At 72.0% G+C, this 226,801-nt stretch carries 215 protein-coding genes, 2 tRNA genes and 1 riboswitch (2 of these 218 cut by a window edge); of the genes, 82 read left to right on the top strand and 135 right to left on the bottom strand.

Features of this window, described 5'->3' with window-relative positions:
* The 8 genes from ABEB17_RS11565 to ABEB17_RS11600 form a co-directional block, all read right to left on the bottom strand.
* Positions 1–510 carry the 5' end (the start) of a DEAD/DEAH box helicase gene (locus ABEB17_RS11565; RefSeq protein ID WP_345716846.1) on the bottom strand. 2,241 nt of this gene lie to the left of the window's left edge, so the window shows 510 of its 2,751 coding nt (coding positions 1–510); the start codon lies at positions 508–510; its stop codon lies beyond the left edge, outside the window.
* Between the two features lie 4 nt (positions 511–514).
* The gene (locus ABEB17_RS11570) at positions 515–1,456 is read right to left on the bottom strand and encodes a diacylglycerol/lipid kinase family protein (protein WP_345716847.1); all 942 of its coding nucleotides are present in this window, start codon (positions 1,454–1,456) and stop codon (positions 515–517) included.
* Positions 1,453–2,226: a twin-arginine translocase subunit TatC gene (gene tatC / locus ABEB17_RS11575; RefSeq protein WP_345716848.1), complete on the bottom strand. Its 774-nt coding sequence runs from the start codon at positions 2,224–2,226 to the stop codon at positions 1,453–1,455. Before tatC ends, ABEB17_RS11570 begins: the two co-directional genes overlap by 4 nt.
* 63 nt (positions 2,227–2,289) lie before the next feature.
* Positions 2,290–2,556, bottom strand: coding sequence for a Sec-independent protein translocase subunit TatA (gene tatA / locus ABEB17_RS11580; protein WP_345716849.1), 267 nt, complete (start codon positions 2,554–2,556; stop codon positions 2,290–2,292).
* A 41-nt stretch (positions 2,557–2,597) separates the two neighbouring features.
* On the bottom strand, positions 2,598–2,855 hold the full coding sequence (locus ABEB17_RS11585) for a hypothetical protein (protein WP_345716850.1): 258 nt from the start codon (positions 2,853–2,855) through the stop codon (positions 2,598–2,600).
* A gap of 56 nt (positions 2,856–2,911) precedes the next feature.
* Positions 2,912–3,280 (bottom strand): hypothetical protein, encoded by a 369-nt coding sequence (locus ABEB17_RS11590; RefSeq protein WP_345716851.1) that lies wholly within the window; start codon positions 3,278–3,280, stop codon positions 2,912–2,914.
* Positions 3,281–3,386: 106 nt separating this feature from the next.
* A complete protein-coding gene (locus tag ABEB17_RS11595; RefSeq protein WP_345716852.1) occupies positions 3,387–4,355 on the bottom strand; it encodes a helix-turn-helix transcriptional regulator in 969 nt (322 codons plus the stop codon).
* Positions 4,352–5,317: a helix-turn-helix transcriptional regulator gene (locus ABEB17_RS11600; protein WP_345716853.1), complete on the bottom strand. Its 966-nt coding sequence runs from the start codon at positions 5,315–5,317 to the stop codon at positions 4,352–4,354. The genes ABEB17_RS11595 and ABEB17_RS11600 overlap by 4 nt, the downstream gene beginning before the upstream one ends.
* A gap of 63 nt (positions 5,318–5,380) precedes the next feature.
* On the opposite strand from ABEB17_RS11600, the gene ABEB17_RS11605 reads away from it, so the two are divergent.
* Positions 5,381–6,478, top strand: coding sequence for a DUF3866 family protein (locus tag ABEB17_RS11605; protein ID WP_345717336.1), 1,098 nt, complete (start codon positions 5,381–5,383; stop codon positions 6,476–6,478).
* Between the two features lie 3 nt (positions 6,479–6,481).
* Here the strand turns inward: ABEB17_RS11605 and ABEB17_RS11610 are convergent, their stop codons facing one another.
* The 4 genes from ABEB17_RS11610 to ABEB17_RS11625 form a co-directional block, all read right to left on the bottom strand.
* A complete protein-coding gene (locus ABEB17_RS11610) occupies positions 6,482–6,862 on the bottom strand; it encodes an FKBP-type peptidyl-prolyl cis-trans isomerase (RefSeq protein ID WP_345716854.1) in 381 nt (126 codons plus the stop codon).
* 50 nt (positions 6,863–6,912) lie between these two features.
* Entirely contained in the window at positions 6,913–7,890 is a 978-nt protein-coding gene (locus ABEB17_RS11615; protein WP_345716855.1) for an FKBP-type peptidyl-prolyl cis-trans isomerase, read from the bottom strand.
* Between the two features lie 99 nt (positions 7,891–7,989).
* Positions 7,990–9,351, bottom strand: coding sequence for a Pup--protein ligase (pafA, locus tag ABEB17_RS11620; protein WP_345716856.1), 1,362 nt, complete (start codon positions 9,349–9,351; stop codon positions 7,990–7,992).
* A 34-nt stretch (positions 9,352–9,385) separates the two neighbouring features.
* The gene (locus ABEB17_RS11625; protein WP_345716857.1) at positions 9,386–9,916 is read right to left on the bottom strand and encodes a GNAT family N-acetyltransferase; all 531 of its coding nucleotides are present in this window, start codon (positions 9,914–9,916) and stop codon (positions 9,386–9,388) included.
* Between the two features lie 123 nt (positions 9,917–10,039).
* Here ABEB17_RS11625 and ABEB17_RS11630 point away from each other — a divergent pair, with 123 nt between their 5' ends.
* Complete coding sequence (locus ABEB17_RS11630) at positions 10,040–11,047, top strand: NAD-dependent epimerase/dehydratase family protein (RefSeq protein WP_345716858.1); 1,008 nt, start codon at positions 10,040–10,042, stop codon at positions 11,045–11,047.
* A 13-nt stretch (positions 11,048–11,060) separates the two neighbouring features.
* On the opposite strand, the gene prcA is transcribed toward ABEB17_RS11630, so the two are convergent.
* Genes prcA through ABEB17_RS11650 form a run of 4 tightly spaced genes read right to left on the bottom strand, consistent with a single transcriptional unit; the run spans position 11,061 to position 13,604 of the window.
* A complete protein-coding gene (gene prcA / locus ABEB17_RS11635; RefSeq protein WP_345716859.1) occupies positions 11,061–11,816 on the bottom strand; it encodes a proteasome subunit alpha in 756 nt (251 codons plus the stop codon).
* Entirely contained in the window at positions 11,813–12,670 is an 858-nt protein-coding gene (prcB, locus tag ABEB17_RS11640) for a proteasome subunit beta (RefSeq protein ID WP_345716860.1), read from the bottom strand. Before prcB ends, prcA begins: the two co-directional genes overlap by 4 nt.
* On the bottom strand, positions 12,667–13,410 hold the full coding sequence (locus tag ABEB17_RS11645; RefSeq protein ID WP_345716861.1) for an endonuclease VII domain-containing protein: 744 nt from the start codon (positions 13,408–13,410) through the stop codon (positions 12,667–12,669). Before ABEB17_RS11645 ends, prcB begins: the two co-directional genes overlap by 4 nt.
* On the bottom strand, positions 13,407–13,604 hold the full coding sequence (locus ABEB17_RS11650; RefSeq protein WP_345716862.1) for a ubiquitin-like protein Pup: 198 nt from the start codon (positions 13,602–13,604) through the stop codon (positions 13,407–13,409). Before ABEB17_RS11650 ends, ABEB17_RS11645 begins: the two co-directional genes overlap by 4 nt.
* A 162-nt stretch (positions 13,605–13,766) precedes the next feature.
* Here ABEB17_RS11650 and ABEB17_RS11655 point away from each other — a divergent pair, with 162 nt between their 5' ends.
* A complete protein-coding gene (locus ABEB17_RS11655) occupies positions 13,767–14,990 on the top strand; it encodes an MFS transporter (RefSeq protein ID WP_345716863.1) in 1,224 nt (407 codons plus the stop codon).
* Here ABEB17_RS11655 and dop read toward each other — a convergent pair.
* On the bottom strand, positions 14,965–16,482 hold the full coding sequence (gene dop, locus ABEB17_RS11660; protein WP_345716864.1) for a depupylase/deamidase Dop: 1,518 nt from the start codon (positions 16,480–16,482) through the stop codon (positions 14,965–14,967). The two genes, ABEB17_RS11655 and dop, sit on opposite strands and share 26 nt — an antisense overlap.
* Positions 16,483–16,541: 59 nt before the next feature.
* Here dop and ABEB17_RS11665 point away from each other — a divergent pair, with 59 nt between their 5' ends.
* Genes ABEB17_RS11665 through ABEB17_RS11680 form a run of 4 tightly spaced genes read left to right on the top strand, consistent with a single transcriptional unit; the run spans position 16,542 to position 19,418 of the window.
* A complete protein-coding gene (locus tag ABEB17_RS11665; protein ID WP_345716865.1) occupies positions 16,542–17,087 on the top strand; it encodes an NUDIX hydrolase in 546 nt (181 codons plus the stop codon).
* On the top strand, positions 17,084–18,064 hold the full coding sequence (locus ABEB17_RS11670) for an alpha/beta hydrolase (protein ID WP_345716866.1): 981 nt from the start codon (positions 17,084–17,086) through the stop codon (positions 18,062–18,064). The genes ABEB17_RS11665 and ABEB17_RS11670 overlap by 4 nt, the downstream gene beginning before the upstream one ends.
* Entirely contained in the window at positions 18,061–18,444 is a 384-nt protein-coding gene (locus tag ABEB17_RS11675) for a DUF3054 domain-containing protein (RefSeq protein WP_345716867.1), read from the top strand. The genes ABEB17_RS11670 and ABEB17_RS11675 overlap by 4 nt, the downstream gene beginning before the upstream one ends.
* On the top strand, positions 18,441–19,418 hold the full coding sequence (locus ABEB17_RS11680) for a GNAT family N-acetyltransferase (RefSeq protein WP_345716868.1): 978 nt from the start codon (positions 18,441–18,443) through the stop codon (positions 19,416–19,418). The genes ABEB17_RS11675 and ABEB17_RS11680 overlap by 4 nt, the downstream gene beginning before the upstream one ends.
* Here ABEB17_RS11680 and ABEB17_RS11685 read toward each other — a convergent pair.
* The gene (locus ABEB17_RS11685; protein ID WP_345716869.1) at positions 19,415–21,787 is read right to left on the bottom strand and encodes a bifunctional salicylyl-CoA 5-hydroxylase/oxidoreductase; all 2,373 of its coding nucleotides are present in this window, start codon (positions 21,785–21,787) and stop codon (positions 19,415–19,417) included. The genes ABEB17_RS11680 and ABEB17_RS11685 overlap by 4 nt on opposite strands.
* A 96-nt stretch (positions 21,788–21,883) precedes the next feature.
* Between ABEB17_RS11685 and ABEB17_RS11690 the strand changes: the two genes are divergently transcribed.
* On the top strand, positions 21,884–22,711 hold the full coding sequence (locus ABEB17_RS11690) for an enoyl-CoA hydratase family protein (protein ID WP_345716870.1): 828 nt from the start codon (positions 21,884–21,886) through the stop codon (positions 22,709–22,711).
* 4 nt (positions 22,712–22,715) lie between these two features.
* Positions 22,716–23,897 (top strand): acyl-CoA dehydrogenase family protein, encoded by a 1,182-nt coding sequence (locus tag ABEB17_RS11695; protein ID WP_345716871.1) that lies wholly within the window; start codon positions 22,716–22,718, stop codon positions 23,895–23,897.
* Between the two features lie 18 nt (positions 23,898–23,915).
* Here the strand turns inward: ABEB17_RS11695 and ABEB17_RS11700 are convergent, their stop codons facing one another.
* From ABEB17_RS11700 to ABEB17_RS11720, 5 genes are all read right to left on the bottom strand, one after another.
* Positions 23,916–24,383: a hypothetical protein gene (locus ABEB17_RS11700; protein WP_345716872.1), complete on the bottom strand. Its 468-nt coding sequence runs from the start codon at positions 24,381–24,383 to the stop codon at positions 23,916–23,918.
* Between the two features lie 119 nt (positions 24,384–24,502).
* Positions 24,503–25,801, bottom strand: coding sequence for a hypothetical protein (locus ABEB17_RS11705; protein ID WP_345716873.1), 1,299 nt, complete (start codon positions 25,799–25,801; stop codon positions 24,503–24,505).
* Positions 25,798–26,559 (bottom strand): ABC transporter ATP-binding protein, encoded by a 762-nt coding sequence (locus ABEB17_RS11710; protein WP_345716874.1) that lies wholly within the window; start codon positions 26,557–26,559, stop codon positions 25,798–25,800. The genes ABEB17_RS11705 and ABEB17_RS11710 overlap by 4 nt, the downstream gene beginning before the upstream one ends.
* Positions 26,560–27,015, bottom strand: a complete 456-nt coding sequence (locus tag ABEB17_RS11715; protein WP_345716875.1) for a hypothetical protein — start codon at positions 27,013–27,015, stop codon at positions 26,560–26,562. It lies immediately after the preceding gene.
* Positions 27,016–27,122: 107 nt separating this feature from the next.
* Positions 27,123–28,760 carry an AMP-binding protein gene (locus tag ABEB17_RS11720; RefSeq protein ID WP_345716876.1) on the bottom strand — a complete coding sequence of 546 codons (1,638 nt, stop codon included), beginning with the start codon at positions 28,758–28,760 and terminating at the stop codon, positions 27,123–27,125.
* An 84-nt stretch (positions 28,761–28,844) separates the two neighbouring features.
* Between ABEB17_RS11720 and ABEB17_RS11725 the strand changes: the two genes are divergently transcribed.
* Entirely contained in the window at positions 28,845–29,699 is an 855-nt protein-coding gene (locus tag ABEB17_RS11725; protein WP_345716877.1) for a PaaX family transcriptional regulator, read from the top strand.
* A 3-nt stretch (positions 29,700–29,702) separates the two neighbouring features.
* Here the strand turns inward: ABEB17_RS11725 and ABEB17_RS11730 are convergent, their stop codons facing one another.
* Both ABEB17_RS11730 and ABEB17_RS11735 read right to left on the bottom strand, forming a co-directional pair.
* Positions 29,703–30,095, bottom strand: coding sequence for a RidA family protein (locus tag ABEB17_RS11730; protein ID WP_345716878.1), 393 nt, complete (start codon positions 30,093–30,095; stop codon positions 29,703–29,705).
* Positions 30,092–30,862: an SDR family NAD(P)-dependent oxidoreductase gene (locus tag ABEB17_RS11735; protein ID WP_345716879.1), complete on the bottom strand. Its 771-nt coding sequence runs from the start codon at positions 30,860–30,862 to the stop codon at positions 30,092–30,094. The genes ABEB17_RS11730 and ABEB17_RS11735 overlap by 4 nt, the downstream gene beginning before the upstream one ends.
* Before the next feature lie 204 nt (positions 30,863–31,066).
* Between ABEB17_RS11735 and ABEB17_RS11740 the strand changes: the two genes are divergently transcribed.
* A complete protein-coding gene (locus tag ABEB17_RS11740; protein ID WP_345716880.1) occupies positions 31,067–31,756 on the top strand; it encodes a hypothetical protein in 690 nt (229 codons plus the stop codon).
* A 64-nt stretch (positions 31,757–31,820) separates the two neighbouring features.
* Here the strand turns inward: ABEB17_RS11740 and arc are convergent, their stop codons facing one another.
* Genes arc through ABEB17_RS11755 form a run of 3 tightly spaced genes read right to left on the bottom strand, consistent with a single transcriptional unit; the run spans position 31,821 to position 35,694 of the window.
* The gene (arc, locus tag ABEB17_RS11745) at positions 31,821–33,563 is read right to left on the bottom strand and encodes a proteasome ATPase (RefSeq protein ID WP_345716881.1); all 1,743 of its coding nucleotides are present in this window, start codon (positions 33,561–33,563) and stop codon (positions 31,821–31,823) included.
* A 35-nt stretch (positions 33,564–33,598) separates the two neighbouring features.
* Positions 33,599–34,582 carry a tRNA (adenine-N1)-methyltransferase gene (locus ABEB17_RS11750; protein WP_345716882.1) on the bottom strand — a complete coding sequence of 328 codons (984 nt, stop codon included), beginning with the start codon at positions 34,580–34,582 and terminating at the stop codon, positions 33,599–33,601.
* 11 nt (positions 34,583–34,593) lie between these two features.
* The gene (locus ABEB17_RS11755; RefSeq protein WP_345716883.1) at positions 34,594–35,694 is read right to left on the bottom strand and encodes a site-2 protease family protein; all 1,101 of its coding nucleotides are present in this window, start codon (positions 35,692–35,694) and stop codon (positions 34,594–34,596) included.
* 86 nt (positions 35,695–35,780) lie between these two features.
* Between ABEB17_RS11755 and ABEB17_RS11760 the strand changes: the two genes are divergently transcribed.
* From ABEB17_RS11760 to ABEB17_RS11770, 3 genes are all read left to right on the top strand, one after another.
* The gene (locus ABEB17_RS11760; protein ID WP_345716884.1) at positions 35,781–36,674 is read left to right on the top strand and encodes a RecB family exonuclease; all 894 of its coding nucleotides are present in this window, start codon (positions 35,781–35,783) and stop codon (positions 36,672–36,674) included.
* A 144-nt stretch (positions 36,675–36,818) separates the two neighbouring features.
* Complete coding sequence (locus ABEB17_RS11765) at positions 36,819–37,586, top strand: ABC transporter ATP-binding protein (RefSeq protein ID WP_345716885.1); 768 nt, start codon at positions 36,819–36,821, stop codon at positions 37,584–37,586.
* 23 nt (positions 37,587–37,609) lie between these two features.
* A complete protein-coding gene (locus ABEB17_RS11770; protein ID WP_345716886.1) occupies positions 37,610–40,117 on the top strand; it encodes an ABC transporter permease in 2,508 nt (835 codons plus the stop codon).
* Between the two features lie 69 nt (positions 40,118–40,186).
* Here the strand turns inward: ABEB17_RS11770 and ABEB17_RS11775 are convergent, their stop codons facing one another.
* A complete protein-coding gene (locus ABEB17_RS11775; protein WP_345716887.1) occupies positions 40,187–40,873 on the bottom strand; it encodes an HAD family hydrolase in 687 nt (228 codons plus the stop codon).
* Positions 40,863–44,402: a methionine synthase gene (metH, locus tag ABEB17_RS11780; RefSeq protein WP_345716888.1), complete on the bottom strand. Its 3,540-nt coding sequence runs from the start codon at positions 44,400–44,402 to the stop codon at positions 40,863–40,865. Before metH ends, ABEB17_RS11775 begins: the two co-directional genes overlap by 11 nt.
* Positions 44,403–44,577: 175 nt before the next feature.
* Between metH and ABEB17_RS11785 the strand changes: the two genes are divergently transcribed.
* Complete coding sequence (locus ABEB17_RS11785) at positions 44,578–45,435, top strand: PAC2 family protein (RefSeq protein ID WP_345716889.1); 858 nt, start codon at positions 44,578–44,580, stop codon at positions 45,433–45,435.
* A gap of 28 nt (positions 45,436–45,463) precedes the next feature.
* On the opposite strand, the gene mshC is transcribed toward ABEB17_RS11785, so the two are convergent.
* The 4 genes from mshC to ABEB17_RS11805 are packed head-to-tail and all read right to left on the bottom strand — an operon-like array spanning position 45,464 to position 48,875.
* Complete coding sequence (gene mshC, locus ABEB17_RS11790; RefSeq protein WP_345716890.1) at positions 45,464–46,726, bottom strand: cysteine--1-D-myo-inosityl 2-amino-2-deoxy-alpha-D-glucopyranoside ligase; 1,263 nt, start codon at positions 46,724–46,726, stop codon at positions 45,464–45,466.
* 29 nt (positions 46,727–46,755) lie between these two features.
* Positions 46,756–47,562 carry an SCO1664 family protein gene (locus ABEB17_RS11795; RefSeq protein ID WP_345716891.1) on the bottom strand — a complete coding sequence of 269 codons (807 nt, stop codon included), beginning with the start codon at positions 47,560–47,562 and terminating at the stop codon, positions 46,756–46,758.
* Entirely contained in the window at positions 47,559–48,107 is a 549-nt protein-coding gene (locus tag ABEB17_RS11800; RefSeq protein WP_345716892.1) for a DUF3090 domain-containing protein, read from the bottom strand. Before ABEB17_RS11800 ends, ABEB17_RS11795 begins: the two co-directional genes overlap by 4 nt.
* A 27-nt stretch (positions 48,108–48,134) precedes the next feature.
* Entirely contained in the window at positions 48,135–48,875 is a 741-nt protein-coding gene (locus ABEB17_RS11805; protein ID WP_345716893.1) for an MSMEG_4193 family putative phosphomutase, read from the bottom strand.
* Positions 48,876–48,904: 29 nt separating this feature from the next.
* Between ABEB17_RS11805 and ABEB17_RS11810 the strand changes: the two genes are divergently transcribed.
* Positions 48,905–49,939, top strand: a complete 1,035-nt coding sequence (locus tag ABEB17_RS11810; protein WP_345716894.1) for a magnesium and cobalt transport protein CorA — start codon at positions 48,905–48,907, stop codon at positions 49,937–49,939.
* Positions 49,940–49,959: 20 nt separating this feature from the next.
* On the opposite strand, the gene ABEB17_RS11815 is transcribed toward ABEB17_RS11810, so the two are convergent.
* Genes ABEB17_RS11815 through ABEB17_RS11825 form a run of 3 tightly spaced genes read right to left on the bottom strand, consistent with a single transcriptional unit; the run spans position 49,960 to position 52,289 of the window.
* Positions 49,960–50,373 (bottom strand): GNAT family N-acetyltransferase, encoded by a 414-nt coding sequence (locus ABEB17_RS11815; protein ID WP_345716895.1) that lies wholly within the window; start codon positions 50,371–50,373, stop codon positions 49,960–49,962.
* A 9-nt stretch (positions 50,374–50,382) separates the two neighbouring features.
* Positions 50,383–51,219, bottom strand: a complete 837-nt coding sequence (locus ABEB17_RS11820; protein WP_378226945.1) for an undecaprenyl-diphosphate phosphatase — start codon at positions 51,217–51,219, stop codon at positions 50,383–50,385.
* A 5-nt stretch (positions 51,220–51,224) separates the two neighbouring features.
* Positions 51,225–52,289: an LLM class F420-dependent oxidoreductase gene (locus ABEB17_RS11825; RefSeq protein WP_345717338.1), complete on the bottom strand. Its 1,065-nt coding sequence runs from the start codon at positions 52,287–52,289 to the stop codon at positions 51,225–51,227.
* A gap of 143 nt (positions 52,290–52,432) precedes the next feature.
* Between ABEB17_RS11825 and ABEB17_RS11830 the strand changes: the two genes are divergently transcribed.
* A complete protein-coding gene (locus tag ABEB17_RS11830) occupies positions 52,433–53,374 on the top strand; it encodes an aldo/keto reductase (RefSeq protein WP_345716896.1) in 942 nt (313 codons plus the stop codon).
* A 35-nt stretch (positions 53,375–53,409) separates the two neighbouring features.
* Here ABEB17_RS11830 and ABEB17_RS11835 read toward each other — a convergent pair whose 3' ends face one another.
* Positions 53,410–53,733: a hypothetical protein gene (locus tag ABEB17_RS11835; RefSeq protein WP_345716897.1), complete on the bottom strand. Its 324-nt coding sequence runs from the start codon at positions 53,731–53,733 to the stop codon at positions 53,410–53,412.
* Positions 53,734–53,824: 91 nt separating this feature from the next.
* On the opposite strand from ABEB17_RS11835, the gene ABEB17_RS11840 reads away from it, so the two are divergent.
* Both ABEB17_RS11840 and ABEB17_RS11845 read left to right on the top strand, forming a co-directional pair.
* Positions 53,825–54,010 (top strand): DUF5703 family protein, encoded by a 186-nt coding sequence (locus ABEB17_RS11840; RefSeq protein WP_345716898.1) that lies wholly within the window; start codon positions 53,825–53,827, stop codon positions 54,008–54,010.
* A gap of 115 nt (positions 54,011–54,125) precedes the next feature.
* Complete coding sequence (locus ABEB17_RS11845; protein ID WP_345716899.1) at positions 54,126–55,643, top strand: amino acid permease; 1,518 nt, start codon at positions 54,126–54,128, stop codon at positions 55,641–55,643.
* Between the two features lie 19 nt (positions 55,644–55,662).
* On the opposite strand, the gene ABEB17_RS11850 is transcribed toward ABEB17_RS11845, so the two are convergent.
* Positions 55,663–57,024 carry a M20/M25/M40 family metallo-hydrolase gene (locus ABEB17_RS11850; protein WP_345716900.1) on the bottom strand — a complete coding sequence of 454 codons (1,362 nt, stop codon included), beginning with the start codon at positions 57,022–57,024 and terminating at the stop codon, positions 55,663–55,665.
* 108 nt (positions 57,025–57,132) lie between these two features.
* On the opposite strand from ABEB17_RS11850, the gene ABEB17_RS11855 reads away from it, so the two are divergent.
* Both ABEB17_RS11855 and ABEB17_RS11860 read left to right on the top strand, forming a co-directional pair.
* Positions 57,133–57,215: transfer RNA gene (locus ABEB17_RS11855), tRNA-Leu, on the top strand.
* A gap of 28 nt (positions 57,216–57,243) precedes the next feature.
* Positions 57,244–57,933, top strand: a complete 690-nt coding sequence (locus ABEB17_RS11860) for a DUF5995 family protein (protein ID WP_345716901.1) — start codon at positions 57,244–57,246, stop codon at positions 57,931–57,933.
* Positions 57,934–57,938: 5 nt separating this feature from the next.
* On the opposite strand, the gene ABEB17_RS11865 is transcribed toward ABEB17_RS11860, so the two are convergent.
* Entirely contained in the window at positions 57,939–59,144 is a 1,206-nt protein-coding gene (locus ABEB17_RS11865) for an acyl-CoA dehydrogenase family protein (protein ID WP_345716902.1), read from the bottom strand.
* A 121-nt stretch (positions 59,145–59,265) separates the two neighbouring features.
* Between ABEB17_RS11865 and ABEB17_RS11870 the strand changes: the two genes are divergently transcribed.
* Genes ABEB17_RS11870 through ABEB17_RS11880 form a run of 3 tightly spaced genes read left to right on the top strand, consistent with a single transcriptional unit; the run spans position 59,266 to position 62,280 of the window.
* Entirely contained in the window at positions 59,266–59,679 is a 414-nt protein-coding gene (locus ABEB17_RS11870; protein ID WP_345716903.1) for an SHOCT domain-containing protein, read from the top strand.
* 49 nt (positions 59,680–59,728) lie between these two features.
* A complete protein-coding gene (locus ABEB17_RS11875) occupies positions 59,729–60,664 on the top strand; it encodes an ABC transporter ATP-binding protein (RefSeq protein ID WP_345716904.1) in 936 nt (311 codons plus the stop codon).
* Entirely contained in the window at positions 60,661–62,280 is a 1,620-nt protein-coding gene (locus ABEB17_RS11880; RefSeq protein WP_345716905.1) for an ABC transporter permease, read from the top strand. Before ABEB17_RS11875 ends, ABEB17_RS11880 begins: the two co-directional genes overlap by 4 nt.
* Before the next feature lie 10 nt (positions 62,281–62,290).
* Here the strand turns inward: ABEB17_RS11880 and ABEB17_RS11885 are convergent, their stop codons facing one another.
* The 4 genes from ABEB17_RS11885 to ABEB17_RS11900 are packed head-to-tail and all read right to left on the bottom strand — an operon-like array spanning position 62,291 to position 66,663.
* The gene (locus tag ABEB17_RS11885; RefSeq protein ID WP_345716906.1) at positions 62,291–63,484 is read right to left on the bottom strand and encodes a catalase family protein; all 1,194 of its coding nucleotides are present in this window, start codon (positions 63,482–63,484) and stop codon (positions 62,291–62,293) included.
* Positions 63,481–64,902, bottom strand: coding sequence for a Dyp-type peroxidase (locus ABEB17_RS11890; RefSeq protein WP_345716907.1), 1,422 nt, complete (start codon positions 64,900–64,902; stop codon positions 63,481–63,483). Before ABEB17_RS11890 ends, ABEB17_RS11885 begins: the two co-directional genes overlap by 4 nt.
* A complete protein-coding gene (locus ABEB17_RS11895; RefSeq protein WP_345716908.1) occupies positions 64,899–66,173 on the bottom strand; it encodes a hypothetical protein in 1,275 nt (424 codons plus the stop codon). The genes ABEB17_RS11890 and ABEB17_RS11895 overlap by 4 nt, the downstream gene beginning before the upstream one ends.
* 4 nt (positions 66,174–66,177) lie before the next feature.
* Positions 66,178–66,663, bottom strand: coding sequence for a hypothetical protein (locus ABEB17_RS11900; protein WP_345716909.1), 486 nt, complete (start codon positions 66,661–66,663; stop codon positions 66,178–66,180).
* 161 nt (positions 66,664–66,824) lie between these two features.
* On the opposite strand from ABEB17_RS11900, the gene ABEB17_RS11905 reads away from it, so the two are divergent.
* Together ABEB17_RS11905 and ABEB17_RS11910 are read left to right on the top strand one after the other, a co-directional pair.
* Positions 66,825–67,187, top strand: coding sequence for a hypothetical protein (locus tag ABEB17_RS11905; protein WP_345716910.1), 363 nt, complete (start codon positions 66,825–66,827; stop codon positions 67,185–67,187).
* A 4-nt stretch (positions 67,188–67,191) separates the two neighbouring features.
* Positions 67,192–69,015 (top strand): peroxidase family protein, encoded by a 1,824-nt coding sequence (locus ABEB17_RS11910; protein ID WP_345716911.1) that lies wholly within the window; start codon positions 67,192–67,194, stop codon positions 69,013–69,015.
* Between the two features lie 9 nt (positions 69,016–69,024).
* Here ABEB17_RS11910 and ABEB17_RS11915 read toward each other — a convergent pair whose 3' ends face one another.
* A complete protein-coding gene (locus tag ABEB17_RS11915; protein ID WP_345716912.1) occupies positions 69,025–69,264 on the bottom strand; it encodes a three-helix bundle dimerization domain-containing protein in 240 nt (79 codons plus the stop codon).
* A 122-nt stretch (positions 69,265–69,386) separates the two neighbouring features.
* Between ABEB17_RS11915 and ABEB17_RS11920 the strand changes: the two genes are divergently transcribed.
* Entirely contained in the window at positions 69,387–70,904 is a 1,518-nt protein-coding gene (locus ABEB17_RS11920) for an MFS transporter (protein ID WP_345716913.1), read from the top strand.
* Here the strand turns inward: ABEB17_RS11920 and ABEB17_RS11925 are convergent.
* The gene (locus tag ABEB17_RS11925) at positions 70,882–71,424 is read right to left on the bottom strand and encodes a nucleoside/nucleotide kinase family protein (RefSeq protein ID WP_345716914.1); all 543 of its coding nucleotides are present in this window, start codon (positions 71,422–71,424) and stop codon (positions 70,882–70,884) included. The genes ABEB17_RS11920 and ABEB17_RS11925 overlap by 23 nt on opposite strands.
* A 26-nt stretch (positions 71,425–71,450) precedes the next feature.
* On the opposite strand from ABEB17_RS11925, the gene ABEB17_RS11930 reads away from it, so the two are divergent.
* Both ABEB17_RS11930 and ABEB17_RS11935 read left to right on the top strand, forming a co-directional pair.
* Positions 71,451–71,843 carry a VOC family protein gene (locus tag ABEB17_RS11930; protein WP_345716915.1) on the top strand — a complete coding sequence of 131 codons (393 nt, stop codon included), beginning with the start codon at positions 71,451–71,453 and terminating at the stop codon, positions 71,841–71,843.
* A 9-nt stretch (positions 71,844–71,852) separates the two neighbouring features.
* Positions 71,853–72,716, top strand: coding sequence for an NAD-dependent protein deacetylase (locus ABEB17_RS11935; protein ID WP_345716916.1), 864 nt, complete (start codon positions 71,853–71,855; stop codon positions 72,714–72,716).
* Here ABEB17_RS11935 and ABEB17_RS11940 read toward each other — a convergent pair.
* The 3 genes from ABEB17_RS11940 to ABEB17_RS11950 are packed head-to-tail and all read right to left on the bottom strand — an operon-like array spanning position 72,634 to position 78,344.
* Entirely contained in the window at positions 72,634–74,625 is a 1,992-nt protein-coding gene (locus ABEB17_RS11940) for a vWA domain-containing protein (protein WP_345716917.1), read from the bottom strand. The genes ABEB17_RS11935 and ABEB17_RS11940 overlap by 83 nt on opposite strands.
* Positions 74,626–74,631: 6 nt before the next feature.
* Positions 74,632–76,041, bottom strand: coding sequence for a sigma 54-interacting transcriptional regulator (locus ABEB17_RS11945; RefSeq protein WP_345716918.1), 1,410 nt, complete (start codon positions 76,039–76,041; stop codon positions 74,632–74,634).
* 53 nt (positions 76,042–76,094) lie between these two features.
* Positions 76,095–78,344 carry a HelD family protein gene (locus tag ABEB17_RS11950; RefSeq protein WP_345716919.1) on the bottom strand — a complete coding sequence of 750 codons (2,250 nt, stop codon included), beginning with the start codon at positions 78,342–78,344 and terminating at the stop codon, positions 76,095–76,097.
* A gap of 94 nt (positions 78,345–78,438) precedes the next feature.
* Here ABEB17_RS11950 and ABEB17_RS11955 point away from each other — a divergent pair, with 94 nt between their 5' ends.
* Positions 78,439–78,981 carry a YbaK/EbsC family protein gene (locus ABEB17_RS11955; RefSeq protein ID WP_345716920.1) on the top strand — a complete coding sequence of 181 codons (543 nt, stop codon included), beginning with the start codon at positions 78,439–78,441 and terminating at the stop codon, positions 78,979–78,981.
* A 12-nt stretch (positions 78,982–78,993) separates the two neighbouring features.
* Here ABEB17_RS11955 and ABEB17_RS11960 read toward each other — a convergent pair whose 3' ends face one another.
* The 4 genes from ABEB17_RS11960 to ABEB17_RS11975 are packed head-to-tail and all read right to left on the bottom strand — an operon-like array spanning position 78,994 to position 82,300.
* Complete coding sequence (locus ABEB17_RS11960) at positions 78,994–79,797, bottom strand: TrmH family RNA methyltransferase (protein ID WP_345717339.1); 804 nt, start codon at positions 79,795–79,797, stop codon at positions 78,994–78,996.
* 2 nt (positions 79,798–79,799) lie between these two features.
* Positions 79,800–80,576 carry a sulfite exporter TauE/SafE family protein gene (locus ABEB17_RS11965; protein ID WP_345716921.1) on the bottom strand — a complete coding sequence of 259 codons (777 nt, stop codon included), beginning with the start codon at positions 80,574–80,576 and terminating at the stop codon, positions 79,800–79,802.
* 27 nt (positions 80,577–80,603) lie between these two features.
* Complete coding sequence (locus tag ABEB17_RS11970) at positions 80,604–81,818, bottom strand: SPFH domain-containing protein (protein ID WP_345716922.1); 1,215 nt, start codon at positions 81,816–81,818, stop codon at positions 80,604–80,606.
* Positions 81,815–82,300: an NfeD family protein gene (locus ABEB17_RS11975; RefSeq protein WP_345716923.1), complete on the bottom strand. Its 486-nt coding sequence runs from the start codon at positions 82,298–82,300 to the stop codon at positions 81,815–81,817. Before ABEB17_RS11975 ends, ABEB17_RS11970 begins: the two co-directional genes overlap by 4 nt.
* Before the next feature lie 134 nt (positions 82,301–82,434).
* Here ABEB17_RS11975 and ABEB17_RS11980 point away from each other — a divergent pair, with 134 nt between their 5' ends.
* On the top strand, positions 82,435–83,532 hold the full coding sequence (locus ABEB17_RS11980) for a lytic transglycosylase domain-containing protein (RefSeq protein ID WP_345716924.1): 1,098 nt from the start codon (positions 82,435–82,437) through the stop codon (positions 83,530–83,532).
* Between the two features lie 7 nt (positions 83,533–83,539).
* On the opposite strand, the gene ABEB17_RS11985 is transcribed toward ABEB17_RS11980, so the two are convergent.
* Positions 83,540–84,322, bottom strand: coding sequence for an ABC transporter ATP-binding protein (locus ABEB17_RS11985; RefSeq protein ID WP_345716925.1), 783 nt, complete (start codon positions 84,320–84,322; stop codon positions 83,540–83,542).
* 68 nt (positions 84,323–84,390) lie between these two features.
* Between ABEB17_RS11985 and ABEB17_RS11990 the strand changes: the two genes are divergently transcribed.
* Positions 84,391–85,173 (top strand): hypothetical protein, encoded by a 783-nt coding sequence (locus ABEB17_RS11990; protein WP_345716926.1) that lies wholly within the window; start codon positions 84,391–84,393, stop codon positions 85,171–85,173.
* On the opposite strand, the gene glgA is transcribed toward ABEB17_RS11990, so the two are convergent.
* On the bottom strand, positions 85,170–86,357 hold the full coding sequence (glgA, locus tag ABEB17_RS11995) for a glycogen synthase (RefSeq protein WP_345716927.1): 1,188 nt from the start codon (positions 86,355–86,357) through the stop codon (positions 85,170–85,172). The genes ABEB17_RS11990 and glgA overlap by 4 nt on opposite strands.
* 75 nt (positions 86,358–86,432) lie before the next feature.
* On the opposite strand from glgA, the gene glgC reads away from it, so the two are divergent.
* From glgC to serB, 3 genes are all read left to right on the top strand, one after another.
* Complete coding sequence (glgC, locus tag ABEB17_RS12000) at positions 86,433–87,686, top strand: glucose-1-phosphate adenylyltransferase (protein ID WP_345716928.1); 1,254 nt, start codon at positions 86,433–86,435, stop codon at positions 87,684–87,686.
* Positions 87,683–88,474, top strand: a complete 792-nt coding sequence (locus ABEB17_RS12005; RefSeq protein ID WP_345716929.1) for an LLM class F420-dependent oxidoreductase — start codon at positions 87,683–87,685, stop codon at positions 88,472–88,474. Before glgC ends, ABEB17_RS12005 begins: the two co-directional genes overlap by 4 nt.
* A 61-nt stretch (positions 88,475–88,535) precedes the next feature.
* Positions 88,536–89,762 carry a phosphoserine phosphatase SerB gene (serB, locus tag ABEB17_RS12010; protein WP_345716930.1) on the top strand — a complete coding sequence of 409 codons (1,227 nt, stop codon included), beginning with the start codon at positions 88,536–88,538 and terminating at the stop codon, positions 89,760–89,762.
* A 112-nt stretch (positions 89,763–89,874) separates the two neighbouring features.
* On the opposite strand, the gene ABEB17_RS12015 is transcribed toward serB, so the two are convergent.
* Positions 89,875–90,387, bottom strand: a complete 513-nt coding sequence (locus tag ABEB17_RS12015; protein ID WP_345716931.1) for a SixA phosphatase family protein — start codon at positions 90,385–90,387, stop codon at positions 89,875–89,877.
* 123 nt (positions 90,388–90,510) lie between these two features.
* Between ABEB17_RS12015 and ABEB17_RS12020 the strand changes: the two genes are divergently transcribed.
* The gene (locus tag ABEB17_RS12020) at positions 90,511–91,371 is read left to right on the top strand and encodes a cyanophycinase (RefSeq protein WP_345716932.1); all 861 of its coding nucleotides are present in this window, start codon (positions 90,511–90,513) and stop codon (positions 91,369–91,371) included.
* A gap of 51 nt (positions 91,372–91,422) precedes the next feature.
* Positions 91,423–94,194 (top strand): cyanophycin synthetase, encoded by a 2,772-nt coding sequence (gene cphA, locus ABEB17_RS12025; protein WP_345716933.1) that lies wholly within the window; start codon positions 91,423–91,425, stop codon positions 94,192–94,194.
* On the opposite strand, the gene ABEB17_RS12030 is transcribed toward cphA, so the two are convergent.
* The gene (locus tag ABEB17_RS12030; RefSeq protein ID WP_345716934.1) at positions 94,191–96,404 is read right to left on the bottom strand and encodes a tetratricopeptide repeat protein; all 2,214 of its coding nucleotides are present in this window, start codon (positions 96,402–96,404) and stop codon (positions 94,191–94,193) included. The two genes, cphA and ABEB17_RS12030, sit on opposite strands and share 4 nt — an antisense overlap.
* Positions 96,405–96,414: 10 nt before the next feature.
* Positions 96,415–97,167, bottom strand: coding sequence for a 3-oxoacyl-[acyl-carrier-protein] reductase (gene fabG, locus ABEB17_RS12035; RefSeq protein ID WP_345716935.1), 753 nt, complete (start codon positions 97,165–97,167; stop codon positions 96,415–96,417).
* 87 nt (positions 97,168–97,254) lie between these two features.
* Between fabG and ABEB17_RS12040 the strand changes: the two genes are divergently transcribed.
* From ABEB17_RS12040 to ABEB17_RS12055, 4 genes are all read left to right on the top strand, one after another.
* Complete coding sequence (locus ABEB17_RS12040) at positions 97,255–98,766, top strand: TldD/PmbA family protein (RefSeq protein ID WP_345716936.1); 1,512 nt, start codon at positions 97,255–97,257, stop codon at positions 98,764–98,766.
* A complete protein-coding gene (locus tag ABEB17_RS12045) occupies positions 98,763–100,136 on the top strand; it encodes a metallopeptidase TldD-related protein (RefSeq protein WP_345716937.1) in 1,374 nt (457 codons plus the stop codon). The genes ABEB17_RS12040 and ABEB17_RS12045 overlap by 4 nt, the downstream gene beginning before the upstream one ends.
* 70 nt (positions 100,137–100,206) lie before the next feature.
* Positions 100,207–100,512: a DUF3099 domain-containing protein gene (locus ABEB17_RS12050; RefSeq protein ID WP_345716938.1), complete on the top strand. Its 306-nt coding sequence runs from the start codon at positions 100,207–100,209 to the stop codon at positions 100,510–100,512.
* Positions 100,509–100,757 carry a hypothetical protein gene (locus ABEB17_RS12055; RefSeq protein ID WP_345716939.1) on the top strand — a complete coding sequence of 83 codons (249 nt, stop codon included), beginning with the start codon at positions 100,509–100,511 and terminating at the stop codon, positions 100,755–100,757. Before ABEB17_RS12050 ends, ABEB17_RS12055 begins: the two co-directional genes overlap by 4 nt.
* Before the next feature lie 93 nt (positions 100,758–100,850).
* Here the strand turns inward: ABEB17_RS12055 and moaA are convergent, their stop codons facing one another.
* Positions 100,851–101,870: a GTP 3',8-cyclase MoaA gene (gene moaA, locus ABEB17_RS12060; protein ID WP_345716940.1), complete on the bottom strand. Its 1,020-nt coding sequence runs from the start codon at positions 101,868–101,870 to the stop codon at positions 100,851–100,853.
* Between the two features lie 58 nt (positions 101,871–101,928).
* Here moaA and ABEB17_RS12065 point away from each other — a divergent pair, with 58 nt between their 5' ends.
* Positions 101,929–102,780, top strand: a complete 852-nt coding sequence (locus tag ABEB17_RS12065) for an SURF1 family cytochrome oxidase biogenesis protein (RefSeq protein WP_345716941.1) — start codon at positions 101,929–101,931, stop codon at positions 102,778–102,780.
* A 57-nt stretch (positions 102,781–102,837) separates the two neighbouring features.
* The gene (locus ABEB17_RS12070) at positions 102,838–103,599 is read left to right on the top strand and encodes an SDR family oxidoreductase (protein WP_345716942.1); all 762 of its coding nucleotides are present in this window, start codon (positions 102,838–102,840) and stop codon (positions 103,597–103,599) included.
* 22 nt (positions 103,600–103,621) lie between these two features.
* Here the strand turns inward: ABEB17_RS12070 and ABEB17_RS12075 are convergent, their stop codons facing one another.
* The 4 genes from ABEB17_RS12075 to ABEB17_RS12090 form a co-directional block, all read right to left on the bottom strand.
* Positions 103,622–105,544, bottom strand: coding sequence for an ABC transporter ATP-binding protein (locus ABEB17_RS12075; RefSeq protein ID WP_345717340.1), 1,923 nt, complete (start codon positions 105,542–105,544; stop codon positions 103,622–103,624).
* A gap of 32 nt (positions 105,545–105,576) precedes the next feature.
* On the bottom strand, positions 105,577–106,389 hold the full coding sequence (locus tag ABEB17_RS12080; protein WP_345716943.1) for an enoyl-CoA hydratase/isomerase family protein: 813 nt from the start codon (positions 106,387–106,389) through the stop codon (positions 105,577–105,579).
* A gap of 69 nt (positions 106,390–106,458) precedes the next feature.
* Positions 106,459–106,671, bottom strand: a complete 213-nt coding sequence (locus ABEB17_RS12085; RefSeq protein ID WP_345716944.1) for a helix-turn-helix domain-containing protein — start codon at positions 106,669–106,671, stop codon at positions 106,459–106,461.
* A 65-nt stretch (positions 106,672–106,736) separates the two neighbouring features.
* A complete protein-coding gene (locus tag ABEB17_RS12090; protein WP_345716945.1) occupies positions 106,737–108,335 on the bottom strand; it encodes an ABC-F family ATP-binding cassette domain-containing protein in 1,599 nt (532 codons plus the stop codon).
* A 115-nt stretch (positions 108,336–108,450) separates the two neighbouring features.
* Between ABEB17_RS12090 and ypfJ the strand changes: the two genes are divergently transcribed.
* Positions 108,451–109,323 (top strand): KPN_02809 family neutral zinc metallopeptidase, encoded by an 873-nt coding sequence (gene ypfJ / locus ABEB17_RS12095; protein WP_345716946.1) that lies wholly within the window; start codon positions 108,451–108,453, stop codon positions 109,321–109,323.
* Positions 109,324–109,723: 400 nt separating this feature from the next.
* Positions 109,724–110,959: a S8 family serine peptidase gene (locus ABEB17_RS12100; protein WP_345716947.1), complete on the top strand. Its 1,236-nt coding sequence runs from the start codon at positions 109,724–109,726 to the stop codon at positions 110,957–110,959.
* 1 nt (position 110,960) lies between these two features.
* Here the strand turns inward: ABEB17_RS12100 and ABEB17_RS12105 are convergent, their stop codons facing one another.
* From ABEB17_RS12105 to ABEB17_RS12115, 3 genes are read right to left on the bottom strand one after another with little or no spacing between them, the layout of a single operon-like run.
* The gene (locus ABEB17_RS12105) at positions 110,961–113,708 is read right to left on the bottom strand and encodes a CHAT domain-containing protein (RefSeq protein WP_345716948.1); all 2,748 of its coding nucleotides are present in this window, start codon (positions 113,706–113,708) and stop codon (positions 110,961–110,963) included.
* 27 nt (positions 113,709–113,735) lie between these two features.
* Complete coding sequence (locus ABEB17_RS12110) at positions 113,736–114,185, bottom strand: hypothetical protein (RefSeq protein WP_345716949.1); 450 nt, start codon at positions 114,183–114,185, stop codon at positions 113,736–113,738.
* The gene (locus ABEB17_RS12115) at positions 114,182–114,844 is read right to left on the bottom strand and encodes an RNA polymerase sigma factor (RefSeq protein ID WP_345716950.1); all 663 of its coding nucleotides are present in this window, start codon (positions 114,842–114,844) and stop codon (positions 114,182–114,184) included. The genes ABEB17_RS12110 and ABEB17_RS12115 overlap by 4 nt, the downstream gene beginning before the upstream one ends.
* A gap of 256 nt (positions 114,845–115,100) precedes the next feature.
* Between ABEB17_RS12115 and ABEB17_RS12120 the strand changes: the two genes are divergently transcribed.
* The 5 genes from ABEB17_RS12120 to ABEB17_RS12140 are packed head-to-tail and all read left to right on the top strand — an operon-like array spanning position 115,101 to position 119,311.
* Positions 115,101–115,700 (top strand): biotin transporter BioY, encoded by a 600-nt coding sequence (locus tag ABEB17_RS12120; RefSeq protein WP_345716951.1) that lies wholly within the window; start codon positions 115,101–115,103, stop codon positions 115,698–115,700.
* 20 nt (positions 115,701–115,720) lie between these two features.
* Positions 115,721–116,839 (top strand): AMP-binding protein, encoded by a 1,119-nt coding sequence (locus tag ABEB17_RS12125; RefSeq protein ID WP_345716952.1) that lies wholly within the window; start codon positions 115,721–115,723, stop codon positions 116,837–116,839.
* Between the two features lie 5 nt (positions 116,840–116,844).
* Positions 116,845–118,041, top strand: coding sequence for a thiolase family protein (locus ABEB17_RS12130; RefSeq protein ID WP_345716953.1), 1,197 nt, complete (start codon positions 116,845–116,847; stop codon positions 118,039–118,041).
* The gene (locus ABEB17_RS12135; RefSeq protein WP_345716954.1) at positions 118,038–118,718 is read left to right on the top strand and encodes an energy-coupling factor ABC transporter ATP-binding protein; all 681 of its coding nucleotides are present in this window, start codon (positions 118,038–118,040) and stop codon (positions 118,716–118,718) included. The genes ABEB17_RS12130 and ABEB17_RS12135 overlap by 4 nt, the downstream gene beginning before the upstream one ends.
* A complete protein-coding gene (locus ABEB17_RS12140) occupies positions 118,715–119,311 on the top strand; it encodes an energy-coupling factor transporter transmembrane component T family protein (protein WP_345716955.1) in 597 nt (198 codons plus the stop codon). Before ABEB17_RS12135 ends, ABEB17_RS12140 begins: the two co-directional genes overlap by 4 nt.
* Before the next feature lie 31 nt (positions 119,312–119,342).
* Here ABEB17_RS12140 and ABEB17_RS12145 read toward each other — a convergent pair whose 3' ends face one another.
* The 15 genes from ABEB17_RS12145 to ABEB17_RS12215 form a co-directional block, all read right to left on the bottom strand.
* Positions 119,343–120,203: an ABC transporter permease gene (locus tag ABEB17_RS12145; RefSeq protein WP_345716956.1), complete on the bottom strand. Its 861-nt coding sequence runs from the start codon at positions 120,201–120,203 to the stop codon at positions 119,343–119,345.
* Positions 120,190–121,119: an ABC transporter ATP-binding protein gene (locus ABEB17_RS12150; protein WP_345716957.1), complete on the bottom strand. Its 930-nt coding sequence runs from the start codon at positions 121,117–121,119 to the stop codon at positions 120,190–120,192. Before ABEB17_RS12150 ends, ABEB17_RS12145 begins: the two co-directional genes overlap by 14 nt.
* Positions 121,116–122,243 carry a LolA family protein gene (locus ABEB17_RS12155; protein WP_345716958.1) on the bottom strand — a complete coding sequence of 376 codons (1,128 nt, stop codon included), beginning with the start codon at positions 122,241–122,243 and terminating at the stop codon, positions 121,116–121,118. Before ABEB17_RS12155 ends, ABEB17_RS12150 begins: the two co-directional genes overlap by 4 nt.
* A 64-nt stretch (positions 122,244–122,307) precedes the next feature.
* Positions 122,308–122,658, bottom strand: a complete 351-nt coding sequence (locus tag ABEB17_RS12160; protein ID WP_345716959.1) for an SHOCT domain-containing protein — start codon at positions 122,656–122,658, stop codon at positions 122,308–122,310.
* Between the two features lie 2 nt (positions 122,659–122,660).
* Positions 122,661–123,110, bottom strand: a complete 450-nt coding sequence (locus ABEB17_RS12165; protein WP_345716960.1) for a DUF6325 family protein — start codon at positions 123,108–123,110, stop codon at positions 122,661–122,663.
* Between the two features lie 95 nt (positions 123,111–123,205).
* Complete coding sequence (locus ABEB17_RS12170; RefSeq protein WP_345716961.1) at positions 123,206–123,703, bottom strand: nitroreductase family deazaflavin-dependent oxidoreductase; 498 nt, start codon at positions 123,701–123,703, stop codon at positions 123,206–123,208.
* A gap of 25 nt (positions 123,704–123,728) precedes the next feature.
* A complete protein-coding gene (locus ABEB17_RS12175; RefSeq protein ID WP_345717341.1) occupies positions 123,729–124,388 on the bottom strand; it encodes an acVLRF1 family peptidyl-tRNA hydrolase in 660 nt (219 codons plus the stop codon).
* A complete protein-coding gene (locus tag ABEB17_RS12180) occupies positions 124,385–124,732 on the bottom strand; it encodes a metal-sulfur cluster assembly factor (RefSeq protein WP_345716962.1) in 348 nt (115 codons plus the stop codon). The genes ABEB17_RS12175 and ABEB17_RS12180 overlap by 4 nt, the downstream gene beginning before the upstream one ends.
* Entirely contained in the window at positions 124,729–125,223 is a 495-nt protein-coding gene (gene sufU, locus ABEB17_RS12185) for a Fe-S cluster assembly sulfur transfer protein SufU (protein WP_345716963.1), read from the bottom strand. Before sufU ends, ABEB17_RS12180 begins: the two co-directional genes overlap by 4 nt.
* A gap of 5 nt (positions 125,224–125,228) precedes the next feature.
* Positions 125,229–126,563: a SufS family cysteine desulfurase gene (locus ABEB17_RS12190; RefSeq protein ID WP_345716964.1), complete on the bottom strand. Its 1,335-nt coding sequence runs from the start codon at positions 126,561–126,563 to the stop codon at positions 125,229–125,231.
* A 13-nt stretch (positions 126,564–126,576) separates the two neighbouring features.
* Positions 126,577–127,335, bottom strand: a complete 759-nt coding sequence (gene sufC, locus ABEB17_RS12195) for a Fe-S cluster assembly ATPase SufC (protein WP_345716965.1) — start codon at positions 127,333–127,335, stop codon at positions 126,577–126,579.
* 3 nt (positions 127,336–127,338) lie between these two features.
* The gene (locus tag ABEB17_RS12200) at positions 127,339–127,707 is read right to left on the bottom strand and encodes a non-heme iron oxygenase ferredoxin subunit (RefSeq protein ID WP_345716966.1); all 369 of its coding nucleotides are present in this window, start codon (positions 127,705–127,707) and stop codon (positions 127,339–127,341) included.
* Positions 127,704–128,951, bottom strand: a complete 1,248-nt coding sequence (gene sufD / locus ABEB17_RS12205) for a Fe-S cluster assembly protein SufD (protein ID WP_345716967.1) — start codon at positions 128,949–128,951, stop codon at positions 127,704–127,706. Before sufD ends, ABEB17_RS12200 begins: the two co-directional genes overlap by 4 nt.
* Positions 128,952–129,022: 71 nt before the next feature.
* A complete protein-coding gene (sufB, locus tag ABEB17_RS12210) occupies positions 129,023–130,477 on the bottom strand; it encodes a Fe-S cluster assembly protein SufB (RefSeq protein ID WP_345716968.1) in 1,455 nt (484 codons plus the stop codon).
* Positions 130,474–131,262 (bottom strand): helix-turn-helix transcriptional regulator, encoded by a 789-nt coding sequence (locus tag ABEB17_RS12215; RefSeq protein WP_345716969.1) that lies wholly within the window; start codon positions 131,260–131,262, stop codon positions 130,474–130,476. Before ABEB17_RS12215 ends, sufB begins: the two co-directional genes overlap by 4 nt.
* A gap of 88 nt (positions 131,263–131,350) precedes the next feature.
* Here ABEB17_RS12215 and ABEB17_RS12220 point away from each other — a divergent pair, with 88 nt between their 5' ends.
* From ABEB17_RS12220 to ABEB17_RS12235, 4 genes are read left to right on the top strand one after another with little or no spacing between them, the layout of a single operon-like run.
* Positions 131,351–132,280: an ABC transporter ATP-binding protein gene (locus ABEB17_RS12220; protein WP_345716970.1), complete on the top strand. Its 930-nt coding sequence runs from the start codon at positions 131,351–131,353 to the stop codon at positions 132,278–132,280.
* The gene (locus ABEB17_RS12225) at positions 132,277–133,071 is read left to right on the top strand and encodes an ABC transporter permease (RefSeq protein ID WP_345716971.1); all 795 of its coding nucleotides are present in this window, start codon (positions 132,277–132,279) and stop codon (positions 133,069–133,071) included. The genes ABEB17_RS12220 and ABEB17_RS12225 overlap by 4 nt, the downstream gene beginning before the upstream one ends.
* Positions 133,062–133,484: a hypothetical protein gene (locus tag ABEB17_RS12230; protein WP_345716972.1), complete on the top strand. Its 423-nt coding sequence runs from the start codon at positions 133,062–133,064 to the stop codon at positions 133,482–133,484. The genes ABEB17_RS12225 and ABEB17_RS12230 overlap by 10 nt, the downstream gene beginning before the upstream one ends.
* A complete protein-coding gene (locus ABEB17_RS12235) occupies positions 133,481–134,434 on the top strand; it encodes a COX15/CtaA family protein (protein ID WP_345716973.1) in 954 nt (317 codons plus the stop codon). Before ABEB17_RS12230 ends, ABEB17_RS12235 begins: the two co-directional genes overlap by 4 nt.
* Positions 134,435–134,671: 237 nt before the next feature.
* Here the strand turns inward: ABEB17_RS12235 and ABEB17_RS12240 are convergent, their stop codons facing one another.
* Positions 134,672–135,577, bottom strand: coding sequence for a heme o synthase (locus ABEB17_RS12240; RefSeq protein ID WP_345716974.1), 906 nt, complete (start codon positions 135,575–135,577; stop codon positions 134,672–134,674).
* A gap of 238 nt (positions 135,578–135,815) precedes the next feature.
* Here ABEB17_RS12240 and tkt point away from each other — a divergent pair, with 238 nt between their 5' ends.
* The 6 genes from tkt (at position 135,816) to pgl (ending at position 144,363) form a co-directional block, all read left to right on the top strand.
* Entirely contained in the window at positions 135,816–138,029 is a 2,214-nt protein-coding gene (gene tkt, locus ABEB17_RS12245) for a transketolase (RefSeq protein ID WP_345716975.1), read from the top strand.
* Between the two features lie 47 nt (positions 138,030–138,076).
* Positions 138,077–139,189: a transaldolase gene (gene tal, locus ABEB17_RS12250; RefSeq protein ID WP_345716976.1), complete on the top strand. Its 1,113-nt coding sequence runs from the start codon at positions 138,077–138,079 to the stop codon at positions 139,187–139,189.
* A gap of 68 nt (positions 139,190–139,257) precedes the next feature.
* Positions 139,258–140,898 carry a glucose-6-phosphate isomerase gene (locus ABEB17_RS12255; protein WP_345717342.1) on the top strand — a complete coding sequence of 547 codons (1,641 nt, stop codon included), beginning with the start codon at positions 139,258–139,260 and terminating at the stop codon, positions 140,896–140,898.
* Entirely contained in the window at positions 140,895–142,436 is a 1,542-nt protein-coding gene (zwf, locus tag ABEB17_RS12260) for a glucose-6-phosphate dehydrogenase (RefSeq protein WP_345716977.1), read from the top strand. The genes ABEB17_RS12255 and zwf overlap by 4 nt, the downstream gene beginning before the upstream one ends.
* Entirely contained in the window at positions 142,433–143,575 is a 1,143-nt protein-coding gene (gene opcA, locus ABEB17_RS12265) for a glucose-6-phosphate dehydrogenase assembly protein OpcA (RefSeq protein WP_345716978.1), read from the top strand. The genes zwf and opcA overlap by 4 nt, the downstream gene beginning before the upstream one ends.
* Positions 143,572–144,363, top strand: a complete 792-nt coding sequence (gene pgl / locus ABEB17_RS12270; protein ID WP_345716979.1) for a 6-phosphogluconolactonase — start codon at positions 143,572–143,574, stop codon at positions 144,361–144,363. The genes opcA and pgl overlap by 4 nt, the downstream gene beginning before the upstream one ends.
* A 13-nt stretch (positions 144,364–144,376) precedes the next feature.
* On the opposite strand, the gene ABEB17_RS12275 is transcribed toward pgl, so the two are convergent.
* The 11 genes from ABEB17_RS12275 to uvrA form a co-directional block, all read right to left on the bottom strand.
* Complete coding sequence (locus ABEB17_RS12275; RefSeq protein ID WP_345716980.1) at positions 144,377–144,727, bottom strand: RNA polymerase-binding protein RbpA; 351 nt, start codon at positions 144,725–144,727, stop codon at positions 144,377–144,379.
* Between the two features lie 66 nt (positions 144,728–144,793).
* The gene (secG, locus tag ABEB17_RS12280; RefSeq protein WP_345716981.1) at positions 144,794–145,042 is read right to left on the bottom strand and encodes a preprotein translocase subunit SecG; all 249 of its coding nucleotides are present in this window, start codon (positions 145,040–145,042) and stop codon (positions 144,794–144,796) included.
* 95 nt (positions 145,043–145,137) lie between these two features.
* Positions 145,138–145,944 (bottom strand): triose-phosphate isomerase, encoded by an 807-nt coding sequence (tpiA, locus tag ABEB17_RS12285; RefSeq protein WP_345716982.1) that lies wholly within the window; start codon positions 145,942–145,944, stop codon positions 145,138–145,140.
* Positions 145,945–145,960: 16 nt separating this feature from the next.
* Positions 145,961–147,151, bottom strand: a complete 1,191-nt coding sequence (locus tag ABEB17_RS12290) for a phosphoglycerate kinase (protein WP_345716983.1) — start codon at positions 147,149–147,151, stop codon at positions 145,961–145,963.
* Between the two features lie 14 nt (positions 147,152–147,165).
* The gene (gene gap, locus ABEB17_RS12295; protein ID WP_345716984.1) at positions 147,166–148,170 is read right to left on the bottom strand and encodes a type I glyceraldehyde-3-phosphate dehydrogenase; all 1,005 of its coding nucleotides are present in this window, start codon (positions 148,168–148,170) and stop codon (positions 147,166–147,168) included.
* Between the two features lie 115 nt (positions 148,171–148,285).
* On the bottom strand, positions 148,286–149,266 hold the full coding sequence (gene whiA, locus ABEB17_RS12300; RefSeq protein WP_345717343.1) for a DNA-binding protein WhiA: 981 nt from the start codon (positions 149,264–149,266) through the stop codon (positions 148,286–148,288).
* Between the two features lie 89 nt (positions 149,267–149,355).
* Positions 149,356–150,291 carry a gluconeogenesis factor YvcK family protein gene (locus tag ABEB17_RS12305; protein ID WP_345716985.1) on the bottom strand — a complete coding sequence of 312 codons (936 nt, stop codon included), beginning with the start codon at positions 150,289–150,291 and terminating at the stop codon, positions 149,356–149,358.
* Positions 150,288–151,181 (bottom strand): RNase adapter RapZ, encoded by an 894-nt coding sequence (gene rapZ / locus ABEB17_RS12310; protein ID WP_345716986.1) that lies wholly within the window; start codon positions 151,179–151,181, stop codon positions 150,288–150,290. The genes ABEB17_RS12305 and rapZ overlap by 4 nt, the downstream gene beginning before the upstream one ends.
* A 46-nt stretch (positions 151,182–151,227) precedes the next feature.
* A complete protein-coding gene (gene uvrC, locus ABEB17_RS12315) occupies positions 151,228–153,177 on the bottom strand; it encodes an excinuclease ABC subunit UvrC (protein WP_345716987.1) in 1,950 nt (649 codons plus the stop codon).
* A gap of 33 nt (positions 153,178–153,210) precedes the next feature.
* On the bottom strand, positions 153,211–153,636 hold the full coding sequence (locus tag ABEB17_RS12320; protein WP_345716988.1) for a Rieske (2Fe-2S) protein: 426 nt from the start codon (positions 153,634–153,636) through the stop codon (positions 153,211–153,213).
* 103 nt (positions 153,637–153,739) lie between these two features.
* A complete protein-coding gene (gene uvrA / locus ABEB17_RS12325) occupies positions 153,740–156,814 on the bottom strand; it encodes an excinuclease ABC subunit UvrA (RefSeq protein ID WP_345716989.1) in 3,075 nt (1,024 codons plus the stop codon).
* A 132-nt stretch (positions 156,815–156,946) separates the two neighbouring features.
* Here uvrA and ABEB17_RS12330 point away from each other — a divergent pair, with 132 nt between their 5' ends.
* Both ABEB17_RS12330 and ABEB17_RS12335 read left to right on the top strand, forming a co-directional pair.
* A complete protein-coding gene (locus ABEB17_RS12330; RefSeq protein WP_345716990.1) occupies positions 156,947–157,663 on the top strand; it encodes a maleylpyruvate isomerase family mycothiol-dependent enzyme in 717 nt (238 codons plus the stop codon).
* Positions 157,664–157,700: 37 nt separating this feature from the next.
* Entirely contained in the window at positions 157,701–158,366 is a 666-nt protein-coding gene (locus ABEB17_RS12335; protein WP_345716991.1) for an MBL fold metallo-hydrolase, read from the top strand.
* A gap of 1 nt (position 158,367) precedes the next feature.
* On the opposite strand, the gene ABEB17_RS12340 is transcribed toward ABEB17_RS12335, so the two are convergent.
* The 7 genes from ABEB17_RS12340 to ABEB17_RS12370 all read right to left on the bottom strand — a co-directional run bounded on the left by ABEB17_RS12340 (position 158,368) and on the right by ABEB17_RS12370 (position 168,302).
* Positions 158,368–159,360, bottom strand: a complete 993-nt coding sequence (locus tag ABEB17_RS12340; protein WP_345716992.1) for a TerC family protein — start codon at positions 159,358–159,360, stop codon at positions 158,368–158,370.
* 174 nt (positions 159,361–159,534) lie between these two features.
* Complete coding sequence (locus ABEB17_RS12345) at positions 159,535–160,371, bottom strand: DUF72 domain-containing protein (protein WP_345716993.1); 837 nt, start codon at positions 160,369–160,371, stop codon at positions 159,535–159,537.
* 4 nt (positions 160,372–160,375) lie between these two features.
* The gene (gene uvrB / locus ABEB17_RS12350; RefSeq protein WP_345716994.1) at positions 160,376–162,478 is read right to left on the bottom strand and encodes an excinuclease ABC subunit UvrB; all 2,103 of its coding nucleotides are present in this window, start codon (positions 162,476–162,478) and stop codon (positions 160,376–160,378) included.
* Between the two features lie 44 nt (positions 162,479–162,522).
* The gene (coaE, locus tag ABEB17_RS12355; RefSeq protein ID WP_345716995.1) at positions 162,523–163,725 is read right to left on the bottom strand and encodes a dephospho-CoA kinase; all 1,203 of its coding nucleotides are present in this window, start codon (positions 163,723–163,725) and stop codon (positions 162,523–162,525) included.
* A gap of 89 nt (positions 163,726–163,814) precedes the next feature.
* The gene (gene rpsA / locus ABEB17_RS12360; RefSeq protein WP_345716996.1) at positions 163,815–165,311 is read right to left on the bottom strand and encodes a 30S ribosomal protein S1; all 1,497 of its coding nucleotides are present in this window, start codon (positions 165,309–165,311) and stop codon (positions 163,815–163,817) included.
* A gap of 130 nt (positions 165,312–165,441) precedes the next feature.
* Entirely contained in the window at positions 165,442–166,437 is a 996-nt protein-coding gene (locus tag ABEB17_RS12365; RefSeq protein ID WP_345716997.1) for a phosphotransferase family protein, read from the bottom strand.
* Between the two features lie 56 nt (positions 166,438–166,493).
* Positions 166,494–168,302, bottom strand: coding sequence for a substrate-binding domain-containing protein (locus ABEB17_RS12370; RefSeq protein WP_345716998.1), 1,809 nt, complete (start codon positions 168,300–168,302; stop codon positions 166,494–166,496).
* 195 nt (positions 168,303–168,497) lie between these two features.
* On the opposite strand from ABEB17_RS12370, the gene ABEB17_RS12375 reads away from it, so the two are divergent.
* Positions 168,498–169,304, top strand: a complete 807-nt coding sequence (locus tag ABEB17_RS12375; RefSeq protein ID WP_345716999.1) for a class I SAM-dependent methyltransferase — start codon at positions 168,498–168,500, stop codon at positions 169,302–169,304.
* Positions 169,305–169,364: 60 nt separating this feature from the next.
* Here the strand turns inward: ABEB17_RS12375 and ABEB17_RS12380 are convergent, their stop codons facing one another.
* The 10 genes from ABEB17_RS12380 to ABEB17_RS12425 form a co-directional block, all read right to left on the bottom strand.
* The gene (locus tag ABEB17_RS12380; protein ID WP_345717000.1) at positions 169,365–171,878 is read right to left on the bottom strand and encodes a hypothetical protein; all 2,514 of its coding nucleotides are present in this window, start codon (positions 171,876–171,878) and stop codon (positions 169,365–169,367) included.
* The gene (locus tag ABEB17_RS12385; RefSeq protein WP_345717001.1) at positions 171,875–172,450 is read right to left on the bottom strand and encodes a hypothetical protein; all 576 of its coding nucleotides are present in this window, start codon (positions 172,448–172,450) and stop codon (positions 171,875–171,877) included. The genes ABEB17_RS12380 and ABEB17_RS12385 overlap by 4 nt, the downstream gene beginning before the upstream one ends.
* A gap of 160 nt (positions 172,451–172,610) precedes the next feature.
* A complete protein-coding gene (gene polA / locus ABEB17_RS12390; protein ID WP_345717344.1) occupies positions 172,611–175,289 on the bottom strand; it encodes a DNA polymerase I in 2,679 nt (892 codons plus the stop codon).
* 81 nt (positions 175,290–175,370) lie between these two features.
* Positions 175,371–176,003 carry a GNAT family N-acetyltransferase gene (locus ABEB17_RS12395; RefSeq protein WP_345717002.1) on the bottom strand — a complete coding sequence of 211 codons (633 nt, stop codon included), beginning with the start codon at positions 176,001–176,003 and terminating at the stop codon, positions 175,371–175,373.
* Positions 176,004–176,110: 107 nt separating this feature from the next.
* The gene (locus ABEB17_RS12400) at positions 176,111–176,827 is read right to left on the bottom strand and encodes an ABC transporter ATP-binding protein (protein WP_345717003.1); all 717 of its coding nucleotides are present in this window, start codon (positions 176,825–176,827) and stop codon (positions 176,111–176,113) included.
* Positions 176,817–177,644: an ABC transporter ATP-binding protein gene (locus ABEB17_RS12405; protein ID WP_345717004.1), complete on the bottom strand. Its 828-nt coding sequence runs from the start codon at positions 177,642–177,644 to the stop codon at positions 176,817–176,819. Before ABEB17_RS12405 ends, ABEB17_RS12400 begins: the two co-directional genes overlap by 11 nt.
* Complete coding sequence (locus tag ABEB17_RS12410) at positions 177,637–178,791, bottom strand: branched-chain amino acid ABC transporter permease (RefSeq protein ID WP_345717005.1); 1,155 nt, start codon at positions 178,789–178,791, stop codon at positions 177,637–177,639. Before ABEB17_RS12410 ends, ABEB17_RS12405 begins: the two co-directional genes overlap by 8 nt.
* A complete protein-coding gene (locus ABEB17_RS12415) occupies positions 178,788–179,777 on the bottom strand; it encodes a branched-chain amino acid ABC transporter permease (protein WP_345717006.1) in 990 nt (329 codons plus the stop codon). Before ABEB17_RS12415 ends, ABEB17_RS12410 begins: the two co-directional genes overlap by 4 nt.
* A gap of 89 nt (positions 179,778–179,866) precedes the next feature.
* Complete coding sequence (locus ABEB17_RS12420; RefSeq protein ID WP_345717007.1) at positions 179,867–181,000, bottom strand: branched-chain amino acid ABC transporter substrate-binding protein; 1,134 nt, start codon at positions 180,998–181,000, stop codon at positions 179,867–179,869.
* Positions 181,001–181,182: 182 nt separating this feature from the next.
* Positions 181,183–181,785, bottom strand: coding sequence for an ANTAR domain-containing response regulator (locus tag ABEB17_RS12425; RefSeq protein WP_345717008.1), 603 nt, complete (start codon positions 181,783–181,785; stop codon positions 181,183–181,185).
* 60 nt (positions 181,786–181,845) lie between these two features.
* On the opposite strand from ABEB17_RS12425, the gene ABEB17_RS12430 reads away from it, so the two are divergent.
* Positions 181,846–181,928: transfer RNA gene (locus ABEB17_RS12430), tRNA-Leu, on the top strand.
* Between the two features lie 35 nt (positions 181,929–181,963).
* Here ABEB17_RS12430 and der read toward each other — a convergent pair.
* The 13 genes from der to ABEB17_RS12495 all read right to left on the bottom strand — a co-directional run bounded on the left by der (position 181,964) and on the right by ABEB17_RS12495 (position 194,006).
* Entirely contained in the window at positions 181,964–183,430 is a 1,467-nt protein-coding gene (gene der / locus ABEB17_RS12435; protein ID WP_345717009.1) for a ribosome biogenesis GTPase Der, read from the bottom strand.
* On the bottom strand, positions 183,427–184,128 hold the full coding sequence (locus ABEB17_RS12440; RefSeq protein WP_345717010.1) for a lysophospholipid acyltransferase family protein: 702 nt from the start codon (positions 184,126–184,128) through the stop codon (positions 183,427–183,429). The genes der and ABEB17_RS12440 overlap by 4 nt, the downstream gene beginning before the upstream one ends.
* Positions 184,125–184,853 carry a (d)CMP kinase gene (gene cmk / locus ABEB17_RS12445; protein ID WP_378226948.1) on the bottom strand — a complete coding sequence of 243 codons (729 nt, stop codon included), beginning with the start codon at positions 184,851–184,853 and terminating at the stop codon, positions 184,125–184,127. The genes ABEB17_RS12440 and cmk overlap by 4 nt, the downstream gene beginning before the upstream one ends.
* 31 nt (positions 184,854–184,884) lie before the next feature.
* A complete protein-coding gene (locus ABEB17_RS12450; RefSeq protein ID WP_345717012.1) occupies positions 184,885–185,979 on the bottom strand; it encodes a prephenate dehydrogenase in 1,095 nt (364 codons plus the stop codon).
* Positions 185,976–186,338 (bottom strand): chorismate mutase, encoded by a 363-nt coding sequence (gene aroH / locus ABEB17_RS12455; RefSeq protein ID WP_345717013.1) that lies wholly within the window; start codon positions 186,336–186,338, stop codon positions 185,976–185,978. Before aroH ends, ABEB17_RS12450 begins: the two co-directional genes overlap by 4 nt.
* Before the next feature lie 2 nt (positions 186,339–186,340).
* Complete coding sequence (locus ABEB17_RS12460) at positions 186,341–187,297, bottom strand: pseudouridine synthase (RefSeq protein ID WP_345717014.1); 957 nt, start codon at positions 187,295–187,297, stop codon at positions 186,341–186,343.
* Complete coding sequence (gene scpB / locus ABEB17_RS12465; protein WP_345717015.1) at positions 187,294–187,938, bottom strand: SMC-Scp complex subunit ScpB; 645 nt, start codon at positions 187,936–187,938, stop codon at positions 187,294–187,296. The genes ABEB17_RS12460 and scpB overlap by 4 nt, the downstream gene beginning before the upstream one ends.
* Positions 187,939–187,974: 36 nt before the next feature.
* Positions 187,975–189,357 (bottom strand): glycoside hydrolase family 25 protein, encoded by a 1,383-nt coding sequence (locus tag ABEB17_RS12470; protein WP_345717016.1) that lies wholly within the window; start codon positions 189,355–189,357, stop codon positions 187,975–187,977.
* 37 nt (positions 189,358–189,394) lie between these two features.
* Positions 189,395–190,336 carry a segregation and condensation protein A gene (locus tag ABEB17_RS12475; RefSeq protein WP_345717017.1) on the bottom strand — a complete coding sequence of 314 codons (942 nt, stop codon included), beginning with the start codon at positions 190,334–190,336 and terminating at the stop codon, positions 189,395–189,397.
* 14 nt (positions 190,337–190,350) lie between these two features.
* Entirely contained in the window at positions 190,351–191,208 is an 858-nt protein-coding gene (locus ABEB17_RS12480) for a ParA family protein (RefSeq protein ID WP_345717345.1), read from the bottom strand.
* Positions 191,209–191,351: 143 nt separating this feature from the next.
* Entirely contained in the window at positions 191,352–192,314 is a 963-nt protein-coding gene (gene xerD / locus ABEB17_RS12485; protein WP_345717346.1) for a site-specific tyrosine recombinase XerD, read from the bottom strand.
* The gene (ald, locus tag ABEB17_RS12490; protein ID WP_345717018.1) at positions 192,311–193,426 is read right to left on the bottom strand and encodes an alanine dehydrogenase; all 1,116 of its coding nucleotides are present in this window, start codon (positions 193,424–193,426) and stop codon (positions 192,311–192,313) included. Before ald ends, xerD begins: the two co-directional genes overlap by 4 nt.
* A gap of 166 nt (positions 193,427–193,592) precedes the next feature.
* The gene (locus ABEB17_RS12495; RefSeq protein WP_345717019.1) at positions 193,593–194,006 is read right to left on the bottom strand and encodes a pyridoxamine 5'-phosphate oxidase family protein; all 414 of its coding nucleotides are present in this window, start codon (positions 194,004–194,006) and stop codon (positions 193,593–193,595) included.
* A gap of 40 nt (positions 194,007–194,046) precedes the next feature.
* On the opposite strand from ABEB17_RS12495, the gene ABEB17_RS12500 reads away from it, so the two are divergent.
* Together ABEB17_RS12500 and ABEB17_RS12505 are read left to right on the top strand one after the other, a co-directional pair.
* Positions 194,047–194,733, top strand: a complete 687-nt coding sequence (locus tag ABEB17_RS12500) for a nitroreductase family protein (protein ID WP_345717020.1) — start codon at positions 194,047–194,049, stop codon at positions 194,731–194,733.
* 16 nt (positions 194,734–194,749) lie between these two features.
* Entirely contained in the window at positions 194,750–197,215 is a 2,466-nt protein-coding gene (locus ABEB17_RS12505) for a DNA gyrase/topoisomerase IV subunit A (protein WP_345717021.1), read from the top strand.
* A gap of 54 nt (positions 197,216–197,269) precedes the next feature.
* Here ABEB17_RS12505 and ABEB17_RS12510 read toward each other — a convergent pair whose 3' ends face one another.
* Positions 197,270–199,405 carry a DNA gyrase/topoisomerase IV subunit B gene (locus tag ABEB17_RS12510; protein ID WP_345717022.1) on the bottom strand — a complete coding sequence of 712 codons (2,136 nt, stop codon included), beginning with the start codon at positions 199,403–199,405 and terminating at the stop codon, positions 197,270–197,272.
* A 245-nt stretch (positions 199,406–199,650) separates the two neighbouring features.
* Between ABEB17_RS12510 and ABEB17_RS12515 the strand changes: the two genes are divergently transcribed.
* The 7 genes from ABEB17_RS12515 to ABEB17_RS12545 all read left to right on the top strand — a co-directional run bounded on the left by ABEB17_RS12515 (position 199,651) and on the right by ABEB17_RS12545 (position 205,195).
* On the top strand, positions 199,651–199,878 hold the full coding sequence (locus ABEB17_RS12515) for a DUF7455 domain-containing protein (protein ID WP_345717023.1): 228 nt from the start codon (positions 199,651–199,653) through the stop codon (positions 199,876–199,878).
* A gap of 97 nt (positions 199,879–199,975) precedes the next feature.
* Positions 199,976–200,455 carry a DUF456 domain-containing protein gene (locus ABEB17_RS12520; protein ID WP_345717024.1) on the top strand — a complete coding sequence of 160 codons (480 nt, stop codon included), beginning with the start codon at positions 199,976–199,978 and terminating at the stop codon, positions 200,453–200,455.
* Between the two features lie 137 nt (positions 200,456–200,592).
* A complete protein-coding gene (locus ABEB17_RS12525) occupies positions 200,593–201,780 on the top strand; it encodes an FAD-dependent oxidoreductase (protein ID WP_345717347.1) in 1,188 nt (395 codons plus the stop codon).
* A complete protein-coding gene (locus ABEB17_RS12530) occupies positions 201,773–202,759 on the top strand; it encodes a glycosyltransferase (RefSeq protein ID WP_345717025.1) in 987 nt (328 codons plus the stop codon). Before ABEB17_RS12525 ends, ABEB17_RS12530 begins: the two co-directional genes overlap by 8 nt.
* Positions 202,760–202,770: 11 nt before the next feature.
* Positions 202,771–203,598, top strand: a complete 828-nt coding sequence (locus ABEB17_RS12535; protein ID WP_345717026.1) for a glycosyltransferase family 2 protein — start codon at positions 202,771–202,773, stop codon at positions 203,596–203,598.
* Entirely contained in the window at positions 203,595–204,374 is a 780-nt protein-coding gene (locus ABEB17_RS12540) for an NAD-dependent epimerase/dehydratase family protein (protein ID WP_345717027.1), read from the top strand. Before ABEB17_RS12535 ends, ABEB17_RS12540 begins: the two co-directional genes overlap by 4 nt.
* The gene (locus ABEB17_RS12545; RefSeq protein WP_345717028.1) at positions 204,374–205,195 is read left to right on the top strand and encodes a sugar phosphate isomerase/epimerase family protein; all 822 of its coding nucleotides are present in this window, start codon (positions 204,374–204,376) and stop codon (positions 205,193–205,195) included. Before ABEB17_RS12540 ends, ABEB17_RS12545 begins: the two co-directional genes overlap by 1 nt.
* Here ABEB17_RS12545 and ABEB17_RS12550 read toward each other — a convergent pair.
* The 4 genes from ABEB17_RS12550 to ABEB17_RS12565 form a co-directional block, all read right to left on the bottom strand.
* Positions 205,177–205,605: a GtrA family protein gene (locus ABEB17_RS12550; RefSeq protein WP_345717029.1), complete on the bottom strand. Its 429-nt coding sequence runs from the start codon at positions 205,603–205,605 to the stop codon at positions 205,177–205,179. The genes ABEB17_RS12545 and ABEB17_RS12550 overlap by 19 nt on opposite strands.
* Complete coding sequence (locus ABEB17_RS12555) at positions 205,602–207,137, bottom strand: hypothetical protein (RefSeq protein ID WP_345717030.1); 1,536 nt, start codon at positions 207,135–207,137, stop codon at positions 205,602–205,604. Before ABEB17_RS12555 ends, ABEB17_RS12550 begins: the two co-directional genes overlap by 4 nt.
* Positions 207,138–207,235: 98 nt before the next feature.
* Complete coding sequence (locus ABEB17_RS12560; RefSeq protein WP_345717031.1) at positions 207,236–208,807, bottom strand: RNA polymerase sigma factor; 1,572 nt, start codon at positions 208,805–208,807, stop codon at positions 207,236–207,238.
* Positions 208,808–209,039: 232 nt separating this feature from the next.
* Entirely contained in the window at positions 209,040–209,441 is a 402-nt protein-coding gene (locus ABEB17_RS12565; RefSeq protein WP_345717032.1) for a universal stress protein, read from the bottom strand.
* A 133-nt stretch (positions 209,442–209,574) separates the two neighbouring features.
* On the opposite strand from ABEB17_RS12565, the gene ABEB17_RS12570 reads away from it, so the two are divergent.
* A complete protein-coding gene (locus ABEB17_RS12570) occupies positions 209,575–211,218 on the top strand; it encodes a glutamate--cysteine ligase (RefSeq protein WP_345717033.1) in 1,644 nt (547 codons plus the stop codon).
* Here the strand turns inward: ABEB17_RS12570 and metX are convergent.
* From metX to ABEB17_RS12595, 5 genes are all read right to left on the bottom strand, one after another.
* Positions 211,205–212,338, bottom strand: coding sequence for a homoserine O-acetyltransferase MetX (gene metX / locus ABEB17_RS12575; protein ID WP_345717034.1), 1,134 nt, complete (start codon positions 212,336–212,338; stop codon positions 211,205–211,207). The two genes, ABEB17_RS12570 and metX, sit on opposite strands and share 14 nt — an antisense overlap.
* A complete protein-coding gene (locus tag ABEB17_RS12580; protein ID WP_345717035.1) occupies positions 212,338–213,654 on the bottom strand; it encodes a bifunctional o-acetylhomoserine/o-acetylserine sulfhydrylase in 1,317 nt (438 codons plus the stop codon). Before ABEB17_RS12580 ends, metX begins: the two co-directional genes overlap by 1 nt.
* A gap of 158 nt (positions 213,655–213,812) precedes the next feature.
* Positions 213,813–213,927: riboswitch (SAM riboswitch) on the bottom strand.
* Positions 213,928–213,980: 53 nt separating this feature from the next.
* Positions 213,981–215,045: a DUF4192 domain-containing protein gene (locus ABEB17_RS12585; RefSeq protein WP_345717036.1), complete on the bottom strand. Its 1,065-nt coding sequence runs from the start codon at positions 215,043–215,045 to the stop codon at positions 213,981–213,983.
* Between the two features lie 124 nt (positions 215,046–215,169).
* Positions 215,170–215,544 (bottom strand): YkvA family protein, encoded by a 375-nt coding sequence (locus ABEB17_RS12590; RefSeq protein ID WP_345717037.1) that lies wholly within the window; start codon positions 215,542–215,544, stop codon positions 215,170–215,172.
* A 93-nt stretch (positions 215,545–215,637) separates the two neighbouring features.
* On the bottom strand, positions 215,638–216,306 hold the full coding sequence (locus tag ABEB17_RS12595) for an EcsC family protein (protein WP_345717038.1): 669 nt from the start codon (positions 216,304–216,306) through the stop codon (positions 215,638–215,640).
* A gap of 216 nt (positions 216,307–216,522) precedes the next feature.
* Here ABEB17_RS12595 and ABEB17_RS12600 point away from each other — a divergent pair, with 216 nt between their 5' ends.
* The 3 genes from ABEB17_RS12600 to ABEB17_RS12610 all read left to right on the top strand — a co-directional run bounded on the left by ABEB17_RS12600 (position 216,523) and on the right by ABEB17_RS12610 (position 219,576).
* The gene (locus ABEB17_RS12600; protein ID WP_345717039.1) at positions 216,523–218,127 is read left to right on the top strand and encodes an ATP-dependent DNA ligase; all 1,605 of its coding nucleotides are present in this window, start codon (positions 216,523–216,525) and stop codon (positions 218,125–218,127) included.
* Positions 218,128–218,239: 112 nt separating this feature from the next.
* Positions 218,240–219,133, top strand: a complete 894-nt coding sequence (locus ABEB17_RS12605; RefSeq protein ID WP_345717040.1) for a sulfurtransferase — start codon at positions 218,240–218,242, stop codon at positions 219,131–219,133.
* Entirely contained in the window at positions 219,133–219,576 is a 444-nt protein-coding gene (locus tag ABEB17_RS12610) for a SufE family protein (protein ID WP_345717041.1), read from the top strand. Before ABEB17_RS12605 ends, ABEB17_RS12610 begins: the two co-directional genes overlap by 1 nt.
* 22 nt (positions 219,577–219,598) lie before the next feature.
* On the opposite strand, the gene ABEB17_RS12615 is transcribed toward ABEB17_RS12610, so the two are convergent.
* Together ABEB17_RS12615 and ABEB17_RS12620 are read right to left on the bottom strand one after the other, a co-directional pair.
* Positions 219,599–220,096 carry a hypothetical protein gene (locus tag ABEB17_RS12615; protein WP_345717042.1) on the bottom strand — a complete coding sequence of 166 codons (498 nt, stop codon included), beginning with the start codon at positions 220,094–220,096 and terminating at the stop codon, positions 219,599–219,601.
* A gap of 20 nt (positions 220,097–220,116) precedes the next feature.
* Complete coding sequence (locus tag ABEB17_RS12620) at positions 220,117–221,340, bottom strand: SGNH/GDSL hydrolase family protein (RefSeq protein ID WP_345717043.1); 1,224 nt, start codon at positions 221,338–221,340, stop codon at positions 220,117–220,119.
* A gap of 160 nt (positions 221,341–221,500) precedes the next feature.
* Between ABEB17_RS12620 and ABEB17_RS12625 the strand changes: the two genes are divergently transcribed.
* From ABEB17_RS12625 to ABEB17_RS12645, 5 genes are all read left to right on the top strand, one after another.
* Positions 221,501–223,294, top strand: coding sequence for a DNA polymerase (locus ABEB17_RS12625; protein ID WP_345717044.1), 1,794 nt, complete (start codon positions 221,501–221,503; stop codon positions 223,292–223,294).
* Between the two features lie 13 nt (positions 223,295–223,307).
* Entirely contained in the window at positions 223,308–224,144 is an 837-nt protein-coding gene (locus tag ABEB17_RS12630; RefSeq protein ID WP_345717045.1) for a patatin-like phospholipase family protein, read from the top strand.
* A gap of 46 nt (positions 224,145–224,190) precedes the next feature.
* Positions 224,191–225,168: a 1-acyl-sn-glycerol-3-phosphate acyltransferase gene (locus ABEB17_RS12635; RefSeq protein ID WP_345717348.1), complete on the top strand. Its 978-nt coding sequence runs from the start codon at positions 224,191–224,193 to the stop codon at positions 225,166–225,168.
* A gap of 106 nt (positions 225,169–225,274) precedes the next feature.
* Complete coding sequence (locus ABEB17_RS12640) at positions 225,275–226,090, top strand: DUF1206 domain-containing protein (RefSeq protein WP_345717046.1); 816 nt, start codon at positions 225,275–225,277, stop codon at positions 226,088–226,090.
* A 48-nt stretch (positions 226,091–226,138) separates the two neighbouring features.
* Positions 226,139–226,801, top strand: partial view of a RecQ family ATP-dependent DNA helicase gene (locus tag ABEB17_RS12645; protein ID WP_378226969.1) — the 5' portion only. The gene runs 1,497 nt beyond the window's last position; only the first 663 of its 2,160 coding nucleotides appear in the window; its start codon is at positions 226,139–226,141; its stop codon lies beyond the right edge, outside the window.

Genomic DNA, 226,801 nt, shown 5'->3' on the forward strand with positions numbered 1-226,801 from the left:
GTCCGGCAGGTGGATGATCACCTCCTCCCAGACCGCGCCACGGAACCGGTCGGCGAGGTAGTGCACCTCGTCCATCACCACGAAACCCAGCCCGGCCAGCGTCGGGGAGCCCGCGTAGAGCATGTTGCGCAGCACCTCGGTCGTCATCACGACGACGTCCGCCTCGCCGTTGACGGTCGTGTCGCCGGTCAGCAGGCCGACCCGGTCACTACCGTGCACCGCCACCAGCTCGGCGTACTTCTGGTTCGAGAGCGCCTTGATGGGCGTGGTGTAGAACGCCTTGCGACCGGCGGCCAGGGCCAGGTGGACGGCGAACTCACCGACGATGGTCTTGCCCGCGCCGGTCGGGGCGGCGACCAGCACCCCACGGCCGGCCTCCAGCGCGCGGCAGGAGCGGAGCTGGAAGTCGTCCAGCTCGAAGCCGACGCGTTCGCGGAACCGGCCGAGCTCGCTGCGGTCGTCGGCCTGGCGCAGCCGGGCAGCCGCGTACTGCTCCGCGGGGGTGGGCACGCGATCAGGCTACGACCGACGGGACCAGCACGCCCAGGCTGCGGGGCACGACCTCGAGCTCCATGGGCAGCGGGCCGAAGCGCTCGCCGTCCGCGTAGGCGACGATCCCGTCGGTGTTGAGGCGCACCCGCCGGGCCCGCTTGATGGTCACCGCCGGGTGCGAGGTGTGCGTCCCCTTGAACACCTTCGGGAAGACCTTCAGCAGCTCCAGCACCGAGATCGGTCCGACGACGAGCACGTCGAGCAGCCCGTCGTCGTAGTCGGCGTCCGGGGTGATGTGCATGCCGCCCCCGTAGCTGGGGCCGTTGCCGAGCGCGACCAGCATCGCCTCGGTGTTCCACAGCTCGCCGTCCAGCTCGATCTCGTACTTCAGTGGCTTGAACAGCGGCAGCTCGCGGGCGATGGCCAGGTTGTAGCGCATCTTGCCCCGCGGCCAGGCCCAGCCGTTCGCGCGCTCGTTGACGACGGCGTCGAACCCACCGCAGAGCACCCCGGCGAACCACTGCGGGCCGTCCCCCGGGCCGAGCTGGCCCGCGGCGTCCACCCGGCGGGCCGCGTCGATGCGACGCACGTGGGCGCCCGTGATCGTCTGCACCGCGGCGGGGATGTCGTGCACCGGCAGCCCCAGCGAGCCGGCGATGTCGTTCCCGGTGCCGGCAGCGACGATGCCGAGCGGGGTGTCGGTGCCCGCACAGGCGTTGACGCCGAGGTTCACCATGCCGTCACCGCCGACGACGACGAGGGCGTCGATACCCGAGGCGACCGCGCTGGCGGCCCGGTCGGCAGCCTCGGCGGCCGACTCGCTCGTCACGTCCAAGACCTCGATGCCGGCTGCCAGGAGCAGCTCACCGGTGCGCACGCCGAGGGCGCGAGCACGGCCCTTGCCGGCCGTCGGGTTGACGGCGATCGCAACCCGCCGCTGGCCGACGGGAGTCGGCGCGGTCACAGGCTGCTGGCCTCGTCGTCGGGGATGGACTCGTAGTCGGGCTCGTCCTGGTTGCGGGCGCGGCGACGGTCCAGGAGCAGGCAGATGGCGATGGCGATGCCGAACAGCAGGCACATGGAGCCGGCCAGGATGCACATCGAGGTCGCTTCGGGGGTGGGCGTCGCGATGGCCGCGAACAGGAAGCAGGTGAACACGGTGATCCGCCAGTGCCGGAGCAGGGTGCGGCCCTTGAGCAGACCCACCATGTTGAGGGCGACCAGCACCACCGGGACGACGAACGCGATGCCGAAGGCGAGCACGATGCGGATGACGAACGCGAAGTACACGTTGGCCGTGATGAAGTTCGACCCGCCCTCCGGGACGAACGAGTTCAGGAACTCCATGGCCTTGGGCAGCACCCACCAGGCCAGCGTGCCGCCCGCCAGGAACAACGGCAGCGCGGCCGCGACGAACCCGATCGAGTACCGCCGCTCCTTGCGGGTCAGGCCCGGGGTGATGAACGCCCACAGCTGGTAGAGCCAGACCGGGGAGGCCAGGATGAGCCCGATGATGATGCTGATCTGCACGCGCTGGTTGAAGGCCGACAGCGGGTCGGCGAAGTTGATCGTCGTCGGGACGCCGTTGGCCTCCTGGCTGGCGACGATGGGGCGCAGCAGCGCCTCGTAGAACCAGTCGGACAGGAACCAGCCCGCGATGCCGCAGACCACCACCGCGATCGCGCACTTGAAGAGCCGGGAACGCAGTTCGCGCAGGTGCTCGCGAAGCGCCATCCGGCCTTCGGGATCACGGCCGCGGCGGTTCACCGGACTCTCGGTCGTAGTCAGCGGTGGTGCCTAGGCGCTGGAGTCGCGCTGCTCACCCGTGCGGACGTCCGCGGGCGGGGTCGCACGGGGAGGGGCAGGCGGCTCGACGATGCGCCCCTCGACGGGCGAGGTGGGCTTGGCCGGGGTGTCGTCGTCGTGCATCTGCTTGACCTCGGACTTGAAGATCCGCATGGACCGACCGAGCCCACGCGCCGCGTCCGGGAGGCGCTTGCCACCGAACAGGATGAGGACGACGACCAGCAGCACGATGAGGTGCCACGGCTCGAGAGCGCGCATGGGTATCCCTTCAGAGAACTCAGTGGGTCCACTCTACGTCTTCAACGGCGAACGCGACCCTGACTGCCCGATCCGTTACGTGGCGCGTCGGGCGTGGCGTTCGGATCGACCAGGACAGACGGGTCGGGACGGTACGGCTCGGACACCGGCTCCAGCGCCCGGCTGACCAGGTCGCTGCTCTCGCCCAGCTGGCGCCCGAGGGCGATGCCGCGCTTGATCACGGACTTCCAGACGAGCAGGCCGAGCACTGCGGCGGCTCCGAGGAGCAGCAACGCCCAGATCAGGATCCACCACCACACGCCGTCACCCTAAGGGGTCACGAGTGGGCGGTCCGCGATCGGGTTCCGGTCCGGAGTCAGCGACGCGCGACGCGGGGGCCCGGACGCAGCGCGGTCAGCGCCGCCACCGGGTCGTTGGCCCGCTCGAGCCACAGCGCGAAGTCCAGGACGTCGTCGTACCCGATCGGAGCACCTTCGTGCTCCTCCATGGCCTCGGCCGGGACGGTCCAGCGCTCCACCTTGACGCCGCCGGTGCGCAGCAGGCTGACGACCTCGCTGCCGGCCGGCTTGCGGACCTCGTCGCTGCACTGGTCGCAGGTGAAGGAGTAGTACGACCAGTCGGCGACGGTGCACACCACGAGTCGGACCTGGGCGGCCGTGAGCTCCACGTCGCCACAGCTGGGGCAGGACGCCTTGATCGTCGCCATCTCGTCCGCCTCCTTCACAGGGAGAGCGGGATGCCCAGCATCCCGACCGGTGGTGTCGCTCAGGAGCCCCCGTTGGGGCCCCGTCGCGCCTACAACCACTGGATCGGCACCGTGCTGGCCGAACTTAACTGTCGCGTTCGCCGTAGCCCTCGAGTGCGGCGGCCGCGACGCGGCGGACGTCGTCCGCCAGCTCGGGTGGGTCGACGATCCGTCCGCTGCCGCCGAGCCGCAGCGCGAGCTGGCGTAGCCACGCCAGGTCGCCGGTGCGCAGCGTGACCACCAGGTCGCCGTCGCTCGTCTCGGTCACCCGGTCCACCGGGTAGTAGTCGACGACCCAGCGGGCGGACGGGCGCAGCGCGAGGGTGACCACGTGGTCGTCCGGGCCGGGGGCGAACAGGTCCCCGTCCAGGTCGCGGCCCTGCGCCTCGGCGGGCGGGGTGCCGTCGACGTCCAGGATCCGCGCGCTGACGACCCGGTCCAGCCGGAACAGCCGCACCCCCTCGGCGCGGTGGCACCAGCCCTCCAGGTACCAGCGGCCGTCGACGTGCAGCACCCGCATCGGGTCCACGTCGCGCTCGGTGGTCTCGTCCCGGTGCGGCACCAGGTAGCCGAGGTGCAGCCGGCGGCGCAGCCGCAGGGCGTCCTCGGCGGTGGTCAGCACGTCGGCGTCCGCGACCTGGCCCAGGTCGACCCGGACCGATCCGGCGGGCTGGCCGGCCGCGCCGGCCGCGGCCTCCAGCTTGACCAGGGCGCGCCGCACCGCGTCGCGGTCGCCGACGCCGGGCACGTCCATCAGGGTGCGCAGGCCGACGATGAGGGCCAGCGCCTCGTCCACGCCGAGCCGCAGCGGTCGCGAGATCGCGTCGGCGTTGCCGAGGTAGACGAAGCCCTCCTCCCAGTCGGCCTCGATGAGGTCGTCGGGCAGGTGACCGGGCAGGCCGCACACGAAGAGCAGCTCGAGGTCCTTCACCAGCTGGCGCTCGTCGACGCCGAACTCGGCGGCGGCGTCGGCCAGCGGTACCCCCTGGTGCGCGAGCAGCCACGGCACCATCGCGAGCAGCCGGGACAGCCGCTCGGTCGCGGACTCGCTCACCCGGACACCTCCGCCACCGCTCGCAACCGGCGCACCACCGACGCGCGCAGCTCGTCCGGTTCGATGGCCAGCACCCCGGCGCCCAGGCCGACGAGCTCCTCGGCCAGCGACTCGACGTCCCCGAACTCGACCTCCACGACGTCCCAGCCGTCGTTCCCAGGCGCGATGGACTTCGCGCGGCGGCGCAGCGACTGCGCGGCCGTCGACCGGGCCCGCACCTGAGCGAGCTCCAGCGGGCGGTCCTGCACGCTCTCGCCGACCATGACGCGCGGCACGTGGTCGGCCGGTACCTCGTACTCCCCCGGCTCGCCGATCCGGACGACGTCGCCCTCGACGCGCGACAGCCGGTAGACGCGTGCTGCGCCTCGGGAGCGGTCGTGACCGGTCAGGTACCAGCGGCCGTTGCGGCTCGTGACTCCCCACGGCTCCACCTGGCGCTCGGCGACCTCGCCGGTCCGGGCGGTCCGGTACGTGAACCGGACCGGGACGCGGTCGCGGACGGCGCCCCACAGCGCGTCGAACGCAGGCTCGGCGGTGCGGATGCGCGGCTCCAGGCCGATCAGCGAGCCGTCGTCCTGCGGCGCACCGAGGGCGGTGAGCTTGGTCAGGGCGCGGGTCGCGGGTGCGGCCAGGCTGGCCTGCTGCCAGACGCGCGAGGCCAGGCCGAGGACGGCGAGCTCGTCCGGTTCGAAGACGACCTGCGGCAGCGCGTACGCCTCGCGGTCCACCCGGTAGCCGATCTCGTCCTCGAAGAGCGCGTCGTCGCTGCTGGTGACCAGCGGGATGCCCAGCTCGCGCAGCTCGTCCTTGTCGCGCTCGAACATGCGCTCGAACGCCTCGGTCGAGGTGTTACCGGCGTACTGGGGCACGGCCTGGCGGATCTGCGCCTTGGTGAGCGGGCGTGCGGTGCTCAGCAGGCAGATGACGAGGTTGAGCAACCGCTCGGTCTTGATGCTGGACATGGTCTCCTTCCCGGTGCGGACGGTACCGGACGACGGGGGTCTGGCTACCCTCGGCACGTGACGATGGTGCGGTGGCGGCGCGGGACGGTCGTCGAGGTGGTTCGGCGGTGGACCGGGACGGTCGAGCTGGTGGTCGCGGTGGACGACGCGGCAACGTCGGTGCGGGCGCTGGCCTTCCCCGAGCTGGTCGGCGAGCCGGAGGTCGGCGACGAGGTGCTGCTGACCACGTCGGCCCTCGAGCGCGGGCTCGGCACCGGCGGCTTCGCGATGGTCGCCGCCGTGCCCGGTCGCCTGCCGGTCACGGCGGAGGACGCCGATGAGGCGGAGCCGGGGCACCTGGTGAAGGCGCGGTACACGCCCCTGCAGGCGATGGTCCTGGGCGTGGACGAGCAGGAGTCCCCGCACCACGAGGTGCTCCGCGACGCGGACGACCTCGCCGGGATGCCCGTGGTCGTGGCCGACCTGCACTCCGCCCTGCCGGCAGTCGTCGCCGGGCTGCGCACGGTCGCGCCCCACGCCCGGGTGGCCTACGTGATGACCGACGGTGGCGCGCTCCCCGCGTGGTTCTCCCGCACGGTGGACGAGCTGCGCGCCGCGGGTTGGATCGACGGGTGCGTGTCCGTCGGGCAGGCCTTCGGCGGGGACGTCGAGGCCGTGACGGTGCACACCGGGCTGCTGGCCGCGCGGCTGGTGATGGGTGCTGATGTGGCCGTGGTCGCCCAGGGGCCTGGCAACCTCGGCACCGGGACGCGCTGGGGCTTCTCCGGGGTCGCCGCCGGCGAGGCCGTCAACGCGGCCGCAGTCCTCAACGGGCGACCGGTGGCGAGCCTGCGGGTGTCCCAGGCGGACGCGCGGGAGCGGCACCTCGGGGTGTCGCACCACAGCCTCACCGCCTACGGGCGGGTGGCGCTCGCGCCGTCCGACGTCGTCGTCCCCCTGCTCGGCGGCGAGCTCGGTGAGCGCGTCCGGCGGCAGGCCGCGGTGCTGGGCGCCCCGACGGGGCGGCACCGGCTCGTCGAGGTCGACTGCGACGGGCTGCTCGCGGCGTTGCGCGCGGCGCCCGTCCGGTTGTCCACGATGGGGCGCGGACTGGACGAGGACGCCGCCGCGTTCGTCGCGGCGGCGTCCTCCGGCGTGCACGCGGCACGCCTCATCTCGTGATCGTCAGCTGACGTCGACCAGGTCGACGACGAAGATCAGCGTCTCGCCGCCCTTGATCGCGCCGCCCGCGCCACGGTCGCCGTAGCCCAGGTGCGGCGGGATCGTGATGGTCCGGCGTCCGCCGACCCGCATCCCCTGCAGCCCCTGGTCCCAGCCCTGGATGACCTGGCCGACGCCGAGTTGGAAGCGCAGTGGTTCCCCGCGGTTCCACGAGGCGTCGAACTCCTCGCCGGTGGAGTGCGCGACCCCGACGTAGTGCGCCAGCACCGTGCTGCCGGCCACCGCCTCGGTGCCCTCGCCGACGATCTGGTCCTCGAGGACGAGCTCCGTCGGCGGCTCGTCACCGGGGAACTCGATCTCGGGCTTGGTGCGGTCGAACGCCATGGCGGGTCCTCTCGTTGAGCGAGTCGGAGTGGGTCGTGCGGGTGGTTGCGTCAGTGCGCGTCGAGGATGTCGACGACGAACACGAGGCTGTCGGTGCCCTTGATCCCGGCGTTGGCGTTGCCGGCCTTGCCGTAGCCGTCGGCCGGCGGGATGACCAGGAGGACGCGGCTGCCGATGGTCTGGCCCGTGAGGCCCTTGTCGAAGCCGGGGATGGTGCCGCCGGTGCCGACGGGGAAGTCTGCGGTGGTGCCGCGGGAGAACGAGGAGTCGAAGACCTTGGTGGAGCCGAAGATCTGCCCGACGTAGTTGACGGTGACGGTCTGCCCGGCCTTGACCGCGGCGCCCTTGCCCTTGATGAGCGGCTGAGCGATGGTCTTGGTCGGGGCCTTCGCGCCGGCGACCATCGTGATGGTCGGGGCCTTGCCGTCGCCGTTGTCCTTCACGGTGGGCAGGCCGGCCGGCGGGGTGACGGCGTCACCGGTCGGCTTGGTCAGCGGGGTGCTCGCGGACTTCACGTCGAGGACGAAGATCAGGCCGTCCTCCTTGGCGAAGCCGAGCTCGGCGTTGGTCTGGTCGGCGAAGCCGTCCTGCGGCGCGATACCGGCCAGGACGCGCGAGCCGACCTTCTGCCCGATCAGGCTGACGGCCAGGCCCGGCATCAGCTGCTGCGGGTCCGCCACGAAGGTGGCTGGGGTCTTGCCGAACGAGGTGTCGGCCTCCTTGCCGTCCTTCGCGTTCAGCAGGACGTAGTCGACGGTGACCCGCTGCCCGGAGGTGACCTTGGCGCCGGTGCCCTCGGAGATGACCTTGGTGCCGGTGCGGGTGAGCACCGTCGGGGTCGAGGCCAGCTTGACGGTCGGCTTCTCGCCGAACTTGCCGGTGACCGTCACGTCCTTCAGTGCGGCCGGCGTGCCCTGGGCAGCCGTGGAGGACGACGAAGCGGCCGGCTTGTCAGCACTGGCGCAGCCCGCGAGGAGCAGGGCGGGGACGGCCAGGGCAGCGGCGAGTCGGGGCAGGGCAGGGCGCACGAGGATGAACCTTTGGTCGGGGGATGTCGAGACAGCCTAACCCGCCTCCCTGGGAGTTCCCTTGGAGCGGTGTGTCCGAAACGTGGAGAACCCGCGGGCTCACATGCTCGCGATGAGCCGGTCCACCCGCTCGTCCGTGCTGGCGAACGGGTCCTTGCAGAGCACCGTGCGCTGCGCCTGGTCGTTCAGCTTCAGGTGCACCCAGTCGACCGTGAAGTCACGGCGCTGCTCCTGCGCCCGGCGGACGAAGTCGCCGCGCAGCTTCGCCCGGGTGGTCTGCGGCGGCACCGACTTGGCCTCGAAGATCTCGATGTCGCTGGCGACCCGCTCCACCCGGCCCGCGCGCTCCAGCAGGTAGTAGAGGCCCCGACGGCGGTGGATGTCGTGGTAGGCGAGGTCCAGCTGCGCGATCCGGGGGTGGGACAGGTCCATCCCGTGCTTCGCCTGGTACCGCTCGATCAGGCGCAGCTTGATGGCCCAGTCGATCTCGCGATCGATCAGCGACAGGTCGGCCGTGTCGACGGCGGTCAGCGTCCGCCGCCACAGCTCGAGCACCGCCTTGTGCGACGGGCTGGTGGGGCCGCGGCGGTCGACGAAGTCCTGCGCCCGGTCCAGGTACTCGGTCTGGATCTCCAGCGCGGAGAGCTCTCGGCCGTTGGCCAGCCGGACCTTCTTGCGTCCGGTGACGTCGTGGCTGATCTCGCGGATCGCCCGGATCGGGTTCTCCAGCGTGAGGTCCCGCATGACGACGCCGGCCTCGATCATCTGCAGCACGATGTCGGCGGAGCCGAGCTTGAGCAGTGTCGTGCTCTCGCTCATGTTGGAGTCGCCGACGATGACGTGCAGGCGACGGTGGTGCTCGGCGTCCGCGTGCGGCTCGTCCCGGGTGTTGATGATCGGACGCGAGCGGGTGGTGGCGCTCGACACGCCCTCCCAGATGTGGTCCGCGCGCTGGCTGACGCAGTAGATCGCGCCACGAGGGGTCTGCAGCACCTTGCCCGCTCCGCAGATGATCTGCCGGCTGACCAGGAACGGGATCAGCACGTCCGACAGGCGCTGGAAGTCGCCGTGCCGGGAGACGAGGTAGTTCTCGTGGCAGCCGTAGCTGTTGCCGGCCGAGTCCGTGTTGTTCTTGAACAGGTAGACCTCGCCGGCGATGCCCTCGTCCTTCAGGCGCTGCTGCGCGTCGGCGACCAGGCCCTCGAGGATCCGCTCCCCCGCCTTGTCGTGCACCACGGCCTGGCGCAGGTCGTCGCACTCCGGTGTCGCGTACTCGGGGTGCGAGCCGACGTCCAGGTACAGCCGCGCGCCGTTGCGCAGGAAGACGTTGCTGGACCGGCCCCAGGACACCACGCGGCGGAACAGGTAACGGGCCACCTCGTCGGGGCTCAGGCGGCGCTGACCTTCGAACGAGCACGTCACCCCGTACTCGTTCTCGATCCCGAAGATACGTCGGTCCACGGGGCTCCCTCCTGCGCTCGGGCCTTCACCCACCCTACGTCGGCTCGGTCGAACCCGCCGGGACCTCGCGCCGCATCACCTGCAGCGTGATGCCGCGGTCGTCCTGCCGGGTCTCCTGGTCCACGTAGCCGTGCCGGCGGTAGAACGCCAGGTTGGACTGCGAGCTGCCGCCGGTCCACAGCTCGAAGCGGCGCACTCCGAGGCCTGCGGCGAGGTCGTGCAGCGCCTGAACCAGCAGGCTGCCCAGGCCGCGACCCTGCACGTCCGGCGCCACCACGATGCGCCCGACGACGGCGGCCAGGCCCTCGGGGTCGACCACGAGCCGCGCCGAGCCGAGCAGCCGGCCGGGCCGGCCCTCGGTCTCGTCGACGGCGACGGCGACCACGACGTGCGTGCGTGGGTCCCCGATCGCCCGCCGGACGTCGTCCGGGGTGTCCCGCAGGGGTTGGATGTCGGGCTCGCCGTACAGCTGCGCCTCGGCGACGAAGGCCGCGCGTTGCAGTGTCAGCACCTCGCCGGTGTCGGACGAGGTGGCCGGACGGAGCTGGACCGCAGGCGTCGCCATGGAGCCGACGGTAGCGGCCACCGCTCACGGGCGACGCTGCGGCGGGTTCGCCGACGGCGCAACCGTTGCGCTGCGGGCGAACCGGGCGTGACAGCCGCCGGCGGACCCTGGTCTGCTGACCGCATGACGAAGCTGCTGGTGCTCGGTGGGACGGCGTGGCTCGGTCGGGAGGTGGCCCGGGCGGCGGTCTCCCGTGGTGACGAGGTGACGTGCCTGGCGCGCGGGGAGTCGGGACAACCCGCCGACGGTGTCGCCTGGGTCGCCGCGGACCGGACCCGCGCCGACGCCTACGACGCGGTGCGCACGAGTGACTGGGACGCCGTGGTCGACGTGTCGTGGCAGCCGGGGATGGTGCGCTCGGCGCTCGCCGCGCTCGGTGACCACGCCGGCCACTGGGCGTACGTGTCGTCCTGCTCCGTGTACGCCAGTCACGGCCAGGTGGACGCCGGCGAGAGCGCCGAGCTGCTGCGCGCGCTGGAGGGCGACACCGCGACCCGGGAGGAGTACGGCGAGGCCAAGGTGGCCTGCGAGATCGCCTGCCGGGACTCCGTCGGCGGCCGCCTGCTGGTGGCCCGGTCCGGGTTGATCGGTGGCTACGGCGACCCGAGCGACCGGTTCGGCTACTGGCCGGGGCGTTTCGCGCGGGCCGCGGCCGGGGCGGTCCCAGTTCTCGTGCCCGACGTGCTCGAGGCGCGGACCCAGACCTGCGACGTCCGCGACCTCGCGGAGTGGCTGGTGCGCGCGGGTTCGGCGGGAACCACCGGGACGTTCAACGCGCCTGGGGCGCGGCACTCGTTCGGCGAGGTGCTCGATGCCTGCCGCGTCGCGACCGGGTACGACGGGGCGGTTGAGCTCGTGCCGCCGGCCTGGCTGCGGGAGCAGGAGGTCGGGGAGTACATGGGGCCGCGGTCGGTCCCGCTGTGGATCGGCGACCCGGACTGGCAGGGCTTCAGCGCGCGGGACGGCTCGGCCGCAGTGGCGGCGGGGCTGACTCACCGCCCGCTGCTGGACCTCGTCGAGCAGTCGTTGCGCTGGGAGCGCGAGCTCGGTCTCACCCGTGAGCAGCGCAAGGCCGGGCTGTCGGCCGACGAGGAAGACGAGCTGCTGCAGCGCTGGGGTGCTGTCGCCTAGCCGGTCTGGGGGTTCAGCTGTCGTCCGGCTGACCCGGCCGCTCGTCGACGTGCGGGACGTCGCTCGTCGGGTCGCTCGGGCTCAGCAGCCGCTCCAGCAGGTCACCGGTGATCCGGCGGAACAGGCGGCGGTCGCGCTGCCGGTCCAGCACCGCGGCCTCGATGACCTCGGGGCCGAGGACGCGCGGCTCGCCGCCGGCCGGGTCGACCCCCAGCAGCTCGACCGCCAGCGACAGCGCCTCACCCAGGGTCAGGTCCGGGCGCCAGCGCTCCTCGAGCCCGGTGATGATCGCCTCAGGCTGACCGCCCATGGCGACGAAGCCCTGCTCGTCCGCGACGGAGCCGTCGTAGGTGATCCGGTAGATCTGGTCGCCCTCGGGCCGCTGGGCGACCTCGGCGACGACGATCTCGACCTCGTACGGCTTGGACTCCTGGGTGAACACGGTCCCGAGGGTCTGCGCGTAGGCGTTGGCCAGGCCGCGGGCCGTCACGTCGCTGCGGTCGTAGGAGTAGCCGCGCAGGTCGGCGTACCGGACTCCGGCCACCCGCAGGTTCTCGAACTCGTTGTACTTGCCGACAGCGGCGAAGGCGACGCGGTCGTAGATCTCGCTGACCTTGTGCAACGCCCGCGAGGTGTTCTCGGCGACGAAGGCGATCCCGCCGTCGTACCCCAGGACGACGGCCGACCGGCCGCGCGCGATCCCCTTGCGCGCGTAGTCGGCCCGGTCCTTCATGAGCTGCTCGGGCGAGACGTAGAACGGCATGCTCATCGGTCGCTCCCCTCCCCGCGCTGGAGTGCGCCGCCGGGATCGCCTCGGCGCCCGGCGACCACCTGCTGGACGACCGCACCGAGGGTGTCGTCGTCCACCCGCCGGTAGCCCTCGACGTCCACGACGCCGACGACGGGCCAGATCTGCCGGTTGAGGTCCGGGCCACCGGTGGCCGAGTCGTCGTCCGCGGCGTCGTAGAGCGCCTCCACAGCGAACCGCACCGCCTGCTCGGACGTCAGGCCGGGGCGCCACATCTTCTTCAGGGCGCCGCGGGCGAACAGCGAGCCCGAGCCCACCGAGTGGTGGTGGTGCTCGCGGTAGCAGCCGCCGGTGACGTCGTAGCTGTAGATGCGACCCTGCCGGACGTCGACGTCGTAGCCGGCGAACAGCGGGACCACGGCGAGTCCCTGCATGGCGAGCCCGAGGTTGTTGCGGAGCATGGTCGCGAGCCGGTTGGCCTTGCCCTCCAGGGAGAGCAGCGTGCCCTCGATCTTCTCGTAGTGCTCGAGCTCGACCTGGAAGAGCTTGACCAGCTCGATGGCGAGGCCTGCGCTGCCGGCGATGCCGACGCAGGAGTACTCGTCGGTGCCGAACACCTTCTCGATCTCGCGGTTGGCGATCATGCTGCCCATCGTCGCCCGGCGATCGCCGCCCATCACGACGCCGCCGTCGAACTCGACGGCCACGATCGTGGTGCCGTGCGGGATGTCTGGCACGGTGCCCGGGGGCAGCGCGCGGCCCGCCGGGAGCATCGTCGGGGCGTGCGCGGACAGGAAGTCGGTGAAGGACGACGACCCCGGCGAGGTGAACGCGCGTGGGAGTCGGCCGGCCGGATCGCGCTGGTCTGGGCTCACCTGGGCGACCCTACCCGGCGGTGGATCACCCGCTCGATCATCGACTCCACAACGGAGTCCGGACGCCGCCAGGACCGCGATTGCCAGTCGACGTAACCAGGTAGCACTACCGACGGAGCCGTCAGCGTGCCGTTGAGGTACTCGGCGGCGCGATCGAGGCGCGTCACCTCGTCGGAGAAGTTGCCCAGACCAGCGTTGCAGGTGAAGCACAGCAGAGCACGCACTCTGCCGGTGGCATGGTCGTGATCGACGTGGGCGTTCTCTCCCAAGGGCCGGAGGCAGATCGGGCAGAGACCAGCCTGGCGCGTGTGCATGAGATCGGCATCCTCAGCCGTGATGCCGTACCGCCGGATCAGGTGGTACGAACGAGATCCGCCGTGGAGTCGTTCCTTGGACGCCCTACCGCGTTGGTTGTGATGAAGCTTGCAGTACACGCCGAAGCCGGACACCGTTCCTCGATGTCTGGGAAACGCGTCCTCGCTTCTGAACTCTTCACAGTCCGGACACCATCGCTGGCCATCGGGGGCGTCGCGCGCCTCGCGCACCTTCTTACCCGCAGCGGCACGGCGCCTTCGATAGCTCGCCTTGTTGATGGCTTGAAAGCAATCTCGGCAGTACTCAGCCAAACCGTCGCCACGAGACGCATTGTTACCGAAGCTGGCGATGGGCTTCTCCTGGGTACAACGGCGGCACAACTTCGAGAGAACCACCGGCCTCCGTTCGTCCGAGGCCTCGTTCATTGGCCGCCCTTTTGCACGAAGCTGCGCACAAAATCTTCGGCATTGGCTTCCAAAACTTCGTCGATCTCGTCCAGGACGGAGTCGATGTCGTCGTCCAGCCCCTCCTTGGTCGCCGCACCGGCCGGGATGGGCGCCGGGGCCTCGTCGGGCTCGTCGTCGCGACGCTGCGGGCGCTGCTGCTCCTGACCGGGCATGACGTCCTCCTGGGGGTGAGTGCTCCGAGTTCCACCCTAGTCGCGGGTGCTGACACCCGTGTGGTTCAACGCGGGATCTCGCCTGGCGAGCCACCCGCGCGCGCGATCCAACACAGGCGTATCGTCCCGCATGGCAAGACCACCATCCCGAGGAGTGAGATCGTGCACGCGTCGCGCCAGCGCTGGCTGGTCCTCGCCGTCGGGCTGTTCGCCCAGACGTCGGCGTCCAGCCTGGTCTACGGCGTGCCGTTCCTCGTCCCGGCGCTCCGCGACCAGGACGGGCTCACGCTCGCCCAGGCCGGCGCCCTCGTCTCGGCCCCCGTCACCGGACTGCTCGTCGCCCTCATCGCCTGGGGCGCCCTTGCCGACCGGTACGGCGAGCGCGTCGTGATGGCCAGCGGCCTCGCCATCACCACCGTGGCCACCGCCGTGGTGGGGGTGAGCGAGCCGACGCTGCGGACCGCGGCCGCCTGGCTCTTCGTCGCGGGCATCGGCGGCGCCAGCGTCAATGCGGCCAGTGGTCGCCTCGTCATGGGCTGGTTCGCCCGCGACCAGCGCGGCCTGGCCATGGGGATCCGGCAGACCGCCCAACCGCTCGGCGTCGCGGTCGCTGCCGCCACGCTGCCCAGCCTCGCCGCCGACGTCGGTGTCACCCGTGCGCTCCTGCTGCCTGCGACCCTCTGCGGGCTGGCCGCGCTGCTGGTCACCGCCCTCGCCGTGGACCCTCCCCGACCGCCGCTCGACGCCGACGCACCGAAGCCCGCGTCCCCCTATCGCGAGCCCGTGCTCTGGCGGCTGCACACCGCCAGCGCGCTGCTGGTGCTCCCCCAGTTCGCGATCGCCGCCTTCTCCGTCGAGTACCTCGTCCGCGAGCAGCACTGGCACGCGGCCAGCGCCGGGGCGTTCGTCGCCGCGCTGCAGGTCTGCGGGGCGGTCGGACGCATCGGCACGGGGATCTGGTCCGACGCCGTCGGCAGCCGGCTGCGGCCGATGCGCCAGCTCGCCCTCGCCAGCGCGACCGTGATGCTGGTTCTGGCCGCCGGCGACGCCTGGGCGGGGTGGCTGGCGGTCGCCGCCATCGCCATCGGGTCGATGGTGACCGTCGCGGACAACGGCCTCGCGTTCACCGCCACCGCGGAGATCGCTGGCCAGCGCTGGGCCGGCCGCGCGCTGGGCATCCAGAACACCGGGCAGAACGTCGTCGCCTCCGCCGCTCCCCCGCTGCTGGGTGCCCTGGTCGGCGCCCGCGGCTACGCCGTCGGCTTCGCGGTCGTCGCGCTGTTCCCGCTGGTCTCGTACGTCGTGACTCCGGTGGCCGCCGAGGACCGGCGCCGGGCGCGGGCCGAGCGACGCGAACCGGTCAGCGGGCCGCCAGCGCGGCCATGAGCTCCTCCGCGGTGTCGCTGGCGTCGATCAGCGCACCGACGACGTCCCGGCCGCCACGAGCCGGCTCGAGCATCGGCACGCGTTGCAGGGAGTCGCGCCCGGGGATGTCGAAGATGACCGAGTCCCACGAGGCCGCGGCGACGTCCTTGCCGTACTTGGCCAGGCAGCGGCCGCGGAAGTACGCCCGGGTGTCCTCCGGCGGCTCCTCGACGGCCAGGGCCACCGCGTCGTCCGGCACCAGCTGCTCCATGCGTCCGCGCGCCACCAGGCGCTGGTAGAGCCCCTTCTCCGGCCGGACGTCGGTGTACTGGACGTCGATCAGCCCGAGCCTCGGGTGGTCCCACTCCAGGCCCTCGCGCTCGCGGAACCCTTCCAGGAGAGCCAGCTTCGCCACCCAGTCGAGCTCGCGCGAGCACTCCATCGGGTCCCGCTCGAGTCGGGTCAGCACCGACTCCCAGCGCTCCAGCACCTCGACGGTGTCGGCGTCGACGTCCGACCCCATCCGCTCGTCGACGTACGCCCGGGCCTGCTCCAGGTAGGCCCACTGCAGCTGGACGGCGGTCAGCTTGGTCCCGTCCCGCAGCGTGAGCATGGTCTTGAGCGTCGGGTCGTGCGAGACCGCGCGCAACGCGGCGACCGGCCGGTCCACGGTGAGGTCCCGCTTCAGCGCCCGGTCCTCGACCATCGCCAGCACCAGGGACGTCGTCCCGAGCTTGAGCAGGGTCGCGACCTCGGCCAGGTTCGCGTCGCCGATGATCACGTGCAGCCGCCGGTACTTGTCTGCACTCGCGTGCGGCTCGTCCCGGGTGTTCACGATCGGCCGCTTCAGCGTGGTCTCCAGCCCGACCTCCACCTCGAAGAAGTCGGCGCGCTGGGTGAGCTGGTAGCCGGCCTCCTCGCTCTGCGCGCCCAGGCCGACCCGCCCGGCGCCGCAGAACACCTGCCGCGAGACGAAGAACGGCACGAGGTGCCGGACGATGTCCGCGAACGGGGTGGCCCGGCTCATCAGGTAGTTCTCGTGGGTCCCGTACGACGAGCCCTTGCCGTCGGTGTTGTTCTTGTAGAGGTTGACCGGGCTCAGCCCCGGGGTGCTCGCGATGGTCCGCACCGCCGACTGCATGATCCGCTCCCCCGCCTTGTCCCAGCGGACGGCGTCCCGCGGGCTCATCACCTCCGGCGAGCTGTACTCCGGGTGCGCGTGGTCGACGTACAGCCTTGCGCCGTTGGTCAGGATCACGTTGGCGAGGGTCGGGTCCTCCTCGTCGGTGAGCTGCGAGGCGTCGGCCAGGGCCCGGCTCATCTCGAAGCCGCGGGCGTCGCGCAACGGCGCCTCGTCCTCGTAGTCCCAGCGGGCGCGGCCGGCGCGGTTGCCGAGCGGCTGCGCGTACGCGTTCACCACGAGCCCCGACATGATCATCGGGTTCGCCTCCGGCGCCCCGGGCTCGGAGATGCCGTACTCGGTCTCGATCCCCATCACCCGTCGCACGCTCACCCCGCGAGCCTACGGTCCGTCGGCGGCGGTCCGCCCGGCGGCTCGCATAGGGTCGCTGCGTGAGCGTGGAGGAGCTGGTCGCGATCTACGACCCTGACGACGAGCGCGGACGGGTCGTGGGCTCGGCGCCCCGCTCGCAGGTCCGGGCGCAGAATCTGCCGCACGCCGCGACGGCCGTGCTGCTCACCGATGACGCCGGGCGCGTCTACGTGCACCGGCGCACGGACACCAAGGACGTCTACCCCGGCACCTGGGACGCGTGGGCCGGTGGCGTCGTCCGGGCCGGTGAGGACCCGACCGAGGCGGCATCCCGCGAGCTGACCGAAGAGCTCGGCGTGCACGGGCTGACCCTCGAACCGCTCTTCACCGCCTGGTACCGCGACGATCGGATCCACGAGCTGGCCGTGGCCTTCCTGGCCCGGTGGCGGGGCGCCCAGGTCCACGGCGAGATCGTGCACCAGCCCGAGGAGGTGGCCGAGGGTGCCTGGCTCGACCTGGACGAGGTCCGCGCACTGATGGTCGACCCCGCCAGGCCGATGATCCCGGACGGCCGTGCCGCCCTGCAGCGCTACCTCGACGAGCTCGACGTGAGAGGCGCCTCGTGAGCCTGCCCCGCCGCACGCTCGCCTTCTGCGCGGCGATCGACCGGCTGTCCGGCCCGCCGCTGTCGCAGAAGTCGCTGGCCCAGATCCGGCGCACGAGGCGGCTGCAGCCGCCGCACACCTTCCCGTTCAGCCTGCTCTTCGGGGCCGTCCCCCGCGACGTGCGCTGGCACGACGAGCAGGCCCTCACCCGGTCCGGTTCCATCCGGGTGCGGCGCTACCTGCCGACCACGCCGTACCCGCCGGGCCCCTGGGGCGGCTCGAGCCGCGCGCAACGCCCGCTGGTGCTGTACTTCCACGGCGGCGGCTGGGTGCAGGGCGGGGTGTCGGGCTTCGACTCGGTGTGCGCGCAGGTGGCCTCCGGGGTCGGCGCGGTGGTGGTGTCGGTGGACTACCGCCTGGCGCCTGAGCACCCGTTCCCGGCAGCGGTCGAGGACGCCTTCGACGCCACCAGCTGGGCGGTCGCGCGGGCGGAGTCCTGGCAGGTCGACCCCGCGCGCGTCGCGGTCATGGGTGACAGTGCCGGCGCGAACCTCGCCGCGGTGGTCAGCCAGCTCGCCCGGGACGCCGGCGGCCCGCCCATCGCCGCCCAGGTGCTCGCCTACCCAGGGCTCGACGGGACCTTGTCGTCGCCCTCGGTCGTCGCCCTCGCCGATGCCCCGATCCTCACCAGGCGCGCCATCGACGACTTCGTCGACCGCTACTACCCGACCGGCGACCGCCGCGACCCCCGCTTCTCGCCGCTGCACGCTCCCGACCTGTCGCGGCTGCCGCGCACGCTCGTCCAGACCGCGGAGTACGACCCGTTGCGGGACGACGGTCTGCGGTACGCCCGCGCGCTCAGCGAGGCCGGGGTCGCCGTCCGGTACACCGAGTACCGCGACGTCCCGCACGGCTTCCTGTCCTTCCCCGGCGCGGCCGCCTGCGGCGACGCGCCGCTGCGCGAGATCGTCCGCGAGCTCCGGGACGCGCTGCGGTGACGCGCGATCCCCAGACGGCCGCGGGACCTCCGCCCGCGTTCCTGCTGCTGGACGTGCTCGCGGTGCTGGTGTTCGCCACCATCGGCCGGATCAGCCACGACGAGGGGGCCGGTCCGGTCGACGTCCTCGGCACCGCCTGGCCGTTCCTGGTCGGGTGCGCGGTCGGCTGGGCGCTCAGCCGCGCCTGGCGGCGGCCGACCGCGCTTCGCCCGGTCGGCGTGCCGGTGTGGCTAGCCACCGTCGCGATCGGGATGGCGCTGCGGGCGCTGGCGGACGCCGGCACCGAGCTCTCGTTCGTCGTCGTCACGACGTTGTTCCTCGGCCTCTTCATGCTGGGCTGGCGGCTCGTCGCGGGCCGGTTCGCCAGGGGCGCGCGGTGAGCGCGGACGACCTGGGCGCCCTCGGCACCACCGAGGTCCAGGACGCGGTCGCTGCGCTGCTGGGGACGGCGGTGGGCGAGGGCGCCGCGCTCGGCTGGGTCGAGCCACCGGAGGCGGACGACGTCCGCACGCTGCTCACCGAGCTCGGCGCGGCCGGCCGCCGTGGCGACGCCGACGTCGTCCTGGCGTGGGACGGTGGCACCCTCGTCGGGTTCGGCTACTGGCGCCGGTACGCGCGGCCGACGCACCGACCGCAGGCCGACCTCGAACGGGTCGTGGTCGTCGCGAGCCACCGCGGCCGGGGCCTCGGCCGCGAGCTGGTGGACCGGTTGGTGTCCTCGGCCACGGACGCCGGGATCGAGACCCTGACGTTGGACGTCCGCGGGGACAACGCGAGCGCCATCGCCCTGTACGAGCGGGCCGGCTTCCGCCGGTACGGCGTGCTGCCCGACTTCGTCGCGTTCGGCGACCGGCGGTGGGACAAGGTGCTCATGATGCGCCGTCTGCAGGACGGACCCGAGGCCGAGCCCACCTCGCAGCCGCGCAGCCAGTCGGCGCGCACGGATCATCTGGTGGCCTGGGCGGTGCTGCAACGCGCCGATGGGTGGGTGCTCCTCGGACGCCGCGCCGGCGTCACGTACGGCAACGGCTTGTGGGGGCTGCCGGGTGGGCACGTCGAGGACCACGAGTCCATGGCCGAGGCGGCCGCTCGCGAGGTCGCCGAGGAGGTCGGGCTGGTCGTCGCGCCGTCCGACCTGACGCCGATCGGGGTGACGAGGTACGTGGACGGCGCCATGCGCGGGACCAGCTTCTTCTTCCGGGCGCGGCGCTGGCAGGGCGATCCCGCTGCCGTGAGCGAGTGCTCCGCCGTCGACTGGTTCGACCCGGAGCGACTGCCGGACGACGCCCTGCCCTGGCTGGCCGCGACCCTGGGTCGTCACCTGTCGGGCGACTGGTTGGACGACCAGCCCTAACCTCGTTGCGCTCCCGGCCGCCAACGTTCGTGCCGGGTGCCGCGCGGACCCTCGCGGACCAGGTCGAGTCGGGGCGGCGGCCCGTCGCTGCGACCGGTCTGCGGCGGGCGGCTCCCAGCCTGCCAGGGCAGCGGCCAGCTGGCGCCGCTGCCGGCGTACCCCTGCGCCGCCGCGGCGTGCAGGGTCCAGCTGGGGTCGTACAGGTGCGCTCGACCCAGCGCGCACAGGTCGGCCCGCCCGGCCAGCAGGATCGAGTTCACGTCGTCGTAGGACGAGATGGCGCCCACCGCGATGGTCGCGACCTTCGAGCGGTGCCGCACGGCGTCCGCGTACGGGGTCTGGTACGAGCGGCCGAATGCCGGTCGCTCGTCCGGGCTGACCTGGCCGGTGGACACGTCCACGGCATCGGCTCCGGCATCGGCGAACGCCCGGGCCACCAGGACGGCGTCGTCCACCTCGACGCCGCCGTCCACCCAGTCGGTGGCCGAGATCCGCACGGTCATCGGTCGCCCGGCCGGCCACACCTCGCGGACCGCTGCGAACACCTCGAGCGGGAAGCGCAGCCGTCCGGCCAGGTCCCCGCCGTAGCCGTCGGTGCGGTGGTTGGTCAGCGGTGAGATGAAGCTGGACAGCAGGTAGCCGTGCGCGCAGTGCAGCTCGAGCAGGTCGAAGCCCGCCTCGACGCCGCGCCCGGCCGCGGCCACGAACTGGGCCGTGATCTCGGTCAGGTCGTCTGCGGTCAGCTCGACCGGGACCTGGTTGACGCCCGCCCGGTACGGCAGCGGGGACGGCGCCACGACCGGCCAGTTCCCGTCGGGCAGCGGCTGGTCGATGCCCTCCCACATCAGCCGGGTCGAGCCCTTGCGGCCGGAGTGGCCGAGCTGCAGCCCGACCTTGGCGTCGCTGTGGGTGTGCACGAAGTCGGTAATGCGGGTGAACGCCTGGGTCTGCTCGTCGTTCCACAGCCCGCAGCAGCCGGGCGAGATGCGTGCCTCGGGGGACACGCAGACCATCTCGGTCATCACCAGGCCGGCGCCGCCGAGCGCCTTGCCGCCGAGATGGGCGAGGTGGAAGTCGCCCGGTACGCCGTCCTGCGCGACGTACATGTCCATCGGGGACACCACGATGCGGTTCGAGAGCTCCAGGTCGCGCAGCCGCAGGGGCTGGAACATCGGCGGTCGCAGCTCACCGTCGCCGTGGCCGCCCTCCTTGGTGTGCCGGGCGAACCACTCATCGGCCGCGGCCACGAACTCGGGGTCACGCAGTCGCAGCTCGTCGTAGGTGACCCGGCGGCTGCGGGTCATGATGTTGAACGCGAGCTGCATCGGGTCCTGGTCGAGGTACTGCCCGAGGTTCTCGAACCACTCCAGGCTGGCCTGAGCCGCCCGTTGGGTGGACAGCACCACCGGCCGGCGCTCGACCTCGTACGCGGCCAGCGCAGTGTCGACGTCCGGTTGCTCGTGCAGGCAGGCGGCGAGGGCGAGCGCGTCCTCCATCGCCAGCTTGGTACCGGAGCCGATCGAGAAGTGCGCGGTGTGCGCCGCGTCCCCGAGCAGGACGACGTTGCCGCGCCGCCAGGTGCTGGTGCGGACCGTGCCGAAGCTGATCCAGCGCGAGTTGTTGCCCACCACCCGGTGGCCGTCCAGCAGGTCGGCGAACAGCTCACGCACCTGGGCGATGGCGGCCTCGTCGGACTCCCCCGGTGCCAGCCCGCTCACGTCCCGGTCGAAACCAGCGGCGCGCCAGACGTCGTCGTGCATCTCGACGATGAACGTGCTGCCGGTCGCGTCGTAGGGGTACGCGTGCACCTGCATGACGCCGTAGGGCGTCTCGCGCACCACGAACGTGAAGGCGTCCAGCACCCGGTCGGTGCCGAGCCACATGTACCGGCAGCGGCGGGTCTCGGTGCTCGCGCCGAAGTCCTGCGCCCAGCGCGCGCGGGTCGCCGAGTTCACGCCGTCCGCGGCGACGACGAGGTCGTGCGTGCGGGAGAGCTCCTCGACGTCCGGCGCCACGGTGCTGGTGAGCAGCCGCACGTCGAGGTCGCGGCAGCGCTGCTGCAGGATCTGCAGCAGCCGCAGCCGGCTCATCGCGGCGAAGCCGTGGCCGCCGCTGGTGATGACCTCGTCCTTGACGTGGATGTCGATGTCGTCCCAGCGAGCGAACTCGCGCTCCATCGCCGCGTGCACCACCGGGTCGGCCTGCTCGATGCCGCCGAGGGTCTGGTCGGAGAAGACCACGCCGAACCCGAAGGTGTCGTCCGGTGCGTTGCGCTCCCAGACCGTGACGTCGTGCGCCGGCTGCAGCGCCTTGACCAGAGCGGCCAGGTACAGGCCGCCGGGTCCACCACCGACGACCGCGATGCGCATCCTCGCCTCACCTGCCTCACCGGTCACCCTATGGCGTCCTGCTGACGTTGGTCACCGATACGCTATCCCCTGACGTCGCGACGAGGAGGCCCGCCCGTGGGTGCGTTTCGTGGATCGGCTCCGCTCACCTCGGACTGGAAGCACTTCCGGACCAGCTGGGACGGCGGGGTGTGCACGGTCACGTTCGACCGGCCGGAGAAGCTGAACGCGTTGACCTTCGAGGTCTACGCGGACCTGCGGGACCTGCTGGCCGAGCTGCCGCACCGGGGTGACACCCGGGTGCTCGTGCTGCGCGGCGAGGGGCGTGCCTTCTGCTCCGGCGGCGACGTGCACGAGATCATCGGACGCACCCTGGAGATGGACCACGCCGACCTGCTGACCTTCACCCGGATGACCGGCGAGGTCGTGCGGCTGCTCCGGGAGTGCCCGGTACCGGTGATCGCCGCGGTGCACGGGGTGGCCGCGGGGGCGGGGTCGGTGCTCGCACTGGCCAGTGACCTGCGCGTCGTCGAGCGATCGGCCCGGTTCGCGTTCCTGTTCACCAAGGTCGGCCTCGCCGGCGCGGACATGGGGGCGGCGTACCTGCTCCCCCGGCTGGTCGGCCTCGGCCGGGCCAGCGAGCTGCTGCTGCTCGGCGACACGCTGCCGGCGGAGCAGGCGGAGCGCTGGGGCCTGGTGACCCGCCTGGTGGACGACGGCACCGCGAGCGAGGTGGCCGGGCAGCTCGCGCGCCGGCTGGCCGACGGTCCGGTGCACGCCTACGCGCAGACCAAGGCCCTGCTGTCCCGCGAGCTGGACATGAGCCTGTCCGCAGCGGTCGAGCTCGAGGCCGTGACCCAGGCGCTGCTGATGACCAGCGCCGACTACCGCGAGTTCTACGAGGCGTTCAGCGAGGGCCGGGACCCGCAGTGGAAGGGTCGTTGAGCGGATGAGCTGGGACCTCGAACCTCAGCAGCGCGAGCTGGTCACCTGGGCTCGCGCTCGCGCGGTGCAGGATCTGCGCCCGCTCGCCGAGGCCGGGACGCCGGGCGAGGTGAACCGGCCGCTGCTCCGGGCGATGGGCGAGCTCGGTCTGCTCGGTCGGCTGTTCCCCGGCTACGGCCCCGGCGAGGCGGCTGGTGCCGCCGGGCCGGGCGCCCACGCGGAGCTGAGCCGGGAGGCCGCGGCGTTCGACCTGTGCCTGCTGCGCGAGGCGCTGGCCCGCGAGTGCACCGAGGCCGAGACGGCGCTGGCCCTGCAGGGGCTCGGCGCCTACCCGATCCTGCAGAGCGGGACCGACACCCAGGTGCGGCGCTGGCTGCCGGCGGTGGCGTCCGGCGACGCCGTGGCGGCCTTCGCGCTGACCGAGCCGGAGGCCGGCTCCGATGCGGCCGCGCTCGCCCTCGCTGCGGAGCGCGACGGTGACGGCTGGCGGCTGACCGGCACCAAGGTATGGATCTCGAACGCGCCTCAGGCGGACGTGTACACGGTGTTCGCCCGGACGACGCCGGGTGCCGGCTCCCGTGGGGTCAGTGCGTTCGTGGTGCCGGCGGACCGCGCCGGCCTGGGCGGGCAGTCGCTCGACCTGCTGTCACCGCACCCGATCGGTCGGCTCGACTTCGACGGGGTCCGCGTCGGGCCCGACGAGCTGCTCGGCGAGGTCGACCGTGGCTTCGCCGTCGCGATGCGCACGCTGGACCTGTTCCGGCCCAGCGTGGGCGCCTTCGCCGTGGGGATGGCCGCGGCGGCGCTGGACGCCAGCGTGGCGCACGTGCGTCGTCGGGTGGCCTTCGGTGGTCCGCTGGCCGACCAGCAGTCCGTGGCGCACCGGCTCGCTGAGATGGCGACGCGCACCCAGGCGGCCCGGCTGCTGGTGTACCAGGCGGCGTCGGCCTACGACGCCGGACTGCCAGGGGTGACCTCTCGGGCGGCGATGGCCAAGCTCACGGCCACGGAGACCGCGCAGTACGTCGTCGACTCCGCCGTGCAACTGCACGGTGCGCGGGCGTTGCAGCGCGGGCACCTTCTCGAGCACCTGTACCGCGAGGTCCGGGCGCCGCGGATCTACGAAGGTGCCTCCGAGGTCCAGCTCGGCATCATCGCGCGGGAGCTGTTGCGCGACACCGACTGATCAGGGTGGGACCGACGATCACGTGGGCTGCTGCGTGACCAACGAGAGCAGGCCGAGCAGGCAACAGCCCGCCGCGACGAGAAGCTGCGTCGAGTCGGTTCCGCTCTGCACCAGCCAGTTCCAGGCCTGCGGTGTGCGCAGCGGCTGGGCACTCAGCAGCACCAGGGACGTGAAGGCCGTGACCGCGCACGGGATGGCAGTCGCCCCAGGCGCCAGGAACCGCAGCGACACCAGGGCCACGGCGGCGAACAGCAGGTAGTTGCGCTCCCCGGCGGCCAGGCTGATCTGACCCGAGTACGCCGCACCGGCGGCCGCCAGTGCCGCGCCCGGAAGGAGCACCAGCAGCCCCCAGGTGAGCTGGATCGGCCAGGTGCGTCGGCTGCGCTGCCGCAGCAGGTCTGGCGCCTCATGATGGACCGCGAAGGTCACGGCCGTGGCCGCCACGACGGGCAGCACCAGCGCCGTCGGCGTGCCGATGCTCTGCACGGGTTGTCCGATGACTGGCAGGGTGGACCGTCCGCACGTCACTGCGAAGACGACCGTCACGCACCAGCAGTAGGCAGCCTCGCGGACCAGGTGCATGGCCGTCCACGAACGCCAGACCATCACGCCGCACCGACAGCCAGGTCGAGGTTGCACGACACGCTGCCCCGCACGAACACCTGGAACTGCCGTGGACTCATCGCCCACTGGTTCGGCGGTCGTCCGTCGAGCATGTCCGACACGGTCTGCTCAGCCTGGACACCCAGCGCGAGGTACCGCTCGAACGTCGGTGTCGAGTCGGGGCTGGGGTCGGTGACCTCGGGGCAGTCCCTCCCGCCCATGAGCGCCTGCGCCAGCGTCGGGATGCTGATGTGCCGGGCGTCGTCGTCGGGGCCGAGCACCAGCAGCCCGTAGCGATCGACGGCACCCGACGGCGCCTCATCCAAGCGAGCCGGGACGACGTCGGCGATGTCGGCGGCTCGAGCCGCCTGGGCGAACGTGGTCACCCGCCGCGCCAGCTGGGGCAGGGCTGGATCGTGACCGACCATCAGGCAGATCGGTACCGCCCGGTCGTCGGACCCTTCGGCCGAGACGCAGCGCACACGCGTTTCCGCCGTGGTTTCGACCGGCTGGCCTTGCACGAGCGGAGCCACGGCGTACGTCAGCAGGATCGCGGCCGTGGCCACGGCCAGCGGGGCGCGGGACACCCGGCGCGCCCCGTTGCCTGACGCGCGGGTCGTCGCCGCCAGCGAGAGCAGGGCGAGGATCCACGCGCCGGCCACGACGCACTGGGCGGCGACCCGCACCGGGTTGAGCTCCAGCCCCAGCATGTGGTGGGAGGCGATGTCCAGATGAGCCGGTGGCACCACCCGGTCCCCCACGTACCCGAGACCGTAGGTGAGGTACGAGGCGGCGACCAGTGCGGTGAACGACCCGGTCCGTGCGCCCAGCAGCGCGCCGCAGAGGCAGCCGAGCGCGGCTGACACGCCGAGGACGGCACCTTGCTGCGCCGGTGACGCCCACGAGCCGACGCTGACGCCGCCGGTGCCGGCCAGCACACCGATGACGGTGGCGACCGTGAGTGCCTGGGCCACGATGAACGGCAGCAGGGAACCCCACCAGAGTCGGAGGACGTCGCACCCCGGCCTCGGCTGCGTGTTCCAGGCCGCAGCGCGGTCGCCGGTCAGGGCAGAGCCGGTGTCGTAGGCCGCAACCGCCGCCAGGACGATGCTGGTGAACAGCACCGCGAGGGACGACCAACCCAGCCCGAACGCCCAGTCCCCGGCCCAGGGCCGGGAGCGGAGGCCGACGGTGAGCAGCACCGAGCTCGTCAGCACGACCGGGAAGGCGTACCACGAGATCGAGCTGTGCACGGTGTACCGAAACAGCGTCGACCGGCTGCTCTCTCGACGCTGCGTCACTGCCCGGACACCCCGGGCTGCAGGAGGGTCTCGAGGGCGGCGTCGATCCGACTGCGCCCGGCCCGCACGTGCGGCTCGACGGCGATCAACGCCTCGACCGACCCCTCGAAGACGGGGCGGCCGTCCCCCAGGACGACGACGTGGTCGGCGAGCACCTGCACGTCCTCAGCCAGGTGGGTGGCCAGGATGATCGTCCGGTCGCCGGCGATCTCGCTCAAGTGGTCGCGCATGGCCGTGCGCTGGCCCGGGTCCAGCCCCGTCGTCGGTTCGTCGAGGAACAGCATCGGTGGCGAGTGCACGAGCGCCTGGGCCACGGCGAGCCGGCGCAGCATGCCGCCGGACAGGCTCCGGCATCGCGCGCCCGCCCTGTCCTGCAGGCCGACGGCGGCCAGGGCTGCCTCGACCGCCGCTGGGCGGGCCGAGGCCGGCACCTCCCGCAGCCAAGCAGCGTGGTGCAGCACCTCGACCAACCGCGCCCGCGGCGGGAAGGCAAGGTGCTGCGGGACGTAGCCCACGAGGCGCTTGGTGTGACGACCACGACGACCGGGCTCCACCGCGACACCGCCGATGGTGATGGTGCCCGCGTCGGGTCTCCGCTCACCGCACACCAGGCGCGAGAGGGTGGTCTTGCCGGCTCCGTTTGGGCCCATCAGCCCGGTGATCCCGCGGCCCGCGGTGAAGCTCAGCGGCCCCAGCGAGAACCCCCGTCGGTAGGTGAAGGTCACGTCCTCGACCCGCACGGAGCCGGCCGTCGACACTCAGTACCTCTGCGCGGGGATCGCGACGGTGTGCATGGGGTCCGCTGCCAGAGGCCGGTCGAGCGCGACGCTCACCAACGTCTTGACGTAGCTGCTCGTCCCCGGGAGCGTGCCGGCCTTCGGGAGTTCGTGCCAGCTGCGGTGGTTCCACTTCGGCGTCTTCAGCTGCGGACCTGCCCGCCACGAGTGACCATCGGCACTGACGCTCATCGACGCCTGGGCGTAAGCCCCGCCATAGCCGGTCTGCGCCGCGTAGACGTTCGGGTAGAAGGTGACGCGGTTCGTGGACGTGTTCACGTACCAGGTGCCGTAGGCGCCGGCCGCGTTCTTCCCCTGGTACGAGGCCCACATGGCCTTGGCCGGACTGGCGCGCCAGGTGTAGGCGTGCGCCGGTGCGGCCGTGACCAGTCCGAGCGCGACCGCGAGACCTGCGGCACGCAGGAGGTTTCGAAGCATGACTGCCCCTTGAGTTTGGGTGACTACTGACACGGATGACGCTAGTCAGGCGTGTCTCCCAGGAGCAAGACCCGCGCCATGCGAGGTCTGCATCCCCCGGCGGACCGCTACTGCCGCAGGCGGAAACGCTGCAGCTTGCCGGTGCTGGTGCGCGGCAGCTCGGCGACGAACTCGATGCGTCGCGGGTACTTGTACGGCGCGATGACCGCCTTCACGTGGTCCTGCAGCGCGCGCACCAGGGCGGGGTCGGCGACGACGTCGTCGCCCAGCACGACGAAGGCCGTGACGAGCTGACCGCGGTCGGTGTCCGGCGTCCCGATGACCGCGACCTCGGTGACGTCCGGGTGGCTGAGCAGCGCTTCCTCGACCTCGGGCGCGGCGATGTTGTAGCCGGCCGAGATGATCATGTCGTCGCTGCGGGCCTGGTACCAGAGGTACCCGTCCTCGTCCTGGACGTAGGTGTCGCCGGTGACGTTCCAGCCGTCCTGCACGTACACGGACTGACGGTCGTCGGCCAGGTACCGGCATCCGGTCGGTCCGCGCACGGCCAACCGACCCACCTGCCCCGCGGGAAGCGGCGACCCGTCGTCACCCAGGACGACGGCGCGGTACCCGGGGACGGCGCGACCGGTGGAACCCGGCCGGATGTCGTCGTCCGCGGCCGAGACGAAGATGTGCAGCATCTCGGTCGACCCGAGGCCGTCGATGATCGCGATGCCGGTGGCGTCGCGAAAGGCCTCCCACGTGGCCGCGGGCAGGTGCTCGCCGGCAGAGACGCAGCGGCGCAACGAGGTCAGCCGCTCCGCGCGCCCGGCCGCCAGCATCGCGCGGTAGGCCGTCGGCGCCGTGAAGCAGATGGTGACACCGTGCTCGGCGACCAGGTCCGCGAGCTGGTCCGGGGAGGCCTTCTCGATCAGCAGGGTGCTAGCGCCGACGCGCAGCGGAAAGACCACGAGACCGCCCAGCCCGAACGTGAAGGCGAGCGGCGGCGTGCCGGTGAAGACGTCGTCCGGCGTGGGCTTGAGCACGTGCCGGGAGAACGTGTCGGCGTTCGCCAGGACGTCCCGGTGGAAGTGCATCGTGGCCTTGGGTCGTCCGGTGGTGCCCGAGGTGAACGCGAGCAGGGCGACGTCGTCCGCAGACGTCGCGACCGCCTCGTGCTGGCTCTCGGCCCGCTCCGCCCGGTGCACCAGGTCGTCCGCGTCGTCCGGGTCGGTCGATCCGTAGGCCACCACCGGCACGCCGAGGTCGGCGGCCCGCAGGTCGTCCAGGAACCGGTGGTCGCACAGCGCCAGGTCGAGCCGGGCGATCTCGTGGATCGTGGCCAGCTCGCCGGGTCGCAGCAGCGGCATCGTCGTCACCGCGACCGCGCCGACCCGCAGCACCGCGAACCAGCACGCGACGATCCAGGGGTTGTTCGGCCCGCGGAGCAGGACTCGTTGGCCAGGACGAATCCCGAGGTCGTCGACGAGCACGCGCGCGGTGCGCCGGACGCGGTCGGCGAGGCCGTCGTAGGTCCAGCGCGTCCCGTCCGGCGCGAGCAGGCACTCGCGGTCGCCACCGGTCGCCTCGATGGTCGCGTCGAGCAGCTCGACGGAGCAGTTGAGCTGACTCGGGTACTGCAGCTCGGGGAGGTCGAAGGTCAGCTCGGGCCACTGCTCGCGCGGCGGGAGGTGGTCCCGGCAGAAGGTGTCGACGTGGGCCGAAGGCCCCAGCGCCGCCGTCCTCGAACCCTGTGCCGTCACCCCGCCAGTATGACCGTCTCGTGACGACAATCAAGAGACCGCGACACGAGCGCGTCGTCCCAGGCGGCCCGGTATCGTGCACGCGTGACGACCGACAGGGCCACGCCAGCGACCCGCCTGCCCTCGCAGCAACCACGCGCCCTCATCGTCACCGTGTACGGGCTGTACGCCCGCGAGACGGCCGGCTGGCTCGCGGTCGCGACGCTGGTGCGGCTGCTGGACGGGGTCGGAGTCGAGGAGCCCGCCGTCCGCTCGGCGATCTCGCGGCTCAAGCGCCGTGGCGTGCTCGCCGCCCGGACCCGCGCCGGGGTCGCAGGCTACGAGCTCTCCCCCGCCGGCCGGGCGATCCTCGCCGAAGGCGACCAGCGGATCTTCCAACGCGTCAGGGCGACTGTCGGCGAGGGGTGGCTGCTGGCGGTGTTCAGCGTGCCGGAGTCGGAACGGCGACGTCGCCACCAGCTGCGCGCGCGGTTGACCTGGTTGGGCTTCGGGACCGTCTCGGCCGGGGTCTGGGTGGCCCCGGCGCACCTGAGCGCGGAGACCACCGAGGTGCTCGAACGACACGAGCTCACCGAGTACGTCGACCTGTTCCGCGCCGACCACCTCGCGTTCGGTGACCTGCGGGCCGAGGTGTCGCAGTGGTGGCAGCTCGACGGTCTCGCGGCGATGTACGAGGACTTCACCGCCGCCTTCGCGCCCGTCCTGCGCCGGTGGCAGCGGCGACGGACGACGGACGACGGGGCCGCCTTCGCCGACTACGTGACTGCCCTGACCGCGTGGCGCCGGCTGCCCTTCCTCGATCCCGGACTCCCCTTGGACGTATTGCCCAGCAAGTGGCCCGGGGCTCGTGCTGGGCACCTCTTCGAGGGGCTGACGGCGGCCCTGGCGCCAGCGGCCCATCGGCACCTCGCCGCGGTCTCCTCGGGAGACGTGCCGTGACCGCTACAGGATCGCGAGGCCCTGCAGCTCGACCAGTGCCGCGTCGTCCCAGAGTCGGCTGATCCCGATGCCCGCGCTGGCTGGGTAGTCCGAGCCGACCAGCCGCCGCCAGACCTGACCGATCTCGCGCGCGTGGGCCCGGTAGTCGGCGAGGTCGACGCTGTAGATCGTCAGTCCGGCCAGGTGCTCCGGGCCTCCTCCGGCGCCGCGCAGTGCCGTGAGCAGGTTCGTCAACGCCTGCTCGAACTGCTCGACGACGCCGGCTCCGACGATTCGGCCGTCGCCGTCGAGCGCGGTCTGGCCGGCCAGCACGACGACCCGGCCCTCACCCACCACGGCGTGCGCGAAGCCGCTCGGGCGGGCCAGCTCGGGCGGGTTGACTCGTTGCAGGCTCATGACTGGACCGCTCCTCCGTCGACGTTGATCGCCTGCCCGGTGATCGAGGGGTTGGCCAGGCACAGCAGGACGACGTCCGCGACCTCGTCGGGGGTGACGAGCCGACCCGTCGGCTGCTTGCGGGCGAGCGCGTCCCGGGCCTGCTCCGGCGTCCGGCCCGTGGCGGCCGCGATCGCGCGCACCGTGGCGTCGGTCATCGGGGTGTCGACGTAGCCTGGGCAGACCGCGTTCACGGTCACGCCGTCCCCCGCCAGCTCGGCGGCCGCGGAGCGGACCAGCCCCAGCAGTCCGTGCTTGCTGGCGGTGTAGGCGGCGATGTAGGGCTCCCCCACCTTGCCTGCCACCGACGCGATGGCGACGATCCGACCGTTGCCGCTCGCCCGCATCGCGGGGACCGCCCGCCGCACGCAGCGGAACGGAGCCGTCAGGTTGAGGTCGAGGGTGTGCTGCCAGTCCTCGTCGCTCGTGCGCTCGATCCGGGCCGAGCCCGACGTCCCGGCGTTGAGCACCAGGTCGGTCACCGGACCCCAGGCGTCCTCGACCTGGTCGAACACCTGGTCCACCCCGCTCAGGTCGAGCAGGTCCGCGGGCACCACGAGCGTGTCGGCGGGGCAGGCCTGCGCGGTCTCGGCCAGCTCTGCCGCGCTGCGGGCGGTGAGGGCGACTCGCAGACCCTGGCGGCTCAGTGCGATGGCCACCGCACGTCCGATCCCCCGGCCCGCACCGGTGACCAGGGCGACGCGGTCCGACGACTCAGGCACAGGCACCGGGTCACCGTGGCATGTGCGCGCGGTCGCGGCAAGCAGTCGCCTCGTCGTGTCGCGGTCCGACAGGTGAGACAGCCGGACCCGAGTCCCAGCACGAATCGCGGCCCGACAGGCCCGGAGGGGTTGGCGAGGTGGACAGTTCGCCCTGTTTCGTTACGGTCGATGACGTTCGGAGGACACCCCAGATGCAAGGAGCTGAACCTCGTGAACCGCACGATCATCCGCAATGCCGTCGCCGGCACCACTCTGGTGGCCAGCGCTGCGCTCGCCGCACCCGCCTTCGCCTGCCTGCCGTCCGACACCGGTAGCACCACGGCGTCGCCGAGCAGCGCCTCGGCGGCCTGGGCAGCCAGCGACGCGAAGTCCGGCGCGAAGGATCCGAAGACCAAGGCCCCGACGGCCAAGGACCCGAAGGCCAGCACGCTGACGTTCGCCGAGAAGCGGGCCAAGGTGCTCGACCGCATCGATGCCAGGCTCGCCGGGCTGAAGGCGCTCCGGGCGAAGGTGGTCGGCTCCGACCGGCTGACGTCCGAGCAGCAGAGCGCCTGGTTGGCCAAGATCGACGCGGCCACCGCAGCCCTGAGCGGCCTGCGCAGCGATGTCGCCGCCGACACCACGACGGCGCAGCTCAAGGACGACCTGAAGGCGTTCGCGACCGCGCACCAGGGTGACCTGCGCCAGCTCGGCGCCGGGCACCACCGCTGGGGAAAGCACCACGAGCGGAAGGCCGTTGACCCCGGTCGGGACGCCAAGCAGGCCGGCTCGCACGTCGCCCGCCACCGCGGCGACAACCGTCGGGACGGCAGCCATGAGAGCCGTCAGGACGGGCAGAGCGGTGCGGCCCGCACGGTGTCGTACCGGCAGCACGCCGGTGCCGGGTCTCGTCATGGCTGACCGCACCTGACGCCGAACGACGACGAGGGCCCCACCACCAGGTGGGGCCCTCGTCACGTCACGATCAGAGGTACTGGCCCGTGTTGGCGACGGTGTCGATGGCCCGTCCGGGCTCGGTGCCCTGCTTGCCGGTGATCAGGGTACGGATGTACACGATCCGCTCGCCCTTCTTGCCGGAGATGCGAGCCCAGTCATCCGGGTTCGTCGTGTTGGGCAGGTCCTCGTTCTCCTTGAACTCGTCCACGCACGCATCCAGCAGGTGCTCCACCCGGATGCCACGCTGCTGCGTGGTGAGGAAGTCCTTGATCGCAGACTTCTTGGCCCGGTCCACGATGTTCTGCACCATGGCTCCGGAGTTGAAGTCCTTGAAGTAGAGGATCTCCTTGTCGCCGTTGGCGTACGTGACCTCGAGGAAGCGGTTCTCGTCGATCTCGGAGTACATCCGCTCGACCGTCCGCTGGATCATCGCCTCGACCGTGGCCTGACGAGACCCACCGTTCTCCGCGACGTCCTGCTCGTGCAGCGGCAGGTCCGACGTCAGGTACTTGGTGAAGATGTCGCGCGAGGCCTCGGCGTCCGGACGTTCGATCTTGATCTTCACGTCCAGGCGTCCCGGGCGCAGGATCGCCGGGTCGATCATGTCCTCGCGGTTGGACGCGCCGATGACGATCACGTTCTCGAGCCGCTCCACGCCGTCGATCTCCGACAGCAGCTGCGGGACGATGGTGGTCTCGACGTCCGAGCTGACGCCCGAACCGCGGGTGCGGAACAGCGAGTCCATCTCGTCGAAGAACACCACCACGGGCGTCCCGTCCGAGGCCTTCTCGCGAGCCCGCTGGAAGATCAGCCGGATGTGCCGCTCCGTCTCGCCGACGTACTTGTTCAGCAGCTCGGGGCCCTTGATGTTCAGGAAGTAGGACTTCCCGAGCGGCTGGCCACTCAGCTCGGCCACCTTGCGCGCCAGGGAGGACGCGACGGCCTTGGCGATCAGCGTCTTGCCGCAGCCGGGCGGACCGTAGAGCAGAACGCCCTTCGGCGGCCGCAGGTGGTGCTCACGGAACAGCTCGGGGTGCAGGTACGGCAGCTCGACGGCGTCCCGGATCTGGTCGATCTGGTTGCCCAGCCCACCGATGTCCTCGTACGCGATGTCGGGGACCTCTTCGAGGATGAGCTCCTCGACCTCAGCCTTGGGGATCCGCTCGTAGACGAAGCCGGCCCGCGAGTCGATCAGCAGCCCGTCACCGATCCGCATCTTGTGCTCGCGCAGCGCGTCCGCGACCCGGGCGACCCGCTCCTCGTCGGCATGGCCGACGACGAGCACGCGGTCCTCGCCGAGGATCTCCTTCAGCTGCACGACCTCGCCGACCCGCTCGAAGCCCCGGGCCTGGACGACGTTCAACGCCTCGTTCAGCAGCACCTCGCGGCCGGGGACGAGGTCCTCCTCCTGCACGGTCGGGCTCACGGCCACGCGCATCTTGCGCCCCCCGGTGAGGACGTCGACCGTGCCCTCCGGGCCGACCTCGACGATCGTGCCGAAACCGGACGGCGGTTGGGCCAGCCGGTCGACCTCGGCCTTGAGCGTGACGATCTGGTCGCGCGCCTCCTTCAACGTGCGGACCAGCCGCTCGTTCTGCGCCGACGTGTTCTCCAGGCTCGACTGCAGCTGCGAGAGCCGCGCCTCGAGCGCGTGCACCCGGTCCGGTGACGTGGCCACCCGTCGGCGCAGGACGGCGATCTCGTCCTCGAGCGCGCGAACCTGCCGCTGCAGGTCTGCCGGCGAGCGTCCGCCGGAGTCGTGTTCCGTCATGTCGCACCTCCCCCATAGGGACCCACGACTCGACCCTAACCCGAGGTTGACTCCTCGACCGTCCCTGAAACGCCGATGTCACGTCGCACGCGACGAACCTTCTTGTCGGAGATCGGTCGCTCGCCCAGGTCCTCGGCCGTCCACTCGTCGTCCGAGGTGCCCTTCGCGGGACGCCGGCGCCGCTCGGGCGGCGTCACGCCGTCGGCCAGGCGGCGGGTCGTCACGAGGAAGCCGGTGTGACCCACCATCCGGTGCTGGGGCCGGACCGCGAGCCCCTCGAGGTGCCAACCCCGCACCAGCGACTCCCACGCCGCCGGCTCGGTGAAGCACCCGTGGTCCCGGGCCGTCTCGGTCACGCGGGACAACTGCGTCACGGTGGCGACGTAGGCGACCAGGACGCCACCGGGGGCGAGCGCCTCGGCCGCAGCGTCCAGGCACTCCCACGGGGCGAGCATGTCGAGCACGATGCGGTCGACGCTGCCGGGCTCGACGAGCCGTGGCAGGTCGTCCTGGAAGTTGCCGACCTCGAGCCGCCAGGCCGGGTGCGGGGCGCCGAAGAACTCCTCGACGTTGCCCCGGGCGATGTCCGCGAAGTCCGGGCGCCGCTCGATGCTGAGCAGGTGGCCGGTGTCACCGACCGCGCGCAGCAGCGACATGGTCAGCGCCCCGGAGCCGACGCCCGCCTCGACCACGGTCGCGCCGGGGAAGATGTCGGCCATGGCCACGACCTGCCCGGCGTCCTTGGGATAGACCACCGCCGCCCCGCGGGGCATGGACAGCACGTAGTCCGAGAGCAGCGGCCGCAGGGCGAGGTACTGGACACCGGAGGTGTTGGTCACGACGCTGCCCTCGGGCTCACCGATCAGGGCCTCGTGGGCGAACCAGCCGGCGTGCGTGTGGAACTGGCGCCCAGGCAGCAGGGTGATGGTGTGCAGGCGACCCTTGGGGTCGGTGAGCTGCACCCGGTCGCCGACGGCGAACGGACCTCGGCGTCGGCTGGCGCCGGTGGCGGTGGTCATGGCGGGCGAGTCTACGGGCGTCCGGTCAGGGCCTGCGCCAGCTGGCGCGAGTCGGCGATGCCGACGACCCGACCGGTCTCGTCGACAGCGATGAACAGGTGCGCTCCTTGTGTGCTCAGCGCCTGCACGACGCCGTCGCCGTCGAGGTCGGCCGGGACGACGACCGCCGAGGGGAGCACGGTCATCACCGCGGACAGCGGGGTGTTCGGGCCCGGCGGCTGCGGTGCCGCGGCGAGCTGGCGGGCGTCCTGCGCGCGCAGCAGGCCCACCGGGTGACCCAGCTCGTCCACCGCGACGGTGTGACCGGTCTGGCTGGGCCAGGCCGTCGTCGACTGGGGCAGCGCCGCGGCGGGCTCGAGGTAGTGGCCGAGGTCGAGCCGGTCGGCTGCCCGGAACACCCGGCCGGCCGCCACCGCGCCCGAGGCGCCGCGCCACAGCAGCACCGCGACCATGACCGACCAGACCAGGCCGAACGTCGTCGGCCGACCGCCCTGCACCAGGGGTCGGACGACGAACCACACGACCACGAGGACGGCGACGACCCGGCCGCACCAGCCGGCGACCAGGACGCCGGCCCAGCGCTTGCCGGTCGCCCCCCAGACCGCCGACTCGACCAACCGGCCGCCGTCCAACGGCAGTCCGGGCAGCAGGTTGAAGACGGCCACGAAGGCGTTCGCGTAGATCCCGGCGACCAGCAGCAGTCGGACGACGTCGCCGTCGGCCGCGGGCAGCGCCAGCCAGCCGAGGGCCGCCAGGACAGCGTTGCTGACGGGGCCCACGACCGCGACGAGCGCCCCGCGGCCGGGGTCGGGCGCCTGCTCGGTGAAGGCGGTGTGCCCGCCCCACAGGTCGGCGACGATCTCCTGCACCGGGAGCCCGACGGCACGGGCGGTCAGGGCGTGCGCGAACTCGTGCACGAGCACGGAGACCAGCAGGATCACGGAGTAGGCGGCGGCCACCAGGTAGGTCTGCGGCGGCAGCAGGTTCGCCGACACCTCGACCTGGGGGGCGAACACGACGACGACCAGCAGCGCGATGACGAACCAGGACGGCGCCAGGTACACCGGGATGCCGGCGACCTTGGCGATCGGTATCCCGGGGCGCTGGTTCACGTGCTGATGGTAGGTGCGGCGGCTGGCAGGTCGCGCACGCCCGCCGCAAGCGCCCGCTGTCAGTGGCTCGTCCTACAGTTCCTGCCATGGGTGACGTCGCTGGTCCGATCGCCGTCGAGGCGCCGCGCGTGCTGCGGGCCGCGCTGTCGCCCAGTCGTGCCGCGGACTTCATGCACTGCCCGCTGCGCTACCGGTTCCGGGTGGTCGACCGGCTCGCGGAGGCGCCGTCGCCGGCCGCCGTCCGCGGCACCGTCGTGCACTCCGTGCTCGAGCGGCTGTTCGACCTGCCCGCGGTGGAGCGGACCCTCGAGTCGGCGCGCGCGCTGCTCCAGCCGCAGTGGCAGTCGCTGCTCGAGGCCACTCCCGAGCTCGGCACGATGTTCCCCGACGACGAGGGCGAGGCGCTGGCGGAGTGGCTCCGCTCGGCCGACGAGCTCGTGGAGCGCTGGTTCGCGCTGGAGGACCCCACCCGGCTGGAGCCGGCCGAGCGCGAGCTGTACGTCGAGACCACGCTGGACGACGGCTTGGTGCTGCGCGGGTACGTGGACCGGCTCGATGTCGCCGGGGACGGTGCGATGCGGGTGGTCGACTACAAGACCGGGCGGTCACCGTCCGAGCTGTTCGAGGCCAAGGCCCTGTTCCAGATGCGCTTCTACGCCCTGGTGCTGTGGCGCACGCGTGGCGTGGTCCCTCGCTTGCTGCAGCTGGTCTACCTCGGGGACAGCCAGATCCTGCGGTACGAGCCCGACGAATCGGACCTACTGGCCACCGAGCGTAAGGTGCGGGCGCTGTGGGCAGCGATCGAGCGGGCGGCGGCCGCGGGTGACTGGCGCCCGAACAGGGGCCGGTTGTGCGAGTGGTGCGACCACCAGGCGATCTGCCCCGCGTGGGGCGGGACGCCGCCGCCGCTGCCTGACCACGCGTTCGAGCGGGCGCTGGATCCCGCGTACACGGGTCAGGACGCCGCAGAGGCGGAGTAGTCCGGTGCCCCTCCGCGCGGACGCTCAGGGTTCCCCCCAGGGTCGAGCCAGGGTGATACCCCCTCGCCTGCAGGGGGGGTGGTGCCGGAGGATGGGTGCCCTGCCCGGCGACCGACTGGGTAGTGACGACTAGGGGTGAAGAGCGTGAGTTCGGTAGAGGGAAGCACGACCACGGACGCGGTGGCCAGTGCCCGCGGGCTGAAGAAGATCTACGGGCGGGGGGAGGCGGAGGTGCACGCCTTGGACGGGGTGGACGTCGACTTCGGGCGGGAGCGGTTCACCGCCATCCTCGGGCCCTCGGGGTCCGGCAAGTCGACGCTCATGCACTGCATGGCGGCGCTGGACACCCCGACGGAGGGCAGCGTCGTCATCGACGGCGTCGAGGTGGCCGGCCTGAAGGACAAGGCGCTGACGAAGCTGCGCCGGGACCGGATCGGCTTCGTCTTCCAGTCCTTCAACCTGGTGCCGACGCTGAGCGCGCGGGAGAACATCACGCTCCCCATGGACATCGCGGGCACGAAGGTCGACCAGGAGTGGTTCGACACCGTGATCGACACCGTGGGACTGCGCGATCGCCTGCACCACAAGCCGAACGAGCTGTCCGGCGGTCAGCAGCAGCGGGTGGCCTGTGCGCGGGCGCTGGCCTCGAAGCCGGCCATCATCTTCGCCGACGAGCCGACCGGGAACCTCGACTCGCGGGCCAGCGCCGAGATCCTCGGCTTCCTGCGCCGCTCGGTCGACGACTTCGGTCAGTCGATCGTGATCGTCACGCACGACCCGGTGTCCGCTGGCTACGCCGACCGGGCCCTGTTCCTGGCGGACGGCACGATCGTCGACGAGATGCACGAGCCGACCGCCGACGCGGTCCTGGACCGGATGAAGGGCTTCGACGCCGTGGGGCGGCGGTCCTGATGCTGCGAGTCACCCTCCAGGGGGTGCGGGGGCACCTCCTGCGCTTCCTCCTGACCACGCTGTCGGTGATGCTCGGCGTCGCCTTCGTGGCCGGGACGTTCGTGCTCAGCGACAGCCTGAAGGCGACGTTCGACAGCATCTCGGAGGGCTCCACGCTGGGCACCGACGTGCTGGTCCGGGGCGTCGAGGTGAACCAGGGCGTCGCCGACCAGGAGGACCTGCGCCAGCCCGTCCCGCTCACCGAGGCGGACCAGATCGCCAAGGTCGACGGCGTGGCCTCGGCCCACCCCGACCTGGCGGGAACGGCCGTGCTGGTCGGCAAGGACGGCACGGCGGTCCGCAACGGTGGCGCGCCGAGCTTTGGCTTTGCCTACCACGAGGACGGGGTCGCCCTGAAGCTGGTCAAGGGCCGCGCACCGGAGAACAAGAACGAGATCGTGGTGGAGTCGAAGACCCTGGAGAAGTCCGGGTTGGGCGTCGGGAGCCAGACCAAGCTGGTCGTGGCCGGCTCGGCGCTGCCGGTGACCATCGTCGGGGAGCAGCAGTTCGCCGGCGGTCAGGCAGGGCAGACCATCGTGACCGTCTACGAGCCGGCCGCGCGTGAGTGGTTCGCCCCGGACGGCATGGTGCAGTCGATCAGCGTGCGGGCGGACGACGGCGTCACCCAGCAGGAGCTGCGCGACCGGATCGCCGCCACCCTGCCGTCGGGCCAGCAGGCCATCACGGGTGCCGCCTACACCGAGGAGACCAAGACGTCGTTCGCCCAGGGCCTCGGCTTCCTGACCACGTTCCTCACGGTGTTCGCGGGTATCAGCCTGCTGGTCGGGCTCTTCATCATCTTCAACACGTTCTCGATGCTGGTCGCGCAGCGGACCCGTGAGCTCGCCCTGCTGCGGGCTGTCGGCGCCGCTCGCGGCCAGGTCATCCGGGTGGTGCTCGGCGAGGCCGTGGTCATCGGTCTCGTCGGGGGCGCGCTCGGCCTGCTGGCCGGCATCGGGCTCGCGAAGGGGCTGCAGCTGCTCGTCGGCTCGTTCGGGCTCAAGATCGACAGCGGCCTGCCGGTGCAGACCAGCACGGTCGTGTGGAGCCTGGCCATCGGTGTCGGCGTCACCTTGGTGAGCGCGATCCTACCCGCCCTACGCGCGGGCCGCATCGCACCGGTCGCCGCGATGCGCGACGACGTGGCCCTGCCGGAGAAGAGCCTGCGCCGTCGCGGCCTCCTGGGCGGCGTCGGCCTGGTGATCGGCGTGGCCGTGATGGTCTACGGCGTCACGGCCCTCGAGGGCGGCGATGCCGCGAAGGTCCTCGGCATCGGTGCGTTCCTGACGTTCATCGGGATGGTCGTGGCGGCCCCGCTGCTCTCCCGGCCGGTCCTCACCGTGCTCGGCGCACCCGGGGCGAAGCTCTCTCGCACGGTCGGCAAGATCGCGCTCGACAACACCCTGCGCAACCCGCGCCGCACCGCCACGACGGCGATCTCGCTGATGATCGGGCTGGCGCTGGTCTCGGCGTTCGCCGTGATCGCCGCGACCACCAACGCGTCGATCGACAAGCTGGTCGACGACCAGGTGAAGGCGGACTTCGTGCTGAGCGGCGGGAACTCGCCGTTCCCGAACTCGGTCGCCGACCAGGCCAGCCAGCTGGACGGCGTCGAGGCGGTCGTCGACCAGGGCCTGGTGCCGGTCAAGGTCGGCGACGCGACGGTCACCGGAGCGGGCGTGTCCGGCGCGGGCCTCGCGGCCACCGTCGACCTGGCGATCGAGTCGGGGGACATCACCTCGCTGGACCAGGGGAAGATGGCGATCTCGCACTCGTTCGCCACCGACCACGACCTCCAGGTCGGCGACCAGGTCAAGGCGACCGTCGGGGTGAGCACCGACCAGGACCTGACCGTCGGGGCGATCTACACCGACTCGCAGGCGATCGGCACGCCGGTGCTCGTCCCGCGCGAGCTGTACGAGAAGTCGGTGCCCGCGGCGCAGCAGGTGTCCTTCGCGGCGTTCGTGAAGACGGCACCGGGAGCGGACCTGGAGCAGGTGCGCAGTGAGCTGACCGCGCTCGTCAAGCCACAGCTGGTGATCTCCGTGCAGGACCGCGACGAGTTCAAGGCGGCCAGCCGTTCCCAGGTCAACCAGCTGCTCGGCCTGCTGTACGGGCTGCTCGGGCTGTCCGTGATCATCGCGGCGCTGGGCATCATCAACACCCTCGCGCTGTCCGTCTTCGAGCGGACGCGCGAGATCGGCCTCCTGCGGGCGGTCGGGATGACCCGACGGCAGCTGCGCCGGACGATCGGCAACGAAGCGGTGCTGACCGCCCTGTTCGGAGCGGTCCTGGGGACGGCGCTCGGGCTGACCCTCGGCATCCTGCTCCAGCGGGTGCTCGCCGACCAGGGCCTCGACGTGCTCGCCGTGCCCTACGTCCAGGTGCTGCTGACCTTCGTGCTGGCCGGGCTCGTCGGTCTGGTCGCCGCGCTGTGGCCGGCGTGGCGGGCGTCCAAGCTGGACGTCATCCGCGCCGTCACGGCGGAGTAGCGGTCCGCGCCGCGCGGTCCGCGTGATCCGGGCTGCGCGACTGCCCGACCTGCTGTCCTGGCCCTCGGGTCAGGGCAGCAGGTCGATCGTCTCCCCCGCCGCGATCCGACCGAGGTCGGCCACGGTGATCTCGGCGAGCGAGTGCGCCCGGGATCGCCCCGGGGCCGCCGGCACGGGCACGACGTGCGGGACCGCCAGGGTCGGGACCCCGGCCGCCTCCGCGGACGTCACGCCGGTCACGGAGTCCTCGATCGCGACGCACCGGCCGGCGGGCACCCCGAGCAGCTCGGCTGCGCGCAGGTAGGGGTCGGGGTGCGGCTTGCCGCGCTCGACCCGGTCACCCGTCACGACGACGGCGAACGTGTCCGCCGGCGCCGAGGCCAGGAAGGTGTCGGCCAGGGCCGTCCAGGACATCGTCACGAGGGCGCACGGGATGCCGCGGTCCGCCAGGGCCGCCAGCAGGTCGAGCGCGCCCGGCCGCCACGGCACGTGGGCGCCCAGCCGACGCACCACGCCACCGAGCAGCACGTCGACGATCTCGTCCTCGCCCAGCGGGACGTCTCCGTGCTCCTGGATGTAGCGCGCCGACACCCGCAGGTCGTTCCCGACCAACGCCTTGGCGTGCTCGGCCGTCCAGGTGCCACCGTGCTGCTCGACGAGGTCGTGCTCCTCCGCGATCCAGTACGGCTCGGTGTCGACCAGCGTGCCGTCCATGTCCCACAGCACCGCCGCGGGGAGCGCGGACTCAGGTGGCATTGAAGTACTTCGCCTCCGGGTGGTGCACGACGATGGCGTCGGTGGACTGCTCCGGGTGCAGCTGCAGCTCCTCCGACAGCTCCACGCCGATGCGGGACGGGTCGAGCAGCTCGACCAGCGAGCGACGGTCCTCCAGCTCGGGGCAGGCCGGGTAGCCGAAGGAGTAGCGCGACCCGCGGTAGCCCTGTCGCAGGATCTCGTCCAGGTCGCCGCTGTCCTGCTGGGCCAGGCCGAGGTCCTCACGGATCCGGGCGTGCCACATCTCCGCCAGCGCCTCGGTCAGCTGGACGGACAGCCCGTGCAGCTCGAGGTAGTCCCGGTAGGCGTTCGCGGCGTACAGGTCGTTGGCCCGGGCGGACACGGTGCTGCCCATCGTCACCAGCTGCAGGGCGATCACGTCGGTGTCGCCCGACTCGCGCGGCCGGAAGAAGTCGGCCAGGCACAGCCGCCGGTCCCGGCGCTGGCGCGGGAAGGTCCAGCGGACCCGCTCCTCCCCCGCCTGCGGCCCCTCGTGGTGCAGGATCACCAGGTCGTTGCCCTCGCTGACGCAGGGGAAGTAGCCGTAGACGACGGCGGCCTCCATCAGACCCTCGGTGTGGATCCGGTCCATCCACAGGCGCAGCCTCGGCCGGCCCTCGGACTCGACCAGCTCGTCGTAGGACGGGCCGTCCCCGCGGGCGCTCTTGAGTCCCCACTGCCCGAGGAACGTCGCCCGCTCGTCCAGGTACGACGCGTAGTCGGCCAGGGCGATGCCCTTGACCACCCGAGTCCCCCAGAACGGCGGCTTGGGCACCTCGACGTCCAGCGCGACGTCCGAGCGCCGGGTGTCCGGACCGGCGTCGGGGTCCTCGACCTGGGCGACCTGCCGCACCCGGCGCTTGCGCAGCGCCGGCAGCGTCTCGGCCACCGACGTGTTCGGGTCGGCCTTCGCCCTGGCGATGGCGTCCATCAGGCGCAGCCCCTCGAAGGCGTCCCGCGCGTAGCGGACCTGACCCTCGTAGACCTCGGCGAGGTCGTCCTCGACGTACGCCCGGGTCAGTGCCGCGCCACCGAGCAGAACCGGCATGTTCGCCGCGATGCCGCGGGAGTTGATCTCCTGGAGGTTCTCCTTCATCACCACGGTGGACTTGACCAGCAGGCCGCTCATGCCGATAGCGTCCGCGCGGTGCTCCTCGGCGGCGCGCAGGATCTCGCCGACCGGCTGCTTGATGCCGATGTTGACGACGTCGTACCCGTTGTTGGACAGGATGATGTCCACGAGGTTCTTGCCGATGTCGTGGACGTCGCCCTTGACGGTGGCGAGCACGATGGTGGCCTTGCTCTCGCGCGCCGACCCGTCCTCGTTGCCCTCGATGTACGGCTCCAGGTACGCCACCGCGGTCTTCATCACCTCGGCGGACTGCAGCACGAAGGGCAGCTGCATCTCACCGCGGCCGAAGAGCTCGCCGACGACGCGCATGCCGTCCAGCAGGTTCTCGTTGATGATGTCCAGCGCCGACTGCCCGGAGTCGAGGGCCGCGGCGAGGTCGTCCTCGAGGCCCTTGCGCTCGCCGTCCACGATCCGGCGTGCCAGCCGCTCCGCGAGCGGCAGGGCGGCGAGCTCCTCGGCGCGACCGGCCTTGACCGAGGCCGCGTCGACGCCCTCGAAGAGCTCGAGGTAGCGCTGCAGCGGGTCGTACTCGAGCTCGCCGCTGGTCGGGTCGTCGTTCACCCACTTGCGCCGGTCATAGACCATGTCGAGTGCGACCCGGCGCTGCTCGTCCTCGATCTTGGTCATCGGCAGGATCTTCGCCGCGTGCACGATGGCCGAGTCCAGGCCGGCCTTGAGGCACTCGTGCAGGAACACGGAGTTCAGCACGACGCGGGCGGCCGGGTTGAGCCCGAACGAGATGTTCGACAGGCCGAGGGTGGTCTGCACGTCCGGGTAGCGGCGCTTGATCTCCGCGATCGCGGTGATGGTCTCGACGCCGTCCCGGCGGGTCTCCTCCTGGCCGGTGGCGATGGGGAAGGTCAGCGCGTCGACCATGATGTCGCTGACCTGCATGCCCCACTCGGCCACCAGGGCGTCGATCGTGCGGGCGGCGATCGCCACCTTGCGCTCGGCGGTCCGGGCCTGGCCCTCCTCGTCGATGCACATCACCACCACGGCGGCGCCGTGCTCGCGGATGACCGGCATGACCCGGGCGAAGCGGCTCTCGGGCCCGTCGCCGTCCTCGTAGTTGACGGAGTTGACCACGGCGCGGCCGCCGAGAAGCTCGAGCCCCGCCTCGATGACGGCGGGCTCGGTCGAGTCCAGCATGATCGGCAGGGTCGAGCTGGTCGCGAGCCGGCTCAGCAGCGCCTTCATGTCCTGCGCGCCATCACGACCGACGTAGTCGACGCAGACGTCCAGCAGGTGGGCGCCGTCCCGCGTCTGCGCGCGCGCGATCTCCAGGCACTCGTCCCACTTCTGCTCCAGCATGGCCTCGCGGAACGCCTTCGAGCCGTTCGCGTTCGTCCGCTCGCCGATCGACAGGTACGCCGTGTCCTGCCGGAACGACACCGGCGCGTAGAGGCTGGCGACGCCGGGCTCGGGTCGTGGGCGGCGCGCCACAACGGCTCGGCCACGCACGGCCTCGACCACGAGCCGCAGGTGCTCGGGGGTCGTCCCGCAGCAGCCGCCGACGAGGGACAGGCCGAACTCCTCGACGAACTGCGCGTGCGCAGCAGCGAGCTGGTCCGGCGTGAGCGGGTAGTACGCACCGTCCCGGGACAGCTGGGGCAGGCCGGCGTTCGGCATCGCGGTGACCGCGACGCGAGCGTGCTTGGACAGGTGCCGAAGGTGCTCGCTCATCTCGGCGGGGCCGGTGGCGCAGTTGAGTCCGATGGAGTCGACACCCAGCGCCTCGAGCGCGGTGAGCGCGGCACCGATCTCGCTGCCGAGCAGCATCGTGCCAGTCGTCTCGACGGTGACCTGGACGAGCACCGGCAGGTCCTCGCCGGCGTCCCGGAGCGCGCGCTTGAGACCGACCACTGCGGCCTTGGCCTGCAGCAGGTCCTGGGCGGTCTCGACCAGCAGCGCGTCGGCGCCGCCCTCGATCATCCCGGCCCCCTGCAGCTGGTAGCCGTCGCGCAGCACCGCGTAGGGGGCGTGCCCGAGCGAGGGCAGCTTGGTGCCCGGCCCGACCGAGCCGATCACGAAGCGCTGCTGGTCCGGCGTCGTCCACGCGTCGGCCGCCGCCCGGGCGATCTGCGTGCCGGACAGTGCGAGCTCGACGATCCGGTCGCTGATGTCGTACTCGCCCAGGGCGGCGTAGTTCGCCCCGAACGTGTTCGTCTCGACCGCGTCGACACCGACCCCGAAGTAGGCGTCGTGCACCGAGCGGACGACGTCCTGGCGCGTGACGTTGAGGACCTCGTTGCAGCCCTCGTGACCCTGGAAGTCCTCCATGGTCGGGTCCGCGGCCTGCAGCATGGTGCCCATGGCACCGTCTGCCACGAGAACGCGTTCGTGCAGCAGGGAGCGGAACAGGTCGGAGCGGCTGCTCATGAGGGACCTTCGTGCCGGGGGCGTGCGGGCGGGTGGAGCAGCAGAAGTCTAGGCCGAGCGGCGGACACCGCCGACGGCTGCCCGCATGGTGACCGTTCCGGCGGGTCGCAGGAACTAGGCTGAAGGGACTGGTGCGCAGGGTGCCGGCACGTGTCGACGTCGTGGGGAGGCCTGGGTGATCGAGCTCGCGGACTGGCCCGAGCTGACCGACCCGGTGATGATCGCCGCCTTCGAGGGGTGGAACGACGCCGGCGAGGCCGCCACCTCTGCCCTGGAGCACCTGTCGCGGATCTGGGGGGCCGTGCCGTTCGCCGCGCTGGACCCGGAGGAGTACTACGACTTCCAGGTGAACCGCCCGAGCGTCTCGCGCGAACCCGACGGGCAGCGCCGGATCACCTGGCCCACCACGCGGCTGCTCGCGGCCCACGTCCCGGCCCTGGGCCGGGACGTCGTCCTGGTCGACGGCATCGAGCCGTCGATGCGCTGGCGCTCCTACGTGGTCGAGCTGCTCGAGGCGGCCGACCGGCTCGGTGTGCAGGCGCTGGTCACCGTGGGGGCGCTGCTGGCGGACGTCCCGCACACCCGGCCGATCCCGATCACCGGGACCAGCGACCACGACCTGATGCTGCACCGGGACGGCGTGGAGCGCTCCCAGTACGAGGGACCGACGGGAATCGTGGGAGTGCTCAGCGACGCCGCGGCACAGGCCGAGGTGCCGGCGCTGTCCCTGTGGGCCGCCGTGCCGCACTACGCCGGTGCCGGGCCCTCGCCCAAGGCGACGCTCGCGCTGCTGCGCCGGATCGAGGAGCTGCTGGACGTCACGATCGACCTCGACGACCTGCCCGACCAGGCCTATGCGTGGGAGCACGGGGTGGACGAGCTCGCCGAGGGCGACAGCGAGGTCGGCGAGTACGTGCGGGCGCTGGAGGAGGCCAAGGACACCTCCGAGCTGCCCGAGGCGTCGGGCGAGGCGATCGCGCTGGAGTTCGAGCGCTACCTGCGACGCCGGGACGACGACCCGCCCAAGCGCTGACCTGGGCCTGACCCGCCTTGCTGAAACGTCAGAGGCGGACGCCCAGCACGGCGTCCAGCGCGCGCGCCAGGACGCCGGGGGCGCCGATCTCGTCACCACCGCGGTTGAGCTGCTGGTCGGCCCAGCGGTCGACGGCGGCCAGGGCGTCCGGGGTGCGCAGATCGTCGCTGAGGCACTCCCGCACGTGCTGCAGGGTCTGGCTCGCGTCCGGTCCACCGTCGCGTGACAGGGCCGCCCGCCACCGGTCCAGCCGCTGCTGCGCGTTCGCCAGCACCGCGTCGGTGTAGAACCAGTCCGTGCGGTAGTGGTGGTCCAGCAGGGCCAGCCGGATCGCCATCGGGTCCACCCCGGCCCGCCGCAGCGCCGACACCAGGACGAGGTTGCCCCGGGACTTGCTCATCTTGTGCCCGTCCAGGCCGACCATCGCCTGGTGCACGTAGCTGCGCGCGAACGGCCATTCACCGGTCAGCGACGCGGCGTGCGCGGCACTCATCTCGTGGTGCGGGAAGACCAGGTCGGTACCGCCGCCCTGCAGGTCGAAGGACATGCCGAGGCGACGCACCGCGATCGTCGAGCACTCGACGTGCCAGCCCGGTCGACCTGGGCCCAGGCTGCCGCCGTCCCAGGAGGGCTCGCCCGGGCGGGCGGCCCGCCACAGCAGGGCGTCGAGGGCGTCCTTCTTGCCGGGCCGGTCCGGGTCCCCGCCGCGCTCGGCGTACACCTCGAGCATCTGCTCGCGCGTCCAGCTCGACACCGCGCCGAAGCGCGGCTGGCTGGCGACGTCGTAGTACACGTCCTGCAGCGCGCCCTCGGCGGCCTCGCCGTCCGGGACGTCGACGCCGTACGCTGCGCCCGCGGCGACCAGCGCGCGCACGTCGGTGGCGATCTCGCCCACCGAGTCGACCACGCTGACGTAGTCGTCCGGCGGTAGCACGGCCAGCGCCGTCATGTCCTCGTGGAAGAGCGCGATCTCCTGCCGGGCCAGGTCGCGCCAGTCCACGCCGTCCCGCTCGGCGCGCTCGAGAAGCGGGTCGTCGACGTCGGTGACGTTCTGCACGTAGTGCACGGCGTGACCGTTGTCCCGCCAGACCCGCTGGACCACGTCGAACGTCACGTAGGTCGCGGCGTGCCCCAGGTGCGTCGCGTCGTACGGCGTTATGCCGCACACGTAGAGGGTCGCGGTCGGCCCGGGGCTGGTCGGGCGCAGCTCACCGGACGAGGTGTCGTGGATGCGCAGCGGGACCGGTGGCCCGGGAACGGCGGGAACCGAGGGGGCGGGCCAGGACGTCACGCGCGAAGCCTAACCAGCAGGGACGACGGTCAGAACGGCGGCCACGGGATGACCGGTCCGTACGCGTCAGGTCGTGGGAACCGGCCGGACCGGACCAGTGCCGCCGCCCGCGACCGGGTGCGGGCGACCTCCCGCGGGGTCAGCAGCTCCTGCAGGGCCGTCGCCAGTGGACCGTCGACGCCCAGCTGGTCGGCCACCCGGGCCACGACGTCCACGCAGTCCGCCGGCAGCGCTGCACCCTGCCACCCCCACAGCACGCTGCGCAGCTTGTCGTCGACGTTGAAGCTGAGCCCGTGGTCGCACCCCCACAGGTGGCGGTCCTCGGCGACCAGCACGTGGCCGCCCTTGCGGTCCGCGTTGTCGATGACAGCGTCGAACACGGCCATCCGGGCCAGGGCGGGGTCGTCGCGGTGCACGAGGACGACGTCGCTGCCCTCACCGTCCTGGGCGTTGAGCACCGGCAGCCAGCCGTCCGGCACCCCACCGAGCGGGACGACGTCCACCATCTCGGTCTCCTCGTCCGTGTCGATCCAGAGCTGCACGCTGCCCGGGCCGAACGGTCCGTCCCGCCACACCGTGGGCGGTACCACCTCCCAGCCGGTCGCCTCCGAGACCAGGTAGGCGGCCACCTCCCGCCGCCCCAGCGTGTCGCGGGGGAAGTCACGCAGCGGCCGCTCCCCCGCGACCGGCTTGTAGATGCAGTGCGCGGCGACCCCGTCCAGCTCGATCGCCGCGTAGAGCGTGGCGTTGGAGGCGGCGGTCATCCGGCCCTCGACCGTGATCTCGCCGGACTGGAGCAGGGTCAACGCGTCCTGACGGCCCCCCGTCGAGCTCACCGTCGGTGGCCGTTGGCCCGCGGGCAGATGTGACCTTCGGGGTCCAACGGGTTGCCGCAGAACGGGCAGGGCGGGCGACCGGCCTCAACGACCGCGACGGCCCGCTTGGCGAAGGCACGGGCGGCCGCTCCCGTCAGGCTGACCCGCATGACCATCGCCTCGGGTGACGGCTCGAGCTCACCGTCCTCACCGACGTCCTCGCCCACCTCGAGGCACTCGATCACGACCCGCTCGGCGTCTGCGTCCCAGGTCAGGCTCATGGTGCCGACCCGGAAGTCCTCCTCGACGGGGGTGCTCAGCGGGGCGCTGTCGGCCAGGCCGACGGGGGTCATCGCGGGCACCGGGGCCTGCCCGCCGGTCCGGCGCACGACCTCGTCCAGCAGCTCGTCGACCCGCTCGGCGAGCACCGCGACCTGCTGCTTCTCCAACGAGACGCTGGTGACGCGGTGGCCGGACGTGGCCTGCAGGAAGAACGTGCGCTGACCGGGTTCGCCGACCGTGCCGGCGACGAAGCGCTCGGGGTCGTCGTAGTCGATGACGGGCATGGGGACGACCCTACGACGCGGCCGCGCTCACGCGCCGCCGCCCACCGCGGCGTCGCTGCTGGACGCCGTCGCGGCCTTCCTCGTGCCGGACCGCGAACGCCGCTTGGGCGGTGGCGGGACCAGGCCCGACAGGTCACCCCCGACGTCGTTCGTGCTGGTCACGAAGGGGCGGGTCGGCGTGTAGTGCACGACCGAGACCGAGCAGGGCGAGACCACGATGCGCTGGAACTCGTCCAGGTGCGCCCCCAGCGCGTCGTTCAGCACGGCCTTGATCACGTCGCCGTGCGAGACGGCCACCCACACCGCGTCGTCGCCGTGCTCCGCGGCGATCCGGGCGTCCCACTCCCGCACGGCTTCGAGCGCGCGCGCCTGCATGGCCCGCATGGACTCCCCCTCCGGTCCGGGGAAGACCGCGGCGCTCGGGTGCTGCTGCACGACCTTCCACAGCGGCTCCTTGACCAGCGCCTTGAGCTCGCGGCCGGTCCAGTCGCCGTACCGGCACTCGCCGATGCGGGCATCCGTGACCACCTCCGGCCGGGCGGCGCCCTGCGGCCCCGCGACGGCGGTGATGGCAGCCGCGGTCTGCTGGCACCGATCCAGGGGGCTGGCGACGACCGCCGCGATCGGCACCACCGCCAGTCGCTGCGCGAGGGTCGCGGCCTGCTCGCGACCACGGTCGTCCAGGTCGACCCCGGGGGTCCAACCGGCCAGGACGCCGGAAGCGTTGGCGGCCGTCCGGCCGTGTCGGATCAGCAGGACCGTGGGCACGCGCTCACTGTACGGGGCAGGATGACGGCGTGATCGTGGACCAGGCCGTCTACCGCGACGGCAAGCGTCAGCCGTGCGCGGACCTCTCCGACGAGCTGAGCCGGCTCGCCGACGTCCCCGACGGGTTCCTCTGGATCGGGCTGAAGGACCCCACGGACGACGAGTTCGACCTCGTCAAGGACGAGCTCGGACTGCACCCGCTGGCCGTCGAGGACGCGGTGAAGGGCAACCAGCGGACCAAGATGGAGGTCTACGACGGCTCGCTCTTCGTGGTGCTCAAGCCGTTGCGGTACTTCGAGGAGACCTCCCAGGTCGAGACCGGCGAGGTGATGCTCTTCGTCGGCAAGCACTTCGTCGTGACCGTCCGGCGCGGCGAGGCCAGCCCGCTCAGCGAGGTGCGCCGCCGGCTGGAAGCGAACTCGGAGCACCTGACCTACGGTCCGGCTGCCGTGCTGCACGCCGTGATGGACGACGTCGTCGACCAGTACGGCGCCATCGACCAGGAGATCGCCAAGGACCTGGAGCAGATGGAGGAGAGCGTCTTCGCCGGCAACGTGGAGGTCGAGGAGGCGGCGCTCGGGGAGGGCAAGCCGCAGGGCGTGCCCGCTCGCCGTCGCGGCGGGGAGGACGCCCGGCGCATCTACCTGCTCAAGCGCGAGGTGCTCGAGGTGCGGCGGGCGGTGGTCCCGCTGAAGGACGCCATGCTCCGGCTGCACGCGCAGGAGACACCGAACGTCCCCGAGGAGGCGCGCCCCTTCTTCCGGGACGTCGCCGACCACCTGCTGCGGGTCAGCGACCACATCGAGTCCTACGACCGGTTGCTGTCGGACATCCTGTCCGCGCACCTGACCCGGGTCTCGGTGCAGCAGAACGACGACATGCGACGGATCTCGGCCTGGGCGGCCATCGGCGTCGCCGCGACGCTCATCGCCGGGATCTACGGCATGAACTTCCGGCACATGCCCGAGCTGCACTGGACGCTCGGCTACCCGATGGCGCTGGGGCTGATGGTGCTCGTGTCCGCCGTGCTCTACCGGCAGTTCAAGAAGTCCGGCTGGCTCTAGGCCCGCCGGTCCCGCCGGGCTCAGAACCGGCGGGCCATGGCCACCGACACCGGCGCCGTCTCGACGAAGCCGAACTGCGCGTACAGGTGCCGCGCGTCACCGTCCGCGACGAGCGAGACGTACGCGGTCGCCGGAGCTCGTCGCGTCAGCTCGTCCGTGAGCTCGCGCATGATGCGCTTGCCGAGGCCGCGTCCCTGGTGCTCGGGCAGCACGCAGATGTCGACGACCTGGAAGTGGCAGCCGCCGTCGCCGATGACCCGGCCCATGCCCACCGTCAGCCCGTCGCGCTCGACGACGACCCCGTGCCAGGTGTTCGGCAGCCCGAGCGCCGCCGCCTCGGCTGACTTGGGGCTGAGGCCGCACGCCACCCGCAGGTCGCGGAACGTCTCGGACGACGGGACGCCGGCGCGGACGTCGTAGCCGGGGTCGCTCACGCGCCCACCCTAGGTCGCGGTCAGGACGCCGGTCACGAGCAGGACGGCTGTCGCGAGGGCCAGGGCCACGCGGTACCAGATGAAGACCGTGATCGGGTGCTTGGCGACGAACCGCAGCAGCCAGGCGATCGACGCGAGGGCGACCACGAACGCGGTCACCGTGCCCACCAGGATCTGACCCCACCCGACCACCGCGGTGTCGACGTCCTTCAGCTCGAACAGGCCCGCTGCGGTCAGGGCCGGGATAGCCAGGAAGAACGAGAGCCGGGTGGCGGTCACCCGGTCCAGGCCGCGGAACAGGCCGGCCGAGATGGTGGCGCCGGACCGGGACACGCCAGGGATCAGGGCCACGCACTGCATGAGCCCGATGAAGAGCGCATCGCGCATCCGCAGGTCCTGCTCGCCGCGGCTCTGGGTGGCCTTGGCCTCCGCCCACCACATGACGACGCTCCACCCGATCAGGGCGGCCACCACGACCCACAGGTTGCGCAGCGGGCCGGTGATGAGGTCGCGCGCGGCGAGGCCGACGACCGCGATCGGCAGCGAGCCGGCGATCACGTACCAGGCGAGCTTGTAGTCCGGGTCCTCGCGACGCGCCTGGTCCCGCAGCCCACGGGCCCAGGCGAGGACCAGACGGATGATGTCGCGGGCGAAGTAGAGCAGCGTGGCCGCGATGGCACCGAGCTGGATCACCGCCGTGAACGACGTGATCGCCGTCGAGTCGACGTCCAGTCCGAGCAGCCCCTCCGTGATCGTCAGGTGGCCGGTGCTGGAGATCGGCAGGAACTCGCTGAGCCCCTCGACGACTCCGAGCAGCACCGACTGGGCGTAGGTCAGGTCACTCACGGACGTCAGGCTCCCAGACCGGAGGCGTCCAGGACCTCCGCCATCGTGCGGATCGTGTGCAGACGCTGGTCGAGGGTCGCGTCGAAGGCCGACACGGTCAGCGTGGTGACGCCCGCCTCCGCGTACGCGGCGAGCCGGTCGCGCACCCGCTCCGGCGGGCCGATGAGTGCGGTGCTGTCGATCAGCTCGTGCGGCACGGCCTCCGCAGCCTCCCGGTGCTTGCGTTCCAAAAAGAGGTCCTGCACCGTCGCGGCCGCCTCCTCGTAGCCCATCCGCACGGCGAGCTGGTTGTAGAAGTTCTTGTCCCGGCTGCCCATCCCGCCCAGGTACAGGGCCGTGTAGCCACGAACGGGTGCCGCGCAGGCCGCCACGTCGTCGCCGAAGACCACGGGGACCGTCGGCACCACGTCGAAGCCGGTCATGACGTCCTCGCCCGTCGCCCGGCCGCCGCGCTCGCGACCGGCGCGCAGGGGCCCCATCGAGACCTCGGCCTGCTCGGGGCTGAAGAAGATGCCCAGCCAGCCGTCCGCGATCTCACCGGTCAGCTCGAGGTTCTTCGGGCCGACCGCCGCCAGGTAGAGCGGGATCTGCGCCCGCACCGGGTGCACCGTCAGCTTGATGGCCTTGCCCGGGCCGTCCGGCAGCGGGAGCGTGAAGTGCTCCCCGTCGTAGCGCAGCGTCTCGCGTCGCAGGGCCTGGCGGACGATCTCGGCGTACTCGCGGGTCCGGCCGAGCGGTTTGTCGAAGCGGACGCCGTGCCAGCCCTCGGAGACCTGCGGGCCGGAGACGCCGAGCCCCAGCCGGAACCGCCCGCCGCTCAGCGTGTCCAGCGTCGCGGCGGTCATCGCGGTCATCGCCGGGGTGCGGGCGGGGATCTGGAACACCGCGCTGCCGACGTCGATCCGCTCGGTCTGGGCGGCGACCCAGGTCAGGACGGTGGCGGCGTCCGAACCGTACGCCTCGGCGACCCAGGCCACGTCGTAGCCGAGCGCATCGGCTTCGCGGGCCAGCGCGAGGTTGTCGGCGTCGTTGCCCAGCCCCCAGTAGCCGAGGTTGAGCCCGAGGCGCATCCGGCCGGGGGTGGGCGGGGTCGACGTCCGGGGACGGGGTTCGGTTGCGGGCTCAGCCATGCCGGAGACGATAACGGGACGACTCGCTGATCCGGCGAGCGCCGCACGTGGCCTGGCCCACACCGCCGGTAGCGTGTGCGCCCATGGAGCAGCGGTACGTCGGGACGTCGGGGCTGAAGGTCTCCCGGCTGGCCCTCGGCACGATGACCTGGGGTCGGGACACCGACGAGCACGAGTCGCGGGACCAGCTGGCGGCTTTCCTGGAGGCCGGCGGGACCTTCGTGGACACCGCCGCCGGGTACGGCGACGGGGCCGCCGAGGAGGTGCTGGGCGCACTGCTGCCGGACCTCGCCGCGCGCGAGGACGTCGTGATCTGCACGAAGGCGGGCATCTCTCGTCGCTCGGGTGAGCGGGTCGTGGATACCTCGCGCCGGGCCATGCTGTCCGCGCTGGACGGCTCGTTGACCCGGCTCGGCACCGACCACGTCGACCTGTGGCTGGCGCACACGTGGAGCGACGAGGTGCCGCTCGAGGAGACGTTGTCCGCTCTGGAGCTCGCGGTGTCCAGCGGTCGGGCCCGCTACGTCGGGGTGTCCAACTACGCCGGCTGGCAGGGCGCCCGCGCCGCCACCCTGGCCCAGCTGCGCGGCGCGGGGGCCCTGGTGACCAACCAGGTCGAGTACTCGCTGCTGGCCCGCGCCGTCGAGGACGAGGTCGTGCCCTCGGCCGCCGCCCTGGGTTTGGGCCTGATGGCCTGGTCCCCGCTGGGCCGGGGCGTGCTGACCGGCAAGTACCGCACGGGCACGCCGGCGGACTCGCGCGCCGCCTCACCGCACTTCGCCTCGTTCGTCGAGCGCTACCTGGACGACCGGGCCCGGCGCATCGTCGACGCCGTCGTCACGGCGGCCGACGGGCTCGGCTGCTCCCCCGCGGAGATCGCGCTCGCCTGGGTCCGGGATCAGCCGGGGGTCGTCGCACCGGTGGTCGGCGCCCGGACGGCGGCGCAGCTGCGCGGGACCCTGACGAGCGAGGACGTCGTCCTACCCCGGCAGATCCGGGACGCGCTGGACGAGGTCTCGGCCTAGGGCGATCAGGCCCAGCGCGATCAGGCCCAGCGCGATCAGGTGGAGCGCGCGGGCTCCGTGTCGTCGAGGTCGTCGTAGTCCTCGTCGTCCATCCCGGTGTAGCTGCCGCCGCCCTCGACGTCGTCCGGCTCGTCGAACTCGTCGTCGTCGTCCTCGTCCCCGCGGTACACCTCGAGCGGGGTCACCTCGTCGAACGCGTCGAGCAGGGCGTCGTCGTACTCCTCGAAGGCCTCCGCGACCGCGCGGTAGGCGCCGACGACGACCGGGTCGTTCTCGCCCCGTCGTCCCGCGGCGGCCTCGAGGTGGCGCTCCAGGGCAGCCACCAGTGCATTCAGGGCCGCGCGCGGGTCAGTGGTCATGGAACGACCGTAGTCCCCCGACGGCGTCCAGGGACACCAACTATGCGTGCCGTTCTGGCGTCAGGGCCACTCGCGTGCAGAATGGTCAACGATGATCGAGTACGAGTACCGGGTGATCCGCGTGCCGGCCCGCGTCACCCGCGCCGAGGCGAAGGCCCTGCTGGTGGAGCACGCCGAGTACGGGCGGTGGGAGCTTGCGCGGGTGCGCCTGCTCCAGGGCGGCGCGCGCACGGTCTGGCTGCGCCGCCGCATCATCCGGGTCCGGCGGACGGCCTAGCCAGCCGCGGCCAGACGCCGCCGCGCTGATCACGGGGTGCGCGCCCGCTATGTCGGGTCTACGTTCTCAGGCGGGCGTCAGGACGGCGCCGCGCTCGCGCCGATCAGGAGGCGACATGAAGCTGACGCGCACCAAGTCCGTCGAGCAGTCGATCAAGGAGACGGACGAGCCGGAGCACAAGCTCAAGAAGAGCCTGTCCGCCTGGGACCTGACGGTCTTCGGCGTCGGCGTGATCATCGGCACGGGCATCTTCGTGCTGACCGGCAAGCAGGCCGCGTTGAACGCCGGCCCGGCCGTGGTCATCTCGTTCATCCTCGCCGCGATCGCCTGTGGCCTCGCGGCCATGTGCTACGCCGAGTTCGCGTCGACGGTCCCGGTAGCCGGAAGCGCCTACACGTTCTCCTACGCGACGCTCGGTGAGCTGGTCGCCTGGATCATCGGCTGGGACCTGGTGCTGGAGCTCGGTCTGGGCGCGGCCGTGGTGGCCCGTGGTTGGTCCGCGTACCTGCAGAACCTGTTCGACCTGCCGACCTGGCTGGCCGGCGACGACGCCATCCCCGACTTCGGCGCGATCTTCATCGTCGCCGTGCTGGCGGTCGTGGCGGTCGTCGGGACCAAGCTGTCCGGGCGGGTCACCGGCGTGCTGGTGGTCATCAAGATCGCGGTGGTGCTGCTGGTCATCGTGGTCGGCGCCTTCTACATCAAGACCGCGAACTACCACCCGTTCATCCCCCCGTCGAAGCCGAAGTCCGAGGAGGTCAGCGGGCTCACCCAGCCGTTGATCCAGGCGCTGTTCGGGCTGGAGCCGACGTCCTTCGGCATCTTCGGTGTGGTCGCGGCGGCGTCCGTGGTCTTCTTCGCGTACATCGGCTTCGACATCGTCGCGACGGCTGCCGAGGAGACGCGGAACCCCAAGCGCGACATGCCGCGCGGCATCATCGGCTCGCTGGTCATCTGCACCGTGCTGTACGTGCTCGTCAGCCTGGTGATCACCGGCATGGTCAAGTACGACCAGCTGGACTCGGCGGCACCACTCGCCGAGGCGTTCAAGCTCAACGGCGTCACGTGGGCCTCCAAGCTCATCTCGCTGGGGGCGGTCTGCGGCATCACCACCGTGATCCTGGTCCTGATGCTCGGCCAGAGCCGCGTGCTGTTCGCGATGTCCCGCGACGGGCTGCTGCCGCGCAAGCTGGCCAAGGTGCACCCGACGTTCGGCACGCCGTACGTGATCACGATCATCACGGCCGCGTGCATCGCCGCCCTGGCCGCCTTCGTGGACCTGGAGAAGCTGTCCGAGATGGTCAGCATCGGGACGCTGTTCGCGTTCGTGGTGGTCTCGGCCGGCGTGATCATCCTGCGCCGCACCAGGCCCGACCTCGAGCGGTCGTTCAAGACGCCGGGCGTGCCGTGGCTGCCGGTCCTGGCGATCCTGGCCTGCGTGTGGCTGATGCTCAACCTGCCGGTCGAGACGTGGCTGCGGTTCATCGTCTGGATGGTCATCGGCTTCGTCATCTACTTCGTCTACGGCGCCTCGCACAGCCGGGTGGGCATGCGTGCGGCGAGCGGCGAGGGTGAGGCGACGGCCGAGAGCGCCGCGGCCGACCGACGGAAGTCCGTGGGAGACAACGACTGACGAGCGCCTCGACCGGCTGTCAGCAGGTGCGCAGCAGCCGGTCGAGGACGCGGGTGCCGAAGGTCAGGGCTTGGAGCGGTACCCGCTCGTCGACCCCGTGGAACATGGCGGGGAAGTCCAGGTCAGCGGGCAGCTGCAGCGGCGCGAAGCCGAAGCCCCGGATGCCGATGGTGCCCAGTGCCTTGTTGTCCGTACCGCCGGACAGGCAGTAGGGCAGCACCGGCGCGCCGGGATCCTCGGCCTGCAGCGCGGCGACCATGCGGTCCACCAGGCGCCCGTCGAACGTGGTGTCCAAGGCATTGTCGCGGTGGTGGACGTGGACGTCGACGTGCTCCCCCGCCAGCTCGCGGACCGTGGCCAGCAGGGACTCCTCGTGCCCGGGCAGGAACCGGCAGTCCACGAAGGCCTCGGCGGTCTGCGGGATCACGTTGTGCTTGTAGCCGGCCTTGAGCATCGTCGGGTTCGCGGTGTCCTGGAAGGTGGCGCCCACGAACCGGGCCACCGTGCCGAGGCTGGCCAGCAGCTCCGACGGGTCGTTGGGGTCGAGCTCGACTCCGGTGATCTCGGTCACGCCGTCCAGGAACTCGCGCACCGTCGGGGTGATCTCGATCGGCCAGTCGTGCGCGCCGATCCGGGCGACGGCCGCGCCCAACCGGGTCACCGCGTTGTCGGTGGCGATCTGCGAGCCGTGCCCGGCCCGACCCTGCGCCACCAGCCGCAGCCAGGTGATGCCCTTCTCCGCCGTCTGCAGCAGGTAGAGCCGCACCGGGTCGCCGTTCCTGCCGTCGACCGTCACCGAGTAGCCCCCGACCTCGCTGATCGCCTCGGTGACGCCCTCCAGCAGGTCGCGACGGTGCTCGACCAGCCAGTGGCTGCCGAGGACGCCACCCGCCTCCTCGTCGGCGAAGAAGGCGAACACCAGGTCGCGTGGGGGCTTGCGGCCGGTCCGGGCCAGGTCCCGCAGGACCGCGAGCATCATCGCGTCCATGTCCTTCATGTCCACCGCGCCACGGCCCCACAGGCAGCCGCCCTGCTCCTCCCCGGCGAACGGGTCGACCTGCCAGTCGTCCGCGTCGGCGGGGACGACGTCCAGGTGGCCGTGGACCATCAGCGCGCCACGGTCCCGGGTGCCCGCTGCCTCGCCCTCGACCCGGACGACGACCGTGGAGCGGCCGGGCTCGCTCTCGACCAGCTCCGGGTCGAGTCCGACGTCGGTCAGCAGGCCCATCACGTGCTCGGCCGCGGCCCGCTCCCCCGGCCCCGACCCGTCTCCGTAGTTGCTGGTGTCGATGCGCAGCAGGTCGCGGCACAGGTCCGCGACCTCGGCGACGGCCTGGTCGCTGGGGTCCTGCGCGGCGGGGGTCTGCGAGGTCTCGGTCACGCCGCCACCGTAGTCCGGACGGGGTGGCTGGTGGTCGGGCGAGGGGTCGCTGCGTGTTAGTCTCTACGTCGCATCGCTGGGCCCCGACGGGGCCCGGTGATCCACCTCGTCCGGGTGGCGGAATGGCAGACGCGCTAGCTTGAGGTGCTAGTGCCCTTAGGGGCGTGGGGGTTCAAGTCCCCCTCCGGACACCCATCGAACGGCAGTACGATCCGGCGCATGAGCGCACCTGTGGCGACCGTCCAGGATGTGATCGTGCGACTCCAGGGCATCGACCACGACCTGCCTGCCCGGGACGGCGCGGCGGTGTTCAACCACATGTACCTGACGGTGACCGAGCAGGTGGCCGAGGGCCTCGCCGGCGCGCCGGTCTTTCGGGACCCGGCGTTCATGGCCCAGCTCGACGTCACGTTCGCGTCCCTGTGGCTCGCGGCGTACGACGCGCCCGCGGACGCCGTGCCGAAGGCGTGGGCGCCGCTGTTCGAGCGGCGACACGACGACGCGGTGCTGGCCATCCAGTTCGCCCTCGCCGGGATGAACGCGCACATCGCCCACGACCTGCCCGTCGCCCTCGTCGCCACCTGCCGCCGGCTGGACAGGTCGCCGGACGACGCCGACGTGCACGCGGACTACGAGAAGGTCAACGAGCTGCTCGCCGCCTGCGAGTCCGAGATCCGCCGGTCCTTCCTCACCGAGGTCGGGCAGGCGCTGGACCACCGCCTCGGCCCCGTCGTGCACCTCATCGACTCGTGGAACATCGACAAGGCCCGTGACGTGGCCTGGGTCAACGCCCTCGCCATGTGGGAGATGCGTCGAGTGGGGTCGCTGGCCCGGCGCTACGTCGCGGCGCTGGCTGGCACCGTGGGCATGGCGTCACGGTGCCTGCTGACGCCGGTCGACCGGATCTGAACGGCCTACGTGAAGGCGGACAGTCCCGTCGCCTCGCGCCCCAGGATCAGCGCCTGCATCGAGTCGGTCCCTTCGTAGGTGTAGACGACCTCCATGTCCGTCATGTGCCGGGCGACGTGGTAGTCGAGCAGCACTCCGTTGCCGCCCAGCACGTCCCGGGCGTCGAAGGTCACCTGCCGGGCCATCCGGGCCGACGTGAGCTTCGCCATCGACGCCATCGCAGCGGTCAGCCGGTCCCGGTCCTGCAGCTCGGCCATCCGGAAGCACAGCAGCTGCAGGTGCGTCACCGCGGTGAGCATCTCGGCCAGCTTCATCTGGACGAGCTGGAAGCTGCCGATCGGCTGGCCGAACTGCTCCCGCTCCTGCGCGTACGTCAGGGCGATCTCGTAGCAGGCGATGGCGTGGCCGAGGCACTCCCAGGCCACTCCCCCGCGCGTCGCCGTCAGGACGCGGTTGACGTCGTCGAACGAGCTGGCCCCGGCCAGCCGGTTCTCATCCGGTACCCGCACGCCGTCCAGCCGGACGTCGGGCTGCCAGACCGCACGTTTGCCGATCTTGCCGGTGATGAGCTCCGTCGAGTAGCCCGGCGGGTCCTCGCCGTCCGTCCGCTCGACGACGAAGCCCTTGACCTCGCCGTCGGCCTCGTCCCTCGCCCATACGATCACCAGGTCTGCGAACGAGGCGTTCCCGATCCATCGCTTGCGTCCGTCGATGACCCAGTAGTCGCCCTCCCGCCGGGCGGTGGTGCCCAAGGCCACTGAATCCGATCCGTGGTCCGGCTCGGTCAGGCCGAACGCGCCGACGAGCTCGAGCCGGGCCATGTCGGGTAGCCACCGTTGCCGCTGCTCCTCACTGCCCAGCAGGTGGATCGACCCCATCGCGAGCCCGGAGTGCACCCCGGCGAACGTGTTCAGGCTCCCGTCACCGCGGGACAGCTCGAGACTGACCAGGCCCGCGGCGAGCCGGCTGAGCCCCGGGCAGCCGTAGCCCTCGATGGACAGCCCCGACACGTTGAGCGCCGCCAGCCCCTGGACCAGCTCGAAGGGGAACTCCGCCCGCTCCCAGTAGCCGTTGATGACCGGCAGCACCGCGTCGTCGACGTACGCCCGGACGCGGTCGCGCACCGCGCGGTCGTCGGCGGTCAGCCGCTCGTCCAGCAGGTAGAGGTCGGTGTCCAGGGCGGTCGTCAGGCCGGGCGTCAGGTCGCTCACCCGGCGATTGTCGTCCGCAGCGAGTGAACCCGCACTCTCACCCGCTGCGGGTGAGTCGTCCGCTGATCTTGCGGGACTAGCGTTCGGCGCAGGACGACCGACGACAGAGGAGCGGATTCAGATGCCGGCATCCACCATGAACGCGAGCTTCGGCGACGGGAGCGTCCTTCTCTGGATGCTCGAGTTCTTCCTCTTCATCATCTGGTTCTGGCTGCTCATCACGATCTTCTCGGACCTGTTCCGGGACCACGAGACGTCGGGTGCGGCCAAGGCGTTCTGGGTGATCTTCGTCGTGATCCTGCCCTACCTCGGTGCCCTGATCTACCTGATCGCCCGCGGTGGCGGGATGGCTGAGCGCAACGCCAAGCAGGCGGCCGCCATGCAGGCCCAGGTTGATGCGAGGATCCGAGCGGCGGCCGGTTCGGGGTCGGGCGCGAGCTCGGCGGAACAGATCGCGCAGGCGAAGTCGCTGCTGGACAGCGGCGCCATCTCCCAGGCCGAGTTCGACGCGCTGAAGGCCAAGGCACTGGCCTGACCCACGTCATCCCGCCGTCGCGGCGTCGAGAGGCGTAGCGTCGCGACTCATGGACGACGTCGTCGAGACACGGGGTCTGCAGAAGCGTTTCGGGAGCGTGCGCGCACTCGACGGGCTCGACCTGTCCGTGGCGCGCGGTGAGATCCACGGCTTTCTCGGGCCCAACGGGGCCGGCAAGTCCACGACGATCCGGGTCCTGCTCGGACTGGCCCGCGCGGACGGCGGCACCGCGCGGGTGTTCGGCCAGGACCCCTGGGCGGACGCCGTGGAGCTGCACCGGCGGATCGCCTACGTCCCCGGGGACGTCAGCCTGTGGCCGAACCTGTCCGGCGGGGAGATCGTCGACCTGATCAGCCGTCTGCGCGGCGGCACGTCGGACGCGGCCGGGTACGCGGCGCGCCGCCGCAGACTGCTCGAGGTGTTCGAGCTGGACCCGAGCAAGCGGGGTCGGGCCTACTCCAAGGGCAACCGGCAGAAGGTGGCCCTGGTCGCCGCGTTCGCCACCGAGGCCGAGCTGTACGTCCTGGACGAGCCGACCAGCGGCCTGGACCCGATCATGGAGACCGTCTTCAACGCCGAGGTGGAGCGCCTGGCAGCAGCGGGCTCCACGGTCCTGCTGTCCAGCCACATCCTGTCCGAGGTCGAGCGGCTCTGCCATCGGGTGACCATCGTGCGCGCGGGCCGGACCGCCGAGTCGGGCACGCTGGAGTCGTTGCGCCACCTGACTCGCACCGAGATCTCGTTCGCGGCGAACGGGATCGACCCGGAGTCCCTGGCGGCGATCGACGGCGTCCAGGACGTGACCGCCCTGGGCGGCCGGATCGCCCTGACGGTGGACAGCGACACGCTCACCACCGTCCTCCCGTCGATCACGGGGCTGGATGTGCGCGGGCTGACGGTCAACCCGCCATCGCTGGAGGAGCTCTTCCTGCGGCACTACGGCGAGGAGCTCGCCGCCACCGAGCACGCCGAGGGCGACCGTTGACCACGTTCGGTCCTCTGCTGCGGCAACGGGTGCGCCGGGACCGCTGGCAGCTGGCGCTGTGGGTCGCAGGGACCGGCATCATGGCGGCCTTCTCGACCTCCGCGATCGCCCAGAGCTACGGGGACGACAGGTCTCGGCGGGCGATCATGCTGCTGGCGACGGAGAACCCGTCGATCCTGATGCTGCGCGGCCTGCCGGCCGGCTACGGCTTCGGCGCCTTCACGTTCTTCGAGATCTACGCCTTCCTCGCGCTGCTGGCGGGCCTGATGAGCACCTTCCTCGCCGTGCGGCACACCCGGGCGGAGGAGGAGAGCGGTCGGGCGGACCTGGTGACGGCCACGCCCGCGGGGCGGACCGTGCCCTTGGTGGCGACCCTGGCTCATGGACTGCTGGCGAACGTCGTGCTCGGGCTCGTCGTCGCACTGGGATTCCTCAGCGCTGGCCTGCCGGTCACGGGCTCCTTCGTGGCCGGTGCGGCCGTGGCAGCAGCGGGGCTGGCGTTCCTCGGCCTGGGACTCGTGTGCGCCCAGTTCCTGCGCACGTCGCGCGGCGCCAACGGCGCGGCGGCCGCGCTCGTCGTCCTCGCGTACCTCCTGCGCGGCCTGGGTGACTCGCTGTCTCGGCCGGGCGCCGACGAGCTGCACCGCGTGGCCGCGTGGCCGAGCTGGCTGTCGCCCATCGGGTGGGGACAGCAGACCGGCGCCTGGACCGGGAACGCGCTGTGGCCGCTGCTGCTCAGCCTGTGCTTCACCGGTGCCTGCGGCGCCGGGGTCCTGGTCCTGCAGGAGCGTCGGGACACGGGCGCGAGCCTGCTGCCGTCCCGCCGCGGCCGGGACCGCGCCCGCCCGGCACTTGGCAGTCCGTCCGCCCTGGCCTGGCGCCTGCAGTGGCCGACCATCCTCGGCTGGTGCGTCGGCGGCGCGGCCACGGGGCTCCTGGCGGGATCGTTGACCCACCTGGTGGACCAGGTCTCGGATGCGGACGAGAACGTCGTCGACACCTTGCGCTCGATGGTTCCCGGGACGACGCAGACGCTCACCCAGCTCCTCATCGCGGCCATGTTCGGCGTGGCTGGGGTACTCGCCGCCGCGTGCGCCGTCCAGGTGGTGCTCCGACTGCGCCAGGAGGAGAGCGCCGGCACCGCAGAGGTGCTGCTGGCCACGCCCGTGGACCGGACGCGCTGGCTGCTCGACTACGTCGTGCTGGGCGTCGTCGCGGTCGTCCTCGTGATGGCCGCCACGGCGGTCGCCGCCGCGCTCGCGCTGCTCGGGTCGGGTGAGGACGTGGCCCGCGTGGGCGACGCCTTCGTCGCCGGCCTGGCCCAGCTGCCCGCCGCCCTGCTGTACCTCGGCGTCCTGGCGCTGGGGTTCGTGTTCCTGCCCGGCGTGGTGATCGGGCTGGGCTGGGGACTGCTGGCCCTGGGGGTCGCGCTGGGCACCTTCGGCGGCATGGTCGGTGCCCCGCAGTGGTTGCGCGACCTGTCCCCCTTCACCCACACGCCGGTCCCCGGGGCGGGGGTGGCCAGCTGGACCGGCGGGCTGTGGATGCTCGCTCTGGCCGTCGCGGCGACGGCTTTGGCCGCATCCGGCATGCGTCGGCGCCAGCTCCGCCCGTGATCGCGCGTCGCTAGTCCTCGAAGGTCTCGGACCCGGTCGGCTCGACGTGCTGGGTGTCGTTCATCCGCTGGCGCAGCTTGGCCAGCTCGTAGTACATCGTGCGCCGGGCGCGGTTGGAGTTCCCGAGCGGCTGGTGCTCGGTCAGGCTGTGCCACGGGTTGTACCGCAGCGCGTCCGCGAACCGCAGCTGCGCGTCGGAGTCGAAGCGCTGCCGCACCAGCCGCAGCTCGGCGACCGGAACATACGGGGACAGCCGCTCGGGCCAGTGCACGCAGGCGTTCTCGATCGGCATGCGGTGGGGATCGGTCTGCACCTGCACCATGAAGTCCATCAGCCAGTCGCCGTCGGCCAGGGTGGAGGAGATCGCGTCCCGCAGGTAGTTCTCCTTCGCGTGCACCGGGATCCGCGACCGGCCCTGCTGTCGCGGCCTCAGCGAGTACTGCACGGCCTGGCCGGGCCCCAGCAGGAAGGGCACGTTGCTGTAGTAGCGATCCTCGACCGGGTTGGCGTGCATGGGCGAGTAGAGCAGCTGCATCGCCAGGTGAATCCAGTGCTTGGGGTTGAACGCGTAGCCCAGGGGCGCCTTCGCGCGCACCCAGCGCTGCATCTTCGCGTTCTCCTTGATGTCCGGGGTCACGAAGGCCGCGGGCGTCACCAGGATGAGGTCCTGGGTGCCCTGCTCGTCCTCCATCAGCTTCGGGCCAGGGACGCCCATCACCTTGATCCCCACGGAGCACTGCCCGAAGTCCTCCAGGTCCGGCGGGGCGAAGGGTCCGGGCCCGGAGAACCGCACCCACGCCGGGTACACCCCGGGAGTCGCGAACAGCCCGTGCCGCAGGGGCTCAGGGACGTCGTCGCGCACCGTGAACTCGGCCCGGAGCACGCCGTAGGTCTTGGTGTTGCCGAAGCGCTGGACCGCGCCGGGAAGCCAGTTCTCCCGCATGAACAGGGCGATCTCGTCGATGATCTGCTGGACCAGACGGTCCTCGTCGGGTAGGAGCCGCTCCTGGGCCAGCTCAAGGTGCTCGTCGCGCCGGAAGAGGTTCTGCAGCCACTGCGCGGACGCGAAGAGCGGCGGTCGCAGCCACCGGTCGAACCAGCGCCGGTACAGGAACTCGAAACGGCGTTCCACCCTCCAGATCCAGAGCACCAGGTCGCTGAGCGGTCGCAGGACGTAGAACGTGAAGGCCCCCTGCGGGTTCACGTCGCCGCTCCTGGGCCCGCAGCCGCACGGGTCGCCAACCAGCGCAGGGCGCTGATACCGGGGAGGAAGAAGTAGCCGCCGCCGCGGACCCGCACGAACTGTGGCAGGTCCCGGTAGCGCCGGCGCACCGGTGTCGCCGGAGCCGAGAACGTCGCCCCGGCTCCCCGGCCGGTGCCGACCCGGACGCCGACCAGCGGGTCGGACGCGTCGTCCAGCAGGTTGAAGCCCGGGTCGTTCAGCCAGCTGTGCTGGATGAACTCGAACTGGCGGGCGAGGTTCGCGTTGAGGCAGAGGAAGTACAGCCCCTGCTCGACCGTGCCGTCCTCGCGCTGCGTCCGGTAGGCGCGGCCGCGGCGCAGGATCCGGTGCCGGCGATTGACGTCCAGCGAGGACGCCGTCCCGGGCTTCGGCGCCAGGGCGTCGCGGGGGTTGGCGCGTCGTACGTGCGCGCCGATCGGGCACCCCAGCCCATCCGCGTCGTTGGCGTGGTAGCCGAACTCGTTCGCCTCCGCGTGAGTGGGGTTGTCCTGCTGCGGGTCCAGCGTCAGCGGCGCACCGCTGGGCCAGCGGCCGACGAGCTGCGCACCGAGCAGTGCGGCGGCTGCCGGGTCGGCGCTGCCGTCGCTGCGCCGGGTGGCGTCGGCCAGGTACTCGTGGAAGGCGTCGACGTGCTGCTCCAGCTGGCGGAGCACGAGGTAGGAACCGTTGCGCCCGAGGTCGGCGGCGCCGTCCGCCCGGGGCAGCAGGCGTTCGGGGTCGGCCGAGTCGGCGAGCAGTGGCCGCTCCGTCAGCTGCCCGTACTCGTTGGGGTACCCGAGGACGAACTCCCCGGACCGGACGGCGCCGGGCGGGTCACTCGCCCCCGGCAGGCCGGTCAGCAGCGGCTGGGAGATGCCGTCGTGGAAGCCGAACGGCTCGTTCGGACCCAGCGTGTCCGTCGCGAGCTCGCCGGCCAGGGCGAGGCCGCTGCCCTCGGCCTGCGCGACCAGCTCTGTCTGCAGCTGGGTCAGTGCGGCGGCGCTGGCCGCGTAGACCAGCACCAGCACGTGCACCGTCGGCGTGGTCGGGCCACCCCAGTCCCAGGTGGCCGGACCGTCGTCCCCCTGGTCGCCCAGCAGCCGGCTCCGGTACGCCGTCGCCATGCCGGTGGTGAACTGCTGCGAGAAGCCGGCGGTCACCCCGTCGCCGGCGAGCGCGCGCACGCCCTCGGCGGTCAACGCCACCTGGATCGCGCTGTCCTGCACCCGTTCCAGCGCCGAGGTGACCCGGCCCGCCCAGTCAGCCAGGACGGTCCCGGCGGCGGCGGACTCACGCACCTCCAGCAGGAGGAACGTGGCCTCGGGCAACGCCCCGTGTCCACGCAGGACCAGGCCCTGGATGTCCGCGAGGTCGAGGTCGCGGGTGGCTGTCGCGGTCACAGCAGGGCCAGCCACTCGGCGGCCTGCGGCTGGTCCGGATGGCCCGCGAGGCCCCGGCGCAGGGCGGCGTTGCGGTCGATCCGGGGTGCGTGCAGCTCGGGGTAGGCGGAGTACCAGACCACCGTGGGCACCTGGTGACGGCGCAGGTAGCGCTTGAAGGCTGTCTCGTCGCGGGCGCCGCCGAACAGCAGCCAGCGGGTGGACGGGTAGCCGACACCGTTGCTGAACACCAGGTTCAACCCCCACGCCAGGCGGTCGATGAAGTCGTTCATGTAGCTCTCCTGGCTGCCGTCATAGCTGCTGGCGAAGACCAGCCGGCGCCCGCCGTCCAACGGCACCCACCGGGCGAAGTGCAACGACGTCACCCCGGCCAGCGTGTGGCTGTTGAACACCAGCCGGTTTCCCAGGTCGAGGCCGAGGAGAGCGACCCGCATCGTCGTGGCCCGGACGAATCCCGGTTTGACGAAACCCACTGCGGTGAACGGGTTCTGGGTGGCCCAGTCCTCGTACTGCTCCACGTCGTGGACGTGGTCGAGGTCCACCGGTCCGGTCTCCGGAACGTCCCGCAGCTCGTGCACCCGGAGCAGGAGCAGGAAGACCACCAGCACCACGACGAGCAACGGCAGCAGGACGAGGGCGACGAGTCCCAGGGCCACGAGCACGACGAGCGAACGCAGCTTGGAGGGCGAACCCGCCCGCGAGGCGGGGTGGCGCGCCCACCCGAGGTCGGCCCGGTCCGTGACGGCGTCGCGCAGCCGGGCGTGCAGGGAACGGGCGTCAGCACCAGCACGGACGTTCGCCGGCAACCCGTCCACCTCGTCGGCCAGGGCCGCGCTCAGCGCCGCCTCGTCGAGGACCTGTCGCAGGGTCCGCCCGATCGTGTGCACGTACACGGCGGCCGGGCGCAGGCTGTGCTCGGTCAGCCAGGCCACGCGTCCCTGCACCGAGGGGTGGGCCGGGTATCCGAGGCACCGCCCGAACAGCGCGTCCAGGCCCGGTCCGGCCACGGTCGCCAGCTCCAGCAGGTGGGCGGGCTCGTCGGTGTCGACGTCGCACATGTAGACCAGCGACGGCGCGATGGTGCGACCCTCCAGGTCCTCGACCTCCTCCAGCACGAAGACCCGGGCGAAGTGCACGCCGTACAGGGACCCGAAGGGCAGCATCGAGTCGCCGCCACCGGCGGCGCGGATCTCGCGCAGCAGCGCGATCGTGTCCCCGACGGCGCCGTCGGCGAGGGTCGCCCGCACCGTGACGGCCGTCTGCCTCGTCACGCGGTCAGCTCTCGCCGACCGGACTGCGCAACGTGAACCAGCCGACCCGCTTGCGCCACATCCACACCACGCCGAGATAGAGGCCCGGTGCGACCAGCCGGATCTCGTCGCGCACCATCCGGGCCACCTCGGACGTTCGCGAGTAGTCCAGGACCACGCAGTCGCGGTCGTCGACCCAGCTCGGGACGACGTCCAGCTGGGCCGGGATCAGCCGCAGCCGCAGGGGGCTGACCTTGTTCTTGAGCAGGCGGTGCTCGTGGCTGACGACCTTGCCCTGCCAGGCGACCACGTAGATGGCGGCGGCGAGCGGTTTGGCGACCGCAGTGCCCGGGAACATCAGCACGGTGCCGCGCATGTTGCCGCTCGGGACGTCGCCGGAGGGGCTGACCCGGAACAGCGCGTCGAGCTCGCGGTTGGTCATGGCGAGCAGCCGGGGCTCGTCGACCAGCAGACCGACGGGCGCAGGCTCTCCGGAGGGTTCAGCGGTCATCGACGCGCTCCTCTCGTCGACCGACCGGACGACGTCCGGCCGGACGATTCCACGATCCTCTGCCCTTGATCGTCTTGTAAAGGAGATGCCCGTTGACACTGCTGGCCGCGCGCTGCGACTGTGGCCATGCCGTCAGGCCGCCTGCGAAAGGGGCGCAGCCCATGGATCCGAGCCTGGCCCGGAAGCTGCTCGCGGCCGTGCGCCTGGTCAACGGGGTGCTCGGCCTGCTGGCCCCGTCTTTCCTGCTGCGCCGTCTGGGGACGGACCCGGCGGTCGACCGCTCCGGCTACTACCCGTTCCGGATGTTCGGCGTCCGCACCATCGTGATCGGGGCCGACCTCCTGCTGCTGCAGGGTGAGCAGCGCCGGCGCGCCGTCCGCCTCGCCGTCCTGATCCACGCGTCGGACACGGTGTCCGCCGCCACGGCCGGGCTGCGCGGCGACCTCCCCCGCAAGCCCGCCGTCATCACCACGGCGATCTCCGCCACCAACACCGCGCTCGCGATCATCGCCACCCGGGAGTAGCGCCATGGCACGAACGTCTCCGTACCGCTCCGGCCTGGTCTGGACGGTGTACGACCGGATCTGCGAACGGATCGACCGCCGGGTCGGCTGGGACAAGCTCCCCCGCCCGCTGGCGCTGCTGCTCCTCATCGGCATCCGCAACAACCTGCGCCGCGAGAACCTCTTCGACACGAACGTCGCGCCCGCCACGAACCTGCCGCCGCTCTCGGAGCCGTCCGCGCAGACCCGGTCCCAGCGCACGCCCGATGGCACCTACAACGACCTCGAGACCCCACGCATGGGCATGGCGGGAGCCCGGTTCGGCCGCAACGTCCCGCTCGCCGCAGGGGCAGCCGAGACCGGCGACCGGCTGATGACCCCCAACCCGCGGGTGGTCAGCCGCCGGCTGATGACCCGGACGACCTTCCAGCCGGCGACGACCGTGAACGTCCTGGCGGCCACCTGGATCCAGTTCATGGTCAAGGACTGGTTCTCGCACGGCGCCGGCGACGCGACCCGGCCGTTCGACGTGCCGTTGCCCGACGGCGATCCCTGGCCGACTCCGCCCATGCTGGTCCCGCGGACGCTGGCGGACCCCACCCGCAGCGGTCAGGAGGACGGGTACCCGCCCACCTTCACGAACATCAACACGGCCTGGTGGGACGGCTCCTCCATCTACGGGAGCAGCACCGACCAGCAGCGGGTCATCCGCTCCGGCGTCGACGGCAAGCTGAACGTGTCCGCCGACGGCATGCTGATCCTGCCCGACGACCCGAGCCTGAACCCCACGCTGGTCCCCGGGTTCTGGACCGGACTGGCGATGATGGGCGGCCTGTTCACGCTGGAGCACAACGCGGTCTGCGACCACCTGAAGGCGGCCAACCCGACCTGGTCGGACGAGGAGCTCTTCCAGCGCGCCCGCCTGGTGGTCTGCGCGCTCATCGCCAAGATCCACACGGTCGAGTGGACACCCGCCATCATCAGCCACCCGACCACGGTGACCGCCCTGCGCGCGAACTGGTTCGGGCTGGTCGGCGAGCGCTTCACCCGAACCTTCGGCCGCATCAGCGGCAGCGAGATCCTCAGCGGGATCCCGGGCTCGGAGACCGACCACTACGGCGTGCCCTACTCCCTCACCGAGGAGTTCTCGATCGTCTACCGGATGCACCCGCTGATCCCGGACGACTACGCGGTGCGGTCCGCGGTCGACGACGCGCACATCGCCGACTACACGTTCCGGGACCTGGCCGGGCCGGCCGGCGGTCAGGTCCTGCAGGACGTCGCCATGGCCGACCTGCTGTACAGCTTCGGTACGGCCAACCCCGGCGCCATCGTGCTGAACAACTTCCCCCGCTTCCTCCAGGAGTTCGAGCGCCCGGACGGCAAGCTGGCCGACCTGGCGGCCACCGACATCCTGCGCACCCGCGAGCTGGGCGTCCCGCGCTACAACGAGTTCCGGCGGCTGCTGCACCTCGACCCGGCGACCAGCTTCGCCGACCTCACCGGCGGGGACCACGGGCTGGCCGCCACGCTGGACGACGTCTACGGCGGCGACCTCGAGGCCGTGGACACGATCGTCGGCATGTTCGCCGAGCAGCGCCCGACCGGCTTCGCGTTCAGCGACACGGCGTTCCGGATCTTCATCCTGATGGCGTCGCGGCGGCTGAACAGCGACCGGTTCCTCAGCTCCGACTTCACTCCCGAGGTCTACAGCCCGGCCGGGTTCGCCTGGGTGCGGGACAACGGGTTCACGTCCGTCCTGCTGCGCCACTACCCCCAGCTGCGGCCGTGCCTGCACGGCGTCAAGAACCCGTTCGCCCCCTGGGTGAGCAGTAGCGGGCCGGCCTGACCCTCGCGGTCAGGCAGCGCCGACCAGCGCGGCGAGCTCCTCGCGGGCGTAGCGCCGGACCAGCAGTGGCACGAACGCCTGCACCTTGGCGTCGGCGAACCGGCTGGCCACCTGGTCCAGGCACTCGTCGACCTGGTGCGGGTCGACGCGCGCGTCGAACTCCTCGTGCAGCATCCGGCTGATCCCGACGAGCTCGTCGCGCGGGGTCTCGACGACGAGCGGGGCGCTGGCAACCGTGGCGATGCTCATGAGCAGAGCGTGGGGCGCGAAGGTGAACGGCAGGTGAACACGACACGACTTCCGGGCGCTGATCCTGAGCCCGCGACGGGCGGGTGCCGGCGGCAGACGGCAGAATCGCCCCGGGAGGTCACGTGGACCAGTCGGTAGGACTCCGCACCGGGACGGCCCGTGGTCGGTGGGTCCTGCTGGCCACGGTCCTGGGCAGCGGGATCGCGTCCCTGGATGCGACGGTGGTGAACATCGCGCTCCCCACCATCGGGCGCGACCTCGGCGCGACCCTGGCCGGCCTGCAGTGGACGCTGAACGGCTACACGCTGACGCTGGCCGCGTTCATCCTGCTCGGCGGCTCGCTCGGCGACGTCTGGGGTCGTCGGCGGATCTTCCAGATCGGCACCCTGGCCTTCGCCGCCACGTCGCTGCTGTGCGCGCTGGCCCCGACGATCGAGGTGCTGGTCGGCGCCCGGATCCTGCAGGGCGTCGCCGGCGCGCTGCTCACTCCGGGGTCGCTCGCCATCATCGCCGCGTCCTTCTGCGCGCGGGACCGGGCCGCCGCGATCGGCGCCTGGTCGGGCTTCAGCGGAGTGACGGCCGCGGCCGGGCCGTTCGTCGGCGGCTACCTGATCCAGCACCTGTCCTGGCGCTGGATCTTCCTGATCAACCTGCCGCTCGCGCTCCTGGTGGTGGTGATCGCCCAGCGGCACGTACCGGAGAGCCGGGATGTCGATGCACCGCGCCGCACGGACGTCGCCGGGGCACTGACCTGCGTGCTGACCCTCGCCCTGCTCACGTTCGGACTGATCCGCTGGGGCGCGGACGGGATGAGCCCGCTGGTGGCGTCGTCCCTGGTGACTGCGGTGGCCGCCGGCATCGGCTTCGTCGTCGTCGAGCGCCGCAGCTCGCACCCGATGATCCCGCTCGACATCTTCCGGTCCACCCGGTTCACCGCCGCGAACCTGGTCACGTTCCTGATGTACGCCGCCCTCGCCGGGGTCTTCTTCCTCCTGTCCCTGCAGCTGCAGATCGTCTCCGGCTTCTCTCCCATCGCCGCCGGGGCAGCTCTCCTGCCCGTGACGGCACTCATGCTGCTCGGGTCTGCCCGGGTGGGACGGCTGGCCCAGCGTTTCGGGCCGCGACCGTTCATGACGGTCGGCCCACTGGTCTGCGCCGTCGCCATGCTGCTGCTGCGCCAGGTCGGTGTCGGGGCGAGCTACTGGTTCGACGTGCTGCCGGCCATCGCCGTCTTCGGGGTGGGGCTGACGCTCACGGTGTCCCCGCTGACCACGGCGGTCCTCACCTCCGCCCCACAGCGGCACTCGGGTGTCGCCTCCGGGGTCAACAACGCGGTCGCCCGCACTGCCGGCCTGCTCGCCGTGGCGGTGCTGCCGCTGGCCGCCGGGATCGGCGAGAGCAGCTACCTGGTGCCCGCGCAGTTCGACGCCGGCTACCAGCGAGCGCTGATCGGGTGCGCGGTCCTGCTCGCCACCGCAGGGGTGCTGTCGGCGCTGCTCATCGGCAGCCGGGGACTGACCCCGGAGCACGAGCCGACGGCCAGCGAGCCGCCGGACCGACCGGCCGAGCGCTACCACTGCGGGGTGGACGCTCCCGCGCTGGGACGACCGGCATCCCTCACCGACCCTGCAGCTCACTGAGCGTCAGGACGACGTCCGCCTGCGACCGGGGGTCGCACGCCGCGAGGTAGAGCCGCTGGCCGCCCACGTAGCGTGCGTTGGCCGGGTGCTCCGGGTCCGGGTCGCACCCGTCCCGGACCGCCATCCGGCGGAAGGTCTCAGCGAACGGGACGTCCAGGAACACCGACAGGTGCCACAGGTCAGCGAGCTCGGCGCGGTGCAGGAACAGGCCGTCCAGCACCAGGGCCCCGCGCGTCGGCTCGAGCGCCGTGCGGCGCAGGGAGTCCAGGTCGTAGGAGTCGCGGAAGAAGCCCTGGGGCGAGTGCCGGCCCAGGCGATAGCGGACCTCGGGCGGGTTGAGGAAGTTGTCGGCGCGGACCCGTGTGACGTCGTGCCCGCGCCGGGCCAGCTCGACCTCGAGCGCGTCCCCGAGCGTGGTCTTGCCGGACCCGTCCACCCCGTCGATGCCGACCCGCACGCCATCGGGCCGACCCTGCGCAACGAGGTCGGCGACCCGTCGGACAACTCGCTGGAGACCCACCGGCACAGCCTGCCACGATGGGCGCCATGACCGTTCACGTGCACAGCATCACGTTCGACTGCCACCGCTGGGAGCCCCTGGTCGAGTTCTGGGCCGCGGTCTCGGACTTCGCCGAGGACCCGCAGAACCCGAACAACGACGGTGACCCGATGGGGGCCCTGCGGTCGCCGTCCGGGCTGCAGCTGCTCTTCATCCCGGTCCCGGAGGGCAAGCAGGTGAAGAACCGGGTGCACCTCGATGTGGTCCCGGTCGACCAGACCCGCGACGAGCAGGTAGCGGCCGTCCTCGAGCTGGGAGCGACGCAGGTCGCGGACCACCGCCGCCCGGACGGATCGGGTTGGGTCGTCCTGGCCGACCCCGAGGGCAACGAGTTCTGCATCGAGCGCAGCCAGGCCGAGCGGGACGCCGCTGCGACGTAGGCTGGTCGGGTGGACCAGCTGGCAGCGGCACTCGACGTCCTGGACGGGCGCCGGGTCGTCGCGCTCACGGGGGCCGGGCTCTCGACCGACTCCGGCATCCCTGACTACCGGGGGCCGACAGCGGTCCCGCGGCAGCCGATGACCCACCAGGAGTTCGTGTCCGGGCCGGCGGCCCAGCGGCGGTACTGGGCCCGCAGCCACGTCGGCTGGGGTCGGATGCGGCGGGCGGAGCCGAACCCGGGCCACCTCGCGCTGGCCCGGCTCGAGCACGCGGGTGCCGTGTCGGCGTTGATCACGCAGAACGTGGACGGGCTGCACGGCGTCGCGGGCAGCCGGGACGTCGTGGACCTGCACGGCCGGATCGACGAGGTGGTGTGCCTGCGCTGCGACGAGATCACCTCGCGCGCCGCGCTGCACGAGCGGCTGACCGAGCTCAACCCGGACTTCGGGGACGGCGCGTACGCTCGCACGGCACCGGACGGCGACGCCGAGGTGCAGGACGTCGAGCACTTCCGGCTCGCCCCCTGCCTGGTCTGTCGCGGGGCGCTGATGCCGCACGTGGTGTTCTTCGGAGCCAACGTGCCCAAACCGCGGGTGGAGCGCTGCTACGCGCTGGTCGAGTCCGCGCAGGCGCTCCTGGTCGCGGGGACGTCGCTGGCCGTGCAGTCCGGGCTGCGGTTCGTCCGGCGTGCCGCCCGGGACGGGGTTCCCGTCGTCCTGGTCAACCAGGGACCGACCCGCGGTGACGACCTCGTGACGGTGAAGGTGGAGGCCGGGTGCTCCCCCACGCTCAGCGCCCTGGCCGACGTCCTCGCCGGGCGCGCAGGTAGTCCTGCACCACGTACTGACCCAGGTCGTGCGCTGACGGTGTGAACACCCGCCCGCCGCTGCGGCGGGCCATCGCGTCGACGAACCGGCGCAGGCTGGGGTCCTCGCCGAGCATGAAGACGTTCAGCACCGCGCCGTAGCGGGTGAGCTGGTCGATCTCGTCGACGGTGGCCCGCAGGGTCTCGGCCCGAGGGGGCCAGGCGAACGCCGCCTCGCCGTCGGGCAGCAGGTGCGCGGTCGGCTCGCCGTCGGTGACCACCAGCACCACGGGGTCGCCGTCGCTGTGCTTGCGCAGGTGCCGGCGGGCCAATTGCAGCGCGTGCTGGAGGTTGGTGCCCTGCACGAAGTCCGGCTCGGCTGCCGCCAGCTCGCCGGCGGACAGCGTCAGGGCGTACCGGCCGAACCCGATGATCTGCAACGCGTCCTGCGGGAACTGGGTGGCGACGAGGTGGGAGAGCGCCAGCGCGGTCTGCTTCATCGGTCCCCAGCGGCCCTCGGAGACCATCGAGAACGACATGTCCACGCACAGCGCCACGGCGGCGCCGGCCCGGCGCTCGGTCTCCACCACCTCGAAGTCCTCCACCGCGAGCGCGACCGCACCACCGGCAGCAGAGGCGTTGCGCCGCACCGCGTTCGAGACGGTGCGGACGACGTCGAGCGGCTGCTCGTCGCCGAACTCCCAGGCGCGGGAGGCGCCGGTCGCCTCCCCGGCCGCTCCCGCGGACTGGACGTCGTGCGTGCCGCGGGACGCCGACTCGATGCGGGCGAACACCCGCTGCAGCGCGGTGGATCCCAAGCGTCGCAGCGCCTTTGGGCTCAGCACGGTGTCCGCGGCGCTGCCGGACAGCCACCCCTGCCGGCGCAGCTCGCGCTCCAGCTCGCGCAGCCGGCGGACGTCGTCGGCCGCACCGCGCCCGAGCTGGCGTTCCACGGCCTCGACGTCGACGTCGTCCAGGGTGGCGCCGGCGTGCTCCTGGCCCAGCTGGTCCAGCAGGTCGTCCAGCTCGGCCACCTCGGCCAACGCGCCGGTCGCCTCGCCGTAGCCGAGTGGCTCCTCCCCGCGGCCCTGCTCGCCGCGGCCCCAGGACAGGTCGGGCCGCAGCGCACGCAGGTTCTCCGACAGCGCGGCCATCTGCTCGGCGACCCCGGCCTGACCGAGCGCCTGCTCCATCAGCCCGGCCAGCTCGGCGCGCTGGGACGGCGTGAGCGAGCGCATCAGCCGCTCGCCGGCGGCGGCCCGGCGGGCCAGCAGGTCGACCAGCTCGTCGACGTCCTGCGGCTGCTCGGGGAAGAACTCGCCGTGCTCGCGCATGAACTCGGCGAAGGAGTCCGTCGTGTCCTCGCCGCGGGCGTGCTGGCCGAGCAGCTCGTTGAGGTCGGCGAGCATGGACTGCAGCGCCGCGGCGGCCTGCGGGTCGCGCGCCGGGTCGGCGCCCTGGAGCGCGTCACGCATGCCCTCGAACCGCTGACCGAGGACGTCGTCCCGCAGCTCGTCCAGGATCCGCTGGTAGTCCGCCCGGGCCTCGTCGCTGGTCCAGTCGTACTCGGACAGCTCCTGCACGGCCCGGGACGTGGAGCGCGGCAGCGCGTCCAGCTGCGCCTCGGCGAACCGCGCGTCGTCGTCCGCGCGCTGGGCGAGGGCCTCCCGCTCGGCGGCCAGCGCCTGGTCCAGCAGGGCCTGGGCCCGGGTGATGGTGCCGTCCAACCGGCCGCGGCGCAGCGCCTCGCGGCGCATCCGGCGGGCCCGCTCGTGCAGGTCGTCCAGCCCGTGTCCGCGCTCCCCGTCGGGCCCGCGGTGCAGCAGGTCGCGCAACGCGTCGCGCAGGCTCGAGCCGGCCAGCACCTCCTCGCCGAGCTGGTCCACCGCGGACCGGACGTCGTACGGCGGTGCCAGCGGATCCGGACCGCCCTGCCAGGCGCCGTACCGGCTGCGCCGGCCGGGGTGACGCGCCACGGCTGCTCAGCCCCCGTAGACCGTGCGGCCGTCGTCCGTCGTGGTCTTGGCGAGCCGTCGGGTCAGGTGCAGGCCCTCGAGCACCAGCTCGACGCCGGACGCCGCCTGGCCGGGGCTGGGTGCCTCCCCCAGCCCGAGCCGGTCCAGCACCTTCGCCAGCCCGGCGACCGTCCCGACCTGCTGGAGCACCTCGGCCGACGTCACGAGCTCGCCGGTCTCCACGCTCTCGCCGTCCTCCACGAGGGTGACGAACGAGCCCAGGTCCAGACCCGCCGTCCGGGACCGGAAGGTCTCGGCCACCGCGATCCGCAGCAGGTGCGCGAGCACCTCGGTCTCGCGTCCCTCCTCGCCGCTCTCGAACTCGACCTTGCCGCGCAGCGTCCCGACGATGGACTCGGTGTCCCCGACCCGGGCGACCGGCTCGTCCTCGCCGCGCAGCGCACCCCGGCGCAGCGCCGCGGCGGCCACCGTCTCGGCCCCGGCGACCGCGAACCGCGCCGAGACCCCGGACCGGGCGTCCACGGACGGCGACTCGCGGACGTCGCGGGTGAACCGGGCGACGACCTCGAGCACGTGCTCGGGCACCTCGGCCACCAGCTCGGCCTCCTGGCGCACGAGGGTGATCTCGTCGTCCAGGTCCAGCGGGTAGTGGGTCCGGATCTCGGCGCCGAAGCGGTCCTTCAGCGGGGTGATGATGCGCCCGCGGTTGGTGTAGTCCTCCGGGTTCGCGCTGGCCACCAGCAGCAGGTCCAGCGGCAGCCGCAGCTGGTAGCCGCGCACCTGGACATCGCGCTCCTCCAGCACGTTCAGCAGCGAGACCTGGATCCGCTCGGCCAGGTCCGGCAGCTCGTTGATCGCGAAGATGCCGCGGTGCGTGCGCGGGACCAGCCCGTAGTGGATGGTCTCCGGGTCGCCCAGGGTGCGGCCCTGCGCCACCCGAATCGGGTCGACGTCCCCGATCAGGTCGCCGACGCTGGTGTCCGGCGTGGCGAGCTTCTCGCTGTAGCGCAGCGAGCGGTGCCGCCACGCGACCGGCAGCTCGTCGCCCAGCTCGGCGGCGCGGCGGCGCGAGGCCGGGGTGATCGGGTCGTACGGGTGCTCGGCGAGCTCGGCGCCGTCGATGACCGGCGTCCACTCGTCGAGCAGCGCGACCAGGGATCGGATGAGCCGGGTCTTGCCCTGGCCCCGCTCGCCGAGCAGCACCAGGTCGTGCCCCGCGAGCAGGGCGCGCTCCAGCTCGGGCAGCACGGTGAGGTCGAAGCCGACGATGCCCTCGAAGCGGGGCTCGTCGTCGCGCATCAGGGCCAGCAGGTTGTGCCGGATCTCGGCCTTCACGCTGCGCAGCTGGTGCCCGCTGGCGCGCAGCTCGCCGAGGGTGGTGGGACGGTCCGGTGTGGTGTGCGAGGGGGCTGTCACCCACTCACGCTACGTCGCGCCCGCCCCGGGCGCACAGGGGGTTTCCAGCGGCGTTACCAACGGACGAGATCGTCCATGCCCGCCGGGAGCGGTTCGCTGTGCAGGACGACGAGCCGCCGGGTCGGTCGCGACAACGCGACGTACAGGTCACTGAGGCCTCGTCGGGACGCCGAGACGACGGCCGCCGGCTCCACCACGACCACGTCGTCGAACTCCAGCCCCTTGACCTGCTCGGGCGCCAGCACGCTCACCCGGACCGTCAGGGCCGTCCGCTTCGCGTCACCGACCTGACCGGGCCACTGGTCCTCCAGGACCCGGGCCAGCTCGGGCACCTCCGCCAGCGGCGCCACCACCGCGATGGTGCCCTCCTCCGAGGCGGTCAGCAGCGAGGCCACCACCTCGACCACGGCTTGGCCGTCGCCAGGGGCGCGCTCACGCACGGCGGGATCCACCTCGCCCTCGCGGACGGACTCGACCGCCGTCACCGGCAGCCCGTTGGCTCGCGCCATGGCGTCGGCGACCCGCAGCACGCGGCCCGGCGTGCGGTAGCTGACGCTCAGCTCGCGCTCGCGCCAGCGCCCGGCGGCCACCGGCTGCAGGGCCTCCGCCCACGAGGAGGCGCCGCCGACCGTGCCGCGCTGGGCGAGGTCACCCACGACGGTCCAGGACCGTGCGGGGCAGCGGCGAGAAAGCAGGCGCCACATCATCGGGGTCAGCTCCTGCGCCTCGTCGACCACGAGGTGCCCGAACGCCCAGGAGCGGTCGGCCTCCGCGCGCTCGGCCACGCTCAGCGCCGGCCCCATCTCCGCGAACTGGTTCGCGAGCATCTCGGCACCGATCCCGGGGGCCTGCGGGTCCACCAGACCGGTCATGCCCAGCACGTCCTTGGCGTACTCGAGCTCCGCCGCCCGCTCCTGCGCACGCTGGCGACCCTCGACCCGCCCGGCCTCGCCGTCGTCACCGACCAGCTCGGCGACCTCGTCCAGCAGCGGGACGTCGGACAGCGTGAACGGCTGGTCGCGGTCGCGCTCGAGCCGGGCGCGCTCGGCTGCACTCAGCGCGTCACCGGCCGACGCGATCCGCACGGGCGTGGCGAACAGGTCCTGCAGGAAGCGCTGCGGGGTGAGGGGCATCCACAGCAGGTTCAGGTTGACCCGCACGTCGCGACTGTCCCGCAGGTCCGCGTCGAGCTCCTGCCGCAGCTCGTCCGACAGGGTCTGGCCCATCTGCTGGGCGAGCTGGCCGGCGAGGTGGCGCAGCATGTCCTTGACGAACGTCACCCGTGCGGCGTTGTGCGCGGCCCCGGTCGACCGGGCCCGGGCCCTGGCCGCGGCGACGGCCGAGCGGGTCAGGGTCAACCGGTGCGACCCGACGCGCAGCTCGAGGTCCTCGTCCGGCAGCCGCTGACGGTCCCGCACGGCGTTGGCGAGCACCTCCACCATGCGCAGGTCGCCCTTGACCTGGGCGACGTCGTCGCCGTCGTCCGTGCTGGCCTCGACGCCGGGGAACAGCGAACCAGGGGTGGCCATCACGACGCCGGACTCGCCGAGCGAGGGCAGCACCTGCTCGATGTACCGCAGGAACAGCGGCCCGGGGCCGACGACCAGGACGCCCGAGCGCTCGAGCCGCTGGCGGTAGGTGAACAGCAGGTAGGCAGCGCGGTGCAGCGCGACGGCCGTCTTGCCCGTGCCCGGGCCGCCCTGGACCACCAGCACGCCGGCGAGCTCGTCCCGCACGATGCGGTCCTGCTCGGCCTGGATCGTCGCCACGATGTCGCCCATGCGACCGGTGCGCGGCGCCCGCACGGCCGCCATCAGTGCGCCCTCGCCCTGCAGGGTGGCCCGTTCGTCGTCGTCGATCGCCTCGAGGTCGAGCACCTCGTCATCCAGGTGCACGACCTCGCGGCCGGACGTCGTCAGGTGCCGGCGCCTGATCACCTCGCCCGGGGCGGCCGGTGTGGCCTGGTAGAACGGCGCGGCGACCGGCGCGCGCCAGTCGACCAGCAGCTTGTCCTGGTGGTCGTCGCTGAGCCCGATGCGGCCGATGTGGTGCCGTTCGCCGCCGCGCAGGTCGAGGCGGCCGAAGCAGAGCCGGTCCTGGACGTTGCGCAGCTGGGCGAGGCGGAACTCCAGCGTCGTGGACATCGCGTCGCGCTCGGAACGCGCCTGCGGCGTGCCCACCGACCCCGTGCGCCGGATCGCCGTCAGCTGCCGCTCCGCGGCCGCGACGATGGCGTCCAGCCGTCCGTACACCACATCGAGGTGCGCCTGCTCGGCAGCGCGGTCCCCGCTCAGGTCGCTCACAGGCTGGGCCTCCCGGTCGCGCGCCAGCGGTGGCTGGCGCGGGCATCAATCCTATGCCACGCCGCCGACGTCCACCTGCAGATACCGTTCGTCCGTGAGTCCAGCCCTCGACGTCCGGCGCCCCGCGCTCGCCCACGCCCCGCTCCTCGCCGACCCGGTCGCCGCCGCGCTGCAGGCCTGGGTGCACGCGGACGGCGTCGGCGTCGCCGCGATCGACCCCGACCTGGCGGACACCGCCGCCTTCGTCGAGGCGTACGGCGTGGCCTCGGACGCGTCGGCGAACTGCGTCGTCGTCGGCGGGCGGCGCGACGGCGTCGAGCGGATTGCGGCGTGTGTCGTGCTGGCCACCACCCGGGCCGACGTCAACGGGATCGTGCGCCGCGCCCTGGACGTCCGCAAGGCGTCGTTCCTGCCGATGGACCGGGCCGTCGAGCTGACGGGCATGGAGTACGGCGGGATCACCCCGATCGGGCTGCCCGCCGACTGGCTGCTCCTGGTGGACGAGGCCGTGACGCTGGCCGGGCGGGTCATCGTGGGCTCGGGGCTGCGGCGCAGCAAGATCGAGGTCCCCGGAGCGGACCTCGCCCGGCTCCCCCGGGCCACCGTGGTGCCGGGCCTCGGCCGCCCAGTGGGCTGAGCCGATCCGACGTCAGGGGCGCAGCGCCCAGAAGGCGACGGCGCTGGCCGCCGCCACGTTGAGCGAGTCGACGCCACCAACCATGGGGATCCGCACCACCAGGTCGGACGCCGCCACCGTCGACTCCGCGAGCCCGTGGCCTTCCGTGCCGAGCACCAGGGCCAGCCGGTCCGGTGGCGCTGCGGCCAGCTCGTCCAGCGGCACCGCGGACGCGGACAGGGCGAAGGACGCCACCGTGAAGCCGTCGTCCCGCAACGTCTGCATCCCCTCCGGCCACGGGTCGATGCGGGTCCACGGCACCTGGAAGACCGTCCCCATCGAGACCCGGACGCTGCGTCGGTAGAGCGGGTCCGCGCACTGCGGGGTCACCAGCACGGCGTCCACGCCGAGCGCCGCCGCCGACCGGAACATCGCGCCCACGTTCGTGTGGTCCACGACGTCCTCCAGCACGGCGACCCGGCGCGCCCCGCGGACGACGTCCTGCACCGTGGGCAGGTCGGGCCGGTGCATCGCGGCGATCGCGCCGCGGTGCAGGTGGAAGCCGGTCAGCGCCTGCAGCACCGACGGCTCGCCGACGAACACGGGGACGCCGTCCCGCTCGGCATCCGCGACCACGTCCGCGAGGTCGTCCAACCACCGCGGCGCCATCAGGAACGAGCGCGGTCGGTGTCCCGCGGCCAGCGCGCGACGGATCACCTTCTCGCTCTCCGCCAGGTACAGGCCCTGCTCGGGCTCGCGCAGCCGGCGCAGCGCGACGTCCGTGAGGCTCGTGTAGTCGGCCACCCGCGGGTCGGCCGGGTCCTCGATCCGCTGCACGCTCACCCGGTCGTCACCACCTTCACGATGGCCACCAGGCCGACCACCACGATGAACACGCGCAGCGCGCCGGGCGGCAGCCGCCGTCCGTAGCGCGAACCGAGCACACCGCCCAGGAGCGAACCGGCGGCGATCAGCGCCACCACCCGCCAGTCGATGTGGTCGCGGGCGACGACCAGGAACGTGAGCGCCGCGACGCTGTTCACGACCAGGGCCAGCACGTTCTTGACGCCGTTGAGGCGCTGCATGGACTCGGGCACCAGGGAGCCGAGCAGCCCCATCAGCAGCACGCCCTGGGCAGCGCCGAAGTACCCGCCGTAGGCGCCGGCGCCGAGGGTGCCGGCCATCAGCAGCGCCCGGTGCCACCGGCTCTCGTCCTGGTCGGGATCCGCGTGCCGGGCCGCGACCCGGGCCTGCAGGCGAGGCTGCAGCACCACCAGCACCAGCGAGATCGCCAGCAGCACCGGGACGATCGCCTCGAAGGCCGACGCGGGCAGGCGCAGCAGGAGCAGCGCCCCGACCATCGCACCGACGAACGACATCGGCGCCAGCAGCCGGAGCAGCCGCCCCTGCCCGGCCAGCTCGCATCGGTAGCCCCAGGTGCCCGAGACGCCGCCGGGCACCAGCCCGATGTTGTTGGACACGTTGGCGGTCACCGGCGGGAAGCCGAACGCCAGCAGGGTCGGGAAGGTGATCAGGCTGCCCGAGCCGACGATCGTGTTGATGGTGCCGGCGGCGACGCCCGCAGCGAAGATCGCGAGCACCTCGAACCAGGACACCCCGCGACCCTAGGCGAGGCCGGCCCGTCAGGCCCGGGGAGGGTCCTGCCCGTCGTCCTGCCCGTCGTCCTGCCCGGCGTCCGGGCCGGGGGCGGGCGGCGCGGGCGGCACCACCGGCGGTGGGACGTCCTCGACGTCGCCCAGCAGCCCGGGCTGGGACGCCGACCGGCTGGGCATCGGTCCCGGGTGGATGCCCGCACTGGCCGCACCCTCGGCCTCGGCGCTGGCGCCGGCCGCCTCACGTCGGGCCTGGGCCAGCGCCTCGTTCGGGTCCTGCAGCACGGGAGCCTCGAACGGCAGGTCGTCGGGTGGGGGCGGCGCGGCCGACCCACCCGCCGGTGCGGGGCCGTCGGGCTCGGGCTGCAGCCGGCCGAGTACGCCGCCGATGCCCTTGAGCGCCTCGCCGAGCTCACTCGGCACGATCCACAGCTTGTTGCTGTCACCGCGGGCGATCTGCGGCAGCATCTGCAGGTACTGGTACGCCAGCAGCTTCTGGTCAGGGTTGCCGCGGTGGATCGCGTCGAACACCTGCTGGATGGCGCGGGCCTCGCCGGTCGCGTTGAGGATCGCGGCCTGGGCGGTGCCCTCGGCGCGCAGGATGTTGGACTGCTTCTCGCCCTCGGCGGTGAGGATCTGGGCCTGCTTGACACCCTCGGCGGTGAGGATCGTGGCGCGGCGGTCCCGCTCGGCCCGCATCTGCTTCTCCATCGAGTCCTGCACCGAGGCCGGCGGGTCGATGGCCTTGAGCTCCACCCGGTTCACCCGGATCCCCCACTTGCCGGTGGCCTCGTCCAGGACGCCGCGCAGCTGCCCGTTGATCTGGTCGCGGCTGGTCAGCGTCTGCTCCAGGTCGAGCGAGCCGATGACGTTGCGCAGCGTGGTGACGGTCAGCTGCTCGATGCCCTGGATGTAGTTGGCGATCTCGTAGACCGCCGACTTCGGGTCGGTCACCTGGAAGTAGATGACCGTGTCGATGCTCACCACCAGGTTGTCCGAGGTGATCACGGGCTGCGGCGGGAAGGAGACGACCTGCTCGCGCAGGTCGACGTTGGCACGAGGCTTGTCGATGAAGGGGATCAGCAGGTGCAGCCCCGCCTCCAGCGTGCGCGAGTACCGGCCCAGCCGTTCGATGATGATCGCCGTCGCCTGGGACACCACCCGGATCGTGCGGGCGATGACGATGACGACGAACAGCAGCAGCAGCCCCAGGACTACCAGGACGACGATCTGGCCGGTACTCACGTAGTGCCCTCCGATTCCGGTTGGGTGACCGGGGCCTCGGCCGCGACGATCGCGGTGGCCCCGTCGATAGCGATGACGGTGACGTCCGCACCGGGCAGCAGCGCCTCAGGCGGACCGGTACGACGGGTGCGGGCGGACCAGATCTCGCCGTGCAGCTTGACCCGGCCACCGGTCTCGGTCACGGTCTCGACCACGAGCGCGTGCCGGCCCACCAGGGCCGCGGAGCCGGTGAGGATCGCGTCGCCCATCCGCATCCGGCGGATGACCACCGGCCGCAGGAATCCCAGCAGCACCATGGCCACGACCACGAAGACCACGACCTGGACGATCACGTTGGCCCCGAACGCTGCGGCGACCGCGGCACCCAGCGCCCCGACCGCCAGCATGATGAAGACGAGGTCGAGCGTGGCCACCTCGATGGCACCGAGCAGCAGGGCAAGACCCAGCCAGGTCAGCGCCGGGTACTCCGTCAGCCAGTCCATGCGCCACCTTCTCGTGCGACGTCGGAACGCCGTCCCCACCGTTCAGACGCCTGGTCGGCCGCGGACGTTCCCCCGAGCGGCTCACCTTCCCACGCAGCGATCAAGTCGGCCACCGTCTCATCCGATAGTGCGCCGTGACCCCTGGTGAACGCACCCCCAGCCGGGCGCGGTGGGCCTGGCGGGCGATCGCGTCGCTCGCCTGCGTGTCCCTCACCTGGGTGGTCTCCGCACCGGCCCAGGCCGAGGACGCCGCCACCGCACGACGGCACGCCCAGGAGGCCGCAGCACAGGTGCAGCAGATCCAGGAACGACTCGCGACCGCCGAGGCCGGGTACGAGGCCGCGCTCAGCGGTGTGGGCGACCGGGTCAGCGACTACCTGCAGGCCGACGCGCAGAGCGCGGACGCGCAGCACAGCGCCGATGCGGCGGCGGACCAGGCCGCTGCCTCCGTGCGCGCGCTCTACCTGAGCGGTGGCCAGGCCGGGCTGCTCAACACGGTGCTGACCTCGAGCAGCCTCGAGGACCTGGCCTCACGCATGATCGGGGTCGACCGGGTGCTGTCGACCACCAGCGCGAGCGCGGACGACGCGCAGCAGCAGGCGGACCGGCTCGTCGACGTGGCGGCGGAGAAGGAACGGCACGCGGACGCCGCTGTCGTCACTGCCGCCCAGCTCACCCGGCAGGCCGACCAGGTCGCGGCCCTGCTGGCCGCGGCGCAGCACTCGCTCGACTCGCTGTCGGCGACGGCGCGGCAGCTGACGGAGGCCGAGGACGCGGCGAGGGCGCTCGCCGCCGCCCGCCGGGCCGCCGAGGCCGGCCAGGACGACGCCATCGGCGCGGCCCGCGCCCAGCTGCCCACCGCCGAGTACTTCCGGCTCTACCAGGCGGCCGCCCGGACCTGCTCGGGGATGGACTGGACCCTGCTGGCCGCGGTCGGCCAGGTGGAGAGCGGGCACGGCCGCAACGCGGGCACCAGCTCGGCGGGGGCGCAGGGGCCGATGCAGTTCATGCCCGGCACGTTCGCCTCCTACGCCGTGGACGGCAACCACGACGGGAAGCTGGACGTCTACTCCCCGGCCGACGCGATCTACACCGCGGCCCGGTACCTGTGCAGCGGCGGGGCGGGGTCGCCGGCCGGGGTGAGCGCGGCGCTGTTCCGCTACAACCGGGCGCAGTGGTACGTCGACCTGGTGCTCTCGGTGCAGGCGCAGCTCCAGGCAACCCTGGGCTGACCGGTCGTCAGCGGGCGCGCGCCGTCCACCGGTCGCCGTGCCGCTCCAGCAGCAGGGGCAGGCCGAACGTGGCCTCGAGGTTCTCCTGGGTCAGCGTGATCTCCAACGGACCGGCGGCGACGACCCGGCCACCGCGGAGCAGCAGGACGTCCGTGAAGTGCGGCGGGATCTCCTCGACGTGGTGGGTGACCAGGACGAGCGCCGGCGCGTAGATGTCCTCCGCGATCGCGCCGAGCCGCTTGACGAGGTCCTCGCGCCCTCCCAGGTCCAGGCCCGCGGCCGGCTCGTCCAGCAGCATCAGCTCGGGGTCCGTCATCAGGGCCCGGGCGATCTGCACCCGCTTGCGCTCCCCCTCGCTCAGCGTGCCGAACGTGCGGTCCACGAGGTGTCCCACACCCAAGGTCTCGAGCAGCTGCGCGGCGCGGCCGTGGTCGAGGGCGTCGTACTGCTCGATCCACCGCCCGGTGACACCGTAGGACGCGGTGACCACGACGTCGCCGACCCGCTCGCCGCCCGGGATCCGTTCCGACAGTGCGGCGCTGGCCAGCCCGACCCGCGGCCGCAGCTCGAAGACGTCCACCGCGCCCAGGACCTCACCGAGGACGCCGGCGACCCCGCGGGTCGGGTGCATCCGCGCGGACGCGATCTGCAGCAGCGTCGTCTTGCCGGCACCGTTGGGGCCGAGCACGACCCACCGCTCGCCCTCGCTGACCTCCCAGGTCACGTCGTCCAGGAGCGTGGTCGAACCACGCACGACGGTGACCCCGGCCATCGCCAGGACGTCGCTCATGCGCCACGTCCTCGTAGCGTCGCCGAAACCATGAGGGCGAGACTATGGCACCGACGTAGCCTCATCCCATGACCCCGTTGCCGCGCGCCGCCGTGCTCGGCCTGTGGGCCACCCCGGTGCTGGCCGGGCGGGTCAACGCCGGTGCGCTGCTGCGGGCCGTGCAGGGGGACGACGAGCCGCACGAGGTGGCTACCGCGGACGCCGCCGCGCTGGGCCCGCTGGCCGCGCCGGGCCGGTTGCCGGAGCTGCTGGGCACGCTTCGCGAGCAGCGGGTGCGCGCACTGCGCCTGGTGCTGCCGGTGCCCGGCGACCCGTCCGCGTTGCCCGGCCCGCCGAAGGTCAACGAGGCCGCGATCGAGGCCGGTGAGTGCCTGGTGACCGTCGGCGGCCCGCCCCTGGTGCTGATCCCCGAGGTCTACGAGTTCGGTTCGGTCTACGAGATCGGGCACCAGGTGCTCTGGCAGGTGCAGGACTGCTCGCCGCCGGTCGCCCCGCTCAGCACCACGGTCGGCGAGGCCGAGCGCGAGCTGCGCGAGGCCCTGCTGCGCGCCACCGACACCCTGCACGAGCTGGACCTGGCCCGGTGGCGGCCCGATGCCGCCGAACGGATCCAGGGGCTGCGCCAGGGGACGGACCAGGCGTGGCCGCCCGGCACGCCGCCGCGAGCAGCCCGGGTGCTCGACCTGGCCTGGCGGGTGCGGTCCATCGTCGAGCTCGCGCGTGAGGACGACGGCGCCGCGGTGAACGGGTGGGAGGCGACCCGCCGCGACGAGGAGCTGCGCCAGCTCGAGACCGTCTGCCGCCGGGCGCTGGTCGCCGCGGTGAACGCGCCGATCCACCCGCCGGACTAGCGCAGGGACCGGTACACCTCCAGCGTGCGGGCGGCCACGGTGGCCCAGCCGAACTCCTGCTCGGCGCGGACGCGCCCCGCGACGCCGCGGACCCGGGCCCGGGCCGGGTCGGACACGGCGTCCACCAGGGCCGCCGCCAGGTCCGCCACGAAGCCCTCGGGGTCCACCGGAGTGCCCGAGCCGTCGTCCACCTGCTCGATCGGCACGAGCCAACCGGTCTCGCCGTCCTGCACGACCTCCGGGATGCCGCCGGTCGCGGTGGCCACGACGGGCAGCTCGCAGGCCATGGCCTCGAGGTTCACGATGCCCAGCGGCTCGTACACCGACGGGCAGGCGAAGACCGTGCCGCTGGACAGCAGCGCGACGACGTCCTCGCGGTCCAGCATGCGGTCGATCCAGACGACGCCCTGGCGGGTCGTGCGCAGCCCGTCCACCAGGGCTTCGACCTCCGCCATGATCTCGGCGGTGTCCGGGGCGCCGGCGCACAGCACGAGCTGGACGTCGGGCGGTAGCTGGGCCGCGGCCCGCAGGAAGTACGGCAGGCCCTTCTGCCGGGTGATCCGGCCGACGAAGACCACGCTGGGCTGGTCCGGGTCGACGCCCAGCGCGCGGACAGCGTCCGGCCGGGGTCGCCGGGACCAGTCGACCGTGTCGATGCCGTTGTGCACCACGTGCACGCGGGCCGGGTCGACGTCCGGGTAGCTGCGCAGCACGTCCCGGCGCATCCCGGCGCTGACGGCGATGACGGCGGCCGCCGCCTCGTAGGCCGTCTTCTCGACCCAGGACGACAGGGCGTAGCCGCCGCCCAGCTGCTCGGCCTTCCACGGCCGCAACGGTTCCAGGCTGTGCGCGGTGACCACGTGCGGGGCGCCGTGCAGCAGGGAGGCGAGGTGCCCACCGAAGTTGGCGTACCAGGTGTGCGAGTGGACGACGTCCGCGCCGTCGCAGTCCTGCGCCATCGGCAGGTCGACCCCCATGCTGCGCAGCGCGGCGTTCGCGCCCGCCAGCTCGACCGGGTCCGGGTAGCCGGTCGTGCCCACCTCGGCGCGCTCGGGGCCGAAGCAACGGACCCGGACGTCGAGGCCGGGGTCGGAGCGCAACGCGCGGACGAGCTCGGCGACGTGCACTCCCGCCCCGCCGTAGACGTCGGGTGGGTACTCGCGAGACAGCACGTCGATGCGCACGGCCTCACCGTAGTGGCGGGGTTCGTCCCCGCGCACCCCTCGCGTGGCCCCGGCTCGAAGACTAGGTTCCTGAGCATGCCGACTCGTGCGCGCAACCCGAAGATCCTGGCGATCGTCCTGGCGGGCGGCGAGGGCAAGCGCCTGATGCCCCTGACCGCCGACCGGGCCAAGCCCGCCGTGCCCTACGGCGGCATCTACCGGCTCATCGACTTCGCGCTGTCCAACGTCGTGAACTCCGGGTACCTCAAGGTCGTCGTCCTGACCCAGTACAAGTCGCACAGCCTGGACCGGCACATCGCCAAGACGTGGCGCATGTCGAACATGCTCGGCAACTACGTCGCCCCGGTGCCCGCGCAGCAGCGCGTCGGCAAACGCTGGTACCTCGGCAGCGCCGACGCCATCTTCCAGAGCCTCAACCTCGTGCACGACGAGAAGCCGGACATCGTCGTCGTGGTCGGCGCCGACCACGTCTACCGGATGGACTTCCGGCAGATGGTCGCGCAGCACATCGAGACCGGCGCCGCCGCGACGGTCGCGGCCATCCGCCAGCCGATCGAGCTCGCCGACCAGTTCGGCGTGATCGACGTGAAGCCCGAGGACCCCCGCCAGATCCGCGAGTTCCTGGAGAAGCCGACGGACCCCGAGGGCCTGCCGGACTCCCCCGGTGAGGTGCTGGCCTCGATGGGCAACTACGTGTTCAACACCGACGCCCTGATCGACGCGGTCACCCGCGACGCCGCGAGCGAGGACACCAAGCACGACATGGGCGGCGACATCATCCCGGACTTCGTGTCCCGCGGTGAGGCCGGCGTGTACGACTTCAAGAACAACGACGTGCCCGGATCGACGGAGCGCGACCGCGACTACTGGCGTGACGTCGGCACGATGGACGCGTACTACGACGCGCACATGGACCTGATCTCGGTCTTCCCGGTCTTCAACCTCTACAACTACGACTGGCCGATCTTCACCGACTACGGCTCGTTGCCGCCGGCCAAGTTCGTGCACGGCTGGCACGGCCGCATCGGGCACGCGGTGAACTCCTCGGTGTCCCCCGGCACCGTGGTGTCGGGAGCGACGATCGAGAACTCGGTGCTGTCGCCGAACTGCTACATCCACTCGTGGTCCAGCGTGAGCGACAGCGTGCTGCTGGACAACGTCGAGATCGGCAGGCACGCGGTCGTGCGTCGGGCGATCGTCGACAAGAACGTGGTGATCCCCGAGGGCGCGCGGATCGGGATGGACCCCGAGGAGGACCGCGCCCGGGGGCTGACCGTCACCGAGTCCGGGTTGGTCGTCATCGGCAAGGGCCAGAAGGTGACCGTGTGAGCGAGCACCAGAACCACCGCAAGGTCCGGATCGGCGTCCAGCTGCAGCCGCAGCACGCCGAGTGGTCCGACCTGCGCCGCGCGGTGGTCGCGGCCGAGGAGGCCGGAGTCGACGTGGCCTTCAACTGGGACCACTTCTACCCGTTGTACGGCGAGCCGGAGGGCAAGCACCTCGAGTGCTGGACGGTGCTGGCGGCCTGGGCCGAGATCACCTCGCGGGTCGAGATCGGCGCGCTGGTGACCTGCAACTCCTACCGCAACCCCGAGCTGCTGGCCGACATGTCCCGCACCGTCGACCAGATCAGCGACGGCCGGCTGATCCTCGGCATCGGGGCCGGCTGGTTCGAGAAGGACTACGACGAGTACGGGTACGAGTTCGGCACCGCGGGCTCGCGCCTCGCCGACCTGGCACAGGCGCTGCCGCGGATCGAGAAGCGGCTGGGCCGGCTCTACCCGGCGCCCACCCGCAAGATCCCGGTGCTCATCGGCGGCGGCGGCGAGAAGAAGACGCTGCGCATGGTGGCCAAGCACGCCGACATCTGGCACAGCTTCGGCGACGCCGACGTGGTCGAGCGCAAGGTCGCCATCCTCGACGAGTGGTGCGCGACCGAGGGCCGCGACCCCGCGCAGATCGAGCGGTCCGTCGGGGTCTCGGGCGATCCGGCCGCGACGGGGCCGCGGTTGCACGAGCTCGGCGTCCGGCTGTTCACCGTCGGGCTCGGCGGGCCCGACTACGACCTGGGCCAGCTGCGGGACTGGGTGGCCTGGCGGGACGAGGTCAACGCCTGACCCGCGTCTCGGCAGGCGAGTCGGCCAGGTCCGCGTCCCGGGCAGTGGGTAGCCTCGGCCCGTGATCGAGGTCCCGCCGCGCAGCACGGACGAACCGACCCTGCTCGTGACCCTGACCGGCGACGACCGGCCGGGTGTCACCTCGGCGCTCTTCTCCGCCCTGGCCGCGACCCCGGCGACGGTGCTGGACGTAGAGCAGGTCGTGGTCCGCGGGCAGCTGACCCTCGCCGTCCTGCTCACGACCGGCGGTAGTGAGAGCGTGCGCGCGGCGGCGCTGGACGTCGCGGACGAGCTGGACATGAAGGTGCGGTGCAAGCGCGGCACCGGCGACACCGCCCACCGCCGCGAGGGCCGCCTGCACGTCACGCTGCTGGCCGCCCCGCTCCTGCCCGCCGCGGTCGCGGCCGTCGCCGAGAAGCTGGCCGAGCAGGACGCCAACATCGACCGCATCCGGCGCATCTCCCGCTGGCCGGTGACCACCGTCGAGATCGACGTGTCGGGCGGGGACGTGCGCTCGCTGCGGCGCGAGGTGTCGGTCACGGCTGCGGCGCACGGGATCGACGTCGCGGTCTCCCCCGCCGGCCTGGCCCGGCGCGGCCGCCGGCTGGTCGTGATGGACGTCGACTCCACCCTCATCCAGGGTGAGGTCATCGAGATGCTCGCCGAGCGCAGCGGCCGGGTCGACGAGGTCGCGGCCATCACCGAGCGGGCCATGCGCGGCGAGCTCGACTTCGCAGCCAGCCTGCACCAGCGGGTGGCGGCGTTGGCCGGCCTCCCGTCGTCCGTGCTCGACGACGTCCGCCGGGCCGTCGAGCTCACCCCGGGGGCCCGTACCTGCGTACGCACGTTGCAGCGTCTCGGCTTCACCGTGGCGCTGGTGTCCGGCGGCTTCCTCGAGGTGGTCGAACCGCTGGCCGCCTCGCTCGGCATCACCCACGTCGAGGCCAACCGGCTGGAGGTCGTCGACGGTCGGCTCACCGGGCGGGTGCTCGGCGACGTGGTGGACCGTGCGGGAAAGGCTGCGGCGCTGCGGCGCTTCGCCGCGGCCGAGGGCCTGTCGTTGTCCCGCACCGTCGCGATCGGGGACGGCGCCAACGACCTCGACATGCTGGACACGGCGGGGCTGGGCATCGCCTTCAACGCCAAGCCCGTCGTGCGTCAGCAGGCGGACGCCACCGTCAACGTCCCCTTCCTGGACGCCGTCCTGTACTTGCTGGGCATCCCCCGCGAGGAGGTCGAGGAGGCCGACGCGGCCGACGGCTTCGAGGTGGACGCCCTCCCCGACTAGCCGCCCCCTCCCCGTGATCATGCACGTTCGCCCCCCTCCGCGGTGATCATGCACGTTCGCCCCTGGTCTGCCGGGGCGAACGTGCATGATCACGGGATTGGGGGCAGTGCGGCTAGCCGCGGGGGGCCGCGAACGCGGTCAGCCGGCAGCTGCCCGGCGCCAGCTCGCGCCAGGGTCCGGCGAGCTCCAGGACCGCCACCCCGCTGGTCGTGAACCCTTCGCGCAGCGCCTGCTCCGCCCGCGGGTCCGCCGAACCGGCCAGCGCCGACGCCACGGCCGACTGGGTCGGCTCGTGGCCCACCACGGCGACGACGCGGACGTGGTCGTCCACCTCACGCAGCTGGGTCAGCACGCCGGACGCCGACGTCTCGTAGAGCGCGTCCCGGACGTCGACCGGCGGCGCGTCGTCCAGCTCGGCAGCGGCCAGCTCCCAGGTCTGCCGGGCGCGCTCCGCACTCGAGCAGAGGACGAGGTCCGGGCGCAGTCCGTGCTCGGTGAGCCAGCGGCCGAGCGCGGGTGCGTCCCGTCGTCCGCGATCGTTCAGCGGGCGCTCGTGGTCGGCCACCCCGGCGTTCTGGTCGGACTTGGCGTGCCGGACGACGAGCAGCTGGCGTTCCGCGGTCATGCCGCCATTCTGGCCCACCCTTGCTCAGCCAGAGCCGCGCGAAGCTGCTCGGCCAGCGGTCTGGGGCGAGCAAAGCAGCGCGGCGTGAGCAACCGGGGAGGGCGGGCCGCCTAGGGTGGACAGATGCAAGGGCCTCCCCGCACGCGGCTCCTGGTCATCGGCGGCGCCGAGGACAAGGTGGGCACCGCCCGTGTCCTGCGCCGCTTCGTCCGGCTCGCCGGTGGCGCCCAGGCCCGCCTCCTGGTGCTGCCGACCGCCTCGATGGTCGAGGACGAGATGGTCGAGACCTACCGGACGGCGTTCGGGCGGATCGGCGTCGACCAGGTCAGCGCGGTGCAGCCCACCTCACGGGCCGAGGCCGACGACCCGGGGCTCGCGGCCCAGGTCGACGCGGCGACCGGCATCTTCATGACGGGCGGCAACCAGCTCAAGCTGGCCCAGCTCGTCGTGGGCACCGCGCTCGGCAACGCCATCGTGGACGCCTACCGACGCGGCGTGGTGGTGGCCGGCACGTCGGCCGGCGCCAGCATCATGAGCGCGCACATGATCGCCCTCGGCGAGGAGGGCATCACCCCCCGCCAGCGCGCCAGCCAGCTCTCCGCCGGGCTGGGCCTGCTGCCGGGCGTGATCGTGGACCAGCACTTCGACCAGCGCGCCCGGTACGGCCGGCTGCTGTCGATGGTGGCCCTGTCACCGCACCTGATCGGCATGGGCGTCGACGAGGACACGGCCGCGCTCGTCACCGACGGCCGACGCGTCGAGGTGGTCGGCACCGGTGCCGTCTTCGTGGTCGACGCGGCGCGCGCAGTCACCAACGCCGCCGAGGCCCCCGAGGGCGCTCCCGTGCTCGTCTCGGGTGCCACCGTGCACACCCTGCCGACCGGCGCGCGGTTCGACCTGGAGGCTCGCGCGCTCGAGAAGTTCGCCCCCCGGCGGGTCGATCCGGCAGTTGCCGCCCTCGCGAGTGGCGCACGACGGCGCTGATCAGGGCATGATCGGCACGTCCGTCCCTGACCGCAGCCGACTGGAGCGCCGATGAGCGACGAGCAGCCGTCCCCGGACCTGACGATCGTCCAGGTCCGCGTCTACCGCGGTCCCAACGTCTGGTCCTACGACAAGGCCCTGCACGTGGTCGTCGACCTGGGCGTCCTCGAGCAGTTCCCGACGAACACCCTGCCGGGCTTCACGGACCAGCTCCTCGAGCTGCTCCCGGGCCTGGAGGCGCACACCTGCTCGCGCGGGCACCGCGGCGGCTTCATCGAGCGGCTGCGCGAAGGCACCTGGCTCGGGCACGTCGCCGAGCACGTGGCCCTGCAGCTCCAGCAGGAGGCCGGCCACGACATCCGCCGCGGCAAGACCCGGCAGGTCAAGGGCGTGCCGGGCCGGTACAACATCGTCTTCTCGTACGTCGACGAGCGGGTCGCGCAGGCCGCCATCGCGCTGGCCGTCCGGCTGGTGAACCACCTCGTGCAGCCCGAGCCCGAGTTCGACTTCGCGGACCTGCTGGACACGTTCCTGCGGCAGGCCGAGCGGACCGCCTTCGGGCCGAGCACGGCAGCCATCCTGGAGGAGGCGGTGAGCCGCGACATCCCGTGGATCCGGCTCAACGAGCACTCCCTGGTGCAGCTCGGCCAGGGCGTCCACCAGCAGCGCATCCGGGCCACCATGACGTCGCAGACGAGCGCGCTCGCCGTGGACATCGCCGGCGACAAGGAGCTCACCGGCAAGCTGCTGGCGTCGGCCGGCCTGCCCACCCCCGGCACGGAGAGCGTGCGCAGCGCCGGGGCCGCGGTGACCATCGCGGACCGGATCGGCTACCCGGTCGTGATCAAGCCGCTGGACGGCAACCACGGGCGCGGGGTCTGCCTGGACCTCAAGGACGGGGACGCCGTCCGCGCCGCCTTCCCGACCGCCCAGGACCAGTCCCGGCGGGGCTGGGTCGTGGTCGAGTCGATGGTGACCGGCAAGGACTACCGCTGCCTCATCGTCGGCGGGCGCATGCAGGCCATCGCCGAGCGCGTCCCGGCCCACGTGGTCGGGGACGGCATGAGCACGGTGCAGGAGCTGGTGACCGAGACCAACGCGGACCCGCGCCGCGGGGTCGGGCACGAGAAGGTCCTCACCCGGATCAGCGTGGACGACGCCGCGGTGGAGCTGGTCCGCCAGCAGGGCTTCGGCATGGACGACGTCCCCCCGGCCGGCGAGATGGTCAAGCTGGCGCTGACCGGGAACATGTCGACCGGTGGCATCTCGGTCGACCGCACCTTCGAGGCGCACCCGGACAACGTGGAGATCGCCGAGGAGGCGGCCCGGGTGATCGGGTTGGACGTCGCGGGCATCGACTTCATCTGCCCGGACATCGCCCTGCCCGTGCGCGAGACCGGCGGCGCCATCTGCGAGGTCAACGCGGCGCCCGGCTTCCGGATGCACACCCACCCCACCGTCGGGGAGCCCCAGTTCATCGCCAAGCCGGTCGTCGACCTGCTCTTCCCGCCGGGCGCGCCGAGCCGGGTGCCGATCATCGCCGTCACCGGCACCAACGGGAAGACCACGACGTCGCGGATGATCGCGCACGTCTTCAAGGGTCTGGGCCGCAAGGTCGGCATGACCTCCACCGACGGTGTCGTCATCGACGAGCGCCTGGTGATCCGGGCCGACGCGTCCGGGCCGAAGTCCGCCCGGATGGTGCTGCAGAACCCGCGGGTCGACCTGGCCGTGTTCGAGGTGGCCCGCGGGGGGATCCTGCGCGAGGGCCTGGGCTACGACCGGAACGACGTCGCCGTCGTGACCAACGTCGCCCCGGACCACCTGGGCATGCGTGGCGTCGACACCCTCGAGCAGCTGGCCGAGGTCAAGGCCGTGGTCGTCGAGGCCGTCCCGCGGGACGGCGCCGCCGTGCTCAACGCCGACGACGCCCTGGTGCGCGGGATGCGCCGGCGCTGCTCGGGCGAGGTGGTCTGGTTCTCGCTGCAGGCCCCGGGCTCCGACGTCCGGGACATGATCGACGAGCACTGCCGCCGCGGCGGCAAGGCGCTGGTGCTGGACACCTCCGACAAGGGCGACATGATCGTCATCCGACACGGCCGCCGCACGATGCAGCTGGCCTGGACGCACCTGCTGCCGGCGACGTTCGGCGGCACCGCCCTGATGAACGTCGCGAACGCGATGGCCGCCGCGGGGGCCGCGTTCGCCGCGGGCGCTCCCCTGCACGACATCCGCCAGGGTCTGCGCACGTTCAGCACGTCGTACTACCTGTCGCCGGGCCGGATGAACATGATCGACGTGCAGGGCACGGACGTCGTGGTCGACTACTGCCACAACCCGGCGGGCATGCGGGCGCTGGGCGACTTCGTGGAGCGCTTCGCGAACCGCCGTGACGCCAAAGCCGACCTCGGCAAGCCGTCGCGCATCGCGATGATCGGTGCCGCCGGGGACCGGCGCGACGAGGACGTGCGCGAGCTGGGCGAGGTAGCCGCCGACTTCTTCGACGTCGTCGTCGTGCGCGAGGACGCGAACCTGCGCCGCCGGGCGCCCGGCGAGGCGGCCGAGATGGTCGCCGACGGGGTGCGGGCCCGGATGGCCCAGGGTGCCCGGTGCAAGCAGGTCACGGTCGTCCCGGACGAGCTGGCGGCGGTCCGGCACTGCATGGCGCTGGCGAACCGCGGTGACCTGGTCGTGCTGTGCGCGGACAAGCACGCCGGGGTCCTCGCCGAGCTGGAGGGGCTGGCGCACCAGGCCCAGGCGGGGGCGCACCCGCAGGGGCTGGTCGGCGACCCGGACCTCGACCCGGCCGAGCTCAGGCCCTAGCCGCCTCCGCCGACGTAGCGCAGCAGCACCGCCCGGTAGTCCTGGTCGTCAGGGTCGGCGGCGTGGGTGAGCAACGCCTCCATCAGGACGGCGAGCGCGCGGTCGCTGCGGGAGCCGGCCCGCAGCGCGAGGGCGTAGAACCCTTGGGCCGCAGCGCTCGAGGGGCGCTGCTCGCGCACCTGGGACAGGATGTCGAGCGCCTCCTCGACCCGGCCGAGGACGGTCAGCGACGAGCCGAGCTGCAGCATGGCCCGGTGCCGGTGCGGTTCGCGCAGGCCGTCGCGCAGCGCTGCGCGGTACGCCGGAACGGCCTCGGCCTCGTGACCCGCCGCGTCCAGCGCGCTCGCCCACTCGAACATGAGCCGCGGGTCGTCGGGGTCGGCGTCCAGCATCGCCAGCAGCAGGCGCTGCCGGTCGGTCGCGTCGGCGTGCGCCCACAGGGCGGCGATCTGCTCCTCCTGCGGGTGCTCGCCGCGAGCGGCGACCACCTTGGCGCGGACGTCGTCGGCGCCGTCCGGGGTGGCTCCCTCGGCGAGCAGCCACTCGTCCAGCAGGGGACGGTCGGCGTGGCACATGACCGCCACGACGTCGCCGTCGACCGCGCGGGCGAGCAGTCCCTGCAGGCCGCTCAGCTCGTCCGGGAACGACGGCACGCCGGCCTTGCCCACCGCAGCGAGCCCGGCCCGCAGCGAGGTCTCGAGGTCCTCGCGAGTGCGGCCGCGGAGGTACCGCTCCTTGTGCACGATCGCGACGTCGTCCGCGCGGCGGCCGGCGATCTCGCCGAGCCCGACCAGGATCTCCTCCGTGCGGTCCCCCGCCGTGCCCAGCCCGAGGTGCAGCTGGGCACCGGGCATGCGCAGCCCCTCGCAGACGTCGAGCAGCGCCTCCAGCCCGGCCTCGTTGTGCGCCAGGTCGATCACCACGGTCACGGTGCCGCCGGCGACCGGGATGGTCCACACGTTCATCCGCCCGGGGTTGAGCCGGACGTCGGGCTGGAACGTGCGCAGCCCCTCGACGACCGCGTCCCGCTCCAACCCCAGACCGAGCCCGGCGGCGGCCGCGGCCAGCGCGTTGGCGACGTTGTGCCGCGACAGCCCGGCGAGCGTCACCGGCACGTCCAGGACCGCGATCAGTGGGTCGGGGTCGGCGTCCGAGCGCAGCACGGTGATCGAGCCGTCCAGGACGGTGATCCCTCGGCCGCCGCCGTCCAGCGCGGTCCGCAGGGCCGGAGCGTCCGGGTCCAGGGCGAAGACCCAGGGCCGGCCGGTCGCGCGGCGCATCATGGCCAGCACCCGCGGGTCCTCGCCGTTGAGCACGCACCAGCCGGTGCGGGACGTGACCCGGGTGACCACGGCCTTGACCTCGGCCAGCTGGTCGACCGTGTCGATCCCCTGCAGCCCGAGGTGGTCGGCGCTGACGTTGGTCACCACCGAGACGTCGTTGCGGGTCACCCCCATGCCGCGCAGCAGCAGTCCCCCGCGCGCGGTCTCCAGGACGCCGAGCTGGACGCCGTCGCTGGTCAGCACCGCTCGGGCGCCGGCCGGGCCGGAGTAGTCACCGGGCTCGACGACCTCGCCCTGCACGACCACGCCGTCCGTGCTGGACCAGGCGGTCCGCCGCCCCGCTGTCATGGACAGGTGCGCCAGCAGGCGGGTCGTCGTGGTCTTGCCGTTGGTCCCGGTCACCGACGCCACCGGGACGCTCGGCGAGATCGCGCTCGGACGACGTCCGCTGGCCGTGGCCCGCACGGCCGCCCCAGCCGCGGACACCAGCTCGACGACGTCCGCCTCGCCCCAGCGGGCCAGGCAGGTCTCCAGCTGGTGACCCAGCTCGACGGCGCGGTCGTGGTGCAGCCAGGGGTAGGCGACGACGACCTCGTGCGGGTCGTTGCTCGGACGCACCCGCAGGCCCAGGCGCGACGTGCCCGAGGCAGCGGCGATGAGCCGGACGACGCGGGCCAGCACCCGCACCGCGAGGCGCTGTCGCTGCGCGCTGCCGGGCTGGCCGGCGCGGGTGCGGGACAGGCCGAGGTCGGTGGCCCAGGCCATGGCCTGCTCGCTCGAGGCCTGGCTGAGCCCGGTGATGTCCAGTGTGAGCTTGATCGCCGCCCGCGGGAAGTACAGGTTCGGGCCGTCCAGCACCCGCAGCTCGGTCAACGCGGCCATCGGACGTGCTGCGCCCGCGTCGGCGCCGACGTCCGGATCGCTCATGATCGCGACTCTAGTGGCCCATCCCCAGGCCGCCATCCACGGGAACAACCGCCCCGCTGATGTACCCCGCGCCGTCGCCGGCCAGGAAGCGGACGACGTCCGCGATCTCGTCCGCCGCGCCGAAGCGCCCGGCCGGGATGGCGGCCAGGTAGGCCTGCTGCTGGGCCTCCGGCAGCGCCGCGGTCATGTCGGTCTGCACGAAGCCGGGTGCGACCACGTTGGCGGTGATCCCCCGGCCGCCGAGCTCGCGGGTGATCGAGCGGGCGAGGCCGACCAGGCCCGCCTTGCTCGCGGCGTAGTTTGCCTGGCCGGGCGAGCCGTAGAGGCCGACCACGCTCGAGATCAGCACGATCCGCCCGCGGCGGAGCCGGATCATGCCCTTGCTGGCCCGCCGGGCGCAGCGGAACGCGCCGGTGAGGTTGGTGTCCAGCACGGCCGTGAACTCGTCGTCGGTCATCCGCATCAACAGGGTGTCCTTGGTGATGCCCGCGTTGGCGACCAGGACCTCGACCGGGCCGTGCGCAGCCTCCACCTCGCTGAAGGCGGCATCCACCGCGGCGGTGTCGGTGATGTCGCACTGCACCGCCAGGACGCCCAGCTCGGCGAGCTCGGGCGGCAGCTCGCCGGAGCGGTTCGTGATCGCGACCCGGTCGCCGTCGGCTGCCAGGGCCCGGGCGATGGCTCGTCCGATGCCGCGGTTTCCGCCCGTCACCAGCACGCTGCGGCCGGTCGGCGCCTGCGGGTCCGTCGTCTGCTCACTCATGGTCCGCGACGGTATCGCCTCAGCCTGCTAGCTCGACACCGGCGATATCTGGTCGGTTCCGTCAGTGGGTCTGGGTAGGGTCGCCTGGTGACCCGGGACCGAGTGGACGACGACTTCCGAGACCTGCCGCTGACCCGCCTGGCTGACGCCGCGCTGCAGCGAGCCCGCGAGCTGGGCGCCGAGCACGCCGACCTGCGGGTCGAGCGCGTGCGCAGCGCGAGCCTGCGACTGAGCGACGCCCGGGTGGCCGGCGGCGGTGACTCCACCGACAGCGGCCTGGCCGTGCGCGTGGTCGTGGACGGCGCCTGGGGCTTCTCGGCGAGTGCCGACCTGACGACCGAGGCGGCCCAGGCCGCGGCCTCGCGGGCGGTCGAGATGGCCCGGGTGTCCCGACCGCTGTCCACCGAGCGGGTCGAGCTGGCGCCCGAGCCGGTGCACACCGGTGAGTGGGTGTCCTCCTACGCGCTGGACCCGTTCGACGTCCCGGACGCCGACAAGGCGGAGGTCTTCACCACCTGGTCCCGCCAGCTGCTCGACGCGGGCCTGAACCACGTGGACGCCTCGTTCGACTGGGTCAAGGAGCAGAAGTTCTACGCGGACCTCGCCGGCACGGCGACCACCCAGCAGCGGGTCCGCGTACAGCCCGTGCTGACCGGTGTGGTGGTCACCGGCGACGGGATGGAGACGATGCGCACGCTCGCCCCGCCCGTGGGCCGCGGCTGGGAGTACGTGGTCGGCACGTCCGCGGACGGCGCGTGGGGGTGGGCGGAGGAGCTGGAGGCGCTGCCCGGGCTGGCCGTCGAGAAGCTCAAGGCGCCGTCGGTCGAGGCGGGCCGCTACGACCTGGTGATCGACCCCAGCAACCTGTTCCTGACCATCCACGAGTCCATCGGGCACGCCACCGAGCTGGACCGCGCCCTGGGTTACGAGGCGGCCTACGCCGGGATGTCCTTCGCCACCCCGGACAAGCTGAACACCCTGAAGTACGGCACCCCGTTGATGCACGTCACCGGTGACCGGGACATCGAGCACGGCCTGGCCAGCATCGGCTGGGACGACGAGGGCGTCGCCACCGGCTCGTGGGACATCGTGCGCGACGGCACCCTGGTCGGCTACCAGCTGGACCGGCGGATCGCCCAGCTGACCGGCGCCGAGCGCTCGAACGGCTGCGCGTTCGCCGACTCCTCCTCGCACGTGCCGATCCAGCGGATGGCCAACGTCAGCCTGCAGCCGGCAGCGAACGGTCCCTCGACGGAGGAGATCATCGCCGGGGTCGAGCGCGGCATCTACGTCATCGGCGACAAGTCCTGGTCGATCGACATGCAGCGCTACAACTTCCAGTTCACCGGGCAGCGGTTCTACAAGATCGAGAACGGCCGGCTGGCGGGCATGGTCAAGGACCTCGCCTACCAGGCGACGACCACGGACTTCTGGGGCTCGATGGCCGTCGTCGGCGGCCCGCAGACCTGGGTGCTGGGTGGGGCGTTCAACTGCGGCAAGGGCCAGCCCGGCCAGGTCGCCGCGGTCAGCCACGGGTGCCCGAGCGCGCTGTTCACCGACGTCCGAGTGCTCAACACCAACGAGGAGGGGGCAGCATGAGCGCGCACCCGCACGAGCTCGCCGAGCGGGCGCTGGCGGCGGCGACGGGGCCGTGCGTGGCCCTGGTCAGCAACCGCAGCGAGGCGAACCTGCGCTGGGCCGCGAACACGCTGACCACCAACGGGCTGACCAGCAGCCAGGACGTCACGGTCATCGCCGTGCACGGCGGCGACCAGGTGGGGGTCGTGAGCCGCAGCGGCGTGGACGTCGACTCGATCGCCGCCCTGGTCGCGGACGCCGAGGCCGCCGCCCGGGCGTCCGCGCCCGCCGAGGACGCCGCCGAGCTCGTGCCGGGCCCGGCCGACGACGCGTTCGGCGAGGCTCCGGGCGAGGTCACCGCCGGCGACCTGGCCGCGCTCGCGCAGAGCCTGGGCAGCGCCCTCGAGGACGCCCGCTCCGGCGACCGCGAGCTGTTCGGGTACGCGGAGCAGACGCTGCACACGACGTACCTCGCTTCGAGCACCGGACTGCGCGCGCGGTACGCGCTGCCCGCGGCGACCGTCCAGCTCAACGGCAAGTCGCACCAGCGCAGCCGCTCGGCGTGGGCCGGAGCGGCGGCGCAGGCCCTGGACGCCGTGGACGTCGCCGCACTGGCCGCCGAGGTCACCGACCGACTGGGTTGGCAGGCCCGGCGACTGGACGCCGAGGCCGGCCGTTACGAGACGATCCTGCCGCCGTCCGCGGTCGCCGACCTGATGGCGTACACGCTGTGGTCCTCGGACGCGCGCTCCGCGCACGAGGGACGCTCCGTGTTCGGCCGCAAGGGCGGAGGCACCCGGGTCGGCGACCAGCTGTCCGGCCAGCACCTGCGGTTGTTCAGCGATCCGACCGCTGCCGGGATGCAGACCGCCCCGGTGGTCATGGTGGGCGGCAGCTCGCCGTTCGGCTCGGTGTTCGACAACGGCCTGCCGGTCACCCGGCAGTCCTGGATCGAGGACGGCGTGCTGCGCGCGCTGCCGACGACCCGGCACTCGGCCGGGTTGGCGGGGATCGCCGACACCCAGGCCGCCGACAACCTCGTGATGGAGGTCGACGGTGGCCGCGGCTCCGCGATGGACCTGGTCGCCGACCTGGACGACGGCCTGCTGCTGACCTGCCTCTGGTACATCCGCGAGGTCGACCCGCAGACGCTCCTGCTCACCGGCCTGACCCGCGACGGCGTCTACAAGGTCGAGGGCGGCGAGGTCATCGGGGCGGTCACGAACTTCCGGTTCAACGAGTCCCCGGTGGACCTGCTGGACCGCATCGTGGCGGCCGGCACGACCGTGCCGACCCTGGGCCGCGAGTTCGGCGACTACCTGCCGCGGACGGCGATGCCGGCGCTGCGGGTGCGCGGCTTCAACTGCTCCAGCGTCAGCCAGGCCTCCTGATCGCGCCAGCGCACGTGGCCGGGGCGGGCCCGGCATGGCGGTGGCTGGATCGCGCGCGTACCGTCATGACGTGACACGGCACCAGCGTCCGACCGAGGTGCACACGATCACGTCCGCCCCCGCGTCATTGGACGACGACCTCGGGCTGCGGATGCGCAAGTACCTGATCTCGATGTCGATCCGCACGGTGTGCTTCGTGCTGGCCGTGGTGTTCTCCGGCCCGCTGCGCTGGGTGTTCCTGTCCGGCGCGATCCTGTTGCCCTACTTCGCGGTCGTGGTGGCCAACTCCGGGCCGAAGCGGTTGTCCCGCCATGCAGGATTCGAACCCGAACGGGGTGCCATCGACGACGGCAACCGTGACAGGCTGGGCCCATGATCGGGGCGACGGGCGATGGCACGGGGGACGTGCACGCCGGCGAGGTCGTGCCCGACCTGATGTGCAGCGCCAAGGGGTGCGGCGCGCACGCCACGTGGGTGCTGCGGTGGAACAACCCCAAGCTGCACCAGCCCGAGCGGCGCAAGACCTGGCTGGCCTGCGACGACCACCGTGACTCGCTCGGCGAGTTCCTCAGCCTGCGCGGGTTCCTGCGCGAGACCGAGCCGGCCAGCGCACTCGGATGACGCATACCCCGAATGTCGGCCTATCCGGGCCTATCGGCGCCCGATGACGCCGGATAGCTCGATCTTCGGGGTCATGCGAGATCGGTAGCTGGGTCAGCCGCCGATGGCGGACATCGGACGGCTCGGCTGCAGGAACGTCGGGTCATCGATCCCGTGACCGGCCTTCTTGCCGGCCACCAGCGTCATCATGAGCCGCGCCAGTTCGTCGTCGCTCGCGCCGGCCCGCAGCGGCGTGCGCAGGTCGTCCTCGGTGCGAGCGAACAGGCACGAGCGCAGCTGTCCGTCGGCGGTGAGCCGCAGCCGGTCGCAGGCACCGCAGAACGGCTGGCTCACGCTGGCGATGACGCCCACGATGGCCGGTCCGCCGTCCACCAGCCAGGTCTGGGCGGGTGCGCTGCCGCGCTCCTGGGGCGTCGGGGTGAGGGTGAACCGCTCCCCCAGCCGCTCCAGCACCTCGGCCTGGGTGACCATCGAGGACCGCTGCCAGGCGTGCTGCGCGTCCAGCGGCATCTGCTCGATGAAGCGCAGCTCGTAGCCGCGGTCCAGGCACCACTGCAGCAGGTCGGCGACACCCTCGTCGTTCACCCCGCGCATCGCCACGGCGTTCACCTTCACCGGCGAGAGCCCGGCGGCGGCTGCCGCCGCGAGGCCAGCGACCACGTCGGCCAGCCGGTCCCGTCGGGTGAGGTCGGCGAAGGCGGCCCGGTCCACGGTGTCCAGGGACACGTTCACCCGGTCCAGGCCGGCGTCGCGCAGCGGGGCGGCCAGCCGGTCCAGCCCGAGCCCGTTGGTCGTCATGGCGATCGACGGCCGGGGTTCGAGCGCGGCGATCTGGCGGACCAGCTCGGGCAGGCCCCGACGCAGCAGGGGCTCGCCGCCGGTCAGCCGCACCGACGTCACGCCGAGCTCCACAGCCACCCCGATGACCCGGGTGAGCTCCTCGAAGGTCAGCAGCTCGGGCTTGGGCAGCCAGTCCAGCCCCTCGGCCGGCATGCAGTAGGTGCACCGCAGGTTGCACCGGTCGGTGACGGAGACCCGCAGGTCGCTCGCCACCCGCCCGAAGCCGTCGACAAGTCGGCGGCCGGCGCTCTCGTCGTGCACGTGGGTTGACACGGGCTCAGCGTACGTCCCCGCCGCCCAGGGCGCGCCCTGCTCCGGTTACCGTCGTGCCGTGCCCGGCCTGGACCTCTGGCGGCGCCATCGACAGACCGTGGGTCTGGCCCTGATGGCGCTGGTCGTCGCGCTCGGCTGCGTGGGCCTCAGCCGATGGCAGTACCACCGGTTCGAGCACAAGCACGACGCGAAGCAGCTGGTTCAGCGCAACTACGGCGCCCGCGCCGTCCCGCTGGCGGACCTGATGGCGGATCCGGACCAGCCCTTCGACCCGGCCGACCAGTGGCGGCGGGTGCAGGTCACCGGGCAGTACGACACCGCGGCCACCACGCTCGTGCGCAACCGGCCGCACGACGACGGCGACAGCAACCCGACGTACGGCTACGAGGTGCTGGTGCCGCTCGTCCTGTCCGATGGCAGCGCGCTGCTGGTCGACCGCGGCTGGGTGCCCAACGGCACCGAGGGGACCAACCCCGGTCAGGAGCCGGACGTCGTCCCCGCCCCGCCATCCGGCACCGTGCAGGTCGTGGCCCGGCTGCGGCCCAGCGAACCCCACCGCGGCCAGCGGGTGCCCGAGGGGCAGGTGGCCAGCATCGACGTCCCGCAGATCGCCCGGTCCACCGGTCTGGACCTCTACCCGGCGTACGGCGCGCTGGTCAGCGAGGTGCCGCCGGCCACGCCGGCGCCGGTCCTGCTGGGCAAGCCCGAGCTGGACGGCGGCGAGGGCATCAACGCCTCGTACGCCGTTCAGTGGCTGCTGTTCGCCGCGTTGGCCCTGGGCTTCCCGTGGTGGTTCGTGCGTCGCAACCGGCGGGCCGCCGAGCTCGAGGAACGGGCCGCCGACGGGACCACGGCCGCTCCGGTCCCGGTGCCGCGCCGTCGCCGGATCTGGGACGACGAGGACGAGTAGCGCCACCCGGTCGGGCGCCCTGCATGACGGACCGCAGCGAATGCCACACTGTCCGTCATGGATCTCGGACTGACCGACCGCGCGTACATCGTCACCGGCGCCTCGAGCGGCCTCGGCCGGGCCACCGCTGAGCAGCTGCTCGCCGAAGGGGCTCGGTTGCTGGTCTGCAGCCGGGACGTCACGCACCTCGAGGAGCTCGCCGCCATGGCGGACCCGGGCAGCATCATGGTGCTGCCGGGCGACCTCGCGGACCCCGAGCTCCCGGAGCGGCTGGTGGCCGCGGCGATGGCCCGCTTCGGCCGGCTGGACGGCGCGCTGATCAGCGTGGGCGGACCGCCCGCGGGGACGTCAGACGAGATCACCGACGAGCAGTGGCGCGCAGCCTTCGAGACGGTGTTCCTGGGCCCGGTGCGGCTGGCCAGGGCGGTGTCCGACGCGGCGTCCGTCGAGGGCTGCTCCATCGCGTTCGTGCTGTCGACGTCGGTGCGCTCCCCCATCCCCGGTCTGGCGACGTCCAACGGGCTGCGCCCCGGTCTGGCCATGCTCGCCAAGACCATGGCCGACGAGGGTGGGCCGCGCGCCATCCGGGTCAACGCCTTGCTGCCAGGCCGGATCGACACCGAGCGGGTGCGCCACCTGGATGAGCTGGGTGGCGACCCCGAGGCCGCTCGCCGCGATGCCGAGGCCGCGATCCCGCTGCGCCGGTACGGCCGTCCGGACGAGTTCGGCCGGGTCGCCACCTTCGTTCTCTCCCCCGCCGGCTCCTACATCACCGGCACGGTCATCCCCGTGGACGGCGGAGTCACCCGCTCCCTCTGAGCGCTTGCTCTCCCCGTGCCGCCTATCGCGGCTCGGGGAGCGGCTCGGGGTGAGCAACCAACACGGGCTCCGGCGAGTCCTGCTGGGCGAACTGCGTGCGGTACAGGTCGGCGTACAGGCCGCCGGCCGCCAGCAGGCTCACGTGCGTGCCGCGCTCGACGATCGCGCCGTCGTCCACGACGAGGATCTGGTCGGCGTCCCGGATGGTCGAGAGCCGGTGCGCGATGACGATGGCCGTCCGACCCTCCAGCGCCGTCGCCAGGGCGCGCTGCACGGCCACCTCGCTCTCGGAGTCCAGGTGCGCGGTGGCCTCGTCCAGCACCACGATGGACGGCGCCTTCAGCAGCAGGCGAGCCAGCGCCAGCCGCTGCTTCTCGCCACCGGACAGCCGGTAGCCCCGGTCGCCCACCACGGTGTCCAAGCCTTCGGGCAGCGACGCCACCAGCGGCCAGATCTGCGCGTCCCGGCAGGCGGCCACCAGGTCGGAGTCGCTCGCGTCGGGCCGGGCCAGCAGCAGGTTGCCGCGGATCGTGTCGTGGAACATGTGCGCGTCCTGGCTGACCACGCCCACGGTGCGGTGCAACGACTCGAGCGTCACGTCCCGGACGTCGAGCCCACCGATCCGCACGGCCCCACCGCCGACGTCGTAGAGCCGGGACGCCAGGTGGGTGATCGTCGACTTGCCGGCGCCGGACGGCCCGACGAGCGCGACGACCTGGCCGGGCTCGACGGCGAAGCTGACGTCCCGCAGCACCGGCTGCGGTTCGCTCTGGTCAAGCACCGCGACGGACTCCAGCGAGGCCAGCGACACCTCGGACGCCCGCGGGTAGCGGAACGCGACGTGGTCGAACTGCACGGACGACGCCCCCGCGGGCAGCTCGACCGCGTCGTCGCGGTCGCGGACCAGCGGCTCCAGGTCGAGCACCTCGAACACCCGGTCGAAGCTGACCAGCGCCGTCATCACGTCGACCTGCACGTTGGACAGCGCGGTCAGCGGCCCGTAGAGGCGCCCGAGCAGCGCGGCCATCGCGACCAGCGCGCCGACCTCCATCGTGCCGTCGATCACCAAGATGCCGCCGGCGCCGTAGACGAGCGCGGTGGCCAGGGCGGCGACCAGCACCAGCGCGGTGAACAGCAGCCGCCCGTACATGGCCGACCGGATGCCGATGTCGCGCACCCGGGACGCCTTCTCCGCGAACACCTGCTCCTCGCGGGGGAGCTGCCCGAAGATCTTGACCAGCAGGGCGCCGGCCACGTTGAACCGCTCGGTCATGGTCTGACCCATGTCGGCGTTCAGGGTCATCGCCTCGCGCGAGATCTTGGCCAGCCGGCGCCCCAGCAGCTGAGCTGGCACCACGAACAGGGGCAGCATGATCAGCGCGACGAGCGTGATCTGCCACGACAGCGTCAGCATGGCGATGAGCACCACGACCAGCGTCACGACGTTGGACACGATCGACGACAACGTCGAGGTGAACGCCTGCTGCGCGCCGATCACGTCGCTGTTCAGCCGGGTGACGAGCGAGCCGGTCTGGGTCCGGGTGAAGAACGCGATCGGCATCTGCTGCACGTGCCCGAAGACCTTGACCCGCAGCACGTAGATGAGCCCCTCGCCGATGCTCGACGACAGGAAGCGCTCGGCCAGGCCGAGGGCCGCGTCGAAGACGGCGATCAACGCCACGAGCAGCGCGGACGTGACGACGACCCGCTTGTCCCCCGGGATCACCCCGTCGTCGATGATGCGCTTGAGCAGCAGTGGCGTCGCCACCACGAGCACCGCGTCGATGACGACGAGCACGAGGAACGCGATGATGCGGCCGCGGAAGGGTGCGGCGAAGCTGACGATGCGGCGGGCCACCCCCGGCGTCAGGGCAGCCTGCTTCACCGACGGATCGCGTCGGACCGAGTTCATGAAGGACCCGCTCGCGCGACCCATACCGCCCATAGACATGCCCGTGCAACACCCCGCCGGAGCGGCTACTTCCCCGCGTTCGCCACCAGCGCAGCCAGGGCGGCGAGCCGGCGGCCCTGCGCGGCCCGTTCGGCCGCGTGCTGCTCCGCGTCGCTGCGCCCGGTCGCACCAGCCAGCAGCGCCTTCGTCTCGCGGACGGCGCCGGCGTCCGGTGCGGTCAGGGCGGCCACCAGGTCGTCCACGGCCTGAGCGAGGTCCGCCCGCTCGACCCGCAGCGACGCCAGCCCGATCCGGGACGCCTCCTCGGCGCCGATCCACCGGCCGGTGACGCAGACCTCGAGCGCCCGGCTGTAGCCGATGGCGCGGACCAGCGGGGCCGTGCCGGTCAGGTCCGGCACCAGCCCGAGGCTGGTCTCGCGCATCGCGAACTTCGCGTCGTCGGCCACGATCCGCAGGTCACAGGCCAGGGCCAGCTGGAACCCGGCGCCGACCGCGTGGCCCTGCACCGCCGCGATGCTGATGACCCGCTCGTCGGCCAGCCAGGTGAAGCCGCGCTGGAAGGCGGCGATCGTCTCGTCGAGCTGGTCCCCAGCCATCCGGGCGAGCTCGAGCAGGCCCGGCTCCCCCGGCAGACCCTCGCCGAACATGGCGCGGTCGAGCCCGGCGCTGAAGGACTCGCCCTCGGCCCGCAGGACGACGACCCGGACGTCGTCGTCGAGCGACTCGCCGATGGCGGCCAGAGCGCGCCAGGTCGTGGGGGTCTGGGCGTTGCGAGCCTGCGGGCGGTCCAGGGTGACGGTGAGGACTGCCCCGCTGCGCTCGGCGCGGACGTGACCGCTCGCGAGAAGGTCGGGGTCGACGTCCGGGATCTCGGGCATGCGCCCGAGCCTAGCCAGCGGCCTGCGTCCGTCCCCCGGGCAGGCCGCTGGTCGTGCAGGAACGCTCGGTCAAGCCGTCCGTCGCCGGGTCGCGCCGCCGCGTCCGCGGAGCACGAGATCGCTCTCAGACAGCACCCGGTGGACGAAGCCGTAGGAACGACCTGTCGCCGCGGAGATGTCGCGGATGCTCTTTCCCTCGCGGTACAGGCTGGTGACCGTCTTGGTCATCCGGGTCCGATCGTCCCCAGTCAGCCGCGCGCCCTTCTTGACGGTGGTGGTCATGGGCCCTCCTCTGCTCTCGGGCTTTCATCGTCCGAGATGTCGGGCTAGTCCGCCACTTGAGATCGTCAGGCGAGGGCCACCAGGTCGGCGTACTCGGGGCTCCACAGGTCCTCGTCGCCGTCCGGCAGCAGCAGCACGCGCTCCGGTTCGAGGGCGTGCACGGCGCCCTCGTCGTGGGTCACCAGCACGACGGCGCCCTTGTAGCTGCGCAGTGCGCCGAGCACCTCGTCGCGGCTGGCCGGGTCGAGGTTGTTCGTCGGCTCGTCGAGCAGCAGCACGTTCGCGCTGGACACGACGAGCGTCGCCAGCGCGAGCCGCGTCTTCTCGCCACCGGACAGCACCCGCACCGGCTTCTCGGCGTCGTCCCCGCTGAACAGGAACGAGCCGAGCACCTTGCGGACGTCGGTGTCGCCGAGCTCGGGCGCCGCGGTGCGCATGTTCTCCAGCACCGTGCGGTCGGTGTCCAGGGTCTCGTGCTCCTGGGCGTAGTAGCCCAGGCGCAGCCCGTGGCCCGGGTGCACCTCGCCCGTGTCCGGCGGGTCGATGCCGGCCAGCATCCGCAGCAGCGTGGTCTTGCCTGCGCCGTTGAGTCCGAGGACGACGACCTTGCTGCCGCGGTCGACAGCGAGATCGACGTCGGTGAACACCTCGAGGGAGCCGTACGACCGCGACAGCCCGCTCGCCGTGAGTGGGGTGCGCCCGCAGGCGGCCGGCTCGGGGAAGCGCAGCTTGGCGACCTTGTCGCTGACCCGCTGGTCCTCGAGACCGGCGAGCAGGCGTTCGGCCCGACGGGCCATGTTCTGTGCCGCAACGGCTTTGCTCGCCTTGGCCCGCATCTTGTCGGCCTGCGACATCAGCGTCGCCGCCTTCTTCTCGGCGTTGGCACGCTCGCGCTTGCGGCGCCGCTCGTCCGTCTCGCGCTGGTTCAGGTAGAGCTTCCACCCGACGTTGTAGAGGTCCAGCTCGGCGCGGTTGGCATCCAGGTGGAAGACCCGGTTGACCACGACGTCGAGCAGCGACACGTCGTGGCTGATGATGACCAGCCCGCCGCGGAACGCCTTGAGGTAGTCGCGCAGCCAGGTGATCGAGTCGGCGTCCAGGTGGTTCGTCGGCTCGTCGAGCAGCAGGGTCTGCGAGCCGCTGAACAGGATGCGGGCGAGCTCGACGCGACGGCGCTGACCACCGGACAGCGTGTGCAGCGGCTGACCCAGCACCCGCTCGGGCAGGGCCAGGCTGCTGGCGATGCTCGCCGCCTCGCTCTCGGCCGCGTAGCCGCCTCGGGACTGGAACTCGGCCTCGAGCCGGCTGTACCGCGCCATCGCCTTGTCGCGGGTGTCGTCGTCCGCGCTGGCCATCCGGCCCTCGGTCTCGCGCAGGTCGCGGATGACGACGTCCATCCCGCGGGCGGACAGGATCCGGTCACGGGCCAGCACGTCGAGGTCGCCGGTGCGCGGGTCCTGCGGCAGGTACCCGACGTCACCGGAGCTGGTGACCGTGCCGGCGGCAGGCTGACCCTCACCGGCCAGGATCTTCGTCAGCGTGGTCTTGCCGGCACCGTTGCGGCCGACCAGGCCGACCCGGTCGCCGTCCGCGACCCGGAACGTGGCTGACTCGAGCAGCACGCGGGCGCCGGCGCGCACCTCGAGTGCGGTGGCGGTGATCACGTTGGGGCCTCTCACGCAGGGGGTCGGGTCGGACGGCAGCCTTCGTCGTCGCCCAGGGCGTGCGGCCGAACTCGCGGTCAGTCTACGCGAGCGTCAGGATGCACCCGGAGGTCACATGAGTTTCAACGAGAACGCAGGGCTGGACACCAGCCAGGTCAGCTCCGGTGGTGGTCGCGGCAAGATGGTCATCGGCGGCGGGGCGGGTCTGGTGATCCTCGTGCTGGGGTTGGTCTTCGGGGTCGACACCAGCGGCCTGCTCGGGTCGTCCGACCCGTCGGAGCCGTCGGGCGCCAGCACGATCGGGGCCAGGTGCCGCACCGGCGCGGACGCCAACCGCGACGTCGAGTGCCGGGTGGTCGGGACCGTGAACAGCGTGCAGGCCTTCTGGGCACAGGCGCTGCCGACGTACGGCACGGAGTACTCCCCCGCCCAGACCGTGCTGTACTCCGGCCAGACCGCCTCGGCCTGCGGCACGGCGTCAAACGCCGTCGGGCCGTTCTACTGCCCGACCGACAAGCAGGTGTACATCGACGCGAGCTTCTTCGACGAGCTGACGAGCCGCTACGGCGCGGACGACGGGGCGCTGGCCCAGGAGTACGTGGTCGCGCACGAGTACGGCCACCACATCCAGGACGAGCTCGGCCTCCTCGGCGCTGCGCAGAACGACCGGCAGGGCGCTGACTCGGGCTCCGTCCGGGTCGAGCTGATGGCGGACTGCCTGGCCGGGGTGTGGGCGCACGGCGCAAGCACGACGACGGACCGTGCGGGCCGCACCCTGCTCAAGCCGCTCACCGCGCAGGACATCGACTCCGCGCTCTCCGCCGCCGCGGCCGTCGGGGACGACCGGATCCAGCAGAAGGCGCAGGGCCGGGTGGACCCGGAGTCGTGGACCCACGGGTCCGCGGCGCAGCGTCAGACGTGGTTCACCACGGGCTACCGGACGGGGAACCTCAAGGCCTGCAACACGCTGGACGCCGCCACCCTCTGACCCGTTCGAAATACCTCCCGCGCGGATGTATCACCGGGGTCCGCGCCCGCTCTGTCTGGTCGTGACGGCAGGACGCCGTCGCGTACGTCTCCGACGGAGGGGAGCGATCGATGGTGCAGAGCGAGCGCGTGGCGCGAGCCCGCAGGGCCAACGTGGCACGAGCCCGAGCGCGCATCATCATCGCCAGGCGACGTGCGCGGGCCGAGGGGGCGGGGTACCAACCGCCACCCGGTGGACCGAGGTGGTCCTGGGATCCGGAGCCGTCGCAGTCCGGAAACACTGGCTGAGACGTGGGGGTCGGGAGCAGACTGCTCCCGACCCCCACGACGCATGTCCTGAGGTGGTCAAGCCCGCCCACCGCAGGTGAGCAGACCCGAGACGACGTCGACGAAGGACGGTCATGAACGAGTCCGAGTACTGGAAGAACCGGCGCAAGCAGGCACTGGCCAGGGCGCTCGCGCGCGGTCCCGAAGGGGGCGGTGTGTCGCAGGTCGACGCCGACGAGGGCTACCTCTACCGACCCGGTCAGCTGCTGTTGGGTCGTGGCGCGGTCGACGAGCTCCGGAGCGAGACGCAGTCCTCGCGCGTGCGCCCCGTCGAGTCCCTGAACGCTCGCTTCGAGGACCGCGGCGTCGACCTGCAGGCCTGGTCCATCCCGAGCGATGTACGGCTCACCGCACTGCAACGCACGCTCGCACCTCGAGCAGAGGCGGTCGGCTCGCACGTCGCCCTGAACCACGTGTTCGCCGGCGAGTGGGTCTACCAGGGCGGTCCGGCCACCGAACCGCACCTGGCGCCGGAGCTGCCGGCGCCCGGTCGGATCGACCTGACGTCATCCGAGCCGGTTCTCGCCGTGCTCGACACCGGCGTCACCGATCCGGCGCACCCCTACTTCGCCGACGCGCTGCTGGACGAGATGGCGGACGACGTGGACGTCCTGGACGAGGACCACAACCGGTACCTGGACACCGAGGCCGGTCACGGGACATTCATCTGCGGCTTGGCCCAGCGCGTCGCTCCTGGGCTGGCGCTCGAGCAGCGCAAGGTGCTGACTCCCAACGGGTTCGGCGACGACCTGAGCGTCGCCCTCGGTGTCGCCGAGACGACCGCGCCGGTCATCAACCTGTCGCTGGGCGGGTACACCCGGGACAACCGACGTCCGCGGGCGCTCCGCGCGGCACTGGCGGCACTTGACCCCTCGCGGGTCGTCGTTGCCGCAGCCGGCAACAACGGCCACAGCCGGCGGTTCTGGCCGGCGGCCTTCCACGAGGTCATCGCCGTGGCCGCCTACGACAGTGCGAACGGCCGAACTGCCGACTTCAGCAACTACGGCCCGTGGGTCGATGTCTGCGCGCCCGGCGTGTCCCTGCACAGCTCCTTCGTTGACGGGCGCCGTGGCGACGCCAGCGACGATCCGACGTTCTCCGGCTGGGCCGCGTGGAGCGGGACGTCGTTCGCCGCACCCCTGGTGGCCGCAGAGATCGCTCGTCGGGTGGCGGCGGCGTCGGGCAGGAGCGCCCAGGAGGTCGCCGACGAGTTCCTCGGCGAGCTCGGGGACCTGCCGGACGACGGCTACGGGCGGCGGTACGAGCCCGAGACGAACGTGCGCTTGGCTGACGTGTCGTCTGGGGTCTAGCTCAGCAGCCGTAGAGGTCGAACCCGGCCGTGGTGGCGTATCCGGCCGGGGAATCGAGGTCGAGGGTGCGGCGCGCCGCGAGGAGCGCCGCACCCGCGTCGAGTCCTGCCGCGAGGTTGCGGTGCAAGGCGTCCATCAGCACCGCCGTCTCCTGGTCAGGTGTCGGCAGCGTCGTCGCGATCACCCCGGCAGACCCCATGGTCAGCAGCGCGTGCGCGACCCCGAGCAGCTGGTTCCCGGGCAGCACCGCGGCTGCGGCCGAGTGGCAGGCGGCCAGGACGACGAGCTCCGGCGGCCGCGCCAGGCCCTCGAGGTCGTAGACGGTGAGGTCGCCGTCGGCCAGCCGCAGGGAGGAGAGCAGCGGGTTGTCGGAGCGGAAGGTGCCGTGGGCGGCGATGTGCGCCACCGAGGCGCCGTCCAACAGCTCGAGCGTGCGGGCGACCGTCGCTGCGTCGCCGAACTCGACGGTCGCGTAGCGCGCCCGGTGCTCCGGCAGGGTTGGCGCCAGCGTGACACCGGGACCGGTCACGAACACCTCGGGTCGGTCGACGCTCTTCGGCGCTCGCATCGACCTGTTGGCCCGCGCTGCGAGCCACGCCGTCCCAGAGCGGACCAGGTGCACCGGGATATCGGTCAGGCTCGGCAGCAGCCCCCAGGGAACCGCGTGCAGCGCCTCGGTAGGTGCGATCACCAGCCCGGGCACGTCCTGCGGCGACCCCAGCTGAAGCGCAGCGCGAACGGGCTCGACCAGCACATCGTCGAGGTGGGACGCCGCAGCCTTGGCTCCGGCCAGCGCAGCCGCAAGGGAGGCCTGGCTGCCGCGTCCGGTGGCGAGCCTGGCCAGCGCGAACTGCAGGTGCTCCAGTCCGTCCTCCACGTCGCTGACCAGACCCAGGTCGAAGACACGAACCCGCGCTGCTCCGGAGCCGGCGACCGTCAGGGCGTGCAGTCCGCCGTCCGAGACCACGTACTCCACGAAGCCCCGCCCGGCCAGGCCGGCGGCCAGCTCCACGGCCGCCGCCGGCGGCAGCGGCGGGCTCCACGCGCCAGGCTCGGTGCGCCGGCTCAGCCGCACGACGTCGCGCTCCCGGGCCGCGAGGGTGGCAGCAGCGGCACGGTCACCGGACGCGCCCACTGCTGCCTCCTGCGCCTCGGTCGAGGCCCGACGCAGTCGCTCGATCGCCAGCGACAGCTCGGGATCACGCGGGGGCCGGACCGGTCGGGACCGCAGGTCCTGCCCACGCCAGCGCTCGACCTCACGGAGCAACCGGTCGGCCGAGCCGCTCTCCAGTGCGACCCTGATGCCCACCCGCGCGAGGTCCTGCGCGATCGCGGGCACGTGCGCTTGGAGGTCACTGGCGCCCAACCCTGCTCGGTGGCGGGACAGCACCGTCATGCCGGCCCGGACCGCGCTGGCGGCGCCCTGGACGTCACCACGGCGCTGGCGCAGCAGTGCCGCCGCGTGCCAGTAGCGGATACGCGTCACGGACGACGCGCCTCCCGAGGCGGCGGACGCTTCGGCCAGCAGGTCACCCGCCACGTCGTGCCGTCCCGCGGCCGAGGCCATGCGCGCGGCGGCCAGTCGGGCCTCGATGGCGGCGTCCGCCCAGCGGGCGTCGTCCAGCGCGGTGACCAGGCCACGGGCACGTCGGACCAGCCCGGTGTCACCACCGTCGTCCTCCAGCGCCAGCAGCTCGAGCAGTCGGGCCTGGAGCACCCAGCCCGCTCGCCGCTGCTTCCCGGCGAGCTCGCGCGCCGACCGGGCGTAGTCGGCGGAGCTGGCGGCGTCGTGGTCCAACAAGGTGATCCGCGCCAGGAGCGCTTCGCACTCCATCAGGTCCGCGCCCAGCTGCGCCTGCGCCAGCGCTACGTGGGCTCTCTCGGCCAGCTCACGGGCTTCGCCGACCACCCCGCAGGAGAGCATCAACGACGCCCGGTCAAGCAGGCGCAGCCCGACGATGTACCCGTGCCGATCGCAGATGGGATCGGCCTCGTCGAAGCGCTCGAGCGCGAGCACGACGTCACCACGCTCTCGGGCCAGACAGCCCAGGTTCCAGGTGATCGCTGCCGCGTCCATCTCGCGTCCGCCGGCCAGGTGCAGGTCGCGGGCCCGAACCAGATCGACCTCGGCCGCGGACAGCTCCCCCTGGAAGGCGTGCAGGATGCCCCGGTTGCACCGCGCCCTGGACTCCCAGACGTCGTCCCGCGCCTTCTGCAGCACCGGAACGGCGTCGTCGTAGATGTCCAACGCGTCCCCGAAGCGCCCGCAACGCTGCAAGATCAAGGCTCGCTGTGCCTGCAGTCGTGCCTGCGCCACTCCCTGCAGCACGTCAGCCGCCGTCGCGGACTGGCGCAGCGCCTGTGAGGTCTTGCCCAGGTCCAGCAGCACGAACGACCGGGTCATCCGGGCCTCGGCGGCGCTCTGCAGGTCGCCGGCCTGGGTGGCCGAGCGGACCGCGCGCAGCAACGCGTCCTCCGCGGTGGCGAGGTCGCCCTTGGCCCGGGCGCCCAGCCCGAGCGCCCGCCAGGCCAGCGTCCGCGCGGCGGCGTCCGGACGGCCCCGGGCCACCGCCAGCGCCCGCTCGGCCCGCGCGATCGCCGCGGAAGGATCGGTGCCGACGAGCTCCATGGCCTCGGCCGCGAGCCGAGCAGCGTCCGAGACCACGACCGGGAGGTCGGTGCCCGGGCGCGACGGCGCGACCGCCTGCTTCGGGACGGTCATCGTGGGCGCTGGCTCAGTCTGGGTCACCACGAGCAGTCTCCTACACGGAGAAGCTCACAAGGAAACCCATTCGGTACGAAGTCGGCGGCCGTCGGCGGTCGTGAGCCGCAGGCTGAGCGTCCGCGCGCTCACCTCGGCCCGGAACCGACCCATCGAGTCGACGGCGATGGGCTCGACGCCGGCCAGGGTGTGCACGAACATCTCGCGGACCGCGCCGGTGACCTGCCCGACGAGTGCCCAGCCGTGCCGCTCGCGCCGGGAGCCGAGGTCGATCTCCAGCCCCTCCAGGGCGAAGGACAGCCAGTTGTCGGAGTCGCCGCGCACCAGCGTGGTGGCCATGGACTCCACGAGCGGGATCAGCTCGGCGTCCAGGTCGCGCAGGATGAACGCCGCGCGGGCCGCCTCGCTGACCACCTCGGGCACGGGGTCGAGCTGGTCGTACATCGCAGCCAGCTCGGTGAGCAGCCGCTCGTCCGGGTCCGGGGGCGTGATGATGGGCATCATCTGTCCCCTCCCTTCGTGTCGTCGTCGCCGTCGTTGGGGTTGAACCCCATGTCCAGCAACACGTCCTTGAGTCGTTGCAGGCAGCGCCCCCGGGTGGGGCCGATACTGCCGATGGGCATGCCGAACGCCTCGGACACCGCTTCGTACCGCGGTGGCGGCGAGGCCGACAGCACCCGGAGCAGGCGCTGGCAGCGGTCGTCCAGCTCTCGCACGGCGCGCAACAGGGTGGCGTCCCGCTCGCTGCTGAGCAGGGACTCCTCCACGCCGATGCCGTCGTCCGGCATGGTCTCGAGCATGTCGTCGGCCCCGTCGCGCCGTTCGCGCTGGCGCCGGGTGACGATGCGCAGGGACTCACGCCTGGAGGTCGTGGCGAGCCAGGCGCCGAGGCGCTCGGGCTCCTGGATGGCACCGAGGTGCTCGACGAGGCGCAACCAGGTGGTCTGCACCGCGTCGCCGCAGTCGGCCGTGTTGAGCCGGTGCGAGCGAGCCACCGACCAGACCAACCGCTCGTAGCGCCGGACGATCTCGTCCCACGCCGACTGGGCGCCGTTCGCGGCGCGCGCGAGCAGGTCCGCGACGCTGGCGTCGCCGACCGGAACGTTCGTCGCGGCCGACGGCTGCGACGTCGCGTTACCACCCGACGCGATACCGGCGCTCACGGAACTCTCCCCAGGACGGCGGACTGCCCATTCTGGTCGCCCAGCGACCAGCGCGACAAGCCCGCCGTCCCCACACGCGAAATGCGCCCTCATGTCCAGACAGAGCAGAACGGGGGCATCCTGATACGTGATGGTGAAACTTCTTCCCGGCTGCTCACCAGCTGGACCGCCGCGAACGGGCGTAATCATCAAGCGCTAGCCTCCCCCTGCCGGGGGCGGCCGACGACGTCCGTCCCGCGTCCGACGAGAGGCTGACATGTCCGCACCCCGCTCATCCGCCCGCGATCTCGCCCTCATCGCCTCGTTCGCCGCCCTCATCGCGGTGCTCGGGCTGCCCGGGTCGATCAGCCTGTTCGGCAACGCCGTGCCGATCACGCTGCAGACGCTGGGCGTGATGCTGGCGGGCTCGATCCTCGGGTGGCGGCGCGGGTTCCTCGCGGTCCTGGTCTTCCTCGTGCTGGTCGCCGCCGGCCTGCCCCTGCTGGCCGGCGGGCGGGGTGGCCTCGCGGTGTTCACCGGCCCTAGCGCCGGCTACCTGATCGGCTGGCCGATCGGCGCCGCCGTGATCGGCTGGCTGGTCGAGCGCAAGCTGCCCGCCTACCCCGTCTGGTGGGGGTTCACCGCCAACATCATCGGCGGCATCGGCGTGATCTACCTGATCGGCATCCCCGTGCAGGCCGAGGTGCTGGGCACCAAGACGGTCGTGGCGACCGCGATCAGCGCGCTCGTCTACCTCCCGGGCGACCTCGCGAAGGCGGTCATCGCCACCTTCGTCGCGGCTGGCGTCCACCGCGGCTACCCGAACGTGCTGCCCGCACCCCACCGCGAGCGTGAGGTCGCCGAGTCGGCGCACTGACGCGCTGGGACGGCGAAGCCGTGGACGTCGAGACGCCGGCCCCGGAGGACCTGCTGGCTCGGCTGTCCACCCGCCTGGACGACGGCACCGCTGGCCCGCTGGCGGTCCTGGACCCGCGGTGGCCCGAGCCGCTGCGCCGGTCGGCCCGCGACCAGCTCGCCGCGGCGCGCGCGGCGGGGCGGCTGCACGAGGGCGACCTGGTCCTGTTCACCTCCGGCGCCACGGGCCGAGCGCGCGGTGTGGTGCGGACCGTCGAGTCGTGGCGGGCGAGCCTGGCCCCGCTGACGGACCTCACCGGCATCAGCGCGACGGACGACGTCTGGCTGCCACTCCCACTCTCGTCGTCGCTGTCGCTTTACGGCGGCCTGCACGCGGTCAGCGTGGGAGCAGCGGTCACCCGGACCAGGACGCTGCCGCCCGCCGCCACAGCCGCCCACCTGGTCCCGACCCTGCTCGACGAGTCCTGCGCCCGGGCCGAGACCGGGACGCCGACCCGGCTGCGCACCGTGGTGGTCGCCGGTGCTGTCCTGTCCCCCGGTCTGCGGGCGCGGGCCGAGCGGCTGGGCTGGGACGTCGTGGAGTACTACGGCGCCGCGGAGCTCTCCTTCGTCGGCTGGCGCCGTGGCGGTGGACCGATGCACGACTTCCCCGGCGCCCGAACCCGGCTGGACGACGACGACCGACTCTGGGCCAGCTCGCCCTACCTGGCTCGCGGCTACCTGGACGCCGATCCCGGCGGTGCCCTCCAGCGGGACGGCGAGTGGGCCACCGTGGGCGACCTGGCCCGGCTCGACAGGGACGGCTGGCGCGTGCTGGGCCGCGGATCGGCTGCCGTCACCACCGGCGGGCACACCGTGCTGGTCGAGGACGTCGAAGCCGCCCTCGCCGCGCTGCCGGGGGTGCTCGACGTCGCGGTGACCGGGCAGCCGCACCCGCGGTTCGGGCAGGTCGTCACGGCCGTGCTGGTCGTCGAGGACGGCGTCCGCCGACGCGACCTGGCCGGGCGGCTCGGCGCGCTGCCCGCACCCGCCCGCCCGCGCCGGTGGCTGCGCGCGACCACCATCGCGCGCACCGACACCGGCAAGATCCGGCGAGAAGAGATCGCCCGCTCGGCGGACGACCTGCCCCCTCTACCCTGAGCCCGATGCCTGCCACCGCTCGACTGCTCACCCCGGACCCGACAGATCCACGGACTCCCGTGGTCGTCGCGGCCCGGCGTACGCCGGTGGGCACGGCCGGGCGCTCCCTCGCCGCCGTGGACGTCGTCGGGCTGACGGCCCCGGTGCTGCGGGCACTCGCGGGCGACCTGGGCGACCTGGCCGGCCACCCGGACGTCGTGGACGAGGTCGTGCTGGGCAACTGCATGGGGCCGGGGGGCGACCCCGCGCGAGTCGCTGCACTGGCGGCCGGCCTCGGGCTCGCCGTCCCCGGGCTGACCGTGGACCGGCAGTGCGGCAGCGGCTTGGAGGCAATCAGCCTGGCGGCCCTGCACGTCGCCGCCGGCGACCGGCTGGTCCTGGCCGGAGGGGTGGAGAGCGCCAGCACCGCGCCGACCCGCCTGGCCCTGCAGCCGGACGGCAGCCGGGTCCCCTACGACCGGGCGCGGTTCTCGCCGGACGACATCGGTGACCCGGGCATGGGCGAGGCGGCCGACGCCCTGGCTCTGGCGCGCGGGGTCAGCCGGGAGCGGCAGGACGCGTACGCCGTCCGCTCGCACAGGCGGGCCCTTGGCGCGTCGGCTGCGGGCTGGTTCGACGCCGAGCTGGTGCCGATCGGCGCGGTCGAGCGGGACGAGCGGCCCCGGGCCGGTCTCGACCCGACCCGGCTCGCCCGGTTCCGTCCCGCGTTCGGCCCCGACGGCACCGCGACCGCCGGCAACTCCTGCGGGATCAGCGACGGCGCCGCGGCCGTCGCCGTGGTCGACGAGTCCACCCGGCGCGCCCTCGACCTGCCGGGGCTGGCGATCCGCGCGACCGCCTCGACCGGCGTCCACCCGGCGCTGCCCGGGCTCGGGCCGGTGCCCGCGGTCGAGGCCGTGCTCAAGGCGACGGGCCTCGACTGGGACGACATCGGCGCGCTCGAGGTCACCGAGGCCTTCGCCGCCCAGCTGCTGGCGTGCACCGACGAGTGGGGGCTGGACCCCCTGGGGGCGGACGCCGAGCGGGTCTGCCCCGAGGGCGGCGCGATCGCGCTCGGGCATCCCTGGGGAGCCAGCGGCGCCCTGCTCGTGGTGCGGTTGTTCAGCCAGCTGGTCCGCCGCGGCGGCCCGCGGTTCGGGCTGGCCGCCTGCGCGGTGGGTGGCGGCCAGGGCGTGGCGATGCTCGTGGAGCGGGTCGGATGATCCGGCTGGACGCGGTCAGCCACCGCTACGGCGACCACCCGGTGCTCGCCGACATCGACCTCGAGCTCGGTGAGCGGCGGATCGCGGTGATCGGGGCCAACGGGTCGGGCAAGTCCACCCTGGCCCGGCTGCTCAACGGGCTGGTCGTGCCGACGTCCGGGCGGGTCAGCGTGGACGGGCTGGACACCCGCCGCGACGGCGCCGCCGTCCGCCGCCGGGTCGGCTTCGTCTTCACCGACCCGGACGCCCAGATCGTGATGCCCACCGTCGGCGAGGACGTCGAGTTCTCGCTGCGTCGGCAGGGTCTGGACGCCGGACAGCGGGCCGAGCGGGTCGCCGACGTCCTGGCGCGGTTCGGCCTGGCCGGTCTGGCGGACCGTCCGGCGCACCTGCTGTCCGGCGGGCAGAAGCAGCTGCTGGCGCTGGCGGCCGTCCTGGTCACCGAGCCCGACGTGCTGGTCTGCGACGAGCCGACCACCCTGCTGGACCTGCGCAACGCGGCCCGGATCGCCGCGATGCTCGCCGCACTCCCCCAGCAGGTCGTGCTGGTGACCCACCAGCTCGACCTGGTCCTGGACTACGAGCGGGTGCTCGTGGTGGACGAGGGACGGATCGCCTACGACGGTGCCGGGAGCGAGGCCGTCGAGCGGTACCGGGCGCTGGTCGGCGCGTCGTGATCGGGCTCTACCGTCCCGGCACGTCGCTGCTGCACCGCTGCCCGCCGGGCCTGAAGCTGCTCATGCTGCTGGTCGGGACGACGGCCCTGGTGGCCGTCCGCTCGGTCACCGCGGTCCTGGTGGGGGCGGTGGTGGTGCTGGTCGGCTACGCCGTCGCCGGCTGGGGGCCGCGCGTCGTCGCGGCGCAGGCCTGGCCGCTGCGCTGGTTCGTCGTCTTCCTGGTGCCGTTCCAGTGGTGGTCCGGCGGCTGGCCGGCCGTCGTGGTCGTCGTGGGCACCCTGCTGGTCACCGTCGCGGGCGCCGCCCTGGTGACCCTCTCGACGCGGGTGACCCAGATGCTCGACGTCGTGGTGACGCTGCTGGGGCCGCTGCGCCGCTTCGGGGTCGACCCGGACCGCGTCGGCCTCGTCTTCGCGCTGACCGTCCGGGCGGTCCCGGTGCTGGCCGGGACGTACGCCCAGTCCCGCGACGCCCGGCGGGCCCGCGGCCTGGAACGCAGCCCGCGTGCCTTGCTGGTGCCGCTGGTGCTGCGCACCCTGCGGCACGCCGACCAGCTCGGCGAGGCCCTGGCCGCCCGCGGCGTGGACGACTGACGCCCCGCCGGACCAGGACCGCCGGGTCAGCTCAGGAGAGCACGTCCCGGGTTGTGAACCGCGCCCAGGCCGCGGCACCGAAGACGACGACGTAGGCGAGCTGCAGGGCCAGACCTCGGCCCATCACGCTCAGGTCGACGGGTTCGCGCAGCAGGTCACCGAACGCCAGCCAGTAGTGCGTGGGCAACCACGGGTGGATGGCGGACACCTGTGGGATGGCGTCCAGGATCTGGCTGGTGATGGCCAGTCCGACCGTGCTGGCCATGGCCGCGATCGGCACGTCCGTCATGGTCGACACGAACACGCCGATCGCGCTGAGACCGGCCAGCGAGAGCCCCACGTAGACGGCCACGCCGACACCACGCCAGAGCGCCTCCCCAGCGCTGATCGTGCCGCCGGACAGCAGCGGCACGTCGTGCAGCGGGAACAGCGCCGCGCCGACCACCCACGCCGTCACCGCCACCGTGAACGCGGCGACCAGGCAGAAGATCAGCACCGACACCAGCTTGACCAGGGTGAGCCGGGTGCGCCCGGCGGGGGCGACGAGCAGGTAGCGCAGGGTGCCCTGCTGCGCCTCGCCGGCGATGCTGTCGCCCGCGACCACCCCGATCGCCAGCGGCAGGAACAGCGGCAGCTCCACGGTCAGCGCGGTGAACGCGATGAACAGCCCGTTCTGGGTGACGTCGGACAGGAACGGCGGGCCCTCGCCCGGGTTGTCGGGACCACCGAAGGTCCGCACGACGACGGCGATCAGCACGGGCACGGCGGCGAGCACCACCAGTCCGGCCCGGATCCGCAGGCGCCCCAGCAGCAGCCCGAGCTCGCTGCCGAGCAGCCTCAGGGCGGGTGCGCCGGCCGACCCCGGCCGGGACGGTGCCTCACTCCGCGACATCGAAGCCCTCACCGGTCAGCGCCACGAACGCCTCCTCCAGGGACGGCCGCTCGACGGCCAGACCCCGCACCCGGACCCCGTCGCGGACCAGGGCGGCGCACGCCACGTCCGGCTCGACGTCGCCGACGGCCGCACTGACCGTGCCGTCCTGGGCGAGGACGTCCGTGAACCCCAGACCGCTGAGCGTGGTCGCGGCCAACGGGCCGTCGGGCGTGCTGACCACCAGGCGGCTGCTCAGTGACCCACGCAGCGCCGACACCTCGCCGTCCGCGACGAGTCGGCCGCGGGACAGCACGGCGGCGTGGGTGCAGATCTGCTCCACCTCGGCGAGGAGGTGACTGGACACGAAGACGGTGGTGCCCTCGTCGGCCAGCTCGCGGATCAGGTGGCGCACCTCGCGGGTGCCCTGCGGGTCCAGGCCGTTGGTCGGCTCGTCGAGGACGAGCAGGTCACGCGGTCGCAGCAGGGCCGCCGCGATGCCGAGGCGCTGCCGCATCCCCAGCGAGTAGGCGCGGTAGCGCTTGCCGGACGCCGCGGCGAGCCCCACCCGGTCCAGCGCGTGGTCGATCCGGGCGGACCTGGTGCGCCGCACCGACGTCGGGTCCGCGGCGTCCAGGCGGGCGAGGTTCTCCTGCCCGGTCAGGAACGGGTAGCAGGCCGGTCCCTCGATCAGCGCGCCCACGCGCGGCAGCGCCGATGCCGAGGCCGCCGGCATGGCGTCGCCGAACAGCTCAACCGCCCCGGACGTCGGGGACGCCAGCCCCAGCACCATCCGGATCGTCGTGGTCTTGCCGGAGCCGTTCGGGCCGAGGAACCCGTAGACCGAGCCCTCGGGCACGTCGAGGTCGAGGTGGTCGACCGCAACCTGCCCGCCCCGGAAGCGCTTGGTCAACGCCCGGGTGCGGATTGTGCTCAACGCACCGGCGTCGCGCTGGTGGGGGTCGCACCGGCCACCCGGATCAGCTCGGCGGGGGTGACGGCGCCGACGAAGACCCGACCGTCCTCGGTCTGCAGGACGCTGACCAGACGGGTGCTGAGCAGCTTGCCGGTGCCGAAGTCGCCGTGCACGGTGCGGGCTGCTGCGAGCAGTGCCCGGCTGAGCCCGGTGGCGTCGCCTGACGCCGAGTCCTGGACGGCGCTCGCGGCGGGCAGCGCCGAGGTCACCAGGACCGTCGTCCAGCCCTGGCCGACGGTGGTCCCCGTCGGAGCGTCTGTCGGACGCACCTGCTGCTGCCGGTCAGCCGACCGCTGGGGCACCGTCACCGTCCGGACCGTCGAGCCCGGGGGCGGGGTGAACCGGAACGTGGACGCGGCCGGGGCGTGCAGGCTGAGCGAGGTGAATCCGATGTCCACGGCCGGTTCGGTGCTGCCCCGCGGGGTGACCACCGTGCGCAGCGCGAGCCCGGTCGCGGCGTCCACGTAGAGGTCGACGGACCCGACCAGCGAGGCGCTCTCGCGTGGCACGAGTCGCAGGTCGTACGCCGGTCGGCCGGCGACCTTCGCGGACCGCCCGACGGAGACGTCGGTGGTCGGGGTGATCGCCTGGAGCGCCTGGTCGGCTGCCTCCTGCGGGGTCAACGGGGTCGAGGACGCCGCCGACCCTGAGGACTTCTGGGCGGCGCCGGCCGTCGTTGGCAGGGTGGCCTTGGTGACCTCCCGGGTCTGGCTCGCCCAGGTCCAGACGGTGCGCTCGTCGTGCACGATGCTGGCCTGGGTCAGCGACCCGAGCAGGTCCACCCGCTGGCGCTCCGGACCGTCCGCGAAGACCCGCAGCGTCTGGGTGCCCGCGACCAGCGACGACCAGTCGGCGCCCCCCTGGCCCGGGAGCGCAGGCAGCCCCAGCTTGGCCGTCGAGCGCACGGTGCCGGACAACGCGTCGACCTTCGCCTGCTGCGCCTTCACCAACAGCTCGCTGGCGGTGAGGGTGGGCAGGCCGGACGACGTCGAGGACGCCCAGGCCGACAGCTGGACGCCGCCGACGACGACTCCGGCCGCGACGACCGGTACGGCCCAGCGGGCATGACGCGAAAGGGGTCTCACCCCTCCACTGTCAGCCAGCCCGGCCCGGATCACAACCCGTGCGGTCGTGAAGGTCCTGCAAGCATCAGATGCCGAGCAGCTTGGCCTTGGCCGCCGAGAACTCCTCGTCGGTCAGCAGGCCCTGGGCGTGCAGCTCACCCAGCTGCTTCAGCTTGGCCATCGGGTCCTCGGCCGGCGGAGCCGCGGCTGGCGGCGGCGCGTACTGCTGCTGGGCCTGCATCTGCGCGGCCGCCTGGGCCGCGGCCTGGTCGACCAGCTCCTGCTGCTGCTCGGCAGCGGCCATCTGCTGGTCCTGGGCCTTGCCGGCCTGCCGTCGCTGCACGCTGCCCGAGACCGCGGTGGCCGTTCCGGCCACGACCGCGGTCCGGGCCGCCATGCCCAGCAGGCCCGGTCGTCCCACTCGTCGTCGCATCATGTCTAGGCCTCTGCTTCTTCCAGGGCTGCGATCGCTCGCAGCACGTCGACGAGGGGTACCCGCTCCAGCGCGACGACGACCCCACCGGAGTCGCGGATCGCGGTGGCCAGCTTGGCGGCCCACGAGTTCTCCCACACGATGACCAGAGCACCCTGGCCCGGCTCCAGGGCGCCGGCGATCTCCAGGATCTCCTCGTCGTTGAGCAGGTCGAAGTGCTCGTCCTGGGCGATCTCGCCGAACGCGTCGTACACGTCCGAGTCCTCGATCTCGATGATCGCGGTGCTGCCGTCGTCGGCCCGCACCACGAAGGCGAGGTCGATGATGCGCACCGTGCCGCTTCGCTGCAGCTCGGCGAGGGCTGGGGCGACCTGACCGTTCAGGCCGTCGGTCTCGAAGGCGATGACCGCCACGTCGACCGGGCCGATCGACGTCACATCCAAGGTGCTGGGCATTGCTGGACCTCCATCGGTCAGGCGTTGCCCTGACTCTGCTTCTCCGGTGGCCGGTCCGGCATCACCCGCCACGGGTGATGCCGCACGGCGACGTCTCAGACCCCCTCGGACAGCACGAAGACGCCGATCTCGCGGTGCGCCGCGCGCTGCTGGTACTGCGTCCAACCGGGGTAGATCGACACGGCCTCGTCCCACAGCCGCGCCCGCTCGTCCCCCGAGGTCAGCCGGGCGGTCACGGCGCGCGTCTGGCCGCGGATCTCCAGCTCGGCCTGCGGGTGGGCGAGCAGGTTGTAGTACCAGGCTGGGTGCGCGTGCTGGGCGAAGTTCGAGGCGACGACGACGAATCCCGACGGGGTGGGGAAGCCGCACAACGGCACCTGCCGGGGCAGGCCGCTGCGGGCGCCGCGAGTGGTCAGCTCGGCGACGTCCATGCCGGTCACCAGGCTGGTGAGGGTGGCCCGCCCCTTGGTGAGCCGCCCCACGTGCGGGTCGACGTGGTGCACCGTCCGGGCGAGCAGCCAGCTGACTGGCGCGAGCGCGACGAGGCGTCGGGTGACCCGGTAGAAGGCGTTGGTGTGGCGGTAGTCCTGCACGCGGTCGAGTGTGGCAGCCCAGCGCTCAGGCGTTGTGCACCTGGATCTGCACGGCAACCGCGCGTTGCGCGGACTGGCGCAGGACGTCGTCGCGCGGGTCGGGGACGTCGAGGTGCCGCAGCCGCGGCAGGGCCGCGAGCTTGGCCAGGCGCCGGTCCTCGAGCAGCCGGTCCACCATGGTGCGGTCCCCGCCCGTCACCACGACGGCGCCGGACGGCGGTTCCCGGCCGTCCTCGCCGAGCACCACCCGCACCGCGGTCGCGGCCGCGGTGTCGACCAGCCCCGCTGCCTGGTTGTCCCGGCGGCGGGCGAAGCGGTGCTGGGACCAGCCACCGGCGGCCGTGCGCGACTGCACGTAACGGGTGCCGACCTTGGACGCCGCCAGCGCGCCGCCCTGGAGCACACCGACCCCGTAGCCGCCGCGACGCAGCAGCAGGAGCACGACCGTGTGGTCCTGCTCGATGTGCGCCAGGAAGTCGTCCGGCAACGCGTCGGCCGAGCCGGAGAACGGCACCAGCGACGCACACCGCGCGGTCGAGCCGTCCATGCCCAAGAGGTCGAGCGCGCCGTCCGTGACGGTGAACGTCGACCGGCCGTGACTCTCCTCGAAGCCGGTGATCCACCGGCGCAAGCGCGCCGGCGAGACCTCGACGAGGCGCTCACCGGGCGGCAGGCTCTGGTTCAGAGGTTGAAGCCCAGCGCGCGGAGCTGCTCCCGGCCGTCGTCCGTGATCTTGTCCGGGCCCCACGGCGGCATCCAGACCCAGTTGATCCGGTAACCGCTGGTCAGGCCCTCGAGCGCCTGGGCGGTCTGGTCCTCGATGACGTCGGTCAGCGGGCAGGCCGCGCTGGTCAGGGTCATGTCGATGACGGTGTGGGCGTGCTGGTCGACGGTGACCCCGTAGACGAGGCCGAGGTCGACCACGTTGATGCCGAGCTCGGGGTCGACGACGTCGTGCAGGGCCTCCTCGACGTCCGCCACCGTGGGCGGCAGGGCGCCGGCCGGGCTGTCGGTCGTGGTGTCGGTCATCGGGAGATCTCCTCGGTGTGGTCCTGGTGCTTGTCGTCGTCGATCTTGTCGGGGGCGCCGACCGCCTGGGTCAACGCGTCCTGCAGAGCCATCCATCCCAGCAGCGCGCACTTGACGCGGGCCGGGTACTTCGCGACCCCGCTGAGCGCCACGCCGTCCCCGACGACGTCCTCGTCCCCGTGGTCGTCGCCGCGGCTGGTCAGCATGGCGCGCATCGCCTCGAACGCCCGCTGCGCCTGGTCCAGCGGCTGACCGCTGACCAGGTCGTGCAGCATCGACGTGGACGCCGTGCTGATCGCGCAGCCCACCGCGTCGTAGGAGACGTCGTCGACCACCGGCGCTCCGGCGTCGCCGCCGAGCCGGACGCGCAGGGTCACCTCGTCGCCACAGGTGGTGTTGACGTGGTGCACCTCGACCCCGAAGGGAGCGCGCAGGCCAGCGCCGTGCGGGGCCTTGGAGTGCTCGAGGATGAGCTCCTTGTATAGATCCATGCCGGTCAGCTCCCCGCGCCGAACACGTCGCGGACCTGGTCCAGGCCGACGAGTAGCGACCGCACGTCGTCGAGCCCGTTGTACGGGCCGAACGACGCTCGGGTGGTCGAGGTGATGCCGAAGCGGCGGTGCAGGGGCCAGGCGCAGTGGTGCCCGACCCGGACGGCGATCCCCGCGTCGTCCAGGACCTGGCCGACGTCGTGGGAGTGCACGCCGTCCACGACGAACGAGACGGCTCCGCCGCGCTGGTCCGTGGTGGTGGGCCCGATGACCCGGATCCACGGTCGCTCGGCGAGGCCGGCCAGCAGGGACTCGGTGAGCGCGTGCTCGTGGGCGGCGACCCGGGCCATCCCGGTCGCGTCCGGTCCGAGTGCGCGAAGGTAGTCGACGGCGGCGTGCAGACCGACGGCCTGGGCGGCCATCGGGACGCCGGCCTCGAACCGCTGCGGTGGCGCCGCGTACGTGGAGCCCTCCATCCGGACGACCTCGATCATCGAGCCGCCGGTCAGGAAGGGCGGCATCGCGGCCAGCAGGTCGCGGCGCCCCCACAGCACGCCGACCCCCGACGGTCCGAGCATCTTGTGCCCGGAGAAGACGGCGAAGTCGACGCCCAGTGCGGGCAGGTCGACCGGCCCGTGCGGCACGGACTGGCAGGCGTCCAGGAGCACGAGGGCACCGACCTCGCGCGCCCGGGCCACGATCGGCGCCACGGGCGGCATCGTGCCGAGCACGTTGGACGCGTGGGTGAAGGCGACGAGCTTCGTGCGCTCGCCGACGACGGTGTCCAGACCCTCGAGGTCGAGCCGGCCCTCGTCGTCCACCGAGAGCCAGCGCAGGGTCGCGCCGGTCCGCTTGCACAGCTCCTGCCAGGGCACGAGGTTCGCGTGGTGCTCGATCTCGGTGACCACGACCTCGTCGCCCGGGCCGAGCACGAAGCGCGCCGACTCCGGCCCGGCAGTCGCTGCGTTGCTCATCGCGTAGGCCACCAGGTTGATGCCCTCGGTGGCGTTCTTGGTGAACACGACCTCGTCGGCGTCCACCCCGACGAAGCCGGCCACGGCGGCCCGAGCGGCCTCGAAGGCGTCCGTCGCCTCCTCCGCCAGCTGGTGGGCGCCCCGGTGCACGGCGGCGTTGTGCCGCTCGTAGAAGTCGCGCTCGGCGTCCAGGACCTGGCGCGGCTTCTGGGACGTCGCACCCGAGTCCAGGTAGACCAGCGGCCGGCCGTCGCGCACCGTTCGCCCCAGGATCGGGAAGTCCGCGCGCAGCGCGGCGAGCTCGGCGTCGCTGAACCCGCCCGTCGCCGAGACGGCGAGGGTACTGGCGGGGGCGACGGTGCTCATGACCTGGCCCTGCTCAGGCCTTGGCCGGCAGGAAGCGGTCGTAGCCCTCGTTCTCGAGACGGTCCGCGAGCTCGGAGCCGCCCTCCTCGGCGATCCGGCCGTCGACGAACACGTGCACGAAGTCGGGCTTGATGTAACGCAGGATCCGCGTGTAGTGCGTGATCAGCAGGACACCGACGTCGCCGCCCTCGCGCACCCGGTTGACGCCCTCGCTGACGACCTTGAGCGCGTCGACGTCCAGGCCGGAGTCGGTCTCGTCCAGGACGGCGATCTTCGGGTTGAGCAGCTCCATCTGGAGGATCTCGTGGCGCTTCTTCTCGCCGCCGGAGAAGCCCTCGTTGACGTTGCGCTCGGCGAAGGTCGGGTCCATCCGCAGGTCGGCCATGGCGGCCTTGACGTCCTTGGTCCAGGTGCGCAGCGGCGGCGCCTGGCCGTCGATCGCGGTCTTGGCGGTCCGCAGGAAGTTCGACACCGTGACGCCGGGCACCTCAACGGGGTACTGCATGGCCAGGAAGAGGCCGGCCCGGGCACGCTCGTCCACGCTCATCGCGAGGACGTCCTCGCCGTCCAGGGTCACCGTGCCGCTGGTGACCTTGTACTTCGGGTGACCGGCGATCGAGTAGGCCAGGGTCGACTTGCCCGAGCCGTTCGGGCCCATGATCGCGTGGGTCTCGCCGGACCGGACGGTCAGGTCGACCCCGCGCAGGATCTCCTTGGTGCCCTGCTCGGTGTCGACGCTCACGTGCAGGTCGCGGATCTCGAGGGTGGCCATGCGTCAGTGCTCCTTGCTGCTGGTGAAGGTGTCGGAGGTCCCGGCACCGGAGGTGTTGGGGGCGGTCACGTCGACGAGGACGACGTCGTCCTGGATCGTGACCGGGTAGACGTCGATCGGTTGCGTGGCGGGCAGTCCGGTGGGGGCGCCGGTCCGCAGGTCGAACCGCGACCCGTGCAGCCAGCACTCGATCGTGCAGTCCTCGACCTCGCCCTCGGACAGCGAAACCTCGGCGTGCGAGCAGGTGTCGTCGATGGCGTGCAGGCTGCCGTCCTCGGCGCGGACGACGGCCACGCGCTGGCCGTCGAGCAGTACCTGGACCGCCCCGACGTCGGGCAGGTCGTCCAGGTGGACCGCGGGCACGAACGTCATGCGTCCACCCGCACCGGAGCCTGACCCATGGCGCCCTCGAGCTCGTCCTCGATCGCGTCCTTGAGCAGCTGCTGGACGTCCGGCACGCCGATCTGGGCCAGGATGTCGGCGAAGAAGCCGCGCACCACCAGGCGACGGGCCTCGGCCTCGGTGATGCCGCGGGCCTGCAGGTAGAACAGCTGCTCGTCGTCGAACCGGCCGGTGGCGCTCGCGTGCCCGGCGCCGGCGATCTCGCCGGTCTCGATCTCGAGGTTCGGCACCGAGTCGGCGCGGGCGCCGTCGGTCAGCACCAGGTTGCGGTTGAGCTCGTAGGTCTCCGTGCCCTCGGCGCTCGCCCGGATCAGCACGTCGCCGACCCAGACGGTGTGCGCGCCCTCGCCCTGCAGCGCGCCCTTGTAGGTCACGTGGCTCGCGCAGTGCGGTGCGCTGTGGTCGACGAAGGACCGGTGCTCGAGGTGCTGGCCGGCGTCCGCGAAGTAGATCCCGAACATCTTGGCGTCACCGCCGGGTCCGGCGAACTCGACGTTCGCGTTGATCCGCACGACCTTGCCGCCCAGGGAGACCGCGACGTGCTTGAAGCGGGCGTCCCGGCCGACCTTGGCGTCGTGCTGGCCGAGGTGGATGGCGTCGTCCTCCCAGCGCTGCAGGCTGACCACGGTCAGGTCCGCCCCGTCCCCGACGACGATCTCGAGGTTGCCGGTGTGCTGGCCCGATCCGACGTGGTCGACCACCACGGTGGCCTTGCTGTGCCGGCCGGCCTCGATGACGGTGTGCGCGTTGCTGCGCAGGTCGGCCGCGCCGGTCAGCGAAACGCGCACGGGCTCCGTGAGCTCGACCTCGTTCGCGACCTTGACGTGCAGGGCCTCGGGCGTGCCGGACGACGCGATGACAGCGGCGCGGTCGGCGGGCGTGAGGGCGTTGCCGCGCGGGCTCTGCCCGGGCTCGAGGCTCGCGACGGTGACCCCGTCCGGTGCCTGCACGGCCCACGTGGCGGCACCCTCGTCGCTGGTGCGCTCCTCGAGGATCCCGCGCAGCAGGTCCATCGGCGTGAACCGCCACTCCTCCTCGCGCCCGGTGGGCAGCGGGAAGTCGGCCACGTCGAACGAGCGGGTGCGCTCGGCGCGTGACTTGTCCGGCACGGTGCCACCGCCGTGCGAGTGCGGCTTCAGGCCGTGCTGGGCGACGGCGGACGGGTCGAGCAGCACCGGCGCCGGGGCGCCGCTCTGCTGGGTGGTGTCGGTCATGCGAGTGCTCGTGCTCCGCTTCTTCGGTTCCGGGGGTGGTGCGGGCTGGCGTGCAGCGGGGGTGGCCGGCGTCAGCCGACCGCACCCTCCATCTGCAGCTCGATCAGCCGGTTGAGCTCCAGCGCGTACTCCATGGGCAGCTCACGGGCGATCGGCTCGACGAAGCCGCGGACGATCATCGCCATCGCCTCGTCCTCGGCCATGCCGCGCGACATGAGGTAGAAGAGCTGGTCCTCGCTGACCTTGGAGACCGTGGCCTCGTGACCCATGGACACGTCGTCCTCGCGGACGTCGACGTACGGGTAGGTGTCGGACCGGCTGATCGTGTCGACCAGCAGCGCGTCGCAGCGGACGGTGGACGCGCTGTGGTGCGCGCCCTCCAGCACCTGGACGAGGCCGCGGTACGAGGTGCGGCCGCCACCGCGGGCGACGGACTTGCTGATGATCGAGGACGACGTGTGCGGGGCGGCGTGCACCATCTTGGCGCCCGCGTCCTGGTGCTGACCCTCGCCGGAGAAGGCGATGGACAGGGTCTCGCCCTTCGCGTGCTCGCCCATCAGGTAGATCGCCGGGTACTTCATGGTCACCTTCGAGCCGATGTTGCCGTCGACCCACTCCATGGTGGCGCCCTCGGCCGCGGTGGCCCGCTTGGTGACCAGGTTGTACACGTTGTTCGACCAGTTCTGGATCGTCGTGTACCGCACCCGGGCGTTCTTCTTCACGATGATCTCGACGACCGCGCTGTGCAGCGAGTCGCTGGAGTAGATCGGTGCGGTGCAGCCCTCGACGTAGTGCACGTACGAGCCCTCGTCGGCGATGATCAGCGTCCGCTCGAACTGGCCCATGTTCTCGGTGTTGATCCGGAAGTAGGCCTGCAGCGGGATGTCCACCTGGACGCCCGGCGGGACGTAGATGAACGAGCCACCCGACCACACCGAGGTGTTCAGCGAGGCGAACTTGTTGTCGCCCACCGGGATCACGGAACCGAAGTACTCACGGAACAGGTCCTCGTGCTCGCGCAGGCCGGTGTCGGTGTCGACGAAGATGACGCCCTTCTCCTCCAGGTCCTCGCGGATCTGGTGGTAGACGACCTCCGACTCGTACTGCGCCGCGACGCCGGCGACCAGGCGCTGCTTCTCCGCCTCCGGGATGCCGAGCTTGTCGTAGGTGTTCTTGATGTCCTCGGGCAGCTCTTCCCAGCTGGTGGCCTGCTTCTCCGTCGACTTCACGAAGTACTTGATGTTGTCGAAGTCGATGCCCGACAGGTCGCTGCCCCAGTTCGGCATGGGCTTCTTGTCGAACAGGCGCAGACCCTTGAGGCGCAGCTTGAGCATCCACTCGGGCTCGTTCTTGCGGCCGGAGATGTCGCGGACGACCTCCTCGGACAGGCCGCGCTTGGCCGTCGCGCCGGCGGAGTCGGAGTCCGCCCAGCCGAACGCGTACCGACCGAGACCCTCGATCTCGCGCTGGGTCGCTTCCGGAACCGACGAGCTGGTCGACGGGCCTGTGGTCGGGGTGGTGGTCATCGAGTGGTCCTTCCCTCGGCAGATGCAGGGGTCTGGGTCAGGTCGAGCGTGGTCTTGGTGCTGGTGGTCGTGCTGATGGTGCTCGTGCCCGTCGCCGGGACGTGCGTGGTGCAGACGTGCGCGCCGCCGGCCAGGGTCGCCAGGCGTTGCACGTGCACTCCGAGCAGGCGGGAGAACACCTCGGTCTCCGCCTCGCAGAGCTGCGGGTACCGCTCGGCGACGTGCTGCACCGGGCAGTGACCCTGGCACAGCTGGACGCCGACGTCCCCGGCGGGGGTGGACACCGGACGGGTCGAGGCGGCGTACCCGTCCTGGGCCAGCGCAGCGGCCAGCGCCTGGGTGCGACCGGTCACGTCGTCCCCGGCCGCCTCGACCACCGGCGCGTACCGGCGCTCCAGGTCGGCCACCCGACGGGCGGCGAACCCCTCGATCGCGCCCGGGCCGAGCTGCTCGGCCAGGTAGGCCATCGCGGACGCGGCCAGGTCGTCGTACGCCGTGGTCATCGACGCGTGCCCCGCGTCGCTCAGCACGTACGCCCTGGCCGGACGGCCACGGCCGCGGCTCGCGGTGCGCAGCGGCTCGCGGGTGCGCACCAGACCGGCGTCCTCGAGCGCGTCCAGGTGGCGCCGCACCGCGGCGGGGGTGAGTCCCAGCGTGCAGGCGATCTCGGCGGCCGTGACCGGCCCGTGCTCGAGCACCGATCGCGCCACCCGGTCCCGGGTGTGCTCGGCTGAGCCGCTCTCGGTGACCCGAGACGGCGACGAGCCGTGCTGCGCGAATTGCACAAGCCCATTGTGACCTAATTACGCCGAGGCATCAAACCCAGCAGGGTGTGCGCCGCGCCACACCGGGCCGCGACCTAGACTCCGCAGCATGCCCGGACCTGAGGACGACGCCGTCGTCGTGCGCGGGTTGGTCCGCAGCTACGGGCCCCTCCGCGCCGTGGACGGGCTCGACCTGGTCGCCCGCCGGGGCGAGATCACCGCGGTGCTCGGCCCCAACGGAGCCGGTAAGACGACCACCGTCGAGTGCTGCGAGGGACTGCGTCGACCCGATGCCGGCACGGTGCGCGTGCTCGGCGAGGACCCGCACCTCGCCAGCCCGGCGCACCGCGCGCGGGTCGGCGTGATGCTGCAGGACGGCGGCCTGCCCACCGGGGCGCGTGCTGCCGGGCTCGTGCAGCACGTGGCGCGGATGCACGCCACTCCCGTGCCACCGGCCCAGCTGTGCGCCGACCTCGGGATCGACGGCTTCGCCCGGACGACGGTGCGCCGGCTCTCCGGCGGACAGCGCCAGCGGGTGGCCCTGGCCTGCGCGCTCGTCGGACGCCCCGACGTGCTGTTCCTGGACGAGCCGAGCGCCGGCCTGGACCCGCAGGCCCGCCAGGCCGTGTGGTCGGTCCTGGCCGACGTCCGCGCTCGCGGCGCCGCGGTCGTCCTGACCACGCACTACATGGAGGAGGCCGAGCGGCTCGCGGACGTCGTCGTGGTGGTCGATCGTGGTCGTGTGGTCGGTCACGGGTCCCCGGCCGAGCTCACCGCAGGGACGTCGGCCGAGCAGGCCCGCTTCACCGCTCGCCCCGCGCTCGACCTGGCCACGCTGCGCCGAGCCCTGGACCCCTCGGTCGTGGTGCTCGAGCCGCACCCGGGGCAGTACGTGCTGCAGGGTCCGATCGGGCCGCAGGTGCTGGCCACGCTGACGTCGTGGTGCGTCGCGCAGGGCGTCATGCCCGACGGGCTGACGGTCGGGCGGCGGTCCCTCGAGGACGTGTTCCTGGAGCTGACCGGTCGGGAGCTGCGATGAGCGCCGACGCCGGGTTCGCCCGTCCAGGTCCGTCCGCGCCCGGCCCCGTCGCCGCGCCAGCGCCCGTCGTCCGACGGGTGCTCGCCCAGGCCCGGTTCGAGTCGGCCATCCTGCTGCGCAACGGCGAGCAGCTCCTCGTCTCGCTCGTGCTCCCCGCCTTGGCCATGATCGGGCTCACGAAGGCGTCGGTGCCCGACCTCGGGCCCGGCCCGCGGATCGACATCGTCGTCCCCGGGGTGCTGGCGCTGGCGGTGATCTCCTCCGCCTTCACCGGGCAGGCGATCCAGACCGGCTTCGACCGCCGCTACGGTGTGCTGCGGATGCTCGGCACGACTCCCCTGGGCCGCGGCGGGCTGCTGGCCGGCAAGGCCGTCGGGGTGCTCGCGGTGCTGGGCGTCCAGGTGGTCGTGCTGTCCGGGCTGGGGCTGCTGCTGGGCTGGGCGCCGCAGTGGTCGGGCGTTCCCGCGGCCGTGCTGGTGGGACTCGTCGGCACGGCGGCCTTCGTGTCCTTGGCTCTGCTCGTCGCCGGAACCTTGCGCGCCGAGGCCGTGCTGGCCGTCGCCAACCTGGTCTGGCTGCTGCTCGTCGCCGGGGGTGCCGTGCTGGTGCCGGCATCGACCTTGCCAGCCGGCGTCGAGCACCTCGCCCGCTGGCTGCCGTCCGGCGCGCTCGGCGAGGGGCTCCGGGCTGCCCTGCTGGACGGCGACCTGGACGTGCGCGCCCTGCTGGTGCTCGGCGGATGGGCCCTGGTCGGGGGGACCGCGGCGCGCAGGCTGTTCCGATGGAGCTGACCCCGGCCCTCGTCGTCGCGGCCGCGGTCACGGTGACGGGGGTGCTCGTCCTGCTGGGCACCGACCGCCGTCGGACCGGGCGCTGGAGCCTGCCGGTGGTGTGGACGGCCGGGCTCGCCGTGGTCACCGCCGCCGCGTTCTGCTGGATCGGCGGCGGCCTGGCCTGGGGGGTCGCCGCACCCGGCCTCGTCATCTGGTGCGCCACCATCGCCACCGGTGGGCGGCCCGGGGTGCTCGTCGACCCACCACCCGCCGGTTCGTCCGGTGACGGCACGACCCGGCAGCAGAACCGGGCCCGTCGACAGCACTCCCGAAGCACCTGGCGCTACGTCCTGCTGGTCCTCGTGGTGGCCGCGGTGCTCGGCGCCCTGGCGGTCGCGGCCGCCACCGGGGACCTACCCTGGACGTCGTGAGCGCCGCCACCACTCCCACGCCTGCCGCGACGCGACCCGGAGTCCCCGCCCCTGCCCGTCGCTGGGTGCAGCCGGTGCTGGTCGCCAACCTCGTCGTCCAGATCGGCATCGTCGTCACCGGCGGGCTGGTCCGCCTGACCGGCTCGGGCCTGGGCTGCCCGACCTGGCCGGAGTGTGTGCCCGGCTCGTACACACCGGTCGTGCACCAGCCGCAGGGCGTGCACAAGTACATCGAGTTCGGGAACCGCACGCTGACGTCCGTGGTGGGGATCGTCGCCCTGGCCGCGCTCGTCGTGGTGCTGCTCGAGGTCCGGCGGCTGCACCGGCCGCGACGGCTGGTCGCGGTGGCCGCGCTGCCCCTGGTCGGGGTCGTCGTCCAGGCCGTGCTCGGCGGCATCACCGTGCTCACCCACCTGAACCCCGCCACCGTGGCCGCGCACTTCCTGGTCTCGATGGGCCTCGTCTGCGCATCGACGTACCTGGTGTGGCGCGTCGGCGAGCCGGATGGGCCGACCAGGCCGGTCGTGCGGTCCGAGCTGGTCTGGACCTCCCGGGTGCTCGCGCTGCTGACGGGCGCCGTGCTGCTGCTCGGCACCCTCGTCACCGGGTCGGGCCCGCACTCCGGGGACGCCGACGCGCCCGCCCGGTTCGGCCTGGACCCGCGCAGCATGAGCTGGCTGCACTCGGACGCCGTGCTGCTCTGGTTCGGCGTGGTCGCGGTGCTGATCGTGGGACTGCGGCTCACGTCGTCCGGTGCCGTGCCTCGGCGCGAAGCCTGGATCACCCTCGCCGTGGGCCTCGCCCAGGGAGTCATCGGTTACGTCCAGTACCTCACCGGACTGCCCGTCGTCGCCGTGGCGCTGCACATGCTGGGCGCGAGCCTGCTGGTCGTCGCGGTCACGAGGCTGTTGCTCAGCCTCCGCGTGCGGGCCTCGCTCTCGTCGTCCTAGCCGTTCCCGCCGCGCCACCCTCACACGCGCCATCCTCACACCGCGCCAGCCGCCGCCCGCCGCAGTCGTCACGGCGTGCCGTTACTCCACTAGGTGCGTAGCTGCGTTGCGCCGCGACACCGACGGGTCGCCGGCCGCACGGCGGTGGGGAGGATTGCTCCATCCCCCGGGTGTCGCTGGGGACCCCCACTGCACTAGGTGCGTAACAGGGTGCCCCCGCGCCAAAATGGGCGGCGGTCAGAAGCGCAGGAACGGGTCGATCGCCACGGACACGAAGAGCAGCGTCACGTACGTGATCGAGTAGTGGAACAGGCGCATCGGCTTCAGCGCCGCCCCCGACACTCCGCGCTTCGCCCGGCCGAGCAAGCGGTGCGCCTCGGTCAGGAACACGGCACCGAGCACCACGGCCGCGACCGCGTAGAACCAGCCGGTGGGCGCGACGGGCACCAGCAGCAGGGAGCAGAGCACCATCGCCCACGAGTAGGCGACGACCTGACGAGCCACTGCCAGGTCGGAGGCCACCACCGGCAGCATCGGGACGCCGGCACTCGCGTAGTCGTCCTCGAACCGCATCGACAGCGGCCAGTAGTGCGGCGGCGTCCACAGGAAGATGACCCCGAACAGCACGAACGGCGCCCAGTCCAGGGAGCTGGTCACCGCGGCCCACCCGATCAGCACCTGCATGCAGCCGGCGGCACCGCCCCACACGATGTTCTGCGGCGTCCGACGCTTGAGCAGCATCGTGTAGACGAAGACGTAGAACAGGTTCGCGGCCAGGGCCAAGCCGGCGGACAGCCAGTTGACCAGCAGTCCCAGCCACAGCACCGACACGATGCCGAGCACGACGCCGAACACCAGCGCCTCGCGCGGCGAGACCTCACCGGTGGCGAGCGGCCGCTGGCGGGTGCGGTGCATGACCTGGTCGATGTCGCGGTCCAGGTAGCAGTTCAGGGTGTTGGCACTCCCCGCCGCCAGCGTGCCGCCCACGAGCGTCGCCAACACCAGCCACGCCGGGGGCAGCCCTTCGGCGGCCAGGAACATCGTCGGCACCGTCGTCACCAGCAGCGTCTCGATGATCCGCGGCTTGGTGAGGGCGACGTACGCCCGGATGGTCCGCGAGACCGAGCGACGGCCCGCAGGCACCGTTGGCGCGGTTCCCGGCGGCGCAGGCCGCAGCGGGGAACGGGGGTCGGTCGCGGTCACGGGTCCTCTGGTGCGCTGGACGGCAAGGCTTCGGCGACGCCGGACGGCGCGCTCGACGTCCCTCATGCTACCGCCGCCGCATCGGGCCCAGGGCCGGGGATGCGGGTGTCGGGCGCAGGTCTAGGCTCGAAGCGAGCGCCCGACGGCGCCTCACCCCGTGCCAGGAGAGGAACCTCACGTGAGCGAGCTGACCACACCAGGCCGATCGAGCGAGCTCGCTCCCCCGACCGCCTCGAGCGCCGGGTGGACCGAGACCGACGTCCGCGCCGTGGACACCGTCCGGGTGCTGGCCGCGGACGCCGTGCAGAAGGTCGGTAACGGCCACCCGGGGACGGCGATGAGCCTGGCCCCCGTCGCCTACCTGCTGTTCCAGAACGTGATGCGGCACGACCCGGCCGACGACCAGTGGCTCGGCCGGGACCGCTTCGTCCTGTCCTGCGGGCACTCCAGCCTGACGCTCTACATCCAGCTCTACCTGTCCGGCTACGGCCTGCAGCTCTCCGACCTCGAGTCGCTGCGCACGTGGGGCTCCCAGACCCCCGGGCACCCCGAGCACCGGCACACCCGCGGCGTGGAGATCACGACCGGCCCGCTCGGCCAGGGCCTGGCCAGCGCGGTCGGCATGGCGATGGCGGCCCGGCGCGAGCGCGGGCTGCTCGACCCGGACGCCGCCCCCGGCGAGAGCCCGTTCGACCACCACGTCTACGTGCTCTGCTCGGACGGCGACATCATGGAGGGCGTCACCGCCGAGGCGAGCTCGCTGGCCGGCCACCAGGAGCTCGGCAACCTCGTGGTGATCTACGACAAGAACCACATCTCCATCGAGGACGACACGGACGTGTCGTTCAGCGAGGACGTCGCGGCCCGGTACGAGGCGTACGGCTGGCACGTGCAGTCCGTCGACTGGACGACGTCCGGCTCCTACGTGGAGGACGTCGACGCGCTGCTGGCCGCGATCGAGGCCGCGAAGGCGGAGACGTCGCGCCCCTCGTTCATCTCGCTGCGCACCATCATCGGCTGGCCGGCCCCGACGAAGCAGAACACCGGGAAGGCGCACGGCTCCGCGCTCGGTGACGCCGAGGTCGCGGCCACCAAGGAGTTGCTGGGCTTCGACCCGGCGCGCTCGTTCCAGGTGGACGACGACGTGCTGGCCCGGGCCCGGGAGGTCGGCGACCGCGGGCGCGCGGCCCACGAGGAGTGGGAGGGCTCGTACGAGGCCTGGCGCGCCGCCAACGCGGACGCCGCGACCCTGCTCGACCGGCTGAGCGCCCAGCGGCTGCCGGACGGCTGGACCGACAGCATCCCCGAGTTCGACCCGGACCCCAAGGGCCTGGCCACCCGCGCGGCGTCCGGCAAGGTGCTCGGCGCGCTGGCCGACGTCCTGCCCGAGCTCTGGGGCGGCTCGGCCGACCTGGCCGAGAGCAACAACACGACGATGGAGGGCCAGCCGTCCTTCATCCCGGCGAACCGGCAGACCAAGGACTGGCAGGGCGGCCCCTTCGGGCGCACGATGCACTTCGGCATCCGCGAGCACGCGATGGGCTCGATCCTGAACGGCATCGCGCTGCAGAGCCTGACCCGGCCCTACGGGGGCACCTTCCTGGTCTTCAGCGACTACATGCGCCCGGCCGTACGCCTCGCCGCACTGATGAAGCTGCCCGTCACCTACGTCTGGACGCACGACTCCATCGGGCTCGGTGAGGACGGGCCGACCCACCAGCCCGTCGAGCACCTCGCGGCGCTGCGTGCCATCCCGGGCCTGGACGTCGTCCGGCCCGCCGACGCGAACGAGACGGCCTGGGCGTGGCGCACCATCCTGGAGCACACGGACCGACCGGCCGGGCTGATCCTCAGCCGGCAGAACCTCCCGATCGTCGACCGCGGCGAGGGCGGCTTCGGGTCCGCGGAGGGTGTGGCGCGCGGCGGCTACGTGCTGGCGGAGGCGGACGGTGACGCCCCCGGCGTGATCCTCGTGGCCACCGGCTCGGAGGTCCAGCTCGCCGTCGCTGCCCGCGACGTGCTCCAGGCCGAGGGGACGCCCACCCGGGTGGTCTCGATGCCGTGCCGCGAGTGGTTCGCCGAGCAGCCGCAGTCCTACCGGGACGAGGTGCTCCCTCCGACGGTGCGCGCCCGGGTCAGCGTGGAGGCCGCCGTCGGCCAGGGCTGGCGGGACGTCGTCGGCGACGCCGGGCGGATCGTCTCGCTCGAGCACTTCGGCGCCTCTGCCGACTACCAGACCATCTTCCGCGAGTTCGGCTTCACCGCCGAGCACGTGGCCGCGGCCGCGCGTGAGAGCTACACCGAAGCAACCGGTGGGCTCGGCGCCGTGCGACCGGGCGGGTCCCCGTCGGCGTCCGCGCCGACGTCCGGGGGCACCGCCGACCGACCCTGAGCGTCGATCCCCTTTCGCCCCGACCCACCCCTTCCGGGAGGAACCCCATGACCGACGCACTCGCCCAGCTGTCCGAGGCCGGCGTATCCGTCTGGCTCGACGACCTGTCCCGTGAGCTGCTGAACGACGGCAGCCTGCAGCGGCTCATCGACGAGAAGCACGTCGTCGGCGTGACGACGAACCCGACGATCTTCGCCTCGGCGCTGTCCAAGGGCGACGCCTACGACGAGCAGGTGCGCGCCCTCGCTGCCGACGGCCAGGACGTCGCCGCCGCCATCTACGCCATCACCACGGACGACGTCCGCAACGCGTGCGACGTGCTGCGTCCCGTCTACGACCGGACGAACGGCCAGGACGGCCGGGTGTCGATCGAGGTCGACCCGGGCCTGGCGCACGACACCGGCGCGACCGTCGAGATGGCCAAGCGGCTGTGGGCCACCGTCGACCGGCCGAACGTGATGATCAAGATCCCCGCCACCGTCGAGGGACTGCCCGCCATCTCGCAGGCCATTGCGGCCGGGATCAGCGTCAACGTCACGCTGATCTTCGCGCTCGACCGCTACCGCGGGGTCATGCAGGCCTTCCTGACCGGCCTGGAGCAGGCCCGTGAGGCCGACATCGACCTGTCGACGATCCGCTCCGTCGCGTCGTTCTTCGTGTCCCGGGTCGACACCGAGATCGACCCGCGGTTGGACGAGATCGGTTCTGACGAGGCGAAGGCACTGCGCGGCAAGGCGGCTGTGGCCAACGCCCGGCTCGCCTTCCAGGCGTTCGAGGAGGTCTTCGGCACCCCGCGCTGGCAGGTGCTGGCCGAGGACGGCGCCCACCCGCAGCGCCCGCTCTGGGCCTCGACCGGGGTCAAGAACCAGGCCTACTCGGACACGCTGTACGTCACCGAGCTCGTCACGGACGGCACCGTCAACACCATGCCCAGCTCGACCATGGACGCCGTGTTCGACCACGGCCAGATCCACGGCGACACGGTGCGCGGCGAGTACGACGACGCCCGCAAAGTGCTGGACGCGCTGGAGCGGCTCGGCATCTCCTACGGCGACGTGACCGCCGTCCTGGAGCGCGAGGGCGTCGAGAAGTTCGTGAAGAGCTGGGACGAGCTGACCCGGACGGTCGAGGACGAGCTCACCCAGAAGGCCGGCCAGTGAGCCCTGCGGACGGTTCCGCGGGGGCCGTCCTGGCCTGGGCCAAGGGCGGCGGCGGTGCCACCACCGAGGTGACCGCCACCGGCGAGGCGGCGGACGCGGTGCGTGCGCACGTGCCTGCGCTGGTGGACGAACGTTTCGCCTCCCGGCTGTTCGCGCAGGACGCGACGCTCTGGGGGCCCGAAGCCGAGTCCGAGTCCGCGATCCGGCTGTCCTGGGTGGGCCTGGGCCAGTCCTCGCGACCGTTGGTGGACGAGGTCGCAGCGATCCGGGCCGACCTCGGACCGGACGTCGACCACGTGGTCCTCGCGGGCATGGGCGGCTCGTCGCTCGCACCGGAGGTCATCTGCGCCACGGCCGGCGTCCCGCTGACCGTCCTGGACTCCAGCGACCCGGACTACGTCCGCGCCGCCCTCGGGGACCGGTTGGAGCGCACCGTGCTGGTCGCCTCCAGCAAGTCCGGCGGCACCGTCGAGACGGACAGCCAGCGCCGCGCCTACGAAGGTGCCTTCCGGGACGCCGGGATCGACCCGACCGAGCGGATCGTCGTCGTCACCGACCCCGGCTCCCCGCTCGAGGCCTCGGCCCGGGCCGCCGGCTACCGCGTCGTCCTCGCCGACCCGAACGTCGGCGGACGCTACTCGGCGTTGACCGCGTTCGGCCTGGTGCCGAGCGGGCTGGCCGGGGTCGACATCGGCGCGCTGCTCGACGAGGCCGACTCCGTGGCCGGCCTGCTGGCCGAGGACGCCGAGGGAAACCCGGCCCTGGTGCTCGGCGCCGCCCTGTCCGGGGTGGACCCGAAGGGCTCGACCGGGCGCCGGGACAAGCTGGCCCTGGCCGCCGACGGCACCTCCGTCGTGGGATTCGGCGACTGGGCCGAGCAGCTCGTCGCCGAGAGCACGGGCAAGCAGGGCACCGGACTGCTCCCGGTCGTCGTCGAGGGTCCGCAGGCACCGGAGGTGCGGTGGCCGGCGTCCGACGTCCTGCCCGTGCTGCTCGTCGCCGCTGACGGGGACCCGGCGTCCGAGCCTGGCGAAGGCGACGGCACCGATGGCGCCGCGCAGAACGCCACGACGATCAGCGTGGGGGGTTCGCTCGGTGCGCTGATGCTGCTCTGGGAGGCGGCTACCGCCGTGGCCGGCCGGCTGCTGGGCATCAACCCGTTCGACCAGCCGGACGTCGAGAGCGCCAAGAAGGCCGCCCGCGGCATGCTCGAGGGCACGCCCGAGACCGGCGAGCCGGACCTGGTGGACGACGGCATCGAGCTGCGCGGGACGCCCGGCCTCCTCGACGGGGTCAGTGACCTGCCCGGTGCGGTCGCCGCACTGCTCGACCGGCTGGAGCCCGGCCGCGGGTACCTCGCGGTGATGGCCTACCTCGACCGGGCCGAGCAGGCCGAGCTCGCGGACGTGCGCGCCCCGCTGGCGTTGCGCACCGAGCGGCCGACGACCTTCGGCTGGGGCCCGCGGTTCCTGCACTCCACCGGTCAGTACCACAAGGGTGGTCCGGCGATCGGCGTGTACCTGCAGGTCACGGGCGACCCGGCAGAGGACCTCGACGTCCCCGGCCAGCCGTTCAGCTTCGGCCACCTCATCGCCGCCCAGGCGGCCGGCGACGCGCAGGTGCTCGCCGACCACGACCGGCCGGTGCTGCGGGTCCACCTCACCGACCGGGCCGCCGGGGTCGCTCGTCTCCGGGAGGTTCTCAAGTGAGCCCTGCCCGGGTGGGGGCCGGTCAGAACCCGCTGCGCGACCCGCGCGACAAGCGGCTGCAGAAGATCGCCGGCCCGTGCAGCCTGGTCATCTTCGGCGTCACCGGTGACCTGGCGCGCAAGAAGCTGATGCCCGCCGTGTACGACCTGGCGAACCGCGGCCTGCTGCCGCCCGGCTTCTCGCTCGTCGGCTTCGCCCGGCGCGACTGGGCCGACCAGGACTTCGGGCAGATCGTCTACGACGCGGTCAAGCAGCACGCGCGCACGCCGTTCCGGGAGAACGTCTGGAAGCACCTCGCCGAGGGCTTCCGGTTCGTGCCCGGCGACTTCGACGACGACGCCGCGTTCGACCACCTCGCCGAGGTCGTGCGAGGCCTGGACACCGAACGGGGCACCGGCGGGAACCACGCCTTCTACCTGTCGATCCCGCCCAAGTTCTTCTCCCAGGTCTGCGAGCAGCTGGCCCGATCCGGCCTGGCCTCCCCCGAGCGCGAGACCTGGCGACGAGTGGTCATCGAGAAGCCCTTCGGGCACGACCTGAAGTCGGCCCGTGAGCTGAACGACGTGGTGTCCCAGGTCTTCCCGCCCGAGGCGGTCTTCCGGATCGACCACTACCTCGGCAAGGAGACCGTGCAGAACATCCTGGCGTTGCGCTTCGCGAACCAGCTGTTCGAGCCGATCTGGAACGCGCACTACGTCGACCACGTGCAGATCACGATGGCCGAGGACATCGGCATCGGCGGCCGGGCCGGCTACTACGACGGCATCGGGGCCGCCCGCGACGTCATCCAGAACCACCTGCTTCAGCTCCTGGCGTTGACCGCCATGGAGGAGCCCGTCTCGTTCGACGCCCAGGACCTGCGCGCCGAGAAGGAGAAGGTGCTGTCCGCCGTCCGGCTGCCGAAGGACCTCGGGTCGTCCACGGCGCGCGGTCAGTACGCGGCCGGCTGGCAGGGCGGTCAGAAGGTGATCGGCTACCTCGACGAGGACGGCATCAGCCGCAGCTCCGCCACCGAGACGTACGCCGCGATCAAGCTCGAGATCGACACCCGTCGCTGGGCCGGGGTGCCGTTCTACCTGCGCACCGGCAAGCGACTCGGCCGCCGGGTCAGCGAGATCGCGGTGGTCTTCAAGCAGGCGCCGCACCTGCCGTTCGAGACCACGGCGACCGAGGAGCTCGGGCACAACGCCCTGGTGGTGCGGGTGCAGCCGGACGAGGGCGTGACCCTGCGCTTCGGCTCGAAGGTGCCCGGGACGGCGATGGAGGTCCGCGACGTCACGATGGACTTCGGCTACGGGCACGCCTTCACCGAGTCCTCCCCCGAGGCCTACGAGCGGCTGATCCTGGACGTCCTGCTCGGTGAGCCGCCGCTGTTCCCACGGCACGAGGAGGTCGAGCTGTCCTGGCAGATCCTCGACCCGATCGAGAAGCACTGGAGCAAGTCCGGGCGACCGGACCCCTACCCCGCCGGGACGTGGGGGCCGCCCACCGCCGACGCGATGATGGCCCGCGACGGCCGGGTCTGGAGGCTGCCGTGATCATCGACCTGCCGAGCACCACCACGGCGGCGGTCAACCGCAAGCTGGTGGACCTGCGTGACTCCGGCGGGGCCATCGCCCTGGGCCGGGTGCTCACCCTGGTCATCGTCACCGACGAGGGCGAGTTCGAGGAGAGCATCGCGGCGGCGAACGACGCGAGCCGCGAGCACCCTTGCCGGGTCATCGTCATCGTCGAGGGCAACCGCCGCGGCGCCGAGCGGATGGATGCCCAGGTTCGCGTCGGCGGGGACGCCGGCGCCAGCGAGGTCATCGTGCTGCGCCTGTACGGCCAGCTGGCAGCGCACGCCGACAGCGTGGTGACGCCCCTGCTGCTGCCGGACTCCCCGCTGGTGGTCTGGTGGCCCGGCCAGGCCCCGAAGGAGCCGTCGAAGGACCCCGTCGGCCGGATGGCCCAGCGCCGGATCACCGACGCCGCCGCATCCGCCAACCCGCGCAAGGAGCTCAGCCGGCGACGCGACACCTACGCGGTCGGCGACACCGACCTGGCGTGGACGCGGGTCACCAAGTGGCGTGGCCTGCTCGCCGCGGCGCTCGACCAGCCGCCGTACAACCCGATCGAGCACATCACGGTCACCGGAGCCTCGGACAGCCCCAGCACCGACCTCTTGGCCGCCTGGCTGGCCGAGACGCTGCGCTGCACCGTGACCCGGGCTCGGACCAAGGCGGGCACCGGGATGGCCAGCGTGCGGCTCGCGCGGCGCAGCGGGCCCGTCGACCTCGTCCGGGCGGACGGCGCGATCGCCACCCTGACCCAGCCGGGCCAGCCCGACCGCCGGATCGCCCTCCCCCGCCGCGACCTCGCGGAGTGCCTGGCCGAGGAGCTCCGCCGGCTGGACCAGGACGAGATCTACATGGAGACGCTGCAGCGCGGCCTGGGGCGGCTCGACGCCGGCCGCTCCGTGACCGCCTCGCAGGCTGCCGCCGCCGGCGAGGCCAAGCCGCTGGCCGAGGCCAAGCAGGACGCACGGCGGGCCGGTCGCCGGGAGGCCGCGACGGCCCGGGCCATCCGGGAGGCATCGCCGGAGAAGGCAGCGACCAAGAAGGCAGCGACCAAGAAGCCCGCAACCAAGAAGACCGCAACCAAGAAGGCCACCCCCAGGAAGCCGAGCGCGAGGTGAGCGCCTCACCGCTGGTCGTGGTGCACCGGGACGCCGCCCTGCTGGCCGCTTCGGTGGCGGCGCGGCTGGTCACCCGGCTGGTGGACGCGCAGGCCGCGCGCGGCACCGCTCACGTGGTGCTGACGGGAGGGTCGGTCGGGACGGCTGTCCTGGCTTCCCTCGCCGAGAGCCCGGCCCGCGACGCGGTGTCCTGGCCCGACGTGCACGTCTGGTGGGGGGACGAGCGCTTCCTGCCGGCCGGACACCCCGACCGCAACGAGACGCAGGCCCGCGAAGCACTGTTGGACGGGCTGCGGCTGGACCCAGCGCACGTGCACCCCATGGGCGCCAGCGACCAGGCTCCGCACGTGGACGTCGACGCCGCAGCCGAGCGCTACGCGGAGGAGCTGGCCCGGGTCGCGCGGGCCGAGGGGACGAGCCGGGACGACGTCCCGGCCTTCGACGTCCTGCTGCTCGGGGTGGGTCCGGACGCGCACATCGCGTCGCTGTTCCCCGAGATGGCCGGGATCCACGAGGCGGATCGGACGGTCGTCGGGGTGCACGGCTCGCCGAAACCACCGCCGCTACGGGTCTCCCTGACCCTGCCCGCGATCAACCGGGCCGAGGAGGTCTGGCTGGTCGCCGCCGGAGCGGAGAAGGCCGATGCGATCGGCCTGGCCCTCAGCGGCGCCGGGCCGGTGCAGGCCCCGGCCGGGGCTGCTGGCGGACGACGCGCGACGGTCTGGCTGCTGGACCGGGCGGCGGCACAGCGCGTGCCACCAGCCTTGATCCGGCTGTCCAGCCCCTGAGCGGGGCGAACCGTCAGCGGATGAGGCCGCGGTCCCGCAGCTGCTGCAGCGCCTCGTCGAGGATCGCCTGACCGTCGGTGTCGCTGCGACGCTCCTTCACGTAGGCGAGGTGCGTCTTGTACGGCTCCACCTTGGGTGGGGCCGGCGGGTTCGCCTGGTCCTGCCCGGCCGGGAAGCCGCAGCGCGGGCAGTCCCAGGTCTCGGGGGCGGCCACGCCCTGCTCGTCCGCGAAGCTCGGTCGCGTCTCGTGCCCGTTGGCGCACCAGTAGGACTGGACGATCCGGGGAGCGGCATCGCCGCGCTCCGCCTCGCCCATCGGACCTGCACCTACCCGGCTACCCCGGATCGCGTTCCCGCCTGCCATGCACGTTCTCCCGTGTCTCGTGTGCGCTGGTGGTCACACCGACGCTGCGCGTCGGCGACCCCGTACTCAGGTGGCGGTGAACCGCTCGATCAACCCGATGCCGACGATGCACGCCGACCAGACCAGGGCGATGGCGATCGTGAAGCGATCAAGGTTCTTCTCGGCGATCGAGGAACCGCCGAGACTCGAGGTGACTCCGCCACCGAACATGTCGGACAGACCGCCACCCTTGCCCTTGTGGAGCAGGATGAGGAGGGTCTGGAACAGGCTGGTGATGACCAGCAGAACCTCAAGGCTGATGCGTACTGCGCTCACGAAAAGATCCGTCCGTCATCTGGGTCAGGGCCAAGGGCCGCGTCGTACCGTCACAGAGTACGCGGTGACGGCGCCAATCAGGACCTCGGGCGGTCTCAGCCGGTCCGGTGGTCACGGTAGCGGCAGATGCTCGCGAACTCGTCCGCCTTCAGGCTCGCGCCACCCACCAGGGCGCCGTCCACGTCCGGCTGCGCCATGATCGAGGCGACATTGGTGGACTTGACCGATCCGCCGTACAGCACCCGGACCGCGTCCGCGACGTCCCCGGACCAGATCTCCGCCAGGCGGGTGCGGATCGCACCGCACACCTCCTGCGCGTCCTCCGGGGTCGCCACCTCACCGGTGCCGATGGCCCAGACGGGCTCGTACGCGACGACCAGGCTCTTGCCCTGGGCCGCGGTGAGGCCGTCCACCGCCGCGTCGAGCTGAGCCAGGGTGTGCGCGCAGTGCTCGCCCGCCTGGCGAACCTCCAGCCCCTCACCGACGCACAGGATGGGCGTCAGGCCGTGCTGGTAGGCCGCCTTGACCTTCGCGTTGACCAGGGCGTCGTCCTCGCGGTGGATCTCGCGGCGCTCGCTGTGCCCGACGACCACGTACGTGCAGCCGAGCTTGGCGAGCATCGCGCCCGACACGTCGCCGGTGTACGCGCCCTCCGTGTGCGGGGAGAGGTCCTGGGCGCCGTACCTGATGTCCAGCTTGTCGCCGTCCACCAGGGTCTGGACGGTCCGCAGGTCGGTGAACGGCGGCAGCACCGTCACCTCGACGGCGGCGAAGTCGTGCTTGCCGTCCTTGAGCGTCCAGTCCAGCTTCTGGACGAGGTGCGCTCCCGCCAGGTGGTCCAGGTTCATCTTCCAGTTGCCCGCCATCAGCGGGACACGACCGGTCACGGTGCCGCGAGCCATCAGGTGGAACCTTTCGTCAGCTGTCGAGCACGGTCAGGCCGGGGAGCGTCTTGCCCTCGAGGTACTCCAGGCTGGCTCCCCCGCCGGTGGAGATGTGGCCGAAGGCCCCTTCGTCGAAGCCCAGGGTGCGCACGGCGGCAGCGGAGTCACCACCGCCGACGACGCTGAACGCGTCGGAGTCCACCAGCGCCTGTGCCACGGCCCGGGTGCCGTGGCTGAAGGGCTCGAGCTCGAACACCCCCATCGGGCCGTTCCAGAACACCGTGCTGGCGTCGGCGAGCCGGCTCGCGAACAGCCGCCCCGAGTCCGGCCCGATGTCCAGACCGAGGCGGTCCGCCGGGATCGCGTCCGCCGGGACGACGTCGTGCTCGGCGTCAGCCGCGAAGGCGGTCGCCGCCACGACGTCGGTCGGCAGCACGATCTCGACGCCACGCTCGCGCGCGGAGTCGAGGTAGCCGCGGACCGTGTCGAGCTGGTCCTCCTCCAGCAGGCTCTTGCCGACCTCGTGACCCTGGGCCTTGAGGAACGTGAACACCATGCCGCCGCCGACCAGGATGCGGTCCGCCGTGCCCAGCAGGTTCTCGATGACGCCGAGCTTGTCGGAGACCTTCGAACCACCCAGCACGACGACGTAGGGCCGGGCCGGGTCGACGGTCAGTCGCTTCAGGACCTCCACCTCGGCGAGCACGAGACCGCCCGCGGCGTGCGGCAGCCGCTGCGCGACGTCCACCACGCTGGCCTGCTTGCGGTGCACGACACCGAAGCCGTCGCTGACGAACGCGTCGGCCAGCTCGGCCAGCTGGTCCGCGAACGCGCCGCGCTCGGCGTCGTCCTTGCTGGTCTCCCCCGGGTTGAACCGGAGGTTCTCCAGCACGGCCACGTCGCCGTCCGCGAGACCGGCCACGACGTCGCGCCCGCTGTCGCCCACGGTGTCCGTCGCGAACGCCACGGGGGCGCCCAGCAGCTCGCCGAGGCGGCTGGCCACCGGCCGCAGCGAGTACCGGTCCTCCGGCGCACCCTTCGGACGACCCAGGTGCGCGCACACCACCACCCGCGCACCCGCGTCACGCAGGCGCTGGATGGTCGGCACGGACGCCCGGATCCGGCCGTCGTCCGTGATGGTCGTGCCGTCGAGCGGCACGTTGAGGTCGCTGCGGACGAGCACGCGCTTGCCGCGCAGGTCGCCCAGGTCGTCGATGGTCAGCACGTCAGCGTGACCGGTCAGAGCGTCGCGCCGACGTAGGTGACGAGGTCGACGAGGCGGTTGCTGTAACCCCACTCGTTGTCGTACCAGCCGACCACCTTCACCTGGTCGCCGATCGCCTTGGTGAGGCCGGCGTCGAAGATGCAGGAGGCCGGGTCGGTGACGATGTCGGAGGACACGATCGGGTCCTCGGTGTAGCGCAGGTAGCCCTTCAGTGGGCCCTCGGCGGCGGCCTTGACGGCGGCGTTGACCTCGGCAGCGGACACCTCGCGCGACAGGGTGACGGTCAGGTCGGTGGCCGAACCGGTGGGGATCGGGACGCGCAGCGCGTAGCCGTCCAGCTTGCCCTTGAGCTCGGGCATGACCAGGCCGATGGCCTTGGCCGCGCCGGTCGAGGTCGGCACGACGTTGATCGCGGCGGCGCGGGCCCGGCGCAGGTCCCGGTGCGGGCCATCCTGCAGGTTCTGGTCGCCGGTGTAGGCGTGCACCGTGGTCATCAGGCCGCGCTGGATGGTGAACGCGTCGTGGATCGCCTTGGCCATCGGGGCCAGGCAGTTCGTCGTGCAGGAGGCGTTGGAGATCACGGTGTGCGACGCGGGGTCGTACTGCTCGTGGTTCACGCCCATCACGACGGTCACGTCCTCGTTCGAGGCGGGTGCCGAGATGATGACCTTCTTGGCGCCGCCATCGACGTGCGCCTTCGCCTTGGTCGCGTCCGTGAAGAAGCCGGTGGACTCGATCACGACGTCCGCGCCGACGTCGGCCCACTTGAGGTTGGCGGGGTCGCGCTCCTCGAACACGCGGATGAGCTTGCCGTCGACGGTGATGCCCTCGTCGGTCGCGGTCACGTCCGCCGGCAGCCGACCCAGGATCGAGTCGTACTTGAGCAGGTGGGCGATGGTCGCGTTGTCGGTGAGGTCGTTGGCGGCGACGATCTCGATGTCGGCGCCGGACGCCACGACGGCGCGGAAGAAGTTGCGGCCGATGCGGCCGAAGCCGTTGATACCTACGCGGACGGTCACTGCGCTGCCTCCTGGGACGGGTACGCCGTACGGGCGTGGTCAGGGGTGGACGTCGACGGCGTCGTCGGCGTCCCGTCGACCCTATCGTCCTGGGCAGACGCGTCGCTGGGGCGTATCAGGCTTCGAGCATGTCCGCGGTCAGGTTGGCGTCCGTGCCCGGGACGCCCTCGTCGTCGGCCCGCTTGTCTGCCATCGCGAGCAGCCGCCGGATCCGACCGGCGACCGCGTCCTTCGTCATCGGCGGGTCGGCCAGGTGGCCGAGCTCCTCGAGGCTCGCCTGCTTGTGCGCCAGGCGCAGCTGGCCGGCCTCGCGGAGGTGGTCCGGGACGTCGTCCCCGAGGATCTGCAGGGCACGCTCGACCCGCGACCCCGCGGCGACCGCGGCCCGCGCGGAGCGCCGCAGGTTGGCGTCGTCGAAGTTCGCCAGCCGGTTCGCGGTGGCGCGCACCTCGCGACGCATCCGACGCTCCTCCCACGCCAGGACGGCGTCGTGCGCGCCGAGGCGGGTCAGCATCGCGCCGATCGCGTCGCCGTCCCGGATGACCACCCGGTCGACGCCTCGGACCTCACGGGCCTTCGCCTGGATGCCGAGCCGCCGGGCCGCACCGACCAGGGCCAGGGCAGCCTCCGGACCGGGGCAGGTGACCTCGAGCGCCGACGAACGGCCGGGCTCGGTCAGTGAGCCGTGCGCCAGGAACGCGCCGCGCCACGCCGCCTCCGCGTCGCACACGGCGCCGGACACGACCTGCGGCGGGAGGCCGCGGACCGGCCGGCCCCGACCGTCGATGAGGCCGGTCTGGCGGGCCAGGGCCTCGCCGTCCTTCACCACCCGCACGACGTACCGGGTGCCGCGGCGCAGACCGCCCGGCGCCAGCACCACCACGTCGCTCGCGTGGCCGTAGACGTCGGCGATGTCCCGGCGCAGCCGCCGCGCGGCCTGACCGGTGTCCAGCTCGGCCTCGACCACGATCCGCCCCGCCACGATGTGCAGGCCGCCGGCGAACCGCAGCGTCGCCGAGACCTCCGCCTTGCGGCAGCACTTCCTGGTCACCGGCAGGCGGCTCAGCTCGTCCTTCACCATCGCCGTCATCGCCATGCTGGCCATCCTGTCATTCTCGTCGGCCTCTCGGGCGCTTGATCAAACCCTCGTTGCGCGGACGCCGAGGCGGTCCGTCCAGCGGTCTGTCAGCGCAGCACGTCACGGTACGCCGCTGCGAGCCGCAGCGGGTCGTGCACCCCCGCCCGGCCGGTCTGGGCCACCGAGAACACCGCGAGGCTGGCGCCCAGCCGGGCCGCAGCGTCCTCCAGGTGGCGTCGGTCCGCCACCATCGAGGGGTCGGCCAGCACGACGTCCGCCCGCAGGTCGGGCTGGTGCTCGCGAACGGCGTCCAGCAGGTCCGCGCCGCTGAACCCACCGGTCTCCTTCTCGTCCACCAGATTCAGCGTGATCAGGGTCTTGGCCGAGGTGGTGCACAACGCGTCCGCGAGGTCCGGTACCAGCAGGTGCGGCATCACCGAGGTGAACCACGACCCCGGCCCGAGCACCACCCAGTCGGCCGAACGCACCGCCGCCACCGCTTCCTCGCAGGCGGGCGGCGCGTCCGGCACCAGCCGGACCGAGGTGACCCGTCCGGCCGTCACGGCGACCTCGGACTGACCCCGGACGGTGCGCACCGCGGTGACGTCGTCCGGATCCAGACCGACGACGTCCGCCTCGATCATCAGCGGGACCGAGCTCATCGGCAGGACGCGGCCCCGGGCGCCTAGCAGGCGGCCGACCCAGTCCAGGCCACCGACGGTGTCGCCGAGCAGCTCCCAGAGGGCGACGATCAGCAGGTTCCCCACGGAGTGGTGGTGCAGCTCCCCTTGGCTGGCGAACCGGTGCTGCAGCACGTCGCGCCAGGTACTGCCCCACTCGCCGTCGTCGCAGAGGGCGGCCAGGGCCATCCGCAGGTCGCCGGGCGGGAGCACTCCCAGCTCGCGTCGCAACCGGCCGCTGGAACCGCCGTCGTCCGCGACGGTGACCACCGCGGTGAGCTGGTCGGTCAGATGACGCAGCGCCCCCAGGGAAGCGGCCAGGCCGTGGCCCCCGCCCAGCGCGACGACCGCAGGCCGCGTCACTCCCGCCCCAGGTCGCGGTGCAGGGTGCCGACCTGGACCCCCAGCTCGGCCAGGCGCTCGGCCAGCGCATTGACCATGGCGACCGAACGGTGCTTGCCGCCGGTGCAGCCCAGCGCGATCGTCACGTAGCGCTTGCTCTCGTTCTCGTAGCCCACCAGCACCGGCTCGAGCGAGGACACGAACCGGTCCAGGAACACCGACGCACCGTCCTGCGCCATGACGTACTGGCTCACGCCCGCGTCGTTGCCGTTCAGCGGTCGCAGGTCGTCCACCCAGTAGGGGTTCGGCAGGAAACGCATGTCCAGCACGAAGTCCGCATCCAGCGGCAGGCCGTACTTGAACCCGAAGGACATGACGGTCGCCCGCAACCGGGGCAGCTCGCTGGCCTCGAAGATCTGCGACACCTTCGTCTTCAGCTGCGTGACGTTGAGGCCACTCGTGTCGATGACGACGTCCGCCCGCTCGCGGACGAACTCGAGCATCTCGCGCTCGCGGTGGATCGCGTCCAGGATGCGGCCGTTGCCCTGCAACGGATGGGGACGTCGGACGGACTCCTGGCGGCGCACCAGGACGTCGTCAGCGGCGTCGAGAAAGACCACCCGGGGAGCGGCTCCGCTGGTGCGCAGCTCGAAGAGCGCGTCCTGGAGGGCCTGGAAGAACGACCGGCTGCGCACGTCGACCACGGCCGCGAGCCCTGGCGCGTGTACCTCGTCGTCCGGGGTGCGCTCACGCGAGGCCAGCTGTACCAACGGGTTCAGCATCTGCGGGGGCAGGTTGTCGACCACGTACCAACCGAGGTCCTCGAGGACGTTGGCAGTGGTGGAGCGACCGGCACTGGACATCCCCGTCACGATCACCAGCTGCGGTTGCTGCGTCTGGTCCTGGCTCATGCGCTCCTGCCTCGTCGTTCGTCCCAGCCTATCGAGCGGCACCCCGTCAGTCGTCCAGAACCTCACCGGTGCTGAGGTTGACCGCGGGAACCGCGCCGGACGGTGCCGAGAGGGCGTCGACGACGGCCTGGGCGGTGGCCGGCCCGATGCCCGCGACCTGGCCGACCGCTTCGACGTCCGCCGCCTTGAGCTTCTTCAGGGAACCGAAGTGCTTCAGCAGCGCCGTCCTGCGGGTGGGGCCGAGGCCCGGGATGGAGTCCAGCGCACTGGTCGTCATCGAGCGCGACCGGCGCTGCCGGTGGTAGGTGATCGCGAACCGGTGCGCCTCGTCCCGGACCCGCTGCAGCAGGTACAGCCCCTCGCTGCTGCGCGGCAGGACCACCGGGTGGTCGTCGCCGGGCAGCCAGACCTCCTCGAGTCGCTTGGCCAGACCGACCAGTGACACCTCCTCGATGCCGAGGTCGGACAGCGCCCGGGCGGCAGCCGCCACCTGGGGCGGGCCGCCGTCGACGACGACGAGCTGGGGCGGGTACGCGAACTTCTGCGGGCGTCCGGTCTCCGGGTCGATGCCCTGGGCGATCTCGACGTCGCTGGCCTCGGCGCGCTCGTCCAGGTAGCGGCGGAACCGGCGGGTGATGACCTCGTTCATCCAGGCGGTGTCGTCCTGCCCCTCGGTACCGCGCACCGCGAACCGGCGGTACTCGGACTTGCGCGGCAGCCCGTCCTCGAAGACGACCATGGAGGCCACCACCTCGGTGCCCTGCAGGTTCGAGACGTCGTAGCACTCGATCCGCAGCGGAGCCTCTGGCAGGTCCAGCGCATCCTGCAGCTCCTTGAGGGCGACCGAGCGGGTCGTCAGGTCGCCGCCCCGGCGCGTCTTGTGCAGGTTCAGCGCCTGCCCGGCGTTCCGCTCGACGGTCTCGAGCAAGGCGCGCTTGTCACCGCGCTGCGGCACCCGCAGGTCGACCCGCGCACCGCGCAGCCCCTCCAGCCAGGCGGCGACCTCGTGGGAGTCGCGGGGCAGCGCGGGGACGAGCACCTCACGTGGCACCGCCTCCGGCGACTCCCCGTAGACCTGCTGCAGCAGGTGCTCGACGAGGTCGTCGGTCCCGACGTCCTCCACCTTCTCGACCACCCAGCCGCGCTGCCCGCGGATGCGGCCGCCGCGGACGTGGAACACCTGGACGGCGGCCTCGAGCTCGTCCTCGGCAAGGGCGAACACGTCGGCATCGGTGGCGTCGGCGAGCACCACGGCGCTCTTCTCGAGGGCGCGGTTGAGCGCGCCGATGTCGTCCCGCAGCCGGGCGGCGCGCTCGAACTCGAGCTCGGAGGACGCCTCCCGCATCTCACGCTCGAGTCGGCGGACGAACCGGCCCGTGTTGCCGGCCATGAAGTCGCAGAAGTCCTCGGCGAGGGCCTGGTGCTCCTCCGGCGTCACCCGACCGACGCACGGCGCCGAGCACTTGCCGATGTAGCCGAGGAGGCAGGGTCGCCCGACCTGACCGGCCCGCCGGAAGACGCCGCTGCTGCACGTGCGCACCGGGAAGACGCGCAGCAGGAGGTCGACGGTCTCGCGGATCGCCCAGGCGTGCGCGTACGGCCCGAAGTAGCGGGTGCCCTTGCGCTTGGCACCGCGCATGACCTGGACGCGGGGGAACTCCTCGCCCATCGTCACGGCCAGGTAGGGATAGGACTTGTCGTCCCGGTACTTGACGTTGAACCGGGGGTCGTACTCCTTGATCCAGGAGTACTCGAGCTGCAGGGCCTCGACCTCGGTCGCCACCACGGTCCACTCCACGCTGGCCGCCGTGGTGACCATCGTCTGGGTACGCGGGTGCAGCGCGGAGACGTCCTGGAAGTACGAGCTCAGTCGCGGGCGCAGGCTCTTCGCCTTGCCCACGTAGATGACGCGGCCGTGCTCGTCGCGAAAGCGGTAGACCCCCGGCTCGACCGGGATCTCTCCCGGGGCGGGTCGGTACGTCGAGGGGTCGGCCACGTCACCAACCCTACGTTTCGCCGCCGACAGACGTCAGGCGACGGTGATCTCGCCGTTCGCCACGCTCACCGGGACGGAGGCGAGCGGCTCCTTCGCCATGCTGTCGGCGGTCGGCGCACCGTCACCCACCGCGAACCGGCTGTTGTGGCACGGGCAGATGATGTAGCCGTCCGCGACACTGCTGACGGCACAGCCCTGGTGGGTGCACCGGGTGTTGAAGCCCTTGAAGTCGCCGGACGTCGGCTGGGTGACCACGACGTTCGAGCTCGCGAAGACCGTGCCTCCACCCACCGGGACGTCGGCGGACTTGCCGACCGGGCCGGCCTTCGCCGGGCCGGTCGACGTGGCTCCGCCGCCGTCGGAGGCGTCGCCGCACGCGGTCAGCGCGACTCCGGCGACAACGGCGGCGGATGCGCCCTGGAGCACGGCACGGCGGGTCGGGGCGGTGGATCCGGTCATGACTCTCCAGGGATCGGCGACGACGTCGGGGTCTTTCAGAGCAGCAAGTGTTCAGAGCAAGGCTGGGAATGCCCTGAACGGGACCTGCGCACGACCTCTCGGGTCAGCGCGCCCTCTTGGCGGTGGTCTTCTTCGCGGTGGTCTTCTTCGCGGTCGTCTTCTTCGCGGTCGTCTTCTTCGCGGTCGTCTTCTTCGCGGTCGTCTTCTTCGCGGTCGTCTTCTTCGTGGTCGTCTTCTTGGCGGTCGCCTTCTTCGCGGGCTCCGCCTTGGCCGTGGTGGCGCGCCGCGACAGCAGAGCCGCGGCGACCGGACGCGCACTCCCGACCGGGACGGCGCGTCGGCCGGCCAGCACGGGCGCGAGGAACTCACCCGTGTAGCTGCTCGGGTGCGCAGCCACCTCCTCCGGGGTGCCCTCCGCGACGACGACACCGCCGCCCGAGCCGCCCTCTGGGCCCATGTCGACGATCCAGTCGGCGCTCTTGATCACGTCGAGGTTGTGCTCGATCACAATGACCGTGTTGCCCTTGTCAACGAGTCCTTGGAGCACCAGGAGGAGCTTGCGGATGTCCTCGAAGTGCAGTCCCGTCGTGGGCTCGTCGAGGACGTACACGGTGCGACCCGTCGACCGCTTCTGCAGCTCGCTGGCCAGCTTGACCCGCTGGGCCTCCCCACCGGACAGCGTGGTGGCCGGCTGGCCCAGCCGCACGTAGCCCAAGCCCACGTCGACCAGCGTGGTCAGGTGCCGGCTGATCGCCGGGACGGCCGCGAAGAACTCGGCGGCCTCCTCGATCGGCATGTCCAGCACGTCCGAGACCGTCTTGCCCTTGAAGTGCACCTCGAGGGTCTCGCGGTTGTACCGCGCCCCGTGGCACACCTCGCAGGGCACGTAGACGTCGGGCAGGAAGTTCATCTCGATCTTGATGGTGCCGTCGCCGGAGCAGTTCTCGCAGCGGCCGCCCTTGACGTTGAACGAGAACCGGCCGGGCAGGTAGCCCCGGACCTTCGCCTCGGTCGTCTCGGCGAAGAGCCGCCGCACGTGGTCGAACACACCGGTGTACGTGGCCGGGTTGCTCCGCGGCGTGCGACCGATGGGGCTCTGGTCGACGTGCACCACCTTGTCGAGGTGGTCCAGGCCCTTGACGGTGCGGTGCCGCCCGGGGACGTGCCGAGCGCCGTTGAGCTTGTTCGCCATGACGTTGTAGAGGATGTCGTTGACCAGGGTCGACTTTCCGGAGCCCGAGACCCCGGTGACCGCGACGAAGCAGCCAACCGGGAACGAGACGTCGATGCCCTGGAGGTTGTGCTCTCGGGCACCGACCACGGTGATCTCGCGGTCACCGTCCACCGGACGACGCTCGGCCGGAAGTGCGATCTCGCGTCGTCCGGAGAGGTACTGCCCGGTCAGCGACTCCTTGTGGCTGAGCAGCTTGGCCACCGACCCCGAGTGCACGACGTGGCCACCGTGCTCCCCCGCACCCGGACCGATGTCGACGACCCAGTCGGCGTGCCGGATGGTGTCCTCGTCGTGCTCGACGACGATCAGGGTGTTGCCGAGGTCCCGTAGCCGGGTCAACGTGCCGATCAGGCGGTGGTTATCGCGCTGGTGCAGCCCGATGCTGGGCTCGTCCAGCACGTACAGGACCCCCACGAGGCCCGACCCGATCTGGGTGGCGAGCCGGATGCGCTGCGCCTCCCCGCCGGACAGCGTGCCCGATGCCCGGTCGAGCGACAGGTAGTCCAACCCGACGTCGAGCAGGAAGCCGAGCCGAGCCTGGATCTCCTTCAGGACCCGCTCAGCGATCTGCTTCTCGCGGGCGGTCAGCGTCAGGGTGTCGAGGAACTCGGCGCACTCCCCGATCGGCTTGGCGCACACGGCGGAGATGGACAGGCCGCCGAGCAGCACGGCCAGGGACTCGGGCTTGAGCCGGGCCCCACCGCAGACCGGGCAGGGGACCTCGCGCATGTACCCCTCGTACCGCTCGCGGCTCCACTCGGACTCCGTCTCGGAGTGGCGGCGCTGCACGAACGGGATGGCCCCCTCGAAGCCCGTCGTGTACGAGCGCTCGCGACCGAACCGGTTGCGGTACCGGACGTGCACCGAGTAGTTCTCGCCGTGCAGCAACGCCTCCTTGGCCCGCTCCGGCAGCGCCCGCCAGGGGACGTCCGTGGCGAAGCCGAGCTGGTCGGCCAGCGCCGTCATCAGCCGCTGGAAGTACTCCGCCGAGCCCTGGGTCCACGGCGCGATGGCACCCTCGGCGAGGGTTAGCTCGTCGTCCGGGACGAGCAGCTCCGGGTCGACCTCGAGCCGGGTACCCAGGCCGGTGCACTCCGGGCAGGCCCCGAACGGGCTGTTGAACGAGAACGAGCGCGGCTCGATCTCGTCCATGGCCAGCGGGTGGTCGTTCGGGCAGGCCATCTTCTCCGAGAACCGGCGCTCCCGGTGCGGGTCCTTCGCGTCCGCGTCCACCAGCTCGACGACGACGATCCCACCGGCCAGGCCGAGTGCGGTCTCGACCGAGTCGGTGAGCCGGCGCTTGGCTGACGCCTTCGCCACCAGCCGGTCGATCACGACGTCGATCGTGTGCTTGAGCTTCTTCTCCAGCTTCGGCGGCTCAGCCAGCGCCACGACCTCGCCGTCGACCCTGGCCCGCGAGAAGCCCTTCGACTGGAGCTCGCGGAACAGGTCGGCGTACTCGCCCTTGCGGTCGCGCACCACGGGCGCCAGGACCTGGAACCGGGTACCTTCCGGGAGCTCCAGCAGCCGGTCCACGATCTGCTGCGGCGTCTGCCGGGTCACCGCCTCACCGCAGACCGGGCAGTGCGGACGTCCTGCCCGCGCGTAGAGCAGGCGCAGGTAGTCGTAGACCTCGGTGATCGTGCCCACCGTGGAGCGCGGGTTTCGAGAGGTCGACTTCTGGTCGATCGAGACCGCCGGCGACAGGCCCTCGATGAAGTCCACGTCCGGCTTGTCCATCTGACCGAGGAACTGCCGCGCGTAGGCCGAGAGTGACTCGACGTACCGCCGTTGGCCCTCGGCGAAGATGGTGTCGAACGCCAGCGAGGACTTTCCGGAACCGGACAGTCCGGTGAAGACGATCATGGCGTCGCGCGGAAGATCGAGCGAGACGTCCTTGAGGTTGTGCTCGCGCGCGCCACGCACGATGAGGCTGTCAGCCACGGTGGGCTCGCTCCTGCAGGTCGAGAACGTGTCCGGCGTGCTCGGCGAACCGACCGGACGGGTCGCGACCATGCTAGGTCGACCCACCGACAACGGCCTTGTCGGCGTCCGTCCCGGGAGTAGGTTCGGCCCATGACGGCCTTCGCGGACGACCCGTTGCTCGCCCATCTGTCCGAGCAGACTGACCGCCTGCTGAGCACGATCAACGAGCTGACGGACGAGCAGGCCCGTGGTCCGTCCCTCCTGCCCGGGTGGACCCGTGGGCACGTGCTGGCGCACCTCGCGCGCAACGCGGACGGCCTGGGCAACGTCGCTCGGACGGCGATCACCGGGCGGGTGACGCCCATGTACGAGTCCGCCGCGCAGCGCGATGCTGACATCGAGGCTGATGCGGATCGCTCAGCGTCCGACCACGAGTCCGACGTGGAGGCCTCGGCCGAGCGGCTGCTCGCGCTGCTCGCCGACATCCCGGCGGACCGGCTCGACGTGCAGGTGCCCAGCGGTCGCGGACCGACGATCACGGTCGCCACGCTGCCCTGGGTCAGGCTGCGCGAGGTGGTCTACCACCACGTCGACCTGGACGCCGGCTTCACCATGGCGGACGCCCCTGATCTCGTCCTGCGCGGCGGCCTGGCTGAGTGCCCCGCCCGGCTGGCGGACGCCACCCCCGGGGCGACCATCACGGCGCAGTTCGCGGACTCCCCCGACGAGCGGCTCGTCATCGGCGACGGCAGTGTCGCCGTCGCCGGTCCCGCGCACGAGGTGCTCGGCTGGTTGACCGGGCGCTCGTCGGGCTCCGGCCTCGACACCGGCCAGGACGACCTCCCAGCCCTGCCGAGCTGGGGCTGAGTGCCCGGGCAGGCACGGGCGCGCTAGCGTCGCCCGCATGAGCGACTACAGCGGCGACGTCGTCCAGGGTGGGCCAACTGCGGTGCGCGAGCTCTCGCACCTGGTGGTCCGCAAGGCGAGCGTCAGCGAGCAGGACAACAACGCGTACCTGCTGACGTGCGTCCAGACCGGCGAGCAGCTGCTGGTCGACGCCGCGGACGACGCCCCGCGCCTGCTGGCCCTGATGAACGAGGGGACCGGCTGGTTGGACGCCGTGGTCACCACGCACCAGCACTGGGACCACCACCGCGCGCTGCCCGAGGTTGTCGCGCACACCGGCGCACGGGTGGCCGCGGGGGCGGACGACGCCGAGGCCCTGCCGGTCCCGGTCGGCGAGCTCCTGCACCACGGCGACCGGGTGACGTTCGGGAACATCACTCTCGAGGTCATCTACCTGCGCGGCCACACGCCCGGTTCGGTCGCGCTGCTCTACCGCGACCCCGACGGTGTGCCGCACCTGTTTACCGGCGACTCACTGTTCCCCGGTGGCGTCGGCAACACCCAGGGGGACGCCGAGCGGTTCGCCAGCCTGCTCACCGACGTCGAGCAGCGCATCTTCGACGTGCTGCCGGACGAGACCTGGTTCTATCCGGGCCACGGTGCCGACTCCACGCTCGGCGAGCAGCGCCCGCACCTCGCCGAGTGGCGCGAGCGCGGCTGGTAGCTCAGGAGTCCACGCCTGCCTTGCGCTCGTCGCGACGCGTCTTGGCCAGGCTCGCGACGGCGGTCACGGCCAACGTGCCGACTATGACCACGAGGGACAGCCAGATGGGGATGTCCGGAGCCCAGTGCACCGGCTCGCCACCGTTGATGAACGGGACCTCGTTCTCGTGCAACGCGTGCAGGATGAGCTTGATGCCGATGAAGAAGAGCAGGAACGACAGCCCGATGCCCAGGTAGACCAGGCGCTGCAGCAGACCACCGATGAGGAAGTACAGCTGGCGCAGCCCCATCAGGGCGAACACGTTGGCCATGAGGACCAGGTACGGCTCCTTGGTGAGCCCGTAGATGGCCGGGATCGAGTCCAGCGCGAACAGCAGGTCGGTGGTGCCCAGGGCGACGAGCACGATGGCCATCGGGGTGATCAGCCGCTTGCCGTTCTCGACGACCGTCAGCTTGACCCCGTGGTACTGGTCCGTGGCCGGCAGGTGGTTGCGCGCCCAGCGGATCAGCGCGTTCTCCTGGTAGTCCTCCTCGCCGCTCTGGCCCTCACGCGCCAGGTGGATCGCGGTGTAGACCAGGAACGCGCCGAAGAGGTAGAAGACCCAGCTGAAGTTGTTGATGGCGGCGGCGCCGATGAAGATGAAGATCCCGCGGAAGATCAGGGCCAGGATGATCCCGATCAGCAGGGCGGTCTGCTGGTACTGCCTGGGGACGGCGAACTTGGACATGATGATGATGAAGATGAACAGGTTGTCCACCGACAGGCTGTACTCGGTGAGCCACCCGGCGAAGAACTCCGCACCGAACTGCGCGCCGGCGAACACCCAGACCCCGATACCGAAGAGCACAGCGAGGCCGACGAAGAACGCCAGGTGACGCGCGGACTCCCCCGTCGACGGCTCGTGCGGGCGTCGCCCGATGATGAACACGTCGATCAGCAGGAACGCCATCGCGATGCCGACGGTGGTCAGCCAGACCCAGGTGGGTACGTTCACGAGCACAAGCCTCCGGTCAGTCGAGGCGCGTCGACCCGGACGGACGACGCGCTGCTGCCGGAGGTCTCTCCCACCCGTAGGGGGCCGACTCCCCGGGCCCGGCGCACGAGGCGCCGCAGCCGTGATGACGAGGATGCCGTCAGGGGATACTCCCCTCCGTCGAACGCCGTCAGTCTACCCGCTGCTCGGTGGCAGCCGCGCCAGCAGGGAGCGGGCGTCGTGCGGTGCGTAGCCCTTGACGTCGTTGTCGAAGTAGAGCAGGACGTCGACCCCCTGCTCGACCCAGCCGCGAACCCGCTCCGCCCAGCCGTCGAGCGCCGCCGGCGAGTAGCCGCTCGCGTACAGCTCCTTGTCGCCGTGCAGCCGGGCGTACACGAAGTCCGCCGTGACCTCCTCCAGCATCGGCCAGTGCCGGGCTGAGTCGGCCACCACCAGCGCGACGGAGTGGGAGCGCATGAGCTGGACGGCCTCCGCGGAGCCGAAGCTGGGGTGCCGGGCCTCGACGGCGTGCCGCACCGGCCGGGTGGCCGACGTCGTCGTGACGGCCTCCGGGACACGCTCGTCGTGTCGCGCGGCGAGGTCGGCCGCCTGCCGGCTGTCCCGGGGCAGCAGCCTCAGGAACGCGTCGACCAGCTCGGCGTCGAACGGCAGGTTCGGTGGTAGCTGCCAGAGCACTGCGCCCAGCTTCTGCTCCAGCGCGAGCAGCCCGGTGGCGAAGTAGTTCGCGACAGCCACGTCCACGTCCTTCAGCCGCTTCATGTGCGTGATGAACCGGCCACCCTTGACGGAGAACACGAAGTCGTCGGGTGTCTGCTCCGCCCAGTGCCGGAAGGTCGCCGGCTTCTGCATCGCGTAGAAGGTGCCGTTCACCTCGATCGACGTCAGCTGACGGGATGCGTACTCGAGCTCACGCCGCTGCGCGAGCCCCTTCGGGTAGAAGTCGCCCCGCCAGGCCGGGTACGTCCACCCGGCGATGCCGATCCTGGCGGTCGCCCGCTGTCGCTGGGTCACCGGCTCAGGCGTGCCCCGCGCCCTGCATGGCGCGCAGCTCCTTCTTCAGGTCCCCGATCTCGTCCCGAAGCCGGGCGGCGAGCTCGAACTGCAGCTCGCCCGCCGCGCTGTGCATCTGGTCCGACAGCTGTTGGATGAGGTCCGCCAGGTCGGCGGCCGGCAGAGCCGCGAGGGCCCGGCCCTCCCCCACGCCGCGCGAGCCCTGCCCGGGGACTGGCGCCTTGCCGCGCGACTGGTTGCGCCCCGAACCGCCGAGCAGGGCCGCGGTATCCGCGTCCTCCCGGCTGATCAGGTCCGTGATGTCCGCGATCTTCTTGCGCAGGGGCGTTGGGTCCACCCCGCGCTCCACGTTGTAGGCGACCTGCTTGGCGCGCCGCCGGTTCGTCTCGTCGATCGCGTGCTGCATGGACGGGGTGACCCGGTCGGCGTACATGTGCACCTGGCCGGACACGTTCCGCGCGGCCCGCCCGATCGTCTGGATCAGCGACGTGCCCGACCTCAGGAAGCCCTCCTTGTCGGCGTCCAGGATGCTGACCAGCGAGACCTCGGGCAGGTCCAGTCCCTCGCGGAGCAGGTTGATCCCCACCAGGACGTCGAACTCGCCGAGCCGCAGCTCGCGGAGCAGCTCGACCCGGCGCAGGGTGTCGACCTCGGAGTGCAGGTAGCGCACCTGGACGCCCTGTTCGAGCAGGTAGTCCGTGAGGTCCTCGGACATCTTCTTCGTCAGCGTGGTCACCAGGACCCGCTCGTTGCGGGCGGCCCGCTCGCGGATCTCGTGCAGCAGGTCGTCGATCTGTCCCTTGGTCGGTTTGAGAACGACCTCGGGGTCCACCAGGCCCGTCGGGCGGATGATCTGCTCCACGACGCCGTCGCCCTTGCTGAGCTCGTACTGCCCGGGCGTGGCCGAAAGGTACACGGTCTGCCCGATGCGCTCCAGGAACTCCTCCCACCTCAGCGGACGGTTGTCCATCGCGCTCGGCAGCCGGAAGCCGTGGTCCACCAGCGCCCTCTTGCGGGACATGTCCCCCTCGTACATCGCGCCGATCTGCGGCACGGTGACGTGCGACTCGTCGATGACCAGCAGGAAGTCCTCGGGGAAGTAGTCCAGCAACGTGTTCGGCGCCGTACCGGGCCCACGCCCGTCGATGTGCCGGCTGTAGTTCTCGATGCCGGAGCAGGACCCGACCTGGCGCATCATCTCGATGTCGTAGGTGGTGCGCATGCGCAGGCGCTGTGCCTCCAGCAGCTTGCCCTGCCGCTCCAGCTCGTCCAGCCGATCCGCCAGCTCGGTCTCGATGCCCGTGATGGCTCGCTCCATGCGCTGCGGGCCGGCGACGTAGTGCGTCGCCGGGAAGACGTACATCTCCGCCTCCTCGTGCACGACCTCCCCCGTCAGCGGGTGCAGCGTGTAGATGCGCTCGATCTCGTCCCCGAAGAACTCGATACGCAGCGCCAGCTCTTCGTACACCGGGATGATCTCGACCGTGTCACCACGCACCCGGAACGTCCCGCGGGTGAAGGCCAGGTCGTTGCGGGTGTACTGCATCTGCACGAACCGGCGCAGCAGGTCGTCACGCTCGATGACGTCGCCGACCTTCAGCCGGGCCATGCGGTCCACGTACTCCTGCGGCGTCCCCAGGCCGTAGATGCACGACACCGACGCGACCACGATGACGTCCCGGCGGGTCAGCAGGGAGTTCGTGGCCGAGTGCCGCAGCCGCTCCACCTCGTCGTTGATGGACGAGTCCTTCTCGATGTACGTATCCGTCTGCGCGATGTAGGCCTCGGGCTGGTAGTAGTCGTAGTACGACACGAAGTACTCGACCGCGTTGTTCGGCAGGAGCTCACGGAACTCGTTGGCCAGCTGCGCAGCCAGGGTCTTGTTGGGTGCCATCACCAACGTTGGCCGCTGAAGCTGCTCGACCAGCCACGCCGTCGTCGCCGACTTGCCGGTGCCGGTGGCGCCCAGCAGGACGACATCCTGCTCCCCCGACTCGACGCGCCGCTTCAGGTCAGCGATCGCGGTGGGCTGGTCACCGGACGGGGTGAACTCCGAGATCACCTCGAACGGGGCGACCCGACGCTGCAGGTCGGTGGTGGGTCTCATGGGGTCAACCGTAGGCGCGACCACCGACAACCGGCGAGCGGTACTCAGCCGGGCGGTGCCCAGCCCGATCGCCGCCCCCAGGCGACGGCCCGGTCCACAGCCACCGCGAACCACGCCTCCTTCGCGTCGGCGTACTCCGCGGCGCTGTCGGTCGCGGCGGCCAGCCGCTGCTTCTCCCCCTGGTAGGCGCTCCGCTCGACCGCATCGGCGCGCCACCAGTCGCGCAGCAGGAGGGCGGCCCGCCAGCCGGGGCTGCCGACGACCCGCACGTGCAGGTTCACCGCGCGGCCCGGGTCGGCGTTGGCGTGGAACCGCTTCGACCACACTGCCGGGTCCGCCGCGCTCTCGAGCACCGCGTGCGGGTTGTCTCTCGTCACACCAACGACCCGGGGGAAGCCCGCCGCTGCCAGAGCCACGACGACCTCGTCCGCGTCGGCCAACGAGCGAACCCCGAGCTGCAGGTCGACGACGTCCTTGGCAGCGAGCCCGGGCACGGCCGTCGAGCCCACGTGCTGGGTCCCGCAACCCAGCGCACCCGCAGCGAGGTCGATCCGGGCCGCCAGCCGCGCCGCCTGCGCCGGCCAGCTGCCGTCGTACGGCACGATCTCGGCGCGGGCGGGCCGGTCAGCGCGCGTCCCCGCGCGCAGGTTGGCCTCAAAGGGCTGGAGCCGCCCCTCCCAGAGGACCGACAGGTCAGCCGCCACCTCGGGCGCAGGCCGGTCGTTGTCCAGCCAGACGTCGGCGGCAGCGCGCCGCTGCCCGTCGTCGGCCTGCGCCGCGATCCGGGCGCGGACGTCGTCCCGGGACATCGCTCGCGAGGCCAGCAGGCGGTCGATGCGGACCCGCTCGGAGGCGTGCACCACCAGCACCAGGTGGTAGAGCGCGCCCATCTGCTTCTCCACGATGAGCGGGACGTCGTGCACGACGATCGCCTCAGGACCCGCGTCGTCGAGCACCTGTGCCGTGCGCTGAGCCACCAGCGGGTGGGTGATCTGCTCCAGCGCGCGCCGCCGACTCTCGTCCGCGAAGACCAGGCGCCCCAACGCCGCGCGATCCAACGACCCATCTCCGGCGAGCACCGCGGGTCCGAACTCGGCTGCGACGGCGGCCAGGCCCGGCGTCCCAGGTGCCAGCACCTCGCGAGCGAACCGATCGGCGTCCGCTACGACAGCACCCAGGTTCGCCAGCTGGGCCGCGACAGTCGACTTGCCCGCCCCGATCCCGCCGGTCAGCCCGATCCTCAGCACGCGCCGACCCTAGCGGCCGGACGCGCGAGTGCGACGCGAAGGGGCCCCGCACCAGACGGTGCGGGGCCCCTTCGTTCGAGCGTGGTGGATCAGGCGCCGGTCAGCTTCTCACGAAGCGCGGCGAGCGCCTCGTCGGAAGCCAGCGTGCCCTCGCCCTGAGCCTGCGGGGCGTCGGCCGGGGTAGCGGCGACGTCCGCGGCCGTCGTCTCCGAGGAGTACGACGTCGGGGTGTCGCCCTCGGCGCGGGCCTCGGAGTCGGCCTTGGCCGCCTCCTCGATCTGCGTCTTGTGCGCCTCCCAGCGAGCGTGTGCCTCGGCGTACTGCTTCTCCCAGACCTCGCGCTGCGCCTCGTAGCCCTCGAGCCAGTCGTTGCTCTCCTGGTCGAAGCCCTCGGGGTACTTGTAGTTGCCCGCGTCGTCGTACTCGGCCGCCATGCCGTAGAGCGTGGGGTCGAACTCGGTGACCTGAGCGGACGTACCGTCGTTGGCCTGCTTGAGCGACAGCGAGATGCGGCGACGCTCCAGGTCGATGTCGATCACCTTGACGAAGATCGAGTCGCCGACCTGGACGACCTGCTCCGGGATCTCGACGTGGCGCTCTGCCAGCTCCGAGATGTGCACCAGACCCTCGATGCCCTCGTCGACGCGCACGAACGCGCCGAAGGGGACGAGCTTGGTGACCTTGCCCGGGACGACCTGACCGATCGCGTGCGTGCGTGCGAACTGCTGCCAGGGGTCCTCCTGCGTCGCCTTGAGCGACAGCGAGACGCGCTCGCGGTCCATGTCGACGTCCAGGACCTCGACCGTGACCTCCTGGCCGACCTCGACGACCTCGGACGGGTGGTCGATGTGCTTCCAGGACAGCTCGGAGACGTGCACCAGACCGTCGACGCCGCCGAGGTCCACGAACGCACCGAAGTTGACGATGGAGGAGACCACACCGGAGCGGACCTGGCCCTTCTGCAGGGTCTGCAGGAAGGTCTGGCGCACCTCGGACTGGGTCTGCTCGAGCCACGCGCGACGCGACAGGACCACGTTGTTGCGGTTCTTGTCGAGCTCGATGATCTTGGCCTCGAGCTCCTTGCCCACGTAGGGCTGCAGGTCGCGGACGCGGCGCATCTCGACCAGCGACGCCGGCAGGAAGCCGCGCAGCCCGATGTCGAGGATCAGGCCACCCTTGACGACCTCGATCACCGTGCCGGTGACGATGCCGTCCTCTTCCTTGACCTTCTCGATCGTGCCCCAGGCGCGCTCGTACTGCGCGCGCTTCTTGGACAGGATCAGGCGACCCTCCTTGTCCTCCTTCTGGAGGACCAGAGCCTCGACCTCATCGCCGACCTTGACGACCTCGTTGGGGTCGACGTCGTGCTTGATGGAGAGCTCGCGGGAGGGGATGACACCCTCGGTCTTGTAGCCGATGTCGAGCAGGACCTCGTCCCGGTCGACCTTGACGATGACCCCTTCGACGATGTCTCCGTCGTTGAAGTACTTGATGGTCTCGTCGATGGCGGCGAGGAAGTCCTCGGCCGAGCCGATGTCGTTGACCGCAACCTGAGGGGCGCGGGTCTCGGTGGTGCTGGCAGTCATGTAGTGGGGGCTCCGATGCGGACAGATGAGTCGTGGTGGACAGGATGAAGAGTGTTGTCGCACACGTGTGCGACCCCCCACCCTATCGATCTGGTCCACAGCGGGTCAACGCGGGCCGGCGCGCCCGGTGCTAGCGACGACCGCGCACGGCCGCGAGCGAGCGAAGCGCCGTCCGCGCCACCACCACGGGTGCCGGCGCGGCCGCGCCGCGTTCCGGTCGGGCCGACAGCTCGAGCAGCGCGAAGACGTCCAGGTCGGCGGCCCGCTGAAGCCAGTCGTCGTCGAGTCCACCGAGGGTGGCGGTGGACACCGTGCCGTCCTCGTAGATCCCGGTGTGCAGAGCGTCCACCAGGCCGCGTCGGAAGGCCGACCACGAGGCGGCGCCCACCTCGCCGCTACCGGCGCCGTGATCGGCCGCGCGGAGCAGGTTACCGACGTCCTCGGTCCACTCCCCGCCGTGCGAGAACTCCCAGTCCAGCACGCCGCGCAACCGCCCGGTGTTCGGGTCGACGATGAGGTTCTTGCCGTTGAGGTCGCCGTGCACCAGCGACGCCGGACGAGGAGGGCCCATCGCCAGTCGCTGTGCGGCGGCAGCGACCGCGGCACGAAGCCCGGGCGTGCTTCGCCGGCCGAGCCCGGCAGCAGCCAGGCCCGCTTCGAGGTGCTCGTACCAGGCGATGAGATCGGCCTGGGACGGCGGCCACTGACTGGTCCGCAGGTCGGCGTCCGCCCACGGGCCGTGGCCCTCCGCCCGCACCTCACGCAACCGGGTCACGAGGCGGGCGCACTGGCGGCCGAGGGCGTTGGACGCCGGCAGCGGCAGCCCTCGGTCGAGCAGCTGGTCGGCGCGTTTGCCCTCGACCTCACGGGTCACGATGTGCGGCGGCAGGCCGCCGACCCCACGGGGCTCGGCCGCGAGGATCTTGGGCAGCGGAACCTGACCGGACAGCCGTCGCATCACGGCCAGGTCGAGGACGGCCTGGCTCGGCTTGCGCAGGTACAGGCGGACGAACGCGGGCTCCCGGAACCAGGTGCCCGCGAAGGTCTCGCCACTGAATCCGCCGGTGGCCACCTGCGGCTCGTGCAGCACCTTGGCGGCGATGGACAGCGGATCGGACTTCGACACGTGCACATCGCAGCACAGGCTGCGTCCGTTGTCAGCGGGCGCGCCCAAGTGGTGGGCTATTCAGACAGCGTGGCGAGCAGAACGCGCTCGATGTCCGCCGGGCTGGCCGCGATGAAGCTCTGGCCACCGGTGGCCTTCGCGATGGCGGACAGCGACGCCGCGTCCGCCTGCGCTCCGTACGCCACCGTGAACACCCGCACCGGCTTGTCGGCGTTCTGCTCCTTCTTGAGCGTCGACACCAGCGCCTTCAGCGAGACGCTGCCCGGGTCGTCGTTCCTGCCGTCGCTCAGCACCACCACGACGTTCTGGTCGGCCCGCCACTTGCTGCGGACCTCGCGGACCGCGGCCAGGGTCGTGTCGTAGAGACCGGTGTCACCGCGGGCGGTCAGGTGCGAGATGCCACTGCGCACGGCGTCGCGGCGGGTCCCCCCGCCGACGGCGTCGCTGGCGGCGCCGAGCGGGACGACGACGCGGTAGTCCTTGCTGCCGCTCAGGTGCCGGGAGAACTCCCAGAGCCCGATCGACGAACGGTCCGACGTCGAGACGATCGCCGAGGTCAGCGCCTTCTGCGCGAGCTGGAGGCGGGTCAGGCCCAGCTTGGGCACGGCCTGCTTCATGGACCCCGAGACGTCCACGGCCAGCAGCACCGAGCCGGTGCGCTCCAACGCCGACCAGGACTGCAGGGCCTTGGAGATGGACTGCAGGGTGGGCTGGGACAGCTCCAGGGTCGCCGGCTTGACCTCGTGCGCGGTATCGCCGGCGCCGACCGTCGCCGGCCCGGTCTCGGTGCCGGAGTCGCCGTTCGGGATGCGCCAGCCGTCCGCCGCGAAGGCCCGGTTGCCGTCCGTGGAGGTCAGGAACTGGCGGAACGACTCAGCAGCCGTCATGGCGCGGGCGCGGTCCAGGGAGGTGCCGTACAGCGGCAGGTACCCCACCTTGGCCGCCGCACCGCTCACCCCGACGGTGACGGGGGCCAGCTTCTCTCGCGGGCCGCTGGCGTTGAAGGCCCGCACCTCGCGCTCGGTGGAGGGCGTGATGATCGATGCCTTGAGCGCCTCGTCGGAGCTCAGCTGGGGGTCCGCCAGGGGCTCCAGGGCCTTCGACTCGTCCAGGTCCAGGTTCGTCAGGGCGTTCTGCACGCGCAGCATGCCGACCCGCAGCTGGTCCGCGTTCGTGCCCGCACCGAGCTTGGCGAACAGGGTCATCAGACCGTCCAGCCCCGCAGTCGACTTCTGCGGGTCCTGCCAGGCGACCCTTACGCGACCCCACTCCGGGTGACCGAACTTGCCCCAGCCGGCCGGGTCCTGGGCGAGGGCGACGAGCTGGTCGAGCTCAGCCTGACGCTTGGGCCAGCCCAACGACTTCGCCATCGGCTCCGGCATCGCCGCGACCACCGGGGAGCTGGCCAGCACGCTGAACACGTCCGGCAGCAGGCGGTCGACCTCGGGGCGGCGGGACAGCACCTTGGCCCAGGTCGCCGACTCGGGCACCCAGACGTCGAAGCCGGGGTCGCGGCGCAGCGAGGCGGCCGAGACGAGCGCCGCGTTCACCTTCGGCACGTCCATGGCGACGACGTCCACACTCACGCACGCGTCGCCCACCTGGGGCTTGGTCTGCTCGAACGCACGCGCCTCCTGCTGCACCGCATCCGCCACCGAGGACGAAGCGGCGACGCGCAGCGTCACCGGGCTGCCGGAACAGGACACGGCGCCACGCGCCTGGTAGCCCCACCACGCCAGGCCCGACGTGCCGACCACGATGATCAACAGGGTCGCCAGGCCGGCCACGGTCCGCGCCTGGTGGCGGGACTTGCGGGCCCGGTGCCGCGATCGCAGCTGCGCGCGAGTCAGCGTGTCGGTTGTCATGCGTGGTCCACCCTCGTCACATTCGGTGCATGGAACAGGGCCCGCACACGCGCTGGCCCCGAAGGATGGTGACACAGAATCACCGTCTTGAGCAGAGGCCGGGTGAAACTTGACAATTCCGTAGGTCAACCGGGTGCGGTCGTGACCCTGTGTAGCCGAACCGGGACCGCTGCGCCGGGGTGCAGGATGGAGCCCATGACGGAGGAGTCGGTGACCGAGGCGATGCGCCGCGACGCGGACAGCCACGAGTCAGCCAGCGCGAACCGGTCGTGGTGGGACGCCGAGGCGGCCGACTACTACGCCGAGCACGGGAGCTTCCTCGGCGACGGGCGGTTCGTCTGGGGTCCCGAAGGGCTCGACGAGGCGGACGCCGGCCTGCTCGGCGACGTGCGCGGACGCCGGGTGCTCGAGGTCGGGGCGGGCGCCGGGCAGTGCTCGCGCTGGCTGGCCGCGCAGGGCGCGCAGCCCGTTGCCGTTGACCTGTCCATCGGGATGCTGCGTCAAGGGGTGCAGATAGACCCGGGCACCGCGGTGCCGATGATCCAGGCGGACGCGTGCGCCCTGCCGTTGGCCGACGCCAGCGTGGACGTCGCGTGCTCGGCCTACGGGGCGGTGCCGTTCGTGGCCGACGCGGCGGCGCTCATGCGTGAGGTAGCCCGGGTCCTCCGTCCCGGCGGCCGCTGGGTCTTCTCCACGACGCACCCGGTGCGCTGGGCACTGCCGGACGACCCGGGTGAGGCCGGGCTCGTCGTCCGGAACTCGTACTTCGACCGCACCCCGTACGTCGAGGAGGGCGAGGACGGCCGGGCCGTCTACGTGGAGCACCACCGCACGCTCGGCGACCGGGTCCGTGACCTCGTGGGCGCGGGCTTCGTCCTGGACGACGTGGTGGAGCCTGAGTGGCCGCAGGGCCACGAGCAGGTCTGGGGCGGCTGGAGCCCCCTCAGGGGCCGCCTGGTGCCCGGCACAACCATCTTCGTGAGCCACCTGCCGACGCGGTGAACGCCGAAGGGGTGGCCGTCGTGACGACGGCCACCCCTTCGGGTCACTGCTGGTGGAGCGTCAGACCAGCTTCTGCCGGATGGCAGCCGCCGCACCGCCGGCGATGGCGAAGATGGCCAGCGCGCCGAGGCCGCGGCCCCAGTTACGGCTGCTCTCGCCGTCCGCGCCCGCGATCTCGAGGCTGTACGCCGTCTCGCCGTCCGCGCCCTGCGGTGCGCCGTACGCCATGGACTCCGCCTGGGCGCGCTTGGCACCCGCGTCGATCAGCGCGTACTTCTCGCCGAAGGTCTGGGCGGTGTCCTTGCCCTTGACGATGAGCACCTTCGTGCCCTCGGTGGACAGCTGCTCTGCACCTTCGGGGATAGCGGTCGAGCCGTCTGCGGCCGTGTCGAGGCCGTCGGCCAGCTGACCCGATCCGGACGCCGCGTCGCCCAGCCCGCTGGACAGCTTGTTGGCGCCGGCCGAGAGTTGGCCCGCACCGTCACCGAGCTGGCCCGCACCCGAGTTGATCTTGCCGAGACCCGCGTTCAGGTCGTCGGCGCCGTTGGCCAGCTTCGCGTTGCCGCCCGCGACGACAGCCGCACCGTCAGCGACCTGGCCGGCACCGTCCGCGACGTCACCCGCACCCTCGTAGGCCTGGTTCACCACGTCACCGAGCTGGTCGGCAATGGCAGCCACGAGGTCGTTGATGCCCACGCTGACCAAGCCAGCCGCCTGCTTGAGACCGCACGGATTGGCCGGATTGGTTGGGTTTGTCAGGCTACATGCGGGGTTCGACACCCCAAGCTTGATCAGCGCAAGACCGCCGAGGATGGTCGCCGAGGTCTGGTTAGACAGCTGCCCAATCCCCTGCTGCACCTGGTCGAGAGTCTCCGCCGCTGCGTTGGTCTGCGCCTGGAGCCCCCCGGGGTCGGTTGGGCTGAGCACACCCTTGGGCAGCCCGAGGCCATAGACAATGTTGGCGAGATCCACGCAGGTCGCAGGCACCGGGGGGGAAGGAAGCATGGTCGGCGGCACGACCGGCGGGATGGGAGTGGCAGGATTCTGCGGGCATCCGATGGCCTTGTAGACACTGATGCCGTTATCCACCCAGCCAGCAATTGGCCCGCCCGGCGCAGCTGCTCCGGACAGCTTTCCGGAGACGATCTGCACGGCATCGGCCGCACCACAGTCATCCGACTTGTCAGCATCGTTGGGGGTCTGGTCGCAGTGGGCAACGCCGGCAGGACTACGGAGTCCGTAGCGCACACCATTGATCGCACCGAGCAACGTGGTGTCGGCCTGAACCGGCTGCGGCACGTCTGACGAGTTCCCGATCTTATTCTGCATCGTCGTCAGGGCGCCCTGGAGCCGCTGGAAGTCTGGGTCGGACTGGATATCCGTGGGCAGCGAGTCGATTCCGTCGACGATCAGGCCGAGCCCGTCCGCGAGATCGCCGGCGCCGGCCGCCACCTGGTCACTGCCGTCGGCAAGGCCTGCGGAGCCCTTGGCCAGCAGGTTCGCCCCGACGGCCAGCTTCGCGGAGCCCGCCTTGGCGGTCTTGGTGCCCTTCACGAGCACGCCCACGCCGGTGTTGAGCTGACTGGCCCCATCGGCCAGCAGGGCGGCACCAGGTGCGGCGTCGTTGGCCAGGCCGTCGTTGAGCTTGTGCGCACCCGCCTGGAGCTTGATCAGACCCGCGACGAGGGTGTTGGCCCCGTCACGCAGCTTCAGCAGGTTGGAGTCGATCTGGATCGCGCCGTCGGTGAGCTGCGCACCCGTCGCGGCGCCGCTCTTGTAGCTCTCGGCGCCACCGGAGAACGAGGGGCTCTCCAGCGGGTTGAGCGGCAGGGCAGAGATCGACGCGGGCGGGATGACGCCGTCGCTGATCCGGGCCGTGTAGCCGAACTCGGCGGTCTCGGATCCGATGGGCGGGAACAACGTCATGGTGAAGGACAGCTTGGTGCCGCCGTTGCCGTCACCGGCGATGTTGGCCTGCTTGGACGCCACCTCGGTGAAGTTCGACGGCAGCTGGGTCGACAGCGAGCCCACCATCGGGATCACGACCTGCTCGTCTTTGGTGACCTGCTTGCCCGTTCCGTCGTCGAAGGTGACGGAGCCGGACTTGCCCGTGGTGTTGGTGACCTTGTAGTTCACCCCGAGATCGCCGCTCTTGCCGACGACGTCGCCGGGCTTCACCGGCTTGCCGTCGAGGGTGTAGCTCACCTCAACAGTGAGGGGAATGTCCTTGGTGAAGTTGCTGACGCTGCGGAGTCGCTTCTCGCCGTTGACGTCGACGTTGGCAATCATGTTGCCGTCCTTGACGTCGAAGCCCTTGAAGCCGTCGAGGTTGCGGAGCCCGTCCGTGGAGACGGGGTTGGAGACCTCGACCTTGCCGCTGCCGGTCAGGGCCAGCTGCTCGTAGACCCGCTTGTCCTTGACCTTGCCGGTCGCGTCGAGGTGAGCCTGGATGGTCTCGGTGTTGGACACCGTGACATCGCTGGCGGCGAGAGCCGGGCCAGCGCCCAGGACGAGGGCTGCCGGCACGGCGGCCCCCATGAGGGCGAGGCGGAAGGCGGTGCGCTGACGGGTCACAGGCTCTTCTCCGAAACGAGGTCGTCGTTGGTCGTGGTCGTGCTGGGGGTGTCACGGTGCGAGGCCGACTCGTGCTCGCGGTTGGCCTCCACGGCCGGGCCGAGGAACGCGGTCGCCAGATAGCCGAGCGCGGCAGCCAGGAGCACCTGCGTCGCGGCCTGGGGCGACTCCGACAGGAACTGGGACGGCGAGTCGGTGTAGGTGGTCTCGTAGGCCCCGACGATGGCGGCGACGCCGACGAGCATCGCCCACAGGGGCAGGCGCGTGCCGGACAGCACCGAGACGCCCATGCACAGCAGGATGACGATGAATGCCGCGACCGCACGGCCGCCAGCGGTGTCGGGCAGGACGGCGGCGCGCAGTGCGAAGCCGATCCAGGCCGCGGCGAAGCCGACGCCGAAACCGGCGATGCGCTGCCAGGGCAGGCGGTCCGGCACCAGGCCGATCACGCCGCCGAGGGCCGCTCCGAGCAGCGCCACATGATCCAGATCCCAGCCGAGCAGATGCCCGACCCCGAAGACCAAAGCTGCCATGACGGCGAGCACGAACCCACCGATGACGTTGTTCCGCATGTCCACCTCTAAGTCGGCCTGCCGTCGTCGGTCCCTCCACAATGAGAGACCACGGCTGCGAAGTTCTACCACGGAGTAACTTCGGAGGTCACCTACTTGGGCCCAAGGCCTCGTTACGAAATCGTCACAAGGTCCGCGCGAGCACGACCCATGCGTGATTTCAGTGGCCGGCGGACTCCCAGGACTGGCCGACACCGACCGAGACGTCGAGGGGGACGGACAGCTCGATGGCGTGGCCCATGGCCTGGCGGACGAGCGCCTCGAGGTCGTCCCGCTCCCCCGGTGCGACGTCGAAGATCAGCTCGTCGTGCACCTGCAGCAGCATCCGGGAACGCAGGTCCTGCTGCTCGAGCGCAGCGGCGACCCGCAGCATCGCCACCTTGATGATGTCGGCCGCCGACCCCTGGATCGGCGCGTTCAGCGCCATCCGCTCGGCCGCCTCCCGACGCTGGCGGTTGTCGCTGGTGAGGTCCGGCAGGTAGCGGCGCCGACCCAGCATGGTCTGGGTGTAGCCGGTACGCCGGGCCTCGTCGACCACCGAGTCCAGGTAGACGCGGACCCCGCCGAACCGCTCGAAGTACTCCCCCATCAGGCCGCGCGCCTCGTCGACGTCGATCCGCAGCTGACGGCTGAGCCCGAACGCCGAAAGGCCGTACGCCAGGCCGTAGCTCATGGCCTTGACCTTGCTGCGCATCGCGGAGGTGACGTCGACCGGCTCGACGCCGAACACCCGAGCGCCCACGAAGCGGTGCAGGTCCTCGCCGGTGTTGAACGCCTCGATCAACCCGGCGTCACCGGACAGGTGCGCCATGATCCGCATCTCGATCTGGCTGTAGTCGGCCGTCATGAGCGACTCGAAGCCGGGCCCGACCACGAACGCCTCGCGGATGCGCCGACCCTCGTCCGTGCGGATGGGGATGTTCTGCAGGTTCGGGTCGGTCGAGCTGAGGCGACCGGTCGCGGCGATCGTCTGGTTGTACGTCGTGTGGATGCGCCCGTCGTCCGACACCGTCTTGCGCAGTCCCTCGACGGTCTGCCGCAGCCGCGACACGTCACGGTGGCGCAGCAGCGCCTCGAGGAACGGGTGCGGACTCTTGACGTAGAGGTCCTGCAGCGCCTCGGCGTCGGTCGTGTACCCGGTCTTGGTGCGCTTGGTCTTGGGCATCCCGAGCTCGTCGAACAGCACGGTCTGCAGCTGCTTGGGAGAGCCGAGGTTGAGCGTGCGGGCCGAGCCGTCGGCCGCCTGCGGGAGCGCGGCGAACGCCTCGTCTGCGGCCCGCTTCACCTCGCCGGCGAAGCCCGCCTCGAGATCGGCGAGCTGGTCGTCGTCCACGCCGATGCCGATGCGCTCCATCTCCGCGAGCACCCGCACCAGTGGAAGCTCGACATCGCGCAGCAGCTCGGCACCGCCGCGGGCCTCGAGCTCGGCGTCCAGGGCGTCCGCCAGGTCGAGCACCGCGCGGGCCTGCACCATCGCCGTCTCGTCCTCGTCCGGCCCTTCACCGGTGTCCAGGGTGAGCTGGCCGCTCGGGTCCTCGGCCTCCAGTCGCAGCTCTCGACTCAGGTGCCGCAGCACCAGGTCTGCCAGGTCGTAGGAGCGCTGGTCCGGCTTGACCAGGTAGGCCGCCAGGGCGGTGTCGCTCACCACGCCCCGCAACGGCAGCCCGCGCTCGCGCAGCGCGTGCCCGGGCCCCTTCGCGTCGTGCAACGCCTTGGGCCGCGCCGGGTCACCCAGCCAGTCACCCACTGCGGCGAGACCGGCCTCGTCGAGGCTCTCGAGGTCGACGTAGCCGGCGGACTCGTCGGCCGCCGCGACCGCCAGCCCGCGGGCGTCACCTGCGCCGCGGCCCCACGATCCCACCACGTGCAGACCCGTCCGCACGCCAGCACCGGCGTGCTCCGTCAGCCAGTCCGCCACGGCCGTCGAGTCCAGCTTCGACGTGGCCAGGTCGAATCCTGACTCGGCCTCGGGGGCCGCCGCGTCCACCGTCGCGAAGAGCCGCTCGCGCAGCACCCGGAACTCCAGGCCGTCGAAGACCTGGTGCACCTCGTCCCGGTCCCACTGCTGCCGGGCCAGATCGGCCGGACCGAGCGGGAGCTCGAGGTCGCGGACGAGGGCGTTGAGGCGGCGGTTGCGCAGCACTCCGTCCAGGTGCTCGCGCAGGCTCTCCCCCGCCTTGCCCTTGATCAGGTCGACGTTGGCCACGACGCCGTGCAGGTCGCCGTACGTGGTGATCCACTTCGCCGCCGTCTTCGGCCCGACGCCCGGGACCCCGGGCAGGTTGTCGCTCGTCTCGCCGACCAGGGCCGCGAGGTCCGGGTAGCGCTCCGGCGGGACGCCGTACTTGTCGAGCACCGCCTGCGGGTCCATCCGCCACAGCTCGGAGACACCGCGGACCGGGTAGAGGACGGTCGTGCGGTCACTGACCAGCTGGAAGTTGTCTCGGTCGCCGGAGCAGATCAGCACGTCCAGACCCTGAGCGGCGGCCTGCGTCGTGAGGGTGGCGATGACGTCGTCCGCCTCGAAGCCCTCCTTCTCGATGACCGGGATGCGCAGCGCGGCGAGCACCTCGTGCAGCAAGGAGATCTGGCCCTTGAACTCGTCGGGCGTCTTCGACCGGCCGGCCTTGTACTCGGCGTACTCCTCGGATCGGAACGTCTGCCGGGAGACGTCGAAGGCGACGGCGATGTGCGTCGGCTGCTCGTCGCGGAGCAGGTTGATCAACATGGACGTGAAGCCGTAGACCGCGTTGGTGGTCTGCCCGGTGGACGTCGAGAAGTTCTCCGGCGGCAGGGCGAAGAACGCCCGATAGGCCAGTGAGTGCCCGTCGAGCAGCATCAGGCGCGGGGTCTGGTCGGCAGTCGTGGGAACGCTCACGGGGTTCACCCTAGAGGCGCCCGCCGACAGGCCAGGGAGCGGTCAGGCGCTGCTGCGGGCGCGCAGGGCGCCGGCCATGTTCCTGGCCCGCAGGGAGCGGCGACGCAGGACGGTCGCATCGCGCGCGAGGCACGGCTCCGGCACGAGCCGGCGGCGGACGGCGGACACCGACGCGACGCGGCGCACGACGAACGGTGTGAAGCCCAGCCGAGCGAAGAAGCGTTGCCCGTCCCGGCCCGCGGCCGGCACGCTGGTCGAGATCTGGCTCGCCCCACCCTGCTCCGCGAACGTCGTGGCGCGCGCGATCAGCGCACGGCCCACGCCCTGGCGACGGGCGTCCTCCTGCACGAACAAGTGCTCGATGGCGACGCTGGGCTCATCCAGGAGCGGCAGCAGCGGCCCGCGGGACAGGACGACGAAACCGACGTCGTGCCCGTCCAGCGCAGCGACGAACGCCTTCACGCCGTCCCGCGCGATGGCGCGCCCGAGGGTACTGGCGAGATCGCGTCGATCGACCCGACCGGCTGCAGGGACTCGTCCGACGGGACGGGAGTCCACCCACAGACCCGCCAGTGACTCGACGTCCACTGGCTCCTCGGCATCGATGACCCGAACGCTGACCTGAGACGGGGCCACTGGTCCTCCTGTCGACATCCTGGCGGGGCCCCCACCCATGCCTGCACGAGCTTGATCCGTTGCAGACCTTACGACCTCTGCACCCCTCGACGGTAGTGCCTGTCGATATCCGTACTGACCTGGGGTGTGTGACGGTGGTTTCGTCGCTAGACGTCGCCGCCGAGGTAGGCAGCCCGGATGCTGTCGTCGGCGGCGAGGTCGCTGCCCGAGCCGTCCCGGACGATCTCGCCGGTCTCCAGGATGTACGCGTGATCGGCCGTCTTCAGGGCCTGCGCCGCATTCTGCTCGACGAGCAGGATCGTGACGCCCTGGCCGTGGATCTCCCGGATGATCGCGAAGATCTGCGCGATGAGCTTGGGCGCGAGGCCCATCGATGGCTCATCCAGCAGCAGCAGCTTCGGACGCCCCATCAGCGCCCGGCCGATGGCGAGCATCTGCTGCTCGCCGCCGGACATGGTCCCCGCGGCCTGGGACGCGCGCTCCTTGAGCCGCGGGAAGAGCGTGAAGACTCGCTCCAGGTCCTTGGGGACGGTCACCTTGCGGTCCTTGCGGAAGTAGGCGCCCATCTCGAGGTTCTCCATGACGGACATCCCCGGGAAGACCCCACGACCCTCGGGTGCCTGCCCGATGCCCAGCTCGACGCGCTTGTGCGCCGCCATGTTCGTGATGTCCTCGCCGTCGAACACGATCTTGCCGGCCCGCACCGGGTGCAGTCCGGAGACCGTCTTCATGGTTGTCGTCTTGCCCGCGCCGTTCGCCCCGATCAAGGTGACGACGGAGTTCTCGGGCACGCCGAAGGAGATGTCCCGGATGGCCTCGATGCGCCCGTAGTTGACGCACAGGCCTTCGACCTCAAGAAGCATCTTCTTCGTCAACTCCCAGGTAGGCGGCGATGACCGCGGGGTTGTCGCGGATCTCGGCGGGTAGACCCTCGGCGATCTTGCGGCCGAACTCCAGCACCACGATGCGGTCCGTGACGCCCATGACGAGGCGCATGTCGTGCTCGATCAGCAGGACCGTGTAGCCCTGGTCCCGGATTCGCCGGATCAGGTCCATCAGGTCGCGCTTCTCCGCGGGGTTGAAGCCGGCGGCCGGCTCGTCCAGGCAGAGCAGCTGGGGGTTGGTGGCCAGGGCGCGCGCGATCTCCAGCCGGCGCTGGTCGCCGTAGGGCAGGTTGCGGGCCAGCTCGTCGGCCCGCTTGCTCAGGCCCATGAACTTGAGCAGCTCACGCGCCTTGTCGTGGCCCTCGGTCTCCTCGCGGCGGTGCTTGGGCAGCTTGAACAGCGAGGAGAACAGTCCGGTGCTGTGCTGGGCGTCGGCCCCGACCAGGATGTTCTCCAACGCCGTCATGTTGCCGAACAGCCGGATGTTCTGGAACGTGCGGGCGATGCCGAGCTTGGTGATCGCGAACTTGTGCAGCCCTGCGAGGGAGCTGCCGTTGAAGCTCACCTGGCCCGAGGTCACCTGGTAGACGCCGGTCATGGCGTTGAAGCACGTGGTCTTCCCGGCGCCGTTCGGCCCGATGAGCCCGAGGATCTCGCCGCGACGGATGTCGAACGACACCCCGTCGAGGGCGACGACACCACCGAACCGCAGGGTGACGTCGTCCAGGGACAGCAGCACGTCGCCGGCCGCCGTGGGCGGCGTCGCGGCGGGCTGGGTCGTCTGGGTGTCAGACATGCGCTGCCCCCTCCTCGAGCTCCTCGAGCTCCTCGTCGACCTGTCTGGCCCGGACCGTCCGCTTGGGCGGTAGCAGCCCCTGCGGACGGAAGTTGGCCAGCACGATCAGCAGGATCCCGAACACCAGCACCCGGTAGTCGGCGAAGGGCCGGAAGATCTCGGGCAGGTAGGACACGATGATGGCGCCGACGATGACGCCCCACCGGTTGCCCGCACCGCCGACGACGACCGCCGCCAGGAACAGGATGGACAGCAGCAGCGGGAAGGACTCCGGGTTGATGAACGCCTGGCGGGTGGCGAACAACCCGCCCGAGAGGCCGCCGATGAAGGCACCGCAGGAGAAGGCCAGCAGCTTGAACTTGAACGTCGGCACGCCCATCAGCTCGGCGGCGTCCTCGTCCTCGCGGGTCGCCTCCCAGGCCCGGCCCACGCGGCTCTGCACCAGGCGCTTCTCACCCGCGAGGATGATGAAGATCACCGTGAGCGCCAGCCAGTAGTACGGGATCTGGTCCAGCACGCCGAACTTGATGAACGTGGTCGTGTTGTCCAGGTCGATCGTCGCGACGAAGCCGTTCCACGAGACGTGCGGCAGCTTGAAGATCTCGACGCTGGGCGGCCGTGGGACGTTGCTGATCCCAGCCGCCGCGCCGACCCACTGCAGGTTGACGGCGGTCAGCCGGATGATCTCACCGAAGCCGAGCGTCACGATCGCGAGGTAGTCACCGCGCACCCGCAGCGTCGGGGCACCGAGCAGGACGCCCGACACGGTGGCCACCAGCGCCGCCAGCGGCAGCAGGAGCAGCAGCGGAACGTGCGCGTGCAGGGACCCGAGCACGGCGACCGTGTACGCGCCGATCGCGTAGAAGCCGACGTAGCCGAGGTCGAGCAGCCCGGCGTAGCCCAGCACGATGTTCAGACCCAGGGCCACCAGCACGTACGTCGACACGTTGAACAGCACCGCACCGAAGTCGCTCTGGCTCGGCGAGATGAGCGGCGGGTTCAGCAGCGGCAGCAGGTACAGCAGGACGACGAACAGGGCGCCCAGCAGGACGCGGACCGGCTTCGGCTGGCGACGGATGACGTCGGCGACGGTGACCAGCGGGTTGCGGGACCGGCTCTTGCCGGCGGTTGCGGTGGGAGACGTCATGCGCGTGCCCTCCCCAAGGACTCACCGAGCAGGCCGGTTGGTCGGAACAGCAGGATGACGATCAGGAGGACGAACGCGACGACGTCCTGCCACTGCGAGCCCACGATCGCCGACCCGTAGTTCTCAGCCAGCCCGAGCACGAAGCCGCCGAGCAGGGCCCCCCGGACGTTGCCGATGCCACCCAGGACCGCCGCGGTGAACGCCTTGACACCGAGCAGGAAGCCCGCGTTCCAACGGGTGACGCCGAACTTCATGAGGTACAGCAGCGCGGCGGCGCCGGCCATCACACCGCCGATCAGGAAGGTGACCCGGATGACCTGCTGCTTGTTGACGCCCATCAACGCGGCGGCGTCGGAGTCCTGCGCGACCGCGCGGATACCCCGGCCCAGTCGCGACCGCCGGATGAACTGGTCGAGGGCGACCATCATGACCAACGCGCAGCCGAGCACCAGCAGGTCGATGTTGCTGACGCCGTAGTTGCCGATGTTGAACAGGATCCGGGACTGGAGCGGGTTCGCGAACCGCGTGTTGTCCCGCGCACCGCTGACGTACAGGTGCAGCGTGCCGTCCAGGCCGACCCAGCCGGTGATCTTGTCCCGCAGGCCCATGATCTCGCCCAGCACGAAGGACATGCCGATGGCGCTGATCAGAGCGGTCAGGGGTGGGGCTTTCAGTCGGATCAGGCGCCGGTAGGCGACCCGCTCGACGACCAGGGCCGTCGCACCGCTCACTGCGGTGGCGGCGACGAGGGCCACCAGCAGCAGGAGGGCGATCTCCAGCGGCGAGGGGTTCGGCCCCGCGCCGATCGCGGCGAGCGCCCACACCGCCGCGAAGCTCCCCCACATGAAGACCTCGGAGTGGGCGAAGTTGATCAGGCGCAGCACGCCGTACACGAGCGTGTAGCCCAGGGCGACGAGTCCGTAGACCGCCCCCTTGATGAGCCCGGTGCCCGTCAACGCGGCGAAGTTGTGGATCAGGTACGACATCCGACCTCCAGAAGCCTGGGCACCCCACGCGGCCGGGAGCCTACCGCTCCCGGCCGCGTGGACCTCACCTGTATGGGTAGAGCTCGGTGCTACTTGACTTCCTGGTCCGGCACGATCTTGCCGCCCTCGACCTTGTACGCCCAGACGGTGACGTTGGTCGGCTCGCCCTTGTCGTCGAACTTGAGCTGCTTCGTCACGCCCGGCTGGTCGTAGGCCTTCGTGAAGGCAACCACGTCCGCACGGCTGGTCTTGCCGGCCTTGACCGCGGAGATGATGATCGTGGCCGCGTCGTACGCCTCGGCGCCGTAGGTGGCGGGGTCGGCGTTGAAGGCCTTCTTGTAGTCGGTGTAGAAGGTGCCGCCGGCCTTGTCCGGGGGCAGGCACGGGCAGGTCATGATCGTGCCCTCGGCGGCCTTGGCGCCGGCCGCCGTGATGAAGCCGTCGTCCTTCACGCCGTCGCCGACGACGAACTTGGCGTTGATGCCCGCGTCCGTCATCTGCTTCTTGAGCAGGCCGGCCTCGGCGTAGTAGCCACCGAAGAAGACCGCGTCAGCGTTGGCGGACTTGATCTTCGTGACGGTCGGACCGAAGTCGGTCTGCTTCTGCTGGATCGTGTCGGTGGCCACGACGGTGCTGCCGAGGTCGCCCTTCACGATGTCAGCCAGGCCCTTGCCGTACTCGGAGGCGTCGTCCACGACGACGACCTTCTTGGCGGTCAGCACGTCGCTGATGTACTTCGCGGCGGCCGGACCCTGCGACGCGTCGTTGCCCAGCACGCGGAAGAAGGTCTTCCAGCCGTTGGTGGACAGCGCCGGGTTGGTCGCGGAGGCGGAGATGGTCACCAGACCGGCCTCGTTGAACAGCGGGTCGGCAGCCTTGGACTCACCCGAGAAGGCGGGGCCGACGATGCCGATGACGGCCTTGTCGTCGATGGCCTTCTTGGCCAGGCCGGGGGCCTGGTCGGGGTTGCCCTGCGAGTCGTAGTCGACCAGCGTGATCTTCGTCTTGGGGTTCGTGGCGTTGTACTGGTCGATCGCCAGCTGAGCGCCCTTCTTGATGTTCTGGCCGAGGTTGGCCGCGTCACCGGTGAGTGCACCGAAGAAGCCGACCTTCACCTCCGTCGGGGCGCTGCTCGCGTCATTGTCGTCAGACGTGCCGCCGCAGGCGGTCAGAGCGAGGGCCGCGGCGACCACCGGGACGCCGAGCTTGAGGATGGAACGCACGCGTGGTCCTCCAATTCCAGGGACTGCGACGACGTGCCGCAGCCGGTGGGTGTTACCCGCGATGGGGTGCCCCGAACCCTAGACCCTGGAATCGGCAGAACCCAGCACCGCAACCGACGCGTGACTATCTCGTGATCTACTGACGATCGTCAGTCGGACGACGTCCGGCGGCACGAACGAACCTAGTCCGCCATTCCGGACACGACCGCGTCGGCGACCTCCCGCATGCTCAGCCGACGGTCCATCGAGGTCTTCTGGATCCAGCGGAACGCCTCGGGTTCGCTCAGCCCGAGCTTCTTCATCAGGACGCCCTTCGCGCGGTCCGTGCGCTTGCGGGTCTCGAAGCGCTCCCCCAGGTCGGCGACCTCGGCCTCCAGCGCGCGAAGCTCGGCGTACCGCGAGACGGCGATCTCGATCGCGGGCAGCAGGTCGGCCTTCGTGAACGGCTTGACGACGTAGGCCATGGCCCCGGCATCACGGGCCCGCTCGACCAGCTCGGTCTGCGAGAAGGCGGTCAGCATGACGGTGGCGCCGAGCTTCTCCCGGCCGATGTGCTCGGCCGCGGACAGCCCGTCCATCACCGGCATCTTCACGTCCAGGACGACGACGTCGGGCTGCAGCTCTCGGGCGAGCGCGACCGCCTGCTCACCGTCGCCGGCCTCGCCGACGACGTCGAACCCCTCCTCGCGCAGCATCTCGACGAGGTCCAGACGGATCAGGGCCTCGTCCTCGGCGACGACGACGCGGCGACCGCTGGGCGCGGCGGGGTGAGGGGTGGCGACCATGCGCGCCAGTCTACGGATGGCCCGTTACGCTGACGTTGCGCGGCCCCGGGGCCGCGCATGGCCGGGTTGGCGGAAGGGCAGACGCGGCGCACTCAAAATGCGCTGTCCGAGAGGGCGTGCGGGTTCGAATCCCGCACCCGGCACGAGGTTCTCACGAGGTGGGGCTGGGCGCGGAGGACTACCGGCGGCGCTTCTCGCGCACCCGGACGCTGACCTCGATCGGCGTCCCGGTGAAACCGAAGGTCTCCCGCAGGCGCCGCTCGATGAACCTGCGGTAGCCGGCTTCGAGGAAGCCGCTGGCGAACACCACAAACCGCGGCGGCCGGGTGGCGGCCTGGGTCGCGAAGAGAACGCGTGGCTGCTTGCCGCCCCGCAGCGGGTGCGGGTGCGCGGCGACGAGCTCGCCCATGAACGAGTTCAGCCGCCCCGTCGACACCCGGGTGTCCCAGGACTCCAGCGCTTGGTCCAGCGCCGGCACGAGCCGGTCCAGGTGCCGGCCGGTCCGCGCAGAGATGTTGACCCTCGGCGCCCAGGGCACCTGGACGAGATCCTGCTCGATCTCGCGCTCGAGGTAGTAGCGACGCTCCTCGTCGACCGTGTCCCACTTGTTGTAGGCGATCACCAGGGCCCGACCGGCGTCGATGACCTGCTGGACCACCCGGACGTCCTGCTCCGTGATCGGGGTGCCCGCGTCCATCAGGACGACGGCGACCTCGGCCTTCTCCAGTGCGGTCTGGGTGCGCAGCGAGGCGTAGAAGTCGGCCCCGCGGGTCTGGTGCACCCGCCGGCGGATACCCGCGGTGTCCACGAACCGCCAGGTCCGCCCGGCCAGCTCGACCATCTCGTCGACCGGGTCGCGCGTCGTGCCGGCGACCTCGTCCACGACGACCCGCTCCGAGCCGACGGCCTTGTTCAGCAGGCTGGACTTGCCGACGTTCGGGCGACCCACCAGGGCCACTCGCCGCGGTCCGCCGGGGGCGTACCCCCCGCCCACCTGGGAGATCGGCGGCAGGACGGCGAGCGCCGCGTCGAGCATGTCGCCGCTCCCCCGTCCGTGCAGGGCGGAGACCGGGTGCGGCTCGCCCAGCCCCAACGACCAGAGCATCGCCGCGTCCGCCTCGGTGCGGGCGTCGTCCACCTTGTTCGCGGCGAGCACCACAGGCTTGCCGGAGCGGCGCAGCACCTTGACGACGGCCTCGTCGGTGTCGGTGGCGCCGACCGTCGCGTCGACCACGAACAGCACGGCGTCGGCGAGCTCGATGGCGATCTCGGCCTGCTCCGCGACGCGCAGGTGCAGACCTTTCGCGTCCCGCTCCCAGCCGCCGGTGTCGACGAGCACGAACCGACGTCCGGCCCAGTCGGCCTCGTAGGTGACGCGGTCGCGGGTCACGCCCGGGACGTCCTCGACGACCGCCTCGCGCCGACCCAGGATCCGGTTCACCAGGGTCGACTTGCCGACGTTCGGCCGGCCGATGACGGCCAGCACCGGCAACGGTCCTTCGTCGACCAGGGCGTCGAGGTCGTCCTCGGAGCGGCCGAGGAGCGCGACGTCCTCGTCACTGAGGTCGTAGTCCTCGAGCCCTGCTCGCAGGCCCTCGGCGACGCTGCCGTCCTCGGGGCCGAGCTCGCCGTCGGTGTCGGTCATGAGGCACCTTCCAGACCCGCCGTGGGCGGGTCCTCGTAGAGGGGGATTCCCGTGCGCTCCGAGCTGGAGCGTACGTGGCGGGCCATCACGAGCCGCAGCTGCTCGGTGAGCTCGCGGCTGGCGGCCCGCCGCGACAGACCCGGGGGCGCGACGAGGTGCACCGGCTCACCGAACACGACCGCCACCCGGTGCCCGGGCAGCGGTGGCCGTCCGATCGAGGCGCCGCGACTGCGGGTGCCGAGGCAGGCCACCGGCACGACGGGCGCGCCGCTGGCCATGGCCAGCCACGTGATGCCCTCCCGGACCGCCGCGACGTCGCCCAGTCCGCGAGCACCTTCGGGGAAGACCCCGACCACCCGGCCGTCCCGCAGGGCCGCCAGCGCGGTCTGCAGGGCGAGCCGGTCGATGCTGTCCCGGTTGATCGGGATCTGCCCGCAGTGCTCCAGGACCCACCCGGCCGGGCCGTGGAAGAACTCCTTCTTGACCAGGAAGTGCGTCGGGCGCGGCGCGAGGCCGTAGACGAGCGGACCGTCCAGGATCCCGGTGTGGTTGGAGGCCAGCAGCACGGGGCCGCTGGTCGGTACGTGCTCGCCCCCCACGACGCTCGACCGGTACAGCGTGTGGAACAGGCCCTGCCCGACCCGGCGACCACCGGCGGCACGGCGGGCGGACGGCGCGACGACGTCCGTCGCGCTCACCTCGACTCCACGGCGGGCTCTCGTCCGGTGACCCGGGTGACGAGCGCGCTGAGGGCGTCGACGACCTCCTCGAACCCCATCGCAGACGAGTCGATCGTGTGCACGCCGTCGGCCGCGGTCACGAACTGGGAGACGGTCGAGTCGTCGCGGTCCCGTCGGACCACCTGGTCACGGGTCGACTCGACGGCGTCCTGCTCCGCGTGTCCGTGCAGCTCACGGGTACGCCGCTCGAGCCTGGCCTGCTCGGTGGCGGTGAGCAGGACACGCACGTCCGCATCCGGTGCGACGACCGTGGTGATGTCGCGGCCCTCGGCGACGACGCCGGCCTCGGCCTCGCCGATCAGCCGACGCTGCAGGTCGCGCATCCGGGCGCGCACGTCCAGGTTGGTGGCGACCGCGCTGACCCGCTCGCTGACCCGGGTCTGCCGGATCGGCTCGCCGACGTCCACCGCGCCGACGAAGACGCTCGGGGCGGCGGGGTCGGTGCCCATGACGAGCGGCATCGCGTCCATGGCGCGGACGACGGCCCCCTGGTCGGCGAGGTCGACCGCCTGGTCCAGGCACCACCAGGTCAGCGCGCGGTACATGGCGCCCGTATCCAGGTAGCGCAGGCCGAACCGGCGCGCGACGGCGCGCGAGACGCTGGACTTGCCGGAACCGCTGGGCCCGTCGACGGCGACGACGAGGGCGGGCACGGACGTGGGCACGCGAGAACTCCTTGACATACGACTGGGAGGAACTCAGCGTAGTCGAGGATCAGGCGTGCACGCTCCAGCCCTGCTGACGCAGAGCGGTGACGAGGGTCTGCGCCGCGGCCGGCAGGACGTCGATCTCGGCCAGGCCCACCGGGCGGCCTTCGCTGTGCTCGATGCGCAGGTCCTCCAGGTTCACGCCCGCGTCTCCGACGTCGCGCAGCAGCCGGGCGAGCTCGCCCGGGCGGTCCGGCACGATGACCGGCACCGCGACGTACACCGTGGGAGCGCTGCCGTGCTTGCCGGGGATCCGGGCGTGTCCCTCGTTGCCTGCCGCGACGAACCCGGCCACGGTCGCGCGGGCGCCGAGCGCGTCGTCCGGGCGGGCGCCGAGGGCGTCCACCGCCGCGAGCACCGCGTCGAGGTCGTCCCGCAGCGCGTGCAGGGCACGGGCCACGGCGCCGGCGTTCCCGGCGAGGATCTGCGTCCACAGGTGCGGGTCGCTCGCCGCGATCCTGGTCACGTCCCGCACGCCCTGCCCGGCCAGCCCCACGGCCTGCTCCGACGCGGTCCGCAGCCGAGCGGCGACGAGGCTGGCGGCCACCTGCGGTACGTGCGAGATGATCGCGACCGCCTCGTCGTGCTCGCGGGCGTCCATCACCGACACGGTGGCGCCGAGCAGCTGGGCGGTGGCACGGACCTGCTCGAGCGCGGCCGGGGACGTCTCCGCGGTGGGCGTGAGCACCCAGGGCCGACCAGTGAAGAGGTCGGCTCGGGCCGCGACGGCTCCGGACCGTTCCCGGCCGGCCAGCGGATGGCCGCCGACATACCGGCTCAGGTCGACGCCGAGGGTGTGCAGCCGTTGCAGCGGAAGGGACTTGACGCTGGCCACGTCGGTCACGACGGCATCCGGGTGGGCCGCCAGCTCCGCGGCCACGACGTCCGCGACCACGTCCGGTGGCGCCGCAACCACGACGAGATCGCACCCGGCGTCCGGGTCGATCCGTCCCGCGCCGAGGTCACGAGCCAGCGCGACGGCGCTGGGCGAGGGGTCCGCGAGGGTGACGTCGATGCCGTGCCCGGTCAGGGCGAGGCCGACGCTGGTGCCCACCAGCCCGGTCCCGACCACCCGCACCGACGTGACGTGCGAGCCGGTCACTGGGCGATGTCCAGCCGCAGGGACGTCGCGCCACGCAGGTACACGTGCTGCACCTGCTTGCGGGGGACGTCCATCTCGGCGTGCGCCATCAGCCGCACCACCCGCGGCAAGGCACCTGGGACGTCGATCTCCACCGTGCACAGCAGCGGGACCTCCCCCAGCCCGAGCTCGCGCGCCGCGACGGCCGGGAACTCCGAGCGCAGGTCCGCCGTGACGGTGAAGACGATGGAGATCAGGTCGTCCGCGGTGAGGTAGTTGGCGGCCATCACGGCGGCCACCAGCTCGCGGGTCGAGGAGAGCAGGTGGTCACGCTCGTCGCGGTCGAGCTGGATCGCCCCGCGGATCGCACGAACCGCCATGCTCAGAGCCCCACCGCGCTGAACAGCTGGGCGACCTCGGTCCGGGTCAGCACGCGCCAGCGGCCCTGCCGCAGGTCCCCGAGGTGCACCGGACCGACCTGCACGCGGACCAGCCGCTCGACCGGGTAGCCCACCTCTTCGAGACCTCGGCGCACGATGTGCTTGCGGCCCTCGTGCAGCACGACCTCGACGAGCGCCTTACCCGGCTGGGAGTCGATCAACCGGAAGCTGTCGAACCTGACGGGTCCGTCCTCGAGCTCGACGCCCTCGCGCAGCCGCTTGCCGACGTCGCGGGCCACGGGACCCGGCACCTCGGCGAGGTACGTCTTCGGCACGCCGTACCCGGGGTGCTGCAACCGGTGCGCGAGCTCGCCGTCGTTCGTGAGCAGGATCAGACCCTCGGTCTCGGAGTCGAGCCGGCCGACGTGGAAGAGCCGCTCCGGCCGCTCCGCCATGAAGTCACCGAGGGAGACCCGGCCCAGGTCGTCGCTCATCGAGGAGACCACGCCGGCCGGCTTGTTGAAGGCCAGGTAGAGCTTGTCCTCGTCGACCTGCACCCGGACGCCGTCCACGTGCACGACCTGGCGCACCGGATCGATCCGGACGCCCTGCTCGACCACGATGTGCCCGTCGACCTGTACGCGGCCGGCGGCGATCATCGCCTCGCAGGCCCGGCGGCTGCCGACCCCGGCCTGCGCCAGCACCTTCTGCAGCCGCATGCCGTCCTCGACGTGGACGTCGGCGGGGACCGCGGGCACCGGCGCGTGGCCGCGCTTCGGCCGGGTCGGACGCGGCTTGGCACCCTTGGCCGGCTTGCCCTTGCCGGCCGGCTTGCCCTTGCCGACCGGCTTGCCCTTGCCGGCCGGCTTGCCCTTACCGACCGGCTTGCCCTTACCGACCGGCTTGCCCTTGCCGGTGGGCTTGCCCGGCCCGCTGCGCCGCGGCCCCTCGCCACTCATCGGGACACTCCCTCGGACAGCTCGTCCAGGACGTCGATCTCGGGCAGGTAGGGAGCCAGCGCCGGCAGCTCGTCGAGGGACGTGAGGCCGAGCCGTTCCAGGAACGTCGAGGTGGTCACGTACAGGATCGCGCCGCTCTCGCCGTCCGTCCCGCCCTCCTCGACCAGCCCGCGGCTGACCAGCGTGCGCATCACGCCGTCCACGTTGACGCCACGGACGTTGCTGACCCGAGCGCGCGAGACCGGCTGCCGGTAGGCGACCACCGCCAACGTCTCCAGCGCCGCCTGGGTGAGCCGCGCCTGCTGGCCGCCGACGACGAAGCGCTCGATGACCGGGGCGTAGTCCGCGCGGCTGAACACGCGCCAGCCACCGGCGACCTCGCGCAGCTCGAAACCGCGCTGCTGCTCGTCGTACTCCGCGGCCAGGCCGCGGACGAGCTCGGCGACCTCCGCGGGGGGCAGGCCGAGGGCTTGCGCGAGCGTGATCTCGGCGATCGGCTCGTCCACCACCATCAGCAACGCCTCGAGCGCGCCACGAGCACCGGACGGCAGGTCGTCGAGCACCAGCTCTGCGGGCTCCGGGTCGGCGACCGCGGCCGGTTCAGGCTGGTCGGCTGCGCCGTCGAGCGGAAGGTCCGTCATGGTCGCCGAGTCTAGTGGCGTCGGCGCGGGCTCAGGTCAGCGGAGCCGCACCGCCCGCACCGTGGACGCGCTCGGCCGGTTCGCGTAGGAGCCGGCGAACACCGCGCGGTAGCTCACCGCCACCCGCGGACGGACCGTCAGTGCGAAGCGAGCGGCCTTCGCCGACGTGGTGACGGCGCGGACCACCGTCCACGGACCGGCGCCCACCCGCTGGTAGACCACGACGCGCTTGCCCGGCAACGGGGCGCCGTTCACTGCCCGGGTCAGCCGGCCGGACAGGGTCACGGCGCTTCCCTTGCGCACCCGGATCGCGCTCGTGCCGAGAGTCGTGCTGACCACGGCCCGGTCGCGGATGGTGTGGCTGCGTGGGTACGACCAGGACGCCGCGAACTGGGTGCCGCCCGAGTAGCGGACCTTGTACGTCGCGGCCGTGGTGGGCTGGCGGGTGAAGCCGTACCAGGCGGTGACGGACGAGGTGCGCGTGCTCGCCACGAGTGCCCAGGGTCCGGCGCCGACCCGGCGGTAGAGCCGCACGGTCGCACCGGTGACCGGCGTCCCGGCGGACGTACGCAGGTAGCCCGAGATCCGCCAGGCCGACCCCCGGTATGCCGTGCTGCTGGTGGTGGCGGTGGTCGGGTGGGTGCCGAGGTGGGCGAAGGCCCGCAGCTGGGCGGCGCTCCCGTTGAACACGTTGAGGTCGACGTCACCGCTGATCCCGGCGACCCGGCCGGTCGCCGAGTACTGGTGCACCGCGTACGTGGGCCAGCCGCCGGGCACCGAGGGCGTGGCCGTCCAGTTCGCGATCCACAACGGGTAGGCGTGGAACGCGTTGCTGTCGGCCATAGCACTGCGCCAGAAGGAGGGGTAGGTGTAGATCATCGGCTGGCGGCCGGTCAGCGAGCGCACCGTGGTCAGCCAGGTTCGCGTCCAGGTGGCCAGCTGGGCGGGCTTGAGCCCACCGGACGTCTCCAGGTCGAGGACGGGCGGCAGGTCGCCGGCGTCCTGCATGCGGCCGACGATCGAGACGAAGACGCGGGCGTCGCGCGCTGCCGATCCGGCCACCGCACTCGGGATCGCGTAGTGGTAGGCGCCCCGGTAGATGCCCGCGGTGACGGCTCCGCGCCAGTTGCGGTCGAAGCACGCGTCCTGCGCGGTGACAGCCGCCTTGGTCCGGGTCGCGCGGATGAAGACGAAGCTGCGGGTCGTCGCCGACACCTTCGACCAGTCGATGCCCTGAGCGGCGCAGCTGTCCGAGGCCCCGGCGCTCTGCCAGCGGGAGACGTCGATGCCGAGGGGGCGGCTGGTGGCCGCGGACGCCGGGACGGCGAGCCCGGCCAGCGCGGTCGCTGCGGCGGCGAGCACGACCGCGGTGAGGGTCAGCGGACGGGCACGGCGCAGGGCGGCGAGGTGTCGGGGCACACCAACCCCGTCGGCGTGCGCCGGGACGACCTGAGGCTTAGGACCCGATGTCGTCCGGGTCCCGTGGGGCGTCCGGGTCCCGTGGGGCTGCAGGGTCTGGCGGCACGCGCGAGTCTGCCTCGTCCGGCACGCTCGGCTCGTCCTGCTCGTCCTGCGCGTCGAACTCGTCGAACTCGTCGCTGACGTCCACGTCCCCGTCGTCCGAGCCGGTCCAGCGGATGGTGAGCTCGCCGAGCGGGCTGACCTGGTCGAAGCCGACGGCCCCGTCGCGGAACAGCTCCAGCAGCGCGAGGAACCGGGCTACCACCATGAGCGTGCTCTCGGCGTCCGCGGTGAGCGCGCGGAACGTGGTGGTCCGGCTGCGCCGCAGCACGTCGATGATCACGGCGGCCTGCTCGCGGACGCTGACCGCCGGGGCGTGCAGGTGCGCCAGCCCGACCGTGGGGGCGACCTTCGGCGCCAACGCCTGCGCCGCGATGGCGGCCAGCTGCTCGGGGGTGATGCTCATGATGAGCTCGGGCAGCAGGTTCGCGAAGTGCGGCTCCAGCGTGTTCTGCCGGGCGGTCCGGCGGGCGGCGTCCGCCATCCGCTCGCTGAACACGGCAGCCACCTGCTTGAACGCGCGGTACTGCAGCAGCCGGGCGAACAGCAGGTCGCGCGCCTCGAGCATGGCGAGGTCGTCCTCGTCCTCGACCTGCGCGGACGGCAGCAGCCGCGCCGCCTTCAGGTCCAGGAGCGTGGCGGCGACGACCAGGAACTCGCTGGCCTGGCCGAGGTCCCAGTCCCCGCCTTCGCCGGCGTGCCCGCGGATGTGCGCCATGAACTCGTCGGTGACCCTGGCCAGCGACACCTCCGTGATGTCCAGCTGGTGCTTGGAGATCAGCCCCAGGAGCAGGTCGAACGGTCCCTCGAAGACATCCAGGTGCACCTGGAACGGAACCGATCGACCCCGCCCGGTGGCCGGCGCGGCGTCGTCCACGACGACCACCTGGCTCAGGCGGCGTCGCCGCGGGCGATGAGCTCGCGAGCCAGCTGCCGGTAGGCCTCGGCACCTGCGTGGGTGGACGCGTAGGTGGTGATCGGCTCCGCGGCGACCGAGGCGTCGGGGAACTTCACGGTCCGCGAGATGACGGTGCGGAAGACGTTGTCCCCGAAGGCCTCGACGACACGGGCGACGACCTCGCGGCTGTGCAGCGTCCGGCTGTCGTACATCGTGGCCAGGATCCCGTCGATCTCGAGCCGGGGGTTGAGCCGGTCCTGCACCTTCTCGATCGTCTCGACGAGGAGGGCGACGCCACGCAGCGCGAAGAACTCGCACTCCAGCGGGATCAGCACGCCGTGCGCGGCGGTCAGCGCGTTGACGGTCAGCAGTCCCAGCGAGGGCTGGCAGTCGATGAGCACGACGTCGTAGTCGTCGAGCACGGGGCGCAGTGCCCGTCCGAGCACCATCTCGCGTGCGACCTCGCCCACGAGCTGCACCTCGGCGGCGGACAGGTCGATGTTGGCGGGCAGCACGTCCAGCCCCTCGATGGCCGTGGTGCGGACGACGGAGCGCACGTCGGTGGAGCGGTCCATCAGCACGTTGTAGATGGTCACGTCGAGCTCGTGCGGATTGATACCGAGCCCGACGGACAGCGCGCCCTGGGGGTCGAAGTCGACCAGCAGCACCTTGCGGCCGACCTCGGCCAGGGCGGCGCCGAGGTTGATCGTGGTGGTGGTCTTGCCGACCCCACCCTTCTGGTTGCACATCGCGATGATGCGCGCCGGCCCGTGCGACGACAGCGGGGCCGGCTGCGGGAAGTCGATCTCCGGACGGCCGGTCGGCCCGAGCTCGGTGTCGACGGGAGCCATCGGGAGCTCAGCGGACGTCGGTGGCTGGGCGGTCACGGGCGGTCGACTCCAGGTGCGGACAGGTCGGGCGGCTCGGGGCGAGCGGTGTCCGTGACCCTAGCCGCGGGCCGCCCGGCGCTTCAAGGCACCCCGCCGTCCAGCACTCACAAGGCCCGCGGGTGGGCGGCTGCGTAGACCTCACGGAGCCGGTCGGCCGTGACGAGCGTGTACAGCTGGGTCGTCGTCACCGACGCATGGCCGAGCAGCTCCTGGACCACCCGGACGTCGGCGCCGCCGTCGAGCAGGTGGGTGGCGAAAGAGTGCCGCAGGGTGTGCGGGCTCACGTGCCCACCCAGGTGGGCCCGCTCGGCCGCCACCCGGAGCACCGACCACGCGCTCTGCCGGGACAGCCGCCCGCCGCGGGAGTTCAGGAACAGCGCGGTGGCGCCCCGCCCGTTCGCGGCCGACCCGTGCACGGCGAACCCTGGCCGGGCCCGTACCAGGTAGGCGCGCACAGCGTCCCGGGCGAACGATCCCAGGGGCACCACCCGCTCCTTGCGGCCCTTGCCGAACAGCCGCACGGCACCGTGCTCGAGGTCGACGTCGTCGACGTCCAGCCCGACCGCCTCGCTGATCCGGGCGCCGCAGCCGTACAGCAGCTCGAGCAGGGCGCGGTCACGCAGCGATGCCGGGCTGTCCCCCACGGAAGCGGCCTCGAGCAGCCGCTCCACCTCGCCCGTGCTGATGGCCTTGGGCAACCGCTTCGGCGCGCTCGGGGGCCGGACGTCGGCGGCCGGGTCGTGCGTGGTGACGTCCTCGAGCAGCAGGAACCGGTGCAGACCGCGGACCGCGACCAGGCAGCGCGCCGAGGACGCCGCAGTCAGCGGCTGGTGGTCCGCGTCCCCCTCTCGCAGGTGCATGACGAACGCGGTGACGTCGGCCTCGGTCACCGCTTGGGGGTCGACGACCGACCGGTCGGCCAGGAAGGCGGTGTATCGACGCAGGTCGCGCCGGTAGGACGAGAGCGTGTTCGCGGCCGCGCCCCGCTCGACGTCCAGGTGCGCCAGCCAGCCGGAGACGGCGGCGGTGAGCGCCGCCGACGCCTCCGGCGCGGGCTGTGCGCTCAGGCGAGCACCTCGGCGAGCGGCACGGACGTCATCCCGTGCGCCTCGGCGACCGGGGCGTAGGTGACCTGGCCGTCGTGCGTGTTGAGACCGAGCGCCAGGGCGCGGTCGGCCTGCAGGGCGGAACGCCAGCCGCGGTTGGCCAGCTCGACGGCGTACGGCAGCGTCACGTTGGTCAGCGCGTACGTCGAGGTGTGCGGGACGGCGCCCGGCATGTTCGCGACGCAGTAGAAGACCGAGTTGTGCACCTGGTAGGTCGGGTCCGCGTGCGTGGTCGGACGGGAGTCCTCGAAGCAGCCGCCCTGGTCGATCGAGATGTCGACCAGCACGCTGCCGGGCTTCATCCGGGAGACCTGCTCGTTGGTGACCAGGGTCGGGGCCTTGGCACCGGGGACGAGGACGGCACCGATCACCATGTCGGCGTCCATGATCGCCTGCTCGACCTCGTACGCGTTGGACGCGACGGTCTGGCAGTGACCCTGGTAGATCGCGTCGACCTGACGCAGGCGCGCGACGTTGCGGTCCAGCAGGAGCACCTCGGCCTGCATGCCGAGCGCGATGGCCGCCGCGTTCATGCCGGACACGCCAGCGCCGATGACGACCACCTTCGCCGCGTAGACGCCGGGCACCCCGCCCATCAGGATGCCGCGGCCGCCCTGGGCGCGCATGAGGGTCGCCGCCCCGACCTGCGGAGCCAGCCGACCGGCGACCTCGCTCATCGGGGCCAGCAGCGGGAGGCTGCGGTCCGGCAGCTCGACGGTCTCGTAGGCGATGCCCGTGACCTTGCGCTTGGTGAGCTCCTCGGTCAGCGGCTTGTCAGCGGCCAGGTGCAGGTACGTGAAGAGCGTCTGCCCCTCCCGCATCCGGTCGTACTCGGACGCGATCGGCTCCTTCACCTTCAGGATGAGGTCGCCAGTACCCCACACGTCGTCGGCGCCGGACAGGATCGTCGCGCCGGCGGAGACGTAGTCCTCGTCCGTGATGGAGGAGCCGACACCTGCCTCGGTCTCGACGAACACCTCGTGACCGTTGCGCACGAGCTCGTTCACTCCGGACGGCGTGATCGCCACCCGGTACTCGTGGTTCTTGACCTCGCGGGGAATACCGACCTTCACGGTCACACGTCCTTTGCGCGCACCGCCACCGTCAGGCGCCATTGCCCGACGGTCAGCCCCGATCTGGGGTGGCAGCGCGAGTCTAGCCGGGGCCGCTGCCCGCCCCCGCCCGGCAGAGTGTCTGCCGGAACAGCGCTTTTCGACAGTTTTACGTCGGGCGGTGGCCTCAGGAGGTGCTGGCGGCCGCTCCCCAGCCGTGCCAGTGATCGATCTCGATCCACGCGCTGACCCGCGGCCGTTCGCGGTTGGGGTAGGCGTCCCCGCCGTAGTGCCGGGACAGCCGGTCGATGTCGGCCAGCTCTGCGTCGTCCCGCCACTCGACGACCCTGCCGCGGATGCTGACGTGGGTGTACCAGGCACCGTCCTCGAGCGCGGTGAGCGCGACGCGACCGTCGTGGCGCAGCCACTCGACCCGGGCCCGGCCACCGTCCATGTTCACCAGGATCCGGCCGTCGTCCTCGACCAGGTACCAGGTGGCCACGGCGAACGGCTGACCGTCCGGCATGGTGCCCGCGATGACGGCGGGGTTGGCCCGTCGCAGCAGGTCCATCGTGTCGTCCGGCAGGGGTGGGGTGGGCATGTTCGTCCTCTCGTCGACCAGGGGCTGACACGATCCTCACATGGAACTCGACGCGGTCATCCGCCGCCGGCGCATGGTGCGCGCCTACGACCCCGACCGCCCCGTCCCCGGTGAGGTGATCGACCGGGTGCTCGACCACGCCGTGCGCGCCCCCAGCGCAGGCTTCAGCCAGGGCTGGGACTTCGTGGTCCTGCGCGACGACGCGTCCCGCCGGACCTTCTGGAGCACCACGAAGGAGGACGACGGTCCGCCGGACGCCTGGTTGCGGGGTCTGATGAGCGCCCCGGTACTCGTGCTCTGCCTCAGCGACAAGGACGCCTACCTCGACCGTTATGCCGAGCCGGACAAGGGCTGGACGGACCGCGCCGAGTCGCACTGGCCGATCCCCTACTGGGACGTCGACACCGGGATGGCCGCACTGATGATGCTGCTCACCGCGGTCGACTCCGGGCTCGGCTCGTGCTTCTTCGGGGTGCCGGGTGAGCGGCACGACGCCGTCCGGCGGGCGTTCGCCATCCCGGGCGGACGCCGCGTCGTGGGGGTCGTCTCGGTCGGGTACGCCGCCGCCGACCGCCGCTCCCCCAGCCTGCGCCGGGGTCGTCGTCCGGTCTCCGAGGTCGCCCACGAGGGCCGGTTCGGGCAGCAGTACCGCGCCACACCGAGCGGCCTCAGCCACGTCGACGACGGCGTGGGCGATGATGAGGCGGCCCGTCCGCTGCAGACCTGAGGAGCTCTCCCGCGCCATGGCACGTCGATCGTCGCCCACCCCTCCGCCCGAGGACTACACCGAGCGGATCGTCGACATCGACGTCCAGAACGAGATGCAGGACTCGTTCCTCGAGTACGCCTACTCGGTCATCTACTCGCGCGCCCTGCCGGACGCGCGGGACGGCCTCAAGCCGGTGCAGCGCCGCATCCTGTACTCGATGTCCGAGATGGGCCTGCGCCCCGAGCGCGGGCACGTGAAGAGCTCCCGGGTCGTCGGCGAGGTCATGGGCAAGTTCCACCCGCACGGCGACGGCGCCATCTACGACGCGCTCGTCCGGATGGCCCAACCCTTCTCGCTGCGGCTGCCCGTCGTCGACGGGCACGGCAACTTCGGATCGCCCGACGACGGCCCGGCGGCCATGCGGTACACGGAGGCGCGGCTGGCCCCGGCCGCGCTGCTGATGACGGCCTCGCTGGACGAGGCGACCGTCGAGTTCGTGCCGAACTACGACGACCAGCTGACCCAGCCCGAGGTCCTGCCCGCGGCCTACCCCAACCTGCTGGTCAACGGCGCCAGCGGCATCGCGGTCGGCATGGCGACGAACATGGCCCCGCACAACCTCGTCGAGGTGATCGGCGCGGCGAGGCACCTGATCGCGCACCCCGACGCGACGCTCGACGATCTGATGCGCTTCGTTCCCGGGCCGGACCTGCCGACCGGCGGCCGGATCGTCGGCCTGGACGGGATCCGCGAGGCGTACGAGACGGGCCGCGGCACCTTCCGCACCCGGGCCACGGCTCGGGTGGAGGCGATCACCCCTCGCCGCAAGGGCATCGTGGTCACCGAGCTGCCGTACACGGTCGGCCCCGAGAAGGTGCGCGAGAAGATCGTGGACCTGGCCCGGGCGAAGAAGATCCAGGGCATCGCGGACGTCGTGGACCTGACCGACCGCAGCCACGGGCTGCGGCTCGTCATCGAGGTCAAGAACGGCTTCAACCCGGACGCCGTGCTCGAGCAGCTGTACAAGCTGACGCCGATGGAGGACTCCTTCGGCATCAACAACGTGGCGCTGGTCGACGGCCAGCCACGCACCCTCGGCCTGCGCGAGCTGCTGCGGGTCTACGTGGACTTCCGGATCGACGTGGTGCGTCGCCGCAGCCAGTTCCGGCTGGCCCGCCGCGAGGAGCGGCTGCACCTCGTCGAGGGCCTGCTGGTGGCCATCCTGGACATCGACGAGGTCATCGCGATCATCCGGTCCAGCGACGACGCGGACACCGCGCGGACCCGGCTGACCCAGGTGTTCGACCTGTCGACGCAGCAGGCTGAGTACATCCTCGAGCTCCGGCTGCGCCGGCTCACCAAGTTCAGCCGGATCGAGCTCGAGAAGGAGGCAGAGGAGCTGCGCCGCCAGATCGAGGAGCTGCGCGCCGTGCTCGGCGACGAGGGCGCGCTGCGACGCGTCGTCTCCGACGAGCTCGCCGAGGTCGCCAAGGCGCACGGCACTCCCCGGCGCACCGTCCTGCTGGCCTCGGCCGGTGCCCCGGCGACCGCGGCCACCCCCCTCGAGGTCGCCGACGACCCGTGCTGGGTGCTGCTCTCGTCGACCGGGCTGCTGGCCCGCACCGCGAGTGACGAGCCCCTCCCGCACTCCGGTGAGCGGCACCAGCACGACTCGATCCTGGCCGCGATCCGCACGACCGCCCGTGGCGAGGTGGCTCTGGTCACCTCCCGCGGCCGCGCTCGCCGGCTGTCCGTCCTCGAGCTGCCCTCCCTGCCACCGACGAACGGCTCCCCCAGCCTGGCCGGCGGTGCCCCGCTCGGCGCCTTCGTCGACCTCCCGGCGGGCGAGCGCGTGCTGACGCTGAGCTCGCTGGACGCCGGTTCGGTCGGCCTCGCGCTCGGCACCGCCCATGGCGTGGTCAAGCGGGTCGTCCCGGACCACCCGGGCGGCCGCGAGGAGTGGGAGCTGATCGGGCTCAAGGACGGCGACGAGGTCGTCGGTGCGGTCGAGCTCGCCACCGAGGCCGTGGAGCTGTGCTTCATCACCTCGGACGCCCAGCTGCTGCACTTCCCGGCGGCGTCCGTGCGACCTCAGGGCCGACCGGCCGGCGGCATGGCCGGCGTCAAGCTCGGGGCGGGCGCCACGGCCGTCTGGTTCGGCGCCGTGGACCCGGCGGCGGACGCCGTGGTGGTCACCGTCGCCGGGTCGACGGGGGCCCTGCCCGGCACCGAGCCTGGCGCCGTCAAGGTGACGCCCTGGTCGGAGTACCCCGGCAAGGGGCGCGCCACCGGCGGGGTCCGCTGCCACCGCTTCCTGCGGGGCGAGGACACGCTGATCCTCGGCTGGGCCGGTGCGACCCCCGCGCGGGCCAGCGCCGCGAACGGCAGCGCACTCGAGCTGCCCGCCGCCACCGGCAAGCGGGACGGGTCCGGCGTCCCGGCGCCGGCTCCGATCGCCGCGGTCACCGCTCCGGCCGGCCCGGTCTCCCCGGCGAACTGACGCTCGCGCCCTGACGCCCGCGCTGGGCGGGCGCCTGCTCGCGGTGGGACCCGCTCAGGCGTCGATGCGCTCGCGGTCGAGGTCGGCGGCGCCCTCGACGAGGAAGTCCTTGCGCGGGGCCACGTCCGACCCCATGAGCAGCTCGAAGACGCGCTCGGCGCGCTCGGCGTCCGGCACGGTGACGCGGCGCAGGGTGCGGTGCCGAGGGTCCATGGTCGTCTCGGCCAGCTGGTCGGCGTCCATCTCGCCCAGGCCCTTGTAGCGCTGGATGGGCTCCTTGTAACGCTTGCCCTTCTTCTCCAGCTGCTTGAGCAGCGTGCGCAGCTCGGTCTCGGAGTAGGTGTAGACGACCTCGTTCTTCTTGCTGCCCGGGTTGACGATCTCGACCCGGTGCAGGGGCGGCACCGCCGCGTACACCCGCCCTTCGTCCACCAGCGGGCGCATGTAGCGGAAGAACAGCGTGAGCAGCAGCGTGCGGATGTGCGCACCGTCGACGTCGGCGTCCGTCATCAGCACGATCCGGCCGTACCGGCGGGCCTCGAGGTCGAACGATCGGCCCGAGCCGGCGCCGACCACCTGGATGATGGAGGCGCACTCGGCGTTCTTGAGCATGTCCGCGACGGACGCCTTCTGGACGTTCAGGATCTTGCCGCGGATCGGCAGCAGCGCCTGGAAGTCGGACGAGCGGGCCAGCTTGGCGGTGCCCAGGGCGCTGTCCCCCTCGACGATGAACAGCTCGCTGCGCTCGAGGTCGGTCGTGCGGCAGTCGGCCAGCTTGGACGGCAGCGACGAGGTCTCGAGCGCGTTCTTGCGACGCTGCGTCTCCTTGTGCAGTCGCGCGCTGATCCGCGTCTTCATCTCGGCGACGACCTTCTCGAGCAGCAGCGCGGACTGCTGCTTGGCGCCGCGCTTGGTCGAGGTCAGCAGCTCAGTGAGCTCCTTCTCGACGACCCGGGACACGATGCCGCGCACCGCATTGGTGCCCAGCACCTCCTTCGTCTGGCCCTCGAACTGGGGCTCCGCGAGACGGACGGTCACCACGGCGGTCAGGCCCGCGAGCACGTCGTCCTTGTCGACCTTGTCGTTGCCGGCCTTCAGCCGCCGCGCGTTCGACTCGATTTGCTTGCGGAACGTCTTGATCAGCGCCGTCTCGAAGCCGGCCAGGTGGGTGCCGCCCTTGGGGGTCGCGATGATGTTCACGAACGAGCGGACGTGGGTGTCGTAGCCGATCCCCCAGCGCAGCGCGATGTCGACCTCGCACTCGCGCTCGACCTCGGTCGCCGTCATGTGGCCGCGCTCGTCCAGCACCGGCACCGTCTCGTGGAAGCGCCCGGTGCCGTGCAGTCGCCACACGTCCGTGACCGAGGTGTCGTGGGCCAGGAACTCGACGTACTCGGTGATGCCACCGTCGTGGTGGAACACCTCCTCGTGCGGGCCGTCCGCCCCCGGCGTCCCGGGGAGCCGTCGCTCGTCCCGGATCACCAGGGCCAGGCCGGGCACCAGGTAGGACGTCTGCCGGGCGCGCGTGACCAGGTCGTCGTAGGTGAACTCCGCCTCGCTCAGGAACACCTGCGGGTCGGACCAGTAGCGGATCCGGGTGCCCGTGACGCCCCGCTTGCCCCGGCCGACGTGCAGCTCCGAGCGGGAGACGAACGGCTCGAAGGCGGCGTCCGGCGAGGGCTGCGCCGTCCCGTCCTTGAACGTGCCGGGCTCACCGCGCCGGAAGCTCATCGAATGCACCTTGCCGCCACGCTCGACGTGCACGTCCAGCCGCGAGGACAACGCGTTGACGACGCTCGCGCCGACACCGTGCAGACCACCCGTGGCCGTGTAGGAGCTGCCGCCGAACTTGCCGCCCGCGTGCAGCTTGGTGAACACCACCTCGACGCCGGACAGGCCCGTTCGCGGCTCGATGTCGACCGGGATGCCCCGGCCGTCGTCGTGCACCTCGACCGAGCCATCAGCGTGCAGCGTCACCTCGATGCGGTGGCAGACCCCCGCCAGCGCCTCGTCGACGGCGTTGTCGATGATCTCCCACAGGCAGTGCATGAGCCCACGGCTGTCGGTGGAGCCGATGTACATGCCTGGCCGCTTGCGGACCGCCTCGAGACCCTCCAGCACCGACAGGTGTCGAGCGGTGTAGTCACCCTCCGTGACGGTCCTGCGGCGTGCTGCGGGCTGGGCGCTCAACGGTGGTGTGCTCCTGGTTCGCGAATCGGGCCGGACCTCTCAAGGCCCACCCGAAGGTTACCGATCCATACCGACAGACCGATGGAGGCAGGCCGCGCCGGAGGTCGAGCAGGGTTCAGCGTTCAGCGAACCGCCGGTCAAGCTGCACGGCGGGAACGTTCTGACGTGCTTGACTGTTATGCAGGTCGACGGCGCCGGACTTGCTCGGCGCCACCGTTGTCCCTGACGAGGAAAAGGAAGGTGACGTGACCAGTACTCTCGCCACCAGTCCGCTCACCGCTGCTGACCGTTGCGACCGGTGCGGGGCCCAGGCCTACGTCCGCGTGATGCTCCTGAGCGGGGGCGAGCTGCTGTTCTGCGCCCACCACGGCCGCGAGCACGCCCCGGCGCTGACGTCGGCCGCCGCGACCATCCAGGACGAGAGCGAGCGGCTCCGTGAGACGCCCGCTGTCGCGCCCGAGGACGAGCGCTGACCCCGACCCCCACGCACCTTCGAGAGGCCCCGGCGCACCGCGCCGGGGCCTTTCGCGTCCCGGCACGGGGGTCGCGGCCCTGCCAGACTCTGCCGCTGTGACCCCCCTCGACGTCCTGCTCGCGCTGGTGATCCTGGTCGGGCTGGCCGGTGTGGTCGTGCCCGTGCTGCCCGGACTGGTGCTGGTGCTCGGCGCCGTCCTGGTGTGGTCGCTGGAGCGTCAGGACGCGACGGGCTGGGTGGTACTCGCCGTCGTGACCGTGCTGTTCGCGGTCGGTCAGGTCGCCAAGTACCTGCTACCGGGCCGACGGCTGCGCGAGGCGGGAGTCCCCGCGTCCACCATGCTCGCCGGTGCGGCCCTGGGGATCGTCGGCTTCTTCGTCGTCCCCGTGGTCGGGCTGTTCCTCGGGTTCGTGCTCGGCGTGTACCTGGCCGAGCTGGCGCGCACCCGTACCCACGCCGACGCGTGGCCGTCGACCGTGCACGCCCTCAAGGCGGCCGGCTGGAGCATGCTCATCGAGCTCGCCGCCGGGCTGCTGATGACAGCCGCCTGGGTCGCCGGGCTGCTGGTCGCGTAGGGAGCCTAGACCGGGCGCGGAGTACCGCGAAAGCACCCGGCCCGGTAGGGCTGCCGTGGTAGTTTCCGAAGACGTAGATCGGTCCGGGAACGGTGCCCTGCACCCCTGACGGACGTGCGGCGGAGGATCGGGTGACGATGGGCGGCGGGCACCCCTACGACGGGCGACCCGCGACCACTTCCGCCTATCCGAACGGGTCGGCCCTGACCGACCACCGCGACGAGGCCGTGGTGGTTGGCGGCGGCTTCTACGGCCTACGGGTAGCCCTGTTCCTGCGTCAGCGGCTCGGCTTCCGGCACGTGCGCGTGTTCGAGATGCTGGACTCGGTCATGGAACGGGCCAGCTACGTCAACCAGGCCCGCGTCCACAACGGCTACCACTACCCGCGGAGCATCCTCACCGCCTACCGCTCACGGGTGAACTTCCCCGGCTTCGTGGACGAGTACCGGGACGCCGTCGTCGACGACTTCGACCACTACTACGCCATCGCTCGCGCTCACTCCAAGGTGAACGCCCGTCAGTTCGAGCTGTTCTGCACCCGGATCGGCGCGGCCTGGCGCCCGGCGCCGACGCCGATCGCGGCGATGTTCCACCCCGGTCGCATCGAGCGCAGCTACGCCGTCCGCGAGCCCGCCTTCGATGCACGGGTCCTGCGCGAGCTGCTGCTCGACCGGATCTCGCGGGCCGGCGGCATCGACATCAGCCTGGGCGACGAGGTGAGCTCGATCGCGGCTCTCCCGGACGGCCGAGTGCTGCTCGAGGCCAGCAGTGGCAGCTACACCGCCGACCGCGTCGTCGGAGCGGGCTACTCCCGGATCAACGTCCTGCACCGTTCGTCGCACCTCGAGCAGGTGGCGCTGCAGCACGAGATCAGCGAGATGGCGCTGGTCGAGCTGCCACCGGCGCTGCGCGGACTGGGTCTGACGGTGATGGATGGCCCGTTCTTCTCCGTGATGCCCTTCCCGAGTCGAGGCCTGCACACGCTCTCGCACGTTCGCTTCACCCCGCGCTACCGGTGGCGGGACGGCAGCGGGCAGCCCGCACTCGACCCCCAGGCCGTGTTCTCGATGGCAGACCGGACCTCCGGCTTCACCGGGATGCGGGCCGATGTCATCCGGTACGTTCCTGCGCTGGCTGCCATGCGGCAGGTGGACTCCCTGCGAGAGGTGAAGACGGTGCTGGCCAAGAGCGACCTCGACGACAGCAGGCCGATCCTCTACCGGCCCGACCACGGCATCGCGAACTACACCTGCATCATGGGCGGCAAGCTGGACAACATCTACGACGTCCTCTCCGAGCTGGAGCACGACAGTGTCAGTGCGTAGCCCCGTCGAGGGGAAGGTCGACGCGTTCGTCTCGGTCATCGCCGTCCTGGACGACGAGGTGCGTGACCCGGTGGCGTTCCTCGCATCGCTGCATGAGGTGGTGCAGGCCAACTACACCAACTACGAGGTGGTCGCGGTCCTCAACGGCTTGTCGGCCGAGCGCATCCCGCAGATCCGCGCGCTGCTGTCGACCCTCCCGTGCATCCGGGTGCTGAGGCTGTCGCGCTCGTTCGGGGTGGACACCGCCATCTTCGCGGGGCTGGAGTCCGCCATCGGGGACTACGTCGTGAACCTGACCCCCGAGATCGACCCCGTGACGGTGGTGGTCGATCTGGTGACCCTGGCCATGCAGGGCAACGACGTCATCCAGGGCATCAGCACCACGCGGGTCGCCGGCAGCTGGCCCCGGCGGGCCGTCCGGCACTACTTCCTCGCCTACAACCGTCGGTACCTGCACGTCGAGATCCCCGAGCAGGAGACCTACCTCGTCTGCCTGACCCGACGGGCGATGAACTCGCTGGCGAACGCCTCGCGCAGCCAGCGATACCTGCGGCACCTGATTCGGCACATCGGCTACCGACTGACCGACTACACGTACGCGACGGCGGACGCCTCGCACCGGGCTCGCTCGATCCGCAACGACGTCATCAAGGGCGCCGAGATGATCACGAGCTACTCCTCGCACCCCCTGAGGTTCGTGACGTTCATCGGGGTCCTGGCCGGTCTGGCGAACCTCCTGTACGCCGTCTACGTCGTCGGGCTACGCCTCTTCCGGTCCGACATCGCCGCGGGCTGGACCACGACGTCCCTGCAGCTGTCAGCCATGTTCTTCGTCTTCTCGCTGATCCTGGCCGTGCAGGCCGAGTACATCGGACGCGTCCTGGCGGAGACCCGCAAGGAGCCGGCGTACTTCATCATGGAAGAGCTCGAGAGCGACACCCTCATCGCCGACCTCGACCGCCGCAACCTGAGCAGCTGAGAGGACCAGCGTTGACCACCGCACTCCCGCTCCCCGGTCAGGTGCCCACGTACCGGGCCGACGTCCTCGCTCCGCGCGCGCACCGCTACTGCGTCGTCGTGTTCGTCATCAACGAGGGCGAGAAGATCCGGCAGCAGCTCACCCGCATGGTCCCGCTCACGGAGCAGGTGGACGTGGTCGTGGCGGACGGCGGGAGCACCGACGGTTCGCTGGACCTGCCCTACCTCGGCGAGCAGCGGGTGCGCGCCCTGCTGACCAAGACGGGGCCCGGCAAGCTGAGCGCGCAGATGCGGATGGCCTTCGCCTGGGCCTTGGGCGAGGGCTACGAGGGCGTCGTGGTGATCGACGGGAACGGCAAGGACGGCGTGGAGGCCGTGCCTGAGTTCGTGCGGCTGCTGGATCAGGGGTACGACCACATCCAGGGGTCTCGCTTCATCCCGGGCGGGCAGGCGGTCAACACGCCGCTGGTCCGGCTCGTGTCCGTCCGGTTGCTGCACGCCCCCGCCATCAGCCTGGCCGCGGGACGCCGGCACACCGACACGACCAACGGCTTCCGGGCCTACAGCTCCCGACTCCTGACGGACCCCGAGGTGGCGGTGTTCCGCGACGTGTTCGTCACCTACGAGCTGCACTACCACCTGGCCGTCGAGGCATCGCGCCTGCCGCGGTTCAGGGCGGTGGAGACGCCCGTGAGCCGCACCTACCCGCCGCACGGGAAGACCCCGACCAAGATCAGCCCGGTCAGGGGCAATGCGCACGTGCTCGGTGTGCTGTTCAAGGCGGTCACCGGCCGCTACCGGTACCGGCCGACGGCCGCGGCGACGGACCAGCCGCGATGAGCGGCACGGGCGACGCCCTGGTGGGGTGGACCGGCTTCGTCGGCGGCAACCTCTCCCGTCAGCACGACTTCGCCCACCGCTACGCCTCGGCCACGGCACCCGAGATGGCGGGACACCGTTTCGATCGCGTGGTGTTCTCCGCGGCGCGGGCGGAGAAGTGGCGCATCAACCAGGACCCCGTGACCGACCGGGCGCACATCGAGGACCTCAAGCGCATCCTGTCGTCGTTCAGGGCAGAGCGGCTCGTGCTCGTCTCCACCGTCGACGTCTACGCGAAGCCCGTCGGAGTGGACGAGACCACGCCGCTGCCGGCGCCAGGGCTCCACCCCTACGGCGCGCACCGGTTCGAGCTCGAGGAGTTCGCCCGCAGCCGCTTCGACAACGTGCTCGTCGTCCGCCTACCCGGCCTGTTCGGGCCCGGGATCAAGAAGAACGTGATCTTCGACCTGCTGACCGGCAACAACCTGTCGGCGATAGACCACCGGGGCAGCTTCCAGTACTACGACCTGAGGCGCCTGTGGGCGGACATCGGCGTCGCGCTGGATGCCGGGTTCCCCCTGGTGAACTTCGCCACCGAACCCGTCACGACGGGGAAGGTCGCCCAGGAGTGCTTCGACCTGGACTTCCGCAACGAGCCGCCGGGCTCGTCCCCGGGCACGTACGACGTCCGGTCGGTGCACGCCGACGCCTTCGGAGGCCACGGCGGCTACCTGCAGTCGGCGGACCAGGTGCTGGCGGACCTGCGGTCCTTCGTCCTCGATGAGCGGAGCCGCTAATGGCGCTCGCCGTCTCGAACATCGCCTGGGAGGCGGCCGAGGAACCGATCGTGGCGGCCGAGCTCGCTCGGCTGGGCGTCCAGGCCGTCGAGGTCGCGCCGACCAAGGTGTTCGCGGACCCGCTGCGGGTGTCGGACGCGGAGGTCGCCGGCTACCGGCAGTTCTGGGCCGATCACGGCGTCCGCGTGGTGGCGTTCCAGTCGATGCTCTTCGGTCATCCCGAGCTGACCGTCTTCGACGGGGCGCAGACGCGCGCTGCCACGACGGCCCACCTGGTCGGGTTCCTCGACCTCGCGGAACGGCTGGACGCCGGCGTGCTGGTCTTCGGGTCGCCGCGCAACCGACGGGTCCCCGACGCGATGACGGCGGAGCAGGTCGACGACATCGCTGTCGCGTTCTTCAGCGACCTGGGTCGGGAGGCGGCCGAGCGCGGCGTCCTGCTGTGCATCGAGCCCAACCCACCTGCCTACGACTGCAACTTCGTGACGACTGCGGGCGAGGGTGCGGCGCTGGTCGCCGCCGTCGACTCCCCCGGCTTCGGGTTGCACCTGGACGCGGCGGGCATGACGCTGGCCGGGGACGACGTCCACGCAGCGATCACCGCAGCGCCCGGTCTGCGGCACTTCCACGTCAGCGCACCCCAGCTGGGTGAGCCGGAGGAGGACGTCGTGGACCACGCGTCAGCCGCACGCGCGCTGGGTGAGGTCGGCTACGCCCACCACGTGTCCATCGAGATGCGCTCCGTGCCCGGCGGGGACACCGTGGACCGGGTGGCGCGCGCCGTGGGTCTGGCGCGCCGGCACTACGGTGCGCTGGTCTGAGCCGCGCCGTACATCGAGCGCCGGGCCACGAAGTTCCAGACGTAGACGACCGCGGTCGCCAGGGCCTTGGACCACAGGTAGAACAGCCCCAGCCGGTCGGTGAGCAGCCACATCAGCCCGTCCAGCAGGAAGAGCCCAACCAGGCCGATGGCTGCGAAGAGCAGGAAGCGAGCACCAGCGTGGACGATCTTCGGCGACGAGAACACGTAGCGCTCGCTGAGCACGTAGGTGACGACCAACCCGCAGAGGAAGCCGGCCGTGGCCCCGACCAGGTGGTTGACTCCGAGCCCGCTGGTGAGGGCGACGAGTACGCCGACGTCAACGAGCAGGCCGACCGCAGCCACCCCGAAGTAGTCGCGGACCTGCCGCACGACGTCGCTGTGGCGCTGGAGCACGGCCGGCACGCTCACGCCGCGCAGCGGTAGAGGCCGATGCCGGCCGCCCGCTCGATCGGCGCGCAGCTGATGCCAGCCTGCTGCAACGGGACCAGCAGGTCGTCCTTGGCGGGCCGCGGACCGCTCAGCAGGCAGCCACTGCCCTCGCGGCGGAAGTAGTCCACGGCCCGCGCCTGGTAGGCCGGCATGTTGTCGCGGACCTGCTGCAGCCACGATTGCGACCCCAGCCCCGAGCGCGTGGGCACCAGGCCCTCGAGCTCGATCCCGAGTCGGTCCCTGGCGACGTACATCTGCGCAGCAGGCTGGTAGCTGTAGGCCGTGTAGGTGGCGCTGCAGGCCGCATCCCCGGCCGCCAGGACCCGGCCGACCTCCTCCTGCCGGCGCGCCGCACCGTAGAAGGCCACGCCGAGCACCCCCGCGACGGAGGCGGCCACCAGACCGACGGCCAGCAGTCGCACGACCGTGGACCGGTTGGTCCAGCCCGCCACGGCCTGCTGGAGCGTGCTCACCGCCGACCCGAGCGCGAGTCCGATGGCCGGCGTCACGAACAGCACGTGCCGTGGCTTGCTGAACGGTGACAGGCCCAGGACCGTGGCGACGGCCATCGCCGCCATCGCGGCCACCAGCACCAGGTAGGGGTACCAGGCTTCGGCGTCCCGGCGCCGCCCCACCACGGCACCGGCCGCCACCACGACGAGCACCGCGGTGCCGAAGAGCAGGAACAGGGGCTTGCCCGTGGGGGCGTAGATGCTGAGGACGCCGTTCACCAACGCACCGAGACCCACGCTGTCGTACACCGGCAGTGACAGCTGGTAGACCGCAGCCGGCTTCACGACCAGGAGGTAGGACAGCAGGAACACGGCGAGGTACCCGCCGCCCAGCAGGACCAGGGGCAGGCGGGCTCGCACCAGCGCCGGGCGGTCGGCCACCCACGAGATGAGCACCGCGGTGGCGCCCACCGACGCGGTCGCGATCACCGCCGTGTTCGAGAAGGGCAGCGCCAGCACCGACACCGCGAAGAACCAGCCGAGTGCTCGCGTCGAGAAGCGCTCGCGCACCAGCGTCACGCCCGTGGCCAGGATGAGCGCGCCCGCGGCGTACTCGAACGCGTAGTGCTTGAACATTCCCGCTTCCCAGACCACCCACATCGCCAGGCCCCCGGCGAGCACCGCACACAGTCGCCCGAGTGCGGTCTCGATCATGCGGGCCGCCCGGCGCAGGGCGAGGATGCCCACCACGAAGGCGATCAGGCTGGGCAGCCGCAGGACGATCTCGTTCAGCCCGAACGCGTCGACGAGCAGCTTGTCCAGCACGTACACGCCGTACGGCATGGTCTGCTCGAACAAGGCCATCGGCTGCCCCGGGGCCAGCCAGCCCTGCCCGGCCACGGCCTGGTAGACCATCGCCTCGTCGAACCAGAAGTTGCGGTTGGTGACCTCGATGGTCACCACCAGGAGCACGACGAAGGCGCCGAGGCCGATGTCCGTCCAGCGCTCCCACCGCCGCCGCGTCGGCGGTTCCTGCGGTCGACGAGCGCGGTTGAGCATGGCGCGATCCTAGGCGATGGCCGGTGGTCGCCGGACCGCAATCGGCAGACGCAAGAGGCCCCGACCCCGTGCGGGATCAGGGCCTCCTACTCGTGCGATCAGTCCAGGTAGTCGCGCAGCACCTGGCTGCGGCTGGGGTGGCGCAGCTTGCTCATCGTCTTGGACTCGATCTGGCGGATCCGCTCACGCGTGACGCCGTAGACCTTGCCGATCTCGTCCAGCGTCTTCGGCTGACCGTCGGTGAGCCCGAAACGCATGGACACCACGCCGGCCTCGCGCTCGGACAGGGTGTCCAGCACGGAGTGCAGCTGCTCCTGGAGCAGGGTGAAGCTCACCGCGTCCGCCGGCACGACCGCCTCGGAGTCCTCGATCAGGTCACCGAACTCGCTGTCGCCGTCCTCGCCCAGCGGGGTGTGCAGCGAGATGGGCTCGCGGCCGTACTTCTGCACCTCGACGACCTTCTCGGGGGTCATGTCGAGCTCCTTGGCGAGCTCCTCCGGAGTGGGCTCGCGGCCCAGGTCCTGAAGCATCTGCCGCTGCACGCGGGCGAGCTTGTTGATGACCTCGACCATGTGCACCGGGATCCGGATGGTGCGCGCCTGGTCCGCCATGGCCCGGGTGATCGCCTGCCGGATCCACCAGGTGGCGTACGTCGAGAACTTGTAGCCCTTGGTGTAGTCGAACTTCTCGACCGCGCGGATCAGACCCAGGTTGCCCTCCTGGATGAGGTCCAGGAAGAGCATGCCGCGGCCGGTGTAGCGCTTGGCGAGCGAGACGACCAGTCGCAGGTTGGCCTCGAGCAGGTGGTTCTTGGCCTTCTTGCCGTCCTGGGCGATCCACCACAGCTCGCGCTTGAACTTCGGCTCGATCTTGGCGCCGGAGTTCAGCCGCTCCTCGGCGAACAGGCCGGCCTCGATGCGCTTGGCGAGCTCGACCTCCTGCTCGGCGTTCAGCAGGGCGACCTTGCCGATCTGCTTGAGGTAGTCCTTGACCGGGTCGGCGGTGGCGCCGGCGGTCGCGACCTGCTGGGCGGGCGCGTCGTCGTCGTCGTCCGTGATGACGAAGCCGGTCTCCTCGACGTCCTCGGCCGCCTCGCCCTCAGCTGGCTCGGCCGGTGTCTCGCCGTCTTCGGCCGCGGGAGCTGCCTCGTCGCCGGCGGCCGGCGCGGCGGCAGCCTGCTTCGCCGCGGTCTTCTTGGCCGGAGCGGCCTTCTTCGCCGTGGCCGCCTTGGTCGCGGGGCGCGCAGCGGCACTCGTCGCTGCCTCGGCTGCGTCGGGCGTCGCCTTCTTGGCGGCCGCCTTCTTCGCCGGAGCAGCCGCGGACTTGGCCGCAGGCTTCGCAGCCTCCGTCGACTTGGCGGCGGCCTTCTTCGCGGGGGCCTTCGTCGTGGCGGATGCCGAGGTGGAAGCACGCTTGGTCGCCGTGGCGGCGACTGCACGACTGGGTGCAGCCTCCAGGTGCACCGCGACGCCCTGCTCGTCGAGCGTGCGCAGCACGGCCTTCATCCTCTTCAGTGGGAGGTCAGCCTCCTCCAGCGCGTGCTTGACGGAACCGGCGTCCACGAAACCGTTGGTACGGCCGAGGCGCAGGAGGTCCTGCAGAGCGGGATGGGTGAACTCGGCCGGAAGTGACTCGGCAGAGCTGGACCGGGCGGTCGGAACCGACGACACGGACAACCTTTCGTCGCGGATGATCGGGTGGGCGCGGGGGTGGTTCAGTGGAAACGGCGGACGGGCAATCCAACCGGTAACCCGCACAACGCGTGGAACCGGCCAATAATGCCCGGGCCGCGAGATTGACTCCCCCGGCCGGACTCAACAGCCCATTGTGTCATGCGTTCCCGCAGACGGGCGGTACCGGTTCACGGACGGCGGTGCGTCGTGGTGCTGGGAGCACCCAGCGTCACGCATCCGCCTTGACGGCGAGCACGGGGCACGGCGCATCCAGCAGGATGCGCTGCGCGTTGGATCCCAGGATGAGCTTGCCCACCGGGGTCCGCCGCCGCAGGCCGATCACGATGAAGTCGGCGCCGATCTCCGTCGCCACCGCGATCAGGTCCTCGGCGGGCTCGAGGCCGCGCACCAGCTGGCGGACCTCGTGGTCGATGCCGGCCTCGGCCAACTCACGCTGCACGGCCGCCAGCTCGGCCTCGTACCGCACCGCGTCGTCCGAGGCGAGGTCCTTGCCCCCACGGTTCGAATTGATCACCACCAACCGGGTGGACCGCAGCTTCGCTTCCTCCGCCGCCCGCCGCAGAGCGGCCTTACCCTCGTTGGTCGGGACGAAGCCCACCACGATCGCCATCGATCCTCCTCGCTGCACACCGCCCGCGCGCCCGTCGGACGGGGACGACCGTACCGGAACTGACCGCGCTGCGACGATCCGTAGGCTGGGCACGAGCTCGCCCCCGCGCCGACGCCCCTGGATGAGGTTCACCATGGCAGTGCAGCCCACGACCGGACCCACCCTGGGCCTCGAGGAGGAGCTGCACGTCTGCGACCTCGCGAGCGGTGACCTGCGCAGCAGCGCCGACGACCTGCTGGCGGCGCTGTCCACCCCCGCGACCACTGCGGGCCTGACCGCGGCCGGCACCGTCGTCGCCGAGCTGCCGCTGTCCCAGATCGAGACCGTCACCGGCGTCGGGAGCAGCATCGAGGACCTGCTCGGGCGAGCACTGACGCTGCGAGCCGCCGCCGCCGGGGCGGCCACCGAGCTCGGGCTCGGTCTGCTGGCCAGTGGCTCTCCCCCGCTCGGTCGGGCGGCCGACCAGCGCGTCTCGCCCGACTCCCGGTACGACGCGCTGCGCGAGCGAGCGGCGGCGCTGGTGGACCAGCAGCTCATCGCCGGCATGCACCTGCACGTCGGGGTCGGCGACCCCACGTCCACGGCGGTGGACGACGAGGCGCGGGTGGCCGTGGTCGAGGCGCTGCGCCCGTGGCTGCCGGCCCTGCTCGCCCTGACGGCCAACTCGCCGTACTGGTTGGGCACGGACACGGGCTTCGCGTCCTACCGCCAGGTTCACTGGCAGCGTTGGCCGGTCGCGGGCCCGCCGCCCTCGGCCCAGGACGCGGCGCAGTGGCACCGCTCGGTCGCCGCCCTGGTCGACGCCGGCGTCGTGGACGACGCCAGCTTCGTCTACTGGGACGTCCGGCTGGCCACCCGCTTCCCGACCGTCGAGGTCCGGGTCGCCGATGTGGTTCCGACCCTGGACGACGCCGCCGGTTTCGTGGCGATCGTGCGTGGCCTGGCGGCCGGGGCTCTGGCGGAGCACGAAGCCGGACGCCGGGCGCCGGGCGTGCGACTGTCGGCGCTGCGAGCCGCTACCTGGCGCGCCGCCCGGTACGGGTTGGCCGGTCAGCTGGTGGACCCGGCGACCGGCACCCTGGCACCGGCCGTCGACGTGCTGCGCTCGATGCTGCGGCACGCCGCACCCGGGCTCGAGATCGCGGGCGACGGCGACCTGGCGCGCGACGGGCTGGCCCGGGTGTTCCGGGACGGCAACGGCGCCGACCGGCAACGGCGGGCGTTCGAGCGGTTCGGGTGGGAGGGCGTGCTGGACGTCGTGCGCGTCGACCCCGACGCCAGCACCCCGACGGTGACCAGTGGGGACGGCAACGGCTGGGTCGCCTGCACGTGCGGTCAGCAGCACTGGGGCCTGCACGGCGCGGCGGGGCTGCTGCTCACCCGGCCTGGGGCGGCCGGTCCCGAGGTGCTGCTGCAGCTGCGCGCCGCCTGGACCCACCAGGGCGGTACCTGGGGCCTGCCCGGTGGTGCCCGGGACAGCCACGAGACGACCGGCGAGGCCGCCCGCCGCGAGGCCTGGGAGGAGGCGGGCGTCGAGCCCGGTGCCGTGACCGTCCTCGGCGAGGACCAGGACGACCACGGACCGTGGTCCTACACCTACGTCCTGGCGCGGGCCGACGACGGCGTCGCCGCCTCCCCCACCAACCGCGAGTCCGACGCGGTCGAGTGGGTACCCGTGCCCCAGGTCGACGCGCGGGAGCTGCACCCGGCCTTCGCCGCGGCGTGGCCGCGGCTGCGCACCCGGCTGGTCGCGCTCGCCGAGGTCAGGGAGCGCTGACCCGCGCGGAGGCCAGGCTGCGCCGGACGACCTCGCCCACCTGCGAGGTCTCGATGAGGAAGCCGTCGTGCCCGTACGGCGAGCTGACCGTGAGCAGGGGCCGTGCGGTCGGGACCGCCGCCACGATCTCCTCCGACAGCCGCGGTGGGTACAGCCGGTCGCTGTCCACGGACGCTACGTACAGGTCGCAGGTGACCCGGCCCAGCGCCTGCTGGACCCCACTACGGCCTCGCCCGACATCGTGCGAGTTCATCGCCTCGGTCAGCACCACGTAGGAACCGGCGTCGAACCGCCGGTGCAGCTTGTCCGCGTGGTGGTCCAGGTAGCTCTCGACCGCGTACCGCCCGCTCCCCCCGATCGGCTGCTCGTCGCCCTGCGCCGAACGCCCGAACCGTTCCGCGAGCTCGAGCTCGCTGCGGTAGGTCACGTGCGCGATGCGGCGGGCGATACCGAGACCCGCGACCGGGCCGGGCCCGTCCAGCTCGTGGTAGTCGCCGCCGGCCCACTGCGCATCCGCCCGGATGGCCAGCAGCTGCGGCTCGCACCAGGCGATCTGCTCCGCGGTGGCGTACGCGGTCGAGGCCAGCACCACGGCCGAGCGGAGCCGGTCGGGGTAGGTGACCGCCCACTCGAGGACCCGCATGCCACCCATGGACCCGCCGATGACCGAGGCCCAGCTGTCGATGCCGAGCCGGTCGGCCAGCCGAGCCTCCGCGGCCACCTGGTCCCGGACGGTGAGGAAGGGGAAGCGCGAGCCCCATGCCCGGCCGTCCGGAGCGGGCGAGGCCGGTCCCGTCGTCCCCTGGCACCCACCGAGCACGTTGGGTGCCACGACGAACCACTGGTCGGTGTCCAGCGCTCTACCCGGCCCGACGAGCGCGTCCCACCAGCCGGCCGTGGGGTGCCCCGACGTGGCCGGACCCGAGACGTGGCTGTCGCCGGTCAGCGCGTGCAGCACCAGCACGGCGTTGTCCCGCGCTGCGTTGAGCGTGCCCCACGTCTCGTAGGCGACGGTCACGTCCGGCAGGGCACCGCGTGCCTCCAGCGTCAGCGTCCCCACATCGGCGAAGTGCCGGCGTCCGACGGGGTCCCCCGCCGACCAGGCGCCCCCCGCCGCCATCAGGCCTCCTTGGCCGCGCGGAAGCCCGCCTCCAGGTCGGCCAGGATGTCGTCGATGTGCTCGATGCCGACTGCGAGCCGGACCAGCCCGGGCGTCACGCCGCTGGACAGCTGCTCCTCCGCGGACAGCTGGCTGTGCGTGGTGGATGCCGGGTGGATGACCAGGCTCCGCACGTCGCCGATGTTGGCCACGTGGCTGTGCAGCTCGAGCGCCTCGACGAATCGCTGCCCCGCCTCGGAGCCACCCTTGATCTCGAACGCCAGCACGGCGCCCGGACCCTTGGGCGCGTACTTGAGTGCGCGCTCGTGCCAGGGGCTGCTCTCCAGCCCGGCGTACGCCACGCTCTCGACCTCGTCGCGGCCCTCGAGCCACTGCGCCACCGCCTGGGCGTTCTGCACGTGCCGCTCGATGCGCAGGCTCAGCGTCTCGATGCCCTGCGCGATGAGGAAGGCGTTGAACGGCGAGGCTGCCGGCCCCAGGTCGCGCAGCAGCTGCACCCGGGCCTTGAGGATGAACGCGAGGTTCGCGCCGAGGGCGCTGCCCACGCCGAGGTCGCGTCCGTAGACCAGGCCGTGGTAGCTCGGGTCGGGCTGGTTGTAGTTCGGGAACTTGTCCGGGTCCTGGGCGAAGTCGAACTTCCCACCGTCGACGATGACGCCCGCGATGGACGTCCCGTGACCGCCGAGGTACTTGGTCGCCGAGTGCACCACGATGTCGGCGCCCCACTCGAGCGGACGGATCAGGTACGGCGTGGCCACCGTGTTGTCGACCACCAGCGGGACGCCGTGCGCATGCGCCACTCCGGCGACGCCCTCGATGTCGAGCACGTCGGACTTGGGGTTGGCGATGGTCTCGGCGAAGAAGGCCTTGGTGTTCGGCTGGACGGCCGCCTCCCACGAGGCCAGGTCGTCGGGGTCGTCCACGAAGGTGGTCTGGATGCCCAGCTTGGGGAACGTGTAGTGCAGCAGGTTGTAGGTGCCGCCATACAGGCTGGGGCTGGCCACGATGTGGTCGCCGGCCTCGGCGAGGTTGAGCAGCGCGAGGGTCTCGGCGGACTGGCCGCTAGCAACCAGCAGAGCGCCGACACCGCCCTCGAGACTGGCCACCCGCTGCTCGACCGCGTCGGTGGTCGGGTTCATCAGCCGCGTGTAGATGTTGCCGAACTCCTTGAGGGCGAACAGGTTCGCCGCGTGCGCCGTGTCGTTGAACACGTACGACGTGGTCTGGTAGATCGGCAGCGCGCGGGCGCCGGTGGTCGCGTCGGCGGTCTGGCCGGCGTGGATCTGACGGGTCTCGAAGGACCAACCGTCGTTCATGGGGACTCCTGACGAGGAATGTGGCTGCGCTGCAGCCGGGGCTGGGCAGGGAGAGGCACCGGCACGGCCGGTGGGCGAACGGGGACGACGGCGGTCGTCAGAAGGGCATTCGACAGGTCATTCGAGGGCTCCAAGCTCCTGGGGCCCGCTCGAAGACGGACCCGCGCTTGCCGGTCGCAGGTGCAGACCGGCCAGGTCATCACCCGGGGCACCCCACCGCGGTTGGAGGGTTGCCGGCCAGCAAGCCGGGGCTACGCGCTGGCACTCATGACCTCTGACGAGATTACCAACGCGCCGCCAGGCCGTCCACGGACCGGTCGGCTGTCTCAGCTGTCGAGACTGGGCCTGATACCGGCCCGCAGCAGACCCTCGACCAGCACGGCCATCCGGTAGCCGGGGTCGAGGTCGAGGGCGCGCTCCACCGCCAGGTTGGCCAGGGCGCCCTCGCCGTCGTGCCAGCACTGCAGCGCGAACAGGGTCAGCGGGCAGACCGCCCAGTCGCCGTCGCAGCGCCGGCTCAGGTCGGCCAGCAGCGCGGTGACCGCCTCGTGCTCGGCAGCCTCAACCGTCGGACCATCCTGACCAGCACGAGCGGCGCCGGACGGACGTCGCAGCCAGCCCACCCAGCGCATCGCGACCGCGTCCCGGATCGGGACGTCGGCGAGCCCGGCCAGCAGGAGCGCCGCCTGGGCGTCGCTGGTTTCGACACGACCCGCCCTGGCTCGTTCGGCGACGAGCCCGGCGAACAGCGCCTCGACCCGTCGGCTGTGCTGGAGGTAGTCCCCCGAGCGCATCGCCTCGTGCTGCTGGTGCGCAAGCCGCCCGGTGCGACGCACGACGGCGGGGGCCGCGGCACTGATGCGCGCCCGCAGGTCTTCCCGTCCCGGCACCGGCGCCCGACCGCTGGCCACCAGGGCCGTCGCGGCAACGCTGGTCCGGCCGTGATCCAGCGGCGTCCCCTCGTCCGGGCAGCACCGGCTCTCGTGGCACGAGTACGACCAGAAGCGGTCCGCCGAGACGTAGGTCGCTTCCTTCAGCCCGATCCCGAGCTCGGCCAGCTCGCCCTGCAGCGCGTCGACGAGCTTCTGCCACGGGCGTGCGTCACGGCGCCACCGGGCGTCGTCGTACACGAGCAGCGCCACCTGGCTGGGCCGTTCCCGGGAGACGAAGGTGAGCAGGTCCGCCGCCCAGGGCCCCAGGATCGACGGCTCGTCCGGCAGGTCGACCCTCGCGGCCATGCCGCAACGCAGCTTCGGCCCGTTCAGGGCGAGCAGCACCAGGCTGCGGCTCGGGGTGAACCCCAGGAGGTACGGCACGGTTCCGACGAGATCGGCTGGCCCGGTGACCCGGACGACGGTTTCAGGAGCGGCGGGCGGAGTTGAGGTGGTCATGTCGACCAGCGTCTGGTCTCACGAGCCGGCCGGACAGGGCCTGGACCGGATCTGTGGACAGTGGGACTAACGCCCGATCTTGTGGATGAGGGGGCTGTGCAGCACGGCCCCCTTCACGGTTCGGTCAGCCGCGAACGACCTTCCCAGCCACCACGGGCCCCGGCTTCGGCGCGCCCTCGCTCTCCCAGCGCAGGAAGGCCGCGGCGTCCATCAGCAGGCGTCCGGCCAGCCACGAGGCCACCACCGCGTCGTCCACGATCCCCAGCAGCGGGAGGAAGTCCGGTAGCAGGTCGATGGGCGACACGATGTAGAGCACGGCGACCGCGAGCAGGCCGATCTCGCCGCGCGAGGCGCCTGGGTAGCGGCCGACCAGCGTCGCTACCACCAGACGCGGCACGGCCCGCAGGGACTCCCAGACCCCCGGGGCACCGGGACGGGACGCCCCGCGCAGGGCCTGCCACAGCGCGACGTAAGCCGCGGTCCTGCCTTTGCCGGCCATGAGGCCCTCCCTGATCGACGGTTCTCCTGGTCAGACGTTACGGCGGCGCCCCAGGTTCCGCAGATCTCCCAGGTGTCGCGAACGGCGGTCGACTCAGCGGGCCAGGGCGGCCTGGGCGTGCGGGAACTCGCGACGGGCCTGGTCGGCGATCCGGCGCAGCAGGAAGACGTCGAAGCCGGCCCCGAGGAAACCACCGACAAGGGGGACGCCGCGCCCCAGTCGCGGGGCGGCGCTCTGGCCCACGCGGGCGATCAGCCGGAACCCGATGCCCTTGTTCAGCACCATGAGCGCCGGGCCGGGCAGCCGGCTCGTCGCGAGCCCCGCCAGCCGACCGGAGTGCTGCACGCCCGCACCCTTCAGGAGGTCGTCGGCGTCCGCGCCGACCAGCGTCAACATCACCGCGGCCCGGACGCCCCGCTGGTGCAGGTCGTACCCACGCAGGCTGGCGATCGAGGCGACCATGCGGGTGGCGATCGCGTAGAACTCCAGCACGTTGGCCGGCAGCGCCAGCGGCAGCGTGAAGAACCCCCCGAGCCCGGTGACGAAGCCGCCCGCAGCGGCAGCGCGGACGTGGCTACGGACAATCGCATCGATGGCCCGCTCGGCATCGCCCTGACCACTGAGCGCGCTGTCCGCGACGGTCTGGGCGGAGTCGAACGGCCCTCGACCGTCGATCCCCACGTCGATCAGCCGGTCAACGATGACGGTCGCGTGGGCCGCGAAGCCCTTCACGTCCTCTTCGGTCCGAACTTCCTGCGTCACGTTCGTCCTCCTTCGACCGCGCGGCACCGCGCGTCCCCCGATGATGCCGTGCCACGTGGCGTCCCGCAGCGCGCAGCTCGCTTCCGCCGTCCAGTCCGCTTTCCGCCACGTGGGCCGCTCAGGCGGGGTCCAGGAGCGGGCTGAGTGGCGGAAAGCGGACTGAGCGGCGGAAGCGTGGGGTTGCCGTGGGGGTGGGGTGGCCGTGGGGGTGGGGTGATGTCGGTGCCACCCGCCAGGATGGGTGACGTGCTCCTCGCCGATGTCGCCGCTGCCAGCAAGGTGGTCGCTGCCACCCCCTCCCGGCGCGCCAAGGTGGCCGCACTCGCCACCTGCCTGGCGGCGGCCTCCGCCGGTGGGGACCCGCGCACCGTCTCGGTCGTCGTGAGCTACCTGACCGGTGAGCTGAAGCAGCGGCGCACCGGGATCGGGTACGCCGCGCTTCGCGAGGCCGCCACCGTCGAGCGCGCAGACCGGCCCACGCTGACCGTGCTGGAGGTCGATGACGCCTTCGAGACCGCGGCGGCACTGTCCGGCTCGGGGTCGCAGTCCGCGCGCCGCGACCTGGTTCGCGGGCTGCTGTCCCGGGCGACCGCGGACGAAGCCGCACTGCTGGTCGCGCTGGTCTCGGGCGAGCTGCGGCAGGGGGCCCAGGTCGGCGTGCTGCTGGACGCGTTGGCCGTCGCGACGGGTGCTGCGCCCGCGGCGGTGCGCCGGGCGATCACCCTGAGTGGCTCGGTCGGCGAGGTGGCCGTCGCCGGCCTGCTGCGCGGGCCGGGCGCCCTCGGCGACTTCACCCTTCAGGTGGGTCGCCCGCTGTCGCCCATGCTCGCCAAGTCGGCCCCGGACGTCGCGACCGCCCTGGCCGGCCTCGGTGGCTGCGCCATCGAGTGGAAGCTGGACGGCATCCGGATCCAGGTGCACCGCGACGGCTCGAAGGTGGCGGTGTTCACCCGCACCCTGGACGACGTCACGGACCGACTGCCCGAGGTCGTGGCACTAGCGCGGTCCCTGCCGGTCGACAGCGTCGTGCTGGACGCCGAGGCGATCGCGCTGCGACCGGACGGGCGCCCACGCCCGTTCCAGGAGACCGCGTCCCGGGTCATGACGCAGGCGGCCAGGACCGATGCCGCGGCGGAGCGGACGCCCCTGACGACCTACGTGTTCGACGTGCTCGCGCTGAACGGCACCGACCTCACGGACGAGCCGTTGCGGTCGCGCCGAGCCACGCTCGAGTCCGTCGTCCCGGCTCGGGCGGTCGTACCGCACCTCATGGTGCCGAACGACGACCAGGCGGTCAGCCGGGCCGAGGCCTTCGCACAGGAGGCCCTCGACCAAGGTCACGAGGGCGTGGTGGTGAAGGAGCTGGACGCGCCCTACGCCATGGGCCGGCGCGGCGCGGGGTGGGTCAAGGTCAAGCCGGTGCACACGCTCGACCTCGTCGTCCTCGCGGCGGAGTGGGGTCACGGCCGGCGCACCGGTCGGCTGTCCAACCTGCACCTCGGAGCCCGGGACCCGGCAGGCCGGTTCGGACCGCCGGGCGGGTTCGTCATGCTCGGCAAGACCTTCAAGGGCCTGACCGACCAGTTGCTCGCGTGGCAGACCGAGGAGCTGCTCGCCCGCGCCGACGGGGACAGCGACCAGTGGGTGGTGTCGGTCCGGCCCGAGCTGGTGGTCGAGATCGCCCTGGACGGCGTGCAGACCTCCCCGCGGTACCCGGCCGGCATCGCGCTGCGGTTCGCCCGCGTCGTCCGCTACCGGCCGGACAAGGTGGCCACTGACGCCGACCCGATCGAAGCCGTCGAGGACCTGCGTCCCGACTGACGGCCCGGCTGCCCACATCGCGGACATCCGCCGGCTCCGCTCGGCGCGGACCCAGCCACCTGGGATCATGAAGACGCCCACCCCTGATGACACCGACCACGGAGGCCACGTCGTGACCCTGCCCAGCGACACCGACGCCAAGCTCGCGCAGTACGCCCATCCCGAGCGCCTGGTCTCGACCGAGTGGCTGGCCGAGCACCTGGGCGACGAGGGGCTCGTGGTCGTCGAGTCCGACGAGGACGTGCTGCTGTACGACAGCGGTCACATCCCCGGTGCCGTCAAGGTGGACTGGCACACCGACCTCAATGACCCGGTCACCCGCGACTACGTGGACGGTGCCCGGTTCAGCGAGGTCCTGGGCCAGCGCGGCATCTCCCGCGACACGACCATCGTGGTCTACGGCGACAAGAACAACTGGTGGGCCGCCTACGCCCTGTGGGTCTTCACGCTCTTCGGCCACGAGGACGTGCGCCTGCTGGACGGCGGCCGCGCGAAGTGGCTCGCCGAGGAGCGCGACCTGACCCGCGAGGTACCGCAGCCGACCCCCGCGACGTACCCGGTGGTCGAGCGCGACGACTCGAAGATCAGGGCCTTCAAGGACGACGTCCTGGCGCACCTGGGCGGCAAGCTGATCGACGTCCGGTCCCCCGGCGAGTTCAGCGGGGAGCTGCTGCACATGCCCAACTACCCGCAGGAGGGTGCCGTTCGCGGGGGGCACATCCCCGGTGCGCGCAGCGTCCCGTGGGCCCGCGCCGCCGCCGAGGACGCGACCTTCCGCTCCCGTGAGGAGCTCGAGGCCATCTACGAGGGCGAGAAGGGCCTGACGTCCACCGACGACGTGATCGCCTACTGCCGGATCGGCGAGCGCTCCTCGCACACCTGGTTCGTGCTGACCCACCTGCTCGGCTACGACTCGGTACGCAACTACGACGGCTCCTGGACGGAGTGGGGCAACAGCGTGCGGGTGCCGATCGAGATCGGCCCCGACGCGCCGTCGGGCAGCTGATGAGCGACGAGCGAGCCCCGCTGCCGTCGGCGATGGCCGAGCTGGCCGAGGACTTCCATGCCCTCGGCCCGCAGGACCGGCTCCAGCTGCTGCTCGAGCTCAGCGACGAGCTGCCCGCGCTGCCCGAGCGCTACGCCGGGCACCTCGAGGCGATGGAGCAGGTGCACGAGTGCCAGTCCCCGTTGTTCCTCGCGGTCGAGACCGACCCTGAGTCCGTGCACGTCTTCTTCGACGCGCCGCGGGAGTCCCCGACCACCCGCGGGTTCGCCGGCATCCTGCACACCGGGCTGAACGGGCTGACCCCGGCGGAGGTGCTGGCGGTGCCGGACGACGCCCCGTACCGCTTCGGGCTCGCCGAGGCAGTGAGTCCGCTGCGGCTTCGGGGCATGGTGGCGATGCTGTCCCGGATCAAGCGGCAGGTCCGCGCGCAGACGGCCGACTGACGTCCTGGTGGCCCCGCTCGGCTCAGGCGGGGTCGTGGGCGGTCAGCTGGTGCACGACCTCCAGCGCGGCGAAGTGCACCGTGCTCAACGGGTGGATGCCGTCGACCAGTGGGCGCTCCCCCGCGACGACCACCCGCTGCCCCTGCCGGGTGAGCGCACGCATCGCGACGTAGCCGGCGCCCGGCAGGGCAAGGCTGTCCGTGGGCTCGAGGTCCTCGAGCCGCGACTGCAGCACGAGCAACAGGCCGATGACGGCGGCGCGAACGTCGACGTCCGCCGCGCCGCCGCCGCTCGAGTGCTTTCCGGTGCTGGTGAACAGCTCGGCGCTGCCGCCGGCGAGCGCCACGAGGGTCGAACCGCCCCACGGCAGGCCGGTCTCGACGACGGCGGCCCAGACGTCGGGCAGGCGGGGTGTCGGCGTCCAGTCGACGGCCTGCGGTGTGCGGGTGAGCACGTCGAGCCGGTGGGCCTCGTACTCCGCCCTGGGGTCGCGCAGCGCGGCGCGCCGTCGTCCGAACACGTGCTGACGGTAGCCAGTCGTCAGCGCAGCGACATCACGGGCTCGCCGAGCGAGGTGAGTCCGGTGCCGGTGCGGACGCACTCGCCGCCGTGTGGTGCGCCGCCGTTGAACGCCTGGCGCACGCAGCTGCGGTTGGCCAGCTGGGCCCAGTAGTTCGGGTGCAGCGACTCCTGGATCGAGTACGGGCCGACGACGGTCGAGACGGTGCGGATCTGGTTGACCCACTCGGTCTTGTCGACGGCGCCGCTGGACCGCCAGGAGCTCAGGCCGACCTCCTCGTAGAGGCCGACAGTGTTCTCGCACAGTCGGCGGCCGTTGTAGGCGCTGGACAGGTCGAGGACGGCGGTGTTGGTGAGGCCCGAGGCGGTGACGGCCGAGGCGACGGCGGAGTTGATCGTCGGCAGGGCGGTGGTGTTGGCCCAGTCGAGATCCTTGTTCCAGAAGCCGCAGCCGCCGGTGAACTGGCGTGAGTACCCGCTCTGCGGGTAGCGGTTCCCGGCGCCCTTGGGCAGCGGTGACGGGTACGTCTGCACCAGTGCGGTCCACTGGGCGTCGGTGTAGCCGGCGTCCCGCATCGCGGCGCGCACGTTGCGCAGCGCGTTGGCGATCTTGTCGCTGACCGCCGCGACGTTGGCTGCGGTGAAGTTGGTGCGCACGGATGAGTCGTCGTTGCAGTAGTTCGGCAGCCAGGACGGCGACGTCAGGAAGTCCGTGACGCACTGCTGGACGACGCCGGCGAAGTTGAAGTCGTTGCCGCCGATGGACACGACGACGAGCTGGACGTGGTGGCTGCCGGCGAACGTGCGCAGCGCGGCGGCCTGGCCCTGCCGTCCGCCGGACCCGGAGTAGAAGTCGAGCCCGGGCTTGAAGGTGCCGGCGGAGTCCGTGTAGGTAGCGGTCTCGGCACCGGAGCAGGCGAGATTCACGCCGTTCACCCCGCCCCCGAGGTACGCCTCGGCCGAGGCACTGCGGTGGCACTTGGGGATGGTCTCCGCGGTTCCGCTGGCGTTGTCGTAGTAGGCGGTCGGGCCGAGCGCGTCGGCGCGGCTGCTGCTGGCGTTCGACGCGCCGGCCCAGCGACCTGCCTCACCGCTGATGTAGCTGTCCCCCACCGTCACGACCCACGGGGCCCCTCCACCGGGCCCATCTGCTGCGGCCGGAGCCGCTGCCACCAGCCCCCCTGCGGCGGTGGCGCCCATCGTGCAGCACAGGACGGTGATCAGCTGGAGCCTCGAACCGAGCATGGGAACCCCCGGGCGACGGTGACCGGACAGCCGTCACTCTGGCACGGGGAGCCGGCCAAGTTACCCATCGGTAGGCAAAGGATTCGTTCGCATCAAGCCAAGTCGCCGCGACGGGCAGTGCGCTCGTCGGCCCGTCGGTGCCTGCCGACACAATGTGCGCGTGCCTGCCGACGACGCCGTGACCTGCTTGCGGCAGGCCGGTGCCCAGCGCGGCGCGCTGGTCGCCCTCGTGGTGCATCCGGACGTCGGTGCCGCGCTGGCGTTCGGCGACCGGTCGTGGTCCTGGCCGCGCGAGGACACCGCACCGCAGGCGCTGGCGCAGCGGGTCGAGGACGAGCTCCGCCCCCGCTGGGTGTGGTGGTCCGCGGCCGCGTCACTGGGCCGGCTGCGGACGTCGGGGCTCCACCTGGCGACCTGCTGGGACCTAGCGGTGGCGCACCGGATGCTGGCCGGCGGTCAGCGGGACGGGCCGCCGGACATCTGGTCCCTGGTGCACGACCTCGATCCCGACTCAGCGCCGCGGACCGGCCAGCTCGACCTGCTGGGCACGGCCGCCGAGCCGTCACCCGCGGGCCGGGCCGGCCCCGAGTCCTCCGCCGGCCCCGAGTCCCCCGTCGACTCCAGCGGGCACCTGCGGGCCGAGTGGGTGGACGGTGGGTGGGGCCGCACCGAAGCACGGTTGCGCGCTTGGGCCCTGCTGGTCCTGCGCGTGCAGACGCTCCAGGCCGGCCGGCTCGCCGAGCGGGGCCGTCACCCCACGGTCTCCGGCGAACCCGAACGCGCCGTTCACGCGGAGTCGGCCGCCGCGATGCTGTGCGTCGAGCTGGAGCGCGACGGCCTGCCGATCGACGTCCCGCAGGCCGAGCAGCTGATCGACGAGGCGGTCGGGCCGCGTCCGGCCGACGCCCACCAGGCGGCAGCGCTGCGGCGGGCCCGGGACCTGGAGGTCATGCGGCACGCGCCGCAGTCGGACGGGGTGAGCGTCGACCTGCGCAACCCCGCCCAGGTGCGCGGGCTGCTCGCCGGGATCGGCATCGACGTGCCCGACACCCGGTCGTGGCGGCTCGAGCCCTGGCGGGAGCAGCACCCGCTGGTGGAGGCGCTGCTGGCCTGGCGCAAGGCCGACCGGATCGGCACGACCTACGGCTACACCTGGCTCGACCGGTTCGTCGGGCCTGACGCGCGGCTGCGCGGTCCCTGGCAGGCCAGCGACGGCGCGGCGGGGCGGATGACCGCGGGCGCAGGGCTGCACAACCTGCCCGCCGAGCTGCGCCCAGCGGTCGCAGCACCCGCCGGGCACGTGCTGGTCCGCGCCGACCTGGGCCAGATCGAGCCGCGGGTCCTGGCCGCCATCTCCGGCGATCCCGCGCTGACCAGCGCCACCCTCGAGGACGATCTCTACCTGCCGGTGGCGCAGCGGTTGCGGGTCGAGCGACCCATCGCCAAGGTGGCCGTGCTGGCCGCGATGTACGGCCAGACCAGCGGCACGGCAGGCGAGGCGCTGAAGGGCCTCGACCGGGCCTACCCGGTCGCGATGCAGTACCTGCGCCGGGCCAGCGACGAGGGCCGGGCCGGTCGTCCCGTCTTCACCCACGGTGGCCGGCGGGTGCCCATGTGGGGCCAGCTTGAGGGGCTGGCACCGGACGCCCAGAGCTCGCTCGCCGCAGCCCGGGGCCGGTTCGCCCGCAACGCCGTGGTGCAGGGCTCGGCCGCCGAGCTGTTCAAGGCCTGGGCCGTGACCGTGCGCGCCCAGGCGCGGGCACTCAACGCCCGCGTGGTGCTCTGCCTGCACGACGAGCTGCTGGTCGAGTGCCCGACCGAGCGCGCCGACGAGGCCGTCGCCCTGCTGCACCGCACCCTCGACGTCGTCGGGGCGGCCTGGGCCCCACGGTCCGCGGTCCGGTTCGTCGCGGACGTGCGGGTCGTCCACCGCTGGTCCGAGGCCAAGGAGTGACACGATCGACCCCATGAGCAACCCCGTCCACACCGCCTTCGTCCTGGGCGGGGGCGGAGTCCTGGGCGCCAGCGAGGTCGGCATGCTGCAGGCCCTGCACGAGCACGGCATCCGAGCCGATCTGGTGGTCGGGACCAGCATCGGCGCGATCAACGGTGCCCTGCACGCGGCGCACCCGCAGGACAGCGCGACCCTGGCCCGGCTCTGGCAGTCGATGGCCGGCTCAGCGGTGTTCGGCCGCGGCGCCGCGCAGCGCATCCGGCACGTCGCCCGCACCCAGATCGCCCTGCATGGGAACGAGGCGCTGCGCGCCCTGCTCGACTCGCAGCTGCGCGGCCGGACGTTCGCCGACCTGGCGATCCCCTTCGAGTGCTGTGCCGCCTCGATCGAGCGGGCCGCCGAGCACTGGTTCGACGAGGGCCCGCTGGTCGACGCCATCCTCGCCTCCAGCGCGGTACCCGGCCTGTTCCCCCCGGTGCAGATCGGCGGCGAGCACTTCCTGGACGGCGGGTTGGTCAACTCCATCCCGATCGGCCGGGCCATCCAGCGGGGCGCCCAGCAGGTCTTCGTCCTGCAGGTGGGCCGGGTCGAGCGACCACTGTCACCACCCACCCGGCCGTGGGACGTCGCCACCGTGTCCTTCGAGATCGCCCGTCGGCACCGGTTCGCTCGCGACCTGGCCGAGGTCCCGGACGGGGTGAACGTGCACGTGCTGCCCAGCGGTGACGCGGAGACCCCGCTGGCCTCGGTGCGCTACCGCAGCACCGCAGCCGTCCCCCGACGGATCGAGCAGGCCCGTCAGGCCACCGCCGACTTCCTGGCCGCCCTCGCGGACGAGCCGAGGGACTGACGTGCTGCCACCGAAGATCGTGCGGCGCCTGGTGCTGGCCCCGGCCATGGTGCTGCTCGCCCTCGTCGCGGTCACCGCCGCACCCGTGTGGCTCATCCTGCTCACCGCGGTGTCCCCGCTGGTGCCCTGGGGGCGTTGGCGCCTGCTGCGCGTCGGCTGGCTCGTCCTGCTGCACCTGCTGCTCGAGGCCGGCATCCTGCTCGCGCTGTTCGTGCTGTGGGTGCTCAGCGGCTTCGGCTGGTGGATGCGGCGGCCGGCGTTCGAGCGCACCCACTACGACATCGTGCAGTTCTACCTGAACGTCCTGTTCCGCGAGGCCCGACGCGTGCTCGGCGTCCACGTCGAGGTCGAGGGACCGGCGCCCTCGTCCTACGAGGGCCGTCCACTCCTGGTGTTCTGCCGGCACGCCGGCCCCGGCGACTCCTTCCTGCTGATCCACGCACTGGTCAACTGGTACGACCGCGAGCCGCGCATCGTGCTCAAGGACACGCTCCAGTGGGACCCGGCGATCGACGTCCTGCTCGGCCGGCTGCCGACCCGCTTCATCCGGCCCAAGCGAGGCGACGGCGACGCCCTGGTCCGCCAGATCGGCGACCTGGCCACCGGGCTGGACCACGACGACGCGTTCGTCATCTTCCCCGAAGGTGGCAACTTCACCCGGCGCCGTCAGGCCCGCGCGATCGCCCGGCTCCGCGAGAAGGGCCTCATCGACGCGGCCGAGCGGGCCCAGCGGCTGCGGCACGTGCTCCCCCCGCACCCCGGCGGAGTCAGCGCGGCGCTACGCGCCGCCCCGGACGCGGACGTGGTCTGGGTCGCGCACACCGGCACGGACCACCTGATGTCGGTCGCCGACGTCTGGCGGGCCCTGCCGCTGGACCAGACGATCCGGATGCGCTGGTGGCAGGTCCCCGCGGACGAGGTCCCCGAGTCGGACGCCGACCGGCTGGTGTGGCTGCAGGACTGGTGGGTCCGGATCGACGACTGGATCGACGAGCACCGGACGGTCCCCGTTCCCGAGGCCTGAGCCGACGCCGCCCGCGGTTCGCCTCGCGGTGGCGGGCCAGGTGCGCCATCATCGTGGCCGCCTCGTGACACGCCTGGTGGAGGCACACGGAGACGGAAGGGCGAACATGACCTCGCAAGGACTGTCCGGCCAGGCCAGTGACACCGCACGGCGGGCCGCCAACAGCAAGTGGCTCGAGCGCACGGCCCGGATCGGGTTCGTGGTCAGCGGGCTGCTGCACCTGCTCATCGCCTGGATCGCGCTGCAGATCGCCTGGACCAACGCCAAGGCCCGGGCCGACCAGTCCGGCGCGCTGGGGATGCTGGCTGACCACAGCTGGGGTGTCGTCGTGCTGTGGCTCGGCGTGCTCGGCTTCGTCGGACTCACCTTGTGGCAGATCGCCGACGCACTCCTCGGCCGCCACGGAGGCGACGCCAAGGAGGTCGCCGGGGCCCGGATCAAGGCAGCGTCCAAGGCGGTGGTCTACGCGGCGCTCGCCTACACGACCTTCGCCTTCGCCCACGGCGCCGGGAAGTCCAGCAGCAAGCAGACGAAGGACTTCACGCACTCCCTGCTGTCCCACAGCGGCGGACGCGTCCTGGTCGTCGTCATCGGCCTGGTCGTGATCGGCGTCGGCGTCTACCACGTCTACAAGGGCTGGACCCGCGGCTTCCACAAGGACCTCGTGCAGCACCCCGGCACGACCGTCGAGTACCTCGGCGTCGCCGGCTACATCGCGAAGGGCATCGCGCTGGTCGTGGTGGGTGGACTGTTCTGCCTGGCCGGCTTCCAGAAGCAGGCGAGCGAGGCGACGGGCCTGGACGGGGCTCTGAAGACGTTGCGCGAGCAGCCGGCGGGTTCCTGGCTGCTCACCGTCGTGGCCCTCGGCCTGGCCGCCTACGGCCTCTACTCGTTCGCCCGGGCCCGGTACGCCAAGCTCTGACCCGGCCCGTCCCACAGCACCGACAGGGCTGTGGACGACGGCCACGCGATGTCGGCCGCCTCGCGTACGGTGCCTCAGGTGACCTCACCCTCCTTGACCGGCACCGACGGATCCATCGCGGACGACGCCCATCGCGTCCTGGCCACCTTGGTCGGGCGGCCGGACGTCGAGTTCCGGGACGGGCAGCTCGAGGCGATCACCGCGCTGGTCAGCCGACGCCAGCGGGTGCTCGTCGTTCAGCGGACCGGATGGGGCAAGTCGGCCGTCTACTTCGTCGCGACCGCCCTGCGACGGGCCCAGGGAGCCGGGCCGACCCTCATCGTCTCCCCGCTGCTCGCGCTCATGCGCGACCAGGTCGCCGCGGCGGCCCGCGCGGGCGTGCGAGCGGTCACCATGAACTCCGGCAACGCCGAGAGCTGGGGCGAGATCGCCGCGCAGCTCGCGGCCGACGAGGTCGACGTGCTCCTGGTGAGCCCCGAGCGGCTCAACAACCCGAGGTTCCGCGCCGAGCAGCTGCCCGACCTCGCGGCCCGCTGCGGGCTGCTGGTGGTCGACGAGGCGCACTGCATCAGCGACTGGGGCCACGACTTCCGCCCCGACTACCGCCGGATCAAGGACCTGCTGACCGGGCTGCCCGACGACACCCCGGTGCTGGCGACGACCGCAACGGCCAACGCGCGGGTCGTGCAGGACGTCGGCGAGCAGCTCGGG

It is taken from the genome of Angustibacter luteus (genome assembly GCF_039541115.1).
Lineage (GTDB): Bacteria > Actinomycetota > Actinomycetes > Actinomycetales > Angustibacteraceae > Angustibacter > Angustibacter luteus.

Excerpts from the sequence above, each read along its gene's own strand:
- ABEB17_RS12230 (WP_345716972.1), top strand. The coding sequence starts at position 133,062 with ATGGAGCTGACCCCGGCCCTCGTCGTCGCGGCCGCGGTCACGGTGACG.
- ABEB17_RS11630 (WP_345716858.1), top strand. The coding sequence starts at position 10,040 with ATGACGAAGCTGCTGGTGCTCGGTGGGACGGCGTGGCTCGGTCGGGAG.
- ABEB17_RS11930 (WP_345716915.1), top strand. The coding sequence starts at position 71,451 with ATGACCGTTCACGTGCACAGCATCACGTTCGACTGCCACCGCTGGGAG.
- metH (WP_345716888.1), bottom strand. The coding sequence starts at position 44,402 with ATGAGCAGCCGCTCCGACCTGTTCCGCTCCCTGCTGCACGAACGCGTT.
- ABEB17_RS11610 (WP_345716854.1), bottom strand. The coding sequence starts at position 6,862 with ATGGCGTTCGACCGCACCAAGCCCGAGATCGAGTTCCCCGGTGACGAG.
- ABEB17_RS11870 (WP_345716903.1), top strand. The coding sequence starts at position 59,266 with ATGCCGGCATCCACCATGAACGCGAGCTTCGGCGACGGGAGCGTCCTT.
- ABEB17_RS12145 (WP_345716956.1), bottom strand. The coding sequence starts at position 120,203 with ATGTCGCGGAGTGAGGCACCGTCCCGGCCGGGGTCGGCCGGCGCACCC.
- ABEB17_RS12220 (WP_345716970.1), top strand. The coding sequence starts at position 131,351 with ATGCCCGGACCTGAGGACGACGCCGTCGTCGTGCGCGGGTTGGTCCGC.
- ABEB17_RS12200 (WP_345716966.1), bottom strand. The coding sequence starts at position 127,707 with ATGACGTTCGTGCCCGCGGTCCACCTGGACGACCTGCCCGACGTCGGG.
- ABEB17_RS12030 (WP_345716934.1), bottom strand. The coding sequence starts at position 96,404 with ATGAGCGATCCGGACGTCGGCGCCGACGCGGGCGCAGCACGTCCGATG.
- ABEB17_RS11975 (WP_345716923.1), bottom strand. The coding sequence starts at position 82,300 with ATGGACTGGCTGACGGAGTACCCGGCGCTGACCTGGCTGGGTCTTGCC.
- ABEB17_RS11845 (WP_345716899.1), top strand. The coding sequence starts at position 54,126 with ATGAAGCTGACGCGCACCAAGTCCGTCGAGCAGTCGATCAAGGAGACG.
- ABEB17_RS12460 (WP_345717014.1), bottom strand. The coding sequence starts at position 187,297 with ATGAGTGGCGAGGGGCCGCGGCGCAGCGGGCCGGGCAAGCCCACCGGC.
- ABEB17_RS11900 (WP_345716909.1), bottom strand. The coding sequence starts at position 66,663 with ATGACCGCTGAACCCTCCGGAGAGCCTGCGCCCGTCGGTCTGCTGGTC.
- ABEB17_RS12425 (WP_345717008.1), bottom strand. The coding sequence starts at position 181,785 with ATGGTCGCCACCCCTCACCCCGCCGCGCCCAGCGGTCGCCGCGTCGTC.
- ABEB17_RS12620 (WP_345717043.1), bottom strand. The coding sequence starts at position 221,340 with ATGCTCGGTTCGAGGCTCCAGCTGATCACCGTCCTGTGCTGCACGATG.
- ABEB17_RS11695 (WP_345716871.1), top strand. The coding sequence starts at position 22,716 with ATGAGCTGGGACCTCGAACCTCAGCAGCGCGAGCTGGTCACCTGGGCT.
- tpiA (WP_345716982.1), bottom strand. The coding sequence starts at position 145,944 with ATGGCTCGCGGCACCGTGACCGGTCGTGTCCCGCTGATGGCGGGCAAC.
- ABEB17_RS12180 (WP_345716962.1), bottom strand. The coding sequence starts at position 124,732 with ATGACCGACACCACGACCGACAGCCCGGCCGGCGCCCTGCCGCCCACG.
- der (WP_345717009.1), bottom strand. The coding sequence starts at position 183,430 with ATGACCGACACCGACGGCGAGCTCGGCCCCGAGGACGGCAGCGTCGCC.
- ABEB17_RS11985 (WP_345716925.1), bottom strand. The coding sequence starts at position 84,322 with ATGAGCGACGTCCTGGCGATGGCCGGGGTCACCGTCGTGCGTGGTTCG.
- ABEB17_RS11830 (WP_345716896.1), top strand. The coding sequence starts at position 52,433 with ATGGAGCAGCGGTACGTCGGGACGTCGGGGCTGAAGGTCTCCCGGCTG.
- ABEB17_RS12590 (WP_345717037.1), bottom strand. The coding sequence starts at position 215,544 with ATGGCCGGCAAAGGCAGGACCGCGGCTTACGTCGCGCTGTGGCAGGCC.
- ABEB17_RS11650 (WP_345716862.1), bottom strand. The coding sequence starts at position 13,604 with ATGCCCGGTCAGGAGCAGCAGCGCCCGCAGCGTCGCGACGACGAGCCC.
- ABEB17_RS12070 (WP_345716942.1), top strand. The coding sequence starts at position 102,838 with ATGGATCTCGGACTGACCGACCGCGCGTACATCGTCACCGGCGCCTCG.
- ABEB17_RS12555 (WP_345717030.1), bottom strand. The coding sequence starts at position 207,137 with ATGCTCAACCGCGCTCGTCGACCGCAGGAACCGCCGACGCGGCGGCGG.
- ABEB17_RS12160 (WP_345716959.1), bottom strand. The coding sequence starts at position 122,658 with ATGATGCGACGACGAGTGGGACGACCGGGCCTGCTGGGCATGGCGGCC.
- ABEB17_RS12275 (WP_345716980.1), bottom strand. The coding sequence starts at position 144,727 with ATGGCAGGCGGGAACGCGATCCGGGGTAGCCGGGTAGGTGCAGGTCCG.
- scpB (WP_345717015.1), bottom strand. The coding sequence starts at position 187,938 with ATGACGGACCTTCCGCTCGACGGCGCAGCCGACCAGCCTGAACCGGCC.
- glgC (WP_345716928.1), top strand. The coding sequence starts at position 86,433 with ATGCCGACTCGTGCGCGCAACCCGAAGATCCTGGCGATCGTCCTGGCG.
- ABEB17_RS11875 (WP_345716904.1), top strand. The coding sequence starts at position 59,729 with ATGGACGACGTCGTCGAGACACGGGGTCTGCAGAAGCGTTTCGGGAGC.
- ABEB17_RS11800 (WP_345716892.1), bottom strand. The coding sequence starts at position 48,107 with ATGCCCGTCATCGACTACGACGACCCCGAGCGCTTCGTCGCCGGCACG.
- aroH (WP_345717013.1), bottom strand. The coding sequence starts at position 186,338 with ATGGCGGTTCGTGCGATCCGCGGGGCGATCCAGCTCGACCGCGACGAG.
- fabG (WP_345716935.1), bottom strand. The coding sequence starts at position 97,167 with ATGAGTGAGCAGACGACGGACCCGCAGGCGCCGACCGGCCGCAGCGTG.
- uvrB (WP_345716994.1), bottom strand. The coding sequence starts at position 162,478 with ATGAGACCCACCACCGACCTGCAGCGTCGGGTCGCCCCGTTCGAGGTG.
- ABEB17_RS12120 (WP_345716951.1), top strand. The coding sequence starts at position 115,101 with ATGTCCGCACCCCGCTCATCCGCCCGCGATCTCGCCCTCATCGCCTCG.
- ABEB17_RS12135 (WP_345716954.1), top strand. The coding sequence starts at position 118,038 with ATGATCCGGCTGGACGCGGTCAGCCACCGCTACGGCGACCACCCGGTG.
- cmk (WP_378226948.1), bottom strand. The coding sequence starts at position 184,853 with ATGTCAAGGAGTTCTCGCGTGCCCACGTCCGTGCCCGCCCTCGTCGTC.
- ABEB17_RS11685 (WP_345716869.1), bottom strand. The coding sequence starts at position 21,787 with ATGCGCATCGCGGTCGTCGGTGGTGGACCCGGCGGCCTGTACCTGGCC.
- ABEB17_RS12330 (WP_345716990.1), top strand. The coding sequence starts at position 156,947 with ATGACGGCCTTCGCGGACGACCCGTTGCTCGCCCATCTGTCCGAGCAG.
- ABEB17_RS12610 (WP_345717041.1), top strand. The coding sequence starts at position 219,133 with ATGAGCGACGAGCGAGCCCCGCTGCCGTCGGCGATGGCCGAGCTGGCC.
- ABEB17_RS12080 (WP_345716943.1), bottom strand. The coding sequence starts at position 106,389 with ATGCCCGAGATCCCGGACGTCGACCCCGACCTTCTCGCGAGCGGTCAC.
- rapZ (WP_345716986.1), bottom strand. The coding sequence starts at position 151,181 with ATGAGCCAGGACCAGACGCAGCAACCGCAGCTGGTGATCGTGACGGGG.
- ABEB17_RS12335 (WP_345716991.1), top strand. The coding sequence starts at position 157,701 with ATGAGCGACTACAGCGGCGACGTCGTCCAGGGTGGGCCAACTGCGGTG.
- ABEB17_RS11860 (WP_345716901.1), top strand. The coding sequence starts at position 57,244 with ATGAGCGCACCTGTGGCGACCGTCCAGGATGTGATCGTGCGACTCCAG.
- cphA (WP_345716933.1), top strand. The coding sequence starts at position 91,423 with ATGAGCGACGAGCAGCCGTCCCCGGACCTGACGATCGTCCAGGTCCGC.
- ABEB17_RS12630 (WP_345717045.1), top strand. The coding sequence starts at position 223,308 with ATGAGCAACCCCGTCCACACCGCCTTCGTCCTGGGCGGGGGCGGAGTC.
- tatA (WP_345716849.1), bottom strand. The coding sequence starts at position 2,556 with ATGCGCGCTCTCGAGCCGTGGCACCTCATCGTGCTGCTGGTCGTCGTC.
- ABEB17_RS12405 (WP_345717004.1), bottom strand. The coding sequence starts at position 177,644 with ATGTCTGACACCCAGACGACCCAGCCCGCCGCGACGCCGCCCACGGCG.
- ABEB17_RS12640 (WP_345717046.1), top strand. The coding sequence starts at position 225,275 with ATGACCTCGCAAGGACTGTCCGGCCAGGCCAGTGACACCGCACGGCGG.
- ABEB17_RS12110 (WP_345716949.1), bottom strand. The coding sequence starts at position 114,185 with ATGATGCCCATCATCACGCCCCCGGACCCGGACGAGCGGCTGCTCACC.
- tal (WP_345716976.1), top strand. The coding sequence starts at position 138,077 with ATGACCGACGCACTCGCCCAGCTGTCCGAGGCCGGCGTATCCGTCTGG.
- ABEB17_RS12410 (WP_345717005.1), bottom strand. The coding sequence starts at position 178,791 with ATGACGTCTCCCACCGCAACCGCCGGCAAGAGCCGGTCCCGCAACCCG.
- sufU (WP_345716963.1), bottom strand. The coding sequence starts at position 125,223 with ATGGATCTATACAAGGAGCTCATCCTCGAGCACTCCAAGGCCCCGCAC.
- ABEB17_RS12020 (WP_345716932.1), top strand. The coding sequence starts at position 90,511 with ATGCAAGGGCCTCCCCGCACGCGGCTCCTGGTCATCGGCGGCGCCGAG.
- arc (WP_345716881.1), bottom strand. The coding sequence starts at position 33,563 with ATGACGGAACACGACTCCGGCGGACGCTCGCCGGCAGACCTGCAGCGG.
- ABEB17_RS12225 (WP_345716971.1), top strand. The coding sequence starts at position 132,277 with ATGAGCGCCGACGCCGGGTTCGCCCGTCCAGGTCCGTCCGCGCCCGGC.
- ABEB17_RS11775 (WP_345716887.1), bottom strand. The coding sequence starts at position 40,873 with ATGCCACCTGAGTCCGCGCTCCCCGCGGCGGTGCTGTGGGACATGGAC.
- ABEB17_RS12085 (WP_345716944.1), bottom strand. The coding sequence starts at position 106,671 with ATGACCACCACCGTCAAGAAGGGCGCGCGGCTGACTGGGGACGATCGG.
- ABEB17_RS12190 (WP_345716964.1), bottom strand. The coding sequence starts at position 126,563 with ATGAGCACCGTCGCCCCCGCCAGTACCCTCGCCGTCTCGGCGACGGGC.
- ABEB17_RS12395 (WP_345717002.1), bottom strand. The coding sequence starts at position 176,003 with ATGGGTGGGGGCCCCGCCAGGATGTCGACAGGAGGACCAGTGGCCCCG.
- ABEB17_RS12370 (WP_345716998.1), bottom strand. The coding sequence starts at position 168,302 with ATGACAACCGACACGCTGACTCGCGCGCAGCTGCGATCGCGGCACCGG.
- ABEB17_RS11625 (WP_345716857.1), bottom strand. The coding sequence starts at position 9,916 with ATGGCGACGCCTGCGGTCCAGCTCCGTCCGGCCACCTCGTCCGACACC.
- ABEB17_RS11835 (WP_345716897.1), bottom strand. The coding sequence starts at position 53,733 with ATGACCACTGACCCGCGCGCGGCCCTGAATGCACTGGTGGCTGCCCTG.
- ABEB17_RS12375 (WP_345716999.1), top strand. The coding sequence starts at position 168,498 with ATGACGGAGGAGTCGGTGACCGAGGCGATGCGCCGCGACGCGGACAGC.
- ABEB17_RS12585 (WP_345717036.1), bottom strand. The coding sequence starts at position 215,045 with ATGACCACCTCAACTCCGCCCGCCGCTCCTGAAACCGTCGTCCGGGTC.
- ABEB17_RS11910 (WP_345716911.1), top strand. The coding sequence starts at position 67,192 with ATGGCACGAACGTCTCCGTACCGCTCCGGCCTGGTCTGGACGGTGTAC.
- tatC (WP_345716848.1), bottom strand. The coding sequence starts at position 2,226 with ATGGCGCTTCGCGAGCACCTGCGCGAACTGCGTTCCCGGCTCTTCAAG.
- ABEB17_RS12545 (WP_345717028.1), top strand. The coding sequence starts at position 204,374 with ATGGCGCTCGCCGTCTCGAACATCGCCTGGGAGGCGGCCGAGGAACCG.
- ABEB17_RS11840 (WP_345716898.1), top strand. The coding sequence starts at position 53,825 with ATGATCGAGTACGAGTACCGGGTGATCCGCGTGCCGGCCCGCGTCACC.
- ABEB17_RS11750 (WP_345716882.1), bottom strand. The coding sequence starts at position 34,582 with ATGACCACCGCCACCGGCGCCAGCCGACGCCGAGGTCCGTTCGCCGTC.
- ABEB17_RS12500 (WP_345717020.1), top strand. The coding sequence starts at position 194,047 with ATGGAACTCGACGCGGTCATCCGCCGCCGGCGCATGGTGCGCGCCTAC.
- sufD (WP_345716967.1), bottom strand. The coding sequence starts at position 128,951 with ATGACCGACACCACCCAGCAGAGCGGCGCCCCGGCGCCGGTGCTGCTC.
- prcA (WP_345716859.1), bottom strand. The coding sequence starts at position 11,816 with ATGAGCATGCCGTTCTACGTCTCGCCCGAGCAGCTCATGAAGGACCGG.
- ABEB17_RS12130 (WP_345716953.1), top strand. The coding sequence starts at position 116,845 with ATGCCTGCCACCGCTCGACTGCTCACCCCGGACCCGACAGATCCACGG.
- ABEB17_RS12600 (WP_345717039.1), top strand. The coding sequence starts at position 216,523 with ATGTCGGTGCCACCCGCCAGGATGGGTGACGTGCTCCTCGCCGATGTC.
- ABEB17_RS11645 (WP_345716861.1), bottom strand. The coding sequence starts at position 13,410 with ATGAACGAGGCCTCGGACGAACGGAGGCCGGTGGTTCTCTCGAAGTTG.
- ABEB17_RS11760 (WP_345716884.1), top strand. The coding sequence starts at position 35,781 with ATGGGTGACGTCGCTGGTCCGATCGCCGTCGAGGCGCCGCGCGTGCTG.
- ABEB17_RS12400 (WP_345717003.1), bottom strand. The coding sequence starts at position 176,827 with ATGCTTCTTGAGGTCGAAGGCCTGTGCGTCAACTACGGGCGCATCGAG.
- ABEB17_RS12015 (WP_345716931.1), bottom strand. The coding sequence starts at position 90,387 with ATGACCGCGGAACGCCAGCTGCTCGTCGTCCGGCACGCCAAGTCCGAC.
- ABEB17_RS11905 (WP_345716910.1), top strand. The coding sequence starts at position 66,825 with ATGGATCCGAGCCTGGCCCGGAAGCTGCTCGCGGCCGTGCGCCTGGTC.
- ABEB17_RS11715 (WP_345716875.1), bottom strand. The coding sequence starts at position 27,015 with ATGCTTCGAAACCTCCTGCGTGCCGCAGGTCTCGCGGTCGCGCTCGGA.
- ABEB17_RS12495 (WP_345717019.1), bottom strand. The coding sequence starts at position 194,006 with ATGCCCACCCCACCCCTGCCGGACGACACGATGGACCTGCTGCGACGG.
- rpsA (WP_345716996.1), bottom strand. The coding sequence starts at position 165,311 with ATGACTGCCAGCACCACCGAGACCCGCGCCCCTCAGGTTGCGGTCAAC.
- ABEB17_RS12635 (WP_345717348.1), top strand. The coding sequence starts at position 224,191 with ATGGTGCTGCTCGCCCTCGTCGCGGTCACCGCCGCACCCGTGTGGCTC.
- ABEB17_RS12505 (WP_345717021.1), top strand. The coding sequence starts at position 194,750 with ATGGCACGTCGATCGTCGCCCACCCCTCCGCCCGAGGACTACACCGAG.
- ABEB17_RS11825 (WP_345717338.1), bottom strand. The coding sequence starts at position 52,289 with ATGCGCCTCGGGCTCAACCTCGGCTACTGGGGGCTGGGCAACGACGCC.
- polA (WP_345717344.1), bottom strand. The coding sequence starts at position 175,289 with ATGCTGCTCGACGGGCACTCACTGGCCTATCGGGCGTTCTTCGCCCTG.
- ABEB17_RS12540 (WP_345717027.1), top strand. The coding sequence starts at position 203,595 with ATGAGCGGCACGGGCGACGCCCTGGTGGGGTGGACCGGCTTCGTCGGC.
- ABEB17_RS11605 (WP_345717336.1), top strand. The coding sequence starts at position 5,381 with ATGGTGCGGTGGCGGCGCGGGACGGTCGTCGAGGTGGTTCGGCGGTGG.
- ABEB17_RS12480 (WP_345717345.1), bottom strand. The coding sequence starts at position 191,208 with ATGGCTCCCGTCGACACCGAGCTCGGGCCGACCGGCCGTCCGGAGATC.
- ABEB17_RS12570 (WP_345717033.1), top strand. The coding sequence starts at position 209,575 with ATGGCAGTGCAGCCCACGACCGGACCCACCCTGGGCCTCGAGGAGGAG.
- ABEB17_RS11730 (WP_345716878.1), bottom strand. The coding sequence starts at position 30,095 with ATGAGCCTGCAACGAGTCAACCCGCCCGAGCTGGCCCGCCCGAGCGGC.
- sufB (WP_345716968.1), bottom strand. The coding sequence starts at position 130,477 with ATGACCACCACCCCGACCACAGGCCCGTCGACCAGCTCGTCGGTTCCG.
- ABEB17_RS12415 (WP_345717006.1), bottom strand. The coding sequence starts at position 179,777 with ATGTCGTACCTGATCCACAACTTCGCCGCGTTGACGGGCACCGGGCTC.
- whiA (WP_345717343.1), bottom strand. The coding sequence starts at position 149,266 with ATGGCGATGACGGCGATGGTGAAGGACGAGCTGAGCCGCCTGCCGGTG.
- ABEB17_RS12100 (WP_345716947.1), top strand. The coding sequence starts at position 109,724 with ATGAACGAGTCCGAGTACTGGAAGAACCGGCGCAAGCAGGCACTGGCC.
- ABEB17_RS12055 (WP_345716939.1), top strand. The coding sequence starts at position 100,509 with ATGATCGGGGCGACGGGCGATGGCACGGGGGACGTGCACGCCGGCGAG.
- ABEB17_RS12580 (WP_345717035.1), bottom strand. The coding sequence starts at position 213,654 with ATGAACGACGGTTGGTCCTTCGAGACCCGTCAGATCCACGCCGGCCAG.
- ABEB17_RS12075 (WP_345717340.1), bottom strand. The coding sequence starts at position 105,544 with ATGGGCGGTATGGGTCGCGCGAGCGGGTCCTTCATGAACTCGGTCCGA.
- ABEB17_RS12385 (WP_345717001.1), bottom strand. The coding sequence starts at position 172,450 with ATGCGGAACAACGTCATCGGTGGGTTCGTGCTCGCCGTCATGGCAGCT.
- ABEB17_RS12320 (WP_345716988.1), bottom strand. The coding sequence starts at position 153,636 with ATGACCGGATCCACCGCCCCGACCCGCCGTGCCGTGCTCCAGGGCGCA.
- metX (WP_345717034.1), bottom strand. The coding sequence starts at position 212,338 with ATGGCGGCGGGGGGCGCCTGGTCGGCGGGGGACCCCGTCGGACGCCGG.
- ABEB17_RS11915 (WP_345716912.1), bottom strand. The coding sequence starts at position 69,264 with ATGAGCATCGCCACGGTTGCCAGCGCCCCGCTCGTCGTCGAGACCCCG.
- ABEB17_RS12525 (WP_345717347.1), top strand. The coding sequence starts at position 200,593 with ATGGGCGGCGGGCACCCCTACGACGGGCGACCCGCGACCACTTCCGCC.
- ABEB17_RS12165 (WP_345716960.1), bottom strand. The coding sequence starts at position 123,110 with ATGCCCAGCACCTTGGATGTGACGTCGATCGGCCCGGTCGACGTGGCG.
- ABEB17_RS11600 (WP_345716853.1), bottom strand. The coding sequence starts at position 5,317 with ATGTCCAGCATCAAGACCGAGCGGTTGCTCAACCTCGTCATCTGCCTG.
- ypfJ (WP_345716946.1), top strand. The coding sequence starts at position 108,451 with ATGAGTTTCAACGAGAACGCAGGGCTGGACACCAGCCAGGTCAGCTCC.
- ABEB17_RS11990 (WP_345716926.1), top strand. The coding sequence starts at position 84,391 with ATGACCCCGTTGCCGCGCGCCGCCGTGCTCGGCCTGTGGGCCACCCCG.
- ABEB17_RS12565 (WP_345717032.1), bottom strand. The coding sequence starts at position 209,441 with ATGGCGATCGTGGTGGGCTTCGTCCCGACCAACGAGGGTAAGGCCGCT.
- ABEB17_RS12045 (WP_345716937.1), top strand. The coding sequence starts at position 98,763 with ATGAGCGCGCACCCGCACGAGCTCGCCGAGCGGGCGCTGGCGGCGGCG.
- sufC (WP_345716965.1), bottom strand. The coding sequence starts at position 127,335 with ATGGCCACCCTCGAGATCCGCGACCTGCACGTGAGCGTCGACACCGAG.